At 30.4% G+C, this 200,764-nt stretch carries 215 protein-coding genes, 6 pseudogenes, 1 riboswitch and 1 other annotated feature; of the genes and pseudogenes, 197 read left to right on the top strand and 24 right to left on the bottom strand.

Features of this window, described 5'->3' with window-relative positions; translation table 11 throughout:
- The first annotated feature begins 70 nt into the window (after nucleotides 1-70).
- The 12 genes and pseudogenes from CLHOM_RS12145 (at nucleotide 71) to CLHOM_RS12095 (ending at nucleotide 9,660) form a co-directional block, all read left to right on the top strand.
- The gene (locus CLHOM_RS12145; protein ID WP_242846779.1) at nucleotides 71-1,351 is read left to right on the top strand and encodes a recombinase family protein; all 1,281 of its coding nucleotides are present in this window, start codon (nucleotides 71-73) and stop codon (nucleotides 1,349-1,351) included.
- A gap of 144 nt (nucleotides 1,352-1,495) precedes the next feature.
- Complete coding sequence (locus CLHOM_RS12140) at nucleotides 1,496-1,732, top strand: single-stranded DNA-binding protein (RefSeq protein WP_052221957.1); 237 nt, start codon at nucleotides 1,496-1,498, stop codon at nucleotides 1,730-1,732.
- A gap of 159 nt (nucleotides 1,733-1,891) precedes the next feature.
- The gene (locus tag CLHOM_RS18550) at nucleotides 1,892-2,860 is read left to right on the top strand and encodes a hypothetical protein (protein ID WP_200903913.1); all 969 of its coding nucleotides are present in this window, start codon (nucleotides 1,892-1,894) and stop codon (nucleotides 2,858-2,860) included.
- 20 nt (nucleotides 2,861-2,880) lie between these two features.
- Nucleotides 2,881-3,915, top strand: coding sequence for a hypothetical protein (locus tag CLHOM_RS12130; RefSeq protein WP_052221956.1), 1,035 nt, complete (start codon nucleotides 2,881-2,883; stop codon nucleotides 3,913-3,915).
- A gap of 30 nt (nucleotides 3,916-3,945) precedes the next feature.
- The gene (locus CLHOM_RS12125; RefSeq protein ID WP_052221955.1) at nucleotides 3,946-4,389 is read left to right on the top strand and encodes a hypothetical protein; all 444 of its coding nucleotides are present in this window, start codon (nucleotides 3,946-3,948) and stop codon (nucleotides 4,387-4,389) included.
- 27 nt (nucleotides 4,390-4,416) lie between these two features.
- Nucleotides 4,417-6,162, top strand: a complete 1,746-nt coding sequence (locus CLHOM_RS12120) for a DUF262 domain-containing protein (RefSeq protein ID WP_052221954.1) — start codon at nucleotides 4,417-4,419, stop codon at nucleotides 6,160-6,162.
- Complete coding sequence (locus tag CLHOM_RS17960) at nucleotides 6,159-6,548, top strand: CPCC family cysteine-rich protein (protein WP_074782832.1); 390 nt, start codon at nucleotides 6,159-6,161, stop codon at nucleotides 6,546-6,548. The genes CLHOM_RS12120 and CLHOM_RS17960 overlap by 4 nt, the downstream gene beginning before the upstream one ends.
- Before the next feature lie 57 nt (nucleotides 6,549-6,605).
- Complete coding sequence (locus CLHOM_RS12110) at nucleotides 6,606-6,941, top strand: hypothetical protein (protein WP_052221953.1); 336 nt, start codon at nucleotides 6,606-6,608, stop codon at nucleotides 6,939-6,941.
- A 110-nt stretch (nucleotides 6,942-7,051) separates the two neighbouring features.
- Nucleotides 7,052-8,020 carry a virulence RhuM family protein gene (locus CLHOM_RS12105; RefSeq protein ID WP_423230639.1) on the top strand — a complete coding sequence of 323 codons (969 nt, stop codon included), beginning with the start codon at nucleotides 7,052-7,054 and terminating at the stop codon, nucleotides 8,018-8,020.
- 527 nt (nucleotides 8,021-8,547) lie between these two features.
- Nucleotides 8,548-8,941: pseudogene (locus tag CLHOM_RS18710) on the top strand (hypothetical protein); the annotation flags it as partial.
- 76 nt (nucleotides 8,942-9,017) lie between these two features.
- The gene (locus CLHOM_RS12100) at nucleotides 9,018-9,383 is read left to right on the top strand and encodes a type II toxin-antitoxin system RelE/ParE family toxin (RefSeq protein WP_052221951.1); all 366 of its coding nucleotides are present in this window, start codon (nucleotides 9,018-9,020) and stop codon (nucleotides 9,381-9,383) included.
- Nucleotides 9,376-9,660, top strand: a complete 285-nt coding sequence (locus CLHOM_RS12095; protein ID WP_052221950.1) for a helix-turn-helix domain-containing protein — start codon at nucleotides 9,376-9,378, stop codon at nucleotides 9,658-9,660. Before CLHOM_RS12100 ends, CLHOM_RS12095 begins: the two co-directional genes overlap by 8 nt.
- 400 nt (nucleotides 9,661-10,060) lie before the next feature.
- Here the strand turns inward: CLHOM_RS12095 and CLHOM_RS12090 are convergent, their stop codons facing one another.
- Both CLHOM_RS12090 and CLHOM_RS12085 read right to left on the bottom strand, forming a co-directional pair.
- Nucleotides 10,061-10,468, bottom strand: a complete 408-nt coding sequence (locus tag CLHOM_RS12090) for a type II toxin-antitoxin system HicB family antitoxin (RefSeq protein ID WP_052221949.1) — start codon at nucleotides 10,466-10,468, stop codon at nucleotides 10,061-10,063.
- 59 nt (nucleotides 10,469-10,527) lie between these two features.
- Nucleotides 10,528-10,710: a type II toxin-antitoxin system HicA family toxin gene (locus tag CLHOM_RS12085; RefSeq protein ID WP_052221948.1), complete on the bottom strand. Its 183-nt coding sequence runs from the start codon at nucleotides 10,708-10,710 to the stop codon at nucleotides 10,528-10,530.
- Nucleotides 10,711-10,921: 211 nt separating this feature from the next.
- Here CLHOM_RS12085 and CLHOM_RS12080 point away from each other — a divergent pair, with 211 nt between their 5' ends.
- Nucleotides 10,922-11,251, top strand: a complete 330-nt coding sequence (locus CLHOM_RS12080) for a hypothetical protein (RefSeq protein WP_052221947.1) — start codon at nucleotides 10,922-10,924, stop codon at nucleotides 11,249-11,251.
- Here CLHOM_RS12080 and CLHOM_RS12075 read toward each other — a convergent pair.
- Complete coding sequence (locus tag CLHOM_RS12075) at nucleotides 11,232-11,369, bottom strand: zinc ribbon-containing protein (RefSeq protein WP_052221946.1); 138 nt, start codon at nucleotides 11,367-11,369, stop codon at nucleotides 11,232-11,234. The two genes, CLHOM_RS12080 and CLHOM_RS12075, sit on opposite strands and share 20 nt — an antisense overlap.
- 123 nt (nucleotides 11,370-11,492) lie before the next feature.
- On the opposite strand from CLHOM_RS12075, the gene CLHOM_RS12070 reads away from it, so the two are divergent.
- From CLHOM_RS12070 to CLHOM_RS12015, 12 genes are all read left to right on the top strand, one after another.
- Nucleotides 11,493-11,897 carry a hypothetical protein gene (locus CLHOM_RS12070; RefSeq protein ID WP_052221945.1) on the top strand — a complete coding sequence of 135 codons (405 nt, stop codon included), beginning with the start codon at nucleotides 11,493-11,495 and terminating at the stop codon, nucleotides 11,895-11,897.
- Nucleotides 11,898-11,979: 82 nt separating this feature from the next.
- The gene (locus CLHOM_RS12065) at nucleotides 11,980-12,345 is read left to right on the top strand and encodes an HNH endonuclease signature motif containing protein (protein WP_200903912.1); all 366 of its coding nucleotides are present in this window, start codon (nucleotides 11,980-11,982) and stop codon (nucleotides 12,343-12,345) included.
- A 95-nt stretch (nucleotides 12,346-12,440) separates the two neighbouring features.
- A complete protein-coding gene (locus CLHOM_RS12060) occupies nucleotides 12,441-12,779 on the top strand; it encodes a hypothetical protein (protein ID WP_139205638.1) in 339 nt (112 codons plus the stop codon).
- Between the two features lie 236 nt (nucleotides 12,780-13,015).
- Nucleotides 13,016-13,720, top strand: coding sequence for a sigma-70 family RNA polymerase sigma factor (locus CLHOM_RS12055; protein ID WP_052221943.1), 705 nt, complete (start codon nucleotides 13,016-13,018; stop codon nucleotides 13,718-13,720).
- A 10-nt stretch (nucleotides 13,721-13,730) separates the two neighbouring features.
- Nucleotides 13,731-13,853 (top strand): hypothetical protein, encoded by a 123-nt coding sequence (locus tag CLHOM_RS18830; RefSeq protein WP_278321736.1) that lies wholly within the window; start codon nucleotides 13,731-13,733, stop codon nucleotides 13,851-13,853.
- Between the two features lie 348 nt (nucleotides 13,854-14,201).
- Nucleotides 14,202-14,396: a hypothetical protein gene (locus CLHOM_RS12050; protein ID WP_052221942.1), complete on the top strand. Its 195-nt coding sequence runs from the start codon at nucleotides 14,202-14,204 to the stop codon at nucleotides 14,394-14,396.
- Between the two features lie 357 nt (nucleotides 14,397-14,753).
- A complete protein-coding gene (locus tag CLHOM_RS12040) occupies nucleotides 14,754-14,990 on the top strand; it encodes a hypothetical protein (protein WP_052221940.1) in 237 nt (78 codons plus the stop codon).
- A 317-nt stretch (nucleotides 14,991-15,307) separates the two neighbouring features.
- Complete coding sequence (locus CLHOM_RS12035) at nucleotides 15,308-15,973, top strand: hypothetical protein (RefSeq protein ID WP_052221939.1); 666 nt, start codon at nucleotides 15,308-15,310, stop codon at nucleotides 15,971-15,973.
- Between the two features lie 361 nt (nucleotides 15,974-16,334).
- Nucleotides 16,335-17,417: a hypothetical protein gene (locus tag CLHOM_RS12030; RefSeq protein ID WP_052221938.1), complete on the top strand. Its 1,083-nt coding sequence runs from the start codon at nucleotides 16,335-16,337 to the stop codon at nucleotides 17,415-17,417.
- A gap of 29 nt (nucleotides 17,418-17,446) precedes the next feature.
- Nucleotides 17,447-18,901 carry a hypothetical protein gene (locus tag CLHOM_RS12025; protein ID WP_052221937.1) on the top strand — a complete coding sequence of 485 codons (1,455 nt, stop codon included), beginning with the start codon at nucleotides 17,447-17,449 and terminating at the stop codon, nucleotides 18,899-18,901.
- A gap of 536 nt (nucleotides 18,902-19,437) precedes the next feature.
- Nucleotides 19,438-20,139 carry a DUF6088 family protein gene (locus CLHOM_RS12020; protein WP_052221936.1) on the top strand — a complete coding sequence of 234 codons (702 nt, stop codon included), beginning with the start codon at nucleotides 19,438-19,440 and terminating at the stop codon, nucleotides 20,137-20,139.
- Complete coding sequence (locus CLHOM_RS12015; RefSeq protein ID WP_052221935.1) at nucleotides 20,123-21,055, top strand: nucleotidyl transferase AbiEii/AbiGii toxin family protein; 933 nt, start codon at nucleotides 20,123-20,125, stop codon at nucleotides 21,053-21,055. Before CLHOM_RS12020 ends, CLHOM_RS12015 begins: the two co-directional genes overlap by 17 nt.
- Nucleotides 21,056-21,271: 216 nt before the next feature.
- Here CLHOM_RS12015 and CLHOM_RS12010 read toward each other — a convergent pair whose 3' ends face one another.
- Together CLHOM_RS12010 and CLHOM_RS12005 are read right to left on the bottom strand one after the other, a co-directional pair.
- On the bottom strand, nucleotides 21,272-21,985 hold the full coding sequence (locus CLHOM_RS12010; protein WP_052221934.1) for a transposase: 714 nt from the start codon (nucleotides 21,983-21,985) through the stop codon (nucleotides 21,272-21,274).
- Nucleotides 21,970-22,278, bottom strand: a complete 309-nt coding sequence (locus tag CLHOM_RS12005) for a DUF4372 domain-containing protein (protein WP_052221933.1) — start codon at nucleotides 22,276-22,278, stop codon at nucleotides 21,970-21,972. Before CLHOM_RS12005 ends, CLHOM_RS12010 begins: the two co-directional genes overlap by 16 nt.
- A 64-nt stretch (nucleotides 22,279-22,342) precedes the next feature.
- Between CLHOM_RS12005 and CLHOM_RS18545 the strand changes: the two genes are divergently transcribed.
- Nucleotides 22,343-22,504 (top strand): hypothetical protein, encoded by a 162-nt coding sequence (locus CLHOM_RS18545; protein ID WP_175478654.1) that lies wholly within the window; start codon nucleotides 22,343-22,345, stop codon nucleotides 22,502-22,504.
- A 192-nt stretch (nucleotides 22,505-22,696) separates the two neighbouring features.
- Here CLHOM_RS18545 and CLHOM_RS12000 read toward each other — a convergent pair whose 3' ends face one another.
- Nucleotides 22,697-23,368, bottom strand: coding sequence for a Crp/Fnr family transcriptional regulator (locus CLHOM_RS12000; RefSeq protein ID WP_052221932.1), 672 nt, complete (start codon nucleotides 23,366-23,368; stop codon nucleotides 22,697-22,699).
- Between the two features lie 108 nt (nucleotides 23,369-23,476).
- On the opposite strand from CLHOM_RS12000, the gene CLHOM_RS11995 reads away from it, so the two are divergent.
- From CLHOM_RS11995 to CLHOM_RS11975, 5 genes are all read left to right on the top strand, one after another.
- A complete protein-coding gene (locus CLHOM_RS11995; protein WP_052221931.1) occupies nucleotides 23,477-24,013 on the top strand; it encodes a flavodoxin family protein in 537 nt (178 codons plus the stop codon).
- Between the two features lie 2 nt (nucleotides 24,014-24,015).
- Nucleotides 24,016-25,017, top strand: a complete 1,002-nt coding sequence (locus tag CLHOM_RS11990; RefSeq protein ID WP_052221930.1) for an NADH:flavin oxidoreductase — start codon at nucleotides 24,016-24,018, stop codon at nucleotides 25,015-25,017.
- Nucleotides 25,010-25,531 (top strand): nitroreductase, encoded by a 522-nt coding sequence (locus CLHOM_RS11985; RefSeq protein ID WP_052221929.1) that lies wholly within the window; start codon nucleotides 25,010-25,012, stop codon nucleotides 25,529-25,531. Before CLHOM_RS11990 ends, CLHOM_RS11985 begins: the two co-directional genes overlap by 8 nt.
- 20 nt (nucleotides 25,532-25,551) lie before the next feature.
- Nucleotides 25,552-26,118 (top strand): flavodoxin family protein, encoded by a 567-nt coding sequence (locus tag CLHOM_RS11980; protein WP_052221928.1) that lies wholly within the window; start codon nucleotides 25,552-25,554, stop codon nucleotides 26,116-26,118.
- 63 nt (nucleotides 26,119-26,181) lie between these two features.
- Nucleotides 26,182-26,520, top strand: a complete 339-nt coding sequence (locus tag CLHOM_RS11975) for a TIGR04076 family protein (RefSeq protein WP_052221927.1) — start codon at nucleotides 26,182-26,184, stop codon at nucleotides 26,518-26,520.
- Nucleotides 26,521-26,762: 242 nt separating this feature from the next.
- On the opposite strand, the gene CLHOM_RS11970 is transcribed toward CLHOM_RS11975, so the two are convergent.
- The 3 genes from CLHOM_RS11970 to CLHOM_RS11960 form a co-directional block, all read right to left on the bottom strand.
- Nucleotides 26,763-26,987 (bottom strand): hypothetical protein, encoded by a 225-nt coding sequence (locus tag CLHOM_RS11970; RefSeq protein WP_052221926.1) that lies wholly within the window; start codon nucleotides 26,985-26,987, stop codon nucleotides 26,763-26,765.
- A 103-nt stretch (nucleotides 26,988-27,090) separates the two neighbouring features.
- Nucleotides 27,091-27,492: a cyclic nucleotide-binding domain-containing protein gene (locus tag CLHOM_RS11965; RefSeq protein ID WP_139205637.1), complete on the bottom strand. Its 402-nt coding sequence runs from the start codon at nucleotides 27,490-27,492 to the stop codon at nucleotides 27,091-27,093.
- Nucleotides 27,447-27,686 carry a cyclic nucleotide-binding domain-containing protein gene (locus CLHOM_RS11960; protein ID WP_052221924.1) on the bottom strand — a complete coding sequence of 80 codons (240 nt, stop codon included), beginning with the start codon at nucleotides 27,684-27,686 and terminating at the stop codon, nucleotides 27,447-27,449. Before CLHOM_RS11960 ends, CLHOM_RS11965 begins: the two co-directional genes overlap by 46 nt.
- Nucleotides 27,687-27,765: 79 nt before the next feature.
- Between CLHOM_RS11960 and CLHOM_RS11955 the strand changes: the two genes are divergently transcribed.
- From CLHOM_RS11955 to CLHOM_RS11885, 19 genes are all read left to right on the top strand, one after another.
- Nucleotides 27,766-28,362: a DUF4386 domain-containing protein gene (locus CLHOM_RS11955; protein ID WP_052221923.1), complete on the top strand. Its 597-nt coding sequence runs from the start codon at nucleotides 27,766-27,768 to the stop codon at nucleotides 28,360-28,362.
- A 283-nt stretch (nucleotides 28,363-28,645) separates the two neighbouring features.
- Nucleotides 28,646-28,945 carry a group II intron maturase-specific domain-containing protein gene (locus tag CLHOM_RS17950; RefSeq protein ID WP_278321737.1) on the top strand — a complete coding sequence of 100 codons (300 nt, stop codon included), beginning with the start codon at nucleotides 28,646-28,648 and terminating at the stop codon, nucleotides 28,943-28,945.
- 109 nt (nucleotides 28,946-29,054) lie between these two features.
- On the top strand, nucleotides 29,055-29,228 hold the full coding sequence (locus CLHOM_RS18370) for a hypothetical protein (RefSeq protein WP_161803222.1): 174 nt from the start codon (nucleotides 29,055-29,057) through the stop codon (nucleotides 29,226-29,228).
- A gap of 1,181 nt (nucleotides 29,229-30,409) precedes the next feature.
- The gene (locus CLHOM_RS11950; RefSeq protein WP_052221922.1) at nucleotides 30,410-31,537 is read left to right on the top strand and encodes a glycoside hydrolase family 25 protein; all 1,128 of its coding nucleotides are present in this window, start codon (nucleotides 30,410-30,412) and stop codon (nucleotides 31,535-31,537) included.
- A 438-nt stretch (nucleotides 31,538-31,975) separates the two neighbouring features.
- Nucleotides 31,976-32,977 carry an asparaginase gene (locus CLHOM_RS11945; RefSeq protein WP_052221921.1) on the top strand — a complete coding sequence of 334 codons (1,002 nt, stop codon included), beginning with the start codon at nucleotides 31,976-31,978 and terminating at the stop codon, nucleotides 32,975-32,977.
- 33 nt (nucleotides 32,978-33,010) lie between these two features.
- A complete protein-coding gene (locus CLHOM_RS11940; RefSeq protein WP_052221920.1) occupies nucleotides 33,011-34,135 on the top strand; it encodes a radical SAM protein in 1,125 nt (374 codons plus the stop codon).
- An 8-nt stretch (nucleotides 34,136-34,143) separates the two neighbouring features.
- Nucleotides 34,144-34,296, top strand: coding sequence for a DUF6194 family protein (locus CLHOM_RS18700; protein WP_341376975.1), 153 nt, complete (start codon nucleotides 34,144-34,146; stop codon nucleotides 34,294-34,296).
- 178 nt (nucleotides 34,297-34,474) lie between these two features.
- Entirely contained in the window at nucleotides 34,475-34,813 is a 339-nt protein-coding gene (locus tag CLHOM_RS11935; protein WP_052221919.1) for a DUF6054 family protein, read from the top strand.
- Nucleotides 34,814-34,989: 176 nt separating this feature from the next.
- Nucleotides 34,990-35,445, top strand: coding sequence for an AraC family transcriptional regulator (locus tag CLHOM_RS11930; RefSeq protein ID WP_052221918.1), 456 nt, complete (start codon nucleotides 34,990-34,992; stop codon nucleotides 35,443-35,445).
- Between the two features lie 199 nt (nucleotides 35,446-35,644).
- Nucleotides 35,645-36,502: an AraC family transcriptional regulator gene (locus tag CLHOM_RS11925; RefSeq protein WP_052221917.1), complete on the top strand. Its 858-nt coding sequence runs from the start codon at nucleotides 35,645-35,647 to the stop codon at nucleotides 36,500-36,502.
- Between the two features lie 418 nt (nucleotides 36,503-36,920).
- Nucleotides 36,921-37,400, top strand: a complete 480-nt coding sequence (locus tag CLHOM_RS11920) for a MarR family winged helix-turn-helix transcriptional regulator (RefSeq protein ID WP_242846774.1) — start codon at nucleotides 36,921-36,923, stop codon at nucleotides 37,398-37,400.
- Between the two features lie 59 nt (nucleotides 37,401-37,459).
- Nucleotides 37,460-38,341 carry a hypothetical protein gene (locus CLHOM_RS11915; RefSeq protein WP_052221916.1) on the top strand — a complete coding sequence of 294 codons (882 nt, stop codon included), beginning with the start codon at nucleotides 37,460-37,462 and terminating at the stop codon, nucleotides 38,339-38,341.
- A gap of 115 nt (nucleotides 38,342-38,456) precedes the next feature.
- Nucleotides 38,457-39,317 carry a CPBP family intramembrane glutamic endopeptidase gene (locus tag CLHOM_RS11910; RefSeq protein ID WP_052221915.1) on the top strand — a complete coding sequence of 287 codons (861 nt, stop codon included), beginning with the start codon at nucleotides 38,457-38,459 and terminating at the stop codon, nucleotides 39,315-39,317.
- Nucleotides 39,318-39,319: 2 nt separating this feature from the next.
- Nucleotides 39,320-40,126, top strand: a complete 807-nt coding sequence (locus tag CLHOM_RS11905) for a CPBP family intramembrane glutamic endopeptidase (RefSeq protein ID WP_052221914.1) — start codon at nucleotides 39,320-39,322, stop codon at nucleotides 40,124-40,126.
- Nucleotides 40,127-40,207: 81 nt separating this feature from the next.
- A complete protein-coding gene (mnmM, locus tag CLHOM_RS11900; protein WP_175478655.1) occupies nucleotides 40,208-40,786 on the top strand; it encodes a tRNA 5-(aminomethyl)-2-thiouridylate-methyltransferase MnmM in 579 nt (192 codons plus the stop codon).
- Between the two features lie 111 nt (nucleotides 40,787-40,897).
- Nucleotides 40,898-41,305: a hemerythrin domain-containing protein gene (locus CLHOM_RS11895; RefSeq protein WP_052221912.1), complete on the top strand. Its 408-nt coding sequence runs from the start codon at nucleotides 40,898-40,900 to the stop codon at nucleotides 41,303-41,305.
- Nucleotides 41,306-41,590: 285 nt separating this feature from the next.
- The gene (locus CLHOM_RS18365; protein ID WP_161803221.1) at nucleotides 41,591-41,758 is read left to right on the top strand and encodes a hypothetical protein; all 168 of its coding nucleotides are present in this window, start codon (nucleotides 41,591-41,593) and stop codon (nucleotides 41,756-41,758) included.
- Nucleotides 41,759-41,778: 20 nt separating this feature from the next.
- A complete protein-coding gene (locus CLHOM_RS11890; protein WP_052221911.1) occupies nucleotides 41,779-42,069 on the top strand; it encodes a DUF2325 domain-containing protein in 291 nt (96 codons plus the stop codon).
- Nucleotides 42,070-42,191: 122 nt separating this feature from the next.
- Nucleotides 42,192-42,791: an HD-GYP domain-containing protein gene (locus CLHOM_RS11885; protein WP_052221910.1), complete on the top strand. Its 600-nt coding sequence runs from the start codon at nucleotides 42,192-42,194 to the stop codon at nucleotides 42,789-42,791.
- Between the two features lie 12 nt (nucleotides 42,792-42,803).
- Here the strand turns inward: CLHOM_RS11885 and CLHOM_RS11880 are convergent, their stop codons facing one another.
- A complete protein-coding gene (locus CLHOM_RS11880; protein ID WP_052221909.1) occupies nucleotides 42,804-43,667 on the bottom strand; it encodes an AraC family transcriptional regulator in 864 nt (287 codons plus the stop codon).
- A 317-nt stretch (nucleotides 43,668-43,984) separates the two neighbouring features.
- Here CLHOM_RS11880 and adhE point away from each other — a divergent pair, with 317 nt between their 5' ends.
- The gene (adhE, locus tag CLHOM_RS11875) at nucleotides 43,985-46,615 is read left to right on the top strand and encodes a bifunctional acetaldehyde-CoA/alcohol dehydrogenase (protein ID WP_052221908.1); all 2,631 of its coding nucleotides are present in this window, start codon (nucleotides 43,985-43,987) and stop codon (nucleotides 46,613-46,615) included.
- An 87-nt stretch (nucleotides 46,616-46,702) separates the two neighbouring features.
- On the opposite strand, the gene CLHOM_RS11870 is transcribed toward adhE, so the two are convergent.
- Nucleotides 46,703-47,374 carry a Crp/Fnr family transcriptional regulator gene (locus CLHOM_RS11870; RefSeq protein ID WP_052221907.1) on the bottom strand — a complete coding sequence of 224 codons (672 nt, stop codon included), beginning with the start codon at nucleotides 47,372-47,374 and terminating at the stop codon, nucleotides 46,703-46,705.
- A 99-nt stretch (nucleotides 47,375-47,473) separates the two neighbouring features.
- Between CLHOM_RS11870 and CLHOM_RS11865 the strand changes: the two genes are divergently transcribed.
- On the top strand, nucleotides 47,474-47,956 hold the full coding sequence (locus CLHOM_RS11865; protein ID WP_052221906.1) for a permease: 483 nt from the start codon (nucleotides 47,474-47,476) through the stop codon (nucleotides 47,954-47,956).
- Nucleotides 47,953-48,678, top strand: a complete 726-nt coding sequence (locus tag CLHOM_RS11860; protein ID WP_052221905.1) for a permease — start codon at nucleotides 47,953-47,955, stop codon at nucleotides 48,676-48,678. Before CLHOM_RS11865 ends, CLHOM_RS11860 begins: the two co-directional genes overlap by 4 nt.
- A 135-nt stretch (nucleotides 48,679-48,813) precedes the next feature.
- On the opposite strand, the gene CLHOM_RS11855 is transcribed toward CLHOM_RS11860, so the two are convergent.
- Nucleotides 48,814-49,476, bottom strand: a complete 663-nt coding sequence (locus CLHOM_RS11855; protein WP_052221904.1) for a Crp/Fnr family transcriptional regulator — start codon at nucleotides 49,474-49,476, stop codon at nucleotides 48,814-48,816.
- Nucleotides 49,477-49,586: 110 nt separating this feature from the next.
- Here CLHOM_RS11855 and CLHOM_RS11850 point away from each other — a divergent pair, with 110 nt between their 5' ends.
- From CLHOM_RS11850 to CLHOM_RS11835, 4 genes and pseudogenes are all read left to right on the top strand, one after another.
- Nucleotides 49,587-49,880, top strand: a complete 294-nt coding sequence (locus CLHOM_RS11850) for a cupin domain-containing protein (protein ID WP_242846773.1) — start codon at nucleotides 49,587-49,589, stop codon at nucleotides 49,878-49,880.
- 22 nt (nucleotides 49,881-49,902) lie between these two features.
- Nucleotides 49,903-51,526 (top strand): annotated as a pseudogene (hcp, locus tag CLHOM_RS11845) (hydroxylamine reductase).
- 56 nt (nucleotides 51,527-51,582) lie between these two features.
- Nucleotides 51,583-52,794 (top strand): diguanylate cyclase domain-containing protein, encoded by a 1,212-nt coding sequence (locus tag CLHOM_RS11840; protein ID WP_052221902.1) that lies wholly within the window; start codon nucleotides 51,583-51,585, stop codon nucleotides 52,792-52,794.
- Nucleotides 52,795-52,878: 84 nt separating this feature from the next.
- Nucleotides 52,879-54,525 (top strand): methyl-accepting chemotaxis protein, encoded by a 1,647-nt coding sequence (locus tag CLHOM_RS11835; protein WP_052221901.1) that lies wholly within the window; start codon nucleotides 52,879-52,881, stop codon nucleotides 54,523-54,525.
- A 70-nt stretch (nucleotides 54,526-54,595) separates the two neighbouring features.
- On the opposite strand, the gene CLHOM_RS11830 is transcribed toward CLHOM_RS11835, so the two are convergent.
- From CLHOM_RS11830 to CLHOM_RS18695, 3 genes and pseudogenes are all read right to left on the bottom strand, one after another.
- Nucleotides 54,596-55,855, bottom strand: coding sequence for a hypothetical protein (locus tag CLHOM_RS11830; protein WP_052221900.1), 1,260 nt, complete (start codon nucleotides 55,853-55,855; stop codon nucleotides 54,596-54,598).
- 118 nt (nucleotides 55,856-55,973) lie between these two features.
- A pseudogene (mraW, locus tag CLHOM_RS11825) lies at nucleotides 55,974-56,468 on the bottom strand (16S rRNA (cytosine(1402)-N(4))-methyltransferase); the annotation flags it as partial.
- Entirely contained in the window at nucleotides 56,467-56,775 is a 309-nt protein-coding gene (locus tag CLHOM_RS18695; RefSeq protein ID WP_052221898.1) for an XdhC family protein, read from the bottom strand. The gene CLHOM_RS18695 and the pseudogene mraW, both read right to left, overlap by 2 nt.
- A gap of 436 nt (nucleotides 56,776-57,211) precedes the next feature.
- Between CLHOM_RS18695 and CLHOM_RS11815 the strand changes: the two genes are divergently transcribed.
- The 3 genes from CLHOM_RS11815 to CLHOM_RS11805 all read left to right on the top strand — a co-directional run bounded on the left by CLHOM_RS11815 (nucleotide 57,212) and on the right by CLHOM_RS11805 (nucleotide 59,504).
- Nucleotides 57,212-58,399 (top strand): anaerobic nitric oxide reductase flavorubredoxin, encoded by a 1,188-nt coding sequence (locus CLHOM_RS11815; RefSeq protein WP_052221897.1) that lies wholly within the window; start codon nucleotides 57,212-57,214, stop codon nucleotides 58,397-58,399.
- Between the two features lie 224 nt (nucleotides 58,400-58,623).
- Nucleotides 58,624-59,112, top strand: a complete 489-nt coding sequence (locus CLHOM_RS11810) for a helix-turn-helix domain-containing protein (protein ID WP_052221896.1) — start codon at nucleotides 58,624-58,626, stop codon at nucleotides 59,110-59,112.
- 32 nt (nucleotides 59,113-59,144) lie between these two features.
- A complete protein-coding gene (locus CLHOM_RS11805; protein WP_052221895.1) occupies nucleotides 59,145-59,504 on the top strand; it encodes a DUF4180 domain-containing protein in 360 nt (119 codons plus the stop codon).
- A 65-nt stretch (nucleotides 59,505-59,569) separates the two neighbouring features.
- Here the strand turns inward: CLHOM_RS11805 and CLHOM_RS11800 are convergent, their stop codons facing one another.
- On the bottom strand, nucleotides 59,570-59,935 hold the full coding sequence (locus CLHOM_RS11800; RefSeq protein ID WP_052221894.1) for a NifB/NifX family molybdenum-iron cluster-binding protein: 366 nt from the start codon (nucleotides 59,933-59,935) through the stop codon (nucleotides 59,570-59,572).
- Between the two features lie 128 nt (nucleotides 59,936-60,063).
- Here CLHOM_RS11800 and CLHOM_RS11795 point away from each other — a divergent pair, with 128 nt between their 5' ends.
- The 20 genes and pseudogenes from CLHOM_RS11795 (at nucleotide 60,064) to CLHOM_RS11715 (ending at nucleotide 86,099) form a co-directional block, all read left to right on the top strand.
- Nucleotides 60,064-60,444: a DUF134 domain-containing protein gene (locus CLHOM_RS11795; protein WP_052221893.1), complete on the top strand. Its 381-nt coding sequence runs from the start codon at nucleotides 60,064-60,066 to the stop codon at nucleotides 60,442-60,444.
- A 185-nt stretch (nucleotides 60,445-60,629) separates the two neighbouring features.
- Nucleotides 60,630-61,811: an SAM-dependent methyltransferase gene (locus tag CLHOM_RS11790; protein ID WP_052221892.1), complete on the top strand. Its 1,182-nt coding sequence runs from the start codon at nucleotides 60,630-60,632 to the stop codon at nucleotides 61,809-61,811.
- A 566-nt stretch (nucleotides 61,812-62,377) separates the two neighbouring features.
- A complete protein-coding gene (locus CLHOM_RS11785; protein ID WP_052221891.1) occupies nucleotides 62,378-63,484 on the top strand; it encodes a poly(R)-hydroxyalkanoic acid synthase subunit PhaE in 1,107 nt (368 codons plus the stop codon).
- 40 nt (nucleotides 63,485-63,524) lie between these two features.
- Nucleotides 63,525-64,601, top strand: coding sequence for a class III poly(R)-hydroxyalkanoic acid synthase subunit PhaC (phaC, locus tag CLHOM_RS11780; protein ID WP_242846772.1), 1,077 nt, complete (start codon nucleotides 63,525-63,527; stop codon nucleotides 64,599-64,601).
- Nucleotides 64,602-64,960: 359 nt separating this feature from the next.
- A pseudogene (locus tag CLHOM_RS11775) lies at nucleotides 64,961-69,304 on the top strand (AAA family ATPase); the annotation flags it as partial.
- A gap of 141 nt (nucleotides 69,305-69,445) precedes the next feature.
- Nucleotides 69,446-70,291 (top strand): annotated as a pseudogene (locus CLHOM_RS18870) (sensor histidine kinase); the annotation flags it as partial.
- Between the two features lie 401 nt (nucleotides 70,292-70,692).
- Nucleotides 70,693-72,330, top strand: a complete 1,638-nt coding sequence (gene abc-f, locus CLHOM_RS11770; RefSeq protein ID WP_052221889.1) for a ribosomal protection-like ABC-F family protein — start codon at nucleotides 70,693-70,695, stop codon at nucleotides 72,328-72,330.
- Between the two features lie 79 nt (nucleotides 72,331-72,409).
- Nucleotides 72,410-73,672 carry a diaminopimelate decarboxylase gene (locus CLHOM_RS11765; RefSeq protein WP_052221888.1) on the top strand — a complete coding sequence of 421 codons (1,263 nt, stop codon included), beginning with the start codon at nucleotides 72,410-72,412 and terminating at the stop codon, nucleotides 73,670-73,672.
- A 336-nt stretch (nucleotides 73,673-74,008) separates the two neighbouring features.
- Entirely contained in the window at nucleotides 74,009-74,329 is a 321-nt protein-coding gene (locus CLHOM_RS11760; protein WP_052221887.1) for a Na-translocating system protein MpsC family protein, read from the top strand.
- A 120-nt stretch (nucleotides 74,330-74,449) separates the two neighbouring features.
- Nucleotides 74,450-76,510, top strand: coding sequence for a methyl-accepting chemotaxis protein (locus CLHOM_RS11755; protein WP_052221886.1), 2,061 nt, complete (start codon nucleotides 74,450-74,452; stop codon nucleotides 76,508-76,510).
- A gap of 175 nt (nucleotides 76,511-76,685) precedes the next feature.
- On the top strand, nucleotides 76,686-76,868 hold the full coding sequence (locus CLHOM_RS11750; RefSeq protein ID WP_052221885.1) for a hypothetical protein: 183 nt from the start codon (nucleotides 76,686-76,688) through the stop codon (nucleotides 76,866-76,868).
- A gap of 245 nt (nucleotides 76,869-77,113) precedes the next feature.
- Entirely contained in the window at nucleotides 77,114-77,737 is a 624-nt protein-coding gene (locus CLHOM_RS11745; protein WP_052221884.1) for a DUF47 domain-containing protein, read from the top strand.
- Between the two features lie 11 nt (nucleotides 77,738-77,748).
- Nucleotides 77,749-78,747 (top strand): inorganic phosphate transporter, encoded by a 999-nt coding sequence (locus CLHOM_RS11740; RefSeq protein ID WP_052221883.1) that lies wholly within the window; start codon nucleotides 77,749-77,751, stop codon nucleotides 78,745-78,747.
- Nucleotides 78,748-79,090: 343 nt separating this feature from the next.
- The gene (gene speC, locus CLHOM_RS11735; protein WP_052221882.1) at nucleotides 79,091-81,340 is read left to right on the top strand and encodes an ornithine decarboxylase; all 2,250 of its coding nucleotides are present in this window, start codon (nucleotides 79,091-79,093) and stop codon (nucleotides 81,338-81,340) included.
- Between the two features lie 335 nt (nucleotides 81,341-81,675).
- Nucleotides 81,676-82,956 carry a glycosyltransferase family 2 protein gene (locus CLHOM_RS11730; RefSeq protein ID WP_242846771.1) on the top strand — a complete coding sequence of 427 codons (1,281 nt, stop codon included), beginning with the start codon at nucleotides 81,676-81,678 and terminating at the stop codon, nucleotides 82,954-82,956.
- Between the two features lie 106 nt (nucleotides 82,957-83,062).
- Nucleotides 83,063-83,338 (top strand): DUF1905 domain-containing protein, encoded by a 276-nt coding sequence (locus CLHOM_RS11725; RefSeq protein WP_052221880.1) that lies wholly within the window; start codon nucleotides 83,063-83,065, stop codon nucleotides 83,336-83,338.
- 220 nt (nucleotides 83,339-83,558) lie between these two features.
- Nucleotides 83,559-83,690, top strand: a complete 132-nt coding sequence (locus tag CLHOM_RS18825) for a hypothetical protein (protein WP_278321735.1) — start codon at nucleotides 83,559-83,561, stop codon at nucleotides 83,688-83,690.
- 275 nt (nucleotides 83,691-83,965) lie between these two features.
- Complete coding sequence (locus CLHOM_RS18820; RefSeq protein WP_278321734.1) at nucleotides 83,966-84,097, top strand: hypothetical protein; 132 nt, start codon at nucleotides 83,966-83,968, stop codon at nucleotides 84,095-84,097.
- A gap of 118 nt (nucleotides 84,098-84,215) precedes the next feature.
- Nucleotides 84,216-85,496, top strand: coding sequence for a sensor histidine kinase (locus CLHOM_RS11720; RefSeq protein WP_052221879.1), 1,281 nt, complete (start codon nucleotides 84,216-84,218; stop codon nucleotides 85,494-85,496).
- A 39-nt stretch (nucleotides 85,497-85,535) separates the two neighbouring features.
- Entirely contained in the window at nucleotides 85,536-86,099 is a 564-nt protein-coding gene (locus CLHOM_RS11715; protein WP_052221878.1) for an accessory gene regulator ArgB-like protein, read from the top strand.
- A 36-nt stretch (nucleotides 86,100-86,135) separates the two neighbouring features.
- Here CLHOM_RS11715 and CLHOM_RS11710 read toward each other — a convergent pair whose 3' ends face one another.
- On the bottom strand, nucleotides 86,136-87,152 hold the full coding sequence (locus tag CLHOM_RS11710) for a MarR family transcriptional regulator (RefSeq protein WP_052221877.1): 1,017 nt from the start codon (nucleotides 87,150-87,152) through the stop codon (nucleotides 86,136-86,138).
- 229 nt (nucleotides 87,153-87,381) lie between these two features.
- Here CLHOM_RS11710 and CLHOM_RS11705 point away from each other — a divergent pair, with 229 nt between their 5' ends.
- From CLHOM_RS11705 to nuoB, 6 genes are read left to right on the top strand one after another with little or no spacing between them, the layout of a single operon-like run.
- Nucleotides 87,382-89,157, top strand: coding sequence for a proton-conducting transporter transmembrane domain-containing protein (locus tag CLHOM_RS11705; protein WP_052221965.1), 1,776 nt, complete (start codon nucleotides 87,382-87,384; stop codon nucleotides 89,155-89,157).
- A 13-nt stretch (nucleotides 89,158-89,170) separates the two neighbouring features.
- The gene (locus tag CLHOM_RS11700; protein ID WP_052221876.1) at nucleotides 89,171-90,103 is read left to right on the top strand and encodes a respiratory chain complex I subunit 1 family protein; all 933 of its coding nucleotides are present in this window, start codon (nucleotides 89,171-89,173) and stop codon (nucleotides 90,101-90,103) included.
- Between the two features lie 30 nt (nucleotides 90,104-90,133).
- Nucleotides 90,134-90,745 (top strand): hydrogenase, encoded by a 612-nt coding sequence (locus CLHOM_RS11695; RefSeq protein WP_052221875.1) that lies wholly within the window; start codon nucleotides 90,134-90,136, stop codon nucleotides 90,743-90,745.
- A 10-nt stretch (nucleotides 90,746-90,755) separates the two neighbouring features.
- Nucleotides 90,756-92,213 carry a proton-conducting transporter transmembrane domain-containing protein gene (locus CLHOM_RS11690; RefSeq protein ID WP_052221874.1) on the top strand — a complete coding sequence of 486 codons (1,458 nt, stop codon included), beginning with the start codon at nucleotides 90,756-90,758 and terminating at the stop codon, nucleotides 92,211-92,213.
- Nucleotides 92,214-92,230: 17 nt separating this feature from the next.
- Nucleotides 92,231-93,811, top strand: coding sequence for a hydrogenase large subunit (locus CLHOM_RS11685; protein ID WP_052221873.1), 1,581 nt, complete (start codon nucleotides 92,231-92,233; stop codon nucleotides 93,809-93,811).
- 12 nt (nucleotides 93,812-93,823) lie between these two features.
- Entirely contained in the window at nucleotides 93,824-94,570 is a 747-nt protein-coding gene (nuoB, locus tag CLHOM_RS11680; RefSeq protein WP_052221872.1) for an NADH-quinone oxidoreductase subunit NuoB, read from the top strand.
- A 25-nt stretch (nucleotides 94,571-94,595) separates the two neighbouring features.
- Here the strand turns inward: nuoB and CLHOM_RS11675 are convergent, their stop codons facing one another.
- Nucleotides 94,596-95,447 (bottom strand): PLL family lectin, encoded by an 852-nt coding sequence (locus tag CLHOM_RS11675; protein ID WP_479723123.1) that lies wholly within the window; start codon nucleotides 95,445-95,447, stop codon nucleotides 94,596-94,598.
- A 595-nt stretch (nucleotides 95,448-96,042) separates the two neighbouring features.
- Between CLHOM_RS11675 and CLHOM_RS11670 the strand changes: the two genes are divergently transcribed.
- On the top strand, nucleotides 96,043-96,771 hold the full coding sequence (locus tag CLHOM_RS11670; protein WP_052221871.1) for a hypothetical protein: 729 nt from the start codon (nucleotides 96,043-96,045) through the stop codon (nucleotides 96,769-96,771).
- 116 nt (nucleotides 96,772-96,887) lie between these two features.
- Nucleotides 96,888-97,991: an AI-2E family transporter gene (locus CLHOM_RS11665; RefSeq protein ID WP_052221870.1), complete on the top strand. Its 1,104-nt coding sequence runs from the start codon at nucleotides 96,888-96,890 to the stop codon at nucleotides 97,989-97,991.
- 104 nt (nucleotides 97,992-98,095) lie between these two features.
- Here CLHOM_RS11665 and CLHOM_RS18815 read toward each other — a convergent pair whose 3' ends face one another.
- Nucleotides 98,096-100,108 (bottom strand): peptidoglycan-binding domain-containing protein, encoded by a 2,013-nt coding sequence (locus CLHOM_RS18815; protein WP_074782827.1) that lies wholly within the window; start codon nucleotides 100,106-100,108, stop codon nucleotides 98,096-98,098.
- Nucleotides 100,109-100,255: 147 nt separating this feature from the next.
- A complete protein-coding gene (locus CLHOM_RS11655; RefSeq protein WP_052221869.1) occupies nucleotides 100,256-100,921 on the bottom strand; it encodes a phosphatase PAP2 family protein in 666 nt (221 codons plus the stop codon).
- 432 nt (nucleotides 100,922-101,353) lie between these two features.
- Between CLHOM_RS11655 and CLHOM_RS11650 the strand changes: the two genes are divergently transcribed.
- The 34 genes from CLHOM_RS11650 (at nucleotide 101,354) to CLHOM_RS11485 (ending at nucleotide 131,780) form a co-directional block, all read left to right on the top strand.
- On the top strand, nucleotides 101,354-101,617 hold the full coding sequence (locus CLHOM_RS11650) for a TM1266 family iron-only hydrogenase system putative regulator (protein ID WP_052221868.1): 264 nt from the start codon (nucleotides 101,354-101,356) through the stop codon (nucleotides 101,615-101,617).
- A 20-nt stretch (nucleotides 101,618-101,637) separates the two neighbouring features.
- Nucleotides 101,638-103,056 carry a [FeFe] hydrogenase H-cluster radical SAM maturase HydG gene (gene hydG / locus CLHOM_RS11645; RefSeq protein ID WP_052221867.1) on the top strand — a complete coding sequence of 473 codons (1,419 nt, stop codon included), beginning with the start codon at nucleotides 101,638-101,640 and terminating at the stop codon, nucleotides 103,054-103,056.
- Between the two features lie 43 nt (nucleotides 103,057-103,099).
- Nucleotides 103,100-103,345, top strand: a binding site (T-box leader).
- Nucleotides 103,346-103,396: 51 nt separating this feature from the next.
- On the top strand, nucleotides 103,397-104,581 hold the full coding sequence (gene trpB / locus CLHOM_RS11640; RefSeq protein WP_052221866.1) for a tryptophan synthase subunit beta: 1,185 nt from the start codon (nucleotides 103,397-103,399) through the stop codon (nucleotides 104,579-104,581).
- Nucleotides 104,574-105,344: a tryptophan synthase subunit alpha gene (gene trpA, locus CLHOM_RS11635; RefSeq protein ID WP_052221865.1), complete on the top strand. Its 771-nt coding sequence runs from the start codon at nucleotides 104,574-104,576 to the stop codon at nucleotides 105,342-105,344. The genes trpB and trpA overlap by 8 nt, the downstream gene beginning before the upstream one ends.
- 247 nt (nucleotides 105,345-105,591) lie before the next feature.
- Nucleotides 105,592-106,422, top strand: a complete 831-nt coding sequence (locus tag CLHOM_RS11630; protein WP_052221864.1) for a transporter substrate-binding domain-containing protein — start codon at nucleotides 105,592-105,594, stop codon at nucleotides 106,420-106,422.
- A 66-nt stretch (nucleotides 106,423-106,488) separates the two neighbouring features.
- Nucleotides 106,489-107,271, top strand: a complete 783-nt coding sequence (locus tag CLHOM_RS11625) for an amino acid ABC transporter permease (RefSeq protein ID WP_052221863.1) — start codon at nucleotides 106,489-106,491, stop codon at nucleotides 107,269-107,271.
- 18 nt (nucleotides 107,272-107,289) lie between these two features.
- A complete protein-coding gene (locus tag CLHOM_RS11620) occupies nucleotides 107,290-108,030 on the top strand; it encodes an amino acid ABC transporter ATP-binding protein (RefSeq protein WP_052221862.1) in 741 nt (246 codons plus the stop codon).
- 316 nt (nucleotides 108,031-108,346) lie between these two features.
- Nucleotides 108,347-109,639 (top strand): uracil permease, encoded by a 1,293-nt coding sequence (gene uraA / locus CLHOM_RS11615; protein WP_052221861.1) that lies wholly within the window; start codon nucleotides 108,347-108,349, stop codon nucleotides 109,637-109,639.
- A 141-nt stretch (nucleotides 109,640-109,780) separates the two neighbouring features.
- On the top strand, nucleotides 109,781-110,569 hold the full coding sequence (locus CLHOM_RS11610) for an EFR1 family ferrodoxin (RefSeq protein WP_052221860.1): 789 nt from the start codon (nucleotides 109,781-109,783) through the stop codon (nucleotides 110,567-110,569).
- 41 nt (nucleotides 110,570-110,610) lie between these two features.
- Nucleotides 110,611-111,456 (top strand): epoxyqueuosine reductase, encoded by an 846-nt coding sequence (locus CLHOM_RS11605; protein ID WP_052221859.1) that lies wholly within the window; start codon nucleotides 110,611-110,613, stop codon nucleotides 111,454-111,456.
- A gap of 196 nt (nucleotides 111,457-111,652) precedes the next feature.
- A complete protein-coding gene (locus CLHOM_RS11600) occupies nucleotides 111,653-114,898 on the top strand; it encodes a DEAD/DEAH box helicase (RefSeq protein ID WP_052221858.1) in 3,246 nt (1,081 codons plus the stop codon).
- An 83-nt stretch (nucleotides 114,899-114,981) separates the two neighbouring features.
- On the top strand, nucleotides 114,982-115,584 hold the full coding sequence (locus CLHOM_RS11595; protein ID WP_242846770.1) for a prepilin peptidase: 603 nt from the start codon (nucleotides 114,982-114,984) through the stop codon (nucleotides 115,582-115,584).
- Nucleotides 115,585-115,628: 44 nt separating this feature from the next.
- The gene (locus CLHOM_RS11590) at nucleotides 115,629-116,813 is read left to right on the top strand and encodes a sensor histidine kinase (protein ID WP_242846769.1); all 1,185 of its coding nucleotides are present in this window, start codon (nucleotides 115,629-115,631) and stop codon (nucleotides 116,811-116,813) included.
- A complete protein-coding gene (locus tag CLHOM_RS11585; RefSeq protein ID WP_052221857.1) occupies nucleotides 116,794-117,474 on the top strand; it encodes a response regulator in 681 nt (226 codons plus the stop codon). The genes CLHOM_RS11590 and CLHOM_RS11585 overlap by 20 nt, the downstream gene beginning before the upstream one ends.
- A gap of 146 nt (nucleotides 117,475-117,620) precedes the next feature.
- Nucleotides 117,621-117,797 carry a Flp family type IVb pilin gene (locus CLHOM_RS11580; protein WP_052221856.1) on the top strand — a complete coding sequence of 59 codons (177 nt, stop codon included), beginning with the start codon at nucleotides 117,621-117,623 and terminating at the stop codon, nucleotides 117,795-117,797.
- Nucleotides 117,798-117,899: 102 nt separating this feature from the next.
- Nucleotides 117,900-118,298, top strand: coding sequence for a TadE/TadG family type IV pilus assembly protein (locus CLHOM_RS11575; RefSeq protein ID WP_242846768.1), 399 nt, complete (start codon nucleotides 117,900-117,902; stop codon nucleotides 118,296-118,298).
- A 12-nt stretch (nucleotides 118,299-118,310) separates the two neighbouring features.
- Nucleotides 118,311-119,204 carry a pilus assembly protein TadG-related protein gene (locus CLHOM_RS11570; RefSeq protein ID WP_052221854.1) on the top strand — a complete coding sequence of 298 codons (894 nt, stop codon included), beginning with the start codon at nucleotides 118,311-118,313 and terminating at the stop codon, nucleotides 119,202-119,204.
- A 21-nt stretch (nucleotides 119,205-119,225) separates the two neighbouring features.
- The gene (cpaB, locus tag CLHOM_RS11565; RefSeq protein WP_052221853.1) at nucleotides 119,226-120,170 is read left to right on the top strand and encodes a Flp pilus assembly protein CpaB; all 945 of its coding nucleotides are present in this window, start codon (nucleotides 119,226-119,228) and stop codon (nucleotides 120,168-120,170) included.
- Between the two features lie 12 nt (nucleotides 120,171-120,182).
- On the top strand, nucleotides 120,183-121,337 hold the full coding sequence (locus CLHOM_RS11560) for a CpaE/TadZ family protein (protein ID WP_052221852.1): 1,155 nt from the start codon (nucleotides 120,183-120,185) through the stop codon (nucleotides 121,335-121,337).
- Nucleotides 121,338-121,348: 11 nt separating this feature from the next.
- Nucleotides 121,349-122,677 (top strand): TadA family conjugal transfer-associated ATPase, encoded by a 1,329-nt coding sequence (locus tag CLHOM_RS11555; protein ID WP_052221851.1) that lies wholly within the window; start codon nucleotides 121,349-121,351, stop codon nucleotides 122,675-122,677.
- A 13-nt stretch (nucleotides 122,678-122,690) separates the two neighbouring features.
- Nucleotides 122,691-123,653 carry a type II secretion system F family protein gene (locus tag CLHOM_RS11550; RefSeq protein ID WP_052221850.1) on the top strand — a complete coding sequence of 321 codons (963 nt, stop codon included), beginning with the start codon at nucleotides 122,691-122,693 and terminating at the stop codon, nucleotides 123,651-123,653.
- Nucleotides 123,654-123,668: 15 nt separating this feature from the next.
- Nucleotides 123,669-124,589 (top strand): type II secretion system F family protein, encoded by a 921-nt coding sequence (locus CLHOM_RS11545; protein ID WP_052221849.1) that lies wholly within the window; start codon nucleotides 123,669-123,671, stop codon nucleotides 124,587-124,589.
- A gap of 13 nt (nucleotides 124,590-124,602) precedes the next feature.
- The gene (locus CLHOM_RS11540) at nucleotides 124,603-124,932 is read left to right on the top strand and encodes a DUF192 domain-containing protein (protein WP_052221848.1); all 330 of its coding nucleotides are present in this window, start codon (nucleotides 124,603-124,605) and stop codon (nucleotides 124,930-124,932) included.
- Nucleotides 124,933-125,186: 254 nt separating this feature from the next.
- Entirely contained in the window at nucleotides 125,187-125,966 is a 780-nt protein-coding gene (locus CLHOM_RS11535; RefSeq protein WP_052221847.1) for a methyltransferase domain-containing protein, read from the top strand.
- A 9-nt stretch (nucleotides 125,967-125,975) separates the two neighbouring features.
- Entirely contained in the window at nucleotides 125,976-126,227 is a 252-nt protein-coding gene (locus tag CLHOM_RS11530; protein WP_139205634.1) for an apurinic/apyrimidinic endonuclease family protein, read from the top strand.
- 97 nt (nucleotides 126,228-126,324) lie between these two features.
- Complete coding sequence (locus CLHOM_RS11525) at nucleotides 126,325-126,642, top strand: epoxyqueuosine reductase (protein ID WP_161803220.1); 318 nt, start codon at nucleotides 126,325-126,327, stop codon at nucleotides 126,640-126,642.
- 59 nt (nucleotides 126,643-126,701) lie between these two features.
- Nucleotides 126,702-126,905: a DUF1657 domain-containing protein gene (locus CLHOM_RS11520; RefSeq protein WP_052221844.1), complete on the top strand. Its 204-nt coding sequence runs from the start codon at nucleotides 126,702-126,704 to the stop codon at nucleotides 126,903-126,905.
- A 15-nt stretch (nucleotides 126,906-126,920) separates the two neighbouring features.
- Entirely contained in the window at nucleotides 126,921-127,781 is an 861-nt protein-coding gene (locus CLHOM_RS11515; protein WP_052221843.1) for a DUF421 domain-containing protein, read from the top strand.
- 48 nt (nucleotides 127,782-127,829) lie between these two features.
- The gene (locus CLHOM_RS11510) at nucleotides 127,830-128,036 is read left to right on the top strand and encodes a DUF1657 domain-containing protein (RefSeq protein WP_052221842.1); all 207 of its coding nucleotides are present in this window, start codon (nucleotides 127,830-127,832) and stop codon (nucleotides 128,034-128,036) included.
- 391 nt (nucleotides 128,037-128,427) lie between these two features.
- On the top strand, nucleotides 128,428-128,907 hold the full coding sequence (spoVAC, locus tag CLHOM_RS11505) for a stage V sporulation protein AC (RefSeq protein WP_052221841.1): 480 nt from the start codon (nucleotides 128,428-128,430) through the stop codon (nucleotides 128,905-128,907).
- A complete protein-coding gene (spoVAD, locus tag CLHOM_RS11500; protein WP_052221840.1) occupies nucleotides 128,908-129,909 on the top strand; it encodes a stage V sporulation protein AD in 1,002 nt (333 codons plus the stop codon).
- Nucleotides 129,910-129,928: 19 nt separating this feature from the next.
- Entirely contained in the window at nucleotides 129,929-130,282 is a 354-nt protein-coding gene (gene spoVAE, locus CLHOM_RS11495; RefSeq protein ID WP_052221839.1) for a stage V sporulation protein AE, read from the top strand.
- A gap of 246 nt (nucleotides 130,283-130,528) precedes the next feature.
- On the top strand, nucleotides 130,529-131,173 hold the full coding sequence (locus CLHOM_RS11490) for a DUF4397 domain-containing protein (RefSeq protein WP_052221838.1): 645 nt from the start codon (nucleotides 130,529-130,531) through the stop codon (nucleotides 131,171-131,173).
- 181 nt (nucleotides 131,174-131,354) lie between these two features.
- Entirely contained in the window at nucleotides 131,355-131,780 is a 426-nt protein-coding gene (locus CLHOM_RS11485) for a flavin reductase (RefSeq protein ID WP_052221837.1), read from the top strand.
- Between the two features lie 90 nt (nucleotides 131,781-131,870).
- Here the strand turns inward: CLHOM_RS11485 and CLHOM_RS11480 are convergent, their stop codons facing one another.
- Complete coding sequence (locus tag CLHOM_RS11480) at nucleotides 131,871-133,499, bottom strand: tetratricopeptide repeat protein (RefSeq protein ID WP_052221836.1); 1,629 nt, start codon at nucleotides 133,497-133,499, stop codon at nucleotides 131,871-131,873.
- A gap of 270 nt (nucleotides 133,500-133,769) precedes the next feature.
- Here CLHOM_RS11480 and CLHOM_RS11475 point away from each other — a divergent pair, with 270 nt between their 5' ends.
- The 39 genes from CLHOM_RS11475 to CLHOM_RS11295 all read left to right on the top strand — a co-directional run bounded on the left by CLHOM_RS11475 (nucleotide 133,770) and on the right by CLHOM_RS11295 (nucleotide 161,401).
- A complete protein-coding gene (locus CLHOM_RS11475; RefSeq protein WP_052221835.1) occupies nucleotides 133,770-133,955 on the top strand; it encodes a cysteine-rich CWC family protein in 186 nt (61 codons plus the stop codon).
- Nucleotides 133,956-134,074: 119 nt separating this feature from the next.
- The gene (locus tag CLHOM_RS11470) at nucleotides 134,075-134,656 is read left to right on the top strand and encodes a Uma2 family endonuclease (protein ID WP_052221834.1); all 582 of its coding nucleotides are present in this window, start codon (nucleotides 134,075-134,077) and stop codon (nucleotides 134,654-134,656) included.
- Between the two features lie 189 nt (nucleotides 134,657-134,845).
- Nucleotides 134,846-135,277: a VOC family protein gene (locus CLHOM_RS11465; RefSeq protein ID WP_052221833.1), complete on the top strand. Its 432-nt coding sequence runs from the start codon at nucleotides 134,846-134,848 to the stop codon at nucleotides 135,275-135,277.
- A 335-nt stretch (nucleotides 135,278-135,612) separates the two neighbouring features.
- A complete protein-coding gene (locus CLHOM_RS11460; RefSeq protein WP_052221832.1) occupies nucleotides 135,613-136,902 on the top strand; it encodes a helix-turn-helix transcriptional regulator in 1,290 nt (429 codons plus the stop codon).
- A 1,024-nt stretch (nucleotides 136,903-137,926) separates the two neighbouring features.
- Nucleotides 137,927-139,150 (top strand): RtcB family protein, encoded by a 1,224-nt coding sequence (locus CLHOM_RS18535; protein WP_052221961.1) that lies wholly within the window; start codon nucleotides 137,927-137,929, stop codon nucleotides 139,148-139,150.
- Between the two features lie 409 nt (nucleotides 139,151-139,559).
- Nucleotides 139,560-141,008, top strand: a complete 1,449-nt coding sequence (locus CLHOM_RS11450) for a TROVE domain-containing protein (protein WP_052221831.1) — start codon at nucleotides 139,560-139,562, stop codon at nucleotides 141,006-141,008.
- 86 nt (nucleotides 141,009-141,094) lie between these two features.
- Nucleotides 141,095-141,238, top strand: coding sequence for a hypothetical protein (locus tag CLHOM_RS18360; RefSeq protein WP_161803219.1), 144 nt, complete (start codon nucleotides 141,095-141,097; stop codon nucleotides 141,236-141,238).
- Nucleotides 141,239-141,368: 130 nt separating this feature from the next.
- Entirely contained in the window at nucleotides 141,369-142,178 is an 810-nt protein-coding gene (locus tag CLHOM_RS11445) for a GNAT family N-acetyltransferase (protein WP_052221830.1), read from the top strand.
- 154 nt (nucleotides 142,179-142,332) lie between these two features.
- Nucleotides 142,333-142,779, top strand: coding sequence for a GNAT family N-acetyltransferase (locus CLHOM_RS11440; protein ID WP_052221829.1), 447 nt, complete (start codon nucleotides 142,333-142,335; stop codon nucleotides 142,777-142,779).
- A gap of 414 nt (nucleotides 142,780-143,193) precedes the next feature.
- Entirely contained in the window at nucleotides 143,194-143,586 is a 393-nt protein-coding gene (locus CLHOM_RS11430) for a tautomerase family protein (RefSeq protein WP_052221827.1), read from the top strand.
- A 75-nt stretch (nucleotides 143,587-143,661) separates the two neighbouring features.
- The gene (locus tag CLHOM_RS11425) at nucleotides 143,662-144,276 is read left to right on the top strand and encodes a nucleoside/nucleotide kinase family protein (RefSeq protein ID WP_052221826.1); all 615 of its coding nucleotides are present in this window, start codon (nucleotides 143,662-143,664) and stop codon (nucleotides 144,274-144,276) included.
- A 38-nt stretch (nucleotides 144,277-144,314) separates the two neighbouring features.
- Nucleotides 144,315-144,443 carry a hypothetical protein gene (locus CLHOM_RS18810; RefSeq protein ID WP_278321733.1) on the top strand — a complete coding sequence of 43 codons (129 nt, stop codon included), beginning with the start codon at nucleotides 144,315-144,317 and terminating at the stop codon, nucleotides 144,441-144,443.
- Between the two features lie 70 nt (nucleotides 144,444-144,513).
- The gene (locus CLHOM_RS17930; RefSeq protein WP_074782825.1) at nucleotides 144,514-144,717 is read left to right on the top strand and encodes an NUDIX hydrolase; all 204 of its coding nucleotides are present in this window, start codon (nucleotides 144,514-144,516) and stop codon (nucleotides 144,715-144,717) included.
- An 85-nt stretch (nucleotides 144,718-144,802) separates the two neighbouring features.
- A complete protein-coding gene (aroB, locus tag CLHOM_RS11420; RefSeq protein WP_052221825.1) occupies nucleotides 144,803-145,915 on the top strand; it encodes a 3-dehydroquinate synthase in 1,113 nt (370 codons plus the stop codon).
- Nucleotides 145,916-146,270: 355 nt separating this feature from the next.
- Nucleotides 146,271-146,399, top strand: a complete 129-nt coding sequence (locus tag CLHOM_RS18805; RefSeq protein ID WP_278321732.1) for a hypothetical protein — start codon at nucleotides 146,271-146,273, stop codon at nucleotides 146,397-146,399.
- Complete coding sequence (locus tag CLHOM_RS11415; protein WP_200903914.1) at nucleotides 146,380-146,898, top strand: methyltransferase domain-containing protein; 519 nt, start codon at nucleotides 146,380-146,382, stop codon at nucleotides 146,896-146,898. The genes CLHOM_RS18805 and CLHOM_RS11415 overlap by 20 nt, the downstream gene beginning before the upstream one ends.
- Nucleotides 146,899-146,927: 29 nt before the next feature.
- On the top strand, nucleotides 146,928-147,461 hold the full coding sequence (locus CLHOM_RS11410; RefSeq protein WP_052221824.1) for a GNAT family N-acetyltransferase: 534 nt from the start codon (nucleotides 146,928-146,930) through the stop codon (nucleotides 147,459-147,461).
- A 90-nt stretch (nucleotides 147,462-147,551) separates the two neighbouring features.
- The gene (locus tag CLHOM_RS11405) at nucleotides 147,552-147,971 is read left to right on the top strand and encodes an NUDIX hydrolase (protein ID WP_052221823.1); all 420 of its coding nucleotides are present in this window, start codon (nucleotides 147,552-147,554) and stop codon (nucleotides 147,969-147,971) included.
- A gap of 44 nt (nucleotides 147,972-148,015) precedes the next feature.
- Nucleotides 148,016-149,053 (top strand): S66 family peptidase, encoded by a 1,038-nt coding sequence (locus CLHOM_RS11400; RefSeq protein ID WP_052221822.1) that lies wholly within the window; start codon nucleotides 148,016-148,018, stop codon nucleotides 149,051-149,053.
- A gap of 29 nt (nucleotides 149,054-149,082) precedes the next feature.
- Nucleotides 149,083-149,556: an NUDIX hydrolase gene (locus tag CLHOM_RS11395; protein WP_052221821.1), complete on the top strand. Its 474-nt coding sequence runs from the start codon at nucleotides 149,083-149,085 to the stop codon at nucleotides 149,554-149,556.
- On the top strand, nucleotides 149,529-149,957 hold the full coding sequence (locus CLHOM_RS11390) for a hypothetical protein (protein WP_052221820.1): 429 nt from the start codon (nucleotides 149,529-149,531) through the stop codon (nucleotides 149,955-149,957). Before CLHOM_RS11395 ends, CLHOM_RS11390 begins: the two co-directional genes overlap by 28 nt.
- 255 nt (nucleotides 149,958-150,212) lie before the next feature.
- Nucleotides 150,213-150,614 carry a hypothetical protein gene (locus CLHOM_RS11385; protein WP_052221819.1) on the top strand — a complete coding sequence of 134 codons (402 nt, stop codon included), beginning with the start codon at nucleotides 150,213-150,215 and terminating at the stop codon, nucleotides 150,612-150,614.
- Nucleotides 150,615-150,673: 59 nt separating this feature from the next.
- Entirely contained in the window at nucleotides 150,674-151,552 is an 879-nt protein-coding gene (locus tag CLHOM_RS11380; RefSeq protein ID WP_052221818.1) for a hypothetical protein, read from the top strand.
- 43 nt (nucleotides 151,553-151,595) lie between these two features.
- Complete coding sequence (locus CLHOM_RS11375; RefSeq protein WP_052221817.1) at nucleotides 151,596-151,880, top strand: hypothetical protein; 285 nt, start codon at nucleotides 151,596-151,598, stop codon at nucleotides 151,878-151,880.
- 15 nt (nucleotides 151,881-151,895) lie between these two features.
- Nucleotides 151,896-152,747, top strand: coding sequence for a GNAT family N-acetyltransferase (locus tag CLHOM_RS11370; RefSeq protein ID WP_052221816.1), 852 nt, complete (start codon nucleotides 151,896-151,898; stop codon nucleotides 152,745-152,747).
- A 40-nt stretch (nucleotides 152,748-152,787) separates the two neighbouring features.
- Nucleotides 152,788-153,357, top strand: coding sequence for a hypothetical protein (locus CLHOM_RS11365; protein ID WP_052221815.1), 570 nt, complete (start codon nucleotides 152,788-152,790; stop codon nucleotides 153,355-153,357).
- A gap of 14 nt (nucleotides 153,358-153,371) precedes the next feature.
- The gene (locus CLHOM_RS11360; protein ID WP_052221814.1) at nucleotides 153,372-153,935 is read left to right on the top strand and encodes a GNAT family N-acetyltransferase; all 564 of its coding nucleotides are present in this window, start codon (nucleotides 153,372-153,374) and stop codon (nucleotides 153,933-153,935) included.
- Between the two features lie 18 nt (nucleotides 153,936-153,953).
- Nucleotides 153,954-154,502 (top strand): GNAT family N-acetyltransferase, encoded by a 549-nt coding sequence (locus CLHOM_RS11355; RefSeq protein WP_052221813.1) that lies wholly within the window; start codon nucleotides 153,954-153,956, stop codon nucleotides 154,500-154,502.
- A gap of 13 nt (nucleotides 154,503-154,515) precedes the next feature.
- A complete protein-coding gene (locus CLHOM_RS11350) occupies nucleotides 154,516-154,947 on the top strand; it encodes a GNAT family N-acetyltransferase (RefSeq protein ID WP_052221812.1) in 432 nt (143 codons plus the stop codon).
- Nucleotides 154,948-155,067: 120 nt separating this feature from the next.
- A complete protein-coding gene (locus CLHOM_RS11345; RefSeq protein ID WP_052221811.1) occupies nucleotides 155,068-155,676 on the top strand; it encodes a transglutaminase-like domain-containing protein in 609 nt (202 codons plus the stop codon).
- A 25-nt stretch (nucleotides 155,677-155,701) separates the two neighbouring features.
- Entirely contained in the window at nucleotides 155,702-156,238 is a 537-nt protein-coding gene (locus CLHOM_RS11340) for a CDP-alcohol phosphatidyltransferase family protein (RefSeq protein WP_052221810.1), read from the top strand.
- Nucleotides 156,239-156,696: 458 nt separating this feature from the next.
- Entirely contained in the window at nucleotides 156,697-157,260 is a 564-nt protein-coding gene (locus CLHOM_RS11330) for a histidine phosphatase family protein (RefSeq protein WP_052221808.1), read from the top strand.
- A gap of 20 nt (nucleotides 157,261-157,280) precedes the next feature.
- The gene (locus tag CLHOM_RS11325) at nucleotides 157,281-157,793 is read left to right on the top strand and encodes a GNAT family N-acetyltransferase (protein ID WP_052221807.1); all 513 of its coding nucleotides are present in this window, start codon (nucleotides 157,281-157,283) and stop codon (nucleotides 157,791-157,793) included.
- A gap of 32 nt (nucleotides 157,794-157,825) precedes the next feature.
- Nucleotides 157,826-158,038 carry a zinc ribbon domain-containing protein gene (locus CLHOM_RS11320; protein WP_052221806.1) on the top strand — a complete coding sequence of 71 codons (213 nt, stop codon included), beginning with the start codon at nucleotides 157,826-157,828 and terminating at the stop codon, nucleotides 158,036-158,038.
- A gap of 203 nt (nucleotides 158,039-158,241) precedes the next feature.
- Nucleotides 158,242-158,763, top strand: coding sequence for an HXXEE domain-containing protein (locus CLHOM_RS11315; protein WP_242846775.1), 522 nt, complete (start codon nucleotides 158,242-158,244; stop codon nucleotides 158,761-158,763).
- 69 nt (nucleotides 158,764-158,832) lie between these two features.
- On the top strand, nucleotides 158,833-159,237 hold the full coding sequence (locus CLHOM_RS11310; RefSeq protein ID WP_052221804.1) for a DUF3795 domain-containing protein: 405 nt from the start codon (nucleotides 158,833-158,835) through the stop codon (nucleotides 159,235-159,237).
- A 58-nt stretch (nucleotides 159,238-159,295) separates the two neighbouring features.
- Entirely contained in the window at nucleotides 159,296-159,979 is a 684-nt protein-coding gene (locus CLHOM_RS11305; protein WP_052221960.1) for a cyclase family protein, read from the top strand.
- Nucleotides 159,980-160,102: 123 nt separating this feature from the next.
- Nucleotides 160,103-160,615, top strand: a complete 513-nt coding sequence (locus CLHOM_RS11300) for a GNAT family N-acetyltransferase (protein WP_052221803.1) — start codon at nucleotides 160,103-160,105, stop codon at nucleotides 160,613-160,615.
- A 279-nt stretch (nucleotides 160,616-160,894) separates the two neighbouring features.
- Nucleotides 160,895-161,401, top strand: a complete 507-nt coding sequence (locus CLHOM_RS11295; RefSeq protein ID WP_052221802.1) for a hypothetical protein — start codon at nucleotides 160,895-160,897, stop codon at nucleotides 161,399-161,401.
- A 107-nt stretch (nucleotides 161,402-161,508) separates the two neighbouring features.
- On the opposite strand, the gene CLHOM_RS11290 is transcribed toward CLHOM_RS11295, so the two are convergent.
- Complete coding sequence (locus CLHOM_RS11290) at nucleotides 161,509-161,793, bottom strand: TIM barrel protein (protein ID WP_052221801.1); 285 nt, start codon at nucleotides 161,791-161,793, stop codon at nucleotides 161,509-161,511.
- A 143-nt stretch (nucleotides 161,794-161,936) separates the two neighbouring features.
- Between CLHOM_RS11290 and CLHOM_RS11285 the strand changes: the two genes are divergently transcribed.
- The 22 genes from CLHOM_RS11285 (at nucleotide 161,937) to CLHOM_RS11185 (ending at nucleotide 181,282) form a co-directional block, all read left to right on the top strand.
- The gene (locus tag CLHOM_RS11285) at nucleotides 161,937-162,236 is read left to right on the top strand and encodes a cupin domain-containing protein (RefSeq protein ID WP_052221800.1); all 300 of its coding nucleotides are present in this window, start codon (nucleotides 161,937-161,939) and stop codon (nucleotides 162,234-162,236) included.
- A gap of 319 nt (nucleotides 162,237-162,555) precedes the next feature.
- Entirely contained in the window at nucleotides 162,556-163,017 is a 462-nt protein-coding gene (locus CLHOM_RS11280) for a GNAT family N-acetyltransferase (RefSeq protein WP_052221799.1), read from the top strand.
- A gap of 44 nt (nucleotides 163,018-163,061) precedes the next feature.
- On the top strand, nucleotides 163,062-163,421 hold the full coding sequence (locus CLHOM_RS11275; protein WP_052221798.1) for a VOC family protein: 360 nt from the start codon (nucleotides 163,062-163,064) through the stop codon (nucleotides 163,419-163,421).
- A 24-nt stretch (nucleotides 163,422-163,445) separates the two neighbouring features.
- The gene (locus CLHOM_RS11270) at nucleotides 163,446-163,745 is read left to right on the top strand and encodes a YciI family protein (protein WP_052221797.1); all 300 of its coding nucleotides are present in this window, start codon (nucleotides 163,446-163,448) and stop codon (nucleotides 163,743-163,745) included.
- Between the two features lie 68 nt (nucleotides 163,746-163,813).
- On the top strand, nucleotides 163,814-165,112 hold the full coding sequence (locus CLHOM_RS11265; RefSeq protein WP_052221796.1) for a B12-binding domain-containing radical SAM protein: 1,299 nt from the start codon (nucleotides 163,814-163,816) through the stop codon (nucleotides 165,110-165,112).
- Nucleotides 165,113-165,786: 674 nt separating this feature from the next.
- Nucleotides 165,787-167,814 (top strand): ATP-dependent nuclease, encoded by a 2,028-nt coding sequence (locus tag CLHOM_RS11260; RefSeq protein ID WP_052221795.1) that lies wholly within the window; start codon nucleotides 165,787-165,789, stop codon nucleotides 167,812-167,814.
- The gene (locus tag CLHOM_RS11255) at nucleotides 167,811-169,874 is read left to right on the top strand and encodes a UvrD-helicase domain-containing protein (RefSeq protein ID WP_052221794.1); all 2,064 of its coding nucleotides are present in this window, start codon (nucleotides 167,811-167,813) and stop codon (nucleotides 169,872-169,874) included. The genes CLHOM_RS11260 and CLHOM_RS11255 overlap by 4 nt, the downstream gene beginning before the upstream one ends.
- A gap of 426 nt (nucleotides 169,875-170,300) precedes the next feature.
- The gene (locus CLHOM_RS18355) at nucleotides 170,301-170,597 is read left to right on the top strand and encodes a hypothetical protein (RefSeq protein ID WP_139205633.1); all 297 of its coding nucleotides are present in this window, start codon (nucleotides 170,301-170,303) and stop codon (nucleotides 170,595-170,597) included.
- 318 nt (nucleotides 170,598-170,915) lie between these two features.
- Nucleotides 170,916-172,061, top strand: a complete 1,146-nt coding sequence (locus CLHOM_RS11245; protein WP_052221792.1) for a Fic family protein — start codon at nucleotides 170,916-170,918, stop codon at nucleotides 172,059-172,061.
- A gap of 16 nt (nucleotides 172,062-172,077) precedes the next feature.
- On the top strand, nucleotides 172,078-172,842 hold the full coding sequence (locus tag CLHOM_RS11240) for a PDDEXK nuclease domain-containing protein (RefSeq protein WP_082204414.1): 765 nt from the start codon (nucleotides 172,078-172,080) through the stop codon (nucleotides 172,840-172,842).
- Between the two features lie 53 nt (nucleotides 172,843-172,895).
- A complete protein-coding gene (locus CLHOM_RS17925; protein ID WP_082204419.1) occupies nucleotides 172,896-173,054 on the top strand; it encodes a DUF1016 N-terminal domain-containing protein in 159 nt (52 codons plus the stop codon).
- Nucleotides 173,055-173,088: 34 nt separating this feature from the next.
- Nucleotides 173,089-173,478: an iron chaperone gene (locus CLHOM_RS11235; RefSeq protein WP_052221791.1), complete on the top strand. Its 390-nt coding sequence runs from the start codon at nucleotides 173,089-173,091 to the stop codon at nucleotides 173,476-173,478.
- Between the two features lie 140 nt (nucleotides 173,479-173,618).
- A complete protein-coding gene (locus CLHOM_RS11230) occupies nucleotides 173,619-174,245 on the top strand; it encodes a class I SAM-dependent methyltransferase (protein ID WP_242846767.1) in 627 nt (208 codons plus the stop codon).
- A gap of 42 nt (nucleotides 174,246-174,287) precedes the next feature.
- Entirely contained in the window at nucleotides 174,288-174,773 is a 486-nt protein-coding gene (locus CLHOM_RS11225; RefSeq protein WP_052221789.1) for a GNAT family N-acetyltransferase, read from the top strand.
- A gap of 43 nt (nucleotides 174,774-174,816) precedes the next feature.
- Nucleotides 174,817-175,071, top strand: a complete 255-nt coding sequence (locus tag CLHOM_RS11220; protein ID WP_052221788.1) for a TfoX/Sxy family protein — start codon at nucleotides 174,817-174,819, stop codon at nucleotides 175,069-175,071.
- A gap of 50 nt (nucleotides 175,072-175,121) precedes the next feature.
- Nucleotides 175,122-175,592, top strand: coding sequence for a YbaK/EbsC family protein (locus tag CLHOM_RS11215; protein WP_052221787.1), 471 nt, complete (start codon nucleotides 175,122-175,124; stop codon nucleotides 175,590-175,592).
- Nucleotides 175,593-175,667: 75 nt separating this feature from the next.
- A complete protein-coding gene (locus CLHOM_RS11210) occupies nucleotides 175,668-176,603 on the top strand; it encodes a homocysteine S-methyltransferase family protein (RefSeq protein ID WP_052221959.1) in 936 nt (311 codons plus the stop codon).
- A gap of 76 nt (nucleotides 176,604-176,679) precedes the next feature.
- On the top strand, nucleotides 176,680-177,777 hold the full coding sequence (locus CLHOM_RS11205) for a sensor domain-containing diguanylate cyclase (RefSeq protein WP_052221786.1): 1,098 nt from the start codon (nucleotides 176,680-176,682) through the stop codon (nucleotides 177,775-177,777).
- 38 nt (nucleotides 177,778-177,815) lie between these two features.
- A riboswitch (TPP riboswitch) is annotated at nucleotides 177,816-177,919 on the top strand.
- 134 nt (nucleotides 177,920-178,053) lie between these two features.
- A complete protein-coding gene (gene thiC / locus CLHOM_RS11200) occupies nucleotides 178,054-179,364 on the top strand; it encodes a phosphomethylpyrimidine synthase ThiC (protein ID WP_052221785.1) in 1,311 nt (436 codons plus the stop codon).
- 100 nt (nucleotides 179,365-179,464) lie between these two features.
- Complete coding sequence (locus CLHOM_RS11195; RefSeq protein WP_052221784.1) at nucleotides 179,465-179,800, top strand: cupin domain-containing protein; 336 nt, start codon at nucleotides 179,465-179,467, stop codon at nucleotides 179,798-179,800.
- A 122-nt stretch (nucleotides 179,801-179,922) separates the two neighbouring features.
- Entirely contained in the window at nucleotides 179,923-180,354 is a 432-nt protein-coding gene (locus tag CLHOM_RS11190; protein ID WP_052221783.1) for a hypothetical protein, read from the top strand.
- Nucleotides 180,347-181,282 carry an AEC family transporter gene (locus tag CLHOM_RS11185; RefSeq protein WP_052221782.1) on the top strand — a complete coding sequence of 312 codons (936 nt, stop codon included), beginning with the start codon at nucleotides 180,347-180,349 and terminating at the stop codon, nucleotides 181,280-181,282. Before CLHOM_RS11190 ends, CLHOM_RS11185 begins: the two co-directional genes overlap by 8 nt.
- A 61-nt stretch (nucleotides 181,283-181,343) precedes the next feature.
- On the opposite strand, the gene CLHOM_RS11180 is transcribed toward CLHOM_RS11185, so the two are convergent.
- Nucleotides 181,344-182,108 carry a DeoR/GlpR family DNA-binding transcription regulator gene (locus tag CLHOM_RS11180; RefSeq protein ID WP_052221781.1) on the bottom strand — a complete coding sequence of 255 codons (765 nt, stop codon included), beginning with the start codon at nucleotides 182,106-182,108 and terminating at the stop codon, nucleotides 181,344-181,346.
- Nucleotides 182,109-182,393: 285 nt separating this feature from the next.
- Between CLHOM_RS11180 and CLHOM_RS11175 the strand changes: the two genes are divergently transcribed.
- Genes CLHOM_RS11175 through iolE form a run of 7 tightly spaced genes read left to right on the top strand, consistent with a single transcriptional unit; the run spans nucleotide 182,394 to nucleotide 190,202 of the window.
- Nucleotides 182,394-183,548, top strand: coding sequence for an iron-containing alcohol dehydrogenase (locus CLHOM_RS11175; protein ID WP_052221780.1), 1,155 nt, complete (start codon nucleotides 182,394-182,396; stop codon nucleotides 183,546-183,548).
- A gap of 27 nt (nucleotides 183,549-183,575) precedes the next feature.
- Complete coding sequence (locus CLHOM_RS11170; protein ID WP_052221779.1) at nucleotides 183,576-184,421, top strand: class II fructose-bisphosphate aldolase; 846 nt, start codon at nucleotides 183,576-183,578, stop codon at nucleotides 184,419-184,421.
- Nucleotides 184,422-184,440: 19 nt separating this feature from the next.
- A complete protein-coding gene (gene iolC / locus CLHOM_RS11165; RefSeq protein WP_052221778.1) occupies nucleotides 184,441-185,457 on the top strand; it encodes a 5-dehydro-2-deoxygluconokinase in 1,017 nt (338 codons plus the stop codon).
- Between the two features lie 16 nt (nucleotides 185,458-185,473).
- Nucleotides 185,474-186,262 carry a 5-deoxy-glucuronate isomerase gene (locus tag CLHOM_RS11160; protein WP_052221777.1) on the top strand — a complete coding sequence of 263 codons (789 nt, stop codon included), beginning with the start codon at nucleotides 185,474-185,476 and terminating at the stop codon, nucleotides 186,260-186,262.
- A gap of 17 nt (nucleotides 186,263-186,279) precedes the next feature.
- Nucleotides 186,280-188,214 carry a 3D-(3,5/4)-trihydroxycyclohexane-1,2-dione acylhydrolase (decyclizing) gene (gene iolD / locus CLHOM_RS11155; RefSeq protein ID WP_052221776.1) on the top strand — a complete coding sequence of 645 codons (1,935 nt, stop codon included), beginning with the start codon at nucleotides 186,280-186,282 and terminating at the stop codon, nucleotides 188,212-188,214.
- Nucleotides 188,215-188,261: 47 nt separating this feature from the next.
- The gene (gene iolG / locus CLHOM_RS11150) at nucleotides 188,262-189,275 is read left to right on the top strand and encodes an inositol 2-dehydrogenase (RefSeq protein WP_052221775.1); all 1,014 of its coding nucleotides are present in this window, start codon (nucleotides 188,262-188,264) and stop codon (nucleotides 189,273-189,275) included.
- A gap of 30 nt (nucleotides 189,276-189,305) precedes the next feature.
- Nucleotides 189,306-190,202, top strand: a complete 897-nt coding sequence (gene iolE, locus CLHOM_RS11145; protein WP_052221774.1) for a myo-inosose-2 dehydratase — start codon at nucleotides 189,306-189,308, stop codon at nucleotides 190,200-190,202.
- 102 nt (nucleotides 190,203-190,304) lie between these two features.
- On the opposite strand, the gene CLHOM_RS11140 is transcribed toward iolE, so the two are convergent.
- Complete coding sequence (locus CLHOM_RS11140) at nucleotides 190,305-192,653, bottom strand: AraC family transcriptional regulator (RefSeq protein WP_052221773.1); 2,349 nt, start codon at nucleotides 192,651-192,653, stop codon at nucleotides 190,305-190,307.
- A gap of 545 nt (nucleotides 192,654-193,198) precedes the next feature.
- On the opposite strand from CLHOM_RS11140, the gene CLHOM_RS11135 reads away from it, so the two are divergent.
- The 7 genes and pseudogenes from CLHOM_RS11135 to CLHOM_RS18680 all read left to right on the top strand — a co-directional run.
- Nucleotides 193,199-194,179 (top strand): sugar ABC transporter substrate-binding protein, encoded by a 981-nt coding sequence (locus tag CLHOM_RS11135; RefSeq protein WP_052221772.1) that lies wholly within the window; start codon nucleotides 193,199-193,201, stop codon nucleotides 194,177-194,179.
- Nucleotides 194,180-194,304: 125 nt separating this feature from the next.
- On the top strand, nucleotides 194,305-195,801 hold the full coding sequence (locus CLHOM_RS11130; RefSeq protein WP_052221958.1) for a sugar ABC transporter ATP-binding protein: 1,497 nt from the start codon (nucleotides 194,305-194,307) through the stop codon (nucleotides 195,799-195,801).
- On the top strand, nucleotides 195,802-196,800 hold the full coding sequence (locus CLHOM_RS11125) for an ABC transporter permease (protein WP_052221771.1): 999 nt from the start codon (nucleotides 195,802-195,804) through the stop codon (nucleotides 196,798-196,800).
- Between the two features lie 170 nt (nucleotides 196,801-196,970).
- On the top strand, nucleotides 196,971-198,236 hold the full coding sequence (locus tag CLHOM_RS11120) for an O-acetylhomoserine aminocarboxypropyltransferase/cysteine synthase family protein (protein ID WP_052221770.1): 1,266 nt from the start codon (nucleotides 196,971-196,973) through the stop codon (nucleotides 198,234-198,236).
- A 381-nt stretch (nucleotides 198,237-198,617) separates the two neighbouring features.
- On the top strand, nucleotides 198,618-200,180 hold the full coding sequence (locus CLHOM_RS11115; RefSeq protein WP_052221769.1) for an acyl CoA:acetate/3-ketoacid CoA transferase: 1,563 nt from the start codon (nucleotides 198,618-198,620) through the stop codon (nucleotides 200,178-200,180).
- A gap of 20 nt (nucleotides 200,181-200,200) precedes the next feature.
- Nucleotides 200,201-200,617, top strand: coding sequence for a VOC family protein (locus tag CLHOM_RS11110; RefSeq protein ID WP_052221768.1), 417 nt, complete (start codon nucleotides 200,201-200,203; stop codon nucleotides 200,615-200,617).
- 36 nt (nucleotides 200,618-200,653) lie between these two features.
- Nucleotides 200,654-200,764, top strand: a pseudogene (locus tag CLHOM_RS18680) (2-hydroxyglutaryl-CoA dehydratase); the annotation flags it as partial.

The raw sequence follows: 200,764 nt of genomic DNA, 5'->3' as shown, positions 1-200,764 counted from the left end.
CATAAAATAGAATAATTTTTTTTTAGAAACAACTGGCGAGCCGAATACATTGAAAGGTGTACGTTCGGTTCTGAGGGAGGGCTATATAAATCTACCTATAAGGAAAGGCGATATAGTTCTACCCTACTTGCAATACATCCGTAAGTTAAAAGAGAAAAACATTGCAGTGTATTTTGAAAAAGAAAATATAAATAGTCTGGATTCTAAGGGAGAAATTATGCTTACCATTATGGCATCCCTTGCCCAGCAAGAAAGTCAGAGTTTAAGCCAGAATGTAAAGCTTGGTATTCAATATCGATACCAACAAGGCATCATTCAAATAAATACTAATAGGTTTTTAGGATATACAAAGGATGAAAACAAGCACCTTGTAATTGTTCCTGAAGAGGCAGAGATAATAAAACGTATTTATCGAGAATATCTTGAAGGCTCTAGCATGGATAAGATAAAAAAAGGACTTGAAAGAGATGGAATATTGACAAGTGCAGGTAAAAAAAGATGGCATACCAGTACAATTCGAAAAATACTAAGTAACGAAAAGTATATGGGGGATGCACTGCTCCAGAAAACTTATACCGTAGATTTTCTTACAAAAAAGAGAGTCCAAAATAACGGTATTGTTCCACAGTATTATGTGGAAAATAGCCACGAAGCTATAATTCCAAAAGAGATTTTTATGCAGGTTCAAGAAGAACTAATTAGAAGAAGTACAGGACATATTAGCAGCAGTGGGAAGAAAAGAAACTTTAGCTGTAGCCATCCATTCTCACAGATTGTTTTCTGCGGGGAATGTGGAGAGATATATCGCAGAGTTCATTGGAACAACCGTGGCAAGAAATCTATTGTATGGCGATGCGTCAGTAGACTTGAGAATACAGGGTTAGCTTGTCATTCAAGGACGGTGCTTGAGGATTTATTAAAGGACGCAGTTGTAAAAGCTATTAATGAACTGCTGGGTCAAAAGGATGATTTTTTAGAAGTTCTTAGCAATAATATAGAAACGGTAATTAATGAGCAGGATACCAGTGCAGTAGCTGAAATAGAGAAAAAGCTAGAAGAATTACAAAAGCAACTATTAATACGAGCCAATTCTAAGGAGGATTATAACGATATTGCTGATGAGATTTACCATCTGCGAGAAGAAAAACATAATGCTTTAGCAGAAGAGGCAGAAAAGAAAGCAGTGAGCCAAAGACTTATGGATATGACAGCTTTTCTAAAGGAGCAACCAACGCTTATTGAAGAGTGTGATGAGCAGTTGATAAGGAGATTGATTGGAAAGATTATGGTGTATGAAGATAAATTCAAGGTAGAATTTAAGTCTGGCGTAGAGGTTGAGGTGGAGATGTAAAGAATTGTAACACTCTTTAGGTTTATAAAGTCTAGAGGGTGTTTTTTTCTTTTAAGATATGCGTGAATAGTTTGACTTTTAAAGATTTAAAAATATATAATGATATTAACAATGTTGTTATTATGATTGTTAAGGAGAATCAACATGATTGATGTAAATGAGTTACTAGAGATAGCAATTAAAGAAACAGAGAACCTTATGGATGATGAAATATTTTTAGTAAAAGATTTATTTAAAGGCTACGAGTGGAATAGGATACCTCGAAACGATAGGCTATTACTTGGAACATTGTTTTTAAATTATGTAAATAAAACAAATGGTAAAATTCTAGCTATAGAAAAGACTTCTTCAGGGCAGCAGAAGTATAAGGTGATTTTATGATTATAGAATGTACAAAAAAACTAATCTTGTTGAACTTAACAAATGGGTTGGCAGAAGCTTGATGTGTGGCTCTTTGGATTATGCTCATCTAATAGATTTACTGAGATAAGAATTGAAGTGCATAGACTAATTGGGGTTGATAAAGTGAGGGGTATATATATGATTGATAAAGCTATTCAAATTGATGATTTGACGGCATTAAGGGTAGGGTTTAAGGAGTTTTTAAATACTAACTACAAGCAGTTATCTTATAAAGATATAATTTGCAGTGAAGCTTTTTATATCTTTAGATACGATTTTGGAATAGAACCAATTGAAGTGCTATCTAGTGAAGATGGGATTGAAAGATATAGGACAAAGCTGATGGAACACTTCTCAGATAGGGGAAGGAAAAATCCTAAATCAGATGCATATACATATTGCCGTAATATCAAGTTATTAAAAGAATATGTTACTGGAAATACTGTAAGTTTAAGTGTTGGAAAAGGGGAAAAGGAAGTAGCAACAAGAATACTTAGAAAAAATAGAAATAGAGAAGATATTCCAAGACCTAGTGAGGATGAAGTAATAAAGTATCTTGAACTATGGGATAACTTAGAAAATTACAAATTTCAAGAAGCGGCATTAGATAAATTGTTCTTTGTAACATATCCTTCTAATACTTTAATGGAAGATGTGCTGGTAAAGGTGTCTACATTAAATGATTTTTACAGCACAAATATTTTTGCAGCATATAAGGTGGCTAAACACATTATATCATTAGATATTGATGAGCGATTAAAAAATGGGGATATAACTCTTGTAGATGATATAGCAAAGATTGAAATGGATAATGGGAATATTAAAAACTTCTATTCCTTTGCATCAAAATATTGTAGCCACCATAAGCCACTTGATTTTCCTATTTACGATAGTTTTGTTGATACTTTGCTTAAGTATTTTAGAGATAAAGATAACTTTTACAAATTCAAAAATGAGGATTTAAAGGATTATGTAAAATTTAAAAATATATTGATTGAATTTCAAAGATATTATGGTTTGGAGCAATTCAACCTAAAGAAAATAGATAAGTATTTATGGTTACTCGGAAAAGAAAAGTTTCCGAAGAATTATGGTAAGAGTAAATGAGATTAAGTGGGGGGAAGCTAATGGATTTGGTTAATATAAAGGTAAGACATAAAGTGTTTGGTGAAGGGATTATTATTGCTAAAGAAAATTCATATATTACTGTAAAATTTCAGAATGATGAAAAGAAGTTTATATATCCAAATGTTTTTGATGGATATCTAATAACTGAAAGCAGCGACATTGCTGAGAGTATTAAACGAGAAATAGAGAGTATTAAAAAGCTTGAAAATGAGAAAAAAGAGCGATTGGCTGAATTGGAACAACAAAAGCAAATTGAAAAAAATAATGGTGATAAATATATAAAAGTTAAAACAAAGGTTTATCCACGTGCCAATATTGCGTTCAAGTGTAATTTTTGTGATGGAGGATACTCTGATGAACAAGTTGGGTTTAATGGTGTTTGTAGTGATGATGTAATCAGAAATAATATTGAATTAGAGAAACGCACATGGTGCAGTTCTGAGGATTGTGCTTGTGGACAATATCTAAAAGGTGATATTACTCGTTTTGAATTAGATGCTTTATGTAATAATGGCGGGTTTGTTTGTTATGAAAGTCAAATGCTTAGGGAGTGGAAGGCACTTGCAGGTATTGTACAAACAGGTGAAAAAAAGGGTCAACCTATGAAATTAAACAAAGTACAAAACAATAGTTTGTGTGTATTAACAACACGTGACCCCAATTCTTCAGAAAGGGAAAGATACATATTTGGTGTATTTCTTGTAGATGAAACATATGAAGGTGATAACCAAGAGGAAGGATATGTAACTACAAAATCTAAGTACCGTATTAAGCTTTCTCCGAAAGAAGCGCATAAAATGTTGTTTTGGAATTATCATGCAAATGATAACCAACCAGAGGTAGCAGTTTGGAGTTCAGGATTACATAGATATTTTGGAGATGAACAGGCTATTCAAATACTGCAAGATATTGCAAAATTGAAACAAGGCACTGAGGAAGAGAAATTGGCTAATGAGTTTTTATTATATTTTGCTAGAATAAATGATATTGATATAAGTACTGTGCCAGAAAAGAGTGGAGCATTGAAAAAATAATAATTGGATTGATAAAGGATAAGGTATTATATGCGTATACGAAAAATAAGAATTATATCTAACAATATCTGTTATGGGCCAGAACCTTCTCCAAAAGATGAAGTAGAACAGCATTTAACAATATCATCCAAAGGGCGAGTATGGTTTACAGGTTATAACTATGCTGATGGTTTTGGAAAATATAAAATCGGTAGAAAACAACAGTTTAGTATTGAAAAGAAGATTGTTGATGAAATATTTAATTTATTTTCTCAATACTATGAAAGGAATCAGCTACTTTGCTATGCAACAGATATAGGCATATGGAAAATGGAAATTACAGATATAGAGAATAAAAAATATACTTTTAAAGGATCACTTTGTGGGGCAGTATCCGTTGGAGACACGGATTTAACAGATTATATACGAGAACAGATTCCAATTGATGATTTGTTTATATTTGATAATATTAGTGTGGATAAAGATGAGAAATAATAAATAACTTGTACAAGGAGGGTAATTATGGCGTTTCAAACACCATTAACAATTAATGAGGTAATAGGAAATATTCATTCTAAGAAATATTTGTTACCTTCTATACAAAGGGAATTTGTATGGAGTACCAATCAAATAACAAAATTATTTGATAGCTTAATGAGAGATTATCCCATAAATGCATTCTTATTTTGGAAAGTTTCAAAAGAGAATGTAAGCGAATTTAGATTTTATGAATTTTTAAGAGATTATCATCAAAGGAAAAAAAGACATAATGAGAAAGCCAATCTAAATGGAAGTGAAGATATTATTGCAGTGCTAGATGGACAGCAAAGATTAACTTCATTATATATAGGATTAAAAGGATCATATGCATATAAATTATCTTACAAAAGGTGGGATAATGAACAGGCATATCCTGTTAGGAAACTTTATCTAAATCTCCTTGGAAGTTCTGATGATCCAGAATATGAATATGAATTTGAGTTTTTAACTGATGCAGAATCAAAAAATAATGATGAAAATCATCATTGGTTTCCAGTAGGTAAAATTCTTGATTTAAAAGAACAGGGTGATGTGAATGAGTATTTAATTGAAAATGATTTGTCTTCTAATTCAGATAAAACAAAGGCCAAATTTGCAAATAGAACATTATTCAAGTTACATACGGTTATTCATACTACCCCTATAATCAGTTATTACTTAGAGCAAAGTAAAGAATTAGATAAGGTTCTGAATATATTTATTCGTGTAAATAGTGGAGGTACAACTCTAAGTTACTCTGATTTATTACTTTCGTTTGCAACAGCACAGTGGGAAGAGAAAGATGCACGTGAGGAAATTAATTCTTTTGTTGATGAGATTAATGAAATAGGACGAGGTTTTAATGTAAATAAGGATTTTGTTTTAAAAGCTTGTTTAGTATTAAGCGATTTCAATGATATATCTTTCAAAGTAGATAATTTTAATAAAAGCAATATGTTAAAAATACAAGACAATTGGGATGACATAACAAAAGCCATTAGAGATGCTATGAAGTTAATTTCTAGCTTTGGGTTTAGTAGGGAAAATATCACATCAAATAACCTAATTATTCCAATTGCTTATTATTTAAAACATATCGGTTTACCAGATAATTTTGAAATTAGTAATGCTACAATAAGTGATAGGGTAAAAATTAAGAAGTGGTTTACAAGAGCACTACTAAAAAGAGTATTTAGTTTTATGCCAGATGGTGTATTAAAGCCGATTAGAGATATAATTAATAAAAATAATGGCAAGGAATTTCCACTTGATGAAATTATTAATCATTTCAAGGGTACAAACCGTACGTTAGTATTTACAGACGAGGATATTAAAAATTTAATGTATTCTAAATATGGACATGGTGATACTTTGGTTATTATGTCAATATTATATCCGTGGGCAGATTTAAGAAATAACTTTCATGTTGATCATATGCATCCCAAAAGTGGTTTTACAAAAAAGAAACTACAAAAACGTGGGATTTCAGAAGAGAGTATAGAGTTTTATTTAGAAAATTATAATTATATTGGGAATTTACAACTATTAGAATCTATACCTAACATAGAGAAGAGTAATATGGATTTTGATAAGTGGATTACAGATACTATTTCTAAAGAAACTATGGATGATTATAAGAGTAAGCATTATATACCTAAAAATATAGATTTAAGCATTACAAACTTTGAGCAATTTTTAGATGAAAGAGAAAAAATGATAATTCAAAAACTAAAGAGTGAATTGCTATGAAACAAAAGGAAAAGTATAGATGCCCTTGTTGTGGAGCGTTATCTTTAGATGAAGAAAATAACTTTGATATATGCTCTTTATGTGATTGGGAAGATGATCCTTTGCAGAAGAAGAAACCAAATCTAGGTGGTGGGGCAAATCTAATGAGCCTTAATGAGGCTAAGGAATATTTTTATAAAGAAATATTGTATCAAAAATTAATAGGACATAATCACTATTGTCCATTGCTTGATAAAAACATTGCAGATGGATTATGTTACGAAATAATTATGGTAATTGAAAGAATGTTAGTTTTTTCTACAGTTCCAGAGATAAATGGATTTTCAAGAGATGAAGTGTGTAAGATTTGCAACTCTTGTCCAATAAATAAGGCTATGGAGGATTAAGGAAATTTAATCAAGAAAGGGCTTAGTCAGAAATGAAAGGTTTGTAAAGGTGATTATATGGCAAAGCATGAGTTTGGGATTATGCAAAATGAACCTATGTATGAAGAGAGATTTGATGAATATGAACCTAAGAAATATAAGTGCATTGAGGTTGATGATGATTTTATCCAATCAATTTTAGTGGATTTGAAAAATATAGATTGTTATTGGCACACTCTTCAAATTGCAGGGAAGGGGCTTGCATATTGTGGGATTACACTTATACCACCAACTTCAATTAATATGTTAATAAGAATTCTATCAATGCAAGATAAATTAGAATATAATGATTTAATTTCTTTAGCCAATCAAGCAAAAGAAGAAAATAAATATATAATTCACTTTGGAATATAAAATCTATCCTAGCAGCTAGAAGAACATTTGGAAAATAAAATATTATTTTTAGAAAGGAAATCAATATGGCAGATAAAAAAATACAAATCCGAAATAGCACAGTAGATTTTATGGTTTTTACCAAGGATGCTGGCAGTGACTCCATAGAAGTGCGTGTGCAAGATGGCGATGTTTGGTTAACTCAAAAAGCCATAGCTACATTGTTTGATATAGATAGAAGTGTAGTAACAAAGCATTTTAAAAATATATTTGAAACAGGCGAGCTTGATGAGAATTCAGTTTGTGCAAAATTTGCACAAACTGCTGATGATGGGAAGACTTATAAATATAAATTCTATTCATTAGCAGCTATTATTGCAGTTGGTTATCGTATTAATTCTCAAAGAGCAACGCAGTTTAGACAATGGGCAACAAAGGTTTTAGAAACTTTTACAAAGCAAGGATACGTTTTAGATAAAAATAGATTGATCAATGGTCAAATCTTTGATGAAGATTATTTTGAACACTTAATTTCTGAAATTCAAGAAATAAGAGCTAGCGAAAGACGTTTTTATCAAAAAATTACTGATATATATGCAACAGCAGTGGATTACTCTAAGGATAGTAAGATAACAAAAGACTTTTTTGCTACGGTACAAAACAAAATGCATTATGCAATCCATGGAAATACAGCGGCAGAAGTTATTGTTGCAAGAGCAAATCATAAGAAGGAACACATGGGATTAACCACTTGGAAAAATGCACCGGATGGCAAAATTGTAAAAGCGGATGTTTCTGTAGCTAAAAATTACTTGTTAAAGGAAGAAATAGAAGAACTTAATGAGATTGTGACAATGTATCTTGATTATGCAACAAGGCAAGCACGTAGGAGAATTCCTATGACTATGGCTGACTGGGCAGAAAAATTAGATGCATTTCTAAAATTTAATGATGCTGAAATTTTACAAGATAAAGGCAAGGTAACAGCAGAGATTGCAAAAGCCTTTGCCGAAAGTGAGTTTGAAAAGTATCGTGTAATTCAAGATTCTTTATACAAAAGTGATTTTGATAAATTGATGGAAGAGAGCGATATAAAGTAAGAAACTCTTGTGGATTTATTCCCGAGAACAGAGAAAATTAAAAAAGTGGTATTGACCTATTCCCACGAACGTATATATCAAAAATGTGTAAAAAGTAGGGCGTTCATACACTCAAAATAGGTTGTGACATCAATCCAAGCCCTATTAGCCATGTTGAGGTGGTAACACTACTTGTGAGGGAGTGAAAGGACCGAAGAAGCAGATGTTCCACCCATGCAAGGAATGCCCAAGAAGACGAGTGAAACGAAGCCTGATTGGTGCATTCTACTGCTGAGACGGTTGTCAAGATAGATAAGAAATAGGCTGATATTAAAGGTTGTGAAGGTTTTTTAAGTAAATATTGGAGTGTGTTTTATGTTCCCTCAGACTGATAAGTTTGGGGGAATTTTGTATATTATAGATTAGTTAAAAAATCCTTATTAGAATTCCAATATTTAATTTTATCTTTAATATTGTTATTTAATTCTGAATCAAGTTTCTTAAAAGAAATACTAAAGATTACAGGAAAAACAGAAAAGTCTTCACATTTCTGGTATATAAAGTTCACAGCAAACTTTTTTTAAAAATCAGCTTAATGCAGAACTTGAAACAGCTCTCTTAGTAATAACTACATCCTATATGCGAAGTGAAAGTATAATACAGTATATGAAAATATAACTTATATAAATCCACAAGTTTCATTAGAGAGTGGATAGATGCAGTAATTGCCTGCCAAGAAAATAAAAACTTAAAAAATACTTTAACATCTATTGTATCTAAGCTTTCAGATATGAGAATAGTAGGAGCATAGCTTGATTATCTTCTTTATGAGCCTATGAAAGAATTTATAACTATGACTATTCTTTTGATAGGAAATATACCATTAATGTATCATTAGCGGCTGTAATAAAGTTAACCAAGCCTGTAGAATACAAGATATAAAATATTGACTATAGTTATCGTATATGATAACATGCAATTAATAAATGCATATATTATATAAGAGGGAGATATAAACGTGGATTGGAAGGTTGAATTCTACCAAAGAGAAAATGGTAACATCCCTGTAATGGAATTTTTATCATCACTCTCACCTAAAATGAGAGCAAAAGCATATAGTGAAATAGAACTTTTACTAGAGCATGGCATTTATTTAAAAGAACCTTATGTAAAACCGATTAAAGGGGAACAATACAAGGGAATATATGAATTAAGAATAAAAATAGGATCAGATGCATCAAGAATATTTTACTTCACTTATCATAGATATACTTTTGTATTGTTGAATGGATTTCTTAAAAAGACAGATAAAACGCCAAAGCTAGAACTTGAAAAAGCAAAAAGATATAAAGAAGATTTTGAAATGAGGTGTGAAGATGAGTAAAGCAAGTGTTGATTTCTCTGTTATTAAAGAGGAGCTTATGCAGGATAGCGAATTTAAAGAAGAATATAATAAGCTAAAGCCTCGGTATGAGTTGATTTCTGAGGTGATAAAAGCAAGAAGGGAATTAAATTTAACACAAGAAGAATTAGCTTCTAGAATGGGAACTCAAAAATCAAATATTAGCAGGCTTGAAAGTGGAAATTACAATCCTTCTTTAGATTTTTTAAGTAAGCTTGCAAGAGGGCTAGGAAAAGAAATTCATATAGAACTAAGATAATATTTAATAATTTTACACGCAGAGCAAAAGCACTGCGTATTTTTATTTAACAATCAAAAGAGTAGCTTGTTAGGCTACCATTAGTCAGTAGAGTGATATTTTAGTTTTATAATTTATACTATATTTCCGTTAAAACCATAGGGTCAAAATCTATGATTTTTTTTGAAAAAGGTTTCTAGAAATTGATAGATAAAAATAATATCTACTACAATTTCCAATAAAATTAGTATAAATTCTAGTTTATCCACTAAAATATCACTCCTTATTCGGTTTTTTATTATATATACACAATTCTTATATTCTAAATATATGTATTAGGTAAAATATTATGCTAAGAAGTAATAAAATATAAATAAAAAAGAAACGAGGTCAAAATCTCATTTCTTTTTTATAATTAATGTTACTTATAATCTTTTATTCCAAGTTGTTCCTTTAAAGCTACTTGAAGGATTTGAGAAAAATTAACCTTTTTTTCTTCAGCTATTTTATTGAGCCAGTAAGGAATAGTTAATGTTTTCTTTATAGCTTTATTAGCCATTTCATTACGAATGAGTGGCATATATGCTTCAATTGGTACTATGAAAGAACCGTTAGGAACAATTATATCTTCTGGTAAAGTGGGTTTAGGTATATTTTCGTTATCGTCTTCCATACTGTAAAGATGTAACTCTAAAGCATCTTTTGCTATTAATAAAGATTCTTTTAGATTGTTACCTTCAGTTATACAACCAGGTAAATCAGGAAATGTAATACAGTATCCACCAACTTCACTAGGTTCAAATATAGCGGAGAAAATGTAAGTATCCATGCTTAAAAACCTCCTTATTTTATAATTTATCTTATATTAATCTTAAACAAGTTGGGCTTTTATTTAAGTCCAACCTGTTTAAGTATTGAGTTCAGTGTTCCTGGCTTTAAATCTTTGTTGTGATTTGGGATTGTTATTTTACCAAGCTTTGTTTGATGTACTAGGTATATAAGTGAACCTCTTTGATTCTTTATCTGCCAACCTTCTTTAGTTAGAATTTTTATTAGTTCTTGTGGTTTCATCTCCTAGCCTCCTTACAATTATATTGTAACACGTACAATAATACGTATAAATATTTTGCGTATAAAAAAATAAGAAAATATTCAATTATTTTCTATGAAATTAATGCAAAAAATCATAAAAGGGTTAGTAGAATAATAACCCTGAAAAATAACTATAATAATATTTGATTTAGCATAAAATATAAATAAAAAATATTGGAGTATAAATGTTATGAACGAGGTTATAAAAGAAAGAATTAATACCTATTGTGAATTCGTTAAACGTGGCAAACCAACTGCGATGATAGCAATACAAAATAGGTATGTAGATGATGCTATAAAAATTGTAACGAAAATATATAATTTAAATACTTATATAGAAAATTTATCAGAAGGTTGGAAAATATTATGGATTTACAAAGATAATTATATGTTAGATATAATAAAAGAAATGCCTGAACAACCTAAGACTGTCTATGAACATTGGGTATTAGGCAAAATCTTTGGTTATTCAGACGAGTCCATAAAAACTTTTATAGAGACTAAAGTTTTACATAAGTAGTTTTATGGCATTTTGGACATGGTGGCAAAGTATCTGAATCTTGGTCTAAATGAACTATTTCACTACAAGTAGTACATTTATAGTAACCTTTCCCTGGTTTTTCTCCTGTTGAATACATAAGTATCACCTCCTTCAATACCATATTTCTACATTTAATATTAAAATCCTTCATAAATTGTAAAATAAAAGAAGGATAATTTAAGAAAATGTTGAAATAAGTATTTGAAAGGAGGTAGATAAATTGTATCAAACAAGCATAAGAAGAAGAAATAATGACTATTCGAAGGATTATTTTGAAGAGGAAGAACGTAAGCCAATTAAATTTGTTTTTCCGAATGATAATGAAGGAGATAGAACTATGAGTGATAAAGATATTAGTCCACAAGAAAGTATAACAAAATATATAAGAGTTATGCTTTTAGATGAAAATAATAAGCAAATTACCTATGAAAGAAAAGATGGGTATAGAACAACTGTAGAAGATGGATATGAAGATTTAAACCTTATAGAAGATTCTATTAAGATAAGTTTATATCAAACTGCAGAGCATATAGAACTATATAATAATAAAAAATATAAAGTAATTAACAGAAGTTTTATGCCTTGTTGTCCAGTATGTTTATACCTTACACTTAAGGAAATATAAATAGAGAATAGTTGAAAATTAAAAGAACTCTTAGCAGGGTTCTTTTTTTAATGCGTAAAAACAAGTAAGAAGGTGAACGAATGTGCCATCAAAGAAAATATGTAGATGTGGGAAGTTAATTGACATTGATGAAATAATGTGCCCTCAATGCAAGGAACGTAAAGAAACTAAAGTCAAAGAATACAATAAACAAAGAGGTTCTTCATATGAACGTGGATATGATTCTAAATGGCAAAGATATAGAATTAGATTTCTAAAACAAAATCCATTATGCTCTGAATGTTTAAAAGAAGGAATATATACTCCATCAAAGACAGTGGACCACATAGTTCCTCATAAGGGAGATATGAAGTTATTTTGGGATAGAAATAATCATCAAGCATTATGTAAAAGACATCATGATATTAATACCGCTAAAGAAGATGGAGGATTTGGTAATGGGGCATAAAAGGGGATAGGGGGGTAAATCTCTACAGAACCTTTGCCTAAGACCGTGTGTCCCATCACGCGTGCAAAAATCTCTGATTTTTTACTATGGGTGGAGTGAAAACTAGTGATTATAGAATTATGATTAAAAATTTAAAAGAATATTTTAATAACTTAGATAGATTAGAGCAACTAAAACAAAAGAAAAGTAACATTGAAGATTTTTCACAAAAGGTAAAAATAACTTTAGGAATTATAAATTTAGAGAATAGATTATTTGATTTTACATATGGAATAAGAAATTATCTTAATGATGAGGAACAAAAATATATTAAGTTTAAATATATAAATAAATTCAATAATAAAGCATTAGAAGTAATATTTAATAAGTCTGAAAGTACCTTGCGTAGATTTGAAAAGAAGATAGTAAATAAGCTTTTCGGTAACATATATTAGAAATTCACGCAATCTTTATTCAGAACTAAGTATAGAGAAATTATAAAATTATCCACAAAATAAGTATGCGAATATTATGAACTCCCTAAAAAGAGCATCTAGAGTTTTTAGAGCCCCTAAAAGGAAATATCCGTCCTTTTCGGCTACATTAAAAAAGTATCCTGACATTCCTGACTCCATAAAAAGGGTATTGCAAGTCCTAAAAAATAGGAGTCGCAAAAAAGAGGTGATAAACAATGACTAATGAGGAATTAGTTGCTTTATATCAACAAGGAGATAAACAAGCCTTAGAGAAGCTCATAGAAAAGAATACAGGTATTATTTATAAACTAGTTAATAAGTTTTATATTGGAGGTACCAATAGTATAGATAGAGAGGATCTAGAGCAAGAGGGTACTATAGGACTAATTATAGCAGCTAATAAATATGACTTTAATAATCCTAATAAGGCTCAATTTATAACTTATGCAATACATTGGATATATCAGAAAATTCATAGATATATTATTCAAAAGAACACCAATGAAGAGATAAGTCTAAACACACCTACAGGTGAAGATGGGGATATAGAACTCCTGGATTGTATTGAGGGAGTAGATTATTCTTTTGAAAATATAGAAGAAAAATTATATAAGCAGCGGCTAAGGGAAGAGCTGGAGGATGTTATGAATAGTTGTAATACATTAAAGGAAAGAGAAATACTGAAGCTCCATTATGGATGGAATAACAATAAATGTATGACATTAAATGATATAGCGCAGATATTCTCAATTAGTGGGGAAAGAGTTAGGCAGCAAAAAAGCCAAGCTATGAGAAAAATAAGACGTACTATTTGGGGAAGGCTTAAAGCAAAAGAGTTACATGAGCAAAAGAAAAATAAATCTTCATACAGTGTTTCAGATCTAATCGAAAGCATGAGTTTTGCAGAAAGGTATTTATAGGAGTGATATCATGAATCGTGAAGAAACTATTAAGTTAGCTGAAGAATGGCTTAAGAGTGTTCCAGATATAAAGAAAAATATAAGGGTAATAGATGCTGAATTGAAAAAGGATATTTATGATATAAAAACTTAAAAATACAAGGAATAGACTTCATAGAAAACTAGGTAAAATAATTAAAGCAGTAAGTGCTTTAAATGATGAAGAGCAAAGGATAATCTGCTATAGATATTTTGATAAGTTTAGTTATAAGATTATATCAATAAATGTAGGATATTCACTAAGAACAATAGCAAGAAGGCTTGAAAGTAGTAAATTGACTATTGGAAGAATAATGTTTGGATTTGAGGATGAATTTTTTAGAGAAATAGATCAGTATAGTATTCATTAAGATGGGTACTTTTATTTTTTATGATTTCAAAGGAGAAAATACCTCAAATGTAGAAAAATTATAAAAAGCATGTTATTGGAAGGAGAGATACTATGATAATTTTACAGCCAATAAAAGAATATTTACCTATTGCTGTAGCCTTTTTTGGAGCTTTCTTAGCTTATATTTTTGGAAACAGGAGGTATAGAACTGAGCGCTTTTATAATGAAGCAACAGATAGCTTGAAAGACTTTTATAGCCCTCTTTATCATGAAATGAGAATGATAAAATTAGATATGAATAAGTAGAATGAAGAAGAGCTGATAAATGAATTTTTAAAAAAATATTTGTCAATTAGTACTCAACTTTATAAATCGTATAATGCAAGATTAAATGAGCTATTTTATGATTTAGATGATACATTTAGAGAATATAAGATTAAAAAAGACAATATAATTTTAGACAAAGCAATAAACATATTTGATAGAATTTTTAGCTTAACTAAAAAAGAATATGATGACATTCAGAAAAGCTTATACAAGCAATATCCGTGGTATAAATACTTGAATCAAAAAAGTTTTATAGTAAGATTTTTAATGGATTTAAGCACGCTATTTTATGAGGCATGTTAATTTTTAGCTATTTGCTGGTTGCTTATTTTCTATATGATAGGTATTAATAGAATTACTGGACAAGCTGAAATACCTAATATTATTAAAAATAATTTTATAAGCATTACTCTAATAATTATTCCTTTGTTTGTGTTTTCAATTATATTTAGATTACCATATTTCAATGTGGTAATGGGTTATAAAAAAGAAAATAAGATTTTAAAAAATATTAATGAGATGATTTTGAATAAGATCAAATCCATACTTAAAGCTATTAAAGAACCTAATTAGATAAAAACATTAAGACTTATAGAATATATAAATGAAATTAGAGGAAATTATAGTACTTTGTAAAAGTAATAGCTATAATGAATTTTAACATCATTTTAAGGAGGACTAAGTATGAATAATATATTAAATCCCCTTAAAAGTCTATATACATATTAATTCTACACATACATAAAAAATTGTTTTTGTAATAAATGTATAAGGCTACTAATAAGTTATGTTTATCAATCAACAGCCTGGGCACTTAAATAAGTGATTTTTTATTTAGATTAAAAGAGATTCTATCCATAATATAGAATACAATTCATGGGGTGGTAGATATGAATGAGGATAAACAAATGTATTATTTCAACAACGAAAAAAGGTTTATTGCTGATCCAATTATGTATGGTTTTAAGGCTTTTTATAATTTAATAGATTGGGCAAGAGAGGATCTTTATGAATGGTCGAATAAGACTATAAAAGAGAGAAGAGGATCTTTTAGTGTAGGGGATATTCTATCTTACAGGGGAGAAGTTTTAGAACAGTGTTTCAATAGTGCAATAGTGTTAAATGTATATGCAATATTAGAAGATGGATTAAAAAGGATAAGTGAATTTTACGAGTCTAATATACAATCCAATGTTGAAATAGAACATTTTAAATTTGATTTATTTGAGCCTAACAAATTAAACAGTAACATTAAGAAATACGCATCTTATTTAAAAGCAATTGGAATAAGTATTGCGAAAAATGAAAATTACCAAGTATTAGCTAAATGGACGATAATAAGAAATTCCATAATACATAATGGTGATGAAATAATAGACGAGAAAAGAGTAAAAGTGATAAAAGATATTGTTAAAATTGACTATACGCTTGAAGAAGTGTCATCATATTCATTTGCTATAGAATTTGAAGCATTAGAATTATTTATAACAACAGTTGAAGAGTACTTAATTTCTATTTTTAATTATGAAATACCAAGCTTAAAGTTTGAAAAATAGTGGTACTGGCCTATATTCTATGTAGGTGTACAGATATCTTCGTAAAAAGTTATATTATTATAAGGGATTTTTATACATATATATAATTGGAAGAGAGACCTTTTTTGTAATAATTACTTGTTAAAGAAGAAAAATTATATTTAAAAATAGGAGGAATATGTAAATAGAAAGTATCAGCAGAATATGGGTGCTTTTTTATTTGAAATATAGACAAGTTGTGGCAAAAGTAGTAAAATTTAATAAAAAAAGAAACCACTTTGACGACTAAATCTACGGTGGTTTCTAATAATTGACTTTATTTCCTTTTAAGTATACTCATTATATCAAATACTAAAAGGAAAGTAAACAATGGAGGGATATTTTGAGTGAATATAGTATTTTCAAGCATAGTTTACACCATGTAGATAGGGAAGAAAGTAGGGTAGAAGAGGATCGGTTAGATAAAGGTAAAGCTGAAGAATACGTACATACTATAATAAATAAAAGTTTAGATGCTGAAAATGTTAGAAGATTTAAAATTAAGAGAGAAAGCACAGAAACGATATCATTAATAACGGCATACATAAAAAGATTAATTGATGAATATAATAGTGACGCAGCTGCAACTATTGCTGAAGGGGAAGAATTTAGCATTGATATTATTTCAAGTAATATTGCTAAAAGACTTCTAGAGGCTGAAGAGAAAGCTCAAGAAAAAATTCTTAAACTAAAAACGGAAATTAGAAAAGGAAGTCTGATTCAAGCTATAATAATAGATGAAGATGATAATTTTTCTTACATTTTAGCAAAAGTTGAACATGTAAATATATTAGATAAATTAGATTGGGAGCAACATACTGGGTTACCATTAGAAAAAGAAATTCTAAAAACATGCGTTATTTCATTTAGTAGTTCTGCTGAAATAGAAGAAATAAAAATATTTGATACTAATAAAGTAATATCAGATTACTGGAGTAATAAATTATTAGAACTTGAACCGCTTACAACAAACGAAGATAATACACAAAAATCTTTTAATGAGATAAATAAAGTATTAGTTAATAATGTTAAGAAAGTATCTCGAGCTGATTATACATTGTTACATAATAGTTTACTAGGATATTATAATCAAAATGAGGGCTTTGATTATAATGAGCTTATAGAAAAAGTATTTACAAATTATAAACCTCAGGAAGAAAAAGTAGATATCGAAAAACTAAAAACGAAATTACATAAGATACCCGAAAACCGATTTGATAGACAATTTGAAATAGCTCCTGAAGCAATACGTAATAAAAAGAAAAAAACTTACAGTATTAGTGATGACATTGATTTAACTATTAAGGATAATATTGAAAACTTAAAAGATATTATAAGAACCGAGAAATCTAATAATGATGAGCTATTTATAAAAATTAAAGTAAGTAAAGAAATTTTTAAAGATTTTAATTTCAATAATATCTAAAATATTTAATATAAATGGAGGGAGTGAAGATGTATAAAGAAATAATACAGCAATTAGCTAATGATTATGCAATAAAAGATTACAGAGAAAGTTTTAGTAATGTAATTATTAATATTGAAACATCTTTACTCCTAGCACCTAATTTTGAAAGTGTTAAGAATTTTATAGATAAAATTTCAAAAAGAGATAGTATTAGATTTAAAATTTTAGACGGAGAATTTGTATTTGCTCAATATTCTAATGGATCATCTATTGAAAAATTCGTTAAAGAAATAAATGAAGGTATAAATGAGGAATGCGAAAATTTATATAAAATTAATATAGAAATTGTAAAAAATGTGGTTAATAATGAATTGTCTATATATGACATTAAATTATTTCTAGAGCATTTAAAAGAACAATCATTAAGAGGACTATTATATGAATTTAATACAATTCTAAAAGATAATTACATCATATTTAGATTACAAAAGGATAATATCAATTTCGCAAGCAATTCAATATTCTTTTCTATGGAAGGAGAAGAAATAAACTACAATACTTCAGAACGTGATAATCAATTAAATCGCAGAATAGAGGTTTGCAATTTTCTTAATAGTTCAGAATATAAACTTTTGGCAAGTGATTTTGAGTTTTGTAACTATAATAATACTAATGCTGAAGATTATCTAAAATTGGAAAGTATAATGAATAAAATGAAAAATGTTTTGGCTATTATAGGAATATGTGATATATCTGCAATAGATGAGAAAAATCAAATTAGAGTAGTTTTGAATGGATATAAAAGAATAGAGTGTTTAATAAATTATGAAGATAATTTTGATGCTATGGTAGATCAATATTATAAAATTTATCAATGGCTTTATGATGGTGGAAACTTAAGTGATAAAGTTGGAATAGCAAGAAATATAATATCTTTGCAAATAAGTAACAATAATTTACTTTCAATAGAAAAAAATACATTAGATTCAATTAGATCTTCGTATGAAATATATTTAAAAGAAAGTGTAAATAAGTATTTGGAATTAAGAGCCAACATAAATAAGAATATACTAATCTTATTGAGCAGTTTAGGAGGTCTAATAGATGAACTTATTAGTATAATTTTAAGATTTATTGTAGGAGGGTTGTCGGTAGTTTTTACTGTAATAGTTATGAATTCAATTACTTCAGGAAATTTAGTCGAAGTAATTACAGGTGACTTGGCTATTATTTGTATTGGAGCAATCATTATTTTAAATATTATATTATTTGGTATAATAGTTCCTAATATCAAAGATAAGTTTAAGAGATATGAAAATGAATTTGAAGATATGAAAGAAACATATAGATACATTTTAAATCCAGAAGATCTTGATAAAATATTTGATAAAAACAAGTTTATAAATGGGAAAAAAGAAGATTTTTCTAAAGGATTAAAGAAGTATATGAAGTTGTGGACTATTATTCAGATAATCTTAGTAGCTACAATACTTATTGCATAATTTATGTATAAAGATATATAATTTTAAGCAGATATTATTTATCAATGGTAGCAAAACTACTAATCTGCTACTAATGTGTAAAGTAATAATATAATTTACTTAGATTTATAAAGTTTTAAAATGATAATAAAGTTTCCTCTAACCCTTGAAAATGAAGAGGTGTAATGATTTATTATAATCGGACAAGAATTATAATGATTAGACTATAGGATAAAAGGGACACGTGGAGTGCTGTTGTCTGCTATATAAAAGGTAAACACATTTGTATGACTTGATTTTGAGATGCTATAAATATGTCTATGTACACGAAAAAATGGATTACCGTTGAGAATAGGGATATGAAAAATATACAAAATTTAGAAGCGTAAAGAGCATTCATTAAAATTGGATGCTCTTACTATTTATAAATTTAAGTTTATCGCAAATGTATATTAAATAAAATTTTGTTTATAATAATAATGTCAAGTAAAAATCAAAAAAACTTGACGAATAAGGTTCATAAATCATATAATTTAATTAGAGAGAAGGTGATATTTTTGAATTATCAACTTGAAGTAAGAAAAAAGATAGAATCATACCCAGCTAAGGAGTTAATTATTGCTAATAGGTTTTTAAGGGAAAATTTATCATACATTCCTGCGAATGCTTATTATAAAAGTATTGAAAGAATGTTAAGAAATGGTGAATTAGAAAAGGTGGCTAAAGGGGTTTATTGTAGACCTAAAATAACTAAGTTTGGTAAAATATCAGCTAGTGAAGAAAATATATTAAATTATTTTATTGGAAAAGAAAATCATACAGGTGTTGTTGTAGGTTATAGATTATATAATAAATATGGGATTACAACTCAAGTATCTAAGACAGTTAAGATTTATTCAAATATTTTAGATGAAGAGAGAAAAGTTATTAAAAATGTTGAAATAAAGAAAATAAATATATCAATTAATTCAAGAATTAAGAGAGCAATTGAACAGTTGGAAATATTAGAGAATCATAATCAAATTGAAGAGATTGATAAGAAAAAATTGGTATACCTTCATGGGATTATTGCAGAAGAATATTCAGATGAAGTTTTTACAAATGTTTTAAGAAATATGAAGTATAAAAAAAGAACTATTGCTTTTTTAGAAAGTATTTTAAAGAGTAGAAGAGTAGAAAATACTCTTTCACAATTTTTAAATAAGACATCAAAATATAAAATACCAGCAATGGAGGAATTTTATGAATCTGCATACTAATAAAGAAGATTTTGAAGATTTATGTGTACTCACAAGCGAATATATAGGAATTCCTCAAGATGCTGTAAAAAGAGATTATTATATTGTAATGTTACTTCAAAATTTACAAAATAGCAATTTTGCTAGTGAATGTGTTTTTAAAGGTGGAACATCATTAAGTAAATGTTATCCAGAATCAATAAATAGATTTTCAGAAGATATTGATTTGACATTTATACCAAAAGAACAATTAAGTAACAACCAATATAGTAAAAAATTAAAAAAGATAGAAAAAATAATAATCGGAGATGCAAAAAGCGAAAAGATAGAAGATGAACGTAGTGATAGAAGTAAAAGCTCATATGTGTGGTTTGAAGAAGACAGTAGAGTTAAATTAGAGATAGGTTCAAGTGTTATGCCAGATCCTTATGAAGAAAAAGTTCTAAAAACTTATATTCAAGAATTTTTAGAGCATAAAAATATGTGTGATGAAATAAGAGAATATGAATTAGAAGAAGTTAACATTAATGTATTAAGCATTCAAAGAACCTTTCTTGATAAAATTTTTTCAGTTAAAAGGCACACAATAGATGGAAATATAACTGAAAAAGTAAGACATATATATGATGTGGCACAATTGTATAAGATGAAAGAAATAAAAGATTTTATTAATGATAAGAATGATTTAAAGAATCTAGTAAAAAAAATCAAAGAAACTGATTCGTTTTATTTAGAAAAACGTAATAAACCGTCTAAGTATAATCCTATTGAAAAATATAATTTTAATTTGTGGAAGAGATATTTTACAGATGATGTTAAAAAAAGCTATGAATCTTTGCATGAAAACTTAGTGTATGGAAATAAAAAGCAAAATTTTAAAGAAGCAATGGAAACCTTTAATTCAATAGGTTCTTTATTTGAGAATATCGATGAATAAAATATACTGAAATATTAATTAGGGGCTCTGTCGCTTTAAATGTTGCATTAATGAAGCAAAATACTATTGACAAAAAATCAAGAAGCAAATTGTTAATAATTTTAACTATTTGCTTCCTTGTTATGTACGATTGTCTTTTTGTGGAATATTATTACATTTTCCAAGTGCGACTTAGCCTATTCTCTCAAAAGGCAAAATTTTTAATTTTGCTATGCGTTAGCCTGCCCTTATTACCTCTTTAAAATCTTCACTAAAAAATTCTAAAAGATTTGACCTTATAATACGCGTTAGCGTGAGCATAGAAAATTTTACATTTAACATTTTGCCATTTATATAAATAAGCAAATAAGATATCAACGCTGCAAATATCTGTATTTTAATCGCATTTTCATTATATCCTATAAAACGTTTTATTCTTAAATTTTCTTTAATCCATTTGAAAAATAGTTCAATTTCCCATCTTTTTTTATAAATATTTATTATATCTTCAGTACTTAAATCAAAAATATTAGTTATAAAATATATATCCTTTTGTGGATAAGCATTAATTACTCTCTCCTCCATAATAACAGCATTAGTAACACCTCTGGTAATGAACTTTATCCTATCTTTTGTTAGTTTATCATACAACTTGTAACTATAATATCCTCTATCAAAGATATAGATGGATGATTTGTCTTCAAACATACTATCAATGCATTTTCTATCATTTACATTACCTTTTACTATATTAATTTTTTCTGGGTATTTGCCGTTGTATAAGGTACTTATTTTTATACCAGATCTTTCGCTGTCCATTTTCAAATGTGGAGCAACCTTTAATTCTAATAAAATTACTGTTGAATCAATAATTTTTAACGGTGGCAACTCCTTCTTCAGCTTAACGGCTCCAAATTTTTTTTGAGCCTTTTGAGTTAAATAACAAAACAAATCTTCAAAACTCTATAATCTCTTGTAGCATTTTTCCTTGAAAATTGTGATACACTTGGCACATTAATTAGTCTTTTTAATTTTGAATTAGACGAAGTCTTACTTTCAAGTTCTCTAAGACTTTTACAACCTCGAATATTAAAGTATAACATAGAAAATGAATGTGATTTAGTATCGAAATGTTGAGTTCTATAATCTGTTTCATATTTCTTGATGATATTATTAAGAAAGTTACCTTCAATTCCCTCTATTAATTTATGAAAAACTAGCTTATTATTTTTATTAAGAAACATTTAAAAAACCTCCTTGTGAATGGTTGCTTGTCACTTCCATTTAAACATAAGGAGGTCATCCCAAATGGATAGTACCAGTTTATCACATACAAAGTGGAACTGTAAATATCATATAGTGTTTATATATGGTAAAGGCAATTGGTATGATATACCCTTGGATGATTTTATTGAAAATGTATGGTTTGAATTAAAAGAAGAAATGAAGATTCAAAAGGAAATAAAGTAAAATATTTAAACAAAGTAATTATATAATTCTTGCTTATAGATCGTAGATTAAATAACATTACTGTTAACAAATGTACAAAAAACACTGTTGCATTTTTTTGCAACAGTGTTTTTTGTATCATTTTTAGCAGAAAAAACTAATTTATTTAGATATAATTGATATTGATTGAATAAGGATTCAGGGCATTTGATGCTAAAGTGTTTCCATAGAACAATATTTAGCTAATGCAGAAGAATCAATTACTTCAATCTGTTTTCTGCGTGTTACAATGATATTTTCATCTCGCAGATAGGCAAGACCCCGTGTTAAATTTACACGACTGATTCCAAGAATATTAGCCAGATCATACTGTGTAATTCCAATAAAGCTTTCTGACTTAATATCTTTACTGACCAGAAGTAGATAGAGCAGATTACAAAGCTTTATGAAAGAACTGTTGTACTCCTGATGTGCATTATCATATAAAAGCAGATTGGCATAGGTAGAAAACCAGTCGATGACAGCGGAGCGCACATTGTAATTGGCTTCAAACATGGTGTGGAATTCTTCTTTTGTAAATTCCAATACTTCCATGTCAGTCATAGCAATTGTAATAATGGATTTTTCGATTTTATAGTCTTTCTGGTGATAGCCAGGAAATACGGTGCCCTTTCCATGAAATGAAACAATCTTGCGATGCCCGTTTTCATGCTCAATATAATTTTGTGCAACTCCAGAGATGATGTAGTGGATTGTATGAAAAGGTTCGCCAGGCTCCCATAAGTAATCGCCTTTATGGAATGTTTTCTTTTTATGTGGCTGTGACAAAAAGTAGTCATAGCATTGTGAAAAATCGTTTGTAAAAAAATAACGTGGTGTAAGCACGAAATCAGCTCCTTTAGAATTAAAATAGAACACCTCTATTTTACTAAAAATTCTATGATTTGCAAGGAAAAAAGAGCTGATAAAAAATAAAGAAAGGATGAGTAACAGATGAAAATTGTAGTATTAACTGGAAGCTCGCATAAAGCCGGAACCTCTTCTTTACTTGCTGAACGTTTTATTGAGGGTGCCAAAGAATCCGGTCATGAAGTTTATCGATTTGATGCTGCCTTTAAGAACATCCATCCCTGTATTGCTTGCGATAAGTGTAAATGTGGGGAGAATCTTTGTGTCTTCCAAGATAGCATGGCAGAACTGTCACCGCGACTTATAGAGGCCGATTTGATTGCTTTTGTGACGCCTCTATATTATTATGGCCCGTCTGCTCAAATTAAAGCACCTATAGATCGCTTCTACGGCATTGATAATATGCTGCGCGGGGCAGGTAAAAAGGCTGTGCTGCTTGTAACAGGTACGAATAATCGGGAGTGGGCAATGAAAGGCATTGTAGGAAATTATACCGAGGCACTCCAATATCTTCAGTGGCAGGATTGCGGACAAGTGCTAGCGAAAGGCTGCTGTACGCGGGAAGACATTGAAAAAACCGACTATCCACAGCAGGCTTACCTGCTAGGAAAGGGGTTATAAGTATGACAGCAGAGTTCTCTAATCTTGAGGCTCCAATTAAGATTAATGGGAAGACTATAAAAAACAGAATCGTTGTACCACCGATGGCTGATTTTGGATTAACCAATCCAGATGGATTGATAAGCGAACGACACTTACAACATTATCAGAGTTTTGCTGATGGTGGAGCTGGTTTGATTATTATAGAAGCCTGTGCGACTTCAAAGCTGAAGGAGCCAAGGAACACTATTGGTATCTTCGATGATAATTGCCTGGAAGGATTAACACTTCTTGCACAGGCAGTAAAAAAGAATCATGCTGTAGCTGTTGTGCAAATGATGAATACAGGCCTGTCTGCTATGAAAGAAAATTCACTAAAAGAAATCTCAAGGGCACAGTTCCTTGTCTATCGATATGACTTCGTATCCGCAGCGGTTCGCTGCAAAACTGCCGGATTTGATGGTGTAGAGCTTCATGCGGCACATGGCTTTTATCTGAATCAAGTTACAGAGTGCAACAACCGAATCGATGAATATGCAGATGGAACACGGTTATTAGCTGAACTGATTATTGCGATTAAGGAAGCCTGTGGCTCTGATTTTCTTGTTGATGTTCGCTTTGGGCATCACAATAAAAAAGAACTAATAAAGATAGCCAAAACTGCTGAAACTGCCGGAGCAGATTTCTTGAATGTATCTTTTGAATGCTACTACTTTGATGGATGCCCGGAATCTTTCCCTTATGAAACAACTGTTTTCATGGCATCATTAGTAAAAGAAGTATCAACGATTCCTGTCATATGCGTTGGTGGTATAACTTCCGCAAAGCAGGCAGAAGATATTCTTGAAAAAGGCTATGCAGATATGGTGGCCGTTGGACGCGGGCATCTGTGCGACCCAAGCTGGGCAAATAAGGTATTATGTGGAATAGAACCTATTCCATGCAGAAACTGCAGGAGTTGTTTATGGTACATAGATGGAAGAAAATGTCCTGCACGAAAAAATGGAGGTATAAAACATGAGTGAGTTACTTGAAAAAATGAAAACAAGAAGAAGTGTAAGAAAGTATAAGCCTGATATGGTGCCAAAGGAAATCATTGATAAAATCGTGACAGCCGGTACCTATGCTGCTACGGGAATGAATAAACAGTCACCAATTATTATCGCTGTGACAAATAAGGAACTGCGAGATAAGCTTTCCAAGCTGAATGCAGAGATCATGGGAACTAATAGCGACCCGTTCTATGGAGCCCCTGTCGTTCTGATTGTGTTAGCTGATAAGAATTGGGTAAATCGCGTTTATGATGGTAGTCTTGTTATGGGGAATCTGATGCTGGCAGCACATGATCTTGGTATTGGCAGTTGCTGGATTCACAGAGCAAAGGAAGAATTTGAGCGTCCAGAAGGAAAAGCAATTCTGGAATACCTTGGTATTGAAGGCGAGTACCAAGGTATTGGACATTGCATTCTTGGTTATGCAGAAGGAGAGTTGCCGAAAGCATCACCAAGAAAAGAAAATTACGTCTACTACATTGAATAAGCTAAATATGGAGGTTACAAATGTCAGTTTTAATTATCAACGGAAGTCCAAATGAAAATGGAAATACGAGCAGAGCATTGACTGTTGTAGAAGAAGGACTGTATAAGTCCGGCATAGAGACAAAGTGGATTCATATTGGAAAAAAAGCAGTCCATGGCTGTATTGATTGTGGACATTGTAAAACAGCAAAGCGTTGTGTATTTGATGATGATCTATGTAATACATTGATAGATGCTATTCTTGAAGCGGATGGCATTATTGTGGGAAGCCCAGTTTATTTCTCAAGCGCAAATGGTGCGCTCTGTGCTTTGCTCGACAGGGTGTTTTATTCCACTTGTACATGGCATCAGATGTTTGCCGGAAAACCAGCTGCAGCAGTTGTTACTCGTTATCGTTCTGGTGGGTCTGCGACACTTGAACGCTTGCACAAATACTTTCTTTGCAGCCAAATGCCAGTTGTTTCTAGTAATGACTTTATGGCTTTCAAAGAAATATCTCATGAAGAATTAAGCGAGTATGATAGAAATATTTTAGAAACGCTTGGTGTGAATATGGCGAAGCTACTGAAAACGAGAGTTGAAGTATAGTGATAGATGTGTAGCCATTCATTAATATTCACTAATATATAGCAGTGAGATAGGAGGAAACTTATGCAACATAAATGCAAAATTACTGTATTAAGAAAAGAATGTTATACAGATTTACAAGAGCAATATTTTAAAGATCCAAAGTCAGGCTCTTGCCCGTTCTTTGAGGAAGGGCAGGAATTTATTTTGGAGCGTAACGGCGAACGTGACGACTTCTGGCATATGCTGGACGGCAAGTTTTGCTCGGAAGCCTGGGACTGTGTCAGCCGGTACGTTTATGCAGCACTTCAGGGCGGTTCGATTATGAAGAGCTGGACAAATGACGAAAAGATGATGATTGCTTGTTGCAATGACGGAACTCGTCCAGTTATATTCAAAATCGAACGTATTGACGAAGATTAAATGCTTTTATAGATGCTTATCAATTTCCCATTGAAAGCTTAAACCGCATCTATTTTACAATTATAGCTCATCGTTCCTTCTTATAGTATATATAAATTAGAAAATTCTATGACCCCCTTGCTTTAGGTGGTCTAACTTTTACGCAGAACTAAGGATATTTGCGTTTAGGTATAGGTTTTGCGGATTTGTTTATGTTGATAGAGAGGAAAACGACACCTTCTTAGTTAGTTGAGCAAGTATGGTTATAATATGATTTTAATAATACCGTATTGGTATTTTACTGTTCCATCAACATTAAATTCAAATCCAGTTTTAAAGGATTTTTGTCTTTCAAAGAGAGGATAACCTATTGAACTATGCTTAATGTGAAAAGGACTTGCATACCATAGGATTCCAGATTCATAAAATAATTTGCCAAAGATAAGATACCTAGATCCATAATAGGTTCTGGGAGCGTTGTCATTCATAATAACATCGCCACTAATCTTAATGCTATAATATTTTCATTCTGTACAAATCTTGATTCAAATCAAGGAAATATGTTCTTGTATGTTCTATAATAAAATCATATCAAAGATTTTTAATACTTTTTTTATAACGACTGAAGGTTTCAGGTGTGATATCCAGATAGCTTGCAAGAATATTCTGAGGTACTCTTTTTAGAAGTTCAGGACGATTTTTAACCAATGCAATGAATCTTTCTTCTGATGATTGCGATTTAAAACTTGCAAGATTTTTCTGTAAGTCAATGAACTGTTTTTGAAAAAATACTTTAAGCATATTGCTGAATTCTTGTTGTGTGTTTTCTAAGTCACGAGTCATAATTTCAGCACATGATACCATGATACACTCTTCAAGGCATGAGAGGCTGTACATAGAGTTACCGTCTTCATCAGCATAACTGAACATATTGATGGATTGTTCATCTATATAAAAATCAACAGTGATTTCTTTACCATGCTCATTACACACATACTGACGAACAATCCCATTAAGAGGTAATAGCTCATATCTGGCTTATCACCTTGATTTAAAAGGACAGTCCCTTTCTTATAGGTTTGTATAGGGATGCTTAGTACAAGTTCTGAAATGGCTTCAACGTTTAAATCAGTCAATTCTTTTAGAGTCGCAACAATCATTAATCTGCATTTTTCGATTTTATTCATTGTAGACCACCTTTTTACAAAAATCTTTGATTTCACAATATTATAACATAGTTTTTATCATTGTTGAAGGGAGCGTTTAATGAACATGGAAAAACATTATAGAGGTTATGAAAGAATTATTGGGTTCTGTTTCTTATTAGCCACAGTCACCTATGCAGTAGGCAATCAAATGATTGAAAATGGGGTATATGATAATGTAGAAATAGCATCCATAAGACTCGGTATCGGGTTTGAATTGATGAATAGTTTTGCAGTAGTTGTTATTGGTTGGTTGAGTTTTATTGTTTTAAAATCTTATAATAAAACAATTATAAGAGGGTATATGATTTCAAGGCTTATAGAAGGTTTTTTATTAGCGATTGTACTAATATCTCAAACCAATATTCAAGCAATTCTGAAGCTCAGAGAACTATGCTTTTCACTAGCTATGTTATCTCTAGGGGGATATAGTATTTATTATTGTTGGTATTTGCTGCAGAAAAGTTTAGCGCCAAAATGGATGATGGGACTAGGGATTTTAGGTTATGTCTGCTTATTTGTATATTCTGTTTTATTGTTTATATCACAACCTGCGCCAATGTGGCTTTTTGCGCCAGGAGGACTATATGAATTGATTTTCCCTATTTACTTGATTGTAAAAGGGTTTAATCGTAAGTTCAATAATAGCATGAATTAGGATTATGGAGCAAAAATTAAAAATAGCTATGATTATCGCTCATACAACGATTAAGGAAATAATTAAATATATACACCGTTTCATAAACCTTATAATTTTCTAAGAAGACCCTGGTAACTTGTATATGAAATCATGGCATTGGTTCAAATCTTACGGTTGCTTTTAGCCATTTTGCAGTTTATCTATACAGTAGTATGACCGTTGCAGGACAATTGAATCGAGGGAACTGGTTTACAAACAATTTTAGTAACAGAATGGAGTACAGAGATAGCGATAATAAACTATAGGATGGCTTAATTATTTTGGAATAGCTAATATAGCAAAGCTAACAAAAGAGCTAGATGAATGGACTAGACGCAGACTTAAAATGTGCTTTTGGAAACAGTGGAAGAAGATTAAAACCAAGCACGATAACCTAAAGAAGCTTGAAATTAAAGAAAGCAAAGCGTGGGAATTTGCTAACACAAGAAAAAGCTATTGGCGAATAGCCAACAGCCCCATACTTGCGACAACACTGACGAATTCTTATTTTGAGAAAATAGGATATACAAGTATTCATAAAAGGTATAAGCAAGTACATTAATTCTTGTTGAACCGCCGTATACCGAACGATACGTACGGTGGTGTGAGAGGTCGGTAGATAAAATAATTATCTACCTCGATTTTAAAAATAAATAGAGAGGAGATCTACAATGGAATTTAAAGAAAGTATAACTTACAGCAAAGATTTAATAAATAAAAGTAAAAATAGGATATCAGCAGTTTTTTCTAATTTAGCATTTCTTGATAGATATTATTATCCAATGCTTGAAAATAATTTAGGATTCTTACTTAAGGAAAGTAATGTAATGATGTTCTTAGTATAGGAAGAGCAGTAGCAGAAGAGGTAAGAAGGCATGGAGTTACAGTTGATGAAATAAGGACTCCAGATGCTACAGTAAGTCTTAGTAATAGAAGTGGTTTTGAAAGAAGAGGTTTACTTATTTCTAGAATTATTTTAGAAAAATATTTACGAATATACTGATTTAAATTACAATATCAGTATATTCGTAAAGGTGATGCAAGTGGATTACTTTGAGAAATTAGAAAATTTAATTAATCAAAACAATGGGTATGGATGCTTTATACAGCCAGAAGGGACTATCAAGGTGTATGCGGAATTCTTAAGAGATATAAAAAGATAGTAGGTATAAAAATCGGGAAGAGGTAGTTAATGAGCTAATTGCCTTGTATAGAAAAAGACCAGCTTTTGTAGATGAATTGAGTAAAATAAAAAAATAATGTTTGAAAGGAGCTATAGCAGCTTCTTTTTTTTATTATATTTGGTTTTTTTGACATATATTCTTATATGATTGGTGGCAGAACGGAAGATTTGATCTGTCAGCTGACAAACGTTTTAGCTATGCGTTACTAGAAATGCCTAAATAATTCAACATATCTATGAAATAAACCCGACGTTTACCACTGAGTTCTTTCTTCTTTGCAACATCATTTGTATAAATAGTTTCTGGTATATAACCAATTATTTAGAAAAGCAACCATATAAAATAATTAGCCATAAAAATTAACAAATATGTTGAAAAATTAAATAATATGGTTTAATATGTAAATATATTATTAATAAATTGGTATTAGTAATTTAAATAAGGGTGAGAAGATGACGGTTATTGGGAAATTTGTCTCTTCAAAGCATATAGAGACGATAGTGTTGATACAAAGAGGTTACTTTTATAGATATTGTTACAGACTGTAGCGTCCACTTATATCTTTTTAAAATTTTATAGCATTAAAAGTGCTATATAAATTTATATAACAAAGCTAATTTAAAATTAGCTGGCAATTTTATGGACAACCTTTGGTTACGGTGACGAGAACGTACATTCATAACAAAGGGGGTGTAAAATAATAAAAAAGATATTTAAATTTACAGCTTTGTGTTTTTAATGCTGATAGAGTTAGTTATATCGGCATGATTAGTGTACAAGCATTTTATGATGGTAAATAAGGATATGAAAATTAATTTTATTTTATGAAAGAGGGGGAAAAAATGTATAAAAGAAATCGTTTAAGTGTAATAAAAAAAGTAATGGCAATATTTCTAATTTGTTGCTGTATATTAACAGTTTCTGGGTATAAGACTTATGCTACAACTCCTAAAGTAGGAATTGATGTAAGTAACCATAATGGTGTTATTAACTGGGATCAAGTAAAGGCATCTGGGATAAGTTATGCAATTTTACGAGTTGGCTTTGGTGATAACTATACTAGCCAGGATGATACTCAATTTGCAAATAATGTAGCAGGTTGTATAGCTAATAATATACCATATGCAGTATATTTGTATAGTTATGCTACAAATTTAACTGGATCATCTGCAAGTATTGATAGTGAAATAGCTCATGTAAAGAGACTGATTAGTGGAAAAAATCCGTTTGCTGTTTATATAGATATGGAAGATAGCTCAACTGTATATTTAGGAAAAACTACATTAACTAGTTTTGCTACTAGATTTTGTGATTCAATGATAGCATCTGGTTATAAGGCGGGAGTTTATGCCAATACATATTGGTTCAATAATAACTTAGATGCAACAACATTATTTAACAAAGGCTATTCAATTTGGGTAGCAGAATATAATACTACTTGTAATTATACTAAAACTCCATATGATATGTGGCAATATACATCAAGTGGAAGTGTTCCAGGTATTAGCACATCAGTAGATAAGAATTATATGTATAACGATATTACAAATGGAGGATCAAGTAATCAAGGCACTATAGATGTAACATACCAAACCTATGATGATGTTAATAATACATGGTTACCTAATGTGGTAAATACATCAGATTATGCAGGAATATTTGGACACGATGTTACTGGTGTATACGCTAATTTATCAAGTGGAAATATATATTACAAAGTGCATGTTAAAGGCGGAAGCTGGTTACCTGAAGTAGCAAACAGAAGTGATTACGCAGGTATATTGACATCACCTATTGACGGGTTAATGGTTAAAACTGATACTGGAAAAACTATCCATTACAGAGTTCACTTAAGAACAACTGGTGCATGGCTACCATATGTAACTGGATACAATACAGCTGATAGTAATAATGGTTATGCAGGTATTTATGGCAATGAAATAGATGCAATACAAATGTATTTAGACTAAATTCATATAACACATAAAACTTATTAAATACCACTTTCTTGATGTGAATTAGATATGAACATTCTCATCGGGAAGGTGGTTTTTATATGGCTATTGCAATCTGTTATATGTTTTAGTTCAAAGAGTGTGCTTTTATGTGGGTTCTATTTTCTATGTGGAGCATATAGTTTTAGGTACAAGAGAATTTAAACTTAAATGCTTGACTGTTTAAGTTTACAGAGCAAAAACTAGATTAATATATCAAAATTTTGATATAATATTGATACATTAATCAAGAGGTGTATTTTATATTGTAAATGAGGAGAGTAAAACAGTTACCATTATTAGAATATTATATAGTAGAAGAGATTGGCTAAATCTAATATAAATAAAATAGCTTTAATTTAGAGACAAGAATATATAACAATCATAGAATTGTGTAGGAGGATTTCAGCATTAATGAAAAATATACTTTTACTGACTACTGGAGGAACAATTGCATGTGTTGAAACAGATAAAGGTCTAAGCCCTAGACTTGATGGACAGTGGCTTATTAACAAAATTCCAGAAATTAAAACTTTATGTAATGTTTCCGTAAAACAAGTATTAAATATTGACAGTTCTAATATTTCCTCTGCCGACTGGACTCTTATATCAAATGCAATTTATGAAGGAATACAAAAATATGATGGAATAGTTATAACACATGGAACAGATACTATGGCATATACTACATCAATAATATCATATGTACTTCAAAATCTAAATAAACCTGTTGTTTTTACAGGTTCTCAAGTACCTATAACTCATGAATTAAGTGATGGAACAAAAAATTTACTTGATGCTTTTAAAGTTGCTACATCACAATTAAAAGGAGTTTGCCTTGTGTTTAATGGAAAAATAATTCGTGGTACAAGAGCAATTAAAATACATTCCTCAAATACGGATGCATTTGTGAGTTGCAATGATTCATATTTAGGTAAAATAATTTCTGGAAAAGTTTATTTAGAAAATATAGAAAAAATCGAGAAAAATACTATTGAATTTTATCCTAATATTTGTGATAAAGTCTTTTTATTAAAGCTTACGCCTGGAATTAGTGACTCAATTGTGGATTATATAATAAGCCAATCCTATAAAGGAGTTGTTATTGAAGCTTTTGGTCTTGGTGGTATTCCTTCTAAATATAACGATTTATTAGAAAAACTGCAAAATATGACAAGTAAGCATAAAATTCCTGTTATTGTTGTAAGTCAATGTGTTTATGATGGAACAGATCTAAATGTTTATAATGTTGGTGTAAAAGCTCTTGAATCTGGATTAATTTCCGGAAAAGATATGACTACTGAGGCAACTGTTACAAAGCTCATGTGGGCTTTAGGTCAAACATCTGTTTATAAAGAAATAAAAAAAATTATGCACAAAAACATATGTGGTGAAATAAATGCAGCAATAAGTTAATTTTCTAGAAGATTAATTAGAGGAGGATACATTATGAAAATTTCAAAGAAAGATGCGCTGATATGGTTTGAATTTTTTTCAATATTACCAGAGGATGAGGAACCAATGATAAAACAACAAGAAATTATTTACTCTACCTTTGCTCAAATTGAGGTAGCGATTGAAAATAGAAATGATACGTTAATGTCGGAAATTAGAGGCTTGAAAACCTTGGAGAGTAGAACTTTTTTTGTGGGAAATGAAAGTAAATTCTCAAAAGGATGTGCTTCATGTCTGTTGGGTACTGGTTTGAGTGCAATTAGGAAAACAAACAAATGTAACATAGAGTGTAAGTTCTGTTACAATTATGGGGAACTAGAATATATTCCGCCAGTTGGCGAAGGTATGTGGGAAATCGGAGGCACAAAATTTTATGAGAAGGATATTGATTTACTTCTCTCCATCCATCAGAAACCCACTGGCATTTCATACGTTTATTTAGAGCCATTTATGGAAATTGAAAAATACTATTCGGTTATAAAGAAATTTAGTGAAGCTCAAATTCATCAACATCTATATACAAATGGCACTTTAGCTACAGAAGAGACATTGAAAGCATTAGGTGAAGCCGGTCTTAACGAGATATGTTTCAACTTGGGTGCTTCTAATTGTTCAGATAAAGTTATTGAAAATATTAGAATAGCGAAAAAATATATTAAAAATGTAGGTATTGAAACTCCAATGACTCCTGAATTTTTCGAAGCATTTTTTAAGAAAAAGCAAGCGATCTTAGAGACAAAACTCGATTTTATCAATTGTGCAGAATTACATTTAAATGAGAATAATATAGACAATTATTATGGGGAAAACATGTATATTGCAAGGCACGGCTATATATCTCCAATTTGGAGTAGGGAATTAACTCTTAAATTCATGAAAATAGCCGATGAAGAAAAGTGGGATTTAGCAGTTCATGATTGCTCAAACTATACAAAATTTGCCAGAGATTTAAATTTGAGCAGCAAAGAGGGTAAGTGGTTCGGAGCCAGTAATTATGCCTGTGAGTTTTCAAGGATTCCATATGAAGTATTTTTACCAATACTACGTGATGAAAATTTCAAATTTTTAAGTGAAGAAGAATTACCTGATGGCTATAAACCAGGAGAACTGATTTTTTAGATAAAAATATATTACTTGATACGATTTTACCCTATCCTGTATATGCTTGGATGGGGTGGATCAGCATACCTAACCCATCAGAGGATACCTTTGTGCAATTAAAACCACTTATTGACGAATCGTATGAGTTTGCCAAGGAAAAATTCCTGAAGAGAAAATGAGAATTTTCAACCACTATTTCTTACTGTCTTAAAATAGAAAGGAATAGCTTTTCTGTTTAGGGATAAATTTGTTTATATTACTAAAATTTGATGGTATACTAGAATAAGTAATTATAAGATTTTACCAAATAAACAAAATATATTAAAAAGATTTTATTAGAATTATTGGGGGGTTACCATGGCAAAATATGAAAAAACAATGACTGGCAACTTTGAGGAAGTGCTCAAACATTTACAAAATGATATTAGTAATAGTGGGATAACTATGAACTTAGTAGATGAAAGCAATTATAGTAGCGGAGATACTAAAATTGCAGTCAGAGTGTATGATAAGTATTTTATGCGAAATGGAAACAGAGCAAGTTTAAGTTTGACTATAGTTGCGCATGAAAGCGATATTTTTATTTCCGCAATCGGTGCTGGTGGTGGACAAGGAATTATTTTTAACTTCAGTCTAGGTGCAGAAGATGATATGGTATCGATAGTAAGAGATAGCATAAGACGAATGGAAGAATAAAGCAAGATTTACAAGATATAAATAAAATAACTTACAGGGAAACTTGAACCCCTGTTTTTTTCTTGTGTAAAAATACTATAGAATTTACTTTAAAAAATGAGTTGAAATACATTTTAAAGCATTATATGATGAATTCAGGCATCGATGTACTATATTAAAAAGAAGGTAAGTAAGTTATGGATGGAAATATTGAAATGATAGAATCATATAAAATTGCTTATATACGAAGAACAGGTTCTTACGGTTCAGAGAATGCGCAAATAATGGAACAATTAAAAAGCTTGGCTAGAGAAAATAACTTATTTAATGAAAGTTCAATTATATTAGGAATAGCACAAGATAACCCGGAGTTCACAGAACCTAAAGATTGTCGGTATGATACATGTTTAGTTGTTTCGGATGAATTTAAGATTGATAATAAGTATATTAATTTTGTAAAAACTATCGGTGGGAAATATTGCGTATTTAAAATAAGTCATACTGTAGATGCTATGAAAAAAGCATGGATGGAGATATTTTCGGAGTTATCAAAAAGAAATTATGAATTTGATAATAGAAGGCCTATTATTGAACGCTATGCAATGCAGATGATAAATAAGCATTATTGTGAAATCTGCGTACCAATATTATAAAAGAATATTAACTATAATTATGAACTATGCAAAAGAACAATTGAATGTGTTAAAGCATTAGTTACGAAAGCATATTGATTAATACCTATGTTCTTAAGTCTCTCATGTGAACTTTAAGACAAGACAAAACAGAACACAAAAGGTCGGGAACAACCGCTTAAAAAGAGATAAGATATATGTACAGACAGGGGGGATGATTATGGAGTGGATTGAAGGAATTAGTGAAGCTATCAACTATATTGAAGAGAATATCACTGAAGAAATCGAAATAGAAAATATTGCAAAAAAAGTATTTATGTCTACGTTCTATTTCCAAAAAGGCTTTGCGATGCTTTGTGGTTTTACGGTGGGGGAGTACATCAGACAACGCAGGCTTACCCTTGCCGGCAGTGAGCTTGTTTCCACTGATGAAAAAATCATTCATATTGCACTGAAATATGGCTACGACTCACCGGATAGTTTCACAAAAGCTTTTACTCGATTTCATGGGGTCACTCCTACTGCTGTTCGAAAAGATGGAGCAATGATTAAATCATTTGCTCCGCTGAAAGTCAAATTTTCATTGGAAGGTGGTTATATTATGGATTACAAAATTGTTGAAAAAGATTCGTTTACTGTCATGGGCGTATCAAATGTGTTTAAATATGATAGTGCACCTATTGAAATTCCACAGTTTTGGACAGAACATTATGAAAAAGGAAAGGGCAAATTTGTATGTGGAATGTACGGAGTATGCATAGATGAGAGCATGGGTTCAGATGAGTTTGAATATTTGATTGCAGACAATTATAATCCGTCTATAGAAATACCTAATGGTTTTGTTACAAAGATTATTCCTAAACACACGTGGGCTGTTTTTGCTTGCAAGGGCGCAATGCCGAAATCTCTGCAAGATGTGAACACAAAAATCTTCTCAGAATGGCTGCCTAATTGCAAGGATTATGAAATTGCAGCAGGTTACAATATTGAAGTGTACACCAATACTGCTGATTATCCACAAGGTAATCAAGATGAAAACTACTACAGCGAAATTTGGATTCCTGTTAAGAAAAAATAGCTATGTAAAAGTCAATAGCAAAATGTATTTTTATGGCAATTTGAAAATGCTGTTTTTGGGCAATCAAGTTGCCGTATTGTTTTTGATGAATGTATTATTTTTACTTGCTAGAAGCCCTGTAGTTAAATCTGCCTTTATATAATTTATAACTTACTTAACACCAGTCGAATTAATAAATAATTTAACGATAAAAAATTAAAGGAATATAGTATATTTTACAGAAATAATAAGTGTTTTAATGTATTTATAAAAAAATAGAGTACAATTAAACATTTTTATTTCTAAAGCGAGGTATACCCGTTGGTATTGTTGATGTAGATGGATATATTTAAAAAAGATTGACAACACCATATAAAAGGTAATATATTATATATAAAGGTAATGCATTACCTAAATTTGGGTCATTGGTGGTGATTATTTGAAAACAGAACTAATGGAGGATAAACAGTATATTTTTGGTGCGATATTAACTATTGCCAACAGAATGGACACCTTGCTTGAAAGAGAACTTAAAGAATTCGGTATCACAACTAAGCAATGGTTCTTGTCAATGATTATAGACTACTTATTTGAAAAACCTCCAACAATGAAGGAGGTAGCAAAAGAAATAGGAAGCTCCCATCAGAATGTTAAACAGGTTGCTTTGAAGCTTCAGGAGAAGGGTTTGCTTACTTTGGAAAAAGACAAAAAGGATGCAAGGGTTACTAGGCTTAAGATGACAGAGCAAAGCTATAAGTTTTGGGAAAAGACACAGCCTAGGGCAGTTGAATTCACTGAAAATGTCTTTAAGGATATTGAAAAGGAAGATTTGGCAAGAGCCAGCGTGGTACTGGAGAAAATGCTTTTAAATCTAACTGAAATGAAAAATAGAAATGAGGAAAGGATTGATCAAGCATGAAACACTTGATTGTTTATGCCGGAAGATGATCAATAATCTGTGAAAGCGGGGTATAGATTATGTGGAAATTCAAAAGGACAGTAAGTCTTCTTGTCATATGCGTTACTATATTGGCTCTAGTAGCTTGCCTTGTCGGGTTGTTTTCAACTGATGGTAGTGGACAGTATGAATTTAAATCAATCAACGGTGAAACAGTAAAAATATATGGGAAGGGATTGTATAAAAATGATTCGGTATCTGTTGCCTCCCAAGGCATTGCTTCGGATTTCGTAACATTGATAATTGGTATTCCAATGCTTTTAATCTCACTATATTTTTCGAACAGAAATTCCTTTAGAGCAAAGATTTTATTAACGGGAACATTAGGATATTTTCTTTACACTTACATGTCTTATGTATTTTTGTGGATGTATAACAGATTATTTATTGTTTATGTTATTCTGATGGCTTTAAGTTTATATGCATTCATTCTGTTAATGATGTCATTTGATATAGAAAAAATTAGTACTCATTTCAAGAAGAAATTGCCTGTTAGGCTTTTAGGCGGTTTTCAGATTTTCATTGCTTGTGCCATTGGTCTTCTTTGGTTAGGTAAAATTGCAACATCTATTTTTGAAGGAGCGGTTCCTGTGGGACTGGAACACTATACTACGCTTGTAATTCAAGGTATGGATCTTGGAATAGTTGTTCCAACAGCTTTATTATCCGGAATATTACTAATTAGTCGTAAACCGTTTGGTTACCTGTTATCTTCAGTAATTATTATAAAAGGAATAACCATGCTGACAGCTATTTCTGCAATGATAATTAATATGGCTTTACACAGTGTTGAGATGAATCTAGCTGAAGTTATTATTTTTCCTTTGTTTAATCTTCTGGCAATAATTAGCTTAGTACTATTAATGAAAAATATCTCTGAAAATCCATTATCAAAAAAGTAAAAACATGAAATACTGCCCATGCAGGAAATCAAAACAGATACCGGCCGGTATGTAGACCGGGCAGATGGTAATCTTTGATATAGAGAAAATATAATGATTTGAAGGTGATGAATAAATGGAAAAAGCTGAAAAAGATTTGGTATGGTTTGTTTTATTGGCCTATATGATTTCTTGGATTCTTTGGCTCCCCCCAGTATTGATGTCACTAGATATCCTCCACTTTCGTAGCTTCTTCGAGTTTTGGTGTAAATTAGGAACTTTTGGGCCTTTGGCAGCCAGTCTAATAATGACTGCAGTATATAGCGGAAGAAACGGTGTTATAGTTTTATTTAAAAGATTATTTTATCTAAGGTTTAAAGCAATTTGGCATGCCTATGCATTCCTACTGATGCCTTGCATCTTACTGGTTTCCTATTGGGCAGCACAGATATTATACGGACTGGAGTTCAAGTCACTCCTTCTTCCTTTCATCCTCCCGCATATTTGGCCAATTATTCCAATCCTATTAATATTTATCTTTCTACAGGGGCCGTTCGGAGAGGAATTAGGCTGGAGAGGGTATGCCCTGGATCGACTGCTGCAAAAGCTAAACCCTTTAACATCAAGCATTATTTTAGGGATTGTATGGACTTTTTGGCATCTGCCTCTCTATTTGATTGAGGGGACGACCCAATATTCTTTGGTGCAAGCATTTGGAATATGGATTGGTTTCGTTGGATTTTTCGTTTACACGGTACTTTTAAGCATCTTACTAACATTTCTCTACATGAATACGGACGGCAGCATAGGGTCTGTCATCATGTTTCATGCAACAGCCAATTTTTCCCATGGATTGATTACGATTCTCATTACCCCACTTGGCGGGGCTTGCATACTCATGACAATGTTTATTGTATGTCTCATATTCCTTATGTTGAAAAGAAATGTATTCTTTAACGTTCAACTTTTCGAGATGAAAGAAAAGGAGTGCATATAAATATGATATCAACTTCAAAAAAACACTGGATATTTTTCCTCATAACCTTTTCCTGGTCCTGGATACTTTTGCTTATTCCGATTATCTTGGGTTTAAGTTATAAGGAACCCGTAACCCAAATATTCTTTTTTACAGCTGGAGCATCTCCGTCCATCATAGGGATTATAATGGCGGGACAAAGCACAAATAAAGCGTATTGGAAAGATTTTTGGCGGCGAATTTTCAATTTCAGACAGATAAGCGGAAAATGGTATGTGTTTATCTTCGGTATTATTCCCGTAACAAGCGGTATAGCAATACTCCTGAATTTCTTGTATGATGGTACTTTGCCGGATTTTAACACAATCCAATATTATCTGCTAAATCCGCTTCAATTACTTCCATTTGCTGTATTCATGCTGGTCTTCGGCCCAATCGCCGAAGAGATCGGCTGGAGAGGTTATGCCCTGGATCATCTGGAAAAAAAGCATGGTTGGATTTCCTCCAGCATGATTTTGGGTTTTTTTTGGTCGATATGGCACCTCCCAATGTTTTTTATTCAAGGTACCTACCAGAATGATTTACTGAACCAGTCAATATTTTTATTTATCGATTTCTATGTGGCTATTTTTGCAGCCAGTGTTATTATGGACTGGGTTTACAACCATAACGGGAAAAGTATTTTAGCAGGTATTTTGGTGCATTTTTGTATCAATTTTTTCGGAGAACTCTTCGAACTCCCCGAAAGAACAATGTATTTAAGAACAGTGACTCAGATTGCTGTGGCGGTATTGATTATCAAACATTATATAATGAAGGAGATAACGTGAAAACATATTTTAGAACCTTTTGTAAAATCATTAGAAATGTTGATACAATATCATATAGAATAGGGGGATTGCTGCCATATTATGAAAAATATATTTATGAATGCTGTTGAAATATCGAAAAAAATATGTGAATTAAAATTGAAAGATGGAGACATTGCTGTAGATTGTACTATGGGAAATGGAAATGATACAGCATTTTTATGTAGCTTAGTTGGAGAAAATAGCAAGGTTTATGCCTTTGATATTCAGGAAAGTGCAATTATAAATACCAGAAATAAGCTTTTAAAATTAAATTTTCTTGACAGGGCAGAGCTAATACTTGATGGACATGAAAATATTGATAAATATGTAAAGCAAAAGGTAAAACTAATTATATTCAATTTAGGATATTTACCTAAAGGAAACCATGAAATTACTACAGAGAAAGAAACTACAGTAGAAGCAGTAAAAAAGTGTTTAGATATACTTGATATAAATGGCATTATTTTATTGGTAATATATCCTGGGCATGAAAAGGGAAAAGAAGAAAAGGCAGCACTTGAAGAGCTTACTTCAGGCTTAAATCAAAAAGAATATAATGTGGTGAAGCTTAGCTTTACAAATCAAATAAATAATCCACCAGAACTTATTTGTATTGAGAGGGCTTCTACTAAGCGATAAATTAGTTACTATGAACCAATATTATTATAATTGGTAACATAAGCTACGGAAATTCAGAATTTCATGTGCTAATATAGTAGAAAATAAAGGAAAAAACAAGGAGAGATAATTATGGATATTTCAAATTTAAAAAGACAGCATAATGAGGTTATGAATTTAGCAAATTATATATTGAATAATATTACAAGTTCTACTGTAGAACAAAATTTAGATCAAATTGTTAAAAATATAAATACTATCACTGGGAAATTAAAAATACATTTGTTGAATGAAGATAAGTATTTATATCCTTTTCTATCAAGCAGCCCAGATACAACACTAAATGCATTCGGTGTAAAATACAGCGAAGAAATGAAGGAAGTTTCAAAAGCATACGAAGATTATAAATCAAAATATAATACAGTTAATAAAGTCAAACAGAATATTGTAGAATTTAATAAAGATACAGAAAAAATTTTTGAGGCCTTATCAAGTAGAATAGATAGAGAAGAAAAAGAATTATATCCATTATTAGGTTAAAAAATTTGTAAAAAAGAATGATATTTACACAGTATGATATATTATAGAAAATCACTAACAGGGAATTTATACCCCTGCTTTTTTTATTGCTTAAAAAATTTGACAAGATTTTTCTATATGGGAGAAGTATTAATATTTTCGAGAAAATTAGGAATTATCACAGACAAAACTTTCTTGGAAAATTAGATAAAAATTTATTGACAAAAAAAAGAAAAAACTATATAATGATAATGAAATTCATTATCATTTAGATATTAAGAATATAAATCAAAAGGAGATAAGTATATGCCATTATCTATGTTAATTAATCAACTTGGAACTATAGTGGTTTATGGCAAATTAGCAACTGGGTTTATTCCGTCAGTGCTTATATCAGTTTTGTTAGTGATATTTTTAGTATATTCGTTGAGAAAAAACACTAAAACTTCAGTGTCAAATACATCATTAACATAAATAATGAATGGAGGGTAAGTATGAGTATTGTTTTAGTAGGTGGACATGAAAGAATGCAAGATGAGTATAAGTCTATAGCAGATAAGCATGGTCATAGAATAAAGGTGTTTACACAAATGCCAGCAAGGTTTAATAAGATTATAGGGGCACCAGATGCAATAATTTTATTAACAAGTACAGTATCTCATAAGATGGTACTTACAGCAGTGAAAGAAGCTAAAAGAAAAAGAATACATGTAGTCAGATGCCATACAAGCAGCGGTAGTTCTCTTGAAGAAACCTTAAAGCAGTTAGAAGTTGAAGTATGTTAAACGTAAAAGTGGCTTTGGCTTGGCATGAATTATTATTATTTAATAAGGTGGTTTTATGAATGCAAACTATATAATTGGGGGTATATTTTTTATTAGAATTAATTGTGTAAAAGGAAATAATTATGAGAAGTGTAAATTTATATAAGTATGAAGAAAACAAGTTTTATCATGATATTATTGAAAGCTTAGTTGCAGCCTTGGAAGCAAAAGATTACTATACTAAAGGTCATTCTGATAGAGTTGCAGATATGAGTTATTCCTTAGGAAAGGGGTTAGGATATAGGGGGATGGAACTAGAAGAAATTCATATTGCTGCTCACTTACATGATATTGGAAAAATTGGCATACCTGATATCATATTAAATAAAGAAGGAAAATTATCATCTCAAGAATATGAATGTGTAAAAATGCACTCAACTATAGGATACGAAATATTATGCAAATCAAAGTACCTAAAAACAATAAGTGAAATTGTCCTTTATCACCATGAAAGATGGGATGGTCAGGGATATCCAAAGGGTATAGCAAAAGATGAAATACCCTTTGGATCTAGGATAATTGCGGTGTGTGATTCAATAGATGCTATGACATCTAATAGACCTTACAGAAAGTCTCTAAGCTTTGAAGAAAGTATAAATGAGATAATAAGAAATAAAAGCAAAATGTATGATCCAATTATAGTTGAGTTTATAAGAAAAAATGTTGATATTTTAAAAATTTAGTCTATATGTTACTTAAAATTTCCGCTTAATATATTTTTCATTACTTTCATTTAGAATATATTGTTTAGGTGTAATTCCAAACCTATCTTTAAACAAACCTATAAAATAAGAAATATTATCGTAGCCTAGATCATAGGCTACTTCTGTAACATTTTTCACTTTCAGCATTTTCTTAGCTTCTAAAAGTTTTAAATTTTTAAAATATTCATTTGGAGATACTCCAATTACTTTTTTAAATTTAGCGGAAAAATTTGCAGGGGACATATTCAAAGCGTAGGCAATTTCAGAAATTGTAATACCTTCTGAAATGTTCTCATGCATAATTTTTATTGAAAGATGAATGAAATTATTTGAATTAATATTAAGCATATCATGAACACTTTTAATTTTAATAAGATTATAAGCCATTTCTTGTGCATATAAATCCACTAAAAATTCCTTGTTTTTTTCATTGCTTAAAGCAGTATTAAGAATTCTTTGAATAGAATTATGGATAATAGGATTAACCTTTTCATAAAGTATATGTTTTTTTATATCACAATTTAAATCGTTTTCAAATTCCATACAAACTTTCTTAGTAACAGAATCTATTAATGAATTGTATATTTCAAAAACTAAGGCTTTGGTAGGAGTATTTATTTCTAAATTTACAGTAGAATTAGGTGGCAGAATTATGAATTCTTTATCATTATATGTGAAAACGTTATCATTATTAATTTTAACTTTTTTTTCCCCATCAATAATAGTACATAATCTACTGGATTCATATGATTTATATTCACCTTTATATTTATCATTAAAATCATAATATAAAACACGTAAATAATTGGTTTCTAATCCATGTATCAACTCTGTTCTTCTGTCAAATTTATTCATAATTATCCCCCATTTACGTTAGAAATTATTAATTTTATTATATCAGCTTTAATTTAATTAAAAAAGAGCTGATTTTTTGATTTATTTAAAAATCAGATATTTTTATTAAAAATGAATTAGTTTTAAAAAAAATAAACTGATAATATTAAATCATAAAATATGTGGTAATCAAAAATAAAAGCTCTAAGAGAAGTAAATATGATATACAGATAGTGTTGATAAGTTTGAAAACGTTTAACCTTTAGCTGATTTCTATATTAACATCAAAATAGCTTTTTCTGTATATTTATTAAAAAATGAGAAAGAGGGGTAAAATTATGAAAGTGACAAATGTTGACGAATTAATGCAAAAATTAGCTGAGGTAAGAGCTGCTCAAAAGAAATTTGCTACTTACACTCAAGAACAAGTTGATGAAATATTTAAACAAGCTGCTATAGCAGCAAATAATGCTAGAATACCACTTGCAAAAATGGCCGCAGAAGAAACTGGAATGGGGATAGTTGAGGATAAGGTTATTAAAAATCATTTTGCTTCGGAGTATATTTACAACAAATTTAAAGATTTAAAGACTTGTGATGTTATTGAAAGAGACGAGGCTTTTGGAATTACTAAAATTGCAGAACCAATAGGAGTTATAGCTGCTGTTGTCCCAACAACTAATCCAACATCAACTGCTATATTCAAAGCTTTAATAGCTTTGAAAACTAGAAATGGTATCATAATTTCTCCACATCCAAGTGCAAAAAATTCAACTATAGCAGCGGCTAAAACAGTACTTGAGGCAGCTGTTAAAGCTGGAGCTCCAGAAGGAATAATTGCATGGATAGATGAACCAACAATTGAGATTTCAGGAATAGTAATGAAAGAAGCGGATATAACCCTTGCAACAGGTGGCCCTGGAATGGTTAAAGCTGCATACTCCTCAAGTAAACCAGCTTTAGGAGTTGGTCCTGGTAATACACCAGCTGTAATTGATGACTCAGCTGATGTTAAAATGGCTGTAAATTCAATACTTCTTTCAAAGACTTTCGATAATGGTACAATCTGTGCTTCTGAGCAATCAGTTATTGCAGTTGATTCAGTATATAATGATCTGAAAAAAGAATTTGAGGATAGAGGTGCTTATATCTTAAAGAAAGATGAAGTTGCTAAGGTTGGAAGTGTGATATTAGTAAATGGTGCTTTGAATCCTAAAATTGTTGGAAAACCTGCTTATAAAATAGCTGAGCTTGCTGGAGTAACAGTTCCTAAAACAGCTAAAGTTCTTATTGGTGAAGTAGAGTCAGTTGGACTTGAAGAGCCATTTGCACATGAAAAATTATCTCCTATTTTAGCTTTATACAAAGGTAAAAACTTTGATGATGCACTTTCAAAAGCTGTAACACTTGTTGAACAAGGTGGAATTGGGCATACTTCATCATTATATGTAGATGAAATGAAGGGGAAAGACAAAATATCAAAATTCTCAGGAATTATGAAGACTGCTAGAACATTAATAAATACTCCTTCATCTCATGGTGCTATAGGTGATTTATATAACTTTAAATTGAATCCTTCTTTAACCTTAGGCTGTGGTTCATGGGGTGGAAACTCCGTATCTGAAAACGTTGGACCACAACATTTAATAAATGTTAAAAGTGTAGCTGAGAGGAGAGAAAATATGCTTTGGTTTAGAGTCCCTGAGAAGGTATATTTCAAATATGGATGTCTTCCAGTTGCATTAAAAGAACTTAAAGACTTAAATAAAAAGAAAGCATTTATAGTAACTGACAAAGTGCTTTATCAATTAGGATACGTTGATAAAGTTACAAAAGTCCTTGATGAAATAGGTGTTGCTTATAAAATATTCACAGATGTAGAACCAGATCCAACTTTGGCTACAGCTAAAAAAGGTGCTGAACAATTATTAAGTTTTGAACCAGACACAATTATAGCTGTTGGTGGCGGATCAGCAATGGATGCTGCTAAGATTATGTGGGTAATGTACGAGCATCCAGAAGTAGCCTTCGAAGATCTTGCTATGAGATTTATGGATATAAGAAAGAGAGTATTCTCATTCCCTAAGATGGGCGAAAAAGCTATGATGATATCAGTAGCAACATCAGCTGGTACTGGTTCAGAAGTTACTCCTTTCGCAGTTATTACTGATGAAAAAACAGGATCTAAATATCCATTAGCAGACTATGCATTAACTCCAAATATGGCAATAGTTGACGCTGAATTAATGATGGGTATGCCAAGAAGCTTAACAGCTGCCTCTGGTATAGATGCTTTAACTCATGCTATTGAAGCTTATGTATCAATAATGGCTTCTGAATTCACTAATGGCTTAGCCTTAGAAGCTTTAGAATTAATATTTAAATATCTACCATTAGCATATAATGAAGGTACAACTAATAAAGAGGCAAGAGAAAAAATGGCACATGCTTCATGTATCGCTGGTATGGCATTTGCTAATGCATTCCTAGGAATCTGCCACTCATTAGCACATAAATTAGGAGCTCAACACCACGTGCCACACGGAATTGCAAATGGATTATTAATAAATGAAGTTATAAAATTCAATGCAGTAGATGACCCAAGAAAACAAGCTGCCTTTGCTCAATATAAATATCCAAATTCTAAAGCTAGATATGCTAAGATTGCTGACTTCTTAGCACTAGGTGGAAGAACAGATGATGAAAAGGTTCAATTGTTAATTAAAGCTATAGATGAGCTAAAAGCAAAAGTAAATATACCAATGACTATAAAAGAATTTGGAGTTACAGAAGAAAAATTCTATGAAACTCTTGATGACATGGCAGAAAAAGCTTTTGACGATCAATGTACAGGAGCTAATCCAAGATATCCATTGATAAGCGAACTTAAGCAAATATACATTAATGTTTTTGATAAACCTTCTACTCTTAAAGATATTTCAACAACTAAAGAAACAAAGAAAAAGTAATGAATAAAGCCGTGCGTTGCATGGCTTTATTCATTCTTTTTTTAGTTCACTATTATCTTCCTTGTGGTATATTAAGTTAATTAGAAGCTAATAATTGTTTAATGCGGTTTCGTTTAATATTTTAATTGAATGTGCATCATATGTTATTAAACCTTCTTTTCGCATTTTATTTAGTTCACGTGACAGAGAAGGTCTTTGTACTCCAAATTTTTCTGCTAGTTGTTTTTTTGTTAAGGTCAATTTTATTATATTACTCTTTTGAATATATCTTTCGTATATTAAATAATCTATAATACACTGTCTGATGGATTTAAAGGACAGTGTTTTTATTTTCTCTGTTAGAATTAAGGTTTTATCTGAGAGTGCTTGAAGAAAATTAATTAGAAAACTAGTATTACTTTGGCAGAGCTTTAGAATTAAGTCTTTTTTTATATGAAGAATAGTGGCATCTGTCTTGGCTAAAACCATCATAGGGTAAAAGTTTTTATGGGAAAAAAGAAGATTTCCACCAATAACGTCACACATATTGAAATCACTTATGGAAATATAATTACCTTTATCATCGATTCCTTGTACAGAAATAGTCCCTTTTAAAACTATGTCGAGAGTTGTACATTTTTCATTTTGAAAATATATTACAGAGTTCTTTTTATAAGTTTCAGTATTAAAAGAATCATTAGTAATTAACTCATTAATATCTTTTAGGGAGAGTTCTTTAAACAAATCTACATGTTCAAGTAGATAAATAAAATCTAGCATTAAATATGTCTCCTTTTTCAAAATTAGTAACCTTGGTAACTGATTATAATATTAAAACAAATTATAATTCATGTAAAGATATTGAAAGGAGATAATAATGTGGATATTTTTACTTTAAGCCTTTGGATAATTACAATAGTTTGGTTTGTAATATCTATAGTGAAAGACAAAAAGAAAACTTTTAATTCTATTAAAATGTCAAGTGGTATGATGAGGAACATGATAGGAGAAATAATAGGAATACTTTTTCTCATTGGTTTAATACTTACTTTTATTCCACCAGAAACAATAAAACAGTATTTAGGTCAATCCAATATTTTGTTATCTACAGTTATTTCAACAGTAGTAGGCAGCATTACTTTAATACCTGCTTTTGTTGCTTTCCCACTAGTAGGTTCACTTGTAAATGCAGGAGCTAGTATAGTTCCTACAGTTGCATTTTTAACAACTCTTACAATGGTTGGTATAGTTACTTTTCCTCTTGAAAGAAGGGAATTTGGACTTAAGTTTGCATTAACTAGAAATTCATTAAGTATGGGATTTGCTGTTATTATTGCACTTTTGATGGGGGTGATAATGTGAGTTTACTAATTAAAAAAGTAAAAAGTAATATATTTTTAACTCTTGTTATCTTTACGTATATATTTTTAATGATTTTTATGCCTGAGAAAGGAATACAATCTTTTAGTAATAGTCTATATTATGTAAAAGAAATGCTTATAATAATGCCAGTAATACTTTTATTAACTTCACTTATTGAAGCATGGGTTCCTAAAAACACAATACAAAATGCTTTAGGTGAAGGGTCAGGAGTGAAAGGATTCCTATTTTCGTTTTTGCTAGGCAGTTTTTCAGCAGGGCCTATTTATGCAGCTTTTCCTGTTTGTAAAATGCTTATCAAAAAAGGAGCAAGTATAGCGAATATAGTAATTATCTTAAGTGCTTGGGCAGTAATTAAGATTCCAATGCTTGCTAATGAATCAAAGTTTTTGGGTCCTAAATTTATGTTGGTAAGATGGGTATTAACTACTATATCTATTCTAATAATATCAATTATAATTTCAAAAATTGTTAAAAAAGAGGATTTACCTATTCATAGTGCTGAAGAAAATAAAGATGGAATATTAAGTGTAAATGAACATTTTTGTATTGGTTGTGGATTATGTACAAGATTATCACCAGATGATTTTATTCTTGAAAATAAAAAGGCAAAAGTAAATAAAAAAATATTAAAGGAAGATAAAAATGAAAAAGTTAAATTAGCCATTGACAAATGTCCTGCCAAAGCTATAGATTATGTGTAAATACTATTATAAGAATATGAATATAAAATTGCGGCTGCCTGTAAGCAAGGATGATGAAATGATAGCTTATTTGGTAAATGTGTTTTTAAAGGAGGAACATTATTGTGCAAATTGGTTTGTCCTCCGAAAGCTATATCAAAATAATTCTGGTTTTAGCAATGTTATGGTTTGACCAGATATTTGTATAAGGTGATCATTTACCATGTTTTTCAGCTCACGAGAAACAGATGGTCGAGCAACGCCGATAATGTCAGCAATCTCAACTTTTGAGTGTTGAAACTTGAAGGTTGTAACGCTACAAGCCTTATATTCATTTGACAAGTAGAGCATGAGTTTTGATCTAACGTCTTTGTATTGAAACATTTGTAGTTTTTCTTTAAAGGTGATTACTCTAGAAGATAAAAAAACAATGAAATTATCATTGAATGTTTGACTGGTTCTAAGCAGTTTGCGAATCTTATCAAAAGGAATATATAGCACTTTACTATCCTTTATTGTCACAAATGTAAATGGATATTTAGGATTAATTGCACTATATAAAGTTGTACCAAATGCATCACTGGATTCAATAATTTTAAGAGTAAACACTTCGCCAGATGGTGTTAATTGTTGAATGGCTAAAATGCCTGTTAGAATAAATCCAATAGATGTGCAAGGCTCCCCTTCTTGAGCAATTAGAGTTCCTTTTTTATAATTTCCTATAATGCAGTTGTCCAAATCTATAATTTCTAAAAGAGAGTTTAACTGAAAATCTTTAAATAAGGGGCTATTTAACAATAATTTTACGTCGGAAAACATGATTCCTCCTATAAGTGTAACAGCTGTTACAGTTTTAAATTACTAAATATAGTATACTATAAGAAATTATGAAAAGAAAGGTGGCGAAAAAAATAGAGCAGGTATATAAAATGTCAATAGGAAATGACCGTTTGGTTGAAAAAGTTATCCAAGATGAGAATGTGCATTATATTCATATGGTATTCAATCAGGATGAAGGCTTACCAGAACATTTTTCCAATTCAACTGTGTATATGACAGTTTTAAGGGGTACATTGTCAATTGGTTTGGATGAACAGAAAATTAATAAGTATTATGCAGGAACTGTACTTAAAATTCCATTTAATACAAAAATGAATGTTAAGAATTTAGATGCTGAAGTGCTAGAACTTATTGTTGTTAAAGCACCAGCACCTCAAAATTAAATAAAGTACAAGGAGGGTTATCATGAGTATGTTTTGTTACCAATGTCAAGAAACTGCAAGAAACACTGGATGCACAATAAAAGGTGTGGTAAAAACGAAGAAGTTGCTAAGTTGCAAGATCTTTTAATCTACGCTTGTAAAGGTATTGCAGAAATTGTGATGAAGGGAGAAATAGAAGTCAGTTCCCTTGGCGAGATTAATCATGAAGTAATTAAAAGCCTTTTCATTACGATTACAAATGCTAACTTTGATGAGAACGCTATCGAAAAGCAAATCAACAAAATGATTGACTTTAGAGAAGGTCTTAAAGCTAAGGTTAGCGGTATTCAAATTGGTGATGCAGCTACTTTTACTGTAACTGATAGAGCTTCTATGATAGAAAAAGCTTCAAAAGTTGGTGTGCTAGCTACAGAAAACGAAGATGTAAGATCCTTGAGAGAGTTAATTATATACGGCTTGAAGGGAATGGCTGCTTATACGCATCATGCACTTAATATTGGAAAAGAAAATATTGAGATTTACGGCTTTATTTATGAAGCCCTTGCGTCTACACTGGATGATTCATTATCGGCAGATCAGCTTGTAGCTTTAACACTAAAAACAGGTCAATTTGGTGTTTCTGCAATGGCACTTCTTGATGAAGCAAATACTTCAAAATATGATAATCCAGAGATAACAAATGTCAATATTGGTGTTAGAAATAATCCTGCTATTCTGATTTCGGGTCACGATCTCACAGATCTAGAGCAGTTACTTGAACAAACAAAAGGGACAGGCGTAGACGTTTATACTCACAGTGAAATGCTTCCTGCACACTACTATCCATTCTTTAAAAAGTATGATAACTTTGCCGGCAATTACGGCGGATCATGGTGGTGTCAAGTGGATGAATTTGGACCATTTATGGACCAATCCTCTTTACGACAAACTGTATCGTACCTCCAAGAACAGATGAAATCAGAGACCGTATTTTCACATCAGGCGCTTCTGGTTTCCCAGGATGTATGCACATTGAGGCTGACAATAGTGGTAAAAAGGACTTCACTCCAATTATTGAAATGGCTAAGAAGTTGCCTGCACCGACAGAAATTGAAACAGGTTCTATTGTAGGTGGATTTGCCCACGAACAAGTATTTGTACTTGCAGATAAGGTTGTAGATGCAGTTAAATCTGGAGCTATTAAAAAGTTCTTTGTCATGGCTGGTTGCGATGGCAGAATGAAATCAAGAGAGTACTATACAGAATTTGCAGAAAAGCTGCCTAAAGACACTGTAATTCTAACTGCGGGATGTGCAAAGTACAGATACAACAAACTTCCACTAGGCGATATTGGAGGCATTCCAAGAGTTCTCGATGCAGGTCAATGTAATGATTCATACTCATTGGCAGTCATTGCGCTTAAACTTAAAGAAATCTTTGGGGTAGAAGATGTTAATGACCTTCCAATTGTTTACAATATTGCTTGGTACGAACAAAAGGCAGTTATTGTACTTCTTGCACTCTTATACCTTGGTGTTAAGAACATCCACCTTGGTCCTACTCTTCCAGGTTTCTTATCTCCAAATGTTACTAAAGTGTTAGTTGAGAATTTTGGTATTGCAGGTATTGGCACTGTAGATGATGATATCAAACTATTTATGGCTTAATTCTTAAAATCAGCCTCAGAAGATGAGGCTGATCTTCTAATAATAGGAGTGAATTTATGAAAATTAAGAATCAACTATTACTGACACATGGACTTCTAGTTATTTTATCCATTGCCACTGTCTTAATTAATGCTATTGCCTATAAAGGTATGGAAAGTGATGCAAATATAATAAATCATGCTGGTAAGTTAAGAGCAATAAGCTATAATATGGGTCAATTATCTAATCAAATAAATAACCAAGGCAATGATAGCAATTATGCAAATTTGACAACGAATTTAGAACATAGGATTGAAGAGTTGGAGGATATTTTGGCAATGTTGAGTGAGGGAAGAGAAAAATCTATTGTAGGCATCAACCATAACTACACAATTTTGCAGCTGGAAAAAATTATTAAAGAATGGAATGAAGTTTTCAAACCATCATATCTTAGAATTTTAGAAAATAAATCTATAAATGACGCCTGTGCACAAATTAACAACAATATAGATTTATATGTTAATAGTATTAATGAAATGGTCACTTCTTATTCTATATATGCCGAACAAAAAGTAATTAGAGCACTTACAATTAATGGTGGGTTAGTATTTTTAATAATCATTGTTACAGTATATTCATTTACATCCACAAATAAACGAATACGAAGACCAATGAAAATTCTAATGCAAGAACTGAAAGAACTGTCGTTAATAGACGATGAAATTTCTAAACAGTTAAAAAATATCAATACCGATGAAATATCTGAGATGACACAGTACTTTAACGAAATGATGTTCGACCAACTTACCAAAGCACTCAATAGGCGAGCTGGGCTAAGCAAATTAAGCCGAATGCTTGAATATACAAATAAAAGAAATTTAAAGATGAGTCTTTGTTTTATTGATGTAAATGGACTTAAGGAAGTTAATGATCAACTTGGACATAAATTTGGTGATGAGCTAATCGTTAGTGTTGTGGAAGGTATAAAGAAAGAAATTCGTGATGACGATATGGTTATAAGAATGGGTGGAGATGAATTCCTTATTGTATTTACAGGAATAGATCAGGAAGTTTCAGAAAAAGTTTGGAATAGAATAAACCAGAGATATCAGATCATTAATGAAGAAGAAGAAAGACCATATGTAATTAGTGTTAGTCATGGTATAGTTGAACATGACAATTATGAAAGATCAGAAGTTGAATTATTGATAAAAAAAGCTGATGATAGAATGTATGCTGAAAAAAAGTACATTAAAGAACAGTTAAAAGTTAAAATCATTAAATCTTAAAAATAGTAAATATATAATCACAAGTCAAGAAATAAGCAAAATCCTGAAGGGAAAATCATGGCATGAAAGGTGGCTTGACCAAGTATGAAAATAAAACACAAATTGTTATTAACTTTCGGATTAATAATTATTTTATCATTTGCTATTGTCGGCATAAATTTTATGACCTATAAGACCATGGAAAGTGATGCGAATTTTGTAAATCATGCAGGAAAGTTACGTGCATCAAGCTATAAAATGGCTCAGCTGGCAAATGTAATTGTTGCAACAAAAAATAATGATGCTATGAATAGTCTAGAAGAAAGCATTAAACTTTTTGATGAGATTTTAAAAGATGTTTCAGATGGTAATTCCGAAAAAGGGCTTTCAAAATTGAAACATACAGATACGGAAATGAAGCTAACAGAAATAATTAAAAAATGGAATTCTACTTATAAAGATGCTTATTTAGCAGTCTTAAACACTGGTGACACAGTTTCTCTTCAAATGATTAATTCAGAAGTTTCTGGGTATGTGGATTCCATAAATGATATGGTTACAGGATATTCACAGTATTCTAGCTTAAAAGTCTCTACGGCAAAAATGACAAATGGTATTTTGATTATTGTTGTGTTATTTATAGGAATTATAGCTTTTATATTTTTAAACAAAGGCATTACAAATCCGATTAATTTACTAATAGAGGATATGAAGGATCTTTCAGAAGGTAATGGAGATTTAACTAAACGAATTGAGATTAATAGCAAAGATGAGATCGCTGATATGATACACTACTTTAATAAATTCATTGTCGATATTCATGAAATAGTGAAAGAAATTTCAAAAATTTCATCAATATTATTAAGTAATATGAACGCAATTACAAGCACAACTGGACAACTTACGAAGTCTACGGAAATGATTGCGATGTCATCTATGGATGTTGCAGAAGGTTCCTTACTTCAAAATAATAAGCTGGATGAATTAAACAATCTTGTGGAGAAGATGAGAATGGATATTGAGAATGTATCTCAAAAAGCACATCAAACACTTAAATCTTCTGAAAAATCCCAAGAGTCAGTCTTAAATGGTGATCGACAAGTTTCAGTGCAATCAGATGAACTCACAAAGTTTGTACACTCTATTAAGTCAGCTTCACATACGGTTGAAGATTTGAATCAATCATCTGAAGAGATTAAGGCAATTGTAGATCTTATCCATAGCATTTCTTCACAAACTAACCTTCTAGCTTTAAATGCATCAATTGAGGCAGCACGAGCAGGAGAATCAGGTCGGGGTTTTGCAGTTGTGGCGGATGAAATACGGAAATTAGCTGAGGAAACATCTGTTTCTGCAAAAAAAATCAGTGACATTGTCATGAGCATCAGTGATAAAACGATGAATGTAAAAACATCAATGGATGAGTTGGTAGATAATACTAAGGTTCAGGAGAAGTCAATGGAAACATTAAAAGATGAGCTCAAAGAAATCTTGAATGTTACGGCTGTTACACTAAATGAGTCACAAGAAATCATGGAAATTTCGACTAAGGTAAACAACGAATTCAGCGTGATGACTCATTCTGCAAAAGATATTCAAAGTGTTGCAGTCCAAAACTCAGGGAACACTCAAGATGTTGCATCAGCAGTTGAAGAGCAAACTGCTTCATTTGAAGAAGTGTCTGCTAATATAAGCTCAATCAATGAAATGACAGAAGAGTTAACAAAAATTGTGGGTAGGTTTAGAATTTAAATATATTGAAATTTAGCTTGGATAATCTTAAAAAAAGAGATAATAATGCATAGAATTTTATAAATATAATCTATTTTTTAGTGTCTTTCCATGCTATCTTTATATTATTTTGTATATCTGTAGATTTTATTTTATACTCTGCATGGTCTCCTATTGCATGGGGAACATTTAGGCTGATAACAATTGAATCATTTGTTAAGTAGCTATAGGTAGTAGATGGGTTTTCTTCAATGTTTCTACTATCAGCTTGCTTAAAATATTTAATTAAATCTTCATTGCTAATATTATTAATATATTGGTTTACAGCAGCTTTCATCCTACTATTACTAGGTTCTGAAGCAACATAACTACCATTTCTAAAGCTTTTTACAAAGTTATCATCAATTTTAATAATATCAGCTAATTTTAATTTCTTGGCATTTTTTATGTCAATATTGGTTGTGTAAAATTGATTAGTTGGGTATGCGGCTCCTCTTATTGTTGATAGACCATAATATTGAATACTCAAGAAATTTGAAGCTGCTAATGGTATATTATAATTGATTTCTAAGGTTAAATTATCATCTACACCCTTAGTAAAGCCTTCTAAAGCAGTATTCTTAATTATTTCATTTAGTAATTTTTGCTTATTATCATCACCTAAATTTGTAATTTGAGGATAGTTTACAGTTACATTTTTAGCTTTATAAACATTTTTAGTTAGCTGATAATTTATAGTAGTTTGTGTGGAATTTTTTGCTTGGGGTGATATTACTTTCGTAGAGGAATCGGTTTTATCACTTTTTTGAGGCAATATCCATTCAATAGGAGGAGTTCCATCTTTTCCATTATACTGAAGAATATAAGTAGTAGATGTATCTTTATCAGAAATTACTATTTGATATCGTGGCATTCCTTCTGTGCGAGTAGCAGTTAAATACAAACCATAACCGTCGGGAGTATTTTTATTTTCTGTAACAATGGATTCAGTTATCAATTTGCTATTTTCATACTTTACTTTCTCAATCCTTATAGAAGTAGCATTTTTTATTGGTAAAATAAGAATTTTATCTTCACTTTCTTCTATTACCTGTTTATCTAAATTGCTAACTTGATCTAGCTGTGATTTATCAGGAGAATTTAAAATTACTGCAATAGCTGAATCATTAATTTTTTCTCCTTTGTTTGTGAGTAGTTTTAATGCACTGTTTTTACTATTTGATGATATGGATGATTTAGGATCTGCTACTGTGGTTTTGGATTGGTCTATATTTTTTTCATTAGCTTTGCAGCCTATAAATGCAAACGAGATAATACAAATTAAAATAATTATACTTAAAAGCTTTTTCATTTTTACACTCCCTTACTAATTTTAATACTTAGGATAATATCTAAATTATTATACCCATAATTGCTCGAAAAGCCGCATAAAAAACTGGATTCCGTACTTGGCGAAATCCAGTTAAAACTTATGCTTTGATTGCCCAACGTAATTTAGCAGAACGTGCACGACTATTAACATGACATTCTTCTGCTGATGGACGAATAGGCTCGAGTGCTATTTCGGAATAAACGCCTTCACGAAAAAAGTGTTGAAAAGATTTTTTAACTTGCTTAATCTCTAAAATTTCGGAACCATAACCCAAACGTTCTAAACGATCTTTGGTGCGTGGCAATTCAAGAGGATCTACATCAATTGCATACAAGCGCCCCTTTGAATCTAAACATTTAAGCATCTCTAAAGTATGACCACCATAGCCTAGTGTTGCATCTAAACCGATCTGGCCCGGTGTAATTTGTAGGAATTCCAATATTTCTTTAATGCAAATTGAAATATGCATACCTGCAGGAGTACAACCCTTCTGAATAATCTTTGCAATATCATCAGCATATTTCTCCGGATTCAGTTCATTATATTTTTCTTTAAAGTTCTTAGGATGAGTGCCTTTATATCGAGTACGTCTATTTTAGAGAATGTTTTTGAGGGAAAATAGGAAATATAGTTATTGTTAAAACACCTGCTTCACTGCAACCGCCGCCAATACTTCCTATGGTTCTTCCGTCAGAGTAGGCAATCATCTTTGCACCTGCTTTTCTTGGAACAGATCCTTTAGAAGATATTATTGTAAAAAGAGCTTTTGGAGTATTTGTATCTTCAAATATTTTTTCAATTACTTCCTTATCAAATTTTGGGAAAGCAAAATTTTTACCAAGCTTATTGACAATTCCTCTATTTTTAAAGCTGATTACTCTTCGCTTTGAGCCTATCATGCCTATATAGCTAAGCTCATAATTTAGTACGTTACGTAAAAATTTGTTAAAAGGATCTTTTCTTCTATAGAACCGCTTCTATTGTTATGTAAATTGAGATAGGTTAACATTATGCATTGATTACCTTGATTAACTTTGCTTAGTAGTACTTTATATACATCTTTTAACATATTAATCACCCTCTCATCTCTAATGATATAATAAAATAATCATTTATATATTATTGTAGGATAGATCTCATAAAAATACCACTATAGAATAATATTTTCATCTGTTGAATGAAGATAAATATTTACACTGATATTAGGTTAAAAAACATAAATACTAAGATTTTAAGTGACAGGGATGGATTTTTAATAGAGACTAAGGAGATAATAAAGCTATTAGTAAATATAACTTTTAAAGAGGATATTTATTTGTAGAAAGGATGGTACTTATGTCTTTTAAGATTAGTGATACTGTTACTTGGGTTGGAAAAATAGATTGGGAACTAAGAACTTTTCATGGTGAAGAATACTCTACACATAAAGGATCTTCATACAATTCATACTTAATTAAAGATGAAAAGACAGTCTTGATTGATACTGTTTGGCATCCATTTGCTAAAGAATTTGTAACCAATTTAAAAAGTGAAATTGACTTAAATAAAATAGATTATATAATCATGAATCACTCTGAAATTGACCATAGTGGTGCACTTTTAGAGCTAATGAAAGAAATACCCAATACACCAATATATTGTACTAAAAGTGGTGCTAAAATAATAAAGGGACATTATCATAAGGATTGGAACTTTGTAGAGGTTAAGACCGGTGATACCTTAGATATAGGTAAAAGAAAACTAACATTTGTAGAAGCAAAAATGCTTCATTGGCCTGATTCTATGTTTACATATTTATCTGGTGAAAATATTCTATTTAGTAATGATGCCTTTGGACAGCATTATGCATCTGAATTGATGTATAATGACAAAGTTGATCAAGGGGAGTTATTTCAGGAAGCAATAAAATATTATGCAAATATTTTAACTCCATTTAGCAAATTTGTTGTAAAAAAAATAGAAGAGGTATTGAGTTTTAATTTGTCCGTTAGCATGATTTGTCCTAGTCACGGTATAATATGGAGAGATAATCCATTACAAATTGTAAATAAGTATATTGAGTGGGCAAAGGATTATGAAGAAAATCAGATTACAATAATTTATGATACAATGTGGAACTGCACAAGAAGGATGGCTGAGGCCATAGCAGATGGTATAAAAAGTTCAAATAAGGACATTGTAATAAAGATTTTTAATTCATCTAAAAGCGATAAAAATGATATTATTACAGAAGTTTTCAAATCAAGAATGGTGCTTGTTGGTTCATCAACAATAAATAAAGGAATATTATCCTCAACAGCTGCAATATTAGAAATTATTAAAGGGCTTGGCTTTAAAGAAAAAAAAGGAGCTGCCTTTGGAAGTTATGGCTGGAGTGGTGAATGTACAAAAATAATTAGTGAAGAACTGGAGAAAGCTGGCTTTCAGGTAGTAAATGAAGGAATAAGAGAATTATGGAATCCAGATGAAAATGGATTAAACAGGTGCAAAGAATTTGGAAGTAGTATTTTAGAAAAAGTCTAAATATTTAAGTGTGCTTTATGTTATCATAGACACACTTTTTTTACTTTGCTATTAATTTGAACATAATCAGAAGTATATAACTGTGTACTGAGAAAAGTGATATTGAATTCAATAGAGTGTATTAAATAGCAATAAAGTTAAATAAAATACAATAAAATAATTGACGTAGGTCATAAAGTTACATATAATGAATTTATGTGATAATACTGAAAGGATAGATTCCTATGGAAGAGAAGTTTTATACTATTGATCAAGTTGCAGAGTTATTGGATATGCACCATAAAACTATAAGAAAATTTATATCAGATGGAAAGCTCAAGGCAACAAAGGTTGGAAAGCAGTGGAGAATATCAGAACGAGATTTAAATTTCTTTATGGGAAAGAGTATTAATGAAAACAACAATAATAAAGAAATAAAAGTAGATGAGGAAATTGAGTTTTCAACAAATGAAATAAATTCTGAAATTATAAGGCCAAAAGTTAGCATTTCTACCGTGGTAGAAATTAATGAAATTGACACCAAGCAGTATATGAGAATATCTAATACTCTCATAGCTGTTATGAATTCTAAAGATCCAAGTTTAAGTGACTCAACAATAAACATGAAATATTATGAAAAAGAAAACAGGCTAAGAATAATTTTATGGGGTCCTATAGCGTTTATGGTAGTAATGCTGGATACAATTTCTATTTTAACAGAACCAACTAATTAATAGTTAATTATAAAATAAAGAGGGAGAAAGAAATGAATTATAACTTGATTGAGAAGAATGACAATAGGTATATTGAACACTCTAATGATAAAAAGCAGCTTAGTACAGAAAGAGATGCTGTGGATCTTATTGCAGCTTGCATTGAAAATAATGCTCGTTTATTGATTATCCAAGAAAAAGCACTTTCTGAAGACTTTTTTAATCTTAGAACAGGGCTAGCAGGGACAGTGCTGCAAAAGTTTGTAAATTATAATATTAAAGCTGCACTAATTATCACAAATGAAGAAAAAATAAGTGGCAGGTTTAGGGAAATGATTACTGAAGCCAATAAAGGAAATGACTTCAGAGTGTTTAAAAACACTGCTGATGCTGAAAATTGGCTAACAACTTAAAATTGATTAATTTTAAAATTTCAGCTTAGTAAATAGGAATGAATAAAGCCATGCAATGCACGGCTTTATTCATTATGACATCCATGTTCATGAGCATGGCAAAAATCACCTGAGTCTACAAGAGAACCTTCAAGCCATTTTAAAGCTATATTCTTCACATCTCCAGAACAGCCACGAAATACTTCTATTCCTGAGTTGTTTAGTACCCTTACTGCACCTTCACCCATATTACCTGCGAGCATTACTTTAACACCCATATCAGAAAGAATTGTTGCAATATTTGATTTACACCCACAGCCAGCTGGTGATGAAACAGTTTCAGAAGCTATTATTTCCTTAGTTTCTGTATCAACTGTAAATACAGTGAAATATTCACAATGTCCAAAGTGATCATCAATATGATTATTACGTGATGGTAATGCGATTTTCATAATAGTAACCTCCAATAAAATATATTAATTATTATATAGCATACGAGTTATTGACATATGCCCTTTATATATTATAATAATCTTATAAAGAACATATGTCAATAATGTTTAGCGATGGGGGATAAAATATGCCAAGGCCAAGGAAATGTAGAAAAGTATGTTGTTTGCCTAAAAGTAATTTATTCGGACCAATAGATAAAACTATGATAGAAAATGAAATAATTGTAATGACGGTTGATGAATATGAAGCTATTAGACTAATGGATTTAGAAGGAATGACCCAAGAAGAATGTGCTGAAAAGATGAATGTAGCACGTACAACTGTTCAAAGGATATATAATGAAGCCCGTTTAAAGATAGCAAAATCATTAGTAAATGGGTATTTATTGAAAATCGAAGGCGGAGATTATAAGCTTTGTGAAGAAAATTCATCTTTATTTGGATGCAGGAGATGTCATGAACAAAAATGTTGTCAAATTAGTAGTGATGTCAACTTAAAGGAGGAGTAGATTTTCATAAAGATATTATTGTTCTATAAACAGACAAGATAAATGAAGATATCATATTTATACTAGATTTATGTTTATAAACAAATCACTCAAATCATGAAAACTTGAATTTCATTTTTAGAGTAGTATACTGGTTATAACAGTAAATTAAACTACATTAATAAATATCGATAGGGGTGATTGTTTTGAACATTGTAGAACGAAAATTTTTCAAAAAATATCTAAGCAAATTTGATGAAAATCCTTTTTTGGTTAGATTTAATGATGGTGACAGTTTTGTTATTGGGGAAGGAGAACCAAAATTTGAAATTATGATTAATGGTTCTATTCCCAAATCCGATCTTTTAACTAGTACTTCTCTTGCTCTAGGTGAAGCATATATGCGTGGGGACTTAGAAGAAAAAGGCGATCTCTACACAACTCTTAATTTCTTTATGGGACAAATGAATAAATTTACTATTGATCATAAAATTTTAAAGAATCTAATTCATCCATCTGTTTCAGCAAAAGCTCAGAAGAAAGAAGTGCAATATCATTATGACATAGGAAATGATTTTTATAGTCTTTGGCTTGATAAAACCATGTGTTATTCTTGTGGTTATTTTAAGAATGAGAATGATACTTTATATGATGCTCAAGTCAACAAAGTTCATTTAATTCTTTCAAAATTGAACCTAGAAGAGGGTATGACATTACTGGATATTGGATGTGGTTGGGGTTTTCTCTTAATCGAGGCAGCAAAAAAATATAAAATTCATGGTGCTGGCATAACATTAAGTGAAGAACAGGCTAAAAAATTTCAACAACGTATAAAAGAAGAAAACTTAGAAAATTATCTAGAAGTAAAATTAATGGATTATAGAGAATTACATAAATTAGATCGTAGATTTGATAGAATTGTAAGCATAGGAATGCTTGAACATGTAGGTCGTGAACATTACGAACTTTTCATCAAAAATGTAAACTCTGTTTTAAAGCAAAGTGGGATATTACTTCTACATTACATAAGTGGATTAAAGGAAAGTGCTGGTGATCCTTGGATCAAAAAATATATTTTCCCTGGCGGAGTGATACCAAGCTTGAGAGAAATGATAAATATATGTAGTGAATATGGATATTATACAGTTGATGTTGAAAGCCTTCGTAGACATTACAAAAAAACTCTGTTGTGTTGGAATGAAAATTTCCAAAATAATTTAGATAAAATAAGAGAAAAATTTGATGATAAGTTTATTAGAATGTGGGAATTATACCTTTGTAGTTGTGCTGCAAGTTTTAATAACGGAGTAATTGATCTTCATCAAATTGTTTTTACTAAAGGTGTTAATAATGATTTACCAATGACTAGAGATTATTTATATAAATAATTATTCTTTGAAAATCTAAATATTGCTCAATCTTTATTTTGGAGAAAACATTACTAATAATAAGACAAAGGTGAAAACATAAGAAAAACCAAATAATTATTAGGTTTTGTCCAAAACAAAGGGATTTATCTGATTATACTTTTCACAATTAAAAAATATGAATTTAAATATTTTCCCAATTAATCTACCGCTGATTAGGTGTTATATTCATCTAGTCGGCGCTTTTTATTTTTCTGATATTTATAAAAAGTCTCATAAGAGAGATCATCATTTTTTATTAGTGTCTCATTTTTTCTATAAAAATGTATCTCTATGATACAGTAACATTTATAGTAAAAGGTACTAATAAGTATATAAATGGTGATTTATGAATATAATTTACAATAAATGGGATTTTGAGATTAGGAAGAATAAATGAATGATGATAAAATATATACTAGCTTCTATAATTACCTTAAATTTACTATAGTTCAAAATTACATGAAAATATGGAATATAATAGTGTTTTAAGAATTATTATAGATGTTAATATTATAAATAGATTTAGAAGGAGAAGTGGAAGCATTATGAAGAGTAATTTTAATATGTTTAATGAATTTTTCGATGCACAAAAAAATATGTTTGAAGTATGGCAAAAGACGTTTAATTTTACAGGGCAGGAGGTAAAAGATAACAAAAAAGGTCAGAGCAATTATAACCCAATGAATTATTATAAGGATTTAATGGAGTTAAATAATAAATTATTTACATGTTATACAGGAAATCCCTACGAAGTATTTAATAAGATTAAACAAAGCAATGATATATATGAAGAATTTTATAAGGTTTGGCAAAAGATTAAAGAAGATTCAGTTCCAACAGAAGCATCTATGAAAAAAGCTTATGAAGAATGGACATCACAATGTGTAGAATATATGAAAAAAAATTATATACCATATATTCCAGAACCAATGAGAAAAATATTCGAAGAATCTATAGCAGTAATGGAATCTTATAAAATTGCTATAAATAAATTTTGGGAACCATGGATAAGCAGTGAGCAAGAATTAAATGATACTTTTTTTAAAGGATTTTTAAATGATCCATCTGCATATTTAGATTATCTAAAATTATGGAAAGAAAACTATGATAAGTCTTTTAGTAAGCTTATTAATACGCCAATGATGGGAATTGATAGAGAATTTTTAGAAAAACAATTCGAGAGCTTTGATAAATTTGTTCGTTATAGTGTACTTGTTAATGAATTTTCAGCAAATATTTATAAATTGACACAAGAAACTATGGAAAAAATTCTTCAAGATTATATGCAAATGTATAAAGAAGGGATAGAACCAAAAACTTTTGAGGAATTTTATAAGTATTCTACTGAAAAAATAAATACGGCTTTTAGCAAATTATTCTTTTCAGATGAGTTTAGCAAATTAGTAGGACATATACTAGATGCAATGACAAATTTTAAAATAGAGGCAGATAAGTTGTGGGAAGAATATCTTTCTTTTATGCCAGTACCTAAAAAAACAGAAATGGACAGCGTATATAAAACTGTATATGATATGAGAAAAGAAATGAAAAACATGATGAAAGAAATAGATGAGGTTAAAGTTCAAATAAATGAACAAAAAAATGGAACAAAAATTAAAGATAAATCAAATACTGGTAGTAATACGAAATAATGTATAAATTCGTATGATAAAAATAAAGAGGTGAGTTGGCTTGTATAATGTTTCTAAAACAAATATGTTTACAGAATATATGTATAAACAATTAAAAGATCAACAAAAGATATTAAACGGAATGGATGTTTTGATGAATATTGACTATGAAGACTATGATAAAACACCAAAGGAATTAGTATATCAAGAAGATAAAATGAAATTATATCACTATATTCCAAAGACTAAGAATAAAGCAACTATTCCAACTTTAATGGTATATGCCTTAATGAATAGACCTTATATTATGGATATACAGCAAGATAAAAGTTTTATAGGGAAATTATTAGATCAAGGACTAGATCTTTATATTATTGATTGGGGATATCCTACAGCAGAGGATAGATATATAACTTTTGAAGATTATATAGAAGGATATTTGGCAAATGCAATAGATTATTTAAGAATAAAGCATAATTTAGATAAAATAAATATTTTATCTAAATGCCAAGGAGGAACATTCTGTGCTATTTATGCAGCATTATATCCAGAAAAAGTAAATAGCCTTGTGACTATTGCATCACCAGTAGATTTCAACGTTGATGATGGACTTTTATTTAAATGGTCAAAAGATATGAATATAGACAGTCTTGTAGATGCCTATGGAATTGTACCAGGTTGGTTTTTAAATATGTGTTTTGTATCCTTAAAGCCATATTCTTTATTAGTAGATAAATATATTGGAGTAGTATCTAACTTAGATAATCCTAAATCTTTAGGAGATTTTTTAAGTATGGAAAAATGGATTTTTGATAGTCCGGGACAAGCTGGTGAGGCCTATAGAAAATATATGAAGGATTTATGGCAAGATAACAAGCTTATTAAGGGAGAATTTATGTTAGGAAATAAAAATGTTAATCTTAAGAATATAACCATGCCATTACTAATTATTTTTGGAGAGCAAGATAATTTAATTCCACCATCTGCAACAAAGCCATTACATGATGCAGTAGGAAGTAAGGATAAAGAAATGGTTTCTTATCCTGTAGGGCATGCTGGAATTGTAGCAAGCTCTCGTTCACAAAAAGAAATTGTACCTAAAATAGCAAATTGGATTTTAGATAGAAGTAAAAGATAAAAAACAATAAGGCAGCTAGCGAAATATATTTTCCTAACTGCCTTATTGTTTTTTTTCTAGAAAGCTTTCAATTTGTTTCTTTGATATGAAAATATATTTCCGAAAAAAATAGATTTTTTTATTAAATACACATAAATACATGATTTCAATATAAAACATTTTTATTATTACAAATACATAAGTGGAATAATATAGACAAATTGTTTATAATAAGCTTAATATATTTATAAATAACTTGTCCGGAACCCATAACGGTCTGTTTTAATTAAAAAGAAAGGAAGTGAATAATTCTGAGTTATAATTCACCAATAGGAAAAATAAGGAAAGAAACAGAAGAAAATTATAAAATAATAGAAGTAATGTATAATTCTCAATGCTCTACAGTTTTTAAGGCATTGGATGTAAAAAAAAATCAAAATGTTATAATTAAATCATTAAATACAGAATTTGATAATTTAATAAATACATCAAAAATTGAAAGTATATACAATCTAGTAAAAAAACTTGAAAGTGAATATGTTTTAAAAGCATATGAGCTTTTAGAATTTCAAAATCGACTCTCAGTTACCCTAGAGGATATTGGAGGAATTTATCTTTCACAATATATAAAGAAAAATCCCATTGAATTAAAAGAATTACTTGAAATCGCATTAAAAATAACAAAATGCATTAAATATATTCATAATAATCATATTATTCATAAGAATATTAATCCATTTAACATTATTTATAATAAAGATAAGAAGATTATAAAATTACTTGGCTTTGAAAATTCATCAGAATTTTCTTTTGAAACTGCAGAAGCACTAAATCCAAACATATTTCATGATAACTTATTTTACATTTCACCAGAGCAAACCGGTAGGATGAATCGACCAGTAGATTATAGAACAGATTTTTATTCTCTAGGAATTACTTTATATGAATTAGCTTGTTCAAAGCTTCCTTTTGCTTCTTTTGAACCAGAGGATGTAGTTTATTTTCATATAGCGAAGACTCCTTTGCCCATTAGTGAAATTAATCCAAGTATTCCTCCAAGTGTATCTAAAATTATATCAAAACTCATGGAAAAAATGCCAGAAGATAGATATGTAAGTGCCTTAGGTATTGAACTTGATCTACAAGAGTGTATAAATCAATTAGAAGAAAAGGGAATTATAGAAGAATTTGAACTTGGGAAAAATGACTTATCATATAAATTTGAAATACCTAAAAAGATATATGGAAGAGAAGCAGAAATAAAAAAATTGCTTAACATATTTGAAAGAGCAGCTAAAGGAAATGTAGAGTTAATTCTTATTGGAGGTTACTCTGGAATTGGTAAAACTGCATTAGTAAATGAGCTTCATAAACCTATAATTAAAAACCATGGAATCTTTCTTTCTGGCAAGTGCGATCAATATAACAAAAACACTCCTTATTCAGCCTTATTTAATGCACTTGATCAATTTTGTACTTATATCCTATCGGATTCAGAGGCTGCAGTAAAAAAATGGAGAGAAAGAATATTAGATTCACTCGGGAAAAATGCTGCTTTACTTATAGATGTAATTCCTAAATTAGAATTGATTTTAGGTTCACAACCAAAATTGAAGGAAGGATTTCTTGTAGAAATACAGATTAAATTTAGTGCTGCTCTTCAAAAGCTATTGAGAGTAATCTCCTCAAAAAGACGTCCAATTGCATTGGTTATAGATGATGTTCAATGGATAGATGCAGCTTCTTTGGAACTTTTTCAGAAGATTCTTTCTGATAATAGTATTAAAGGCTTGATGTTTGTTTGCACCTACAGAGAAAATGAGGTAGATAAATTCCATCCTCTAATTAGAACAATTGAAAAAATTCAAAAGGATAATGGTAAAATAGAATATTTATATTTAGATAACTTAAATATTTTTGATATTACAGAAATGATATTTAATATATTTAATTTTAATGAGGAAGATACTTATGGGCTAGCGAATATAGTTTATGAAAAGACCATAGGAAATCCATTCTATATTATTGAATTTTTAAAATATTGTAATAAAGAAAAGCTGCTATATTATAATGAATATGAAAAAAGATGGAGCTGGAATGAAAGTGATATAAGAAATATCAAAAGTTCAGATAATGTTGTAAACCTTTTGATAGAAAAAATAAAAACACTCCCTGAGGCTACAAAAGAACTTATTTTCATGGCTGCCTGTATTGGAAATAGATTTGATATAAAGATACTTTCCGCAATTTCAGGGAAAAGCTTAAAAAATGTAAGTAAAGATTTAGAACCAGCTATAGCTAATGAGATGATTTATGTACTAGGAAAGGATGGTTTAAACTCAGAAAAAGTAGAATTTTTGTTTTGTCATGATAGATTTCAACAGGCAGGATATTTTGCTTTATCAGAAGAAAATAAGAAAATTATTCATATGAGCATTGCAAATTATTATGAAACTATAGAAGGTTTAAATAATACTTCAACTCTTTTTTTAGCAGCAGAGCACTATTCCAAAATATTAGATTGCATAAAAAGAGAAGAAGATGTAAATAGAGTAATTAATATTTTCTTTAATGCAGCACAAGCTGCTAGGTGTACCTCAGCTTTTGATACTGCAAGACAGTATCTTGAGCTTATATTTGATATTGCACCAGATACTATTAAAAATAATCAATCCTTTATACAAACTATATATAATGAATATCATTTAGTACTTTTTAGTTTAGCAGACTTTGAAGAAGTGGATAAAATTTATTCTATAATAGAAAAAATAACAGAAAATCCCCTTAAATTAGTAAATGCCGCCTGTGTACAATTAGTTAGCCTTTCAAATAGAAGCAGATACGAAGAAGCATTTATATTAGGAATATCTATTCTTGAAAAGCTTGGAGTAAGTTATCCTAAAGATAAATTATCCGATGTGGTTGAAAAAGAAATTGAGAAATTTTATTTGTATCAATACAATGGAAGTATTGAAAAAATTAAAGAAAAGGAATTGCTATATGGTGAAAAAGACAATGCTATTGCAAAACTTTTAAATAGAATTATTGCTGCTGGTCTATTTTTTAATCCATTATCCTGTTTTTGGGCTATTCTTGTAAGTGCTAACTTAATGGTTGAAAAAGGTGTTACTAACTGGGCTTTGGAAATCTCATCTGCTATAACATTGGCATTAGTTCCACTTAGAAATGATTATTATACAGGATATAAGTTTTCAAAAGAAGCAATATCTACTTTAAAGAAAAGAGGTTTCAATGAAGAATTATACAGAATGTATCATGTACATAGCCTTGTAAATTGTCATTGGTTTGAGCCTTTAGAAACGGGTATTTATTATGCTCATAAATCTTATAAAGGGAATTTAGAAAACGGTGAGTTTGAATTTTCCTGTTTTAGCTTTTTTACTTCTCAGGTAGACATATTGGAATGTTGTAATTCTATTTCAGAAATGCAGACTGAAGTAGAGGCAGCTATTACATTTGCATCTAAGACAGGAAACCTGTATAGCCTAGAATCCTTTGTCAGTTTCATGCAATTTGTAAAGGCTTTGAAAGGAGAAACTATTTGCTATGGTAGTTTTAACGATAATACTTTTAATGAAGAGAAGCATTTAAATGACATCAATAAGAATGGAGTAGCCTTAGCTTATTACTATATTTACAGAGCGCTTTCGGCTGTGTTATTTAGTGATTTTAAAGTTGCATATATACTTATAAAAAAAGCTGTTCCTCATTTATCACATGTTGGGCCATTTTATATAGTAGCACTCCAACGTTTTATAATGGCCATTTCAATTTGCAAAGTCATAGAAGAAGTAGAAAACTTAGAAGAAAAACAAATGATGGAAAAAACCTTAGAAGAAGCTCAAGAGTGGATGTACCAAAGAGCAAAGGATGCCCCATTTAATTTTAAGCATCTTTATGATATAGTATGTGCTGAAATAAAAGCACTGGAAGGAAAATATGATGAAGCCTTTAAATTATATGAAAAGGCTATAGTAGAAGCTGAAAAAAATAAAAGGCCCTATCACTATGCACTAATATGTGAAATTATAGGACAAAAATATTTGAGATTAGGTATAAATAAGACAGCAAGTTTTTACATTAAGGAAGCTTATTCAAGATTTTTAGATTGGGGAGCTGTAGGAAAAGCAAAATGGATGAAAGAAAAATATACGGACATTTTATTTTTTAATACCAACTCTCAATATCTTTCAGTAGGTTGTAATACCCTAAATTGCATTGATTTAAAAGCTATAATAAAAGTATCCCAAACTATTTCTAGAGAAATTGAAAGAAAAAAACTGCTTGAAAAATTAATGAAAATTGTAATGCAAAATTCAGGCAGTACAATGGGGCATATTCTTTTAAAAGACAAAAATAGCTTAGTTTTATTAGTCTCTGGAAGGTTAAATTTTAGTTTTGAAGTTATTATTGAGCATAGAGAACTTAATTTTGATAATAAAAAAACTAAAGCAATTCTACCTGCTTCAATCGTAAACTATGTTGCAACTACGAAAGAAGAGGTGATTATTGACAATATAAGTAGAAGTCAATTTGCATATGATAGTTATTTTGAATCCAATAGTATTAAATCTGTATTGTGCATGCCTATTTTGCAGCAAAATACTCTAAAAGGAGTATTGTATTTGGAAAATGACATTTTATCAGGAGCATATACTAAAAATAATATTGAGGTATTTAAAATAATTGCTTCTCAGGCTGCAATTTCAATTGAAAATGCCTTTTTATATAATAAGCTTGAAAATAAGGTAAAAGAACGTACTTTTCAATTGGAGGAGACAATTGAAAAGTTGAAAGAAACTAATACTGCTCTTGAGAAAGAAATTATAAATCGAATAGCCACAGAAAAAGCACTAAAAGAAAGCGAAAGGCAAATTAGCTATACTAAGGAATACGATAAAATTAAAATGGAATTTCTTGCTAATATTTCCCATGAGTTAAGAACTCCAATTAATGTTATTTTTTCTGCCCTACAAATGCATGAGTATAAACTGAAACACTGCTCTTATGAAAATGCTCACAAAGATTGTTTTAAATATGGTAATACAATGAAACAAAATTGTTACCGCCTTTTGAGGTTAATTAATAATTTAATAGATATAACTAAAATAGATACAGGTTATTTTGATTTAAATGAGATCAATATAGATATTATCAGTCTTATTGAAGATATAACTCTGTCTGTAGCTGATTATGTTGAAAATAAGGGGTTATCTCTTATATTTGACACCGATGTAGAAGAAAAAGTTATTGCTTGTGATCCAGAAAAAATAGAAAGAATTATCCTTAATCTACTTTCAAATGCAGCAAAGTTTACACCTAAGGGTGGAAATATAATGGTTATTATAGAAGACGGTGTTGAAAGTATTTTTATAAGAGTAAAAGATAATGGAAGAGGTATTCCTAAAGAAAAGCTAAATTCTATTTTTGAAAGATTTGTACAAGTAGACAAGTCCTTTACAAGAGATCACGAAGGAAGTGGAATAGGACTTTCTCTCGTAAAAGCTTTAGTTGAGCTTCATGGTGGGACAATATCCGTAAACAGTACAGAAGGCTGTGGTACTGAGTTTATTATATCTATTCCATGTAAATTACTAAATGAAACGCATAATGAAATTTCTTGCTGTGAAGAATTAACTAAAAGCTGCATTGAGAAAATCAATATAGAATTTTCTGATATATATAAGTAAGGTGCCTGGCACCGGAGAAAGGAGTTTCCTTCTATTGACAGTAATAAAATTTCAATATATAATCAAAATGATGTTAAGAACTAAATTTTAAGAAAGGGCAAGGTATTTGCAGAAATGAAGAAATAATCCACTTCAACTAAATGTAAAATGATAACTTATATAAGACCTAAGAAGAACCTCAAGTGAAGGTTTTATTGTTGAACATTTTATTTAAATTTATGAGTGGATAGTATTTTTATAGCTGTAGATAGCTTGTTTATATAATATATTTTAATCTTAATTAAGTATTTGAGTTTTGATCCTATGTAGGTTTGATATACATAGTCAAGGCTTATTTAGCTTGTATTAAGTTTATTGTATTTGCAGAATACTATCCTCTCTAATTACAGGGAGGATTTTTTATGTTATTAATTGAATGCAGCAAAATAAAAAAATATTTCGGTGATAAGTTGATCATAGATGTAGATTCCTTAAAAATTTATTCTGATGATAGAATAGGCATAGTAGGAATAAATGGAGTAGGAAAAACTACCTTGATTGATATATTGAGTCAGAGATTAGAACCTGATGAAGGCTTATTGAAGCTATACGGAAAATATAGCTTTATTTCACAGCTAGATTTGCCGGAAAGCAAGAATATAAGTAAAGAAATGGCTTCTAAATTTGGAATCAAAAGCACATGGGATGGAAATATGAGTGGGGGAGAAAAGACAAGGTTTAAGCTAGCAGAGGCTCTAGATAATAATAGTGTTATGATTTTTGCAGATGAGCCTACAAGCAATTTGGATATTGAGGGTATTGAGCTTATTGAAAAGAAATTTTTGGAATACAAAGGTGCATTGATTGTTATTTCTCATGATAGAAACTTTTTAGATAAGTTATGTAATCAGATTTTAGAGATAGAAAATGGCAAGATTAAAATTTATAATGGCAATTACAGTGATTATGAAGAGCAAAAAGCTCAAGAAATAGAAAGAGCTCAGTTTGAGTATGAAGAATATGTAAATGAGAAAAAGAGGCTTGAGGAAGTTATTTATAGCTCAAAACAAAAAGTTAAAAGTATTAGAAAAGCTCCTAAAAGGATGGGAAACTCTGAGGCTAGACTGCATAAGATGGGAAACCAAAAGGCAAAAACTAATCTTGATAGAGCTGTTAAAAATATCGAAAAGAGAATTGAGCATCTTGAGGTAAAAGAAAAACCAAAAGAACAATCAAGAGTTAAGTTAGATATTCTGAATTCTAGTAAACTTTACAGCAAAATCATTATTGAAGGTAATAATATAAATAAGGTATTTGATAATAAAATTATATTTAAAAATGCAGAATTTAAGCTTCATAATGGATCAAGAGTTGCCTTAATTGGTCCTAATGGAAGTGGGAAAAGTACCTTAATTAAAATGATCATGAAAAATGATGATTCCATTAGAATTGCACAAGGAGCAAAGATTGGATATTTTAGTCAGGATATGGACATTTTAAATAAGGATTTAAGTATAATAGAAAATGTGATGTACAGCAGTATTTACCCTGAAAATTTTGCAAGACTATTGCTTGCTAGATTACTATTTAAAGGAGAATCAATTTATAAAAAGATTGATATACTTAGTGGTGGAGAAAGGGTAAAGGTTTCTTTTGCCAAAATATTGCTGCAAGATATTAATTTGCTTATATTAGATGAACCTACAAACTATGTAGATATTAATACGATTAAAGTTATGGAAGAAACCCTTAGAGAATATGATAGAACCTTGTTATTTGTTTCACATGACAGGAGATTTATCGATGTTGTAGCAAATCAAATTATGATAATTGAAAGTCAGGAAATAAAAGCGTTTTCCGGAAACTACATGGAATACTTATCGAGAAATAATAAACAAGAGAATCAGAATAAAGAGATTGAAGAGCAAATTATTATATTAAAAAATCGCCTTACAGAAGTTTTAGGTAGACTATCTATGCCATCAAAGCAAGATGATATAGAAGCATTAGATAAGGAGTATTATATAATACTAGATAAACTGAAGAAACTTAAAGAATAAAAATTAATTTGTATATAGAAATTTTCAAGAAAATGTTATATAGTGTACTATAAATGATGGGAAAAGGAGAAAATAACTTATGAAAAAGACTTTTGTCAGTTTTGAACAATTAAAGGAGATAGTAAAAGAATATCCTACACCATTTCATTTATATGATGAAATGGGGATTCGTGAAAATGCCCGTAGGTTAAAAGACGCATTTTCATGGAACAAAGGTTTTAAAGAATATTTTGCAGTAAAGGCTACTCCTAATCCTTCAATATTGAAAGTATTGAAGGAAGAAGGATGCGGTGCAGACTGCTCAACTTATACTGAGCTTTTATTGGCTGAAGCAGTGGGCTTTAAAGGTGATGATATTATGTTTTCTTCAAACGTGACACCAGAAGAGGACTTTATTTATGCACGAAAACTAAATTCTATTATTAATCTTGATGATATTACGCATATTGATTTTTTAGAAAAAGCAGCGGGTATACCTGATGTAATAAGTTGCCGCTTTAATCCAGGTGGAGATTTTACAATAGCTAATGCAATTATGGATACTCCTCAGGAAGCAAAATATGGTTTTACCAGAGAACAATTAACAGAGGGCTTTAAGAAACTTATTGACAAAGGAGTAAAGCATTTTGGGCTTCATGCATTTTTAGCTAGCAATACAACATCAAATGAATACTATCCTGTCCTTGCTGAAATACTATTTAAAACTGCTGTGGAATTGAAAGAGGAAACAGGTGCGCATATTACATTTATAAACTTTTCAGGAGGAATAGGTATTCCATACCTTCCTGATCAAAAGCCTGCAGACATTTATGAAATCGGACAGGGAGTTAAAAAGGCATATGATGAAATTCTAGTGTCTGCTGGAATGGAGGATGTTGCAATATATACTGAACTGGGAAGATTTATGCTTGGACCTTATGGTTGCCTTGTTTCTAGAGCTATTCATGAAAAGCATATTCATAAGGATTATATAGGACTTGATGCTTGTGCTGCTAATTTAATGCGTCCTGCAATGTATGGATCATATCACCATATTACTGTAATGGGTAAGGAGAACGAGACTTGTGATCATATGTATGATATAACTGGAGGATTGTGTGAGAATAACGATAAATTTGCAATTGATAGGATGCTGCCTAAAATTGATATTGGAGATTTAATTGTTATACATGATACTGGTGCACATGGATTTTCCATGGGCTATAATTACAATGGCAAGCTTCGTTCTGCAGAAATTTTACTAAAAGAAGATGGTTCTACAGAACTTATCCGTCGTGCTGAAACTCCAGCAGATTATTTTGCCACTTTTGATTTTTCAGGACAATTTAAATTTCAAGAATAAATATTATTAGAATATTATACAAGAGATATTAATTTATTAAAAATAGAATTACTAACAGGGAATTGATAACCCTGTTAGTAATTCTATTTTTAGATATAATGTGACTTAAATCCTAAAGAAAAATGTGGAGGGAATTTTAAAAGCACTAACTGTAAATTATTATAACAATTTAAATTTTTGTAAAAATAATAACAATTGTTGAAATTTATGCAATATTGTGATAACATAATAATGTAAAGTGGTCAGTCTATAGTACCAATATTTATTTTAAAATTAATGTAATTTAAATATTTTCACTAATAATCATGAAATAGTAGGAGCTTGGGAAAATTTAACATGGAAGATAAAATAAAAAGAATTGCTGCAAAATATGTAAAATTGTATAGAGGTAAAGGGCCACAATATGTTAAAGTTAATATTAGCTATGAATTGATACATATATATTCAAAGGGAATTCTTTCAAGTGTGGGAGAACTTTTAATAAAGCAAGGTGCTTTTAAATTGCCTGAAATGGCATGGAATGAACTAAGAAAAGAGATTTTAGATTCATTTATTGATGAGATTAGTAGAGAAGTAGGAAAAAAGTGCAGTTTAGTTTCGGAAAGAACTGACTTTTATGAAGATACTAGAACCATAATTGTAAAACTAGATAGTTAGTGGTTGGATTAATAAGGAAAATATTTAAATATTTTAGCTTTTTAATAAACCAGTATATAAATGTTAAATTTTATATGCTGGTTTTTTGTTTTATATAAATTTAAAGAGGGGGAGTAAGTATTGAAGAGAAAAAACATTATTAAGATGAATATTTTTGTCAAATTATTATCTATGTCTTTGGTTTTGGTTATAATACCTGTAACAATAATTGGTATTATAGGAACTACGCTTTTTTCTAGAACTATTCAACAGCAAACAATTACTCAAATGCAAAATAGTGCAAATGATAAGTTAGATTTATTGCAGCAAGTCATTGATGGTGCAAAGAATACAGCATACTCTTCATCATCAGAAAATAATGCTAGAAGTATTTTATCTATTATAAGTAATGGGGAAGCAAATTCAAAAGCAAATGAATTGAATGTTAAAAAGCAGATAGTAAATGGATACCTAAAAGATATATATACTAAAAGTAATGGAATGTATGAAAACATGTTTTATACAGATAATGCAGGTAAAATAATTGCTGATGCACTAGATGGCAAGAATATAGGGAATGATGTTTCATCACTAAAGTTCTATAAACTTTCATCACAAAGTAAAAATATATCAGTTGGGGATGTGGGGATATCACCTTCATCTAAGAAACCTGTAATAACAATAGGGGTACCTTTGTTTGACGATAATAAAAAATATATAGGAACATTTGGAGCATCAATAAATTTTGAAAAGCTAACTGAAATGCTTGTTAAAAAAGATAATGGAGTAAATTATAACTATGGAGTTTTGAACAGTAATGGAGTAATGATAGCTCATGAAAATAAAGACTTAATATTTAAAGCAGATTTTACTAAAGAGAATGATACAGTTAAAAAACTATTTGCTTCTATGCAGCAGGAAAACCAAGGTAGTGGTTTTTACACTTTAAATGGAGTTCAGAAGCTTATGACTTATTCTTCTTATAAAGAAAATAATTGGTATGTATTTACCGCTTATACAGTGAGTGACTATATGAAGCCTATAAATAATTTTAGAAATACATTTATGATAATTGAGTTAATTTGTATAATTATTGCTGCTATTGTTGCATTTATGTTTAGTAATTCAGTTTCAAAACCATTAAAGAATTTAGCTGAATCAGCAAAAGCTATCTCAACTGGAGATTTAACACAAGAGGTACATATTGTTAAGTCAAAGGATGAAATAGGGCAACTTACTCTATATTTCTCTGATATGCTTAATAACTTAAGAAGCCTGATTTCACAAGTGAAGGATATGAGTGGAAATGTAGCAGCTTCTTCAGAGGAAATGATGGCATCCTCTGAAGAAGTAAGCAAAACATCAGAACAAATAGCAAATGCTGTTTCAGATTTAGCTAAAGGTGCTTTAGAACAAGCTGCATCCTCTGAAGAAGGCAATGTTAAACTGATAGAGGTAATTAATGGATTAAATGATATTGCAGCTGATATGATAAAATCTGAAGAATTATCAAACGGAGCTAAAGATTCAGTAGAAGACGGTAAAAAATCAGTTGAATATCAAAGGATAAAGATGAGCGAGAACAAGCAGGTATCTAATGGTGTAGCTGATGCTATTAGTTCACTTTCAGAAAAGTCAGCAGAAATTGGAAGCATTCTATTAGTTATTAAAAGTATTTCGGAACAAACAAATTTATTAGCTTTAAATGCAGCTATTGAAGCTGCACGTGCTGGTGAGCATGGAAGAGGATTTGCTGTTGTATCTGATGAAATAAGAAAGCTTGCAGAGCAATCAAGCTCCTCTGTGAACAAAATTGATTCAATCATAGAAGAGGTGCAGATTAGTGTTGAACAAGCTGTTAATGAAATGAAAAAGGCTAAAGTAGTTGTGGAAGACCAAGAAAAAGCTCTATTTGATACTGTTAGTGCGTTTGAAAAAATATCTGAAGCTGTAACAATAATACATGATTATATAAATAAAGTTTCTAAAGAAACAAAAATTTTAACTGTTAATGCAAATAATACAGGAGATGCTATAAATAACATTGCAAGTATATCACAAGAAACTGCTTCTAGTACGGAAGAAGTTGCAGCATCCACTGAAGAACAAACATCAATTATTCATCAAATTGCTGAGTCAGCAGAAAGTTTATCGGCTATTGCAAATGAACTACAGGAAAGTATTAATAAGTTTTTATTATAAGAGGATAAATTGTATTAAATTTCAATGGAGAGTTTTATTGTATAATTTTTATAATAATATTGAAAAATTTTTTAATAGTGATATACTATATATGTAATATAAAATAAATGTGCGACATATTTCATCATATTTCCAAAAATCATATAGTATATACTAATAATAAGGGGTGTTTATTATGAAAAATTGTGCAATTGAAATTTCAGACAAAATTTTAGAGGAATTCAATGGATTAGTAAAGAAATCAGGTGTATCTCAACAAGAATTTTTAAACTATATTGCTAATTTGTATGATATTAATAACAACTCTGAAAAATATATTAGTGATTATAAAGCTTATTGTGATAGCTTTGTTGCTTAAATAAAAGATATTAAATGAAAATAAACAACGTAAAAAATTAACCTTGAGAAATCAAGGTTTTTTTATTTTCAAATATGCCTTTGACATAAATAAAAAAGGGTAAACTATTAGTATAAACTTAGAATTTATTTTTAGGTTAATAATAGGTTAATTATAAGTTAAATTTATATTTCAAAATACGACAATTAATGATAAAATACTTTTGGCATATTATTTTAAATGGTAAGGAGAAGGGAGATACAATTATGAAATGGAGCACAAGAAAGAAGGATAAACTATTTTTAATGCTTTTAGACATTTCAACCAACTTAAAAGAGGGAGGTCAGTATTTTCTTGATTATAAAATTAAGGAGGAAAAGGATCTTGAAGAATTCCTATATAAGATGAAGGATTATGAGCATAAGGGAGATGTTCTTGTTGACGAGATAATAAAGGAATTAAATAATACCTTTATTACTCCAATCGAAAGAGAAGATGCCCTAGAACTTGCTGTCCATATGGATAAGGTTTTGGATGGACTTGAGCAATGCGCAGCTCATTTTTATATGTTTAACATATATAATATAGACAACTATATGCTTGAGTTTTGTGATTGGTTGAACAAATGTATAGTTGAAATACATAACGCTGTAGATTTGATTTCACAGAAAAAGCTCGCAGAGATAAGACAACATGCAGTTAAAATAAAGGAATATGAGAATAAATGTGATCTTCTTGAGAGAAGAGCGATAAAGGAACTTTTTGAGAAGCAAAAGGATGTTATTAGACTTATTCAATATAAGGAGATCTATGAAATTCTAGAAAATACCGTCGATGAATGCCGCAAGGTTGCTAAAGCACTTGAGACAGTAGTAATGAAGAATGCGTAAGGAGAACTGAAATGAGTACACCATATATTATTATTGGTTTAACCGTTATTCTTGCACTGGCCTTTGATTTTATTAATGGTTTTCATGATACTGCAAATGCAATTGCAACAGCCGTATCCACAAAGGCATTAAGTCCGAGGCGTGCAATTTTAATTGCTTCATTGATGAATCTTTTAGGTGCAATAGCCTTTACTGGAGTTGCGAAGACTATTGCAAAGGATATAGTAAACCTTAATGTGATACCAAATGGATCTATAGTTGTACTTTCAGCTCTTGTTTCTGCTATAGCCTGGAACCTTATTACATGGTATTTTGGGATACCAAGCAGTTCTTCCCATGCCCTAATAGGATCAATTGCTGGTGCAGCAGTAGCAGCCGCTGGAGTATTATCTATTAACTTTAAAGGCTTTACATCTATAATTAAATCACTTATCCTATCACCGCTACTTGCCTTTGTAGTAGGTTATATATTGTTTACTATTATTAAGCATATTTTTAAGAATTCAAATCTTTTAAGAACAAATATAGGATTTAGAAGATGTCAAGCTATTACAGCAGCCATTCAGGCCTTTTCTCATGGAACAAATGATGCTCAAAAATCTATGGGAATAATAACTATGGCTCTTGTAAGCAATGGTCTAATTAAACCAGGACATGTTCCATTTTGGGTGCAGTTATCCTGTGCAATAGCCATGTCACTAGGTACCTCTATTGGTGGATGGAGAATAATAAAAACAGTTGGAACACAAATTATGAAAATAAAACCTGTTAATGGTGTTGCAGCAGATTTAGGATCAGCACTAGTTATTTTTGGAGCATCTAAGTTTGGTCTTCCTGTTAGTACGACACATGTTATTTCATCTTCTATAATGGGAGTAGGCACAGCTTATAGAGCAAAGTCTGTAAAATGGAATACAGCTAAGAGAATGATAATCACATGGTTTATAACCCTTCCAATTTCAGCTGCATTAGCTGGAGTAGTTTATAGATTTATTGGTATGTTTTTATAGTAAGTGGTTATTGCAATAATAAAACCAAATAATTTAATTTTATTAATAATAAGAGAACACAGGACATTTTAGTATATCCTGTGTTCTTATTATATTTAAAAATTCTTTTTCCCTCCTTAACAAGTACAATAACCGCAATCAATCTTTATAACATATTTATTTCTCCTTTCACCATAGTTATTAATGTATAATAATATATGTTATACCACCATATGGTAAATAATTAAAGGGTAAAATTAATAAAAACATTTTTCTTTAAAGTGCATTGAAAAATTTAAAAGAAAGTGTTAATATTCATGTGGACTATAAAAGAAAAAATTTTAATATAAAGGGAGGTTGAGTTGTGAAGCATTTAAAAATTGCATGTACTTCAGAGACTAAAGAGTATTTTTCAACTAATAGAAATTTAGTTTTAGTTGAAGATACTGATTATACTGATGTGGCTGCGGTTGTATTGACAAATTCAAATGCTGACATTGTAGAAGAAATATACAATACAAAGTTTAAAATACCAATATTTGTTACCTTAAAAAATGGAGAAAAACTTAATAATGAATTGGCAATGAAAGTTACTAACTCCATTGATATTAATCAACTGGAAGAAAGAAAATTTAGCAATGAAATTGAAACTGCTGCTAATGATTATGAAGAAAACTTGCTGCCACCTTTCTTTAAAGCACTAAGTAATTATGTTGAAAATTGCAATCTACAATTTGCTTGTCCTGGACATCAAGGTGGGCAATATTTTCGTAAACATCCAGCGGGAAGATATTTCTACGATTTTTATGGAGAAAATATTTTTCGATCAGATTTTTGTAATGCGGATGTTTCACTAGGAGATCTGTTAATACACGAAGGTCCTGCAATGGACGCTGTAAAACATGCTGCTAGTGTGTATAATGCAGATAAAACCTACTTTGTTATGAATGGAACAAGTACTGCAAATGCTGTAGCTATAAATGCTGTAGTTGCTCCAGGAGATTTAGTTTTATTTGATAGAAATAATCATAAATCCGTTTATAACGCAGCTTTAATTCAATCTGGAGGAGAGCCAGTGTACTTAGAAACTGCTCGTAACCCCTTTGGATTTATTGGTGGGATTGATGAATATTGCTTCGATGAAGATTATCTAAGAAAGGAAATAGCTAAGGTTAATCCAGAAAAGGCTAAACTCAAAAGACCATTTAGATTAGCTGCAATTCAACTTGGAACTTATGATGGTACTATTTATAACGCTAAACAGGTAGTTGATAAAATTGGACATCTATGCGATTACATTTTATTTGATTCAGCTTGGGTTGGATATGAGCAATTCATTCCGATGATGAGAGATTGTTCTCCTTTATTATTAGACTTAAATGAAGATAGCCCAGGAATATTAGTAACTCAATCTGTTCATAAGCAACAAGCAGGATTTTCTCAAGCATCACAAATTCATAAAAAAGATAATCACATTAAAGGGCAAAAACGTTATGTAGATCACAAGCGCTTTAATAATGCATTTAGATTACATGCATCAACAAGCCCATTTTATCCTTTATATGCAACCTTAGATATTAATGCAAGAATGCAAGAAGGGGAAGCAGGTAGACGCCTATGGGAAGATTGTGTAAAACTAGGTGTTGAAGCGAGAAAGGAAGTAATTAAAAAGTGTTCTCTTATGAAACCATTTATTCCGCCAATTGTTAGTGGAAAGAAATGGGAAGAATATGATACAGAAGAAATATCTAATAATATTGAGTTTTTCAAGTTTGCACCAGGAGAAAAGTGGCATTCCTTTGATGGATATGGAGAAAATCAATACTTTGTTGATCCAAATAAATTTATGTTGACAACACCAGGAATTAATGCTGAAACTTGTGAATATGAGGAATTTGGTATTCCAGCTAATATTCTTGCAAATTATTTAAGAGAACATGGTATTATACCAGAAAAAAGCGATTTGAATTCCATTTTATTTTTGATGACTCCTGCTGAAAATGAAACAAAAATGAGAAGGCTTGTATCGCAACTTGTTGAATTTGAACAGCTTGTTAAAGAGGATGCACCATTAAGTAAAGTATTGCCAGGTATTTATAATAACAACAAAGAACGTTATGGAGGTTACACGATTAGAATGTTATGCCAAGAAATGCATGATTTTTATAAAAATCATAATGCAAAAACATATCAAAAGAATTTATTTAGAGCGGCATCATTCCCAGAAAGAGCTATGATTTCTCATGAGGTTAACGGTGATGTCTTAGGAGAAGTGGCTTCAGGGTTAGAAGATATTCAAAAAGTATCATCCTCTAAAAGAGCAATGACTCCACAGGAAGCAAACTGGGAATTTGTCAGAAATAATGCTAAATTAGTTTCATTAGATAATATTGTTGGTGAAGTAGCATTAGAAGGTGCTCTGCCATATCCACCAGGAGTATTCTGTGTTGTGCCAGGAGAAAAATGGAGTAAAGTAGCACAAAAATACTTCTTAATTTTAGAAGATGGAATTAATAAGTTTCCGGGATTTGCTCCAGAAATTCAAGGGGTGTATTTAGAAGAAGAAAATGGCTATATAAAAGCTTATGGATATGTATTAGACAAAAGCAAGTGAACTTATTTGTAATAGCTAGTCGCAGTGTGGAAATCACTTTGACTAGCTATTTTTATTAAGAAAATCTTAATTTTTATTAAATAGTAATTTATTTATGTATACATATGATATAATCTTATGTGATTAATCAAGAAAATAATTTTCATATTCATAATTGAATAAATTAAAACCTAGATTTTTTTTACAAAAGTAGAAAATTTGTAGTAACAACTTTCCAGTAATAATTATTTTTTCATAAAATTCAAAAAAATCTTGGCTTTTTTAAAAATAGTGTTATAATAACTTTGGTGTGTTCTATTATTTAAATACTATTGTTATGTAATGGGGGCTATATTGTGTTGTCGTTTATCAATAGCATGAATTTATTTATTTTTATTTTATTTACTGTTATATATTCTTATAGGTTCATATATATCTATATTGGCTTTACTTCTAAAAAAAAGAAGAAGGACAATGCTTTACAGGTGAATTTACATAAGTATGCTGTAATTATAGCTGCAAGAAATGAACAAGCAGTTATTGGCGAATTAATTAATAGCATAAAAAATCAAAATTACCCTGGTGAACTTATTGATATTTTTGTGGTAGCTGATAATTGTACAGATAATACTGCACAAAAGGCTAGAGAAGCAGGCGCTATTGTTTATGAGAGATTTAATAAAAATCTCGTTGGAAAAGGATACGCTTTAAACTACTTGTTTGGAGAAATTGCCCAAAAGTATTCAGATAAGAATTATGAAGGATACTTTATTTTTGATGCTGATAATCTTTTAGATAAGAACTTTATTCTAGAAATGAATAAGTTATTTGACAAAGGTTATAGGGTATTAACTAGCTACAGAAATTCTAAAAATTACTATAGCAATTGGATTACAGCTGGATATGCTCTTTGGTTTTTACATGAGTCAGAATTCTTAAATAATCCGAGAATGATTCTAGGGAAAAGCTGTACAATCTCTGGAACAGGCTTTTTAGTGCATAGTGATATTATTAAGAAAAATGGTGGGTGGAAACACTATTTATTAACAGAGGATATTGAGTTTTCTGTAAGTCAGGTAATTCAAGGCGAAACCATAGGATATTGTGGCAGTGCAATGCTTTATGATGAACAGCCATTTACTTTTAAACAGTCTTGGGATCAGAGATTACGTTGGGCAAAAGGCTTTTATCAAGTATTTAGTGTATACGGATTAGATTTATTGAAGTGTATTTTTCAAGGTAAAAAGCAAAGCTTTTCTTGCTATGATATGATGATGACCATTATGCCTGCTTTACTGATTTCTCTATCTAGTTTATTTATTAATAGCTTCTTTTTAATACTTGGCTTATTAGATCCATCAATTGGGCGTGAAGTAATTGCTGAAACTTTTTCTGCAATTAGCTCTTCTTTGTTTACTTATTACTGTATACTTTTTGGTATTGGAGTAATAACATTGATAACTGAATGGCAAAAGATTCATTGTCCAACGGTTAAAAAGATATTGTATCTTTTTACATTCCCGATTTTTATGTTTACCTATATACCTATAGCTATAGTGGCATTATTTAAAAAAGTAGAATGGAAGCCAATAGCACATACATGTGTCAAATCCATTCAAAACATACAAGAAAATTAAACATGATTTAATTGATTACGGGGCGTATGTCCCTTTTTTATGCTTTATTTAGTAATTTATGCTATAATAATAGTTAATTAGGTGAATTGGAGGTAACGAAGCTGATATGAGTAAAATATATGAATTTGAAGCCGAAATAAAGAAAGTGCCCGATATTGATGGAGCATACATAGAGATACCATTTGATGTAAAGGCAGAGTTCGGTAAAGGAAGAGTACCTGTAACTGCTACCTTTGACGGAGAACCTTATGAAGGAAGTCTTGTAAAGATGAAAACTCCCTGCCACATTCTAGGTATAAAAAAAGATATTAGAGCTAAAATAGGAAAGCAGCCTGGAGATACAATAAAGGTAACAATAAAGGAAAGAATTGTAGTGAAGTAATTCAATTTGGAGCAGTTAATTCTGCTCTTTTATTATTTTTTGGAGGATGTATAAAGATAATATTTAGGTAGTAAGAATACAATGAATTATTCGATGTAACAGAATTTAAGTATATTCGATAAATTTTTGGAAAATTTTATTAAATCCCTATTTAAAATTATTTGTAAATATTGTATAATAAATGTTGTTAAAACTATTATTGGAAACTGAGTGATATTTTATGAGAAGAATTTACAAATTAATGGGTACAGCTCTTTTAAGTATGGCAGCATTAATCGCTTTTGTTGGACCAGCTTCTATTAGTGGTATTGCAGTTGAAGAAATGCCTAAGTCAATGAAAAACAAAAGATAGTGAAAAAAATTACCGCTTAATTTGAAAATAAGCGGTAATTTTTTTATTGAATTTATACAAATATGATGAAAGTGCAGCTGAAGAAATCATTATTTGTATCACTTCTAGTGAATCATGAAACAAGGTTGAGCGACAATTGATTATATGTTGTTACAGAATTTAAGTATATTCGATAAGTTTTTGGAAAGTTTTATTAAATATTCATTTAAATTTGTTCCATAATAATGTATAATAAGTGTTATACAAACTATTATTGGTAAAAGAGGTGATATTTTATGAAAAGAATTTACAAACTTATGGGTACAGCTCTTTTAGGTATGGCAGCGTTAATTACTTTTGTAGGACCAGCTTCTGCTGCTGGTGTAGCAGTTGAGGAAATGCCTAAGTCAATGAAAAACAAAAGATAATTAAAAGGAATCGCCGTTAAAAACAAAAGATAATAAAGAAGAATTACCGCTTAAGTAAATTAAGCGGTAATTCTTAAGTACTAATTTTTCATACATAGTATAGAAGGAGTAGATTTCAGTGCTACTGAAGTTTTGTGATATATTTAATACCTTGTGTCAATCAATTTTATTTGTATGGTCCTGTAATAATGTTGCAAATAAGGATGATAAACTTTCAAAAACTAAGACGTTAATTTTAATAACTTTTATTTTTACTGGAATAGTTATACTCACTTATAGTGATATTTACATTAGCGATATTCCATTTGGAAACTTTCTCATATTTTTACTGATTTTGCTATCTAGTCTATTCTTATATAGAAGATCTATTTTAGATGCCCTTATAGGTATTGGGTTAGGTTATTCATTAGTTGCATTTTTAGCATATTTTTTAGTTACATTTCATCAGAATGTTTTAATCTACTTAAAATTAAATGTTTCTACTGAAGTACAAATGTTTTTATTTATCTATATTCCTATATGGATTTCATATTATTTTGTATATAAATCTAGAAAATATATTTTTGATGTGGCTAGATATTTAAAGAATCTTAAACATAATCTGTTTTTTGTTTTAATACTGGATTATGCTTTAATCTTTCTAGATACCCTTCGTATGGAATGGACAACTCATGATATGGGATTAGTTTTTAAATCTGTTTTGTATTTTATTGCCTTTATAACTTTTGTAATGGCTGTAATATATTTTGCAAAGATAAACGATAAGTCAAAGGAAGTAGAAATGTTAAATGCTGCTTTGAATGAGAAGATTACAGAACTTAGAAAGATTAAACATGATTATGGAAGTGAAATAAGTGGTCTTTATGGACTATATCAACTGGGGAAAATGGACAGGGTCGGAGAAATGCTAAAATCCATTGTACAAAGGAACCAAGCTCTAAATACTGCTGTAAGTGTTAGTATATGTGAAAATCCTATTGTGGCTTCAGTATTACATTCAGCTACTTCAAAAGGCGTTAATGTAATAGTTGATGATAATGGAAATTATGATGAATTATCAATTACAGACAATGAACTTTTAAAGTTGATATCCAATATTATTAAAAATTCTATAGATGTACTTTCAGAAGTTAAGAATCCAATAATTAAATATAAAAGCTATAATAGTTATAACGGAATAACAATTACTATTATGAATAATGGTCCTGAGATTCCAAAGGACATTAGAAATAAAATTTTTGATTCAGGCTTTACTACAAAGAAGAATGATAATAGTGATAGAGGGTATGGTTTAAGTATTGTAAAAGATATTATTGCAAAATGTAATGGAGAGATTTCAGTTGAAAGTGATGATAATTGGACTCAGTTTAAGCTTGAAATTCCCTATATGAAATTTTAAGGTTTAAAATCTTTTAGATATACTCAAGGAGGAGTGCATTTGAGAGAAATAATTAAGAAAATATCAAGAGTGATTTCTAAAACAAATGAATACAATGAAGATGAAGAAGAACAAGTGGAATACGCTCTGAGAATAGTTATATTCGAATTTTTAAAAATAGTTGGTGTCATCATTTTATTTAGTCTTATGGGCTATCCTGTTCGGGCTATTGTTGCTATTGGGACCATGACTTTAGTAAAGCCATATATTGGCGGTTATCATGAGGATACTCAGGTGAAGTGTTTTACTGCTACTTTAATTATTGTTGGATGTATCATTTATTTAAGTATAAATTTAAGACTTGATTTTATAGCTAAGTTAATCTTAAATCTAGTTTCATTTTACTGTATATGGCAGCAGGCACCAGTAATAAATCCTAAAATGGAAATAACAAGACCTGAGCTTATTAAAAGAAACAGAGTACTAGGTATAGCATTTTCTTTAGCATTAATTTTTATTTCTATTATTTTTAATAAGTATACTTTAGTATCCGATGTAATAATATGGACAATTGTATTTCAAGCATTATTGATGTTTAACAAAAGAGAAAGAAATTGCAAATAGGGCATATGCCCTTTTTTAATGCCCTAGCTTATAAATTTATTTGAATTTATCATGGTAATTTTTTATTACTTCATTTGTCTTTTCTAAGTATATTTCTACCATATAATTTTGAAGCCTTTTGTTAATAGCATATAAATAATTATTAATTTTATTGAGGCTTTTTTCTTCTATTTCCTTCAAATAATCATGAATTATCAATCGTTCACTGTTAAGTTTAAAATCTTCTATTAGCAGTTCTTCTCCCTTTGAATTTATATATAGATAAAGAGAGTTTTTAACTGTGGATTTTTCTTTAAAAATAAGATCTTTAGCGTATAAATTTTTTACAACCAAATTTGCTGTTGAAGGAGCCCAAAAGGCAAGTGAACTCAATGTTCTAGAGTTAATTCCAGGAAAAGCTTCAATTATCCAAAGAGCCCTTAACTGTGGATAGGTTAAATTTAAATCTCTTAATAAAAGGCTGTGATCTCGCTCCATATGTAGAGTAAATATTCTTAAGGTATTATAAAAAAATACAAGCTTTTTTATCATTTTAGCTTCTCTCACAGAAAATTTTGTATAGTCAACTTTCAAGCTGAGAGAATTAATTCTGTCTACATATTCGAAAATATGATCTTTGCCGCATTTTATAATAATGTCCTTATAAAAGTTCACGATAAAATCCAGTTCATCTTCATTAAATAAATTCAGTAAATCAAAAAGATGAAAGTTATTTGATTTGCCTTGTTTATTAATGTCTATATATCTCTCACCTTCTGATGTAACGTGCAATTTATGCAGCTTTTTATTTTCGGTTTCATCCTTTACTACAAGATGTTTTTTGGCTAGTATTTTTAAAATATTTGTTACTGTAGGACATGTCCAGTAACCCATAGTTGCAATTTCACCTACAGATATTCCAGGAAATGCTTTTAATATCCATAAAATTCTTAGCTGAGGCAGGGTTATTCCACTGGCTTCTACCACAGAACTATAATTATACTCTATATTTAGAAAGCAATATCGAGATAGATTATAAAAAGCATGGGTATCTAGCAATTTATTATTGTTCAATTTACGTCTCCTCCTTTGTGGTAAATATATTTATCGTCAAATATATTGAAATTTAGACAGTATAGTGATAAGATAAATTTTGTGTTGCATTTTAGTTTTAATGTTCGAATACTAAGTATATTTAAGAAAATTTACATAATTAAATTCTAATACAAAAATCAAAAAAGTATATAGTTTTTTAACATTCGAGTACTAATTATTTGAAAGGAGAGAAAAAATTTTGTCATCAATGTTTTTTTACAACGGCATCATGAGGGATCCAATTTCTATTTTTTTTGCAATTATCATTGTTTTAGTTTTTGTTCCTATTTTTATATATTCTAAAGGTTATACCTCAGAATATATAGGTAAATACTCAGTTAAATATAACTTCACATTAACCATTTTATTTGTTTTTTCTATGCTCTGTGTAGTATTTGCAGGGGACAGTATAACATTTTTAGTATTTTGGGAAGTTATGAGTGCTGTTTCATTTTTTATTGTAATATACGAACATAACAATAAAGAAAACATTAAATCAGGAATAATGTATTTTATGATGACTCATATTAGTGGATTATTCTTAATGATAATGTTTGCCTTTATTTATAAATATACAGGTAGTACAAGCTTTCAAGATATTTATAAGTTATCCATCAACTTTGATGAAAGTCAAAAGTATATAATTTTCATTTTTGCTATTTTGGGTTTTGGAGCAAAAGCTGGAATTATACCTCTTCATGCGTGGCTGCCAAAAGCACATCCTAGCGCCCCATCTAATGGCTCAGCTCTTATGTCAGGACTTATGCTAAAGGTTGCTCTTTATGGATTAATAAGAGTTACCTTTACACTTATTGGGATTGTACCTTTAAAATTAGCTCTTTTATTAGTAGTATTAGGATCATTAACTGCAATCTATTCAGTTCTCAATGCAATAATGCAAAAGGATATTAAAAGATTTTTAGCATATTCCAGTGCTGAAAATATTGGAATAATACTTTCATCCTTAGGCCTTTCATTAGTTTTTTATAATTTTAATTTAGTATCCTTTGCTAACTTAACCTTAACAGCTGCTTTATTTCATATATTAAATCATGCAATATTTAAGAGCTTGCTTTTCGCCAATGCGGGCAGTGTTCTATATGCAACAGGAACAAAGAACATGAATGAGCTGGGAGGACTTTATAAAAAAATGAAATTTGCAGCTATATGTGCTTTTATTGGTACTGCTGCAATTTCAGCAATTCCGCCTCTAAATGGCTTTACTAGTGAAATATTAATTTTTAAGTGTTTTATAATTGGAACTACTTCTATTGAAGGTACATGGACTGCTTTAATTATTATAGCTTCTGGGCTTCTTATAACCTTAACCAGCGGTGTTACCTTGTATGCATCTGTTAAAAGCTTTGGAATAACTTATCTTGGTGCTGAAAGAAGTGAAAAAGCTTTAAAGGTTCATAAAATTCCATTATCAATGAATTTAGGTCTTGGGCTGTTAGCTTTTATGTGTATTGCATTTGGAGTATTTTCTCCGTACATAATTAATTTAATATCAAAGGTTTCAAATTCAATTTTAAGTACAAATGTACCATTGATAAATAGTGAAGTGAATAATGAAATTATGATTGCAGCTAGTATTTTCTTTTTACTTATAGTAATTATAATTTCAGCATCTAAGGTATTAAATAATAAAACGACTTCAACTATTAAAGAAACCTGGGGCTGCGGATTTAATAATTTAAAGCCTTATATGCAATATAGTGGTGATGGATATAGTCAACCCTTAGCAAAGATTTTTGGTAAAATAGTTGGTTACAGCAAGGAAGTAAAAATATCTTCCTCAATTCATTTAAGAGACAGGTCAGTAGATAACATAGAAAAATACATATACGGGCCTACAGTAGAGTTAGTTCATAATATAGCAGCGTATATAACCAAAATTCATTTTGGAAAGATACAAGCATATGTAGCTTATATTTTTATATCACTGATAGTTACAGTATTACTTGTAAACATGTTTATTTAGGGAGGTTAGAAGCGTGAAGTATATATTAATAAATTTTATCCAAAGTTTAGCACTTATTATCTTAACCCCGCTTTTTATAGGAATACTGAAAAAATTTAAAGCTGTATTAAGAGGATATAAAGGTTTTAACATTTTCCAAGTATATTATGACTATCATAAGCTTTTTAAAAAGGGTAGGGTAAGAAGCAGCTATAGCAGTTTTATAACAGATTTAGGACCTATAGTAAGCTTAGCTGCAGCTATTACAGCCGCATTTATGATACCAGTTATTTTTAGTAGTGGACAAAAAACTTTTGGAAGCATGTTTCTAATAATATTTATAATTGCAATTATTAAATTTTTTAATACTTTAATAGGTTTAGATTGTGCAAGTACCTTTGGAGGTATGGGAAGCAGCAGGGAGCTTTTTATAGCAATGCTTGTTGAGCCAATAATGTTTATTACTATAATGTTTTTGTATTTTGAAAATAAGTCTCTGAATATTTTACATATATCCTTTATGAATAGCGCAGTTTCTTTTTATAGTATTGGGCATATTTTAGCTGCACTGTCCTTTTTCCTACTGATTTTAACTGAAAATGCCAGATTACCAATAGATAATCCGGAAACTCACCTAGAGCTTACTATGATACATGAAGCCATGATATTAGATTTGTCTGGAACAGATTTAGCTTTTGTAGAATTAGCTTCACAAATAAAGCTTATAGTTTTTTCAACTATCTTAATCAATCTTTTTATGCCCTTTGGTATAGCAACAACTTTGGGTTTGACTGCATTTTTAAAAGCAATTGGTTTTTATATTATTAAGCTTTTAGTAATTTTATTTATTATTTCAATTATTGAAACTTCAATGGCAAAATCAAGATTGTTTAGAGTTCCAGAGCTGTTATCAGCAGCATTTTCTATTGCCATTGCAGCTATTTCATTAAATTATTTTTTAGGATAAATTTTTCGAATGTTGAAAGGAGGAGGAAATATGTTACAGCTTTTACTTGCTGTTGTAATATTATCTGGAATTTTAATTTGCGGCTTCCGTAGAGTTAAGCTTCTGACATTGAGCTTTGCATTTCAGTCCCTAGCAATAACCTTCATATGCATAATTGCAGGATATAATACAAAAGAAGTACATTTCTTCATAATTGGAGTATTAACTCTTGTGATTAAGGTATTCATAATACCATACATAATAGAAAAGTCTATAAAGTATTTAAAGGTTAAAAGAGAGATGGATCTCATAATAAATATTATAAATTCTTTTATAATTTCAGGACTTTTTATAATAATAATTTTTGCTTTTTTTAGAAACTTAGACAATACTTATTTAAAAACAGGATTGTTTTTGGGATTAGTTGGGGCAACTCTTATGATAGGGAGAAAGAAGGCTATTACCCAAATGATAGGTTTATTAACTATAGAGAATGGGATTATTTTATTTGAAATGTCTGTAGTAAAGCTTTCTCTAGTTTTGGAGGCTTGGATGGCATTGGAGGTTTTAGTATTGGCACTTCTTATGGGAATAATGATATTTCATATTAATAAGACCTTTGATACTGTTAACACAGATTATCTTTCAAATTTAAAGGAATAGAGGTGACAAAATGACCTTATCATCCTGCGGGATTATATTTATAGTAGTACTTTTATTAACAATACTTTTAAAAAATATTAAGACAATTTCTATTTTAACGATTCTCAATATGCTTATGCTTATTGTAGTTTCAGCCTTATTATACATAAATCTTAAAAGTGAAAACTCATTATTATATTACAATGATTTAATATATATAGACAGTTTGAATATTATTCAGTTTATTTTAATAAGTACAATATCCTTTATAGCTTCAATCTATTCTTACAAGTACATAAAAGAAGAACTGGAAGACTCTACTATAACAATTAATTTTGCTAAGGTATATTACTTTTTATTTAACTTATTTGTGTTATCAATGATAGCAGTTGCAATTAGCAATAATATAATATTAATGTGGATAAGCCTTGAAGCTACAACTCTTTCTACGGCATTATTAATTGGATTCAATAGAAGTAAGCTTTCTTTAGAAGCTGCTTGGAAATATATTATTATTTGTTCTATTGGTATTGTTTTAGGGTTAGTAGGGATAATTTTATTTATCTATGCTTCCACAGATTCTACTCAGGAAGTATTAAAGTGGAATTATCTTATAAAAAATTATGGCATTTTGAATAAGGATATGATTAAATTCGGGTTCTGCTTTATTTTTATAGGTATTGCTACAAAAGCTGGACTAGCTCCTATGCATACATGGCTTCCAGATGGTCATAGTGAAGCACCATCTCCTATAAGTGCTATGATGTCAGGGTTACTTTTAAATCTTGCTCTTTATGTTGTTATAAGATTTTATATTGTAGTTTCATTAATACCTGGATTAGAAAAAATGAAGTATTTATTTATAGTGTTTGGATTAATATCATTAGTTGTATCAGCTTTTAGCATATTAAAACAAAATAATTATAAAAGGCTTTTAGCTTTTTCCTCTGTAGAAAACATGGGTATTATAACCTTAGGTTTTGGGATAGGTGGACCTATTGCTGTATATGGTTCATTATTACATTCTATTATTCACGCATATGGCAAATCACTATTGTTTTTGGTATCAGGAAACATTTTGAAGGTATATAAAACTAAGCGTATTGATAGAGTAAACAATTTAATAAAAACAATGCCAATAAATGCTGTGTTTTTAATTCTTGGAATTCTTGTAATAACAGGAATGCCGCCCTTTGCATCTTTTTTTAGCGAATACAATATACTTATGGCGGCAATAAAGAATGGTAATTATTTAACATCTGCTCTTTACTGCATATGTATTCTTATTGTTTTTGGAGGCTTTTTAAAAGTTTTCATCAATATGATTTATAGTCATGACAAGGAGTTTAATACAAGGAGCAAAGAGGATAAAGAAAACATAATTCCATTAATTATTTTATTTATTACAATAGTAGCTATCAGTCTTTTATTTACTAAGGAAATAGCTGAAGCAATTAATAAAGCTGTTTTAATTATTAATGGGAAATAAGAAAAGGATGTGAAATAGTGAATATTGCTTTGTTAAAAGAAGAGCTAATAAGCCAAAAATATAATAGTATAATAAAAAACAAAAATGAACTTTATGTAGATAGTGATATTTCTAATGTAAAGGAATTAGTGAATACATTCTTATCAAAATATAAATTGAAATTCATAGCAGAATTTTGTAATGAGGATTTCACAAAAGCAGACTTAGAAAATAATTTTATTATCAATATAATATTCACTAACAGCAAGGAAGGATATTTTGTAGTACTCAGATACGAAACAAAGGAAGAAATTATATCCTTACAGGATGCTTTATTTCAAAGTCATTTATTTGAGAGAGAAATCAGTGACCTCTTTGGATTAAAAATAGTGGACGGAATAGATAAGAGAGAGCTGGTTAAACATGAAAAATGGCAAAAGGATATATATCCATTAAGAAAAAGCTTCCCACATGGTGCTAAATTACAAGAAAAAGATGAAATACCTCCTTATAAGTTTAAAGAAATTGCTGGAGATGGTGCCTATCAGATACCTGTAGGACCTGTTCACGCAGGTATAATTGAACCGGGACATTTTAGATTTAGTGTTATAGGAGAACCTATTGAAAATTTAGAGATAAGGCTTAATTATAAGCATAGAGGCATTGAAAAGCTCTGTGAAAATATAGAAGCAAATCAACTAAACTTATTATTTGAAAGAATGGCTTGTGAGTCTTCTGTTGCCTATGCTGAAAGTTATGCTCTTTTGGTTGAAAAGTTATTAAACTTTAATGTACCTAATGAAATAAAAGCATTAAGAGTTGTGCTTTTAGAATTAGAAAGGATATATAATTTTTTAGGAGATATAGCTGGGATATGTGTAGATGTAGGCTTTAGTTATCCGGCTAAAAAGTATGGGTATTTTCAAGAGCAAATCCATCAACTTTGTGAAAGAATAACTGGAAGTAGATTTATGAGAAATGCCATTACACCTTGCGGCATAAACATAGATTTTAGAAAAGAACAGATTGAAGATATTAAAGCTACATTAGAAGGCCTTAAAAATAGAATGAATAAGATAATAGGAATTACTTTAGATACTGTTTCATTTTTAGACAGAGTTGAAAATACTGGAATAGTTCGAAATAAAACTGCTAGAAAGCTTTATATGACAGGAGTTGTGGGAAGGGCATCAAGAATTAATTACGACGTTAGAAAGAGCTTTCCTTATGAAATATATGAAATGTTTAAAAATAGCAATAATGTTGAAGAAATTGGAGGAGTCTTTGAAAGATATAAATTAAAGATAAGTGAGATTTGGGATGCCTTTAAATTCATTTCTATTTCTCTAGACTGCATCACAAAGGACATAATAAAAACAAAAAATCAGTTTAATTTAGTTGAAGGTACAGAAGCATTAACTGCAGTAGAAACAGTAAAGGGGGAACTAATTGTATATGGACAAGTAGGCAAAAATAATAAATTCAATAGAATTTATTTTAAAACGCCTTCCTTTACTAACTGGAATGGCTTAACCTATGCAGTTCTAGGAGAAATAGTACCGGATTTTCCGTTATGCAATAAGAGCTTTAACATGTCTTATTCAGAAAATGATAAATAGGCAGGTGATAAGATGAAGTTTATTTTAGATAGAATAAAAAACGGCAGAGAAACTGTTAAAGATCCTCTTTATGAAAATCCCTTTAGTTATGGAAAAATAATTGTTAATGAAGAAATGTGCACTGGATGCAGTGAATGCGTTAAGGAGTGTTTAGTTAAGGCTATTTCTATCAAATGTACTGATGATAAAGAAGATGCAAGTTTAAATAAAAAAACTACTGTAGAGATAGATTATAAAAAATGTATTTATTGTAATAATTGTATCGATAAATGTCCATCTAAAGCACTAAGTGGAAGCAGCGATTATAAAATGGCAAGCATTGAGATGCTTGGGCAAGAGGTTAAAGAAAAAATATATAGTAAATTTAAAAGATCCTTGGTTTTAAGGTCTGTGGACACTGGTTCTTGCAATGGATGTATGATGGAAGTGGCTAATACACAAAATACCTACTATGATTTATCAAGATACGGTGTTAATTTTGCAGCTTCTCCAAGGCATGCAGACGGAATAGTAGTTACTGGACCTGTAACATTAAATATGAAGGAAGCATTAATAAAAACCTATAATGCTGTAGCAGAGCCTAAAATTGTTATTGCAGTAGGAAGCTGTGCATACAATGGTGGAATATTTAAAGATGGGTATGCGGTATGTGAAGATTTAAATGATATTTTACCAGTAAATTTAGTAATACCAGGGTGTCCACCATCTCCTCAGGCAATACTGTATGGATTGCTTAAAATAATGGAAACCGACAGATGATTTTCACCTGTCGGTTTTTTAAAAGCTAATTTCTCCATATATGCCACATTGCATTATTTGTTCCTCTAGCAAATACATCAGTTCTATTTGGACCCCAAGACACTGCAGCTGGGTCCGAGGTAATATTTCCACCAAGATTGCTCCAATTACTCCAACGAGTACCATTCCAAGACATGGTCATCAATTGATTATTTTGACCTCTTGCAAATACTTCAAGTTTATTAGGTCCTCTAGAGGATACTGCAGGAGCTGAGGTTAAATTTCCACCAAGGTCTTCCCAATTACTCCAACGAGATCCATTCCACCATAGGTGATAAAGACGATTTCCTTGACCACGGACAAACACGTCAATTCTATTATTTCCCCAAGAAACAGCAGCAGGAGCTGAGGTTAATACTCCACCAAGGTTTTCCCATTCGCTCCAAGTAGAGCCATTCCACCATTTATGATAAAGTGCATTATCAGTTCCTCGTACAAAGGTATCAAGTCTATTAGGTGCCCAAGAAGCTGCAGCAGGAGCTGAAGTTAAAACTCCTCCAAGATCTTCCCATTGACTCCAGCGGGAACCGTCCCAGAAAATGTGCCACATGGCATTATTGGTGCCGCGGCCGAAAACATCAATTCTGTTATTTCCCCAGGATACAGCAGCAGGAGCTGAGGTTAATACTCCTCCAAGTCTTTCCCAATTACTCCAAGTAGAGCCATTCCACCATTTATGATATAAAGCACTATCACTTCCTGTAGCAAAGGTATCAAGTCTATTAGGTGCCCAAGAAGAAACTCCAGGGCCAAAGGCTAACACTCCTCCAAGATCCTCCCATTGGCTCCATCTATCAGGTGATGGTGGTGTGATGATGCTTCTTAAAGTAAATTCTATTACATCTCTAAAGGTGCTATTTACTATGTTATTTGGTACACCAGCTGCACGAAGAGCATTAAATATCCAAGCATTACTTCTTCTAAAGCTGCTAAAAAGTAAATTTGTCCTTTGATTTATGTTTCCACTGTATCTTGAGGCATTATCTATTGTATATGCTATAGCGGTTCTAAAGTAATTATTAATTTGTGCTCTATTGACTCCGTATCTCTGTAGGGTTCTGCTAAGTTCAGGTCTTTGAATATTAAGTTGTGCTAATATTCTATTTACTTGTTGTTGGGGAGCTCTAAAACTATCAAAGTAGTCTTCATCATAGAATGCAGAAAAATTTTCAAACTCTGGATAATCTTCAAATCTATAAAAGTTTCTCATTTGTTCATTTAAAAAGGGGCAGCTAGTTTGATGTATACAGTTAGAACAATAAAAAAATTGATTGTACATTGAAAACCTCCTCATTTTTTGCTGAGGTCTAAAACCCCATCAATTATATTTTATTGGCTAATTTGCGAAATGTTACAAAAACATTTTTATAACATATTACATCCTTAAATCATAGGCTATTATACAAAAGCTTATAATTGAGAAAGGAGTCCTTATGAATTATTATAATTTTAATCCTACTAGTAGTATAATTTCGAGAATTGTAGCCTTTGCAAGGGGAGATGTAAATGGTGATAGAATACCTGACAACATATATTTAACTGGTATAAAGACACCAAGCAGTCCTTTTATTCAGAATATAACTCTTGTTATTCAAGATGGAAGGACAGGAATGGTTACGTCCATACCACTTAATGAAAATGCAGGCTATAATCCTACTCTGTTTTTAGGTGACTTTACAGGAGATGGAATAGATGATATCTTAATAGGCATTAATTCAGGCGGAAGCGGAGGAATGATGTATTACTATATTTATTCTTTCAATAACAATATAGTGAAGCTGTTATTTGATTTTGATGTATATAATAAAGAATATCAATACAGTGTTACTTATAAAGACAATTATAAGGTTGAAGTTATTAGTAAGAAAAATAATATGCAATACATCATAGATATATCTAATAAAGGAGCTGATTATTTAAACGAAATTTATGATGAAAATGGCAAGCTAAAGAATCCTATAGAGGGATTTGTAAATCCTATAAGTGGTTTGTATCCTGTAGATTTTGATTCAAATGGAGTATATGAGCTATTGGCATTTCAAAAGATAGCTGGAAGATATAATGCAGATTCACTAGGTTATATTCAGAACTTATTGAGATGGGAGAATAACAAGTTTGTTTTATACAATCAATTTGTAGCTATTTTTGGGGCAGAAGTATAAAAACTTTTAGTTAAGAATAGAGACGTTTAGTTAAAAATTATGGTATAATATTGGGAAAAGTACCACATGGCTGCATCCATGTGGTAATCTGCTATTATAAAAAGGAGAGCATCATAATGGACGATAAAATGAAAAAGAATTTATTTTGGGGAATTACATACTTAGGATTATTAGCATTACTAATAATTTATTTCACACCAATAATGCAGGGAGTAGGAAAAGTTCTTATTTTATTTAAAACATTTTTTATAGGGCTATCTATTGCATTTATCTTAAATAAACCTTGTATGAATATTGAGAAATTATTAAATAAAGGAATATTTAAAAATAGAAAAAGTTCCTTTTCAAGAGGAATAGCCATTACGATTACTTATATTTTATTTATTCTAATAGCAACAATGCTAATTAGCTTTGTAATACCTCAATTAATAATAAGCGTACAAGTTTTATTGAATAATATTGGAGTTTATACTGATAATTTACAAATGTATATAACTGAGATTACAGATTTTTTAGGAGTAGATAAAGTTAAAATATCTACTATAGCTACTATAATTCCACAGTATGTAAATGAGCTGGGAAGCAGCATAACAGTTATGCTTTCACAGGTAATAAGCATAACCACAAGTATTTTATCCTTTGTTTCAAATTTGCTTATTTCAATTGTATTTTCAATATATTTTCTATCAGGAAAAGAAAGCTTACTTAGACAAAGTGAAAAGTTTTTTAGTACCTATTTACCAGAAAAAATATTTAGAAAGGCTTCCTATGTTTATTATATTGTTATAGACACATTTAACAAATATGTTATAGGGCAATTAATTGAAGCTGTTATAATTGGTGCTCTTTGTACAGTTGGAATGCTTATTTTCAGATTTGAGTATCCACTGCTTATAGGAGTTCTAATTGGAATAACTGCATTGGTACCAGTAGTTGGTGCTTATATAGGTGGATTTATTTCCTTTATACTTTTACTAATGATAAACCCAACAATGGCCTTTTGGTTCATTCTTTTCCTAATTGTAGTTCAGCAATTTGAAGGGAATATAATTTATCCTAGAGTGGTTGGAAGCAGCTTAGGGCTTCCTAGCATATGGATACTTTTATCTATCACAATTGGCGGTGGACTCGCTGGCCCAATAGGAATTCTTCTTGGAATACCAATTGCAACTGTTGTATATATATTGCTTAAAAATGATATAAAAAATAGGGCATGTTAAACGTAAATGAAGCTTAATAGAGGATAAATAGATTATAAAAATAAGGGTTTTCTCAAACTTTGAGAAAACCCTTATTTTAAGTTTTATAATTATTTTGTATATGTTTATTTAATAACCTCTTGTTTTCCTGTTACAGAAGATGTAGCATCCATCTTAAATCCATCCTTAGCAGCTTGGCTAGTAAAGAAAATATTACCTTGTATCTTCATATCAACTAATTGAAAATCAGTTGTTGTAACATAAAGGTCACCCTTAAAGATTCCCTTTTGAATACTAGCATTTGGACTCTTTATAGTTAATTTAGGTGCTGTTAAAGTGAATCTATGAGTTACATTTCTCTTGTCATCTTGAGCATAAAGAGCTATTTTACGTTGTACTACAGGAGGATTTTTTGTATTTTTAAATTCTCCATCCAATACAAGTTCCTTATTTATAGTTAAGTCTCTAACTATAGCAGGAATCCATGTACCGTCTTTGCTTATTGCTTTTTCAAAAGCAGCTGCATTATCTACTATTGAAGCTGTTGTTACAGCATCAACTTGAGCTAATATTTTGCTTCCAGTAACTGAAGATCCATTATTCATTTGGAATGTATCTTTAGCTGCTTGTGTAGTGAAGATAATATTTCCTTCAACCTTAGTATCAATTAGATTATAATTTGCAGTTGAAACAGTAAGGTCACCCTTATGAGTTACAATCTTTCCACCAGCTTCCTTTGCAGCTGCAGCAAGAGCATTAAGATACCCATTTGTATCAGCTAATGTAGCACTAGTTACTGCATCTACTTTTGGATCTGAGCTGTTTGTTTTTATTACTGCGTCTAATTCAGCAATAGTTTTACCAATTACAAAGGTTTCGATACCATTAAAGTTTTGGTTAACAGTTAAAGTAGCGCCACCTTTTTCTTTCATGTTTTTAATATAAGAATCAGCGTTTGCTAATTTAGATGCTAAAACCTTTCCTTCAGGGAAGTTTTTACCAAAATCAGCATCTGAATTTGGAACTGCAACTGTACCATCTTTAGCCATAACTTGATAATCATCAATCATAGCACCTACGATTTTTCCACCAGCAACTGCTACTGTAGCTAATGTATAACATTTTGTTCCATGAGCTTTAGCTTCAACTTTTCCAAGGTTTAAAGTTTTTAATGCTGCAGCATCTATCTTAATTGCTCTATTTCCATTTGCATTCTTTGCAGCTTGGATAATAGCAGCAAGATAGCCATTTGTATCCGCTAGTGTAGCACTAGTAACAGCATCTACTTTTGGATCTTTACTATTTGTTTTAAGTATTGCTTCTAGCTGCGCAATTGTTTTTCCAGTTGCAAAGACTTGTATTGCATTGAAGTTTTGGCTAACAGTTAAAGCTGCACCGCCTTTTTCTTTCATGTTTTTAGTATAAGATTCAGCATTAGCTAGCTTAGATGCCAAAACTTTTGCTGAGTCTAAGTTTGTACCAAAATCAGCATCTGAATTTGGAACTGCAACTGTACCATCTTTAGCCATAACTTGATAATCATCAATTATTACATCTGCTATTTTATCTCCTGCCATAGCTACTATTGCTACTGTAAAGCATTTTGTACCGTGAGCAGCAAATTCAGCTTTACCTAATTTTATAGCAGTTTCAACTTGAGCTGTATTAGCTTTTGATATCGCAGGTTTTGCTGGAATTAATTTTGCAAGAGTTTTTGGACCAACTATTCCGTCAGCTTTAAGTCCATTTTTGCTTTGATAGCTTTTTACAGCTGCTTGAGTCAACTTTCCAAAAATACCATCAACTTTAAGTTTATACCCATTTTCGTTAAGTTTTGTTTGAACAAGCTTAACATCTGAACCATATGAACCAAAGGCAAGTAAACGTTTAACTTCTGATGCTGTCTGAACAGAAGTAGTAGTTTTAGATGAGGTTGAAGTCTTTGTTGAAGTATTAGTTTTAGTCGAAGTTGATGTTGATGTTGATGGTTTTGTATCTGTCTTAGATGGAGTAGTGTCACCAGTTGCAGCAGAAACAACATCTACACCAATTTGTCCAAGCTTTGTATTGCTTCCTATTACAGGAACTGACATTATCAAAGCTAATGAACAAGCCACTGTTGCTAACGTTTTCTTCATTAATATTCCCCCTTACTTGTCAGAAATAAATGGATAATATTTTCACAAAATATTAACAATTATATTATAACAATAATTATTAAAAAAGTATATGTATTCATGGAATATTTTTCATTATTATATAAAAATTTCATTAATTATATTTAATTACTTTGATTGAATATAACTTTCTTTGTCAGAATTGTTTTTAGATAGTTCATAATTACAATAAATTCTATATACAAATATGTGCACTATAAAGCTTAGGAATATACCAGCTAAAACATCCACAATGGAATGTTGTTTTATAAAAACAGTTGATATGCTAATTAAGATTGTAAGAATGAGAGTAAAGAACTTTACTATTGAATTATTTTTAAAACAAACTGAATTTTTAATACCTAAATATAAAGAAATACTAATAGCTACATGTAAACTTGGGCATACGCTGGAGGAGGAATCGCCAATTTGTAATAACTTCACTAATTGAGAAAAGAAGTCTTCAGCATAGGCAGTTGGGCGAAGGGACTGATAATTTGGAAATAGGATATAGATTATCATTGCAATAATCATATCTAAATTTATTGCTCTAAAAGTATTTAGAAGATCTTCTCTTGATTTAGTAAAGAAAATAATAAAAGTAAAAGCAATAAATAAAAACCAAGAGAAGTATGGTAAAACAAATATAGGTATAAATGGGATCATTACATCTATTTTTGAGTGTATATTATATTTTCCATCTATAATATTATTCTCCATAAGAAATAATAAAACAAGAGATATGTAGATTAAAATTTGCACTAAAGCTTTATCTTTTTCAATTTTATAAAACATATAGATACCTCGCATTCTTTTAATAAAATAAGCATCTCCTTCACAACAAAGGCACAAAGGAAACATTTATAATATATAAATATTATAACACTTTCAGAATCTAGAAATACATTAAGTGTTAACATTTTAGTTTAAAACTGGATAAAAATAAGCTGATTGTATTTAAATTATTATTGTGATATAATTATCAATGTTATAGTGCACTAGCTGAAAGTAAGCTTTTGCTGATTTTTCTTGAAGTTAAGCACAGTAAACTAATTTAAAAAAAGAATCGTACTGAATGCATGAGGGTTAGTCCCAAATGAAAAGGCGAGATAATAGTTGTTATAAACTCGGTAATTCTTTATTGATGATTTACTGGGTTTAGTTTGCTATCCTTGTTCCTTTCTGGGCACAGGGATTTTTTATTTTTTTAAAGAAAGGATTAATAAAATGGAAACAAGAATAGCTATTATTGGAATTATTATTGAAAATAAAGATTCTGTAGAAAGATTAAATTCTATCTTACATGAATATAGTGACTATATTATAGGTAGAATGGGAATGCCTTACCATAAGCGCGGTATTCATGTAATAAGTGTTATTTTAGATGCGCCTAATAATGTAATCAGTGCTCTTTCAGGAAAATTAGGAATGTTACCAAACGTAAATATAAAAACAGTTTATTCTAAAGTATCTAAGACAGCAAATGAATAAAAAATTGGAGGAATTTATTAATGTATAATAGCAAATCTAAAATTGCAACTGAATTTATAAATGATGAAGAGATACTGGATACTCTTGAATATGCAAAAAAGAATAAAAGTAACCGTCAGATTATTGAAGAAATTATTGAAAAAGCAAAGGAATGTAAAGGACTAACTCACAGGGAAGCGGCAGTATTATTAGAATGTGATTTGGAAGATGAAAATCAAAAAATGTTTAAGCTTGCAAAGGAAATTAAAGAGAAGTTTTATGGTAATAGAATTGTAATGTTTGCACCTCTTTATCTTTCAAATTACTGCATAAATGGATGTGTTTATTGTCCATATCATTATAAAAATAAAAATATTTCAAGAAAGAAATTGTCCCAGGAAGATATTAAAAGAGAGGTAATTGCCCTTCAGGACATGGGACATAAAAGATTAGCTTTAGAGACTGGAGAAGATCCAGTAAATAATCCTATTGAATATATTCTTGAAAGTATAAAAACAATTTACAGCATAAAACATAAAAATGGATCAATACGCCGTGTTAACGTAAATATTGCTGCAACAACCGTTGAGAACTATAAAAAATTAAAAGAAGCAGGGATTGGAACCTACATTCTTTTCCAAGAGACGTATAATAAGAAAAGTTATGAAGAGCTGCATCCTACTGGACCAAAACATGATTATGCATATCACACAGAGGCAATGGACCGTGCAATGGAAGCTGGCATTGACGATGTAGGATTAGGTGTTCTATTTGGATTAAATATGTATAAATATGATTTTGTGGGATTACTTATGCATGCTGAGCATTTAGAAGCTGCCATGGGAATAGGGCCACATACTATAAGTGTTCCTCGTATTCGACCTGCTGATGATATTGATCCAGAGAATTTTTCAAATGCAATATCTGATGAGATTTTTGAAAAAATTGTTGCGGTATTGCGTATTGCAGTGCCATATACAGGTATGATTGTATCTACAAGAGAATCTCAGAAAACTCGTGAACGTGTGCTAGAACTAGGGGTATCGCAAATCAGTGGTGGTTCAAGAACTAGTGTTGGAGGCTATGTAGAACCAGAAAAAGAAGAGGATAATTCTGCACAGTTTGAAGTAAATGACACACGTACTCTTGATGAGATTGTAAATTGGCTTTTAGAAAAGAATTTTATTCCAAGCTTTTGTACTGCTTGTTATCGTGAAGGAAGAACCGGGGATCGTTTTATGAGCCTAGTTAAATCAGGACAGATTGCAAACTGCTGTCAACCAAATGCATTGATGACCCTTAAAGAATATTTAGAGGATTATGCTTCAGAGGATACAAAGAAAAAAGGAGAAGCATTGATTGCTAAGGAAGTTGAAAAAATACCTAATGAAAAAGTTAAAGCAATAGCAAAAGCAAACCTTACAGAATTAAAGGCAGGAAAACGAGATTTCAGATTTTAGATATGAGTTGACAAAGAGATTTATCAGTGTTAAAATTTTAAACAATAAACCTGTGAGCAAGAGGAGTAGGAATGATTACTTATACTCAGAGAATCGCTAGTTGGTGAGAATGCGGTTATAAAGATTATTCTGAATGGACTTGTGAGGGAAGCCCGAAATTTTTTAGAGTAGGCGCTTACGGGAACCTTGTCCGTTATCAGTAAGGTGTATATGATTGTATACAAAAGGAGTGGGCGATTTATCGTCAATTTGGGTGGTACCGCAGAGCTTTCAAGCTTTTGTCCCTTTTAGGGATGAAAGCTTTTTTTATTTTATTATTTTATTAAGGAGGACTATTAAAATGTTAAAAGGAAGATTTGGAATCCATGGTGGTCAATATATTCCAGAAACTTTGATGAATGCAGTTATTGAACTTGAAGATGCCTATAATTATTATAAAAATGATCCTACATTTATTCAGGAGCTAAAGGAGCTTTTAAATAACTATGCAGGAAGACCTTCAATGCTTTATTATGCCGAAAAGATGACAAAAGATTTGGGCGGTGCAAAGATTTATCTAAAAAGAGAAGATTTAAATCATACTGGCTCACATAAAATAAATAACGTTCTTGGACAAGTGCTTCTTGCAAAACGAATGGGAAAAACCCGTGTAATTGCAGAAACAGGTGCTGGTCAGCATGGAGTTGCTACAGCTACAGCAGCAGCACTAATGGGAATTGAATGCGAAATATATATGGGTAAAGAGGATACAGATCGACAGGCCCTTAATGTTTATAGAATGAAGCTGCTTGGAGCAAAGGTACATTCTGTTACCAGCGGAACTCAGACACTTAAAGATGCAGTAAATGAAACCATGCGTGAATGGACACAAAGGGTAAAGGACACTCATTACGTACTTGGATCTGTAATGGGACCTCATCCTTTTCCAACAATAGTTCGCGATTTTCAAAGTATAATAGGACGTGAAGTAAAGCAGCAAATAAAAGAAAAAGAAGGCAGGCTTCCTGATGTTCTCATAGCTTGCGTTGGAGGAGGCAGCAACGCAATTGGATTATTTCATGACTTCATAGAGGATTCACAGGTTCGCCTAATTGGATGTGAAGCAGCTGGACATGGAGTTGATACAGATAAAACTGCTGCAACAATGGCAGTTGGGTCCATAGGGATATTTCACGGGATGAAATCATACTTTTGTCAAGATGAGTATGGACAAATAGCACCAGTATATTCTATTTCCGCTGGACTTGATTATCCTGGAGTAGGGCCTGAACATGCACATCTTCGAGATTTAGGAAGAGCCGAATATGTACCAGTTACTGATAATGAAGCTGTGGAGGCCTTTGAATACCTTTCACGTACTGAAGGTATTATTCCGGCTATAGAGAGTGCACATGCCGTTGCATATGCAAAAAAAATAGCACCAACTATGGATAAGGATAAAGTAATTGTAATAAATCTTTCTGGTAGAGGAGATAAAGATGTTGCTGCTATAGCACGTTATAGGGGGGTTAAAATTTATGAATAGAATAGGAGAAGTTTTTTCAAAAGGCAAGGCATTTATACCATTTATAACTGCAGGGGACCCATCTATTGAAATAACTGAGCAGTTAGTATATAAAATGGCAGAGGCTGGCGCAGATTTAATTGAACTTGGTATACCCTTTTCTGATCCAATAGCAGAAGGACCAGTAATTCAAGATGCAGATATGCGTGCCCTTTCAGCTGGAGCAACAACAGATAAAATATTCTCTATGATGAAACGCATTCGTAAAGCATGTAATATTCCTATTGCTTTTATGACCTATGTAAATCCTATATTTACTTATGGTACAGAAAAGTTCATGAAAAATTGTAATGAAGTAGGTGTAGACGCAATTATCGTACCTGATGTACCCTTTGAAGAAAAGGAGGAATTAATGCCATTTTGCTCAAAGTATGGAGTGAAATTAATTTCTATGATTGCTCCAACCTCTGAAAATCGCATAAGAATGATTGCAAGTGGAGCCGAGGGATTTATTTATTGTGTTTCTTCAATGGGAGTTACTGGTGTGAGAAAGGAAATTGGAAATCACGTTGAGAAAATGATTAAAACTGTGAAGGAGGTTAGGGATATTCCATGCGCCATTGGGTTTGGTATATCCACTCCAGAACAAGCTTCAACAATGTCTAAGTTTTCTGATGGAGTCATTGTAGGAAGCGCCATCGTAAAAATTGTCGAGAAACATGGAGAGGATTGTATACCTCATGTAACTGAATATGTGAGAATGATGAAAAATGCAATTAGATAAATATAAAAATTTAAGATAATATATCTCCCTAATAATGAGAATTTATAAAGAAATAATTTATATTTATAAATTATTATGACCATATGGAAATTATATTACCCTTGAAACCATTTAAAATTAATGATAAAATTATTAAAATGAGTGGGAAATATTTTATGAAATTATAAATTGGTAAAATTTTCAGTTATTTACCTTTTTAGTTTCCAAATCGAATTTTAAATTGAATATGGCAAGAGGGGGAAATATGATGAAAAAGAAACTATTATTGTCAATAGCAATGTCAATATCTGCTATTATGCTATTAACAGGGTGTGGATCAAAAGGTAATGCAGATGCTGCAAAAAAAGGAACTTTTAAAGTAGGACTTGAATGTGGTTATGCTCCATTCAACTGGACTCAAACTGATAATTCAAATGGTGCTGTTAAGATCGATGGAAGTTCAGAATATGCAGGCGGATATGATATAGAAATAGCTAAAAAGATTGCTGATGGATTAGGAAAAGAATTGGTAGTTGTTAAAACTGAATGGGATGGTCTTGTACCAGCACTAACTTCAGGCAAAATTGATGCAATTGTAGCAGGTATGTCACCAACAGCTGAACGTAAAAAGACAATTGACTTTTCAGATAATTATTATAAGTCAGATTTAGTTATGGTTGTTAAAAAGGGCGGAAAATATGAAGGAGCTACTTCAATACAAGATTTTAATGGAGCTAAAGTTACTGCTCAATTAAATACATTCCACTATTCTGTAATCGACCAAATTAAAGGTGTAGCAAAGCAACCAGCTATGGACAATTTCCCTGCTATGAGAGTTGCTCTTGAATCAGGAATGATTGATGGTTATGTTTCTGAACGTCCAGAAGGAGTAAGTGCTGAAACTGCTAATAAAAACTTTAAAATGGTAGAATTTAAAGATAAATTTGTAACATCAGATGATGATACTGCAATCGCCGTAGGTGTTGCAAAGGGTAGTGAATTAACTCCAAAAATAAATGAAATATTAAAAGGTATCTCAGAAGAACAACGTAAAACTATTATGGACACTGCAATTAAGAATCAACCAGCAGCTAAATAGTGATAATTGTAAACCGGGTGCATTTTTATGCAGTCGGTTTTATAATGTGTTTTAAGGAGGAGAAAAATGAGCTTTGAGTGGCTAGTAAAAATTATTTCAAACAACGGACCAATGTTCATTCGTGGAGCTGGTGTGACGCTTTACATTTCAATAATTGGCACAATTTTAGGCTCTATGATAGGTTTATTAATTGGTGTAATACGAACTATTCCAATGCCAGAGAGAGGGTCCAAAAGAGTATTTTTAAAGGTTATAAATGCAATTCTTTCCGTATATATAGAATTTTTCCGTGGTACACCTATGATTGTACAAGCAATGGTAATATATTATGGTTCAGCTTTGGCTTTTGGAGTAGATATGAATAGGATTGTTGCTGCAATCTTTATTGTTTCCATAAATACAGGTGCTTACATGTCAGAAATTGTTCGTGGTGGTATAGTATCTATTGACAGAGGGCAATTTGAAGCAGCTCATGCTATAGGAATGAACCATATTCAAACTATGTTTAATGTGGTACTGCCACAGGTTATTCGTAATATTCTACCAGCAACAGGAAATGAATTTGTAATAAACATTAAAGATACTTCTGTATTGAATGTAATTTCTGTAACAGAATTATATTTCCAAACAAAATCTATTGCAGGAAACAACTTTAGATATTTTGAATCCTTCTTTGTTGCATGTGTTATTTATTTTATAATGACTTTTACAGTTACAAGAATTTTACGTTTTATAGAAAGAAAATTAGATGGTCCAGACAATTATATTATGATTGGTAACCAAATGCAGGTAGAAACACCTGAAGATATGCTTCGTAGAACAAAAAATGGTGGAGTTGGTCAATTCTAGAGGAGGTTTAAGGTAATCATGGAAAAAGTAATTGATATTCAACACTTAAGTAAATCCTTTGGAAATCATGAGGTGTTAAAAGATATAGATTTTTCAGTAAATAAAGGAGAAGTAGTATGCATTATTGGTTCATCAGGTTCTGGTAAATCAACTCTTCTTCGTTGTGTTAATTTACTTGAAAAACCAAGTGGCGGTGCAATTATTTATAATGGTGAAAACATTTTAGATGACAAGCATGATATTTATGCATATAGAACAAAGTTAGGTATGGTATTCCAACAATTCAACTTATTTAATAATCATAATGTTTTAAGCAACTGTACTGTAGGTCAAATAAAAGTCTTAAAGCGTTCAAAAGAACAAGCAGAAAAAGTAGCTATGAAGTATTTAAAGGTTGTTGGAATGGAGCAATATATTAACGCTAAACCAAGACAATTATCTGGTGGGCAAAAACAGCGTGTAGCTATTGCTAGAGCACTTTCTATGGAGCCGGATGTTATGTTATTTGATGAGCCAACTTCAGCTCTCGATCCTGAAATGGTAGGAGAAGTTCTAAAAGTAATGAAGGAACTTGCTGGAACCGGTCTTACAATGTTAATTGTAACTCATGAAATGGGATTTGCAAAAGAGGTATCTAATAGAGTAGTATTTATGGACAAAGGGGTTATTGCTGAAGAGGGAACTCCAGAACAAATTTTCAATAATCCAATACATGAAAGAACAAAGGAATTCTTGAAAAGAACATTAAATGAAATGTAACACAATTTGAAAAAAGATCTTAAATTGAAATTAGTTTTAATTTAAGATCTTTAATTTTGTAATAAAAGAAAACGCGACGCATTTTTCTTAAGTAACCAGTGACCAGTTGCCAGTAGATTTAATAAAAACTGGTTACTGGGAATTAGTCACTGGTCACTAAGAATCAAAATTTAGGATAATTCGTATTGAAAAATCATGCAAACTGTGATATAGTTCTTATGGATTAAAGAAAACATATCAAAAGTAACTTTAATTTAGTCCAGTGAGACTAAGAAGGAAGCAAATGCTTCCCCAAAAACAAAAGGGGGATAAAATTATGTTAAGCAACAATGTACAATCTGAGACAACAACAGTTGATGCTCAAGAAAAATTATCACTTCAAAAGGCAATTCCATTAAGTCTTCAACATTTATTTGCAATGTTTGGAGCATCTGTCCTAGTTCCAATATTATTCAAAATTGATCCTGCAATTGTATTATTTTTTAATGGTATCGGTACACTATTATATGCATTTTTAACAAAGAGAAAAATTCCAGCATTCTTAGGATCAAGTTTTGCATTTTTATCACCAGCATTTTTCTTAATGGGAAAAGGATATGATTTTTCATATATCCAAGGTGGATTTGTAGTATCAGGACTTATTTTTTCAGCAGTAGCATTAATAGTTAAATTTACAGGCATAGGATGGATTAATAAATTATTCCCGCCAGCATCTATGGGAGCTATAGTTGCAATAATCGGTTTAGAATTAGCTTCTACAGCAGCAGATATGGCTGGATTTCCAGTAGGAGGAGCTAACACTCAAACATTAAATCCTACATGGGTTACAGTATCTATGGTAACACTAATAACAGTAATTTTAGCTTCTGTAATATTAAGAGGATTTTTAAAAGTAATTCCAATATTAATTGGTGTAATTGTAGGCTACATTACTGCATGGGCAGTAGGCTTGGTAAACTTTAGTGGAGTTTCACAAGCTAGCATTATTGCAATGCCGCATTTACAGTTAGCTAAATTTGATTTGAATGCAATTATTATAATATTACCAGCTACTTTTGTTGTAATAGCAGAGCATATAGGGCATCTTGTTGTAACAGGAAGTATTATGGGTAAAGATCTTACTAAAGATCCAGGGTTACATAGATCATTACTTGGAGATGGACTTTCAACTACGCTATCAGGTATGTTCGGAGCAGTTCCAACAACTACCTATGGGGAAAACATCGGAGTAATGGCTATTACTAAAGTTTACAGCACTTATGTAGTAATGGGTGCAGGCGCTCTATCAATTGTTCTTGGCTTCTCTGGAAAGCTAGCAGCTGTAATAAGCAGTATACCAACACCTGTAATTGGCGGTATTTCTTTGCTCCTTTTCGGAACTATTGCAACGTCTGGATTAAGAACCTTTATTGAAGGAGATGTGGATTTTTCAAAATCAAGAAATTTAATATTAACTTCTACTATACTGATTATTGGATTAAGTGGTATAAAAGTTCAAGTTGGAGTTATTGAATTAAAAGGAATGGCATTAGCTACAATAGTAGGAATAATACTAAACTTAGTATTTATAATACTTGACAAACTTAATTTAATGAATGAAAAAGAATAAAATATATATAATATATAAAATAAAAGCATAGGAATATTCCTATGCTTTTATTTTATAAAATTACTACTAAATATTAACATAATAATGATATAATATAATATTATAAAGTTATATCCATGTAAATTTATAGGAGGATTTCATATGATATTTTATTTCACAGGTACAGGAAATTCTTTACAAGTAGCTAAAAACATTGCATGGCATAATAATGAACAGCTAATTTCTATAGCTAAAGAAATGAATAGTGTCGATGGAAAATTTCAATATACTTTAAGAGAAGGGGAAATAATAGGTTTTGTATTTCCTGTATATGCTTGGGCACCACCTAAAATGGTTCTTAATTTTATTGAAAAATTAAAGTTTGACAACTATAAAAACAATTATATTTTTTCAGTAGCAACCTGCGGAGAGAATATAGGAAATACCATGAAGGTTCTGGACAATTTATTAAAGAAAAATGATATGCAGTTAAAAAGCGGGTTTTCACTTAAAATGCCTAATAACTATATTATAATGGGCGATATTGACTCGAAAAAAGTTCAAGCAGAAAAGCTCTCAGCAGCAGAAGAAGCTCTAAGAAATATAAATAGGATTATTAAAGAAAGAAAAGAAGGAGTATTTCTTGTTAATAAAGGATTGTTTCCTGGAATTTTAACTTCGGTAATAAATCCACTATTTAATAAAAATGCAATAAATACAAGAAAATTTACGGTAAGCGATAAATGTAATAGTTGTGGATTATGCGAGAAGGTGTGCAATTCTAATACCATTAGGGTTAATAAAAAACCTCAGTGGAAAAATAAATGCACACAATGCTTAGCTTGTATTCATATTTGTCCAGTTAAAGCAATTCAATATGGAAAAGGCACAGAAAAGAAGGGAAGATATATAAATCCAAACATTGGGGACAAATTATTTACTACTTATTAATACGATTAATAACTTAAACAAATGAAGCTAGGAGATTGACAATGAATAATAATCGTGAATTGAAGGATAAAATTAAACAATTTTGCTTAGATGCTGGAGCTGATATTATAGGATTTGCTTCTGTAGAAAGATGGGAAGAGGATAATGAAGTTCCTCCAGATTTTAGACCACAAGCTATTTTTGAGCAAGCAAGAACAGTTATTGTAATTGGGGTAGGTATGCCTCTACCAATAGTAGATACTACGCCATCTATATTACATAAAGAAACCTATGATACAGCAAACCGTGTTTTAGATGATATGGCATTTAATCTAGTACGTTACTTAAACAGGCTTGGTCATGCTTCTTATTTTTTTACTAGAGATGGATATGGAAATTTAAGGCTTTTAAAAGATAGACCTCAAGCTGCCTTTAGCCACATTATGGCAGGTAAATACGCAGGGCTAGGCGATGTGGGATTAAATAATTGTCTCCTTACTCCTGAATTTGGACCAAGAGTACGACTTGTATCTGTTTTTACTTCTGCAATTTTAGAACCTGACCCAATTATAGAAAAAGACTTATGTATTAGATGTGGAGCTTGTGCTAAATGCTGCCCTGTGGATTCAATAATTATTCGAGATAAACATCAAGTTAAAAGTGAATTTATTCCCATTCCTTGTATAGATCGACACAGTGAATTAAGCCGTGATAAAGCTTATCCTTGTGGTATTTGTACAAAGGTGTGTCCTGTTGGAAAGGATCGGGTTTTATATAATGAAAAAGGTAACATGAAAAAATACCTTGAGGAAGAAAAAAGATTAGCTGAAAATCCTGATGATCCTGAATATAAAGCATGGACACATGTACGAAACTATGGCAGTTGGAATAAACAATATCCACGATAATATAAATATTATTAAATGACATGGTTTTAGATGGCTCTTTTGTAAAATCTCAATTATATTGTATAGATCCTAATGAGATAAAAGAAAGAAAGTTTACTCACCAATCTTTAAAAAATAGACTAGGCACTTTTAAAGTGATTAGTCTATTTTTATGTTATAATTATAAGATTAAAGATTAAATTATTGAGGAGAAAATATGGTGAAGGAAGATATTTTATTACAAATATTTATTGAGGAGACTAGCGGCAATAATTATATAAAAGGACAAAGAGTCCTAAATAATGATTTGGTCTCTTCAATAGATGTTACAAGTGAAGAAGAGTTGATTTGTATAGATGGTAATGTGATTTCAGAAAACTTGTTTAATGAATATCATACCAGAATAGAAATGGATTCAAGAAATAGAAGCATCTTTTCTACTTATTGCACTTGCCCAGACTATGAAAAAAATGAGTTTAAGAAGAAAAATTATTGTTGTAAGCATTTAGTTGCAACCTATTATAAAGCCTTAGAAGACCTGTCAAAGCATCCTCTTTTTAAAGAAGAGAAAGCTATAGAAGCAGGAATATTTAAAAGTAAAAATAATAATTTATTATCCATGCTTTTAGGAGATGAAAAGGACAAGGATGAAATAAAAATAGAAGTCTACATAAATAAGAATGAATGGAATGATAATATCTCTGCAGAACTTAAAATTGGGCTTAATTATATGAGTTCTAATAATCTTTACATTTTAAAAGATATTAATCACTTTTTACTAGCCTATAATAATAACATCCCCATAAGTTACAGCAAAAATTTTACCTTTGATAGAAACCATCAAAAACTTAATGCTAAGGATAAAAGACTTATTGATTTTATAGAAACTCTTAGAAACATTGAAAATAATAAGTATTTGAAAAGAGGGGAAAAGTCAGCTATTGACGGGAAATACATTAATATTCCTAAATATTTAGTTAGAGAATTTTTTGAAATTATAAAAACTCATAGAGTTTATTTAAATGAAGGTTTCTTCTTTAGGACAGTAGAAACAGAAATCATACACGGAACTCCAGATATTAATTTTGATTTGAAGCTTATAAAGGATAATTATATTCTAAAGTTACCAGATGGGATGCCGATAGTTTTAGGCTCTAAAAATAATGTTTTCCTATATGGAACTAATATTTATCTTCCAGATTATGATTATTGCTACAAGATAAGTCCGTATCTTAAGGTTTTTAATGAAGCTAAAATTGCAGCTATTCCTAAATCAAATGAGGATGCTATATTAAGAAGGTTGATTCCAGATTTGAATCTTTTGTCTAATAAACTAAGCTTGTCTAAAGCTATAAAAGACAAAATAGTTATGGGAAAGTGTGAATTTAAGTTCTATTTTGATGAAGAAAGCAAAAATATTACTCTAACATTGAAAGTTAAGTATGAAGCTTGCGAGTTTAATATTTTTCATGAATGTAAAGAAAAGATTGTTTACAGGGATTCTAAAGCAGAAGATAAGGTTATTAGGCTTTTAAAAAGTTTAGGCTTTGAAGAAATAAAAGATAAATTTCATTTAGCTTGGGGGGAAGAATACACTTTTAGATTTTTTAAGAGTGAAATACAAAAGCTGCAAGAAATAGGTGAAGTGTATTACTCAGAAAATTTTAAAGGTATAAAAAACATTGGGCTAAATGGTATTAAGGGAGATATAAAATCTGGTAAGTATGATTATTTCTACATGGATTTTATGATAGACAATATACCTCCACAGGAAACTAAAAATATACTGAGAGCATTTAGAGATAATCTTAGATATTATAAGCTGAAAACTGGAGAATTTATTGATTTAGAGGAAATAGAGCTTAAAAAGTTTTTAAAACTTATAGACGTGGTTTCTCCCAAGTCACCAGAAGATAATCATATTGAGATTCCTAAGAATAAAGGGGCTTTTTTAGATAGTTATCTTCAGGATAATAACATCAGATATATAAAAGGCAAAGCTCAATTAAAAGAAATAAGAGATAAATTTAAAAATATTAGTAAATTGGAGTTTAAAGAGCCAAAGAATTTAATGGGGAGCTTAAGAGATTATCAAAAGATAGGTTATAACTGGTTTAAAACCTTAGATTACTTAGGTTTTGGAGGAATATTAGGAGATGAAATGGGCCTTGGAAAGACTATTCAAGCAATTACCTTTATTTTATCAAATAAGGGAAGCAAAAGCTTAATTGTAGCTCCTACATCATTAATTTATAATTGGATAAATGAATTTGAAAAGTTTGCACCCTCTGTAGCTGCAGTAGGTGTATATGGAGCAAAGGAAGAGAGAGAAGAGCTGTTTAAGAAAATAGAAAACTATGATGTAATTATTACTACCTATAATCTTTTAAAGAGAGACTTAGAAAGTTATGAAAAAATGGAGTTTGATTACTGCATACTAGATGAAGCACAGTATATAAAGAATCCAAATTCACAAAATGCAAAAGCTATAAAGAGCATTAAAGCAAGGACAAAATTTGCTCTATCAGGAACTCCCATAGAAAATTCTCTAATGGAACTTTGGTCAATATTTGATTTTATAATGCCGGGATATCTCTATGACGAAAAAAGATTTAGTGTAAGATACCACAAAAAACTTAGAGAAGAAAAAGAGGTTATAGAGGATTTAAATAGACTGATAAAGCCATTTATACTGAGAAGAAGGAAAAAAGATGTTATCAAAGAGCTGCCGGATAAAATAGAAAAAAAGCTTATGGTTAGCTTAGATGAAGAGCAGAAGAAGGTTTATAAAGCTTATGCTGATCATGTAAAGGCAGTAATTGAAAAGAAGGTAGTAGAAGAAGAATTTAAAAATAGTAAGATAGAGATACTTTCTTATATAACAAAACTTAGGCAGCTTTGCCTAGATCCTAATGTTGTTATGGAGGATTATAATGGAGGAAGCGGTAAAATAGAAGCATTAGTTGAAATTCTTAAACAAAGTATAGAAGAGGGTCACAAAATACTAATTTTCTCACAATTTACCTCTGTACTTAAGAATATAAGAGAAAGACTTGAAAGAGAAGCAATTACCTATAGTTATTTAGATGGATCTATTTCTTCAGCAAAGAGAATGGATATAGTAAAAGGATTTAATGAGGGAAAAAATTCAATTTTTTTAATTAGCTTAAAGGCTGGAGGCACAGGTTTAAATTTAACCTCAGCGGATGTGGTAATTCATTTTGATCCATGGTGGAACCCAGCTGTAGAAGATCAGGCAACAGATAGGGCACACAGAATAGGTCAGAAAAATGTGGTAGAAGTTATAAAAATAATTGCTAAGGGGACTATTGAAGAAAAAATTATAGCCCTTCAAGAGGATAAGAAAAAGCTTATATCACAACTTATGGGAGACGAATTATCTGGTAGTGAAGGCTTTGCAGCTTTAACTGAAGAGGAGATTTTAGGATTGTTCCAGAACTAAAATCCCCTGATTTGTCACTTTTCATAAGTATACTATTATTATATTATTGTAATATTAGCGATATATTTTAAGGGGTACACAACATGTATATGTATATATTTATTTTAATAGTAAGTTTGATTATAGGAAAAGTTTTAAATAAAATAATCGATAATATATCGAATAGTATATCAAAATGCAATAAAAAAGCTTTCGGTACTTATATACATATTATTTGTGTGGCGGTCTTTGAGATTTTATTTTTTAAGTTTGGACTTACAATTATATTTTCTAAGGCAATAGCAATGACAACAATTTTAATAATAATATCTTTTGTTGATTTACAACATAGAATTATACCTGATTTTATAGTTGCTGCAGCTTTAGTTATGGGAATAGTTTTTTCTTTATTTGTTAGGACTTCATTTCTAGATACCATACTAGGAATGATAGCTGGTGGAGGAATATTATTGTTATTGTCTTTTATTCCTAATGCCATGGGTGGTGGAGATATTAAGCTTATGTTTGCTATTGGAGCCTTTTTAGGGTTAAATAAAACCCTATGGGCACTTCTTTTGGCCTTTCTTTTAGCTTCAATAATAAGCCTTGGTTTAATTTTTTCCAAAATCAAAGATGCTAAGGATTATATACCATTTGGTCCATTTTTAGCGCTTGGAAGCTTTATTTCAATAATTATTTTTGAATAAAATTTTACTAAAGTTAAAAAGTCTATATTAAACGAGGGTGAGGCGTGAGAAGTGATATGGATTTAGATGTAAACGAGATAAATAAAATCATAAAAAAAATCATAGGTGAGATAGGTTCTAGCAGAGAGCAAATACTTAATATTGTTGAGAATATTAGGAAAAATCAGGAAACCTTAAATTATGAAATAGCAATGGTTAAAAAGGATATTGTTAGGATTATTCATGAGGTTGACGAACTGGAAAAGCAAGACAAAGCTTGCAGGTTAAGGCTTGTTGAGGTTTCTAAAAATTTTAACAAATATGTTGAAAAAGATATAAAAGAAGCCTATGAAATGGCCTCTGAAGTAAGGATTAAATTTTTTACAAAGATGAATGAAGAAAAATTACTTAGAGAGCGAAGAGATAATTTAGAAATATCTCTAAGGAATATCATGATTAATATTGAGAGTGGGGAAAAGATAATCAACCAAATAAGTATTGCAATGAGCTACTTAGAGGGAAATATTCTTTCAGCCTTAGAAGGGGCAGATAAGAATTCTGAAATGTTTATTGGAATAAAAATTTTAGAAGCTCAGGAAAATGAGAGAAAAAGAATTGCAAGGGACATTCATGACGGACCTGCTCAACATATGGCAAATGTAGTTATGAAGGTTGACATATGTAATATGGTAATTCAAAAGGATATGGAAGAAGGACTTAAGGAATTGGCAGATTTAAAGGAAAGTGTTAAGGTGGCTTTAAGAGAAGTAAGAAGTATTATCTTCGATTTGAGACCAATGGCTTTAGACGATTTAGGATTAAGTGAAACTATTCAGCAGAATGTAAAAGCCATTACCCAAGAGTATGATATTGACATTAAATTAAAGTTAAAGCCTGTACACATGGAAATAGAGCCAATTATTCAAATTGCAGTATATAGAATCATTCAAGAAATTTTTAATAATATTGTAAAACATTCTAAAGCAAGGCATGTAGAGGTAAAGCTGGATTTTGGATTAAAATATCTAATCTTAATCATAACTGATGACGGCATTGGATTTGATGTGGAAGAAACATTAAAGAGGGTTAAAACTATGGGAGCTTCTTATGGACTTATAGGTATTTATGATAGAGTTAATCAGCTTCAAGGAGAGATTCAAATTAAATCTGATGTGGGCAAGGGGACAAACTATACGGTTAAGCTTCCTATTAATCGAGAGGTGATTAAGGATGAAAAACGAGGTAATTAGAATATTAATTGCTGATGACCATGATATAATAAGGCAGGGGTTAAAGAGAATTATAAGTTTTGAAGAGGATATATTCATTGTTTTGGAAGCCCAAAATGGTCAGGAGGCTTTAGATCTTCTAAAACAGAAAGATGTTGACATTGTTTTATTAGACTGCAATATGCCTATTGTAAATGGTATTCAGGTACTTAAAAGTATAAGGCAGCAAGGGGATAAGATTAGAGTAATAATGTTAACTGTTGAAAATGATAGAAATACTATTCATACAGCTATAGATATTGGAGCCGATGGATATATTCTTAAGGACTCTGCTGGCACTGAGATTGTAAACGCAATTAGATTAGTCTATAAGGGTGAGAAGTATATTGATAAATCCTTGGTGGCACTTCTTTTCTCAGACATAAAAATTAATGAAAAGAAGCCATCTAGCCTTTTAGATGAGCTTTCAAAAAGAGAGATTGAGGTACTCTTGAAAATATCCAAAGGACTTAGCAATAAAGAAATTGGAGAACAATTATACCTTTCTGAAAAAACTGTTAAAAATTACACAACGAATATTTTTAGAAAGATAAATGTTGGAGATAGAGTACATGCTACAATTCTTGCATTAGAAAATAATATCGAAGAATATTATATAAAAAAATATGAGGCAGAAAACTAATAGGCACATAGGGACTTTGGTCCCTGTTTTTTTATGACTTTTTTACTTATTAAATGTGACTTTTGCAATCTGCCAAACTAAAGTAGAGGGAATTATAATAGATTCAAGAAGATAAGAAGAAAAGAAATTTCAGGGGAGGAATTAATATGCTACAAATATTCAAGAGATTTATATTTAATAAATTAAAAGAGGAAAAAGGACAAAGTATGGTCGAGTATGCTCTAATAATAGGACTTGTAGCAATTGTAGTTATTGCAGTATTAGTTCTACTTGGACCAGCAATAGCAGCGAAATTCCAGGAAATTATAGATAATCTTGGCTAGGAAATAAAATTAAATTGATTTGTCCAAAGTGCTCTAATCATAGAAAAATGATTAGAGCTTTTTTGGAACACTTAAGGACTTATATTATCAGTATAAAAGTAGGTGGTTATATTGAAAAGCATAAAAAATCAAAAGGGCCAAGCATTAGTAGAATTTGCAATAGTGCTTCCAATTCTTCTAATGTTAGTCATGGGTATAATACAGTTTGGAATGATGCTAAACTCCTATCTTGCTATTGAAAATGCTTCAAGAGAAGGTGCAAGGGCTGGCATTGTTGGAAGTACTGATGCTGAAATTGAGAGCTTGATTATAGCATCTTCTCCTAGCCTGAATCCAGCTGACTTAACAGTTTCTTTAACACCCAGCGAAGCTAATAGAAGGTCTGGAGATACACTTACTGTAACAGTAACTTATAATTATAAATTCACCATCCCAATCATAAGCAGTCTTTTTAATAATGGGAAAATGATAACTGGACAGACTTCCATGAGGATTGAGTGAGGTGATTGGTTAATGAAGAAATTGGGCAGTAAAGGTAATATTTCAATAATATTATGCATAATAATTGCAGCACTATTTGGGTTTACTGCATATGTAATTGATATTGGCATGGTTTATATAGAAAGAATAAAATTATCTAATGCAATGGATTCAGCGGCATTAGCTGCAGTACTTGAACTTCCAAATGGAGATGTTAAAGCAGAGGCTGTAGCTATTGAGTATCTAGAAAAAAATAATGTAGATCCAAATCTGACTAAGATAACTATTAGCGAAGATAAAAAAAGTGTTTATATAGAAGGACAAAAGAATGTAAAACATGCCTTTGCTCAAATAATAGGTATAGGAAGCAGCAATATAAAAGATAAAACAAAAGCTGTTATTGGACCTATAAAATCAGTAAAAGACGGTACAAGACCCTTTGCTGTAGAAAAATACGATTTTTCCTATGGAGATTTAGTGGTGCTTAAAGAAGGTGCAGGGGATGGATATCACGGAAATTACGGTGCAGTTGCACTTGGTGGAACAGGAGCAAGTGTTTTTAAAGAGAATGCCATAAATGGATACAGTGGAACTGTTTCAGTAGGAGATTATATAGATACAGAAACTGGTAACATGACAGGTGCTTGTAATGATATTAAACAGTATATTAACTCTGAAAACAGTACCTTTGATAATTTCCAAAGAGATTCCATAAGGCTATGGACATTACCTTTAGTAGACACTTTAGTAGTAGATGGACGAAAGCCAGTGCTAGTAGTAGGTTTTGCTCAGTTTTATGTGGAGAATGTTGCTAATAAATCAGGGAAAATCGAGGTCACTGGCAGATTCATAAAATATGTTTCAAATTCTCCAGTTGATTTAAGCTTAAATGATACAGGTGCCTACGGTGCAAAGCTATCACAATAAAGGAGCATAAGGAGGGCAATTATGAAAAATACAGGACAAAAGTTGATATTAATATCTTTTGCTTTAGCATTAATTGCTGCTGTAGCTATTTTTATTTATTTGCAGTCTTTAAAATCAGAAAAGGAAGTAAGCAAAAAAACAACTATTATAGTAGCAGTTGAAGCAATACCAGCTAGAACTCTTATTGATAAGAAAATGGTTAAGGAAATTCAGGTGGATGACAATCCTATTTTTGCAGATTATCTAAAGGATTCTTCAAAGATTATTGGAAAGTATACAAAGGAAAGCTTTGGAAAAAATGAAGGCTTTCTTACTAGTAAACTTGTTGATAAGGGAGAAGAGGAACTTAGCTTAAATATAGATAAGAATCATAGGGCAATTTCCATAAGTACCACAGGGGCATCGGGAGTTTCAAAGTTGTTAAAACCAGGTGATTATGTTGATATTATTGCCTTTGTAGGTGAAAAAAAAGAAGGGTCAAAGGTAATTAGGCCAGATAAGGCTAAAATTATACTTCAAAACATTAAGATACTAGCAGTTGATCAACAGCTTTCTAGAGAGGCGAAAGTAAATACAAATGCTAAAAGCGAGGATAAAGAAAAAACTCAAACAAATTTCTTAATAACTTTATCAGTTGAAGCAGCAGATACTGAAAAGCTAGTGTTTGCTGAGAACATTGGAAACATCAAATTAGCCTTAAGACCATTAAAGGAAGATACAATTATCGAAACAAATGGAGTTACTTATGAAGAATTATTTGCTAATAGTTCTAAGGAAAGTGAAGTTAAAAGTGATGAAAAGTATACAAGCTATACAGTGAAAAAAGGAGATACTTTAAAAAGTATTAGTAAGAGATTTTACGGCATTGAAAGCAAATACAAAATTATAAGGGATGCAAATAATATAAGCGATGAGAATTTAATATTAACTGGGGAAATAATCAAAATTCCAACACTACAAAAGTAGGGGGATGAAATAATGAATAAGATTAAAGTATTAATCGCAGATGATGTTGAGGAAACTAGAAATGTTATAAAAAAATTACTAAGCTTAGAAGAAGAGCATATTGAAGTGGTTGGAGAATCAGATAATGGAGAAGAGGTACTTAAGCTTATTCAAAATGCAAAACCGGATATAGTTTTAATGGACATAAATATGCCTGTATTAAACGGTTTAGAAGCCACTGAAAGAATCACTATGGAATACCCATCTGTAATGGTAATTATTATGTCCGTTCAGGCTGAAAATGAGTATTTAAAGAAGGCAATGTTTCATGGTGCTAAGGAATATATCATTAAGCCCTTTAACTACGACACCTTAATAGGCACTATAATAGCAACCTATGAAAAGTATAAGGAGATACAAGTAAAGTTCAAGGGAGCTAATATAGATGAAGTAAGAAATTCCAAGGTTATAGCCTTTTTCAGCTCAAAAGGCGGGGTAGGAAAATCTGTTCTATCCCTTAATACAGCCATTCTTTTAAGTAAATCAGAAAATAAAAAAATACTTCTTATAGACATGGATTTTCAATTTGGTGATATATCCATGATGGTTAATCAACATAGCAAAAAGACTATTCTGGATGCAATAGAGGATGGACAAATAGATTCTTATGAGAATATCAAACCATACTTATTCAAGTATAAAGATAATTTTGATATACTGTTTGCTCCTGAGAAACCGGAAGCATCAGAATATATAACTAAAGAAATAGTTGAAAAAATAATGAAGGCTTTAAAAAATCAATATGATGTAATCATTGTAGATACGGGCATAAATTTCAACGATAGTACTCTTTATGTTTTAGATATGGCAGAAAAAATATTTATGATATCAACTATGGAAATTGTAGCTCTTAAGAATACAAAATTAGGACTTAAAGTAATGGAGTCTCTGGGATATGAAAAAAACAAGGTTAAGCTTGTTATAAATAGATTTAATCCTAACTATGGAATAAGTAAAAAAGAAGTAGAAGACGCCTTTGAAGATGGCATTGTTACATTTATACCAGAGGATGAGAAGCCTGTAATTATATCTATAAACAAAGGAATGCCTTTATGTGAAGATAAAAAATACTACAAACTTAAAATAGGTAAGGCAATTGAAGAAATGAGCAAGAAATTAATCAGCTAGGGGGGAGTAGTATGTCTCTTATAAGACGATTAGAAGAAGCAAATGTAGATAAGAAAGCTAATAATCAAAATGAAAAAAAAGTAGATCCTTACTATGAATTAAAAGCAAGAATTCAAAACAGGATTATTGAGGAATTGGATATAGATTTTAATGAGATTTCAGAAAACAATGAAGACATAAAGAAAAAAATTGATTATATAGTTACAAAGCATATTGAAAAAGAATCATTAAATTTGACAAGCAATCAAAAGAAGAAAATAAAAGAAGAGCTAATTGATGAGAGTATAGGTTTTGGTCCAATTACAGGTCTTCTTGCAGACAGCAAGGTTACAGAAATTATGGTTAATGGTCCCGACCATGTGTATATTGAAAAAGGCGGAAAGCTTGTGCTTACTGATGCCAAGTTTAAAAATGACAGTCATGTGCTGCATGTTATTAAGAAAATAGTAGCTCCAATTGGAAGAAGAATAGATGAAAGCTCACCAATGGTAGATGCAAGACTTCCTAATGGCTCAAGAGTTAATGCAATTATACCTCCACTTGCAATTGACGGTCCTTCTATAACCATAAGAAAATTTGCAGAGGATCCTTTCAAAATAGAAGATTTAATTAGTTTTGGTACCTTGTCCCCTAAAATGGGAGAACTGTTAAAGTACTGTGTACAAGGAAGGCTCAATATATTTGTTTCAGGTGGTACAGGAAGTGGTAAAACAACTACATTAAATGTACTTTCTTCATTTATACCTGAAGATGAAAGGATAGTAACTATTGAAGATTCAGCAGAGCTTCAGCTTTCACAAGAGCATGTAGTAAGACTGGAAACAAGACCAACAAATGTAGAAGGTAAAGGAGAAGTTACGATTAGAGACCTAGTTAAAAACAGTCTAAGAATGCGTCCAGATAGAATTATTGTAGGAGAAGTTCGTTCGGGAGAAGCTTTGGACATGCTTCAAGCTATGAATACTGGTCATGATGGTTCTTTAACAACAGGTCACGCCAATTCCCCAAGAGATATGCTATCAAGAATTGAAACCATGGTACTAATGTCGGGAATGAATCTTCCTGTTAAGGCAATCAGGGACCAGGTAGCTTCAGCTATCGATATTATAATTCAACAATCAAGACTTATGGATGGGAGTAGAAAAATAACTTATATAACTGAAGTTCAAGGTATGGAAGGAGATGTAATTATCCTCCAAGATATATTTAAGTTTGAGCAAAGGGGAACTGATAACAGAGGTAAGGTAAAAGGAGAATTTATTTTTACAGGTGTAGTACCAAAGTTTGTACAGAAGCTAAAAGAAAAGGGAATAAACATACCAATAGATATTATGAGGTAGGAGGTGGTAGCTTATGGTATATCTTTTAGCAATACTGATTTTTTTACTAACCTGGTGTCTAATTAGCGCTATATTACTTTTTGTATTTAACAAGGAAAAACCTATTGATAAGCTTAAATACTTTGATGAGGATTATGCCTTTAGTGAACATTATAAAAATAGTAATAAAAGTAAAGTAAGTGTATTTAAGATCTTATCAACTTTAGTTCCTACCTCTAGATTAAATAAAAAGAAAAATAAAAAGCTGGAGATTGAGCTTATGAAGGCAGATTTACCTGTTACAGTAGAGGAGCTTTTGGTTATAAAGATACTTTCTTCTTCAGCTTTTGCATTTTTGGCATTTGCAGTATTTAAGGATTATTTTATTATTATCCTTGTATTTATTGCAATATGGAACGTGCCAAGATTTATAATAAAAAAGAAAAAGAAAGATAGAATTAAATTATTTGATAGTCAGCTAAATGAAGGTATAACCATAATATCTAATTCTCTAAAGGCAGGTTATTCTTTTCTCCAGGCTGTAGCTGTAGTTGCGGAAGAAACCAGTGATCCATTTTCAAAAGAATTTAAGAAACTCCTTAAGGAGATGAGTTTTGGTATATCCGAGGAGGACGCTTTAAAAAATTTACTTTCTAGAATGGATTCACAGGATTTAAATCTAATGATGAATGCCATTTTAATACAAAAGGATATAGGGGGAAACTTATCTGAAATATTAGATAATATATCTGAAACCATAAGGGAGAGACAGAAACTAAAAAATGAACTTAAAACTTTAACTGCACAAGGAAGGCTATCAGGTATTATTTTAACACTTATACCGGTTTTCTTAGGTTTAACAATCTATCTTTTTAACAAAGAATATATGATGCTTTTGTTCACAACTTCAATAGGCATATCTTTGATGGTAGGTGCCGTAGTCAGTGAGTTTTTTGGATTATTAATGATAAGAAAAATAACACATATAGATATGTAGAGGGAAGGTGAGAGCATGCTTTATGTTATAATCTTTATATTTTTTTTATCAATATTCTTTCTTCTATATGGTATTTTAGCCTTTTTAAGTAGAGACAAAATGGAAATTAAAAATAGGCTTAGTCAGCTTAATGAACTAAATACTGCAGATAAAGAAAAAGAAGAAAACAAATCTTTTGCTGAAAGAATCTTAAAGCCTTTCTATCAAGGCTTTAGTAAAACTATACTGAAAATAACTCCAAAGCATAAGCTTGAAATGCTCAGCAAGAAGTTGGAAAAGGCAGGAGTTTTAAAAAATACTACTATAGGTAAATGGCTATTTTATAAGAGCATGATGGTTTTAGTTTCTTCAGCAATAGTTGGATTATTATCTTTTGCAGTTTCTAAGGATGGTTTTAAGACAATAACTATTGTCTTAATTGTAGCTGTAGCCGTAAATTATTTTTTCAGCTTTTATTTATCAAGGAGAATTGAAGATAGAAAAAAGAAAATTCTAAAGAATTTACCTTACACTTTAGATTTAATTACTGTCAGTGTTGAAGCAGGCTTATCCTTCGATGGAGCAATTGCTAGAGTTATAAATAACATAAACGGTGAAATTTGCGATGAATTTTCCAAAAGTTTAAAAGAAATTAGGATGGGAATAGAACGTAAGGTAGCCCTTAAAAATATGAGTGATCGCTGCGATGTAAAAGAACTTTCCATGTTTGTTACTTCTTTAATTCAAGCAGATGAATTAGGTGTAAGCTTAAGTAGAGTTCTCAGAATAGAGTCTGCAAACCTTAGAGAACAGAGAAAACAAGCTTCTAGAGAAAAAGCTATGAAAGCTCCTATTAAGATGTTGTTTCCATTAGTACTTTTCATATTTCCATCTATTTTTGTAATTATTCTAGGACCAGCAGTTATTAGAATGATAGATATTTTTGGCAAACAATAGAGTAGGTGATTTAATGATAAAAAATCTATTATGTAAATCAGCGGTTATAGGTGAAATATTTATAGCAGATAGCTTTATGAAAAGATTTTTAGGGTATATGCTTCAAAAAGAACCTCATTATGAATCTATATTATTTAAGCCTTGTAACAGCATACACACATTTTTTATGAAATTTCCCATTGATGTGTTATTTATCAATGAAAATATGGAAGTATGCAAAAAAATTGATTGTCTTTGCCCAGGAAAGATAATAATGCCTGTAAAAGAGGCTGTGATGGTCATAGAGGGTAAAGGGGGAATGTTTAAAAATATCAGTGAGGGAGACAAAATAACAGTAGTTTAAAATAAATAATATGCCCACTTAAAAAACTTCTTAAGAATTGTGATTCTTAGGAAGTTTTACTTTTCTATCAAGAATTATAATGTAAAAACTCATGAAATACCAAAATATTGCTTCGACGTAAGTAAAGGAAGCTTCTGATGTGGATATATGTAATAATATGGTTTATAATCTATATATAGGTTAAATGCTAATTTGCTTATATAAAAATACTATTTTAGAGTTGATTAAAATTCATTTATTTAGGAGGAAATATTATGGGAGATTGGAATTCAGTGCAGTACCTAATGTTTGGAAATGAGCGGACACAGCCAGCAATAGATTTAGTTAATCGTATTTATATGGACGATCCTAAAAAGATTATAGATATTGGATGTGGTCCAGGAAATAGTACTCAGGTTTTAGCAAATAGGTTTCCTAATGCTTACATTCTTGGAGTTGATAATTCTCTAAATATGATTGAAACAGCTAAGAGGAATTCTCCAAATCTTGATTTTAAGATTTGTGATGCAGGTAAAGATTTATCAATGCTTGATAATGATTTTGATGTAGTTTTTTCAAATGCTTGTATTCAATGGATACCTAATCACAATCAACTGTTGAAAAATATGATTGGGTTACTTAAAGCAGGGGGAATATTAGCAGTGCAAACACCAATGAATTATAACGAACCAATTCATAAAATCATTGGAGAAGTTTCAACTAATGATAAGTGGAAATCAAAATTTATTAATCATAGAATTTTTTACAACCTTATACAAAGTGAATATTATGATTTGCTTTCAGAAATTTCATCAGAATTTTCTATATGGGAAACTATATATTATCACAAGTTAGCTTCACATAAGGATATTATGGAATGGTATCGGGGTACAGGATTAAGACCATATTTAAATGCTTTATCAAATGAAGATAAGATAGTCTTTGAACAAGATATTTTTGATAGAGTTGGAAAAGAATATCCTGTTCAAGAAAATGGGACTATTATCTTTAGATTCCCAAGATTCTTTTTTACAGCAAAATCAAAGAGGATATAAATATCATGGTTGAGTATGGAAGAAGTATACGATGGTTTAATAATTATACAAGTCAAGTATCCTAAGTGCTTGCATATATCAGATAAGCACTTTAGTGTAAAGCATGAGCACCTTCCAATAGGAGAAGGGGAGCTGGACTTTAAGCTAATTTTTCAAAAATATTTAAAAGGATACCAGGGCAAGATTATATTTGAAGTGGTTGATGAGGATGAGATAATAATTAATTCTAAAGATATAATTCAAAATTGCAATTGCCATTAGAATGCAGCCTGAGATTATAGAAAGAATAAATAACGGTCCCACTGAGGAATATTTTAGAGAATATAATCGAATAAATGAGAAACTAGATAGCATTGTTATGTCATGTGTAAAATATATTGAAGCTAAAGGATTTAATGCTATTGGACAAACTACCACATTTGTGACAAGTGATGATAACTTAACTACATCTTTGCCACACAAAACAGTGGCAACACGTGCAGGATTGGGGTGGATTGGGAAAAGTGCTCTTTTGATAACGCCTCAATATGGTTCTGCAATTAGGCTTTCTTCAATAATAACTGATATGCCTCTACCAATTGATAGTCCTATTAATGAATCCAAATGTGGAGATTGTATTAATCATACTTTTGAACCACTTAGGTCGAACAAAGTAGTTTTTATAAATAAAAAGTAATATTTTTTAGTTTTAGTGTAATAATAAGTTTTGTGATACTTAAACAGGAGATGATTTTAATGACAGTCGGTTCAAAAGTAAAGCAAACATTAGCTAGTTTAAAAGGAGCTGAAAGTATTCTAAGAATTTATTCTGTACAAACCCAAAATGAAGAAGAAAGAGAAGTTTATAATGAGGCATTGGAAACTGCTGAGGCAATTATCAAAGATTTAGATTCAAGAATGAAAAAACTAGAATACGAGGAACCACAATATAAGGGTTAGTAAGCGAGGAATATTATGGTTAATGGAATTACAATGATAATAAGAGCATCTATTATATTTTTTTTAACACTATTTCTAGTTAGGTTACTAGGTAAATCAAATCCATTAAAAGCAGCAGCTTTTAAATTTGTTACTTATATTGTGATAGCTATTATTGCTGCTTTAATTTCAGCAGGCATAATTACAAACCTGGTCTTTGGAGTTATCGCTCTTGGGGTATGGACTCTATTTACCATAGCGATAGATTATTTAGCTATCAAAAGTAAGAAATTTCATGATTTAATAAATGGAAAAGAAACCATTCTTATTAAAGATGGCAAGGTGATGGAAGAAAACTTACTAAAGGAAAGGTTGACCGGTGAAGAGCTTTTAAGAGAACTCCGATTTAAAAGTGTATTTAATCTAGCTGATGTTGAATTCGCAGTTATGGAATCAACAGGTGACATAAATGTATTATTAAGAGCTGAAAAAAAGCCAGTTACAGCATATGATCTGCAAAAGAAAGTCAATCCATCTTCAGAACCACAAATTGTGATACTTGATGGCAATATAATGGACGAAGGATTAACAAGCAGAGGGCTAAATAGAGAATGGTTGAACACTGAATTAGAGAAATTAGAGGTTATTCTAGAAAATGTTTTTATAGGACAGATTGATTCTTCGGGCGATTTATATGTTGATCTTTTTGACGATTCAGTTCAGGTTCAGGTGCCTAAAGTGAAAGAATTACTTTATGCTAACCTTCAAAAATGCCAGGCAGATTTTATGTCTTTTTCATTAGAGACTAAAGATAAAAAAGCAAAAGCTATGTTTGAAAAAGATGCAGATAAATTAATGAAAATTATAGAAAAATTAGAACCTTACTTATTGCGATAAAATACTAATCGTATTTGAAGCTACTTAGCATTGAAAGGGGGTGAGAACATGACAGTAGGAACTCAAATGCAACAAGCTATCGCTGGAGTTCAAAGTGCAGCTGCTACAATGAAAACTTTTGCTTTAGGAACTCAAGATAAACAAGCAAAACAAGAGTTCGAACAAATAGCACAACAACTTGACTCAGCGTTACAAAGCTTACAACAAAGACAACAATATATCGAACAACAAGAGCCACAATATAAAGAACATTAGTTATAATATATTCGATTAAAACATAATTAATTGAATAGGTTAAAAAAGATAAAGATATATTTCTTATAATATAATAAAAAGCTGAAATTAAATTTCAGCTTTTTATTATATTATAATTTTTTAGAGTCTAAGTAGGATCTATTTTCAAGGGCAATCAACAAGGCTACATATCATAGGATTATTTTTGTTTGGAGTTTTAACTTTATCTATTTCATATAGCTTAAAAAAGAATAGATCTATATCCAAAATAATTCAATTCTAGTTAAATCAGAAACCTAGATGAAAGCTATAATTTTTTATCAGTTTTTTAAATTTATAAATAAGAATAAAAAATATAGTAATGTGGGAAAGTAAGGATAAGCGTTAATTAAAGGTAATTGGAGGTATTCGTATGTCAAAGATAAAAGAAAAAAAGTTAACCCCTCAGCAGAAAGATTATCAGGATTTTGCAAAAGTGAGAGAACCTAAAAGGCCAGTTGTAAAGAATTGCATTAGGGCTTTTTTGGTTGGTGGCTTAATATGTGTTTTAGGACAGTTAATTCAGGTTTTTTATATTACATATTTTGGCTTTAACGAAAAGAATGCAGGGGATCCTACTGCGGCAACATTAATAATAATTTCTATATTACTAACAGGCTTTGGTGTTTACGATCATATTGCACAATGGGCCGGTGCAGGAACTGCAATTCCTGTAACAGGATTTGCAAATACTATGGCTTCTGCGGCGATTGAACACAAGAGCGAAGGCTATGTACTAGGAACAGGTGGAAACATGTTTAAATTATCAGGTTCAGTCATTACATACGGAGTTTTTTCAGCTTTTGTTGTTGCAATTGTAAAACTTACTATTGAATGGTTAGGGGGTATGTAAATGTTTCAAGGTAAACAATCATGGATGTTCAATTCAAAACCGGTAATAATTTCATCAGCAACGGCAGTAGGTCCTTTTGAAGGTAAGGGTCCGTTAAGTAATGATTTTGATATAATAAATGAGGATATCTGGCTTGGTCAGGATAGCTTTGAAAAGGCAGAAAAAGTACTATTAGAACAAGCGTGTAGTAAGGCAATTGAGAAGTCTAATCTTAAGAAGGAAGATATTAGTTTCTTCTTAAGTGGTGATTTAATGAATCAAATTATAACCAGTAGTTTTGCAGCTAGAACATTAAGTATACCTTATCTAGGTGTTTTTGGAGCCTGTTCTAGTGCTATGGAAGGTCTAGCAGTGGCGGCACAATTAGTTGATAGTTCAAATGCTAACTATGTACTTGCTGGCGCAGCAAGTCATAATGCATCTGTTGAAAAACAATTTAGATATCCAACAGAGTATGGTGGGCAAAAGCCTCCTACAGCACAGTGGACTGTAACGGGGGCAGGTGCTGCTCTTATAGCAAAAACAGGAAATGGCCCTAAAGTAACTGGGGCCACAATAGGTAAGGTTGTAGATATGGGGCTTACAGATCCTTTTAATATGGGGAGTGCCATGGCCCCAGCTGCCGTAGATACAATAGAGGCTCATTTTAGAGATTTCAAACGAGATATTAATTATTATGATTTAGTAATTACAGGAGATCTTGGTGCTGTTGGTCATAGAATTGCAGGAGATTTACTAATAGATCACGAGATAAAAATACCAGAAGAGAAATTTGCGGATTGTGGCTTACTAATATATAGTGAAGAACAGCCTATAATAGCTGGAGCTAGCGGATGTGGGTGTTGTGCCACAGTTACTTATGGACATCTTTTAAAGAAAATAAGTAATAGAGAGTTTAATAAAATTTTAGTAATAGCAACAGGAGCGTTACTATCTCCTTTATCGTACCAGCAAAAGGAAAGTATACCTTGCATTGCTCATGCTGTTGCAATAGAAAATTAGATAAGGTGGTAATGCTATTATGGATAAACTAATATGGGCATTTATAATTGGTGGAGGAATATGCGTTATTGGACAAATTTTGATGGATGTATTTAAATTAACTCCTGCTCATACTACCTCCAGTTTAGTAGTAGTAGGGTCTATACTAGGAGGATTTGGTTGGTATGAAAAGTTAGTAAAATTTGCAGGAGCAGGAGCTACAGTGCCTATTAGCAGTTTTGGAAACTCGCTTGTTAAAGGGGCGCTGATGGAAGCTCATAGTTCAGGTGCAATTGGTGTTCTAACTGGAATATTTGAAGTAACAAGTTCAGGTATCTCTTCAGCAATTATTTTTGCATTTTTAGCTGCATTAATATTTAAACCAAAAGGATAGCAATAATAGAGACTACTGTAGCTCTAGGAGTATATAGATTAATTAAAAGCTGAACTAATAAGAGGCTTGAATATTGAGAATATGGCTGCTTGTTTTACTTAGGAAATAAATTCAGATATATAAATGACGAAGATAGAAATAGAGTTATTGCTTTGCTAGAAAGAGCTTGCTTACCAATTGCAAAATGAACACAATAATCTTTATCTCATATTATAATATTGATTAATATTTATAAAGAGATTTTTTATGTTTTATTGCCCTTATGCCAGCATGATGAACGACTATTATAGAGCCAGACAGTCGAATTCCTACATTAGAATATTCCACGCCTCCCCAGATGCACCACCAGTAGATGTTTATGCAAATGGAAATCTTATAGCAAAGAATCTTACTTATAAGGAATTTACTCAATATATACCTGTTTCCACTGGCAGCTATAATATTACGGTTTACCCCTCAGGACAAACTACAAACCCAATAATAAATTCAAATATTTATATTCCTGAAAATGCTGTATTTAATGTAGCAGCAATAGGAAACCTCCCTAACATTAGCTTATATACCATTCCTGAACCAACTGCTGCTCAGAAATTTGGCAGGCCTTGTATAAGATTTATTCATCTTTCTCCAAATGCACCAGCTGTTGATATAAAATTGTCTGATGGCACAAAGGTATTTAATAATGTAGGTTACAAGGATATTACAGATTACGCATGTGTTCCTTCTGGAACCTATACTTTCACAGTAAGTCCGGCTGGTACTAATAATGTATTATTGACTGTTCCCAATATTAGATTAGAACCTGATAATTATTATACAATTTATGCAGTTGGCCAAGTTGGAAAGGATCCAACCTTGGAAGTTATTGTAGTACCAGAGCCAAGGCAGTAATATAAAGGAAGAGAATAAAATAATAACATCATTTAACAAAAAAATTTTTGTACAGCTTGGCTTGAAAAGATAGTCAAGCTACTTCTTGTAAAAGATATAAGAAATGTTTTATAAATTTCTTATATGAAACCTAATATTTATTTTGATATAATAAAAATAAAAAAATTTAAGGAGCTAAAAAATGGAACTAAGTGCTTTTAACTATGGAGCTAATGCCATTAGCTACATAAAGAACGGAAAAAAATACGGTATGATATGCGCCTGGGCAATGCAGGCGGATTACGATAAGATTTTAATGCTGCTGGGAGCTCAAAGTGTAACTGGAAAAAACATTAGTAAGGGCGATATCATTGGAGTTAGCTCATTAAATGAAAATCAGAAGCATATAGTGGATACATTAGGTGACAACCATTCTGATGAGACTGACAAGTTTACAAATATCAAATATACAATTGAAGATTCTGCAATATTAATTGATGATGCGAGCAATGGTATGATTGTGGAAGTGCTTGATGTATTGCATCTGGAGGGAATTGAAAAAGATAATTTAATCTATGGACTTGTAAAGTCATTTACAAGCAATGATTCTAAAAAATATTCTTTATAAGATTAGAAAAAATTCCATACTAAACGTACTAAAAAAGCAGCTGCACCTTACGGTGTGGCTGCTTTAGCTTTAATAATTGATGACAATAAGTTAAATTAATATTTCTTCAATTAAGTTTTTTAAATTTTTACTCTCTTCGAAGTCAGGGTCTAGAGATAGAGATTTTTCTATGCACTCCAGGGCTTTTTCAATTTTCTGCAAGTTGTAATTGCATAGTGCAATTTCATAATATATAGCTGCATCTTCACCGTAAAATTCTATGGAAGACTCAAAAAGCTTAAGAGCATCACTATCATAGCCAAAATAAGCTAATATTGTACCTAAATAATAGGCTAAATCTCCATCTTCTCCAATAGGGAAATAATGATCCCAAATATTATATATTACGGAGATCAGCTCGTATTTAGGGAAATCCTCTTCATTTGCTATTCTTTCAAGCAATGTATTATAGAATTCAAGGAAGGTTCTCCCATCCCAAACTGTAAATCTTAGAAAGGTCAAAAGCTCTTTTGTAGTAAGAGACTTATTTAGTGGCACAATGCCTTTCTTTATAATATAAAAATCATCCGGTCCAATGCTTTCAATAATCTCATTATAAGCCATTTCAGTTTCTATAAAATCATGAGAACTCTGACTCAATAAAAACAAAGACATATTTACATTTTCATGTTCATATATACTGTGTATTGCTTTTCCACCAAGCCCCTTAAAGTATAGTTCTAGGGCATGAAAGTTGACAGTCATAGATATACATCCATGCTTTGATAAATATGGATGATAGTTTTTGTACATAGCTTCCTGGTTTTTATAGCCTTTATCAGCAGAAAGCATGATTATGTCATCCTTGAAGAGCTTTTTTAATCTAGCTATGCATCTTAAAGCAATTATAGGCAGGGAAAAGGCCGTATCCTCCAAATGCTTTTTATAGTGTAAGAGGATATCATTAAAATTAGAATCTTCGTAATAATCATTACCCTGTATTTGCTTGTCTGTATAGTAATAATCTAAACCTGCAAGTATGGATTTATCTGAAGGATCAACTTCTTCACCTAAAGAGGTAATTGTAATCAGCCCTTCAAAAAGTTTACCTTTATCTACATAAAAAGTATCTTGGGGAAGACTATCAAAGGTATAATTAGCGAATAAGATTAATGGATTTTTTAGCTTGCCTTCTTTGAGCATTTCACCACTATTTCTTAATCGAATCTCTTCATCATGGGTCATGTCGAAGGTTGCACAATCAAGTACTCCACTTTCAAAATAAGGTTTTAGAAAGCTGTGGTTTTGCCAATATTCAATGTTCCTATCAGCAAGATCCGTTACTATGTATTTAAACTTTAATCCCTTTAGTGAAGAGTTTTCGATCATATGTAAAAATCTGTTGAGAAAAGTATATGTAAATCGCCCTACACCCGACGCAAGCTCCATTATGTATATGGTAGTGTTTTTATCAAAGCCTTCCCTTGATGCATAGTCTCTAAAGTACCCAAATACGGTTTTAGCATATAGATTTGCAATATAAGGATTCGTCGTTATATATTGAGGTACAATTCCCTTAATCCATGCTTCTGGACCTTGATTTGCAAAGAAATCCGTCTGTAATTTCCAAAGCATAGATTGTGATAAAGGCTTTTCGGCTTCAATTATAACTCCAGAATTCTCCGAGGTTTTTAAATTATCGGCTTTATTAATATTATATTTTTGAATTTTTTGTTTCAAAATGATTCCTCCTAAGTTAAAATAATTAGTTTCAAGTGACTCAACTAGTTATCCTCAGTATTTATTACAATAAAAACATCATACCATAGGACTTTGAGTATTTCTATAATCCCATCTGCACTTTTAATTACATCCACATTATGTTCAATTATTATAACCGTATTCCAACTGTTATGTAACTTAAAAGTTATATTTTATCATAGTTTATATATTTTAAATTAAATTGTATGGTATAATTACAACGGTAAAAAAGATAAGGAAGTGATAGTAGTGAGTTTAAAAAAGTCAGAGAGCATATGTCCGATTTGTGGACAAGACAATAATTGTAAACATGGTCAAGGTGGTTGTTGGTGTGATACAGTTAAAATCCAAAAGTACGTCTTAGATTTAGTTCCAGAAGATAAAAGAGGTAAAGCTTGTATATGTAAATCTTGCATAGAAAAGTATCAAAAATGAGATTAAAAGATAATTTTTATTAATTGTATAAAAGAAATTATACAAAATTGAAAAGAAATGTTAAAAATAATCTTGTTTTATGGCATAATAAAAATAAAAAGAGAAGGAAGTGATTATGGATGGGACAGCCACTGAAAAAGAAACATGGTGACTATAGATATAGTGATTATTTAAATTGGCCTGAAGATGAAAGATGGGAATTAATTGATGGGAATGCATATATGAGCGCAGCACCTTCTAGGAGGCATCAAGAGATACAGGTGGAATTATTAAGGCAAATTTCAAATTATCTTATGGGGAAGGACTGCAAGGTATATGGTTCTCCTTTTGATGTAAGGTTTGCTAGAAAGGATGATTTAGATAATGATATTAAGGATGTAGTACAACCTGATATAACAGTTGTATGTGACAGATCTAAGCTAGATGATAAAGGGTGTAAAGGAAGCCCAGACTTAATAATTGAAATAGTATCTCCATCTACTGCTTCTATTGATTATATAAAAAAGCTATCACTTTACGAGAAAAATATGGTTAAAGAATATTGGATTGTTCATCCAACTGATGAAATAGTAATGATATACAAGCTGAATGCTCGTAATAATTATGAAAGAGCAGAAATCTACTCAAAAGATGATGAGGTTAGAGTTGGAATTTTAAGTGATTTAATAATAAAAATGGACGAAGTTTTCAAACAAGATTAAATAAAACAATAAAATTCTCATGTCAGATAACAAAAGATTGCCGTTCCCCTTAGCTGGAGGATGGTACTTTTTATATTATATAGAGTAAAAATATAACTAATAATCAAGTTATAGGCTATTGATAATATGATACAAGAGAATATAAATGAGAAGCATTTGACTATTCAATTTGTGAGGAGGGTAAGCCTAATGAACAGAATGAACATTATTTGTTTAGGCGTGAAAGATATGGAAAAGTCAATTAGATTTTATAGAGATGGTCTTGGCTTTAAAACGGATGAAAAAAGCAATAATCCGGAAGTAATATTTTTCAATACGTCTGGAACAAAACTCGAATTATATCCAGTTGAATTATTGGCAAAGGATATAAATGAAAATAATCCACCTAAAATCAATACTGGTTTTGGAGGAATTACTCTTGCATATAATGCTAAAAGCAAGGAAGAAGTATGTGATATTATTGAACTTGTAAGAAGTGCTGGAGGCAAAATCGAAAAAGAGCCTCAGGATGCATTTTGGGGAGGTTATCATGCCTATTTTACTGATCCTGAAGGATACTATTGGGAAGTTGCTTGGGGACCTAATTTTACTTTTGATGAAAATGGTATGTTGGAGTTTTAGCAGGACATATTCTTAAATTTCTCTAATGCTATTTACTCTTACAGGTTGTACTCCTAAAGAAAATAAACTAACTGGTGATGAAAAAATAGCAGAATAATATGTTAAGAAGCAATAGCTTATAGTAAAGAAGCAATAAGAAAGACTAGATTTCTAAAGAAAATGGGGATTTCAGATAACAAATTATTTCTGCCTGCCTTGGCTGGGCAGTTTTTTTATATAATTCAGTATAAATATTCTTGCAAGTTTTTTGTCTATAAAAAATAACTCACATAATTTATAATTTATATATGTTGTTTCGCTAAGAACTAAAGTAAAGAGTTAAAGGAGGGCGTTCAATGTTCAGCGATTTTATGAAACACTACAATATAATAAGAGCTATACTAAGAGATGTTTTTCTATATGGATGCTTTTCCAGAGATGACCTAGAAGAGAAGAGAAAGCTAAGTTCGAGAAAGATAAGCTATGAAATGAGAAGGATACAGCAGTATGTGGAAGCAGAGTTTATAAGGACTGATAGGGATGGAAGAAATAAGCTTTTAGCCCTTTCCTATGACTCAATAAGAAATACGGAAAATTTTTTAGTTAAAACCTACATGACAAAGAGCTTCACTCAATCAGATTTAATATTATATTTTAATCTATTGATGCTTTTACGCTCGGAGGATAAACTAGTTTGTTTCCGTGAAATAGAGGAAGGACTAATTGGCAGAGGGAACATTTCTTATGATAATATAAGCAGCAAGACGGTGGAAAGAAAGATTGATGAAATGTGCAATAAGCTAGGAATACTAAGCTGCGAAACTATAAAAAGAACTAAGCATTATGCTATAGCTGAAGATATGTTTAAAGAACTTGATAATAAAGAGATTGAGGAACTCAGCATTGCAATAGCCTTATTTAAGAATATTTTCTTTCCTGTAACTGCTGGATATTACTGTGAGCAAAGTTTAAAGGATTATGCAGCTTATGAAAGAGACATGAATTTTGAGGTAAAAGACTATTTTCAATATAAGAATCTTCACTTTCATCCCGTAATTGAAGAGCATATTCTTTGGGATCTATTAAAGGCAATACATGAAAGAAAATATATTTACCTTAATTATAACTCACCAAAGATTGAATACAAGGATGCTCCTAAGGAAGCATTAAGGCCTTATAAAATCCGCTATGATATAAATTGTGGAAGGTTTTATCTGGTGTCCTTTGCAAAGCAAAATAGGTGTGTAGTGTCTAGGCTCGATAGAATAGAGGATGTTGAAATATGCAAGAAAACCTTTAGTAGAAATAAGTTTGAAGAACTTTATAATTGGAATTTTATACATAGTTGGTCAACTGTAAGCTTAGCTAATAATCAAAGACCAGAAAAGATAAAGCTAGAAATAATAATAGTAGAGCCTCAGGAAAATTATATTATTGAAAGAATAAGAAGCGAGGTGCAGCTAGGTACAATTAAGAAGATTAGAGAAGGCTGTTATCATTTGGATATGATTGTTAATGATAGTCATGAAATGGTTCCTTGGATAAGAAGTTATTCAGGTTACATAAAGATTATTCAGGGAAGAGTAATAATTAAGAAAATTGCAGAGGATTGGAAGGAGATGCTTGAAAGCTATGGAGCTATTTGATGAAGTTAAAAATAGATACCTGCACATCATATTTAAAGTGCTTAATGAATGTGAAAATGGCCTCTCCCAAAAAGATATTATTAAAATAATTGAGGAAGAAGAATTTCAAGAAAAGATAATTGGCAGTAACTTCAAGACCTTTGAAGGACTTCTTTTAAATCAATATAAAGAATTAGAAAACTTTAATCTGCTTAAGCTAGAAGATGGACTTTATTTCCCTAATAGTAAGGGAAATAAAAAGCCTGTATTGCCGGTTAGGCTTACAAACATAGAAAAGACTTGGCTGAAAAATATGTTGGAAGATAAGAGAGTAAGGATTTTATTAAAGGATGCCACTATTGCAAAGCTAAAAGCTGCTCTTAAGGATTTTGATGCTCCAAACATTAATGATATCATAGATAATACAAACACATCTGTGCTACCAGGTCTTGCAAATACAGAGCAATATGAAGAAAACTTCAGAACACTACTGAAGGCAATTATAGAAGAAAAACCTATAAAGTATTGCAATAATGACAGGCTTGGGAATAAGTATTGTGATAGGCATGCTTTACCCATAAGATTGGAATATTCTATTAAGGATGGAAGGTTCAGAGTTTCATTATACTCCTTGGATGAAAATAGATCAATAATGGCAAATATATTTTCAATGACCGATATTGAGATAAAAGAAGATCGAAAGGCTGAGATTAATAGAAATGAAGTCATAAAGCTCCTTCATGAAAATAGATATTCAAAAGATCCAATTATTCTTGAGGTAACTGATAAGAAGGCAGCTATGGAAAGATGCTTTATGAGTTTTTCGGAACTTGAAAGATATTCAAGGTGCATTGAAAAAGATAAATATGAGATGAAGCTTTTCTATTACACCTTTGAAGAAGATGAAATAATAAGAAAAATATTAGCTTTAGGGCCATATGTTAAGGTTGTATCTCCACAGGGCATCAAGGAAGAGATAATTACAAGAATAAGACGAGCACTTGAATTAAATGGCTGTGATATTTTAGAAGAGGATGGAAAAAAGATGATAGAAATAAAGGGAAAACACAATACTGCAAGAGTTTTTACAGATAAATTGGAACCAGAAGTGATCTCTCAAGTAATTGAGTTATGCAATCAGGAATTTTGCAAGGATAGTAATATTGCAATAATGCCTGATACCCATGCTGGTAAAGGGTGCGTAATAGGGTTTACTGCTGATTTAGGCGATAAGGTTATTCCTAATATAGTTGGGGTAGATATAGGCTGTGGAATGACCACTATAGAACTTGGAAAGCTTGATATTAATTTAGATGAATTGGATCACGTTGTTCGAAGGAATGTACCTTCTGGTACATCAGTACATGAAGGCAGACAAGTAAAATTCCCAAAACTTCAGGAACTGTTCTGTTTCAGAGAATTATCTGATACAAAGAGAATCGAGAGAAGCATTGGAACCCTTGGTGGAGGGAATCATTTTATTGAATTGGATAAGGATGATGAAGATAATATTTATCTGGTAATTCACTCTGGAAGCAGAAACCTAGGAAAGCAGGTAGCGGAGATTTATCAAAAACTAGCTATAGATATTTGTTCCGGAAAAGAAGATTATTATGAACAAAGGGAGAAAATCATATCAGATTATAAGAAAGAAGGAAAAAGGAAGCTTATACAAAATGCATTGAAGGAACTTAAGGCAAAATATGAAGGTATGCTTCCTAATTATCCTAAGGAATTATGTTTTTTAACTGGAACGTATAGAGAAAAGTATCTTAATGATATGAGTATTTGTCAGGAATATGCTGCGTTAAATAGAGAAGCTATGGCAAGTGCTATACTAAATAAGCTGCTTAGGAAAAAACTTAGTGACTTTGACTATTTCCATACTGTGCACAACTATATAAACTTTAAAGATAACATCATAAGAAAAGGAAGTATATCAGCTTATGCAGGAGAGAAGGTTTTGATTCCTTTAAATATGAGGGATGGAAGCATAATTGCCTTTGGAAAAGGAAACGCTGATTGGAATTATTCTGCTCCACATGGCGCTGGAAGACTCATGAGTAGAAGCAAGGCTAAGGAGAACTTAACTTTGGAGGAATTCAAAAAGTCTATGGAGGGGATATACACTACCTCAGTAAATTACTCTACCCTTGATGAAGCACCAATGGCCTATAAGCCAATAGAAGAAATATTAAACAATATTCAAGAAACTGTAGAAATACTGAAAATTATAAAGCCAATTTACAACTTCAAAGCAGGAGAGTAAGAAGTATAAGGAGTCAAAGGGTAATTTGGCTCCTTTATTTTTTTATTCAATTTAAGTAAATTATTGCAAGTTTTTTGTCTGTAACTAGTTATCTAAAGAGATTATAATAATAGCATAGAAACAAGGGCAGTGCATATTTGAGTTACTTCGTTTGGGTCGATGGTGCCACCGGTTCGATTCCGGTTTCACTCACTTAGTGAGTAAATAGCTCAGTTGGTAGAGCACATAATACTTGAATAGCTTTTCTCCCTCAAAGTTTCTAAAATAAAAGCTCGGGTAGTGAAGGAAAGTGTTACTTCTTGGTAGGGATTTTTGATCCGCAGTTCGAATCTGCAAATACACGTCCAATTTTCTCCCGAGCGAAAATTTAAAAAATGAAGCTTAAGTAATTATACTAGGAGGTGTTACAATGTCAAAATTTAATTGGATAAGAACAGAGAAAACTTTGAATATATCAGGTCATGAGGCTTATGAAATGAAAAGTAAAGAAAAATTGGTTACACAGGTGTTAACTAGTTTGTTTAATGAAGATAAATTTTACGGAGATAATTCAGAGACCTTGGTTCAAACTGTTAGGGAAGTTATAAAGGAAGATCCAAGATTTGTAGCAAACCTCTGTATATATGCAAGGAAAGAAATGCATTTAAGGAGCATATCTCATGTACTAATTGGAGAGCTTGCAAGATTTCAGTCTGGAAAAGCTTATGTTAGAAGAGCCATGAACAAAAGTATTGAAAGAGTAGATGATATGACTGAAATACTGTCATATTACATTAATACTTATGGTAAGCCAATACCAAATTCTATGAAGAAGGGGCTTTCTGATAGACTATCTACATTTGATGAATATCAATTAGCTAAATACAACCGAGATGGTTCGGTTAAGATTAAGGATATAATGTGCATAGTGCATCCTAAGGCAAAAGATGAGAAACAGAATGATATGTATAAAAGATTACTTGAAGGTAAACTGGAAACTCCAATTACATGGGAAACTCAGCTTTCAGCAAGAGGGAATTCTAAGGAAGTTTGGGAAGAACTTATTGAAAACAAGAACCTGGGATATATGGCTATGCTGCGCAATTTGAGAAATATAATAAAGGCTAATGTATCAAATATAAATAAGGTATATGAGTTTTTAGCAGAAAAGCATAACGTTGAAAAGAGCAAGCTACTTCCATTTAGATATTATTCAGCCTACAAGATGTTAATGAGAGAAGGAATAGGTACTTCAAGGATTTTCGATACTTTAGAAACAGCCATAAAGCATTCTACAGCAAATATTGAAAAGCTTTTAGGTAAGACTCTAATCTCTGCAGATGTATCTGGTTCAATGAATTGTCCTATAAGCAAGAAAAGTAATATGACCTGCGCTGAAATAGCTGTTCTAATGATGGCACTGGCTAATTATATATGTGAGGAAACTATAACAACTACATTTGATACTAACATTTATATGAGCAATTTATCAACTTCAAATGGAATAATAGCCAATGCTAATTCTATAAGGGTACAAGGTGGTGGCACAGATATTTCTTTGTCAATAAGGTACTTACTACGTAATAAGATTTTTGTAGACAGAATTATAATTCTATCAGACAATGAAATAAATCGTGGCTATAGAGTAGTATGCCAAAAGTATGTAGATGAGTACAGGCGTAAGATTAATCCAGAGGTATGGATTCATGCTATAGATATGCAAGGCTATGGAACGCAACAGTTCTCTGGAAACAAGGTTAACTTAATAGCCGGTTGGAGCGAAAAAACGCTAGATTTTATCAATAAAGTAGAGCAAGGAAGAGACAATTTAGTAAGCAAGATTGAGAATTACTATTTTAGTGAGAACTTTATATCTTAACACATTTAATGGTCATCAGTTTTAATTGATGGCTTTTTATATTTGAAAATGTGTAATATTATGATTTATAATCGATTTATAGAAGGATGAATAATAGATTATCTAATTTATATGATAAAAATAGAAAGCCTCTAGGGAAAACTCATAAAATAGAACAGTTGTGTCACGACAGGCTATTAGTTCTAACAGTTATAGAAAGATTATTATTCGGATGTAAGTGTTTTCAGTAAATGTGGTAAATCAATAGCAATAAACTATACAGACAGCCTAATAGGAAAAGAATATTCATATTTAAGGACTGATGCTTTAAAGGATTTACTTGAACATATAAAATAGGTTATAAAAAGGAATGATTAAAACATGAAAATTATTGAAGCAACTTTAAAGGACTTTAATACAGTACATGAAATTGTTCATACAACAATAACTAAGATTTATCCACTTTATTATCCAATAGATGTAGTGCAATTTTTTCTTAATCATCATTCTATTGATAATATTAAAAATGCTTTAGCTGTAGAATACATATTACTTATTGAGCTTCAGGGAAGAATTATTGGAACAGGTTCAATTTTTAAAAATGAAATTAAGAGAATGTTTATTCTTCCTGAGTTCCAAGGGAGAGGATATGGATCAGTGTTATTAAAGGAACTTGAGCATAATGCAGAAAATGAAGGCTATGATACGATTATTCTAGATGCTTCACTGCCTGGCTATAGTTTATATGAAAAAAGAGGATATACATCTGTAAAATATAATAAAGTTGTTACACCGAAAGGACATGTACTTTGCTATAATCAAATGTTAAAAGCAGTTAAAAACTCAAATTTTTTAATTGATTACAATAATCGTATATTCACTTCAATTTCAAATAGCGATAATGGCGAAGTTTCAAATAAAACTATATTTAAATATAATCAACAAGATAATATTATATGGGCAGAGTATTTTGGTGGAGAAATAGTTAAAGGATATTTAATAGGAACTTCAGATATAGACGGTAAGCTTGATTTTTGTTACCAACATATAAACACGGGAAAACAAATTCGAACCGGTAAATGTAATTCCACGCCAGAAATTTTGAATGATGGACGAATTAAATTGTTTGAAGAGTGGGAGTGGACAAATGGTGATATTTCTAAGGGCAGCTCAATTATAGAGGAAATCTAAATATATAAAGCAAGTCAACAGCTGTCTAAGCTTCTAGGATTGGAAATTCGAAATGTTAGCTGCAATTCCTAACAAAGTTTTATAAAATGCTTTTAAATCAAGTAATTCATAGAAATTGAAAAGTTAATATCCAAATGAAAAAGGAGGGCTTATAATGTCAGAAGTAGCAAGGTTGATAAAGTATGATGAACTAGACCAATTGTTATGCTTATATAAGCAATTACATCCTGAAGATCCAGACGTACAGGATAATAAGGAATTAAAAAGCGTTTGGGATTCAATATATAACGATCCAAATCAATATTATATTGTTATCGAAGTAGACAGTAAAATAATTTCTTCATGTAATTTATCTATTATAAAAAATCTCACTCGTAATTTACGGGCGTATGGATTAATAGAAAATGTTATTACTGATCTAAATTATCGAAAAAAGGGATACGCAACAAAAACATTAAATATGGCGCTAGAAATTGCAAAAGCCAATGATTGTTATAAGGTTATGCTTTTAACTGGGTCAAAAAAAGATGAAACACTAAGATTTTATGAACAGGTAGGATTTATTAAAGGATTAAAAACAGGCTTTATCAAAAATCTTTAAGGAAATTAATTTAATGCTGCAATATATTTTGAAAGGGAATTCTAATATGCATGAGAGAGTACATATAAAAAAATTAATATGTATTACAATAGTAAGTTTTATTTTATTAACATTAATGAGTATTCGATGGATACCATTTAATTTTCCAACAGCATCATGGTATATGGTATTATATTGGCAAGTTCGAGAACAGTTATTTAGTACACATAAATATTTTTATGTATTTTTATTTATATCATTTATATTAGGACTTTTATTTTCTATAAGATTAAAAGGTATATGGGGAAAAATTCAAAAAATGGCATTTTACTTTATTGTATTTATTTGGATTTGGATAATGTATTTTGAGAATTCAGTTGGTTAATATTTATTTAAATTATAAGTTAATTTGAAATGTAAGGGGGATTTAATTATATGCCATTAGTTAAAGTAGAAATTATTAAAGGGAAAAGTGCGGAGTACAAGAAGGCGGTTCTGGATGGTATTCACTCAGCATTAGTGGAAGCTTTTAAAATTCCAGATTATGATAGAATGCAAAGATTATATGAATTGGAGAAAGAGAATTTTGAAATTGCTCCTACCAAAACAGAACAGTTTACTTTGATTGAAATAACTGCTTTTAAAGGAAGAAGTTTAGAGGCTAAAAAGCGTTTATATGCTACAATTGTAGATAATTTAGAAAAAGAACCAGGCATAAAAGGGACAGATATAACAATTGTAATTCATGAGCCATCTTTAGACAATTGGGGTATATGGGGTGGGAAACCAGCCAGTGAAGTTAATTTAGGTTTTAAAATTGATGTTTAGTCAATGGAGATGAAGGAATAGAAATATATACAATTTACAGAATGTATTTTAAAGAAAAGAAAAGGATATATTCATATGGACAGTATATTAGCTGAAATACAGAAAAATGTGTATCATAATAAAAATTATGTTGTTGGGATAGATGGGGGAACTGGTGCAGGAAAATCAACCTTGGTTCATAGTTTACAATGTCAACTTGAAAAATTAGGATTAAATACTATAACATTACATATAGACGACTTTATACATAAAAGGAATGTACGTTATGATAATTCAAAAGAGGAATGGCTTTGTTTTTATAATTTACAATGGAGGTACGACTATTTAACAAATGAAATTCTAATTCCTGCCAAGACTAATCAGGATATAAATAAAAATATAGAAATATATAATAAACAAATTGATGAATATAAAAATATTTCTATAATAGCTAAAGCACCCTATATTGTAATTTTAGAAGGAATTTTTTTGCAAAGAAAAGAGTTGGAAAAATTCTTGGATTATACAATTTTTATTGATATTCCCAGGAAGGAAAGATTAAAAAGGATATTGATTAGAGACACATATATAGGTGATGCGGAAGAAATAATTGATAAATATGAACGAAGATATTTTCCTGCTGAGGATTATTATATTAAAAAATATAATCCTATGAAGAGTGATGATATAATATATAAAATTTCAGATTAAGGGGTATTAAGCATTCTTAAAACTAGGGGGTAATTTATATGAATATGGATAATGTTAAAGGCATTTTATTTGATTCTGGGCGTACTCTTAATGTTCCAAGAACAGGACGTTGGTTTATTGCAGCTAATTTTAAAAGAATTATTGAATTTGCTTTAGTAAGGAGATAAAAAGTGGATAAGTGTGAAAAAGCAATAGTAACAGTTTCAGACAGATGAAGATGAGCGATATATTGTATTATTGTTTAAGACCGATAAATTTAAAGGTACTTTAACTTCTTCTGATGAAGGAGAAATGAAATGGATTGATAGAAACTCATTAAGTGATTATACATTAGTAAGTGATTTTATGGATTTATTAAAAGTTTTTGATTCGGATTTTTATAGTGAATTTATGTATGAGCGCAACAAATCAGGTGAAGATTGGTTAATTAGATTGTATTAATTACTCGCATGAGTAAATTCTTGTGACGCAGTTGTAGTAATCTACTAGGTAAAAATAATTTCTATAATAAGGATGAGAGATAAAAATGAGTAATTTTCATGTTGAATTAAAAAAAGTAATTGATGATTCTTATGATGTTGAAATTGGATTTAATCTTATCAATAAAATGATAGAAGATCTAAAGAATGGCTTAGTAAAAGGGATAAATAAGTTTGCAATAATAACTGATAGTGAAGTTGAAAAGTTATATGCAAATAAAGTATATGAGCAAATAAAGAATAGTGGACTTCAAGCTGATTTGTTTATGTTTCCAGCAGGAGAGAAAAATAAGACAAGAAGAACAAAAGAATTTATTGAAGACAGTATGTTAGAAAAGTCATATCGTAGAGACTGTTGCATTATTGCAGTCGGTGGTGGAGTAGTTACTGATTTAGCTGGTTTTGTAGCAGGTACATATGGAAGAGGTGTTCCTTTTATTAACTTTGCAACGACACACCTAGCTGCGGCAGATGCTTCAATTGGTGGGAAAACTGCGGTTGATACAGATCTTGCTACTAATCTAATAGGTTTAATAAATCAGCCAGTTAAAGTGTATATAGATATTGCAGCTTGGAAGACGTTACCTAAAAGACAACTTATAAGCGGATTAGCAGAAACCATAAAACATGCTTGTATAGCAGATAAATCTTTTTTTGAATTTATTGAGAATAACTTAGAAAGCATTTTAAATTGTAATTTTGATGCATGTGAGCATATAGCAAAAAGAAACTGTGAGATAAAGTATAATGTGGTTATGAATGATGAAAAAGAAAAAAGCCTTAGGGAAATTTTAAACTTAGGACATACTGTGGGTAGAGCAATTGAAACTGTAAGTGATTATAAACTGCTTCATGGAGAAGCATTATCAATTGGTATAGTGGCACAGGTTAATTTAGGAAATAAACTCGGATATATAAATGACGAAGATAGAGATAGAGTTATTACTTTGCTAGAAAGAGCTTGCTTACCAATTACAATACCAGATTATATAGATTTAGAAAATCTTATCAAAAAATTATATACTGATAAGAAAGTTAGAGATGGCAAAATAAGATTTGTATTTCAAAAGGGAATAGGTGATGTTCAAAAATTTGGAAACGACATATATGCTATACCTATTGATGAGAGTGAAATAAAAGAAATACTTGAAAAAATGTAATTATACTAACTATGAGAATACTGTGTGATTGAATTAATTCACCTTTTTATTATAAGGTGTAACAATACTGTATTTCTATTATATATTCTTATATAAAGAATGTTATTTTAGTAATATTTAAGAAATATCAGGTGGCAATTTAATGGGAATAATAATGGTGATTTTTTTATTTTTGTAGTTTACAAAATATTGCAAATCATAATTCTTTTGATAGTTATACTGATCATTGTTCATCAGACAATTGCTGTGATCAGAGCTGTTCAGATAACAATTGTGACTGCGGAGACTCAGATGGAAGCGGTTGTGATTAAAAATAATTTATATAACTTATATTTATAGACAGGAGATAATGAGAATGTTAGATAGAAAAGGTTTTGATTTATGGGCAGATGATTATGATAAGAGCGTAAATTTAAGTGAGGAAAGCAATGAATATCCCTTTGCAGGCTATAAAGATGTATTAAATTATATTTATTCAGGCTAGGGAAAAAGATAATGCTAAGGTTTTAGATATTGGATTTGGAACTGGAATTTTAACTACCCAGCTATATAATTCTGGCTGCAATATTACAGGTATTGATTTCTCAAGTAATATGATTGATATTGCAAAGCAGAAAATGCCCAATGCAACGTTAATAAATTGGGACTTTACTAAAGGCTTACCATATGAAATTAGAAATTATAAATTTGATTATATTATTAGCACCTATGCAATTCATCATTTAAAAGATAAAGAAAAAGTTGACTTTATAAAATCACTTTCTACTTTACTATTTGAAAAAGGGAAGATACTTATAGGTGATATATCTTTTGAGACAAGCAGTGAATTTGAAAAAAGTAAGGAAAAATACAAGGAATACTGGGATAATGATGAAGTTTATTTCATAGCAGAAGAAATTAAAAAAGATCTAAATTATAAATATTTTTATGAGTATACAAAAATATCTCACTGTGCTGGAGTATTAACTATTTCAAACAGATAAATTTAATGAATAATAAGGAGCTATATTTAATGAAAGAAATGAAGGTTAATAATGAAAAAGTATTAATTAGAAAGGCTAAAAAATCAGACGCTAAATCATTAATAGAATATCTTAATGTAATTGGTGGTGAATCGGATTTTTTAACCTTTGGAAGAGATCAGTTCGGGAGAAGTATTGAACAGGAAGAAGAATATATTGATAATTCCTTGAAAAAGGAAAATGCATTATTCATTATAGCAGAGGTAAATGGGAAAGTGGTTGGAAACTTAAACTTTTCTGGAGGAACAAGACAGAGAAATGCTCATGTTGGAGAGTTTGGCGTAAGTATACTTAAAGCATATTGGGGAAATGGGATTGGCGAAGAATTAATAAAATATTTAATTAAATGGAGTAAAAATTCTGGATTAATTAGAAAAATTAATTTGAGAACTAGAACAGATAACACGCGAGGCATATCTTTATATAAGAGGCTTGGCTTCTTAGAAGAAGGAGTTTTAAAAAGAGATTTTTTAATTAATGGTGAGTTCTATGACTCTTTGCAAATGGGATTAATAATCGATTGAAGCATATTTTAAAAGAAAGTTTAAGATAGACATTATATATTTATAATACGAATTCTAATATAAAACATAAATTAGGGAGAAAGAATTATTATGGAAGATAAAAAAATATATTTTGCAGTTAAAGCTTTTATACTCAACGAAGGCAAATTTTTGATTATGCATAAAACAGGAGTAGAAGAGAATGTCTGGGAACTACCTGGAGGAAGAATGGAATTTGGAGAAACTGCTGAAGAAACTTTGGAAAGACAAATATTAGAGGAGGCAGGTCTTTTAGTTACTCCGATTAGAGTTTTAGATACTTGGAATTTTCTGGCTGAAAATTATCAAATTACAGGAATTATATATCTATGTAAAGCTAAAAATTATGAGGTTAAAGTATCATACGAACATGATAAATATAAATGGATTGATGCAGATATTAATTCTATAACCGATATGCACAAAGTTTTTAGTGAAAAAATGGCAAGATGGAATTGGAAGAATGTTAATTTTGAACCAGCTATAGGTTGAATACATATGAGACAAGCTGAAGATAAGAAAGTGGGAAGATAGATATGAAAACATTGAAGAAACCTTGTAAGTTAAACCGTGGAGATAAAATAGCATTAGTTAGTTTGTCATGGGGAGGTGCAGGTGATGCCGATATACTATGGCGCTACAACCAAGGGAAAGAACGCCTTCAACAGGTTTTTGGCTTAGAAGTTATTGAAATGAAGCATACTCTTGCAGGAACAGAATTTATATATAATCATCCGGAAAAACGAGCTGAGGATTTAATGAATGCATTTCAAGATAATTCAATCAAAGGTATTATTGCTTGTATTGGAGGAATTGAAAGTATACGTATGCTACCATATATAGATTTTAATATCATTAGTAATAATCCAAAGATTTTTATGGGATATTCTGATAGTACAACAACGCATTTATTTTGCTATAAGGCAGGTATATCAAGTATTTATGGGCCAACTCTATTGGTTGATTTTGCAGAAAATGTGTCAATGAATCAATATACTATTGAATATCTAGAAAAAACATTGTTTAGTTCAGAAGCCATAGGAAAAATTGAACCTACATTGGAATGGACAAGTGAATATTTGCCTTGGGAAGAAAAAAACAAGTTAATTCAAAGAAAGTATAAAACCAATCATGGCTATGAGCTTTTACAAGGCAAGGGAATTGTGCAGGGGCATTTAATTGGAGGGTGCTTTGAAGTATTAGATATGCTTCGAGGAACAGAAGTTTTTCCGAAACTTGAGGATTTTGATGACTCCATTTTATTTTTAGAGACATCAGAAGAAAAACCACCAGCATGGTACATTGAATGTGGACTAAGAAACTATGGTATTAACGGAATATTAGACAGAATAAAAGGTATTGTTTGGGGCAAGCCTCAAGATGAAGAATATTACGAGGAATATAAAATGGCAATAAAAAAGGTTATGAAAGAATTTCATAAAGAAGATCTATCTATTCTATATAATATGAACTTTGGCCATACAGAGCCTAAAATATGCCTTCCCTATGGTGCTTTAGCAGAAATTGATTGTAATAATGTATCATTTTCGATTTTAGAAGCTGCAGTTATATAAATATTGATGCAAAAAATTGAGAGGTAATTATGATAAAGGTAAATTTTTATGATTTAAATGAGGAATTGAATAGCAAGCTTTTATATGCAGTCATTATGGCAAGATACAAAGGGAAATGGATATTTGTAAAGCATAAAGAGAGAACTACATGGGAAATTCCAGGTGGTCATAGAGAGGAAAATGAATATATTAATAACGCTGCTTCCAGAGAATTATTTGAAGAAACAGGAGCAAAATGTTTTGATATTAAGCCAGTATGCATTTATTCAGTAGATAATGGAGAAAGTGAAACATTTGGACAACTATTCTGCGCTGAAATTACGCACCTTGAAGAATTACCCGATTCTGAAATAGGCGAAATTAAGTTGTTTGATAGTATACCTAAAAATCTTACTTATCCTTTAATTCAGCCCCATCTATTCAAAAAGGTAGAAAAGTACTATACACTAGATATTAATAGGAGTGAAAAATTTATATGTCGAAGAAATCAGCAGCAACAATAATTATATTAACCCTATGCCTTTGTGCATCAATATGTATTTTAGGATATAAGAATTTGAGCCTTAAAATTGAGACAAAAGGGGGGCTTGAAACCAGTAGTTTGAGTTATTTATTAGCCGATAATAATGGCGAGTCGGAATATTCTTATTCAGTTGAACTAACTAACACAAATGGAAAGGATATTTTTATAAAAACTATTGAACCATCCATTAATGAGTCAATAAAGAATAAAATATTAAGTAAGGAAACGACAGTTATTGTAAATAAAAATATTAAACCTAATGGTAAAATTCAAGTTAATGGGAAAATAATTATTGATACTAGTGAAATATTTGCGCAAGATATACAAAACCTTATTACTGATATAAAGATTTCAACAGAAGAAACTGTAAAGCTTAAATAGTTTATTATATGCAACTTCAGCTTCAAACAATTATTCTTCAATTAAGCTTTTGGAATGGAATAAGTAATATTTATTTAGCCTTAGATTCAATATTTTGCAATAGTCCTTTACTGGGGGACTATTTTTTCATAGTATTATGTAAAATTGTGGTTTATAATCTATATATAGTATACGAATCCAAGTAGCACCTAAATATATTAGAAGGAATATTTGTATATTATGGAATGGAAGTAATACTAGACAGGAGGATGAATTATGATGTTGACTGTAATGGATATTACAATGACGGTTATTGCCATAGCTTCAATATTAATAATAGTATTATTTGATATTAATAGATATAAGAATGGTCAATACAATTCATTAATATTTAGGTTTAGAGAAGGGTCTGAAGGATGTTTCAAAGAGAGGATAGCATATTTTGTGGTTATTATATCAACTATAATGATTAAAAATATTTTAGCTTATTTCATTTTTTCTTTGGGACTTTTAAGCTTTCTAATAGTGATGAATATATTAAATTTTAAGTCATATAAAATAAAAAAAGATAGAAGAATCATAATCCAAACAGCTATATTTAACATATCAATTTTAGGAGCTTTATTAATATCCCTTCCAAAACTAAGTGCTGGAGTATTAACTATTTCAAACAAGTAAATTTTCACATGACAAAAGTATAATAATTAAAAAGTTAATTAGTGAGGTAAATTGAAATAATGAGTAGATATGAAGTAAATAATTTAATTAAAAATTTGTCACAATCTATAACTTCAAAAAATTCCATAAAAAAATTAAAAGTTTGGGGGATAGCAGCTGTTATAGTAATATTAACTATAACAGTAGGAATATTAGAACACAAGGCAGATGAAAATTTTAAAAATAATGTACTAACCTTAAATGATATAGTTAAAGTGTTTAAAAAACAAAATATATATCTTAAGGAAGGTAAATTGAAATCAACTGATGATTTTGATTTAAAAGGAATAAAACCTTCTATTTATAAAATTGCCGATAATAAAGACACTATTTTAATATATATTTTCAAATCTTTTCAGGAAAGAGAAGAAGTATTAAATGAAACTAATAGATATAGTAACTCATATTCTTTTGAAGAAGTTCCCTATAATGCTAAAAATGCTCTTATTGTTTTCATTCCTTCTGAGATACCAAAGACTGAAGAGGATTTTATAAGTATTTTTAAGACAAGAGAATTAATTTCTAATACTGTATTTAAATTTCTGAATGATGGTAAAGAAAGAGTTTACAAAGGAGAAAGTGAGAATTGGGAAGGAACCTTTACTTTAAGATATTATGAGCATTGGATTGAAGATGAAAATGGACTTCACTATGATAGCTACAGTGCTCAATATCCTAAACTCAAATACAAAAAGACAGATATAGGCAGCGTAGGCCTAATTATCTTTGAATATGATACTACACATGGGAAAGGCAACTTTAACGGACTAGGACTTAATAAAGAAGGTTATGCAGATATTGGCGGCGGTGGTGGTTCAATGCTTGAGGAAAAAGCTGAGATTAAGTATACAATTAAATGGAAAGATAAAGAAGAGCATATAGTGCTTAAAGCACAATAGCTATAATATTTTAAATAATGAAATTTATAAGGAGAGATATTCAATGCAGTTATTTGATAAGTTAATAATCTTTTTTAATAAACAAGATATGTACATTGGATATTCAATAGAAGAGGTAGCTAAGGTAATAAATATTCTTAAAGAAAACAATATTAAGTATGCTTATAAGCTAATGAAACATTTAAGAGACAGAGATATGATAAGTTTTGAAAGAGTTGGAATGAACATGGAGTATGATGCACAATACACTATTTCCGTTAAGGAAAGAGATTATGAGGAAGCAAAATATCTCGTTAATAAGGTATTGCATGAAAAAAATGAAAATTAATATGAGGTGTATAGCATGATAATTGAAAAGACAAATAGATTAACAGGAGACCAAATGGCTAGTATTTTAAATTTAGAAAATGCTGCTTTTAAAGAAGATGCTTTAGAAAATTATGCTTTTTTATCAAATGAAATTAATTTTAATAAGGAACTGCCATGTTTCTACATGGGATATGAAAATAATGAATTAGTTGCTTTTTTAACTACTTTTATTCCAACTTCTTTCGAAGCTGAAATAAAAGCAGTTACACATCCCGAGCATAGGAGAAAAGGACACTTTAAAAAATTGTTTCAAACAGCCAGAGAAACATTACTTGCTGCAGGGGTAAACAAAGTTTTATTTGTTGTGGAACCTAAAAGTAAATCAGGTGCTTCTGTAATAAAAACCTTTGAAGATGTAAAATCACATCATTCTGAATACAAGATGTCTTATAGTAATTCAAAAGCTTTGATAGAATATCCTGAGCTACAGCTTATTCAGGTAAATAATGAAAATAGAGAGATATTTACAGAAATTACTCATGATGCTTTCCCTGAATTAGAGGGAGACAGTAATTTTATTGATGCTGTAATTAATTTTAAAAATAGAAAGGGATTTATAGTTTATAAAGAAGGAGTGCCTGTAGGAGTTTTTGATTTTAACTATAAAGAAGCAAGTTCTTTTCTTTATGGTCTAGGTATTGCAACACCGCATCGCGGAAAAGGATTTGGAAAGGAGCTAGTTAAAGCAGCGCTGATTGAGGGATTTAAAAAATCAGATAAAGTGGTGCTTGATGTGGACTCGGAAAACCCAAGGGCTTTTAATTTATATAAAAAGTGTGGCTTTCAGATTGATTTTCAAGTTGATTATTATAGATATGAATTTTAGAGGCATTTAAAATCTATGCTGTTTAAAATTGGAGGAATTTATGAAAAAGATAGCTAGCCTTGTTATTTTAGCAATAATGATTATTTTAGCTTTTATAATATTTAAATTTAATGATGGTGAAAAAACCATAGAAAAGGCAATAAGTTCTTCAAATCCAATAAAAATTATTTATGAAGAAAAAGCTGATAAAGGAAGTATAGTGTTTTATACAACAAAAGATTGGAATGATTTTTCAACATGTTTCGTAAGAAAAACGTTTAATGTTTATAAATATATATATGGAGGAACGGGAGATGTAAGAGTTTCAGCAAAAAAATTTGGTTTTTCTTATGCATATTATCCTAACATTGAAAAAACACCATTCCCTATATACTTCGGGATTATAGGTAATCCTGAAATTAAGAAAATAAAAGTTATTGAAAAGAAAAGGAATATTGAGGGAGAAGCAAAAATCATTAATGCTAAAGACGAAAGGATATGGCTTATGTATATGAATAAATTCCAAGGCTCAGATTTTGAGATTATTGGGCTTTCTGCAGATGGAAAAGAATTAATCAGAATTAAGGATAATATATCCCCGTGGTATGCTGAACAAAAGCCACTAAAATAGTAAGGAGAAATATGATGGAAGACACAAATTTATTTTTAAAGTTTCCGTTTATTGAAACAAGAGAGATTACTCTTAGAAAAATAGAAAAGTCAGATTTAGAGAATCTTTATCTAATATACAGTAATGAAAACATATTTAAATATAGACCAGGAAAAGCAAAAAAGAATATAGCTACCGTTGAAAATATGATTACTCATTTTGAAAGAGATTTTGGTAAAAAGAAAATCATATTTCTTGGAATTTATCTAAATGAAGATGTGAAAAAGCTTATTGGAGTGGCTGAAATATTTGATTTTGAGGAAAAAGTAAACATGGTCACAATTGGATACACCTTAAATGAAGATTACTGGGGACATGGGTTTGCTACTAAAACTGTAGAAGCATTATGTGATTATTTATTAAACACAGTGGGAGTGAATAGGGTACAAGCATTTGTCATGTCTAATAACATTAAGTCAAAAAATGTGTTGGAAAGAAGTGGATTTACAAAAGAAGGTACTATAAGGCAAGGGAAAATTTGGACAGGAAAAGGGCTTGTTGATTTAGATTTGTATTCATTCTTAAAAGCGGATTTATAATTAAAATGGAGGTAATAAATGATTATTGAAAGCAAAAGAATAGAAGACAAAGGTATAACCTGGACATTGCGATGCCCAACAAAGAGTGATGCAGCTGAATTATCTAAATTAAGATTTAAAATTGATGGAGAAACAGAAAATCTTGATAGGGAACCAGGTGAAGCTTTATTAACTCCAGAAGACTTTGAAAAAATAATCTATGAAGATTCAATAGCGGAAAAAACTTTATTTCTAGTTGCAGAAGTAGAAAGTAAAATTATTGGATTTACTCGCTGTGAAGGAAATAAACTAAGTAGATTCAGACATAAAGCAGAGTTTGGAATATGCATATCAAATGAATACTGGGGTTATGGAATTGGCAAAACACTACTAGAGAATATTTTATTATGGGCAGATACTACTGGAATTGAGAAAATTTCATTAAAAGTGGTACAAGCAAATAGAAAAGCAATTGAATTATATAAAAGGTATGGATTTGTAGAAGAAGGATTGCTAATAAAGGATCGTATACATAAAGATGGTAACTATTATAATACAGTTGTGATGGGAAGATTTGTAGATAAATAGAGGTGTAGAAAATATGGAAATAAGGATAATGACAATAGAAGATTATGAAGAAGTATACCAGTTGTGGACTTCAATAGATGGTATGGGAATGAGAAGCTTAGATGATTCAAAAGAAGGAATTGAAAAATTTATTAAAAGAAATCCTAGCTCTAACTTTGTTACCATTGAGAATAACAAAATTGTTGGTGTAATACTTTGTGGACATGATGGACGCAGAGGTTTTATTTATCATACTGCTGTAAATGAATCATTCCGCAAAAGAGGAGTTGGGAAAGCCTTAGTTGATGCTGTTATAAAGTCAATGCATATAGAAGGTATTAATAAAATTGCACTTGTTGCTTTTGAAAAAAACCAATTAGGGAATAAATTCTGGGAGTCTATTGGTTTTGAAGAAAGGACAGATTTAATATATCGAAACATAAGTATAAATAATGATAATAAATAGCTATGGAAAGTTAAAGGCTATTCCAAGCTGTGGAATAAAGTGATAATATTGTATGTAAAGTTAAATATAAATGAGTAACTGTTTTGCATTTAGAAATATTTATTCAATGGAGGAGAATAGATGGATTTTTTATTAGAATATGAAGATTTATCTAAATATTTATTAGCAAATAAGTATGTTGATTTTGGTAATATAACTATACAAAATAAAGCTAAAGAATTGTTTACAAATGATTCAAATGAAATTGGAAAAGTAAAAATTGCTTTCGAATATGTTAGGGATAAGATTTCACATTCTTGGGATATTCAAAGTGAGAGAGTTACAAGGACTGCGTCAGAAGTATTAAAGTATAAAGAAGGCATTTGTTATGCAAAGTCAATGTTACTTGCTGCACTTTTGAGATTCGAAGGCATACCAACTGGCTTCTGCTATCAGAAGCTAACATTAGGTGATACTCCAGATACGGGATACTGTATACATGCCTTAAATGCAGTGTTTATTTCATCTTTAAACACTTGGATTAGAATTGATGCTCGTGGAAATACAAATGGGAAAAATGCTCAATTCTTTATTGATAAGGAGCAACTTGCATTTCCGATTCGTCCAGAATATGCTGAAATTGATTATCCAACAATATTTGCTAATCCTATTAAAATCACAACTGAAACATTAGAAAACAATACTAACTGCATTGAAATGATTAAATATAAATTGCCTACAGCACTGTAAAGTTATTATTAGGCGGTGTAAGTGTATGAAATTTGTAGCAAATTATGTATCATTTAGTAGAATAATTTTTTCTTTGATTTTGCTTTATATTAAGCCATTAAGTTTATACTTTTATGTAATATATATTATTTGTGGATTCAGTGATATTTTAGATGGTTTCATTGCTAGAAAGACAGGAACGGCAAGTAAGCTTGGGGCAAAGCTTGATTCTATAGCTGATATGATAATGGTAGGTGTACTATTATTTTTGATTTACCCAATAGTAAATCCTGCAAGAGAAATTGTAATTTGGATTATTTTAATTGCCATCATTAGATTAGCTGCGATGATTGTAGCATTAAAAAAATATAAAACCTTTGCGAGTATTCACACTTATGGAAATAAAATTACAGGAATAGTGTTATTCATATTTCCTATATTACTTCTATATATTAATACAACTGTGTTGATGTACATAATTTGCCTTGTTGCAAGTATATCAGCAATTGAGGAATTTATTATTCAGCTTAAATCAAAACAACTAGATTTGAATAAAAAAGGTATACTTAGTAAATCTAAATAAATTAAAGGGGGTGGACAATCATTAATAAATATTATCGTCATTTAGCATTTGCATTTTTAATTGCCATATTACCAACTGTTGCAAATTTTAGCAATGCTTTATACGCTACTAGGTTAAATGCTTTAAATATTATTTCAACAATTCTATTTTTGGTAGCTTGGCTTATTTATGGGTTTTACAGCGGAATTAACAAAAATAAAAGTTATAGTATATTTGTTGGCGCATTTTGGGCTATTAATATTTTCATTATCATTTTTAAACATATTACAAATATAACAGCAGTGTATATTTTCCCAGTATTTTTTTCGTTTGTTCCAATGTATGGTTTATACTATTTTATTAAATCTAACGTTCCAGAACCTATAAACTATTGTATATTAATTTTGCCAATTATATTATTTTCTTTAATTGGATATATTGCAGGATTATTTTATAAAAGAGCAAAGTAGGAGATTACTATGAGAAAAGTATATTTTGTAAGACATGCAAAACCTAATTTTTCAGTTGTTGATGATTATAGCCGCCCTCTTACAGAAGAAGGCTGTAAAGATTGTAAAAAGGTAACAGAGTTTCTAAGTGAAAAAAGTATTACAAAAGTTTTTTCTAGCCCTTATAAGAGAGCAGTTGACACGGTAAAAGACTTCGCGGAGAGCTTAGGCCTAAATATCCATATTGTAGATGATTTCAGAGAAAGAAAGATTAATAATGGTTTGTGGATTGAGGATTTTAATGCATTTGCAAAAGAGCAATGGAGTAATTTCGACTATAAGCTGCCTGAGGGAGAGTGCTTAAAGGAGGTTCAAGAAAGAAATATAAAAGCTTTAATGAGTGTACTTGAAGAAAATATAGATGGAAATATTGCTATAGGATGTCACGGTACAGCATTAAGTACAGTAGTAAATTATTTCAATAATAGGTTTGGTTTAGCAGAATTCGATAGAATTAAAAATATTATGCCCTTTGTTGTTTGTTTAACTTTTGAAGGACGAGATATTATAAATATAGAAGAATTTATTCTTTAGTAATAATGGAGTGTAAAGCAATGACTAGTACAAAATTAGAGTCTAACAGGTTGGTTTTGAAGCCTTTATCATTCGATGAGTTATCATATATTAATGATAATACCCTTGAAAAAATTCAAATCCCAATTGAACAGGAAGCTTTATTAGGTCAAACTAAATTAGCAATATCAAGAAAATTGGACAAAATGAAAAATGCAGATAAAATGGCTCATGAATGGTTTACATATTGGTTAATTATTATCAAAAACAATTATAAAGGAATTGGGTTTATTGGTTTTAAAGGGATACCTAAGGAGGACGGAGGTGTAGAAGTCGGTTATTCTCTATCTCCAGGCTATAGAGAGAAAGGACTAATGACAGAAGCGTTATCTTTGTTAATAAATTGGGCTTCGAAATTCCATAATTGTATGGGAATAACAGCAACTAAAGTACTAAAAACAAATACTGGTTCAAATAAAGTATTAATTAATTGTAAATTCATACTAGAGAGTTCAATCAATGAATATAATAATTATATTTTACGTTTAAAATAGAATATATTAACTATATAAAGGGAGGTTTTAAAATGGAGCAAAAACAATATGTGTGTCCTAAATGTGGTAATATGCAATATGAGTCAGACCAATTTCAAGCAACAGGTGGAAATTTTGCAAAGATATTTGATGTACAAAATAAAAAATTTATAACTATCAGTTGCACAAAATGTGGCTATACAGAATTGTATAAAGATATGACATCTAGTGGATGGAATGTTTTAGACTTTCTTATGGGACGATAATAATACACACTTTTATTTCCTAAGTGTAAATTATATAGAATTTAGTAGTATGAGGGGAAATAAAACCTCCATCCGAGAATTAGGATAGGGGTTTTATTATTTCTCAAAATTGAACTTAAATAAAATATGAATATTAGAATATTTACCTATTAATTAAAATTAGTTGTATAATACATGCTAAGAGGTGAAGACAGGTGAATAATATGCAAGCAATTATATGGCTTTTTCCACTACTTTTTATGTTTCACGATTTTGAGGAAATGATATTTATGCAGGCATGGATAAGAAAAAATAAATCCTTTTTATATAATAAGTTCCCTAGATTATCAAAAAAATTATTCTACCATTTTGATAATATTACAACTGCATCCTTTGCATTAGGAGTAGCTGAAGAGTTCATCTTAATTAGCATAATTACAGTTACTTCTTATATAACTAATAGATATAATTTATGGACAGGCTTATTTATAGCCTTTACTTTACATTTGTTAATACACTGTTTCCAAGCATTAATAATAAGAAAATACATACCTACTGTTGTTACAAGCATTATATGTCTCCCTTTCTGCATTTATATTATTAAGAAGGTTGTGGAGATATTGCCATTAAATATAATCATTTTATATTCTATTTTAGGATTTGTTATTATGGTTATTAATTTAGTTTTTATTCATAAAATTATGGTTATATTTAATCAATGGTTAATCCAATATGAAAGAAAATAAAAACATATAGGATATTTACATGAAAGTATCAGTATAAATTGTGTATTTTAGGGTAAGGGAGATAAGGATATGGGATTTTCCAAAGAATTAATAGCGCCTTGTGGTATAAACTGTGGAGTTTGCATTGCTTACCTAAGAGAAAAAAATAAGTGCAGTGGCTGTATTACCATAGGTACCAATAAGGTAGCACATTGCAATAAATGCAGCATAAAGCTTTGTGAAGAACATAATAAATCTGAGTTCACATATTGTCACGAATGTGAAAAATACCCGTGCCCTAGATTGAGAAGACTTGAGAAAAGGTATGTTGAAAAATATCATCTAAGTGTTATAGATAATTTAAACACCATTAATAAATACGGTATAAGTGAATTTATTAAGCTGGAAATTGAAAAATGGAAATACAAAAACTGCGGAAAAGTATTATGTGTACATAAAAGCTATTGCTTAAACTGCAAAATGGACTACAGATAGTAGTGGCATACAGTGATAATATTTATTAGAGAATATATTAATGAAGGGTAGGGTGCAAATGAAAAAGTTTATTGATTTAAGTCATGATTTTGAAGATAATATGCCAGGGTTTAAAATAAAGAATGAAGATGGTTCGGTAACACAATATACTGCACATATTCATCCTTTTGTTACACATGAACAATCTTTACCAAAATATCAAGGTAAAGCTGCTTTTGAGATAACAGAAATATTATTCCAAACTTCTGTAGGTACTTATCTTGATTCACCATATCATCGTTATCCTGAGCTTAGAGATATTAGTGAAATAAAAATTGATGAAGTTATTCTCGAGGGTGTTGTTATTGATGTACGAGGTATAGAAAAATTTAACTGTGTTGATATAGATGTAATTACAGAGGAATTTGATCTAAAAGGAAAGGCTGTTTTATTCAATTTTGGATGGGATAAATATTGGGGACAAGAAGAATATTACGAATATCCATACATATCTGAAAGACTTATTGAATACTTAATTAATTCAGGCGTAAAACTTGTTGGGGTAGATACAATTAATGTGGATAGTTCAAAAATAATGGAACGCCCTGCACACACAAGATTTCTTAAAAATGGTATTCTAATAGTTGAAAACTTAACAGGTTTAGAGAATCTGTATGGTAAAAAATTTCGCTTTTTTGCAGTTCCTTTGAAGGCAAAGAAAGTTGCGGCTTTACCAATTAGAGCATTTGCAGAAGTTTTATGATATTATAAATTTGTAGGAGATTGAATCATACCTAGTGTATTTAAGGATTATATACACCCAAATGAATTACTAGAAAATGTAGTTTATCTAGGTGTGACTAATTGATGAGAAGAGGGGATAAAAATGATAAGAGAAGCAATGGAAAAGGATTTAACAGAGATATTAGAAATATATAATGAAGCTATATTGAATACAACAGCAATATATGCTTACAAAGCTCATACTATTGATGAAAGAAAACAGTGGTATGATAAAAAAATGCAAGAAGGGTATCCTGTATTAGTTTTTGAAGAAAGTGGTAAGGTAATGGGTTTTGCTACCTTTGGACCATTTAGAGCATGGCCAGCTTACAAGTATACTATTGAACACTCTATTTATGTTCATGACAAATATAGAAATAAAGGCATAGGAACTGCATTAATTAATGAAATAGTAAGGATTTCTAATGAAAGAGAATTTGCCACAATAGTTGCTGGAATTGATGAAGCAAATGAGAAGAGCATTAAACTGCATGAAAAGCTAGGCTTTAAGTATTCAGGAACTATACATAAAGCTGGATATAAATTTGGAAAGTGGCTTAATCTTGCTTTTTATCAATTAGAGCTTAAAGGTCCTAAAAATCCAGTAGAAGTATAGATTGAATAGGGTTTCGCAGTTTGTAACTAACTTATATCGGAGAAAACGAACAAATAATTGTTTGCACGTAAGGAAAAAAGCCGAGGAGATATTCTAATAATATCTCTTTAGGTTTTTTTATTTTTGATTACATTGGAGCGATACTGTAAAATATTGTTATAATAAATTCAAAAGTCAAATTGATAACTTATCATGGAAGAATTTATCTTAATATATATAATAATTGTGGGGAAATATAGTTTTGTAAAAACACTAATTTAATTACACTAGGAGGTTACTATGAAGAAATTTTTAAAGTATTTTTTATTCGCATTTGTTTTTGTATTACTTCAAGTATCTTTGAACAACATTGTAAATACTGTGGCTAATAAGGAAACTTTTGCTGCTTCTGCAAACTATGTTGAGAAGGAGAGACAATTTCCTATTCCAATGCTAGTAAAAACTGAACAGATTTCACCTAATCAAATCCAAATTAGTTATGATAGAGATGTTGATATGAAGTTAGGAACGAAGGCAACTAATTACTGGATTCAAGATACAATAAATGTTATACCAAAAGGTATAGCTACTCTTGGTAAAAATGATAAAGTTAATGCTAGAAATTCGCTTACTGATAGCAATGTTAAAATAGAATCAAAAAATGGTTCAGCAAAAACATTTGTATTAACTTTTACTGAAGATATTCCGAGTGGGGCAGAGTATAAATTAGTAATTTGTTATGTTACTGTTGAAGGAGCACCTCCTTATAGTGGAGATAATGGAACAGCTACATTTATTGGTAGATAATAAATGCTAAATTGACACTAAAAATAATAAGACATAATACCGTAATATTCATTAACGAATTTTACGGTATTTTTTAATAATCATAAATAATTTGCTTTTTAGTAGAATTAAAGCTTTAATAGTTCTGATACTACTATACCTGATGCTTTTGAGGGAAATAGTTCAAAACCTATGAATCCACCATACTTTAAGGAATTTAATACGTTAAAGATATTTGAAAAATTTATTTCACCTGTACCTGGTTCGTGTCTTCCAGGGACATCTGCAATATGGATATACCCTATATAATTAATGTATTCAATATAGCTAAAGCCTGCTTCTTCTACAAGCTTAAATCTCTCTTCAAAAGGAACTTCAGTAAAAATAGTTTCAATACATACTGACTTTTTCATTTTAAAACCTCCAAAAGTTATTCTAATAACTGTATTATACGATATATTAATTTTATAAAATCATCATAATGCGAAATTAAATTGACTACTTGGGAAAGGGAAGATATTATTGAATTATATTGAAAGGGAAAGAAAGAGTTAATATGTACAGCTTTGATAAAGAGTATGTGTTTGATTCTAGTCACATTAATGGAATGTATTTGGAAGAAAACTTTGGTAAGTACAGCATATCTTCAAAAGTTGGATTTTTCTGCAATTTCGATTTCAATCAAATTTCAAATCAACCTCATTTCCACAACTGTTTCGAGCTATATATTATAACTTCTGGAGAAGGTACTTTTAATTTTGATAAACAGTCATATTATATAAAAGAAGGAGATATATTTATTGCTGATCCAAATGTAATTCATGAAATTAGTGTAAATAATGTTCAGAACATTTGAAGCCTAGAACATTACAGGATTTTTCTATCCATTATTTCCTAAGCGGGCATAGAGTAACTTTAAGCTCACAAAAGCACTTACTAGCGTATTTATTATTTATTGATGCTTATTTCACTGCAAAACGAAGCCGTGGGTTTGCTATTGAGCAAGCATTGAAAAATCTTATACTAGAATGTCTAGATTCCTTATCATTCACAGTTTATTAGGTTGTTTAAAAAGTATATAGGTGTTACTCCAAAAAAAATATCAGCAGCTTCATGTATCTAAGGTAAAAGAATTTGGGAGAAGACGACAGGATATGCTAAGGGAGAAAAATGAAATGATTGAAAAACTAAATTTAAAAAATTTAGAAACAGCTAAACATGTATTGGAATTACAAATAGCCTCATATAAAATTGAGGCTGAAATAATAGGATTTTACGAAATACCTACTTTAAAGGATACAATAGAAAGTTTAATGGAATGTGATGAAGTTTTTTATGGATGCTATAAAGATAATGTTTTAGCAGGAGTAATTTCATATAAGATTTCTGAGAATGTGGTGGATATACATAGAGTTGCAGTACATCCACTATTTTTTAAGATGGGTATTGCGGATAAACTAATTAATTTTGTAGAAGGACTTGAGAGAAATATAAATAAAATAGTGGTGTGCACTGGGAAGAAGAACATGCCTGCTATTGGCTTATATAATAAGAATGGTTATAAAGAAAAAAATGATATTGAGGTCAGTAAAGATATCTACATTACAGAGTTTGAGAAAGTTATTTATGAAGAGTAACAGCTTAAATTTTGAAATAATATATTGGTTTAGGAGTGAAAAACATGAAGGTAAAACAAATTTTAAATCGATTTTATGTAAATGATTTGGAGCAGGCAATTGAATTTTATGAAAAAATATTTAATGAAAAATGCAAGTTAAGATTCAAGTATTCTGAAGCTGACTTAGAGCTTGCACAAATAGGCAATGTTTTAATAATAAGTGGCACTAATGAAGCGTTAAAGCCATTTAGAAGCACACAAGTAACATTTTTAGTAGATTCAGTTGTTGAATTTAAAGATTTCTTATTAAAGAATAATCCTAAGATTATCAGAGATGTAAAGGAAGTACCAACTGGAATGAATATGACTGTTCAGCATTTAGATGGCACTATAGTTGAATATGTTGAACATAAAAATCTGTAATAAAATCTGGAGGATACTAAGAAGATGAAAAAAGGCGATAAATTATTTGTTAGAACAGACTATAAAGTTCAAGGAACAAAGGTTGAAGCAAGTGATTTTAATGATCATGTTGAATATCTAAAAGGCATTTCAGATGAGAGATATTTTATTGGAGGGGGTTTCTTGAATAGAGATGGTGGAATGATTGTTTTTGAAGCTAAAGACTTAGAAGAAGCAAAAGAAATTTCTGATAAGGACCCTATAATTAAAAGAGGTTTTTACACCTATGAATTAAATGAATGGGAGTTAGTAATTATTTCAGATAAACTTTATAAAAATAATTAAAGTTTAAGCTATATAATAAAAGAACAGTGGCGAATCATATAAAAGATATCTTCTTGTAGGAGGAAGTGATGAAAAAATCAATACTATTGATTACTCCAGAAAACAAAGAAATAAATAAATTTAGAAAAAAGCAGGTTAATAACTTTATCCAAATTACTATGCCTTATTTAGCAGGATTTATAGATGAATCAAAGTATAATATATTTCTTTTAGATGAATACAATCAAAGCATACCTTTTGAGAATCAGTTTCATTTAATAGCTATAACAGTGAATACTTCAAATGCTTCACACTGTTATGAAATTGCAACTAGGTTCAGAAATAAAGGAGCCAAAGTTGTTTTCGGTGGTCCACATGCAACCTTGCTTCCTGATGAAGCTATTAATTACTGCGATTATATAATTATAGGAGAAGGGGAAGAAACCTGGCCTCAGTTTTTAGAAGATTTTTATACTAATAAAGCAAAGAAAATATATAAAACTGAATCTATACCTTCCTTGAAAGGTATTCCTATCCCTAAAAGAGATTTAGTTAAAGGACGGTATTTAACAAAGGGAGCAGTTTTCGCCACAAGAGGATGTCCCTATAATTGCAGCTACTGCAACTTAAAACAAATATACTCTAATTCCTTTAGAACTCGCCCAATCCAAGAGGTAATTGAAGATATAAAAAGTATAAATAGAAAGTACTTTGTATTTTGGGATGATAACTTTTTTGGAGACATAGAATATGCAAAAGCATTGATGAGAGAATTAGCAAAGCTTAATAAAAAATGGGCTGCTCAAGTTACCTTGGAAAGATGTGAAGATGAGGAAGTATTAAAGCTAGCTAAAGAGTCTGGGTGTATATATTTTTTTGTTGGATTGGAGTCTTTCTCTGAAATGAGCTTGGCAAGTGTTAATAAATCAATTAACAATGTAAAAGAATACAAAAGAATAATAGACTTAATTCATAGTAACAGAATTTCTGTACAAGCAGGTATAATATTTGGCTTTGATACTGATACAAAGGATGTGTTCAAAGTAACCTTGGAAGCTTGTAATAAATTAGGCATAGACGGGGTTACAGTAAGTATATTGACACCGCTGCCTAAGACACCTTTATATGACCAATTCAAAAAAGAAAATAGGTTATTATCAACGGATTGGACATATTTTAATGGCAAAACAAGAGTGGCATTTAAGCCTAAAAACATGACCTCGGAAGAATTATTTGAAGGATATATGTGGTTTAGAAGAGAATTTTATTCTATGAAGTCAATTATAAAAAGATTGTTGATTTCTAAAACAAATATAGTGCATAATTTTATAGTAAATTTAGGATATAAGTTTTCCATAAAGGAAACTGAGTTTGAGGATCACTTGTAAAAGCAGTTATTCCGAGATAAGAGGAATTTTAGGGATGGATATTTAATTTAAAACTGATGTAGGAACATTTAACTTATGCAATGGGTTAATAAGAATTTCTTTCATGAAATGTATATTTATTATTTATTAGATATAATTAATGGCAAATTAATAATTTAAGGAAATAAATTATTTTTAAAGAGAATGGAAAACATAATCACAATTTTTATTGGCAATATATAGAAAAATTAAAGATTTAAATATATGCACTCTATTTATAAAAAGAATATTTTACAATTACCGAAAGTAATAGATCATATGATAGAGCTGAAAATATGATTTGTATTATTCTTGAAGCAGAAATTAAGAATAATAGTTATATGTAAAAATAAAACTGAATATAGTTAGAAATAAAATATATGTAAGACTTATTTCCACGAAGAGATTCGTGGAATTTGTATTTAATGGGATAAAATTTTATAGGAATTCAAGGGTATATTTTATATAAGAGAATGTTAGATAAATTTGTGAAATAGAATATATTTTGTAACAATAAGGATTATTATGATATAATTTGATATAAAGGAATGTTATGAAATAACATTAAAGAATAGGGTTATTTCCATAATGGGAAGTTATATAATATACGTATTGTGATATATAACTTCTACTAATCATTGAAATTGGAGGATATTATGTATTTAAAAAGCTTGAAAATTATTAATTTTAGGAAATTTGGATCAGAAAATAATACGGTAGAGTTTGTTGATGCACAAAGTTATCAAGAACAAAAGAATTCAAAGGAAATAAATATTGCGCCAACAACTACATTAATAGTTGGAAAAAACAACTGTGGGAAAACAACGATTATTCAAGCCTTGGACAAACTTATAAATGATAATAGCTTAAAGTCTAATGATTTTAACTTTTCATATATAAAAAAATTATTGAATTCATATCAAGCTTCTACTGAAAAATTTGATCTTCCTTTTATTGAATTTATTGTAGGTATCGGGATTGATAAAAATAATACAGATTTAATTACTAATCTTATTCCTTTTATGACATTAGAGGATATAAACAAATCGAAATTGGATATTTTTATTAGGTACGAAGTTGAAGATGCTGAAATATTTATTAATAATATAAAACAATTACTACAAAAAAAATACCGTGATGAAAATTTAATATTTAATAAATTTTTAGAAATAATTGATATATCTAACTTTAAACTAAATTATTATAATAAGAATGGAGAGAGCATAAAACAATTTAAATTAAAAGATTTAATGGAATTGAAGTCTATAAAAGCAAATAATATTGAAGGGGAGAATTGCTTATCTAAAGCATTTAGCAAAATAATTGAATACAGATATAATATCTTGTTGGGAGGAGATAAAGAAAAATTAGAGTCAAAAATTATCGATATTAATAGTGACTTGACAAAAAAATTCAATAGTCATCATACAAAATATATAAATGACTCTTTAGGTCAAGTTGTATCTAATGATAAATTGAAAGTGTTATTGAGTGCTGATTTAACTTTCCAAAGGCTTATGAATAGTTTAGTTAAGTATAAATATGTTGAAGAAAATTTGTATATTCCTGAAAATCAATTTGGCTTAGGATATACAAATTTAATGATGATAATTGCAGATTTGATTGACTATATGGAGAAATATCCAGAGAATTCTTTTAATAGCAAAGTTAATTTAATATCAATAGAGGAGCCAGAAACATTTATGCATCCTCAAATGCAAGAGCTTTTTATAAAAAATATAAATAATGCAATTGCAACTCTTTTGGAAAGTAAGCATAAAAATATAAACAGTCAATTGATAATCACTACTCATTCATCTCATATATTAAATAGCAAAATTCATAGTGGCAATACTTTTAATAATATAAATTACATAACCATCGAAAAAAATTACGCTAATGTAGTGAACTTAAATGATGAAAAAATAACACCAAAAAGTGATACAAAAGAAAATGATTTGAAATTTCTAAAAAAACACATAAAATACAAAGTTTCAGAACTCTTTTTTTCGGATGCAATTATTTTGGTTGAAGGTGTAACGGAATACACGCTTCTGCCTTACTATATTGATAAAAATGACAAATTGAATAAGTATTACATATCAGTTTTTAATATTGATGGTGCACACGGACTTGTGTATCGTGAATTAATAAAATTATTAAAAGTTCCAACTTTAATAATTACTGATTGTGATATAAAAAGGTTCGATGATGAAAAGGAAAAATTTGCGCAAATTTCTAGTTTAAAAGACAGGATTACTACGAATCAAACTATTATCAAAAATAATAACGATAATAGCAAATTGGATGTTTTACCTGAATATATTGAATATCAAAATATGTATATTATTTATCAAGGGAAAATAAATAGATATTATGCTACAAGTTTTGAAGAAGCCTTTATATTAACTAACTACAACAATATATTATTAAATAACGTTTTGAAAAAAATAAAACCTAATATTTATAAAGAAATTATTGTTGGAAATAATTTTTCCAATAATAAAAAGAATTCTTATAAATGGCAATGTAAATTATCTAATGATAAAAGCAATTTTGCAAATGAATTGTTATACGCTTTAATAATCGAAGAAAATAAAGCTGAAATCCCTTTACTTCCTAAATATATAGTAACTGGACTTGAAATATTAGCTAAAAAACTAAAGGGAGATGAATCAAAATGAATCTAACAAAAATATCTTCTCAAAATGAGACAAAAGAGAAAAAAATTATTAAAGTAATTTGTAATTGTGTTGATAAAAAGAAAAGTATAATTTTTAGCTCTGGAGCAGGTGCAGGCAAAACATATGCTCTTGTAGAATGCTTGAAATATGTAATAAGTACTTATAACAAAGAACTAAAATATCATAATCAAAAAATCATCTGTATAACATATACTAATATTGCCACCAACGAAGTTAAACAAAGATTAGGTAATGCAAGCACAGTATTGGTATCTACTATTCATGAAAGAATATGGGATTTTATAAAAAATTATAAAAAGGAATTGGTGCAAATACACCGAGAGAACTTATCGAAGAAAATAGAAGAAATGGAACAAAAAATAAAAACAGCTAAAGAATATGAGCAATATCGTAAACTTAACGATGAACAAAAAAAAGCTTTACAGAAAATAATGAATGAAAGTAAGGATATATATTATAAATATTATAATTTTAATGCTAAAGATTTTAAGAAAGGATTAAATGATATTTTAACTGATTTCCCCGGTATTTTAAATAATGTTAGCAATTTCAAAATAATCATTAATACTATTTTTAAGTTATCAAATTATCATATATGTAAACACAATATTGACGTAAGCAAACCAAGATATACGTCTGTAGAATATAATTCAACCTACAATAGTGATCAGCTTCATAAAATGAGAATAAGTCATGATACTTTATTAGATTATGGTTTAAAAATTATTGAAAAATATGATTTATTAAAACAAATAATTATTGACAAATATCCTTTTATATTCATTGATGAATATCAAGATACTAATGAAAGTGTAGTAAAAATAATGAATTGTTTACATCAGCATTCAATCAAAATTGGGCATGAACTTTTTATTGGATATTTTGGAGATGTTGCACAAAACATTTATAACGAAGGAGTAGGCAAGAAAATAACACAAATTCAATCTGACTTAAAACCAATAAATAAAGAATTTAATAGAAGGTCAACAAAAGAAGTCATTGATATTGCAAATAAAATTAGAAATGATAATATTGTTCAAAAATCTATTTTTGAAGATTGTGTTGGTGGAAGTGTTAAGTTCTATACTGGAAATTCAGACGATGTTAGCAATTTTATAGAAAAATATTTATTTGAGTGGGAAATAACACATCGGAATCCACTACATTGTTTCGTTTTAACAAATAAAACAGTTTCAAAGTATAGTGGTTTTGAAAATTTGTACAATGCATTGAGTGATACAGATACATATAGTGGGTCTAATTATGGCCAATTAAACACCGAATTATTAAGCAATGACATATCAAAACTTGGTGAAATTCCCAGCTTATTATTTAGGATAATAAAATTAAATGATAATATTGAAAATAATAAAACTCAATTAAAAGATATTTTGCCGTCAGAATTATGTATAAATATGAATTTAGAAAACCTAGAAAATTTAGTTTTATTATTAAAAAAGATCACAGGAAATACATTGGGAGAATATGTACAAAATATTTCCCAAATATATTCTAAAGATATCGAAGGAAAATATAAAAAAATAATAGACAGGGTTTTTGATATTGACAACATTTCGTTTGAAACTTTTAAAAGCTTTCTTACCGAAAAATTATTTTCTAATTTAAATGATAGTGATGTAGAAAATGCAAATACAGTTATACAATCATTGTTAAATATAAATATAAACGAATACAAATTATGGTATAAATACATATTGAATGAATGTGATGATAAAATAATTTATCATACATATCATGGAACTAAAGGATTAGAGTTTAATAATGTTATAATAATAATGGAAAATGCTTTTGGGAAAAGTAGAAGTTATTTTGATTTTTTCTTTAAAAATTACACTGAATTAAAAACTCTGAATGATGCAGATAAAGATAAATTTGAGCAAATTAGAAATTTGTTATATGTTTCTGTTTCAAGAGCAATTACAAATTTGAGAATATTATATACTGATGATGTAACAAATTTTAAGAATGGAATTGAAAAGATATTTGGACAAATATACACATATCAAAATAATAATTAAAGTAGTCAAACTTCTCATTATCCATATAACTAGAATTTTAAAATAAAAAATTAAACATATAAATGTTATACGTTTTACAATTTAATCTTTAGATACAAGAAATACTAAAAATTTTATAAATGTTATAAAAAATTATACTATTGAATTCTTAGTAAAATTTTTTATTTTACTTTATGGCAGTATTAAGCCTTATTAAATAGCAAAACAACATCAATAACAATCTATATGGAGAATTTTATTAACATATACAAAATTTTAATTCTGATAAAAAATAATAAAACAAAAACATTTGAAGATAAGACTTCTGATATATCCTATTTAGATAATATCAGAAGTCAAGTAAAAGTAATTTATTCAAGATCTAATAAAACCTACAATTATAACTCTTTTAATGTACGGATATTTAAGGAGCCTAAGAAAATAAATTTGGATCAAAAGGTTGTGCTTATATCAGGGTTTCCAGTAAGAAGTTCGTCCTTAGTACTTGATTTTGGTGAATATATTAAAATAATTAATGACAATCAAGCAGCAGAAATTTATCATAAATCAGAGGTTACATATGAAAATTCTTGTCTTAATTCAAAACAGCCTAGAGCTGTTTTTGATTATTTTAAGAAATTATCCTCTTATGTAAATGTCATGGAGGATGGCAAAAAAGTACTATTTAAGCAGTATGAAAAAATAATTACTGTAAGGAAAGATAGTTGTTGTCCACATATTTAACTGGGGATCCTATTAGAAAAAATAACTATAATGATACTCCCATATTTCCATTTGGTTTAAATTTAAGCCAAGAAAAAGCAGTGAAATGTGCATTAGAAAACTCCATTAGCTAATGACAAGTATTTCAGAGAATTATTTATTTGATTGTTTAATTATTGATGATAAGATCCATTTAGCACTAACATAAATAAGTCTATATTTTAGGTTTATTTTGAAATATAATATATAATCACAAATTTGTATTTCAAAATAAGTTTAAAAACTGAAATAAAGTGATATACTTAATAAAAGAGATTTTATTAAGTGGGGGAAACAAATGTGTTTGTAGAGGCTGGAAAATATGAAATACAAAGAGATGGAGCTTGCATTTATTACACTTATACACCAAAAACGTTGTGTGGTGAAGATTTTATAAAAACAGATGAAGAATTGACATTATTACTTTCAAAAGCTCATAGAAATCTTGGTATTTTGGAAGGAATGGCTAAAGTGGTGCCTAATATAGATATTATAGAATCTATACTTATAAAAAGAGAAGCTCTTTTATCTTGCCAAATAGATAGGAATACTGCGACCTTTGAGGGGATAATGCAAACCTCAAAAAAGAAAAGTGAAGAGGAAAAGATTGTATTAAATTATGTGAATGCAGTTATGCTTGAAAAAAGCAGAATATTTGAGAATCAAGTTTCAAATAATTTAATATGTGATATTTATAAAATCATTATAAATGATGAAAATAAGGGTGAAGCTAGCGGCTTTAGAAAAGTACAAATCTTTGATATACCTGGTTTAGCAGGAACGAGTATGAAAATGTATAATCCAACAGCACCAGAAGATATTGAAAAAGCAATGGAGGATCTTGTAAGTTATATAAATAGAGATGATGATGTGGATAAAATAATCAAAACGGCACTAGCATATTATCAGTTTATTACAATTAGTCCATTTAAAAATGAAAATAACAAAATGGGTAGAATATTGATAAATATACTTTGGCAGCATTATAAAATATTATCAAAACAACTTTTGTGTATATCAAGGTATATTATCCAGGATAAAATAGGCTTTGCTGATAGAGTATCTACGGTAAGAATTATTGGTGATTATAAACAATGGATTAAATATTTCTTGAAAATGATTGTTTATGTGGCAGAAGAAACGATAACAACTATTGAAAATTTAATGCAATTAGATAAAAAAGATACTGCTAAGATTATGGTGTCAGGAAAAATACAAAAAAATCAATTGAAATTATTTGAGTATTTAAAGCTAATACCAATTATTGATATAAAACAAACTGCTTTAAATCTTAATATGTCATATAATACTATGGCAAAATCTATAGAAGATTTACAAGAACTCGGTATACTTAAACAAAGTAATAATCTAATGCGAAATAGATATTTTGTCTATAAGGAATACTTGGATATTATTATTAATGAAAACATGTTGTTGATTGAATAAGAAGGAGTATTGTTAAATGGAAGATTTAAACAATAAAAATATTATATTTGAGATAAAAGAAATATTGACAGCAGCTAGAGAAAATGTTGCAAGAACTTTAAATAATGAACTTTTAATGGCATATTGGAATATTGGTAAAATTATTGTTGAATATGAACAAGATGGAGCTGTAAAAGCAAAATACGGCAAGCAGTTGTTAAAATCATTATCTAAAGAGTTAACTATAGAATTAGGAAAGGGATTTTCTGTTTCCAATCTTCAATATATGCGAAGATTTTATTTAGAATATCAAAAACAACAGACACTGTCTGTTAAATTGAGTTGGTCTCACTATTGTGAAATTTTAAATATTTCTGATAAAAATGCAAGAGCTTTTTATGAACAGGAAGCTATTAATTCTAATTGGTCGGTTAGAGAGTTAAAGAGACAGATTGATACATCTCTTTTTGAGAGATTACTTTTGTCTGAGGGAAATGCTAATAAAGAAAAAGTATTATCTTTAGCAAAGCAGGGAATTACTTATGCAAAGCCAAATGATATATTGAAAGATCCATATGTTTTTGAATTTTTGGGAGTCCCTGAAAATAAACCTATGTTTGAAAAAGACCTTGAAAAGGCACTTATCATTAAGATTGAAAAATTCTTATTAGAACTTGGTAGAGGGTTTATGTATGTTGGTTCACAACAGAGAATTACTTTAGGAAACATTCATTATTATGAGGATATGGTTTTTTATAACAAAATATTGGAGAAATTAAATTCAATAAATTTTATTGTATAATAAAGGGGATATAATTTAAAAATAAGCACAATTCTTCAAAATATGAGAAATCTATATATTTAAGCTATCCAAATTGCCAGGCACTGTCTGGCGAAATAAATTGGTCTCATTATTGTGAACTTTTAGCTATTGGAGATGAAAGTAAAAGAAATTTTTATGAAAAAGAAACTATAAACTCAAATTGGTATGTAAGAGAATTAAAAAGACAATAGGTGAAAGAATTATTTATAATTAAGGAGATAAATAATGCAACCAAATAAAATCAATTTTAATTCAATTGATGAATATATTTTACAATTCCCTACTAATATTCAGGAAATACTTAAAATGTTAAGGAAAGTTATAAAACAGTCAGCACCAGAGGCAGAAGAAAAGATAAGCTATCAAATACCTACTTTTGCGTTGTATGGAAATCTAGTGCATTTTGCTGCGCATAAAAACCATATAGGATTTTATCCAGCTCCTAGTGGAATTGATGCTTTTAAACATGAATTATCGGAATATAAAGGAGCAAAGGGGTCAGTGCAATTTCCTATAGATAAGCCAATGCCTTATGAATTAATAAGCAAGATAGTTAAGTTTAGAGTTGCTGAAAACATAAAAAAATCAGAAGACAAATTGAAAAAGAAGAAATAATTCTGCAAATTTAATTTAAAGATAATCTATAAAAATTATTATTTTATGGGTCAAGACTTTGCATATTAAGATACATAAGTATATTAAACCCGATTCGTTCATATTATGATGAAAAAGATTATATGTGGGGGGCAGGAATATTGGAACTTCACAATAAAGCAATAAAATTTGATAAAATGGTCAGAGACAGATCAAATGATGAATTAGGATTATTTGAGAAATATGATGAAATTTTATCAGAAATAAGAAGTAGAATAATTAAACATAAATCTTCAAAAGTGCTAGATATAGGCTGCGGAACAGGTAATTTATGTGGTGAATTAAGTGATAAAATAGATATAGTTGGAATTGACACAAACCTAGAAATGATTTCATATGCAAAAAAGAAATATAACAATATGGAAGTGAAATTAGGTAGTTTTCTAGAGGAGCCTTTTAGAAAGAATTATTTTGATGTTGTTGTAACTACCTATGCTTTTCATGGATTAAATAATTGTGAAAAAAGAGAAGCAATCAAGAACACGCTAGAATATTTAAAAGATGATGGCAAGGTTATTATTGCAGATTTTATGTTTGCTAATGAGATAGAAAAAGAAATATGTTTAAGTAGTTTATACGCTAAAGGTAGACAAGACTTATTGGATGTAATAAATAAAAAGTATTATACTAATTTAGAAGAATTAGAAGCCTATGTAAGATCGTTAAATTGTAAAATCCACAGCGAACATATAGTTAATTTTACATGGGTAATAGAGATTAAAAAATAACCAATTAATTATGGATTTTCTAACACAAAGGAGAAATTTAAAATGGAAATAACTATACGAAAATATGAAGATTCAGATATCCCTGCAATGGTGAAAGTTTGGAATCGTGTTGTTGAGGATGCAAATGCTTTTCCACAAATAGAAAAATTGAGTGAAGAGCAGGCAAAAGAATTTTTTGCTTCTCAAACCTATACGGCAGTTGCGATAGGGGACAATCAAGTTCTAGGATTATATATTTTACATCCAAATAATGTAGGACGATGCGGACACATTGCCAATGCCTCCTATGCTGTTGATGCAAATTATCGAGGATATCATATTGGAGAGAAATTAGTGAGGCATTCAATAGACATGGGTGCAGCATTTGGATTTTCCTTATTGCAATTCAATGCAGTTGTTAGTACGAATTTAAATGCAATTAAGCTTTATGAGAAAATTGGATTTCATAAAGTAGGAATAATTCCTAAGGGTTTTCTGCTTGGCAATGGAAATTATACGGATATCATAGTTTACTACATTGAATTGTAATTTGAATTATAAAATATAGATTACTTTTAAGGAGGATAAATTTATGGGAGAATTATCTAAGTTACCTAACATAGGGAATAAATTAGAATTACAGCTTAATGAAGTTGGTATAGAAACAGTTGAACAATTAAAGAAGGCTGGAAGTAAAGAAGCTTGGCTTGCCATTAAATCAATAGATAGTTCAGCTTGTATTAATAGGTTATATGCTTTGGAAGGAGCAATACAGGGGATTAGGTGGCATGGACTTCCAGACAAATTTAAAAAAGAACTAAAAGATTTTTACAACGAAGTAAAGTAATATAAAGGATTAAGAGGATATTTATATTTTACAAATGAGGAGGAATAATTATGGCTATAGAAGAAGTAAGAGAATATTTTAATAAATGGGACATGGCAGATAAAATACTTGAATTTGATGTTTCAAGTGCAACCGTTGAATTAGCTGCACAGGCAGTAGGTTGTGAACCTAAAAGGATAGCAAAGACACTGTCATTTATGGTAGATGGGAAAGCTATTTTAATTGTAGTTGCAGGTGATGCTAAAATTGATAATTCAAAATATAAATCACAATTTTCAACAAAAGCAAAAATGCTAACACCTGATGAAGTAATTGATTTAGTAGGACATGCTGTTGGTGGAGTATGTCCCTTTGGGATAAAAGACGGTGTTAATGTTTATCTTGATGAATCTTTAAAACGATTCAAAACAGTTTTTCCTGCTTGTGGAAGCAGTAATAGTGCAATAGAATTAACAATCGATGAACTTGAAAAGTATTCGAATTATTCTTCCTGGATCGATGTATGTAAAGGCTGGGAATAATTCTTATTAGGAGTAAAAATGGTGAATAGTTAAAATAATTATTTATGATTGGGGAGATGGATAATGGAAAATAAAATGGATTTTGAAAGCTGCTATAATAATTCTTCTATTATTTTTATGGAGGGTGCATTAGGAGAACGATTAAAAAGGGAATATCATATTCCTTTTGATGAAACAGTTGCTCTTGCTAGTCACATTTACAATGAGAAATCTAAGGAAGCGCTTAAAGAATTGTTTAGCCAATACATAAAAATATCAGGACATTATCATTTCCCTATTATGATAACAACACCAACTCGAAGAGCAAATAAAGAACGTGTTCTGCAATCTAAATATAATAAGAATATTATTTATGATAATGTATCATTTTTGAATGAGATAAAGCGAGATTGTTCTTCCCAGGTGTACATAGGCGGACTTATGGGATGTAAGGGTGATGCTTATAAAGCTGATGCAATTTTATCTGAAAAGGAGGCATTGGAATTTCATTCATGGCAAGCTTCCTTGTTTGCTGAGGATAAAGTAGATTTTTTATATGCTGGAATTATGCCAGCTTTATCTGAAGCTATAGGCATGGCAAGGTCAATGGAAAACACAGGTTTACCGTATATTATTAGTTTTATGATTAGAGAAGATGGTAAATTAATAGATGGAACAACAATTCATGAGGCTATAGTGGCAATTGATAGCTCCACTAAGAGGAAGCCGCTTTGTTATATGACAAATTGTGTTCACCCACAGGTAGTTTTTAAAGCGCTCTCTCAAGCCTATAATAAAACCACTATAGTTCAGCAGCGATTTAAGGGAATACAGGCCAATACTTCACCCTTATCGCCAGAAGAGTTGGACAATTGTTGTGAATTAAAAACTTCAGATGCCTATAGTTTTGCAGCAGATATGTTAAAATTATATGAAAACTTTAATCTTAAAATTTTTGGCGGTTGCTGCGGTACAGATGATACTCATATGAGTGAAGTTGCGAAAAAGTTAAAAAAAGCTATATATTATTAAATTTACAGTTACTAGAAATGTGATATTTCACAAAATTATGGTACAATAAAATAGTAAGCCATTGTGGGGTGTTATTATGAGTGTCGTAAATACTGTACTATTAATTTTAACCTTGTTTTTTGCATTAATAGCTTTATATCAATATAAATTAATAAAAGATTTTAATAAAAGCCAGGAGCTTATGGAGAAAATAAAAGAGAAACTTTATCAAACTAGTGAAAAGGTTTTAATGACAGAGAATGAGGATGAAATATACTCTATTGTTTTAAATACTGCTGTTGATTTAATACCAAATGGAACTAATGGCAGTATCCTTGTTATGGATGAAGATGAAAATTTTCATTTTAAGGTTGTCAGAGGATTTCATGAGGATTTACATGATCTTGTTTTAAAAAAAGAAGAAGTGTATCTTAACAGTGTTAATAAATTTAAAGAAACTGCTATAATAGAGAATCCCCGAAAATTTGATGAAGTTAATACTAACGCAGAAACAATAAACGAGCTTAGAAAGAGAGATGCTTTAAATATTTATTGTACCATATCTGCGCCTATATACATAGACAATAAGCTTATAGGACTTTTAAATGTAGATTCTTCGAAACCAGAATGTAGGTTTACTAAAAAAGAACTAAATCTTATGAATTTAATAAAAAGTGAACTTCAGATAGCTTTAAAAAATGCTTTTGCACAGAATAAGCTTAAATATTTAGCAAATTTTGATGAACTTACTGGTGTTATGAATAGAAGAAGATTCAATAAAGAATTTAGTATTGAAATGGAAAAAATTAAACAAGAAGGCAAAGAATTTTCCCTTGTTATGATAGACGTTGATGAATTTAAAGCAATTAATGATACCTATGGACATAATTTTGGGGATAAGGTACTTAAATGTTTTTCTAGTTTGATAAAAAGTTATATAAGTGAAACTGATATAATAGCAAGACTCTCTGGAGATGAATTTGTTATTTTGTTTAGAAATTGTATTGGAGATATGGCTAAAGAAAGGATGGACAAGATAACAGATATAATATCATCTAAAAAAATAAATGGAATCAATATTTCATTTAGTCATGGTATATGTGAGGTTAGGGATTTCGATAATATAACTGCTGAAGAGGCTATTGTTTTAGCTGACACAAAGATGTATAGCTGCAAAAGATCAAAAAGAATTTGAATTGACAAGAACATAAATGAAGTGATATTATATACAAAAATAAATATTTCGGGAGCTTGTGTGCAGGCTGAGAGGAAACAAAAGTTTCGACCGTACCTGATTTGGGTAATGCCAACGTAGGGAATAACATTGATGAAAATTTATGGGATGTACTTCGTTTGCAGGTACATTCCATTTTTGTTTTTTTATTTACAAATCCTATGCAGGTCTGTATGTGAAATATCAATAGACTAACTCTCGAAGAAATATTTAATAATTTAAATTGGAGGTAAAGATATGAATTATAAAACACAGATGGAAGCTGCTAAAAAAGAAATTATAACAAAGGAAATGAAGGTTGTTGCTGAAAAAGAAAGTATAGATATAGAAAAACTTAGAGAACTTATGGCTTGTGGAAAAGTTGTAATACCAGCTAATATTAATCATACATCACTAAGTCCTGAAGGAATTGGTGAAGGGCTTAGAACTAAAATCAATGTAAATCTTGGAGTTTCTGGAGATTGTATTGATTATGAAAATGAATTTGATAAAGTTAAATTGTCCTTGGAATTTGGTGCTGAAGCTATTATGGATTTAAGTAATTTTGGTAAAACTAATACCTTTAGAAAACAATTAATTGATATGTCACCAGCCATGATTGGTACAGTACCAATGTACGATGCTATAGGCTATCTTGAAAAAGATTTATTAGAAATTACTGCAAAAGATTTTCTAAAGGTTGTAGAGGCTCATGCGGCTCAAGGCGTTGATTTTATGACTATACACGCGGGAATTAATAAGCGTGCAGTAGAAGCTTTTAAAAAAACAAAGAGAATAACAAACATAGTTTCAAGAGGAGGTTCTTTGCTTTTTGCATGGATGGAAATGACAGGTAATGAGAATCCATTTTATGAATACTATGATGAAGTTTTAGATATTCTATATAAATATGACGTTACAATTAGTTTAGGAGATGCACTTAGGCCTGGAAGTATTAATGATAGTACAGATGCTGGTCAAATTTCAGAACTAGTTGAATTAGGAGCTCTTACTAAACGTGCCTGGGAAAAAAATGTTCAAGTTTTAGTAGAAGGACCAGGGCATATGGCAATTAATGAAATAGCAGCAAATATGGTACTTCAAAAGAGATTATGCCATGGAGCACCATTTTATGTTTTAGGACCACTGGTAACTGACATTGCACCAGGCTATGACCATATTACCTCTGCTATAGGTGGCGCAATAGCAGCTTCTAATGGAGCAGATTTTCTATGCTATGTAACTCCTGCAGAGCATTTAAGACTTCCTAATTTAAGTGATGTAAAGGAAGGGATTATAGCATCTAAAATTGCCGCTCATGCAGCAGACATAGCAAAGGGAATACCAGGTGCACGAGATATTGACAATAAAATGAGTGATGCAAGAAGAAGAATTGATTGGGAAGAAATGTTCTCCTATGCTATTGATAGTAAAAAGGCAAGAGAATACTTTGAAAGTACTCCTCCTGCTGAAAAACATAGCTGTTCAATGTGCGGAAAAATGTGTGCAATGAGAACAACTAACAAAATATTAAATGGGGAAAAGGTAGAATTTTGCTCAGATAAATAGTTTTAAAAATATATAGATACTGCAATATGGTAACTTTTGTTACATATTCTTACCACTAACAGGGTTATAATATGATTAATAGATGTAAGGAGGTAAGAATATGAATAACTTAATTAAAAATATAGAATTCTCAAAGATACTTAATTTAAAGGACTTAATATCATACCAGGAAGGGCAGGTTATAAGCAGAACACTTGCGCAGATACCACATGCTAACATAACCCTCTTTTCACTGGATAAAGGGGAAGGTATTAGCACTCATGTTACTGCTGGAGATGCTATGGTTCAAATATTAGATGGTGCAGCGGAAATTACTATAGGTGATGAGGTTTTTAATGTTAAAGCTGGTGAAACAATAATAATGCCTTCTAATGTTCCACATGGACTTGAAGCTGTTGAGAGATTCAAAATGCTTTTAACTGTTATAAAAGGATAAATACAAAAGTAAAAGCTATGGAAATACTTAAGCTAATAAGTAATCCATAGCTTTTTTACTTTTTGGATATATTGTTTTTTTATGATATAATTAATTAAAAATTTGAAGAATGGAGTATATTTATGGATAAAAAATTAAAAGAAGCTATTAAAGCAGCAAAAGGTTTACATAAGAAAGAGCTTATATACATGAGTGATAGCTTAGATCTTCAAATAGAGCCTAATTATCAAGTGTTAGCTAATATAGTTGAAAATCTTAATCTAGCTATAGAGAAAAAGTTTTATGATTCAATTAAGGAGGAAGAAGACTATGAAGAGGGGTATATGCTTTATGAACTAGCCCTTTTAAATTTTGATGAGAAAGATCTTATTTCTGAAGAGGATATAGAATTTGTAGGAACAATTATAAAGGAATATGTAGATATTGAAGATCCGATTTTAATAGAGGATACTTATGTTTTTAATATTAAATTAGATAAGCTTCAGGATTTATATGAGAGAGCTTCAAAGCAGGTGGAAGAGGGTAAGTTTAAACGAGGTACGAGCTTTGAGTGATGTAATTTCAAATACCCTGCCTATAATTCTTTTTATTTCCTTTGGATTTTTAATACAGAGAAAAGAGATATTAAAAAAAAGTACTATAATAGACATTAAAAAAATTGTAATGAATATTTCTTTACCGGCAGTTCTATTTATTACTTTTATCAACATGGATTTTAAAAAGGAGTATTATTTGATAATACTTTGCATAATACTACTGATGACTATATTGTATTTTACTGGTGCAATATTAAATCTGTTTAAAAGAATACATAATCCGTTGAATCCTTTTATGAGTACTGGATTTTCTTTTGGATTATTGGGAGTTCCGCTCTATGGTACGGTATTTGGTGTTGATAATTTAGGTAAGATATCTGTTATTGGAGTTGGTCATGAGCTTTATATGTGGTTTATTTTTTTCACATTATTAAAAATAAAATTTAATAATGACAAATTTACAGCAAGCACTATTATAGAAATGATTAAATCTCCATTAATCATTGGAGTTGTATTAGGAATTTTATTAAATATAACAGGATTTAAAGGTTTTATTCATGAAGTTGGAATTTTAAAGGGAATATTTACAACTATACAGTACATGGCAAATATAGCTACCCCCTTAATTTTAATAATTGTAGGGTATGATTTGAAGATAAATAAGAAGTATCTAAGGGGAAGCATTAGGATAGTTATTTTAAGAATAATGGTAGTTTTCATAATTGGATATGCATTCAAGTTTTTAGTGCTAGATGCCTTAATAAAAGATGATAAACTATTTGATTACGCTTATTTTACCTTTTTAATATTACCACCGCCTTTTTCAACGCCCATTTTTATGGACAAGTATAATGCTCATGAATATAGGGATTTAGCAAATAATGTAACGGTACTTGATACCATTATATGCATAATTGTATATGTTATTTTTGTAGCCTTATTATAGAGAGGCACAATGAAAAATAAAGCAGGCTGTAAACTATTTTATCTAAGCTTACAGTCTGCTTTTATTTTGTTGGGATTATGGCATCGATGTTATTATCCTTAAAGAATTTATAATATTCTTCAGGTAAAGCCCTATCAGTTACAAGTGCATCGATATCTTTTAAATTACAATATGTCATTAAAGATGTAACATCTAGTTTTGAATTATCTGCAAGTACAATAATCTTGCTACTTTTTTGTACTACTGTTTTCTTTATTTGATATTCAAAGGAAGATGAATTAGTAATTCCATTAGATATAGAAACACCAGTGGAAGCCATAAAGGCTTTTCCGATGTTATAATTGTTTAAAAAGTGTATTGCTTCAATTCCGATAAAAGAATTTGCCCCTCTAAATAGAGATCCACCAGTTGAAAGAACATTAAGATTAGGATAATCTAAAGACATAACTAAGGCATTTAAATTATTAGTTATGATAGTTAGGTTACGTCTATTTGCTAAAAAAGGTATCATATGCATGGTGGTGGTTCCTGAATCGATAAAAATTATATCATTATCTTCTACAAGGTTGCTTGCAAGTTCTGCTAAAACTACCTTTATATCTTTATTTTTAATTTCTCTTTGATTAAAAGGGACAGTATCCTTTTGATCAATGTTTAATGTAATACCACCATAAACTTTTTTTATAATGCCTTTCTCTTCTAATTCAGCTATATCTCGTCTAATGGTATTTTTGGAAACGTTAAAAATAGAACATAATGTATCAATTGAAGCATTTTCGTGTTCACGTATATAATTGCTAATTTCTTTTATTCTGTTTACTTTCAATTGTAAAGTACCCCCAATAAACTATTCGTTTTAATAAGATAAATATATTATATAGTATAAAATTCAATAATACAATAAGAATAGTAAAATAATAATCCGGATATAACTATTATATACCCAAAATATTATCAAATATACACTAATTATAAACAAAATATATTAAAATTATTTAATATATTATTGACCTTGAAACATAAAAGTGATAATATATAACCAAAAGGTAATCAATATATAAATAAAAAATAATCATATATGAAGCAGAAAATGCTGAAATGGAGGGAAATCATGGCTTATAAGTTTTTAGTTCCTAAAACTGTCATCTCAGGAAAAAACGCTATAGAAGAAGCAGCTCAACAGATGAGCGACTTAGGTAAAAAAGCATTAATTGTTACTGATAAAATCATGGTTAAGATAGGTAATGTATCTAAATTAACAGATGTACTCAAAAAGAGCAATGTTGAATACGAAATATTTGATGGGGTAAATTCTGAACCTACAGATATAATTATAGGTGAAGGAGTAGAAGTGTATAAAAATTCTGGATGTGATTTCTTGATTGCTGTAGGTGGGGGAAGCCCAATAGATGCAGCAAAAGCCATTGGAGTAATGGTACAAAGTTCAGGAAACATTTCAGATTATATGGGAAAAGTAATAAACACTTCTATACCACCACTAGTAGCTATTCCAACTACTGCAGGAACTGGGTCAGAAGCAACACAATTTACTATAATATCTGATACAAAAAATAATGTAAAAATGCTCTTAAAAGGACCATCACTAATACCAATATTAGCAATAGTGGATCCTGAGTTTACAATTACTTCTCCGCAAGGTGTAACATCTGCAACAGGAATAGATGCATTAACACATGCTGTAGAAGCTTATACTTCAAGACTTGCTCAGCCTTTATCAGACACTTTTGCTTTGTCAGCTATAAAACGTATATTTGGTAATTTAAGAACGGCATACAGTGATGGAAATAATTTTGAAGCTAGAAATCAGATGTCACTAGGTGCACTAGAGGCGGGTATAGCATTTAATAATTCATCAGTTACAATAATTCATGGTATGAGTAGACCTATAGGAGCTTTGTTCCATGTTCCTCATGGAATTTCTAATGCTATGTTGATTGTTGAATGTTTAAAATTCGCTATAGATGGTGCAGCGGATAGATTTTGTGAAATTGCTAAAACTGTAGGAATTTATAAAGAAGGAATGTCTGATATAGAGGCTTCTAAGGCTTTGATTGAAGAAATTAAAAACCTATGTGATTATTTAAAGATACCTACTTTAGAAGGATACGGAATAAAATATGAAGATTTTATAAAGCAAATAGATAAGATGGCTGAAGATGCTTTAATAAGTGGAAGTCCATCAAATACAAAGAAACAACCTACAAAAGAAGATATTATAAAAATTTATGAAAACTTATGGAAATAGCCTACAAATAAGGAAGGAGCATATACCATGTCAATTGTAAATATGAAGGAATTACTGGAAAAAGCGGATAAGTCGGATTATGGTATAGGTGCATTTAGTATTGCTAATATGGAAATGATAATGGGAGTAATAAGGGCTGCGGAAGAATTGAAATCGCCAATTATTCTCCAAATTGCAGAAGTACGACTAAAACATTCGCCACTTAATTTAATAGGACCGGTTATGGTGGAAGCTGCAAAAAAAGCAAAAGTTCCAGTGGCAGTTCACTTAGATCACGGCATTACTCTTGATACCATAAAGGAAGCTCTTGATTTAGGGTTTACATCAGTAATGTATGACGGTTCACATTCCCCGTTAGAGGAAAATATTGAAATAACCAACGAAGTAATTCAATTAGCTAAAAAATATGGTGCAGCTGTAGAAGCAGAAATAGGAAGGGTAGGTGGAAGTGAAGACGGTTCTAAAGATATAGAAATGTTAACCACTAGCGTGAAGGATGCCAAGAGATTTTATGAAGGAACAAAAGTAGATGCTTTAGCAATAGCGATTGGAAATGCTCATGGAGTCTATAAAGAAGAACCTGTATTACAATTTGAGAGATTAAAAGAAATTGATAATGAAGTACCAATACCACTTGTATTACATGGCGGATCAGGAATAAGTGCTGAAGATTTTAGGAAATGTATAAAAAATGGAATAAAAAAGATAAATGTTGCAACAGCTACTTTTAATAATGTAGTAAAAGGGGTATCTGTACTGTTTAAAGAAGAAGATTCTGTAGAATATTTTAAATATCACAGTAAAGTAATAGAATCAGCATACGAAAACGCTAAAAAGCACATAGAAATTTTCGGAAGCAACAACAAAGCTTAATGAAAGGAAGGTATCTACAATGAATAATATTAAATTTGATAATTCAAAAGCAATAGATGTAATTCCAATAGGAAGAGTGGCTATAGATTTTAACCCAAATGAAATTCACAGACCTTTACACGAAAGCAGAACCTTTACAAAATACGTTGGAGGTTCTCCAGCAAATATAGCAGTTGGTTTAGCTAGACTTGGAAAAAAAGTTGGATTTATAGGGAAAGTATCTGATGATCAATTTGGAACATTTGTAACAAATTACTTTGAAAAAGAGGGAATAGATACTTCGAATATTAGCAAAGCTAAAAATGGAGAATCTTTAGGACTTACATTTACAGAAATACTAAGCCCAACTGAAAGCAGTATATTAATGTACAGAAATGGAATTGCAGATTTGCAATTATCTCATGAAGATATAAGTGAAGAATATATAAAGGATGCAAAGGCCATTGTTGTGTCAGGGACAGCTCTAGCAGCAAGTCCTTCAAGAGAAGCAGTTTTTGTTGCTATCGAATATGCAAAAAAACACGGTACTGTAGTAATATTTGATGTAGATTACAGAAGCTATACTTGGAAGTCAGAGGAAGAAATTGCAGTTTACTATTCTTTAGTAGGAAGAGTAAGTGATGTTGTAATCGGTTCAAGAGAAGAATTCGATTTAATGGAAAAGCTCATTGCTAAGGGAAGCACTGATGAAGAAACGGCTAAAAGATGGTTAGGTTATGGAAATAAAATCGTTGTTATAAAGCATGGAAAAGAAGGTTCAACTGCTTACACTGATGATGGAAATGTATTTAAGATAAAACCATTCCCTGTTAAATTATTAAAATCTTTTGGAGGCGGAGATGCATACGGTTCAGCATTTATCTATGGATTGCTAGAAGGCTGGGATGTAATCGATGCACTTGAATTTGGAAGCGCTTCAGCAGCAATGCTTGTTGCTAGCCACAGCTGTTCAGAAGATATGCCAACTGCAGAGGCAATAAAAGAATTTATTCGTGAGAAAAAAGAAGAGTACGGAGAAATGATAGCAAGAGCATAGGCAAGGGGGAAAAGTGATGGTTGAAAAGTTAGGTGAATTTAAAGAAGGCTATAACGTTATAACTGAAATTGATGGTAAACATAGCAACATGCTCATGGATGTAGGCGTTGTTAAATTAAAAGAAAATGGAGAAATGTCCTTCCAAGATTCAAAGAAGGAAAGTGCATTCTTACTTTTAGATGGTAAGGTTGAAATAGAATGGAATGGAAATAAAAAGATTATGGAAAGATATTCTATTTTTGATGAGGATCCATGGTGCTTGCATGTGTGTAAGAATTCAGAAGTTAAAATCACTGCTATGTCTGATGCTGAAATTTTACTTCAAAAAACAGACAATAATAACTACTTTGATAGTAAATTCTATGAACCAAAGGATTGTAGAAGTGATGTATTTGGTCAAGGAGTATGGAATGATACAGCAAGAAGAGTAGTAAGAACTGTATTTGATTATTCAAATGCTCCTTATTCCAATATGGTTATTGGTGAAGTAATAACCTTCCCAGGAAAATGGTCTAGTTATATACCCCATCATCATCCACAACCTGAAGTGTATTATTATAGATTCAATAAACCACAAGGCTTTGGATGTTCAATTGTTGGTGATGAAGTATATAAGGCTACAGATAATAGTGTAGCTGCTATTCCAGGAGGATTAGTTCATCCTCAAACATCAGCTCCAGGATATGCAATGTACTACTGTTGGATGATAAGACATCTTGAAAACAATCCATGGACAGATAGAATAAATGAAAAAGAACATGAATGGCTGCTAGAAGAGAATGTTAAGATTTGGCCAGAAAAATAGTTAAGGGAGGGATTTTCTTGAAAACCATAAGAATGACTACTGCTCAAGCATTAGTAAAGTTTCTCAATCAACAATATGTAGAATTTGATGGAAAACAAAATAGATTTGTAAAGGGTATATTTACAATTTTTGGTCACGGAAATGTTGTAGGATTAGGTCAAGCATTAGAAGAGAATCCAGGTGAATTAGAAGTTCACCAAGGTCGTAATGAACAAGGAATGGCACATGCTGCTACAGCTTATGCAAAACAAATGCACAGAAAGCAAATATATGCTTGTACTTCATCAGTTGGACCAGGAGCAGCTAATATGGTTACAGCTGCTGGAACAGCAACTGCGAATAATATACCAGTACTAATATTACCTGGAGATACTTTTGCTACAAGACAACCGGATCCAGTATTACAACAGGTTGAACACCTACACAATTTATCAATAACAACTAATGATGCTTTTAAAGCTGTAAGTAAATATTGGGATAGAGTAAATAGACCAGAACAATTGATGACAGCTATGATAAACGCAATGAGAGTTTTAACAGATCCAGCAGATACAGGAGCTGTAACAATTGCTCTTCCACAAGATGTTCAAGGAGAGTCTTATGACTTCCCAGAATACTTTTTCAAAAAGCGTGTACACAGAATTGAAAGAAGAACACCAGTAATTGAAGCTGTTGAAGATGCTGTAGAGTTAATAAAAATGAAAAAGAAACCTATAATAGTATGCGGTGGAGGAGTTAGATATTCAGAGGCTGCGGGAGCATTGAAGGAATTTTGTGAAAGCTTTAATATTCCATTCGGTGAAACACAAGCAGGAAAAAGCGCTGTTGAATGGAACTATCCATTAAATTTAGGCGGTATTGGAGTAACTGGTAATTTAGCTGCAAACTTAATAGCAAAAGATGCAGACTTAGTAATAGGAGTAGGAACTAGATTCACAGATTTCACAACAGCTTCAAAATCATTATTTAAAAATCCAGAAGTTGATTTCTTAACAATAAATGTATCTCAATTCCATGCAGCAAAATTAGATGCTACATCAGTGGTAGCAGATGCTAAGGTAGGCTTAAATATAATAAAAGAAAAATTAAAAGAAATTGGATACAAATCAGCATATACAACTGAAATTGCAGATGCTAAAAAACAATGGGAAGAAGAATTAGATAGATTAAATAACGTTGAATATACATCAAATGGCTTTGTTCCAGAAGTTGCAGGACACTGCGATCATGTTTTGGAAGAGTACTACAAATTAACTGGATCTTGCTTAACTCAAACTAAAGTACTAGGAGTTTTAAATGAGTTACTTGATGATGACGCTGTAATTGTTGGAGCATCTGGAAGTTTACCAGGAGATCTTCAAAGAGTTTGGTGTCCAAAAACTCCTAACACATACCATATGGAATATGGATACTCTTGTATGGGCTATGAAATATCAGGAGCTCTAGGGGTTAAATTAGCAGCAGGAGACAAAGAAGTATATGCAATGGTTGGTGACGGAAGTTATCTAATGCTTCACTCTGAAATAGTAACTAGTATTCAGGAAAGAAAAAAAGTAAATGTAATACTTCTAGACAACGCAAGCTTTGGATGTATAAATAATCTTCAAATGTCAAATGGTATGGGCAGCTTTGGAACAGAATTTAGATATAGAGAAAAAGAAACTGGAAAGCTTACTGGTGAATATGTGCAAATAGATTTTGCAAAAAGCGCAGCAGGATATGGACTTAAAACTTATACAGTAAAGACTGTAGAAGAATTAAAAGCTGCTATTGAAGATTCAAAGAAACAAACAGTATCAACTTTGCTTGATATAAAAGTATTACCAAAGACTATGACACATGGATATGAATCTTGGTGGCATGTTGGAGTAGCGTCAGTATCACAAAGTGAAAAAGTAAGTGCTGCTTACAAAGAAAAAGAAGAAACTTTAAGAAACATAAGAAGATATTAATTATTAAATTAATTATAAAATAAATATGGATGAAGAGAGGTAGGATTATGATTAAATTAGGTATTATAGGTGCAGGAAGAATTGGAAAGGTTCACGCAGAAAGTATCACAAAATATGTGCCAAATGCAGAAGTAAAAGCTATTGCAGACCCATTTATGAATGAAGCAACTAAAGAATGGGCTAAAGGGTTGGGAATTCAAAATACTTATAATGACTACAACGAAGTATTAAATGATCCAGAAATTGCAGCTGTGCTTGTGTGTTCTTCAACAAATACACATTCACAAATTTCAATAGAAGCTTTAAAGGCTGGTAAACACGTATTTTGCGAAAAACCAATAGATCATAATTTAGATAGAATAAAAGCAGTTCTTGCTGAAGTAGAAAGAACTGGACTAAAGTTCCAAGTAGGATTTAACAGAAGATTTGACCATAACTTTAAAGCTATAAAAGATGCAGTAGTAGCAGGAAAAATTGGAGATCCACACATAATTAGAGTTACATCAAGAGATCCAGAAGCTCCACCAGCTGAATATGTAAAGGTTTCAGGTGGAATATTCTTAGATATGACAATCCATGATTTTGATATGGTTCGTTTCTTATCAGGAAGTGAAGTTGAAGAAGTATATGCAGCAGGAACAGTATTAGTTGACCCTGCTATAGGTGAAGCAGGAGATATAGACACTGCAATAATTACTCTAAAATTTGCAAATGGAGCACTTGGAGTTATTGATAACAGCAGACGTGCAGCTTATGGTTATGACCAAAGAGCAGAAGTGTTTGGTTCAAAGGGTGCAGTAGCTACTGGAAATGACTCTCCATCAACAGCAGTAATTAGCACTGAAAACGGAATAGTTTCAGAAAAACCGCTATATTTCTTCTTAGAAAGATACATGCAATCTTTTTCACAAGAAATGAAAGAGTTTGTTGATGCAATTGTAAATGATACTGAAGTACCTGTAAATGCAATGGACGGACTAAAACCGGTATTAATAGGACTTGCTGCTAAAAAGTCATTACAAGAAGGAAGACCAGTAAAGATTTCTGAGCTTGAAGTATGATAAAAATTTAATGTGAGTAGGAGAGAGAATATGTTTAATAAAGATAAAGTTAAATTAGGAATTGCACCAATTGCTTGGACTAATGATGATATGCCAGAGCTTGGAAAGGAAAATACTTTTGAACAATGTATAAGTGAGATGGCTCTTGCAGGATATACAGGTTCAGAAGTTGGTAACAAGTATCCAAGAGATACAAAGGTTCTAAAGAAAGCTTTAGAACTTAGAAATATGAATATTGCAAGTGCGTGGTTTAGCTCTTTTTTAACAACAAAACCTCTTCAAGAAACAATTGATGGTTTTATTCAACACAGAGATTTTTTATATGAAATGGGAGCAAAAGTAGTGGTTGTGTCTGAACAAGGGCACAGCATCCAAGGAATGATGGATACTCCTATTTTTAAAGAAAAACCTGTATTTACCGATGAAGAATGGGTAAAATTAACTGAAGGACTAAATAAATTAGGAGAACTTGCTAAAGAAAAAGATATGAAGCTTGTATTCCATCATCATATGGGTACAGGAGTACAAACTACTGCAGAAATTGAAAAACTAATGGAAATGACAGATCCAAACTTAGTGTATCTATTATTTGATACTGGACATCTAACATTCTCTGGAGAAGATACAGAAGCAGTATTAAGAAAATTCGTAAATAGAATTAAGCATGTTCACTTAAAGGACATAAGACCAGAAGTTAGAAAAAGAGTTATTGAAGAAAACATGAGCTTTTTACAGGCAGTAAAGGCAGGAACATTTACTGTACCTGGAGATGGATGCATCGATTTTGAGCCATTATTCAAGATTTTAGATGAAAACAACTACGAAGGATATCTTTTAGTTGAAGCTGAACAAGATCCTGCAAAAGCAAATCCATTAGAATATGCAATAAAGGCTAGAAAATATATTAAAGAAAAAACTGGACTATAATTTAAAACTCAGTAGCATACCCTATAACTTTATTTAATTTAATAAACACCTAATTTCATGTAGGCTATATAAATACTAACTATGAAATTAGGTGTTTTTATTTTATTTTGTTCTGTTGTTTTTTCTAAATTGAGCTGGTGAAACACCATAATTTTTCCGAAAGGCTGTATAAAAGTAATTACTATTAGCATACCCAACCATAGTTGAAATATCTGCTATAGGATGATCTGTATCTGTTAATAGTGATTTAGCTTTATTAAATCTATAGTCATTTATATATTTTGATATAGATTCTCCAGTTACATTTTTAAATATGGTTCTTAAATAGTTAGGAGACATATCTAGTGATTCGGAAATTTGCTCTACAGATAAGCAAAAATCAGAATAATTATCCACTATATATTCTTTTACTTTCTCAACGAGAACATTGTTTTTAGATAATTTTTTTTCATTTAATGTGTCTATATAACTTTCATAAAGGTTTAAAAACCATAATTTAACGTCCTCAGCTAATTCATAATCTTTTAAATGCTCTAAAAAATCCGTTACATATATTTTGCATTTTTCATTATTAACATCAAATAAGGTGTTAATAAGGTTTCTTGAATTTATAGCCAGAGTAGTAATGGATAATATAATGTCATTGTATGAGTACTGTAATATATTTTCAAATATCTTATCTAAACAATACCTAATCTTTTCTTTGTTGCCCAGTTTAATGGCATCAAATAGAGCGTTTTCTAAAATTTCATCGTATTTATACTCTTTAGAAATATTCTGTAGTATTTTACTTTCATATAAAGTAGCTCTATGACCATATTTAAAGGTATAGTTAATATATTCATTAGCTTTTTTATAAGAGGTTGATAGTTCATCTATGCGACTTACAAATGGCCCCATACTGGCTGATAAGGATATATTAGACTTATCATATATTTTATCCTGAATTGTTCTAATGAAATTCAATAACTCATTTTTTGTATTCTCATCAATTTCACGACCTATACTTAAAACAGCTACTATACTATTTGCAATGATAAGGGTGTCCACTTTATATTGCTGAGATAGATTATCTACAATTATATTTTTTATTCCCAGCCTGATTAAATTTCTATCATTGTGAATTGGGTACTTTTTATATAAGGTGTTTACAGAATCTATTCTAAATATAACAACTAAAATATTCTCTAGATCTATATTGAGATTTAACTGCTGCAGTTTAATAGGATATTTATTTATATCCATAGATTGATTATTTACTAATATATCTTTTAAAAGTTTATTTCTTATAAAAACCATTTCCTCTAAGGGTAAATTTTCTAATGAAGTTGGTTGGGATAAAACCTGATCTAGAGCTTCTGATAAATATTCTAATTCATTTCTATTCTTATATCCCTTAAGATTTTCAGGAGGTAATTTTTCATTTATGCTTTTTATTAATTTTTCTATTGGATCATAAAATTTATGAGAAATTATATAGGAGATAATAACTCCTATAAATAATAAAAGCAGCACTATTATAATTGAAGAATTTCTAGCCTTCTTACTTTGACCAATCAGTAACTCATAAGGAACTAGATTTATAAAATTTAAATTTTGATTTTTATAATTTGAGTAAGCTACAAAATATTGCACATCATTTATGGTACTTATAAAACTGCCACTAGATAAGGGAGAAGCTAATATATCATTTATATAGCTTTCTTTAGAAATATCACTCAAAAACTTTCTGCTATCGGCAGAAAATACAATCCTACCTGTGTTATCTATTGAAAATAAAATATTATCATTTTTATTAGTTTGTTTAAAATAATTTGAAAAAACATCAGCATTTACGTTTAAAATAATAGCTCCGTTAGGTAGCTTATCTCCAGAGGCAGGGAGATTTGAAAGCACAATGGAGAAGATATTTTTTGATACAATGTTCCCTTCTTTTGATATAATATCTATTTTTAAAGGAATTGGATTACCACTGAAGGTATCCTTTGTATTAATTAATAGATCCCGCATACTTTTTTCGTATTCTGGATTAAAGCCTGTTCCTAAAGAAGAATATAGAATATTCGTAGCTTTATTATAAACACATATAGAGTCAATATTAGGGGAAGAGGCGTTTATCTCACGTAATCTTGCAATTATGGAGTTATCAGTGATTGGAGAAGAGGAATACATAAGTGTATATATTTTATCATCCAGATATAAACTATACACTAAAGATTTAGCCCAATTAAGATTGAGCTCAGTATAATATTTCGCTTGATCTAGGCTTCTTTTAGATACGTTATATCCTTCGTTAAGTACTAATTTTTTGTAGTTGCTAAAAAAAACCAAGGAAGATATACATAAAACAACAAAAATAATAACTAAATAGGAAGCTAAAAGTTTTATAAAAGTGCTTTTATTTTTTGGTATTTCAGGTTTAAAATAACTATTTTTTTTAAAAATCCTCATTTTATTTCTCCTATATAAAAAAATATTTCCGTAATATGGGTAAAATTCGCGTTAAAATGTTAAAAATCAAAGATATAGTTAGGTTTTAAATATTGATTTTATTATAGATTAAACAAAACGTTAAGTCTTAAAATTTAAATTAATGCAAATTTTCGATAAAATTAGAAGCAACACAGGAGCTATTAATCCAATAGTAAAATGTAAGAAATGAAATATAACGAAATATAACAATAATATATAATAAATATTATACAAAATTACAATACATATATGCAATATATTATAAGTATATGGATATATGTGTATAATAAAAATTTCAAATAGACAAATATATAATCAACATAATATTATGATATAATCATAACGTCTATGTAAACGTTTATATAATATATTATAACATATAATCAGTATAACCAAAAGGTTAATCAAATAATTCGACAAAATAAAATAATATAATTTAGAAATAAAATTATAAAGTTGATAAATATTAAAAATATTTATATATAAAGAAAAATTAATAAAACATTTAGGAGGAAGATGCCATTATGAAAAGAAAAAAATTGCTAGCAACTGTAATCGTTTTAGGTATGTTTGCTTCATCACTTACAGGGTGTGGAAGTAAAAGCAATGAGCAAGGAAGTGCTCAAAAAGACGTAAAAAATGCCAAGATAGCTGTTGTTTTAAAAGCTCTTAACAGCGATTACTGGAAGATGGTGCAAGCGGGAGCACAAGACGCTGCAAAAGAACTTGGAGTAAAAGTAGAAGTATTAGGACCAAATGCTGAGACAGACATTGTAGGTCAAACATCATTAATGGAAGACCAAATAGTACGTGGTGTTGATGCATTAGTAGTAGCACCTTCTCAACCAAGTGCAGCTATTGCTACATTAGATAAAGCAGCTTCTGAAAAAATACCTGTATTCCTAATAGATACAGATGCTAACTGGGACAAGAAGCAAGCTTTCATAGGAACTGGTAACTTCGCAGGTGGTCAATTAGCAGGAAAATTCTTCGCTCAAAAACTTAAGAGTGGAGATGAAATTGTTGCTATAAGAGGAGCACTTGGTGACGCTACTCATGACGAAAGAATAAATGGTGCAAAACAAGAAATAGAAGCAGCAGGACTAAAAATTGCAGAAATTCAACCAGCAAATAGTGATAGAGATAAAGCAATGTCAGTAATGGAAAACATTCTTCAATCACATCCAAAAGTAAAAGCAGTATTCTGTTCAAATGATGAAATGGCATTAGGTGCAGTTAGAGCTCTTAAACAAGCAAATAGAACGGATGTTTTAGTAGTAGGATTTGATGGATCACCAGATGCATTAAAATCAATTAAAGCTGGAGAGCTTACAGCAACAGTTGCACAAAGCGCTTACAATATTGGAAAAGTTGGTGTTGAATCAGCTGTTAAAGTAATAAAAGGTGAAACGATTGAAAAAAGAATTGATACAGGAACTACTTTAATAAACAAAGATAACGTTGATAAAGCACAAGCAGATTTAGATAAGATTTTAGGAAAATAATAAAATCATGCGCCTTATAAGTAGTTGAAAAAAACTTTTAATTACTTATAAGGCAAATATAAAATAGTTGTACAAATTAAGATTAATTAGTATGAAAGCTATAGAATGGAGATGAGATTGTGAGTATGCAGCCATTAATAGAATTAAAAGGAGTATCTAAGATTTTCCCCGGAGTTAAGGCTCTTGATTCTGTAGATTTAGAGATATTGCCGGGGGAAGTTCATGGACTAATTGGTGAAAATGGAGCAGGAAAGTCAACACTTATAAAAATACTAACAGGGGCATATACAAACGATATAGGTAAGATATTTGTAGAGGGAAAAGAAACAACATTTCAAAACCCTAAACATGCTATGGGTTTAGGTATTAATGCAATTTATCAAGAACTGAATATTCTTCAACATTTAAGTGTAGTTGACAATATATTTATGGGAAGAGAACTAAAAAACGGTAAATTATTAGACTATAAAACAATGTTACAAAAAGCAAGTGAATTGCTTAAAGATTTGGGACAAGATATAGATCCTAAAATGAATATTGCTCAACTTGGTATGGGACATCAACAAATGGTTGAAATAGCTAAATCACTTTGTGTAGAAACTAAGTTGCTAATAATGGACGAGCCTACTTCAAGTTTAAGTGAAAGAGAAGTAAGGGAATTAATGAAAACTATAAGGGGATTAAAAGCTAAAGGAATAGCAGTTGTATTTATATCCCACAGATTACCAGAACTTTTTGAAATATGTGATAGAGTTACAGTTATGAGAGATGGTAAAAAAATAAAGACAGTAGACATTGATAACTTAACAGAAGACGAACTAATTAGACTTATGGTAGGAAGAGATTTAGAGCAACAATTTCCTAAAATAAAAACAGAAATTGGTGAAGAAGTATTAAGAGTAGAAAATTTAACAAAGCATGGAGTATACAAAAATATTAACTTCAGTGTAAAAAGAGGAGAAATATTAGGGGTAGCAGGATTGGTTGGTTCTGGACGTACAGAGGTAGTAAGAGGAATTTTTGGGGCGGATACTGTAGATGAAGGAAATATTTATGTAAAAGGTAAAAATGTAAAGATAAAAGCTCCTTCTGATGCGATGAAGCATGGAATGGCTTTCTTAACGGAAGATAGAAAAGGACAAGGATTAATTCTTGGAAATACTATTGAATTTAACATGGCTACAACATGTTACCATAAATTTAAAGATAATTTATTAGTAAGTTTGAAAAAAGTTAAAAAATCCGCAGAAGAAAATATAAGCAAATTACAAATAAGTCCTCCAAATCCAAAGTTCATGGCCGGTCAATTAAGTGGAGGAAATCAACAAAAGGTAGTTATAGGGAAGTGGCTTAACACAAATGCAGAAATATATATATTTGATGAACCTACAAGAGGTATAGATGTAGGGGCTAAGGTTGAAGTTTACAATATTATGAATGAACTAATTTCAAATGGTGCCGCAGTAATTATGATTTCATCAGAACTTCCAGAGGTAATTGGCATGAGTGATAGAGTAATAGTAATGAGTGAAGGTAATTTAACAGCAGAAATAAATAGAGATAACTTAACACAAGAAAATATAATGAAAGCAGCATCAGCATCAGTTAAGGAGGTAAATTAAATGGAGAATACTGGAGTAAGAAATGAACGATTTTCAACAACAGATAACGAAAAATCACTTAAAAAAGTTTTAGGCAAATTTGGACCTTTATTAGGATTAATATTACTTTGCGTAGCACTATCTATTGCATCACCTGACTTTCTTAGTGTAAAAAATATAATGAATATTGCAAGACAATCTGCTATTAACAGTATAATCGCAGCAGGTATGCTTCTTACAATATTAACAGCAGGTATCGATCTTTCAGTTGGATCTATATTAGCATTAGCAACCTGTGTAATGGCAGTAGCGGTAAAAGCAGGATTAAGTCCAGCGTTAGCAATTATATTATGTATTGGTACTGGTGCCGCTCTAGGACTAGTAAATGGATTATTATTAACTAAGCTACGTTTGCCACATCCATTTATATCAACACTAGGTACAAAGAACATTGCGAGAGGTCTTGCACTTATGATTACAGCAGCTTCTCCAATATCAGGATTCTCTAGCTCAATTACATTTTTAGGGGCTGAGTTTTTAGGACCTATACCAGTAAGCTTCTTACTTGTAATTGTAGTATGTGTATTATTCCATATATTCTTAAATAGAACTGCTCAAGGTAGACACATATATGCAGTTGGAAGTAACCCAGAAGCTGCTAGATTATCAGGAGTTAACGTACAAAAAACTTTAATATTAGTTTACACTTTATGTGGTACAATGGCAGGTATTGCTGGATTAGTTCTTGTAGGAAGAGTAAATGCAGCTTTCCCTCTTGCAGGACTTGATTTTGACCTAGATGCTATAGCAGCATGTATCATTGGTGGAGCATCATTCATGGGAGGTTCAGGTACTATCTGGGGAACTCTTATAGGAGCTATGATTATATCAGTATTAAGAAATGGATTAAACCTTTTAGGAGTTTCAGCTGATTTACAAACTGTATCAATAGGATTAGTTATAATTGGAGCAGTTTATGTAGACGTTTTAAGAAGACGTGCTGAGAAAAAAGCAAAATAGATTTTAAAAACAAGGGATAGTTAAGAAAATTAACTGTCCCTATTTTGATTTAATTACTTTTTTAGAAAAAAGTTTGAAGTCCTTTTATAAATTATGATATTCTTATTAATATATTTAAATATCTATTCTAACAATGGATTAAATGATTTGTAAAAATTAGGAGGGGCAAAATGAGAATAGAAACAAAATGTTTACACGAAGGGTATCATCCTGGAAATGGTGAACCTAGAGCATTACCAATTTATCAAAGTACAACTTATAAATATGATTCAACTGAGCATATAGGTAAACTTTTTGATCTTTCAGTTGCGGGGCACATGTATTCACGTATTTCCAATCCAACAGTAGCAGCAGTGGAAGAGAAAATCGCATCAATGGAGGGAGGAGTAGGAGCATTATGCACTACTTCTGGTCAGGCGGCGTCTTTAATAAGTCTTCTTAACATTATGAAAGCAGGAGACCACTTTATAAGTGCGGCTACAATATATGGAGGAACAATAAATCTTTTTGCTGTTACACTAAAAAGATTTGGTATAGAATGTACCTTTGTTGATCAAGATGCATCAGAAGAGGAAATTCAAAAGGCATTTAAACCAAATACAAAGGCGGTTTTTGGTGAAACTCTTGCAAATCCAGCACTAGCTGTACTTGATATTGAAAAGTTTGCAAAAATTGCATATAAAAATAATATACCTCTTATCATTGATAATACTTTCCCAACCCCTGTACTTTGCAGACCTATTGAATTTGGGGCAGATATAGTAGTTCACTCTACAACAAAATATATGGATGGTCATGCAGTACAAATTGGAGGAGTTATTGTAGACAGTGGAAAATTTGATTGGACAAACGGTAAATTTCCGGAATTTACTGAGCCTGATGAATCTTATCATGGAGTTATATATACAGAAAGCTTTGGTAACGCAGCCTACATTACAAAGGCTAGAGTTCAGATGATGAGAGATATTGGTGCATATCCATCTGCTAATGCAGCCTTTTTATTAAATTTAGGAATTGAAACTCTTCACGTAAGAATGGAAAGACACTGCAGAAATGCTGAAAAAGTAGCAGAGTATTTAAGTAAATCAGACAAAGTAGAATTTGTAAATTATCCTGCTTTGAAAGGAAATAAGGATTATACCCTTAAAGAAAAGTACTTACCACTAGGATGTAGCGGAGTTATTTCTTTTTCATTAAAAGGAAGTAGAGAAACTGCCGTTAAATTTATGGATAGTTTAAAGCTTGCCTCAAATGAAGTTCATGTGGCAGATATTCGTACTTGTGTACTTCATCCAGCAAGTTCAACCCACAGACAGCTTACAGATAGCCAATTAGTAGCTGCAGGTATTACTCCAGGATTAATAAGACTTTCTGTTGGAATTGAAAATATTGATGACATAATTGAAGATATAGAGCAAGCATTAAAAAACATATAAAACTTTTATATAGAAAAGTTATTAAAGATGAGAAATAAAAAAATGGCGTAAACACAGCTAAAGCCCTTGAAAACACTAGAGTTTTCAAGGGCTTTTTATGTAATTAGTTTATAGTAAGTGGTTTGTAGATGCTAAAAATATTTATTATTGAAAAAACTTGAATCAAGTTGAATTTATAACACCTATTCTTGAATTATTTGCCCCAAAAACAATCAAACTGATTTGATTTAATTTCAATTTGATCCGTATTAGAATGAAGTCAGAAACACAGCAATAATCAAATTTATACTTGAAAGTGTACACTAGACCATTTCCTCAGAAGTAAAAATCTCCGGAGATTTTGAAACTATAATATTATGAATTGTGACTAGGGGGAATAAAATGAAAAAAATTAGTATACTGACAGCCGAAGAAGCAGTCCAATTAGTGAAAGATGGAGACACTATCACTACCACAGGATTTGTTAGCAGTGGTTGTACAGAAGCACTAAGTAAAGCAATAGAAAAAAGATTTTTAGCTACTGGTTCTCCTAAAAATTTGACTCTGTTTTATCCATCCTCTCAAGGAAATAGAGATGGTAAAACTGGTGGAGATCATTTTGCCCATGAAGGAATGCTTAAGAGAGTCATAGCTGGACATTACGCTACTGCTCCAAAGCTTGGGCAAATGTGCGTTAGCAATCAATGTGAAGGATATAACTTACCTCAAGGAGCTTTACTATATTTACTTAGAGATATTGCGGCCCATAGAGTTGGAACAATCACTGAGGTTGGATTATATACCTTTGTAGATCCAAGAAATGGTGGAGGTAAAATTAACGAGAGAACAACAGAAGACCTAGTAGAACTTATAAAAATAGATGGAAAAGAAAAGCTTCTTTACAAAGCATTCCCTATAAATATTGCATTCATTAGAGGAACTTATGCTGATGAATATGGCAATGTAACTTTTGAAAAAGAAATAACCCCACTTGAAGGCACATCTACAGCTCAAGCTGTTAAAAATAGTGGAGGCAAGGTTATTGTTCAGGTTGAAAAGGTGGTTAAAGGTGGAACTTTAGACCCTAGATTAGTAAAAATACCTGGCATTTATGTTGATGCTGTTGTAGTAGCTAATAAAGAAGATCATGAGCAAAGCTTTGGTGAAAAATATGAACCAGCTATTTCAGGTGAAGTAAGAATTCCTATAGATAGTCCTAAACCTATGCCATTAGATGCAAAGAAAATCATTGGTAGAAGAGCAGCTATGGAACTAGAGGAAGATGCAATTGTTAATCTGGGAGTAGGAGCACCTGAGTATGTGGCACAAGTTGCAAATGAAGAAGGAATTGGGGATTATATGACACTAACTGTTGAATCAGGTCCAATAGGAGGTATACCTCAAGCTGGAGCTAGGTTTGGATCAAGTTTAAATCCAGATTGTCTTCTTGATCAACCATATCAGTTTGATTTTTATGATGGTGGTGGTCTTCATATGGCATATTTAGGACTTGCCCAATGCGATGAAAAAGGTAACATCAATGTAAGCAGATTTGGTACTAAAATAGCAGGTTGCGGTGGATTCATTAATATAACCCAAAATGCTAAAAGAGTATTTTTCTGCGGTACCTTTACAGCAGGTGGATTAAAAGTAAAAGTTGAAGATGGCAAATTAATTATAGAACAAGAAGGAAAAGAAACTAAGTTTATAAAACAAGTTCAGCAGGTTACCTTTAGTGGTAGATACGCAATTAAAAAAGGACAGCCTGTCTTATATATAACAGAAAGAGCAGTATTTGAATTAAAAGAAGATGGAGTTCATTTAATAGAGGTTGCTCCTGGAATTGATATACAAACACAAATTATTGATCTAATGGGCTTTCTTCCTAAAATTGAAAAGGAAGTTAAGCTTATGGATTTAAGAATTTTTAAAGAAGAGAAAATGGGATTAAAAAATAATAAATAAAAATTAGGAGGAGAAAAATTATGAAACCTATGAGAATGCACCATGTTGGCATTATTCTTCCAACGATGGAAGCTGCACACAAATTTCTTGAAACCTTTGATTTGGAAATTGATTACCAAGGATATGTTGAAGCATATCATGCAGATTTAATATTCACAAAATACACTGAAAACAACGATAGTCCAGTGGAACTAATTATTCCAAAAGAAGGGGTTCTTAAAGAATTTAATGGAGGTAAAGGTGGTATTGCACATATTGCTTTTGAAGTTGATGATGTTGAAGCAGTACGTAAAGAATTTGAAAGCAAAGGAATGGAGATGCTTGAAGAAAGTGCAGTTCCAGGTACAAGTGATATAATAGTAAATTTTTTAAGACCTAAATACGGACAAGGAATACTTGTTGAATATGTACAAACTGTTGGACCAATTAAAAGATAAATATATTAGAAAATATTTTAGAAAGGAGAGTATCCTATGTTTACAATGGGGATTGATATTGGATCTGCATCTTCAAAGGTAGTAATTTTAGAAGATGGAAGTAAGATTGTTGCAGCAGAAGTTATTCAGGTTGGAACAGGTTCTTCA

The organism is Clostridium homopropionicum DSM 5847, from assembly GCF_001263795.1.
GTDB classification, from domain to species: Bacteria; Bacillota; Clostridia; order Clostridiales; family Clostridiaceae; genus Clostridium_H; species Clostridium_H homopropionicum.
Note: the sequence above shows the minus strand (reverse complement) of the source record. Positions and strands in the feature narration are given on the sequence as shown.

Bases quoted from the DNA above. Each gene is read 5' to 3' on its own strand.
- CLHOM_RS11290 (WP_052221801.1), bottom strand. From the start codon at position 161,793: ATGAAAAAGTCAGTATGTATTGAAACTATTTTTACTGAAGTTCCTTTT.
- CLHOM_RS12130 (WP_052221956.1), top strand. From the start codon at position 2,881: ATGGATTTGGTTAATATAAAGGTAAGACATAAAGTGTTTGGTGAAGGG.
- CLHOM_RS11925 (WP_052221917.1), top strand. From the start codon at position 35,645: ATGGAGTGGATTGAAGGAATTAGTGAAGCTATCAACTATATTGAAGAG.
- thiC (WP_052221785.1), top strand. From the start codon at position 178,054: ATGAATTATAAAACACAGATGGAAGCTGCTAAAAAAGAAATTATAACA.
- CLHOM_RS11395 (WP_052221821.1), top strand. From the start codon at position 149,083: ATGATAAAGGTAAATTTTTATGATTTAAATGAGGAATTGAATAGCAAG.
- hydG (WP_052221867.1), top strand. From the start codon at position 101,638: ATGTATAATAGCAAATCTAAAATTGCAACTGAATTTATAAATGATGAA.
- CLHOM_RS11885 (WP_052221910.1), top strand. From the start codon at position 42,192: ATGAGAAGTGTAAATTTATATAAGTATGAAGAAAACAAGTTTTATCAT.
- iolG (WP_052221775.1), top strand. From the start codon at position 188,262: ATGATTAAATTAGGTATTATAGGTGCAGGAAGAATTGGAAAGGTTCAC.
- CLHOM_RS11980 (WP_052221928.1), top strand. From the start codon at position 25,552: ATGTCAGTTTTAATTATCAACGGAAGTCCAAATGAAAATGGAAATACG.
- CLHOM_RS11345 (WP_052221811.1), top strand. From the start codon at position 155,068: ATGGATTTTTTATTAGAATATGAAGATTTATCTAAATATTTATTAGCA.
- CLHOM_RS11525 (WP_161803220.1), top strand. From the start codon at position 126,325: ATGTCATGTGTAAAATATATTGAAGCTAAAGGATTTAATGCTATTGGA.
- CLHOM_RS11795 (WP_052221893.1), top strand. From the start codon at position 60,064: ATGCCAAGGCCAAGGAAATGTAGAAAAGTATGTTGTTTGCCTAAAAGT.
- CLHOM_RS11390 (WP_052221820.1), top strand. From the start codon at position 149,529: ATGTCGAAGAAATCAGCAGCAACAATAATTATATTAACCCTATGCCTT.
- CLHOM_RS11745 (WP_052221884.1), top strand. From the start codon at position 77,114: ATGAAATGGAGCACAAGAAAGAAGGATAAACTATTTTTAATGCTTTTA.
- CLHOM_RS11190 (WP_052221783.1), top strand. From the start codon at position 179,923: ATGGATAAAAAATTAAAAGAAGCTATTAAAGCAGCAAAAGGTTTACAT.
- CLHOM_RS18820 (WP_278321734.1), top strand. From the start codon at position 83,966: ATGAAAAGAATTTACAAACTTATGGGTACAGCTCTTTTAGGTATGGCA.
- CLHOM_RS12140 (WP_052221957.1), top strand. From the start codon at position 1,496: ATGATTGATGTAAATGAGTTACTAGAGATAGCAATTAAAGAAACAGAG.
- CLHOM_RS11650 (WP_052221868.1), top strand. From the start codon at position 101,354: ATGGAAACAAGAATAGCTATTATTGGAATTATTATTGAAAATAAAGAT.
- CLHOM_RS11560 (WP_052221852.1), top strand. From the start codon at position 120,183: ATGAATAAGATTAAAGTATTAATCGCAGATGATGTTGAGGAAACTAGA.
- CLHOM_RS11600 (WP_052221858.1), top strand. From the start codon at position 111,653: ATGGTGAAGGAAGATATTTTATTACAAATATTTATTGAGGAGACTAGC.
- CLHOM_RS11270 (WP_052221797.1), top strand. From the start codon at position 163,446: ATGAAAAAAGGCGATAAATTATTTGTTAGAACAGACTATAAAGTTCAA.
- CLHOM_RS11410 (WP_052221824.1), top strand. From the start codon at position 146,928: ATGAAAGAAATGAAGGTTAATAATGAAAAAGTATTAATTAGAAAGGCT.
- CLHOM_RS11760 (WP_052221887.1), top strand. From the start codon at position 74,009: ATGGAAGATAAAATAAAAAGAATTGCTGCAAAATATGTAAAATTGTAT.
- CLHOM_RS18360 (WP_161803219.1), top strand. From the start codon at position 141,095: ATGAATAATAGATTATCTAATTTATATGATAAAAATAGAAAGCCTCTA.
- CLHOM_RS11285 (WP_052221800.1), top strand. From the start codon at position 161,937: ATGTACAGCTTTGATAAAGAGTATGTGTTTGATTCTAGTCACATTAAT.
- trpB (WP_052221866.1), top strand. From the start codon at position 103,397: ATGTTAAAAGGAAGATTTGGAATCCATGGTGGTCAATATATTCCAGAA.
- CLHOM_RS18810 (WP_278321733.1), top strand. From the start codon at position 144,315: ATGAATATGGATAATGTTAAAGGCATTTTATTTGATTCTGGGCGTACT.
- CLHOM_RS11705 (WP_052221965.1), top strand. From the start codon at position 87,382: ATGTTTTTTTACAACGGCATCATGAGGGATCCAATTTCTATTTTTTTT.
- CLHOM_RS11835 (WP_052221901.1), top strand. From the start codon at position 52,879: ATGAAAATAAAACACAAATTGTTATTAACTTTCGGATTAATAATTATT.
- CLHOM_RS12120 (WP_052221954.1), top strand. From the start codon at position 4,417: ATGGCGTTTCAAACACCATTAACAATTAATGAGGTAATAGGAAATATT.
- CLHOM_RS11605 (WP_052221859.1), top strand. From the start codon at position 110,611: ATGAATAATAATCGTGAATTGAAGGATAAAATTAAACAATTTTGCTTA.
- CLHOM_RS12085 (WP_052221948.1), bottom strand. From the start codon at position 10,710: ATGAAACCACAAGAACTAATAAAAATTCTAACTAAAGAAGGTTGGCAG.
- CLHOM_RS11400 (WP_052221822.1), top strand. From the start codon at position 148,016: ATGAAAACATTGAAGAAACCTTGTAAGTTAAACCGTGGAGATAAAATA.
- CLHOM_RS12090 (WP_052221949.1), bottom strand. From the start codon at position 10,468: ATGGATACTTACATTTTCTCCGCTATATTTGAACCTAGTGAAGTTGGT.
- CLHOM_RS11375 (WP_052221817.1), top strand. From the start codon at position 151,596: ATGCAGTTATTTGATAAGTTAATAATCTTTTTTAATAAACAAGATATG.
- CLHOM_RS11585 (WP_052221857.1), top strand. From the start codon at position 116,794: ATGAAAAACGAGGTAATTAGAATATTAATTGCTGATGACCATGATATA.
- CLHOM_RS11385 (WP_052221819.1), top strand. From the start codon at position 150,213: ATGATGTTGACTGTAATGGATATTACAATGACGGTTATTGCCATAGCT.
- CLHOM_RS11115 (WP_052221769.1), top strand. From the start codon at position 198,618: ATGAAAAAAATTAGTATACTGACAGCCGAAGAAGCAGTCCAATTAGTG.
- CLHOM_RS11280 (WP_052221799.1), top strand. From the start codon at position 162,556: ATGATTGAAAAACTAAATTTAAAAAATTTAGAAACAGCTAAACATGTA.
- CLHOM_RS12095 (WP_052221950.1), top strand. From the start codon at position 9,376: ATGAGTAAAGCAAGTGTTGATTTCTCTGTTATTAAAGAGGAGCTTATG.
- CLHOM_RS11655 (WP_052221869.1), bottom strand. From the start codon at position 100,921: ATGTTTTATAAAATTGAAAAAGATAAAGCTTTAGTGCAAATTTTAATC.
- CLHOM_RS11855 (WP_052221904.1), bottom strand. From the start codon at position 49,476: ATGTTTTCCGACGTAAAATTATTGTTAAATAGCCCCTTATTTAAAGAT.
- CLHOM_RS12125 (WP_052221955.1), top strand. From the start codon at position 3,946: ATGCGTATACGAAAAATAAGAATTATATCTAACAATATCTGTTATGGG.
- spoVAE (WP_052221839.1), top strand. From the start codon at position 129,929: ATGGATAAACTAATATGGGCATTTATAATTGGTGGAGGAATATGCGTT.
- CLHOM_RS11325 (WP_052221807.1), top strand. From the start codon at position 157,281: ATGACTAGTACAAAATTAGAGTCTAACAGGTTGGTTTTGAAGCCTTTA.
- CLHOM_RS12055 (WP_052221943.1), top strand. From the start codon at position 13,016: ATGACTAATGAGGAATTAGTTGCTTTATATCAACAAGGAGATAAACAA.
- CLHOM_RS11460 (WP_052221832.1), top strand. From the start codon at position 135,613: ATGTTCAGCGATTTTATGAAACACTACAATATAATAAGAGCTATACTA.
- CLHOM_RS11695 (WP_052221875.1), top strand. From the start codon at position 90,134: ATGTTACAGCTTTTACTTGCTGTTGTAATATTATCTGGAATTTTAATT.
- CLHOM_RS11275 (WP_052221798.1), top strand. From the start codon at position 163,062: ATGAAGGTAAAACAAATTTTAAATCGATTTTATGTAAATGATTTGGAG.
- CLHOM_RS12075 (WP_052221946.1), bottom strand. From the start codon at position 11,369: ATGTATTCAACAGGAGAAAAACCAGGGAAAGGTTACTATAAATGTACT.
- CLHOM_RS11955 (WP_052221923.1), top strand. From the start codon at position 27,766: ATGAACATGGAAAAACATTATAGAGGTTATGAAAGAATTATTGGGTTC.
- CLHOM_RS11130 (WP_052221958.1), top strand. From the start codon at position 194,305: ATGCAGCCATTAATAGAATTAAAAGGAGTATCTAAGATTTTCCCCGGA.
- CLHOM_RS11935 (WP_052221919.1), top strand. From the start codon at position 34,475: ATGGCAAAATATGAAAAAACAATGACTGGCAACTTTGAGGAAGTGCTC.
- CLHOM_RS11135 (WP_052221772.1), top strand. From the start codon at position 193,199: ATGAAAAGAAAAAAATTGCTAGCAACTGTAATCGTTTTAGGTATGTTT.
- CLHOM_RS11170 (WP_052221779.1), top strand. From the start codon at position 183,576: ATGTCAATTGTAAATATGAAGGAATTACTGGAAAAAGCGGATAAGTCG.
- CLHOM_RS11895 (WP_052221912.1), top strand. From the start codon at position 40,898: ATGGATATTTCAAATTTAAAAAGACAGCATAATGAGGTTATGAATTTA.
- spoVAD (WP_052221840.1), top strand. From the start codon at position 128,908: ATGTTTCAAGGTAAACAATCATGGATGTTCAATTCAAAACCGGTAATA.
- CLHOM_RS11140 (WP_052221773.1), bottom strand. From the start codon at position 192,653: ATGAGGATTTTTAAAAAAAATAGTTATTTTAAACCTGAAATACCAAAA.
- trpA (WP_052221865.1), top strand. From the start codon at position 104,574: ATGAATAGAATAGGAGAAGTTTTTTCAAAAGGCAAGGCATTTATACCA.
- CLHOM_RS11930 (WP_052221918.1), top strand. From the start codon at position 34,990: ATGGATGGAAATATTGAAATGATAGAATCATATAAAATTGCTTATATA.
- CLHOM_RS11580 (WP_052221856.1), top strand. From the start codon at position 117,621: ATGCTACAAATATTCAAGAGATTTATATTTAATAAATTAAAAGAGGAA.
- CLHOM_RS11210 (WP_052221959.1), top strand. From the start codon at position 175,668: ATGGATTTTGAAAGCTGCTATAATAATTCTTCTATTATTTTTATGGAG.
- CLHOM_RS11765 (WP_052221888.1), top strand. From the start codon at position 72,410: ATGAAAAAGACTTTTGTCAGTTTTGAACAATTAAAGGAGATAGTAAAA.
- CLHOM_RS11355 (WP_052221813.1), top strand. From the start codon at position 153,954: ATGATTATTGAAAGCAAAAGAATAGAAGACAAAGGTATAACCTGGACA.
- CLHOM_RS18370 (WP_161803222.1), top strand. From the start codon at position 29,055: ATGGAATTTAAAGAAAGTATAACTTACAGCAAAGATTTAATAAATAAA.
- CLHOM_RS11470 (WP_052221834.1), top strand. From the start codon at position 134,075: ATGGGACAGCCACTGAAAAAGAAACATGGTGACTATAGATATAGTGAT.
- CLHOM_RS11545 (WP_052221849.1), top strand. From the start codon at position 123,669: ATGCTTTATGTTATAATCTTTATATTTTTTTTATCAATATTCTTTCTT.
- CLHOM_RS11945 (WP_052221921.1), top strand. From the start codon at position 31,976: ATGAAAAATATACTTTTACTGACTACTGGAGGAACAATTGCATGTGTT.
- CLHOM_RS11840 (WP_052221902.1), top strand. From the start codon at position 51,583: ATGAAAATTAAGAATCAACTATTACTGACACATGGACTTCTAGTTATT.
- CLHOM_RS11890 (WP_052221911.1), top strand. From the start codon at position 41,779: ATGAGTATTGTTTTAGTAGGTGGACATGAAAGAATGCAAGATGAGTAT.
- CLHOM_RS11315 (WP_242846775.1), top strand. From the start codon at position 158,242: ATGCAAGCAATTATATGGCTTTTTCCACTACTTTTTATGTTTCACGAT.
- adhE (WP_052221908.1), top strand. From the start codon at position 43,985: ATGAAAGTGACAAATGTTGACGAATTAATGCAAAAATTAGCTGAGGTA.
- CLHOM_RS11225 (WP_052221789.1), top strand. From the start codon at position 174,288: ATGGAAATAACTATACGAAAATATGAAGATTCAGATATCCCTGCAATG.
- iolE (WP_052221774.1), top strand. From the start codon at position 189,306: ATGTTTAATAAAGATAAAGTTAAATTAGGAATTGCACCAATTGCTTGG.
- CLHOM_RS11620 (WP_052221862.1), top strand. From the start codon at position 107,290: ATGGAAAAAGTAATTGATATTCAACACTTAAGTAAATCCTTTGGAAAT.
- nuoB (WP_052221872.1), top strand. From the start codon at position 93,824: ATGAAGTTTATTTTAGATAGAATAAAAAACGGCAGAGAAACTGTTAAA.
- CLHOM_RS11240 (WP_082204414.1), top strand. From the start codon at position 172,078: ATGGAAGATTTAAACAATAAAAATATTATATTTGAGATAAAAGAAATA.
- CLHOM_RS18545 (WP_175478654.1), top strand. From the start codon at position 22,343: ATGGATAGTACCAGTTTATCACATACAAAGTGGAACTGTAAATATCAT.
- CLHOM_RS11450 (WP_052221831.1), top strand. From the start codon at position 139,560: ATGTCAAAATTTAATTGGATAAGAACAGAGAAAACTTTGAATATATCA.
- CLHOM_RS11110 (WP_052221768.1), top strand. From the start codon at position 200,201: ATGAAACCTATGAGAATGCACCATGTTGGCATTATTCTTCCAACGATG.
- CLHOM_RS11905 (WP_052221914.1), top strand. From the start codon at position 39,320: ATGATATCAACTTCAAAAAAACACTGGATATTTTTCCTCATAACCTTT.
- CLHOM_RS11975 (WP_052221927.1), top strand. From the start codon at position 26,182: ATGCAACATAAATGCAAAATTACTGTATTAAGAAAAGAATGTTATACA.
- cpaB (WP_052221853.1), top strand. From the start codon at position 119,226: ATGAAAAATACAGGACAAAAGTTGATATTAATATCTTTTGCTTTAGCA.
- CLHOM_RS11160 (WP_052221777.1), top strand. From the start codon at position 185,474: ATGGTTGAAAAGTTAGGTGAATTTAAAGAAGGCTATAACGTTATAACT.
- CLHOM_RS11370 (WP_052221816.1), top strand. From the start codon at position 151,896: ATGATAATTGAAAAGACAAATAGATTAACAGGAGACCAAATGGCTAGT.
- CLHOM_RS11870 (WP_052221907.1), bottom strand. From the start codon at position 47,374: ATGCTAGATTTTATTTATCTACTTGAACATGTAGATTTGTTTAAAGAA.
- CLHOM_RS11670 (WP_052221871.1), top strand. From the start codon at position 96,043: ATGAATTATTATAATTTTAATCCTACTAGTAGTATAATTTCGAGAATT.
- CLHOM_RS11665 (WP_052221870.1), top strand. From the start codon at position 96,888: ATGGACGATAAAATGAAAAAGAATTTATTTTGGGGAATTACATACTTA.
- CLHOM_RS11445 (WP_052221830.1), top strand. From the start codon at position 141,369: ATGAAAATTATTGAAGCAACTTTAAAGGACTTTAATACAGTACATGAA.
- CLHOM_RS11950 (WP_052221922.1), top strand. From the start codon at position 30,410: ATGTATAAAAGAAATCGTTTAAGTGTAATAAAAAAAGTAATGGCAATA.
- CLHOM_RS12110 (WP_052221953.1), top strand. From the start codon at position 6,606: ATGGCAAAGCATGAGTTTGGGATTATGCAAAATGAACCTATGTATGAA.
- CLHOM_RS11340 (WP_052221810.1), top strand. From the start codon at position 155,702: ATGAAATTTGTAGCAAATTATGTATCATTTAGTAGAATAATTTTTTCT.
- CLHOM_RS11810 (WP_052221896.1), top strand. From the start codon at position 58,624: ATGGAAGAGAAGTTTTATACTATTGATCAAGTTGCAGAGTTATTGGAT.
- CLHOM_RS11880 (WP_052221909.1), bottom strand. From the start codon at position 43,667: ATGAATAAATTTGACAGAAGAACAGAGTTGATACATGGATTAGAAACC.
- CLHOM_RS11120 (WP_052221770.1), top strand. From the start codon at position 196,971: ATGAGAATAGAAACAAAATGTTTACACGAAGGGTATCATCCTGGAAAT.
- CLHOM_RS11805 (WP_052221895.1), top strand. From the start codon at position 59,145: ATGAATTATAACTTGATTGAGAAGAATGACAATAGGTATATTGAACAC.
- abc-f (WP_052221889.1), top strand. From the start codon at position 70,693: ATGTTATTAATTGAATGCAGCAAAATAAAAAAATATTTCGGTGATAAG.
- CLHOM_RS11300 (WP_052221803.1), top strand. From the start codon at position 160,103: ATGATAAGAGAAGCAATGGAAAAGGATTTAACAGAGATATTAGAAATA.
- CLHOM_RS18830 (WP_278321736.1), top strand. From the start codon at position 13,731: ATGAATCGTGAAGAAACTATTAAGTTAGCTGAAGAATGGCTTAAGAGT.
- CLHOM_RS11425 (WP_052221826.1), top strand. From the start codon at position 143,662: ATGGACAGTATATTAGCTGAAATACAGAAAAATGTGTATCATAATAAA.
- spoVAC (WP_052221841.1), top strand. From the start codon at position 128,428: ATGTCAAAGATAAAAGAAAAAAAGTTAACCCCTCAGCAGAAAGATTAT.
- CLHOM_RS11535 (WP_052221847.1), top strand. From the start codon at position 125,187: ATGGGAGATTGGAATTCAGTGCAGTACCTAATGTTTGGAAATGAGCGG.
- CLHOM_RS12005 (WP_052221933.1), bottom strand. From the start codon at position 22,278: ATGTTTCTTAATAAAAATAATAAGCTAGTTTTTCATAAATTAATAGAG.
- CLHOM_RS11520 (WP_052221844.1), top strand. From the start codon at position 126,702: ATGACAGTCGGTTCAAAAGTAAAGCAAACATTAGCTAGTTTAAAAGGA.
- CLHOM_RS11330 (WP_052221808.1), top strand. From the start codon at position 156,697: ATGAGAAAAGTATATTTTGTAAGACATGCAAAACCTAATTTTTCAGTT.
- CLHOM_RS12025 (WP_052221937.1), top strand. From the start codon at position 17,447: ATGTATAAAGAAATAATACAGCAATTAGCTAATGATTATGCAATAAAA.
- CLHOM_RS12015 (WP_052221935.1), top strand. From the start codon at position 20,123: ATGAATCTGCATACTAATAAAGAAGATTTTGAAGATTTATGTGTACTC.
- CLHOM_RS11540 (WP_052221848.1), top strand. From the start codon at position 124,603: ATGATAAAAAATCTATTATGTAAATCAGCGGTTATAGGTGAAATATTT.
- CLHOM_RS11305 (WP_052221960.1), top strand. From the start codon at position 159,296: ATGAAAAAGTTTATTGATTTAAGTCATGATTTTGAAGATAATATGCCA.
- CLHOM_RS18805 (WP_278321732.1), top strand. From the start codon at position 146,271: ATGTTAGATAGAAAAGGTTTTGATTTATGGGCAGATGATTATGATAAG.
- CLHOM_RS11570 (WP_052221854.1), top strand. From the start codon at position 118,311: ATGAAGAAATTGGGCAGTAAAGGTAATATTTCAATAATATTATGCATA.
- CLHOM_RS18535 (WP_052221961.1), top strand. From the start codon at position 137,927: ATGATAGAAATAAAGGGAAAACACAATACTGCAAGAGTTTTTACAGAT.
- aroB (WP_052221825.1), top strand. From the start codon at position 144,803: ATGAGTAATTTTCATGTTGAATTAAAAAAAGTAATTGATGATTCTTAT.
- CLHOM_RS11985 (WP_052221929.1), top strand. From the start codon at position 25,010: ATGAGTGAGTTACTTGAAAAAATGAAAACAAGAAGAAGTGTAAGAAAG.
- CLHOM_RS11815 (WP_052221897.1), top strand. From the start codon at position 57,212: ATGTCTTTTAAGATTAGTGATACTGTTACTTGGGTTGGAAAAATAGAT.
- CLHOM_RS11800 (WP_052221894.1), bottom strand. From the start codon at position 59,935: ATGAAAATCGCATTACCATCACGTAATAATCATATTGATGATCACTTT.
- CLHOM_RS11380 (WP_052221818.1), top strand. From the start codon at position 150,674: ATGAGTAGATATGAAGTAAATAATTTAATTAAAAATTTGTCACAATCT.
- CLHOM_RS11630 (WP_052221864.1), top strand. From the start codon at position 105,592: ATGAAAAAGAAACTATTATTGTCAATAGCAATGTCAATATCTGCTATT.
- CLHOM_RS18815 (WP_074782827.1), bottom strand. From the start codon at position 100,108: ATGAAGAAAACGTTAGCAACAGTGGCTTGTTCATTAGCTTTGATAATG.
- CLHOM_RS11690 (WP_052221874.1), top strand. From the start codon at position 90,756: ATGACCTTATCATCCTGCGGGATTATATTTATAGTAGTACTTTTATTA.
- CLHOM_RS11970 (WP_052221926.1), bottom strand. From the start codon at position 26,987: ATGAATGACAACGCTCCCAGAACCTATTATGGATCTAGGTATCTTATC.
- CLHOM_RS18825 (WP_278321735.1), top strand. From the start codon at position 83,559: ATGAGAAGAATTTACAAATTAATGGGTACAGCTCTTTTAAGTATGGCA.
- CLHOM_RS11850 (WP_242846773.1), top strand. From the start codon at position 49,587: ATGTCAATAGGAAATGACCGTTTGGTTGAAAAAGTTATCCAAGATGAG.
- CLHOM_RS11510 (WP_052221842.1), top strand. From the start codon at position 127,830: ATGACAGTAGGAACTCAAATGCAACAAGCTATCGCTGGAGTTCAAAGT.
- CLHOM_RS11260 (WP_052221795.1), top strand. From the start codon at position 165,787: ATGTATTTAAAAAGCTTGAAAATTATTAATTTTAGGAAATTTGGATCA.
- CLHOM_RS11785 (WP_052221891.1), top strand. From the start codon at position 62,378: ATGAAGAGTAATTTTAATATGTTTAATGAATTTTTCGATGCACAAAAA.
- CLHOM_RS11610 (WP_052221860.1), top strand. From the start codon at position 109,781: ATGATATTTTATTTCACAGGTACAGGAAATTCTTTACAAGTAGCTAAA.
- CLHOM_RS11360 (WP_052221814.1), top strand. From the start codon at position 153,372: ATGGAAGACACAAATTTATTTTTAAAGTTTCCGTTTATTGAAACAAGA.
- CLHOM_RS11595 (WP_242846770.1), top strand. From the start codon at position 114,982: ATGTATATGTATATATTTATTTTAATAGTAAGTTTGATTATAGGAAAA.
- CLHOM_RS11405 (WP_052221823.1), top strand. From the start codon at position 147,552: ATGGAAGATAAAAAAATATATTTTGCAGTTAAAGCTTTTATACTCAAC.
- CLHOM_RS11430 (WP_052221827.1), top strand. From the start codon at position 143,194: ATGCCATTAGTTAAAGTAGAAATTATTAAAGGGAAAAGTGCGGAGTAC.
- CLHOM_RS11205 (WP_052221786.1), top strand. From the start codon at position 176,680: ATGAGTGTCGTAAATACTGTACTATTAATTTTAACCTTGTTTTTTGCA.
- mnmM (WP_175478655.1), top strand. From the start codon at position 40,208: ATGAAAAATATATTTATGAATGCTGTTGAAATATCGAAAAAAATATGT.
- CLHOM_RS11910 (WP_052221915.1), top strand. From the start codon at position 38,457: ATGGAAAAAGCTGAAAAAGATTTGGTATGGTTTGTTTTATTGGCCTAT.
- CLHOM_RS11990 (WP_052221930.1), top strand. From the start codon at position 24,016: ATGACAGCAGAGTTCTCTAATCTTGAGGCTCCAATTAAGATTAATGGG.
- CLHOM_RS11125 (WP_052221771.1), top strand. From the start codon at position 195,802: ATGGAGAATACTGGAGTAAGAAATGAACGATTTTCAACAACAGATAAC.
- CLHOM_RS11740 (WP_052221883.1), top strand. From the start codon at position 77,749: ATGAGTACACCATATATTATTATTGGTTTAACCGTTATTCTTGCACTG.
- CLHOM_RS11725 (WP_052221880.1), top strand. From the start codon at position 83,063: ATGAGTAAAATATATGAATTTGAAGCCGAAATAAAGAAAGTGCCCGAT.
- CLHOM_RS11995 (WP_052221931.1), top strand. From the start codon at position 23,477: ATGAAAATTGTAGTATTAACTGGAAGCTCGCATAAAGCCGGAACCTCT.
- CLHOM_RS11310 (WP_052221804.1), top strand. From the start codon at position 158,833: ATGGGATTTTCCAAAGAATTAATAGCGCCTTGTGGTATAAACTGTGGA.
- CLHOM_RS11555 (WP_052221851.1), top strand. From the start codon at position 121,349: ATGTCTCTTATAAGACGATTAGAAGAAGCAAATGTAGATAAGAAAGCT.
- CLHOM_RS11195 (WP_052221784.1), top strand. From the start codon at position 179,465: ATGAATAACTTAATTAAAAATATAGAATTCTCAAAGATACTTAATTTA.
- CLHOM_RS11365 (WP_052221815.1), top strand. From the start codon at position 152,788: ATGAAAAAGATAGCTAGCCTTGTTATTTTAGCAATAATGATTATTTTA.
- CLHOM_RS11220 (WP_052221788.1), top strand. From the start codon at position 174,817: ATGGGAGAATTATCTAAGTTACCTAACATAGGGAATAAATTAGAATTA.
- CLHOM_RS11625 (WP_052221863.1), top strand. From the start codon at position 106,489: ATGAGCTTTGAGTGGCTAGTAAAAATTATTTCAAACAACGGACCAATG.
- CLHOM_RS12050 (WP_052221942.1), top strand. From the start codon at position 14,202: ATGATAATTTTACAGCCAATAAAAGAATATTTACCTATTGCTGTAGCC.
- CLHOM_RS11830 (WP_052221900.1), bottom strand. From the start codon at position 55,855: ATGAAAAAGCTTTTAAGTATAATTATTTTAATTTGTATTATCTCGTTT.
- CLHOM_RS11485 (WP_052221837.1), top strand. From the start codon at position 131,355: ATGGAACTAAGTGCTTTTAACTATGGAGCTAATGCCATTAGCTACATA.
- CLHOM_RS11235 (WP_052221791.1), top strand. From the start codon at position 173,089: ATGCAACCAAATAAAATCAATTTTAATTCAATTGATGAATATATTTTA.
- CLHOM_RS17960 (WP_074782832.1), top strand. From the start codon at position 6,159: ATGAAACAAAAGGAAAAGTATAGATGCCCTTGTTGTGGAGCGTTATCT.
- CLHOM_RS11320 (WP_052221806.1), top strand. From the start codon at position 157,826: ATGGAGCAAAAACAATATGTGTGTCCTAAATGTGGTAATATGCAATAT.
- CLHOM_RS18695 (WP_052221898.1), bottom strand. From the start codon at position 56,775: ATGATAGGCTCAAAGCGAAGAGTAATCAGCTTTAAAAATAGAGGAATT.
- CLHOM_RS11940 (WP_052221920.1), top strand. From the start codon at position 33,011: ATGAAAATTTCAAAGAAAGATGCGCTGATATGGTTTGAATTTTTTTCA.
- CLHOM_RS12040 (WP_052221940.1), top strand. From the start codon at position 14,754: ATGATAGGTATTAATAGAATTACTGGACAAGCTGAAATACCTAATATT.
- CLHOM_RS11440 (WP_052221829.1), top strand. From the start codon at position 142,333: ATGTCAGAAGTAGCAAGGTTGATAAAGTATGATGAACTAGACCAATTG.
- CLHOM_RS12035 (WP_052221939.1), top strand. From the start codon at position 15,308: ATGAATGAGGATAAACAAATGTATTATTTCAACAACGAAAAAAGGTTT.
- CLHOM_RS11295 (WP_052221802.1), top strand. From the start codon at position 160,895: ATGAAGAAATTTTTAAAGTATTTTTTATTCGCATTTGTTTTTGTATTA.
- CLHOM_RS11515 (WP_052221843.1), top strand. From the start codon at position 126,921: ATGGTTAATGGAATTACAATGATAATAAGAGCATCTATTATATTTTTT.
- CLHOM_RS11265 (WP_052221796.1), top strand. From the start codon at position 163,814: ATGAAAAAATCAATACTATTGATTACTCCAGAAAACAAAGAAATAAAT.
- CLHOM_RS12105 (WP_423230639.1), top strand. From the start codon at position 7,052: ATGGTTTTTACCAAGGATGCTGGCAGTGACTCCATAGAAGTGCGTGTG.
- CLHOM_RS11175 (WP_052221780.1), top strand. From the start codon at position 182,394: ATGGCTTATAAGTTTTTAGTTCCTAAAACTGTCATCTCAGGAAAAAAC.
- CLHOM_RS11465 (WP_052221833.1), top strand. From the start codon at position 134,846: ATGAACAGAATGAACATTATTTGTTTAGGCGTGAAAGATATGGAAAAG.
- uraA (WP_052221861.1), top strand. From the start codon at position 108,347: ATGTTAAGCAACAATGTACAATCTGAGACAACAACAGTTGATGCTCAA.
- CLHOM_RS11350 (WP_052221812.1), top strand. From the start codon at position 154,516: ATGGAAATAAGGATAATGACAATAGAAGATTATGAAGAAGTATACCAG.
- CLHOM_RS11750 (WP_052221885.1), top strand. From the start codon at position 76,686: ATGAAAAATTGTGCAATTGAAATTTCAGACAAAATTTTAGAGGAATTC.
- CLHOM_RS11215 (WP_052221787.1), top strand. From the start codon at position 175,122: ATGGCTATAGAAGAAGTAAGAGAATATTTTAATAAATGGGACATGGCA.
- CLHOM_RS11550 (WP_052221850.1), top strand. From the start codon at position 122,691: ATGGTATATCTTTTAGCAATACTGATTTTTTTACTAACCTGGTGTCTA.
- CLHOM_RS11915 (WP_052221916.1), top strand. From the start codon at position 37,460: ATGTGGAAATTCAAAAGGACAGTAAGTCTTCTTGTCATATGCGTTACT.
- CLHOM_RS18550 (WP_200903913.1), top strand. From the start codon at position 1,892: ATGATTGATAAAGCTATTCAAATTGATGATTTGACGGCATTAAGGGTA.
- CLHOM_RS18365 (WP_161803221.1), top strand. From the start codon at position 41,591: ATGCCATTATCTATGTTAATTAATCAACTTGGAACTATAGTGGTTTAT.
- CLHOM_RS11490 (WP_052221838.1), top strand. From the start codon at position 130,529: ATGTTTTATTGCCCTTATGCCAGCATGATGAACGACTATTATAGAGCC.
- CLHOM_RS12080 (WP_052221947.1), top strand. From the start codon at position 10,922: ATGAACGAGGTTATAAAAGAAAGAATTAATACCTATTGTGAATTCGTT.
- CLHOM_RS11960 (WP_052221924.1), bottom strand. From the start codon at position 27,686: ATGAATAAAATCGAAAAATGCAGATTAATGATTGTTGCGACTCTAAAA.
- CLHOM_RS11255 (WP_052221794.1), top strand. From the start codon at position 167,811: ATGAATCTAACAAAAATATCTTCTCAAAATGAGACAAAAGAGAAAAAA.
- iolC (WP_052221778.1), top strand. From the start codon at position 184,441: ATGAATAATATTAAATTTGATAATTCAAAAGCAATAGATGTAATTCCA.